The following is a 169,671-nucleotide window of genomic DNA, read 5'->3' on the forward strand; positions in this document are numbered from 1 at the left end:
CTGGGAAAACTAACGCCAATCGAATATGAAACAATCAACCGGACCGCGCTCACAGCGGCCTAAGACCCCGAGTCAACAAAAGCCGGGGCAGTCCCAGACTCTAATTTTTCGGAACGAACGAGTGCCGTGCGCGATGAGCCGCATAACCGGAGATGTCCCTGCTTAAGTTCTACGGGGCGGACTTCCCGTGGAGACTTTCCAAGCCTTGCCAAGCGAGGCCGACCTCGACCACCATGGAACGCGCAGGCGGATTGACCCTTTGCTTCCGGCCGGGCGCGAATGGGCCGACTGTCAGCTCGACCGGGTCTCAGCACATGGAACGAAGGAGTCCTAATGACTAAGATCAAGCGCCGCCTCCAAAGGGTCACCCGGCTAACCCCGGCCTCTGACCGGGCCAGGTATGGCGAAGAGTGGCAGGGCGACATTGAGGCGGCGGATACGGCGGGCGCAAATGCTGACCGCATCAGCCGCGGCGCGGTCCGGATGGCGATCCACCTCCGGGTGCGCCAGACGGGCCGGCTCCTGCTCGGACAGTTCGGGGTTGTCCCTGCGGTAGTCGCCTGGTTGCTGCTGGCGGTCGTGGCCGCCCTGGCCTTGATTTTCGGCGGCGTCACTCTGCTGGCCGGGCTCGGCGTCGCCGCCGCTGTCATCGCTGTCCTGACGCGGACGGGAGTGCAGACCCACTGGTCGCACTTCGTCCTGCTCGCCTCCCTGATAGTGGGGGCCGCCTCGGCAGCGTTCGTCTGGTGGACCCTGGGCTTGAGCATCGACGCCGCCGATTCGTTCACTCCCGAGCCTCCGGTCACACACTGGGCTGGCACCGCCCTCGTGCTGGTCGTCCTCAGCGCGCTCGGCGTCCTCGTCACAGCGATCATCGCCACCGTTACCGAGGCCGGCCGCCGCAGCGGCGGCCCGCAACCCCGGTAGATCCGGCAATGGGCAAAGCCGCGGCCACCACCCAGTCAACGACCGTGACCCCGACCAGCGCCACAGCAGACACAAAGCGCCTCCCCAACAGTGTCACCCTCGCCGCGGGACGACCGATCCGGTCACGCCAGTGCGCCGCAGGGATCAGCTCCACCGCTCCCAGTAGTCGTCTGCGGCATGAAGAAGTCTCCGTCTGCTCGTCCGTTCCCCGAACAGGGGGTAGCTGGCTGGACTACCCAAGGGGCCGGAAGCGTCATTGCCTGGAGCGAAGTTGACGGCTATCAGAACCGCTATCGCGGGTACTGATGCGAACGTGAGCAAGGCGAGGACCAGCCCGTAAGTGCGCCCGGGTGCCTGTCCATTCCGGGTCCGGATCCGAAAACCGGCCAGATAGGTTCCGAGCGTGGTTCCGTGGGAGTAGAGCGTCCAGTTGGCTGCCACGGTGGCCAGCGCGGACCCGGCTGCGAGCGGCAGCGCGTGTTCGGGAGCGAGAAAGAAAACCAGGCTGGCCGGGACCCATACGAGGAGCGAATCGACAAGAAGCGCGAACAGGACTGAGGGCCAGTTCACTGTCAGGGGGTCCGGGGTATCCACGCAGTGATTCTGGCACGCAACGGCCGGTAGTCCCTCGAACCCGCCGTGACCGGGCGGGGCGAGGCCATCTAGAGAAACCTCAGCGTCAGCGGCAACGGGGAGAGAGTGGGTCAGGCTGCGCATTCAGTGCAGCAGCGGTGGCCGTTTTTCTCACTGGCGATCTGGGAGCGGTGTCGGACGAGGAAGCAGGAGAAACAGGTGAACTCATCCTGCGCCTGGGGGATGACCTGGATGACGAGTTCTTCGCCGGAAAGGTCGGCGCCGGGGAGTTCGACGCCGTCGACGGTCTCTGTTTCGTCCAGTTCCATGACAACGCTGCGGGCGTCGGGGGAGTTGGCCTCTTTAAGGGCCTCCAGGGACGCGTTGCGGGATTCCGCGAGATCGGGTTTCACTTCGTCGTAGTCGGCTGCCACGGTAGCTTCTCATTTCCTCTGGATGATTGTTCGGAATGGACCCTACCGGACGCCCGCTGCAGCGGGAGGCTCCGCCACCGTGGGCGCGCCTCAGCGTCGCTTATGCCGCTCGTGCAGTTGGTCTGGACCTGTCGTCGCCGGATTGTCGCAGCGGCACAGTGGTCGGGGGGTGAAGGGGTACGGGCCAGGCCGTCTTCTGGCTGCTCTTTCAGATCCGTGATCCGCTGGCGGGTCTCTACCACGTTGGAGGATCGACCGTCTATGGGGACGGGCCGTAGAATTTTCCGGTGACCCTTCATATCCGCCTCGCAGCACCAACCGACAATGCGGCGATCGAGCAGATAGAGAACGCCGCCGACCAGCTGCTCATTGACCGGTTGACACCCCACAGATGGGAGCCGGCTCCGGCCGGTGGGTCGAGAGCGGCGGAGCCTGGTTACATCCTGGTCGCGGAAGAGACCGAGGGAAGCGCCGTTATCGGGTTCGTGCACGTCCTCGAACACGACCAGGCTGCCCACATGGAGCAGTTGTCGGTGCTGCCCGAGCACGGTCGGCGCGGACACGGCCGGGCTCTCGTCGAGGCCGCGAAGAACGAGGCACGTCGCCGCGGATACGAGTGCATAAGTTTGCGAACCTATGCCGAAGTCCCCTGGAACGGGCCCTTCTACGCGCGCGTCGGCTTCGTCGAAACAAAGCCGGTCTCCGACTTCCACAAGCACCTCGCGGAGGTGGAGGAGCGATTCGGACTCGACCGGTACGGTCGTCGCATTCAGATGACAGCCGCGCTCCTATAGCTCCGTTCGGAACCTCATATGTGCGGAGCTTCCCGTCCGACTCCCCGGCCGCTAGGCTTCGGGGAAACGAGGTGACCACCCGCGGGTTCTTGGCTTGCCCATGACGCCTGCCGGGCCCCCTCCGCTGCTCAAGAAAGGATCTCTTATGCCGGACTCCAGCGTCGAAGGGATCACACGCTCCTACATCCAGGCCGTTGGCTCCCACGATATGGACGCCCTTGAAAACTTGCTCGGTGAGGATCTCCTGGCCACCTTCGCCGGCACCACCCTCGACAAGGCCGGGTGGACTGCGGCGCTTAAGCGCCTTCTCCCGGTGCTGGTCCGCAACGAGATTCGGGAGGTCTTCACCGCGCAGGACCGTGCCTGCGTCGTGTACGACTTCGTCACCGATACGGCTGCTGGTGCCGTGAGGTGCATCGAGTTGCTCACCATCAACGCAGACAAGATCCGCGAGATCGAACTTGTCCTGGATCGGGTCGCCTTCGCCCCCGTGAATGAGTCCCTGAACGCGCGGACGCCGCCGGTCCAATAAAGATCACCAGTCATCTTCGGCGCAGGCAGTGCCTGGTTTCACTCCGTTCGACGTCCGCGAAGGACGTCAGTGTTCTTTGGTTCTCTTTCACCCGCATTGGGTGAAGACTGCCCCCGCTGGAAGCGCTAGCTTGGAGAACATGTGATGGACCGGACTCAATCGCTTGTGAGACCTCGCTAGAGGCTCCCGCCGTCCAGCGGACGGCCAGCGGAGGGAGTAGGGATGCCCAACTGTTACCAGTCGACCCGATCTAGAAGAAGGAAATTCGGGGCCACCCGAATCGTCACCCGCGCGCCAGGTTGCCGGGAATGAGCGAGCCTGCCGCGTCGGCGCCCAGTATCGATCCGGTCGCCGTGATTCGTTCTAGGGCGTACATCGCTGCGCTCGTGTTGGCAGCGGTCTTGGGCGTTCCCATCTCGATCATTGCGTACGGTTTTCTCGCTTTGGTCGCGGCGGTCCAGAGGTTCGTCTTCGACGAGCTGCCGAATCAAGTCCTCGGGGGTCCTGCTCCTGCGTGGTGGCCGGTTCCGTGGTTGGTGCTGTGCGGGCTCTTGACGGCGTTGACCATCCGATATCTGCCGGGAACGGGGGGCCACTCACCCGCTTTCGGATTCAAGACGGGCGGCGGTCCGCCCAGCGGTCGGGAGCTCGTGGGCATCGTTCTCGCGGCGCTGACCACGCTCAGCCTGGGTGCGGTGCTCGGGCCCGAGGGGCCGCTCATCGCGATCGGCTCAGGCCTCGGGGCGTTGGCGGTGCACCTGGTGAAGAAGGACGCTCCGCCGATGGCCCTGACGATCATGGCGTCGGCTGGCAGCTTCGCAGCGATCAGTACCCTGTTCGGGTCTCCCGTGCTCGGTGCATTCCTGATCATGGAGGCCGCAGGGATCGGGGGAATGACGCTGAGTCTGGTGGCCCTGCCCGGGCTGCTCGCTTCTGGCGTCGGGGCGCTGGTGTTCGTTGGCTTGGACGGCTGGACCGGGTTGGGCAGCTTCTCGCTGGCGCTGCCCGCGGTGCCGCCTGCGGTGCCGCCGACGTTGGCGTCGATGGGCTGGGCGGTGATCATGGGCGCGGTCGGCGCGCTGTTGGGATGGTTGATCCGCTGGGTCGCGCTGTCGCTTCGTCCGGTCGTGCATCTGAACCGGCTGTTCGTGACGTCTGCGCTCGGCTTGCTGATCGGTCTTACCGCGATGGCGTACCAGCTGATCTCTGGGCACAGTTTCACGCAGGTGTTGTTCTCGGGGCAGGACGCACTTCCGGATCTGGTGGAACACGGCGCGGACTACTCGCTTGCTGTGCTGGTCCTGCTGATCGCTTGTAAAACCTTGGTCTACGGACTCTCGCTGAGCGCATTTCGTGGTGGGCCGGTGTTCCCGTCGTTGTTCATCGGTGCGGCGCTCGGTATTGCCGCGAGTGGGTTGCCCGGAATGAATCTGGCGGCAGCGATCGGCATGGGCATGGGAGCCATGTGTGCAGCTATGCTGCGGCTGCCGTTGACGTCGACGCTGCTGGCCACTCTGCTGCTGGGGGCTGACGGTGTGGCCGTAACACCCCAGGTGGTGGTGGCTGTGGTGGTGGCCTTCGTGATCACCAATGTGCTCCCGGTCCCGGGCCCGAGGGCGTCCGCGGCGCCTGACGACGCCGGCAGTGTCCAACGTCGGGCTCCCTCGAGGGCCGACAATGACTGAGATCTCGGGCGCGGGCCGTTTGACCGTACGGGACCGGCGGATCGCCTGGTTGTTCATCATTGGCTCGAGTCTGTTCGCCCTGGGAGCGGTGCCGTTATACGCCGAGGCCGTGGGATTGCGCTTGTGTGCAGTCACATTCTTCGTCGGTTCGCTGTTCTTCACCTGTGCGGCGTTCCTGCAGTACCGCGAAGCCGTTGACGCGCTCCCGGCCGTGGGTGCCACGCGGCGCCATTCGTTTTGGGTGTGGGCGCCGCGGAATCTCGGCTGGCTCGCTGGCGCGGTTCAACTTGCCGGCACGCTGTGGTTCAACTGGAGTACGGCAAACGCAATGCGGGTCAATCTCAGTGCGGCGCTGACCGAGCAGCAGGTGTGGCGACCCGACGCTCTGGGGTCAGTCGCCTTCCTCGTTTCAAGCGGTGTGGCGTTGCGGGATGCCGGTCGCGGCGCCATTGCCGGCCGGCCGAGGACTCGAACGTGGAAGATCGGCGTGATCAACGTGGCCGGCTCCGTTGCGTTCGGCATCTCGGCTGTCGCGGCCTTTGTCATACCGTCGAGCGGCGATGTCTGGAACGCCGAGCTGTCGAATCTCGGCACATTCGTGGGAGGCCTGTGCTTCCTCACCGGCGCGATTCTGATGCTGAGTCCAGAATCCACCGATGCCTCGTCTCCTGCAGGCCGGGGAACTCATCCGTAACACCTTTTCAACAGTCTCTGAAGGAGAAGTCATGTCAATTAATTTCCAGCCAACGGATGCCGACGCGGCACTGTTCGGCAACCGATTTGTCACCCAGGAGGTTCCGAGCCGGGAGTTCCCGGACACCGGCCTTCCTGCTCAGGACGCTTTCCGGCTGGTGTCGGAGGACCTGGAGCTGGAGGGTGATCCGGCCCGGAACCTGGCGACCTTCGTGACGACGTGGATGGAGCCGGAGGCCCAGCAGATCATCGCCGCGAACCTGCACCGCAATTTCATCGACCACGCCGAATATCCCCGCACGGCCGAGATCGAGCAGCGCTGCATTCGGATGCTCGCCGACCTCTTCCACGCGCCCGGCGAGACGACCGGAGCCCGAACCCAGGGATCGTCCGAGGCGATTATGCTCGGCGGCCTGTCCCTGAAGTGGAACTGGCGCAAGCGTCGCGAGGCCGCCGGCGCGTCGACGTCGAGCCCGAACCTGGTGTTCGGCGGCGACGTGCATGTCGTGTGGGAGAAGTTCTGCCGCTACTTCGACGTCGAGCCACGAATCGTGCCACTGCAGCCGGGGAAGTACACGATCGGCCCGGACGACGTGCAGGCCCACATCGATGAGAACACCATCGGTGTCGCAGCCGTGCTGGGTACGACGTTCACCGGGCACAAGGACGACATCGTCGGCATCAACGACCTGCTGCTGCGGATCAAGCGTGAGCGAGGCCTTGATGTGCCGTTGCACGTGGACGGGGCCAGTGGGGGGTTCGTCTGGCCCTTCCTCTACCCGGACTCCGAGTGGGACTTCCGGCTCGAGCAGGTCCGGTCGATCAATGTCTCCGGGCACAAGTTCGGACTGGTCTATCCCGGCATCGGCTGGCTGATCTTCCGGGAGAAGGCCGACCTGGCCAAGGACCTCGTCTTCGAGGAGAACTACCTCGGCAAGACCGACTCGACCTTCACCCTGAACTTCTCCACCGGCTCGGCGATGGTTCTCGCCCAGTACTACAACTTCGTGCGCTATGGTCGCGCGGGTTACACCTACATCATGCAGAACATGCAGACCAACGCCCGCGTCCTCGCCGAGAAGTTGGAGGCCATGGGTCGGTTCGAGATCATCGGCCCCGACGAGGAGCAACTTCCCCTGGTCGCGTTCCGGCTCGCCGCCGACACCGGGTACGACGAGTTCGACATTGCCTGGCAGCTCTCGGCCGAGCGCGGCTGGATGGTGCCGGCGTACACCCTGCCGCCGAACGCCCAAGACGTGACGATCATGCGGGCCCTGGTCAAGGAAACGATGAGCCGCGAGCACGTCGACACGCTCGCCCGAGACATCGAAGAGGCGTGCTCCACGCTGGCGAAGAAGGGCGGCGCGCACGAATCCGAACGAAACAAGATCGTCACCGGATCCGGCCATTGACCCAGTGCGCCGTAGTCCATCTGGATCCGACAACAGGTGCCGGCCAGCATCCGGCACGGCGACGAGATGCCCTGACCTGCAACCCGTTCTGTTGATGCCCTGATGCAGCACGAAGGCTGCATATATACTCTGACGAATCGTTAATCACGTTGGGGGAATTCGTGGGCCGTGTTGTACGTGCTGTCATCTCTGCAGGTCTTGCCGCAATCGTGGTTTTGTCAGGCACGGTGGTGGCATCCCCTGCCATTGCGGTCTCGCCGTACCCCTGCGGAGCAGAATCTTCGGGGGCAGTGGGCACCCTCGAATCCCTGGCTTTGCCGGGAACCATCGTTGCCGGTGACGAGTTGCGGATGCAGGTCAGTATTGGATGCCAGGGGGATCAGCAGGCCGTGCTGGCCCACATGCATCTCACGTTTGAAAACGACCAAGGTATCACCACGAAAGTCAGCGTAGACAAGGCCGGCATCGAAGCCGGGGCAGCTAATGGTGCGTCCACAACTTACACGGTGACCATTCTCACGCCGGAAGGGTCCTTGCCGGAAGGGCTGCAGCGGCTCACCTACGTCACCCCGGTGATGGAAATGGTTCCGCGCTTCCCCACGGGAGCCCAGCCGCCGCTCTACTCACGGACCATATACCAGCCCTACTTGTCGCTGCACCGCACGGCAGGATGGGAAGTCCTGGTGGGCCATCCCACCCATGCTGCCCCGACGCCGCAGGTGCCCTGGGCGTTCAAGGCCGGAGTTCCAGCTGAGGTTCGTTTCCCGGCCTGGGGTAAGGGAGCGGTCCTGACCTACCGCTGGCTCCTGGAGGACGGGACCCCGGTGGCTGACCGCAGAGAATACATCCCGGCGGCAGGCAGCGTGTCGCGGATCGTTGTCACCGGGACATGGCCGGACGGCACGGTGCACGAGCGGTCCTCAATGCTGGCCCGCACCGTTGAAGACGCGGGCGGATTCAACGACGTGACTGTTGGGCAGGCAATGCCCTACAGCGATCACGCAGTCCGGGTTGTCCGTACCGCGCCGGAACAGAGTACGAGGTCCGGGTGGTACCGGCTGCGCTCGGACGGAAGCTTCACGTCCACGCGGGAAGCGGCACCGGATTCCTGGTATCCCGCACCGACGGACGTGGGGCAGAGATTCCAGTTCATCGAGGCCGGCGCCCGTGTAAGGGGAGCCTCTGCGGTTATCACGGTCGGTCCCGCGCCCCTGCCAGAGGACCGGCGCAGCGGCTATGTCCACGGCGACACGCTCGTGAACACGGCGGCAGAACTGCAGCCAAGACTCCAACCCGGCTACCGGCTGACCGCTAACAATCCATGGCCTGCGGGACAGGCAGTCACATACGCTTGGCTGCGCAACGGCAAGACTGTGCCCGGTGCGATCACAGCGGCATACACCCTGGCGGCCTCTGACGCCGGAGCTACTATTCAGGCAGTGGTTCGAACGGGCAGTCCCGGCTATGTCTCCAACGAAGCCAAGGCCTCCGTGGTGAAAATCCCGCTCGTTAACCTGAAGTCCGCTGAACCGCTTGTCTCCGGGAGCGCGCGCGTCGGAGTGACCCTGCGGGCGTCTACCCCCGGGTGGACCGCTGGGACCAAGTTCAGCTACCAGTGGCTTCGTAACGGCCAGACCATTCAGGGCGCCACACGCTCAAGCTATGCCGTGCCGGCCAAGGATCGTCATGCGGTTCTGCAGGTGCGGGTCACGGGCGCGCAGACCTTTTACACGACGGTCACGAGGAAAGGCGCCGAGCACCTCATCAACTACGGCATACTGACCGCCCCTGCGCCGGGTATAACGGGAACCCCGCAAGCGGGACGGACGCTAACAGCCCATGCCGGCTCGTGGACCCCCGGAACACAGCTTCGCTATCAGTGGTACCGGAACAACCAGCCGATCAGGGGCGCCACTATGGCCACCTACCGGATCGCGGCCGCTGACCGCGGTCAAGCCATAAAAGTCCAGGTGCGGGGAACCAAGGAGGGGTACACCGGCATTTGGACAACCTCTGCCCAGAAACGCGTTCAGCGCTGATCGAAGGGCACGATACCCGCGAGGTTCGGTTCCACGTGTAGCATCGCGAGGTCTTCGGCGGCGATGATGATCCCGGACCCGGGTGTTGTGACCGGCTAGGCGAGGGTCAGTACCCGCGGGCAGTTCTGGATTCCCGGGTCGATGCGCTGGGAAGCAACTTAGGATTCGACGTCGGCCGCGGCAATTGCCTTGTCCGTCAGGATGGGCATCATCCCGAGTAGCGCGAGGGTCAGCACTCCCATGATGCCGAACATGGCCTGCAGGCCCAGCCATTGGGCCAGCAGACCGCCCGCTGCTGCACCGAGCGGCATGGTGCCCCAAGCCAGCAGGCGGTAGGCGCTGTTGATTCTGCCCAGTAGGCGGTTGGGAGTAATGCGCTGGCGCAAGGATACGGTGATGACGTTCCACAGCACGATCAGTATGCCGCCCACAAAGAGGATCGGGCCAAGAACATAGGGGTTGTGGGTCATGGCGGGCGCACCTACGAACAGCGCGACTCCGAAGATCGTGAGCGTCAGGGACTTCGACCGACCCAGCCTGGCCTCCGCCCATTCGGAGATGAACGAGCCAAGGAAGGCGCCGAGAGCTGAGGCCGTCAAAAGTAGGCCGAACCCCACTTCGGACAGTTTCATTTCTGAAGCCGGACCCACGGCAAACAGCACCAAGACTGCGAAAGCCGCGCTGGATGCGAAGTTGAACACCCCGGTCATCACCGCGAGCGTGCGAAGGATCTTCTGGTTCCAGAGGAACCGCAAACCCTCACCAATGTCGAATCGCAGTGTCGTTTTCTGCTCCCGCTCTATGCGAAAAGCCCCCGGGATCAGGAGCAGGCCGCCGACGGCCGCAAGCCACAGTGCCGCCGGCACGGCAAGGCCCGCAACAACGCCGATGGCCACCAGCAGCCCACCCAGCGGGGGACCAACGAACTGGTTGGCGGTGAGCTCGACGGCGTAGAGTCGGCCGTTGGCGCGCGAAAGCTGATCCCTGTGCACCACCTGGGGCATGATCGACTGCGCGGAGGTATCGTAGAGCGTTTCAGCCACACCCACCATCAATGCGACAACGTACAGAGCCCAAATGGAGCCGAAATCCAGCAGCACGACGGCGACCAGCAAGGCGGGCAGCATCGCGCGGCTGAGGTTGGCCCACAGCATGAGCTTGCGCCGATCCAGCCGGTCGGCCAGCGCTCCGGCAGTTAGGGCGAAGAGAAGCCAGGGAAGCGTCGCTGCGACGGTCAGCCCGGCAATCAGCGTGGGCGACTGAGTGAGCTGAATGGCCAGCAGCGGCAGCGCGATCTTGAAGACGCCGTCCGCGAGGTTGGACAGCCCGGACGAAGTCCATAGCTTCCAGTAGGACGCACCCAGCGGCGCACGACGCCGTTCTTTCACCTGCGCAGCGTGACCAGTCATAGGTGAACCATTCCCTATTGATTGAGAAAATTCAAGGTGGTTGAATCTAGTACATCAGTTTGTAGGATGGGGTACATGACGGACGCAGAGCAGACGAGCGCGGAAGAGAAAAAACCCGCCGCGAGCGCCCGGGAAATCAAGGCGCTGGCCCATCCGCTGCGCTTGAGGATCCTGCGCCTGTGCGGGCTCCACGAACTGACCAACAAGCAACTCGCCGACCGGCTGGGTCAGGATCCGGGAACGATGCTCTATCACGTACGGCAATTGCTCTCCACCGGATTCCTTGAACCCGCCGATGTCCGCACGGGAGCGAGTGGCGCGCTGGAGAAGCCGTATCGTTCCACGGGGCGGTCCTGGAATCTGGACACCGCACTGGGTGAAGCTGGTCCGGACGGCCCGCTGGCACCGATCGAGGCGTTTCGGGAAGAGCTCACGGAAGCAGGGCCGGACGCGCTCACCAGCCTCTCACGCTTCGTTCTACACCTCTCAAAGGAAGACGCTGAGGACCTCATCACGCGCATCGACGCTGTGCTGAGCGAATACACCGAAAGTGATCGGCAGCGATCGGATCAGCCCGCCTACGGCGGCATCTTTGTCCTGCACCGGTCGTCAGACTAGATCGTCGGCCCCTTCAGGAAACGACTTGCCGAGGCACAACGTGAGGCCTGTCAGGCCGGCCGTGCCTCGTCGACAGCACACAGCAAGGTAGCAGGCACACGCTGCAGGGCGGGCCCCGGGCATGAGCTACGGGCCTTGCGAACTAGCAGGGGCAGCCTTAATCGTAGATGGTGGGGATGGCCGGCTCGCCGGGCTGCAGCCGGTCCACCACCCGAGGCAGCTCAGCCATGGAGGCCATGTGCCGTTCCCGCGCCCGTCCCACCGCGTCCGGCCCGGTCCAGCCGGGCAGGATTTCGCCACCCTTCATGAACTGCTGCAGGAGGGGGCGTCCGTTCCTGCCGGCGGCCGGCGCGTGGCCCACGCCGAGGACCTCGTGGGTGGCGGTGCCGCGGTCATCGAGGCGGCGCACGGCGAACTTGCGGCCGCCCATGTTGATCTTGTCCTTCGAGGTCTTCGCCACGGCGGTCAGCTCACCGGAGTCACCGGCCCGGCTCACCAGCTTGTAGACCATCCCGGCCGTGGGCGCCCCGGATCCGGTCACCAGCGATGTGCCGATGCCATAGGAATCTGCCGGTGCAGACCGGAGCGCGGCGACGGAGAATTCGTCCAGGTCCGAGGTCACCACGATCCTGGTGTGCATATTGCCGAGGCTGTCCAGGAGTTCGCGGACCCACCGCGCCTGGGCCACGAGGTCTCCGGAGTCGAGCCGGATAGCCCCGAGCCTGTCTCCGGCGAGGTCGACGGCGGTGCGGACGGCCGCTTCGACGTCGTACGTGTCCACGAGCAGCGTGGTGCCGGGCCCGAGCGAGGCCAGCTGCGCGGCGAAAGCTTCGCGCTCGGAGTCGTGGAGCAGGGTGAAGGAGTGGGCCGCGGTGCCGATGGTCCGGAGGCCGTAACGCCGTCCGGCGGCCAGGTTGGACGTGCCGGAAAAGCCGGCGATCACGGCCGCGCGGGCCGCTGCGGCGGCCGCTTCCTCGTGCGTGCGGCGGGATCCCATCTCAATGCAGGGCCTGCCGCCGGCGGCACTGATCATCCGGGACGCTGCCGACGCGATGGCGCTGTCATGATTCAGCACCGACAGAACGTAGGTCTCCAAGACGCAGGCCTCGGCGAACGTCGATTCGACGATCAGGACGGGGGAGTGCGGGAAATACGCTTCACCCTCCGGGTAACCCCAGATGTCACCCGAGAACCGGAAGGCGGCCAAATGGTCCAGCGTGTCCTGATGGACCACGCCGGCGCCGGCCAAAAAATCGAGGTCGTCCTGGTCGAAGCGGAAGTCCGCGATCCCCTCCAGGAGCCGGCCGGTGCCGGCCACAATGCCGTACCGGCGCCCGGCCGGCAGCCCCCGGGCAAAGGCCTGGAAGACGGACCTGCGGTGTGCCGCCCCGGAGTGCAGGGCCGCCTGGAACATGGTCAGCTCATAGTGGTCGGTAAACAGGGAGGTCCGGCGTCCGCCCGGGCCGGCCGAAGTGTCCATGCTCCACTCTAGGCCGGGGCCGCCCCCGGAGCAGCAGGTCGGGGTCATGGCCGGAGTTCGCCGGAAACGTGCGGAGTCGTCGGAAACTTCCGGCGAACTCGGGCGTTTCCGGCGAAATCGACGACGCCGGGCTCAGACGGCGCAGCCGTCGGGACCGCAGGCGCCGGATTCGGCGGTGTCCGCAGCGTCTCCGGCATCGGCGCCCACCATGACCAGCGGGTGGCTGTCCTGCCACGCCTGCTCGAGGGCCGCGCTGAAGGTCTCCGCGGGCTGGGCGCCGGAGAGCCCGAATTTCCGGTCAATCACGAAGAACGGGACGCCGCTGATGCCCAGGGCGCGGGCCTCGGCGAAGTCGTTGCGGACGGCGTCGGCGTAGGCGTCCGTGCTGAACAGTTCCGCCAGTTCGCCGGCGTCGAGCCCGAGGTCCAGGCCCAGGGCGGTCAGGTACTCCTGGCTGCCGATGTCTTTGCCGTGCTCGAAGTGATCGCTGAGCAGGCGTTCCTTCGCGGCGTCCTGCCTGCCGTGCGCGGCGGCGAGGTGGATCAGCCGGTGGGCGGTGAAGCTGTTGGCCACCACGACGGCGTCGAACCGGTAGTTCAGCCCCTCGCCCTTGGCCTGGGCCGCGACGTGCTCGAACATCTGCGAGACCTGCGCCGGCGCCATGCCCTTGCGCGTGCTCAGGTAGTCCAGTTCGGTGCCGTCATAGTGCTCCGGGAGCGTGGGGTCCAGCTGGTAGCTGCGCCACTGCACCTCCACGGAATCGCGGTGCGGGAAGGCCTCGAGGGCGGTTTCGAAACGGCGTTTGCCGATGTAGCACCAGGGGCAGGCGACGTCGGACCAGATCTCAATCTTCATGCCGGCAACAACCCCGCCAGCGCCGGGTCCATTCCCCGGCGGCCTGTCGGCTTCGTCACGGCTTGGTATTGGGCTCGGCTGGCTGGGCGGGCTCGCGCTCACGGCGCGACCGGGCGCTCCATCACGAAGTCGTGTTCCACGGTGTTGCCCAGCTGGAAGGACTTGGTGCCGACCTTGCGGAAGCCGGACTTCTCGTAGAACCGGATGGCACGGGCATTCTGGTTGTTCACGCCGAGCCAGAGCCCTCGGGCGCCAGCTGCCGCGGCCGCACCGATGCTGGCGTGCATCAGTTCGGCCGAGGCGCCGAGTCCGTGGTGCTCCGGGTGGACGTAGCACTTGCTGAGCTCGGTGCACGGGAGTTCGCTCAGGACTGCGGCTACATCCGGATCCCGGGTGGGGCGGGCCACCAGCAGGCTGTAGCCGCGGAGATCGCCGCCGGCGTCGATTACCAGCACCGTTACCGCGGGATCGGCCAGATAGGCCCGGAAATTGGCCTCGCTCAGGGTATTGGCCACGTGTGCCGCGATGTCCTCCGGCCGGGATTCCGGCGGGCACGCCAGCGGGAAGGTGACGGCCGCGAGCGCTGCCAGCCGCCCGGCGTCGTCCGCGGTTGCTGTCCGGATCTGGTGCGTCATAGTGGAATCTCCTGGCAAGCGCCTAATTTCTTCGCCAGCTAACACGTCAATCGGCGCCTCCGCCGGCGCTAGCTGTCCGGAAGAGACTCTAGCGGGTGGTGGTCGCCCTGCTGCAGCGCCCTCACAGGCTGCGCAGGAAAGCCAGACCACTTTCAGCCAACTCGTCCTGGCTCGGAGCCAGCGGCCGCCAGATCGACGCCGCGACGGCAATGGCGGCATTGTCGACCGTGAAACTTTCAATGTTGAGGGGCCCTGTGTAGCCCACTTCATTCAGGACCTGGAGGAAGCCTTTCCAATCGGTCTGGTCCCCGCCGGGGGCGCCGCGGTCGTTGCCGCAGACTTGCACGTGCACCAGATGTTCTCCGGCGGCCCGGACCGCCGCGGCCACCGATCGCTCCTCGATGTGTAGGTGGTAGCTGTCCAGCGCGAGGCCGACGCCGTTCCCGAGCAGCGGTCCAAGGGCCTCAAGCGCCTGGTCCACCGTGTTGATCAGCGATGTTTCATACCTGTTCAGGGGTTCGATACCCAGCACCACGCCCGCCTCCTGTGCCCGGGCCGCTACCGGCTGGAGGTTTCGGCGCAGCTCCGCGTAGGCGTCCCGTCGCTGCTCCCGCGACATTCGCCAGACCCGGCCAGTTCGGGCGTAGAAGGGCCCACAGACAGTAGGCGAGCCGATGCTGCCCGCCATGGTGACGCAGGCTTCCAGGTAGGCCTGGGTCTTTTCCACGGAAGCCGGATCCGCCGCCACCAGGTCCCGGCCCGGTGCCATGGCCCCCACCAGAAACGGTTTCAGCCCATTTCCCGCGAGGGATTCCAGCACCGTTGCGGACGTGAAGTCGCCCGCGTTTTCGAGCGGGAGTTCGACGGCGTCAAACCCCATGGCGGCGATTTTCGCCAACAGTCCGGGAAGGCTGGAGTCGGTCAAGGGGGATTCCCAGACCCAGGTGCTGATTCCGATCAGACGCATCACGCGGCCATCTTCCATATGTTTGTCCTGCCGATGGGTCCCGCGCCAGCGGTCCCGTGGGGGAACTCCGCGGGTCCGCGGGGCCGCGTCAGGGCATCTGCCGTTTCTGCCAGACCTCCGGGTAGCCGGGCAGGTCCTCGCCGCCGAACTTGGCGTAGTGCCCGCTGGGCATGCCCTGGTTCCGCTGCAGCCAGTCGTCCAATTCGTTCGCGAGGATAGGCTTCTGCGGCAGAACCCATTCGGTCGGGATCTGCTCGCCCTTGAAGATCTTTTCCAGTGCCAGCAGCGGGGTTCGCCATTGGAAGTTCGAGTAGACCGGGGCCATGGCGTCGATCCCGGTTTGCTTCCACTTGGTCAGGAAGCTCATCTCATCTTCGCCGGTCATCACGGGCAGCTTCTTGCCGGCATCTTCGAAGGCCTCGAGGGCAGCCACCGCACCGTCTCCGGCATCCATCCAAACGCCCTTGACGTCACCTGTGGCCAATTCATCGGAGATGATGTTCTTGATCTTGGTAGGGTCGGCGCCGGTGAAGTAGTCCTTGGCCTGGATTCCCTTTTCCTCGAAGATCTTCTTGGCCGCCGCCCAGCGGTGCTCCAAGACATCCACACCCGGGAGGATGCGAAGGGCAACGACCTTGTCCCCGGACTGAAGCCTCTCACTCAGGAAGGTGGCGGTGTCGATGCCCCAGGCGAACCCACCGATCGGGTGGATGAACGTGGTGGCACAGTCAGTCTCCACACCGCGGTCAAACACCACCACGGGCTTGCCTGTCTGGCAGGCACGTTCGACGGCTTGGGTGAGGGCGGCCGTGGAATTGGGTGAAATGACGAACGCATCGCATTTGCCCTCGGCGATGAAATAGTCAATGTCCGCAATTTGGGTGTTGTCATTGTCCTTGGCGTCCCGGGTCTCCATTTCAGAAATGACGCCGGTGCCCTGGAGTGCCTTGAGTTGCTGGTTCATGGTGATCCAGCCGGTTTGCCGCCAGGGGTTGGAGATGGAGGCGTTGGCGAAGCAGACCTTGTGCGCTCCCGGGGACTTGAACTTGGACGTGTCCGTCATCGGGCCCGCGATGTACTGCAGGTAGGGCTGCTCCGGGTTCCCTTCAAAGGTTGCCGACCGCTGCTGGTTCTGTGTGTCGTAGAGCGCCTGGTCAAACCAGTCTTTGCTTGCGGGACTGGATGCCGCGGCAGAGCCGGTGCCGGTCCCTGTCGTTTGGGTGACGGATGGCTCGGTGGTACATGCGGTCAGGGCCACCAGCGGCAATGCTGCGGCAAGGGCGATCGCGCGGACAGAGTTATTGCGCATCAGACTCTTTCTCCTCCTTGTTCGGTGCCCTCGGCGGGCGTGGGTGCTGCGGCCAACTGGTGCTGTTCGTCATGGGCAGCGGAACTGGCTCCCTTGCGCTTGCGCTGCCACGACCTGGATGCCGCGGCCACGGCGATGATGATGATTGCTCCTTGGACCGTGTCCCGCCACGTTGCCTGGAGACCCATGAAATTCAGGAGGGTGAACAGGGACTCGAGGGCGAACGCCCCGGCCGCGGCGGACAGGACCCAGCCGCGCCCGCCGCCCAGCACAACGCCGCCGAGGACGACGGCGGTGATCGCTGTGAACTCGTAACCGCGCCCCACCGACGGGTGCACGCCCGCGTAGCCCACGAGCAGGATGCCGGCCACGGTGGCCGACAGTGACGACATCATGAAGGCCCGCGTCCGCACCCACCAGACGCGCGAGCCGGCCAGTGCGGCCGCCTCAGGATTGTCCCCGACCGCGATAAGCATGCGGCCGTAGGGGCGGCGCATCAGGACGAACCCCGCGACCGCCACCGCTGTCAGGATAATGACCGGGTAGGGAATGACGTCCAGGACCGGAACGTCCTGGATGCCGCCGCGCCCGATCTGCCGGAAGCTGTCCGCAGGGTTCCCTTGGGCCGCGCCGCCGGTCCAGTAGAGGACCAGCCCGAGCAGCGCCAGCATCATGCCCAGCGTGACAATGAAACTAGGGACTTGTAGCAAGGTTGTGATCAGTCCGTTCACCAGTCCGACGAAGGCGCCCAGCACCAGCATCAGGACCAGCACGGGGATCACTTTGGAATCGTCCTGCCGTATCAGGTTGCCGGCAACGATGACCTGCATCGTCACGACCGATCCCATCGACAGGTCGAATTCCCCGCCGACAATGACGAAGTACTGGCCGATGGCGGCGATGGCAATGGGGGCAGTCCTGCCGACGAACCGGATGAAGGAGCTCGGCTCCCCGAAGGACGGGTTTAAGACGATGATGGCCGCCAGGAGGCCGATCAGCAGGACGAAGACGGCGCCGCCGGGGGTGCGCACGGCGCGCAGGAGCCGCTCGGAACGGCTGGCACGGTTCTGCTTGAGAATGGCGCTGCGCTCGGAGTTCAGTGCCGTACTCATGGCCCCTCCACGGGCACAGGCTGGGCCGCGGGTGTTTCCGCGGAACCTTTCGCGGGGAACCGTTCCGGTCTGCTGACGATCCGGCGCCGGGCATAGACGGCGACCGCGAGCACGATGACTACGCCCCTGACCACATCCTTCAGAAACGGGTTGACCTGCATGACGGACATGATGTTGTCCAGCATGGCAAAGATCAGCACGCCGCCGAGGGTGCCGGTGATAGTTCCTTTGCCACCGGAGAGCAACGTGCCGCCGAGCACAACTGCGGCGATGGAGAGCAGATCGTAGCCGCCCTGGGAACCTACAGTGGGACTGCCCACGCCCAGCCTGCTGGCCAGGAGCAGCCCTGCCATCCCTGCCAGGACGGAACAGATGACGTGCGCCGTAATGACAGGCACGTCAACGCGGATTCCGGAAGTACGGGCGACGGCAATGTCGCCGCCGACAGCGTACAGATGGTGCCCGACGCGTGTGCGGTGCAGGAGCAGCATGGCCAGCCCCGCACAGGCCAGCATAATGATCGTGGAGATCGGAACCGGACCGAGCCCCGTGGCCCCGACCATGCGGAACGCAAGCGGTGTCTCACCGAAGCTGCCCTTGAAATTGGTGGCGAGGTAGCCGCTGATGATCAGGCCCACGCCAAGCGTGGCGATGAAGCCGTGCACATTCAGGCGGGCGACGATCAGCCCGTTCGCGAGTCCAATGACTGCTGCCGTCCCCAGCGTCAGCAGGACTGCGGACAGGACGTTGTTTGGGTTGTTGGCCATCACGCCGGCGGCGATGAGGCTGGCCAGGCTGGTGACGTAGGGAACTGACAGATCCAGGCTGCCTGCGAGGATGACCAGCGTCTGGCCGATCGCGATGAAGCCCAGAACGCTGGTTCCGGTGAGGATGCTCGAGATATTTCCTGGGCTGAAAAAACTCCGCCCGATGGAGTTCACTAACAACGCACCCAGAATGAGCGTCACGAGCGCCACGAGGTAGACGATCTGGGTGGAGGACAGTCTCTGGAAGAAGCCCGCTCGCTGATTCATGCCTCTCCTTCGGGTGCCGTCCTGGCGCCGGTTCCCAGCTGCAGGATGGCTTCTTCTGACGTTCCGGCAGGCAGTTCACCGACGAGCCGGCCATCACGCAGGACAAGGATGCGGTCCGACAGGCCGATAACTTCAGGAAGCTCGCTGGACACCATCAAGATGGCCTTGCCCTCCGCCGCGAGCTGGCGCATCAGCCGGTACACCGCCACTTTGGCTCCCACGTCAATGCCGCGGGTGGGTTCATCCAGCAGGACGAGCCGGGGGCGGATAGCCAGCCACTTGGCGAGGACCACTTTTTGTTGGTTGCCGCCCGACAGGTACTGCACCTCCTGGTCCAGGTCCCGGGCGATAACCTCGAGGGAGGAGAATACGCCCGGAATTTCTGTCCTGACGGCTCCAGTGCGGCGCGGAAAGACCGACCTGATCACACTGAGTGCGTTGTCCAGGATGGACTGGTTCAGGCTCAGGCCCTCAGCCTTGCGGTCCTCTGTGATCAGGGCCATCCGTGCCCGCACGCCTTGGCGGGGTAACTTGGGCATCAGCTCCACGCCTGCCATTTTCATCGTTCCGCGGGTGAAGGGCGCTGCGCCAAAGATGCCGTGAAGCAATTCCGTGCGGCCGGACCCTTGAAGCCCTGCCAGGCCAACAATCTCGCCGGGCCGAATGCTGAGGCTGATTCCGTCCAGCTGCCCGTTTCCGGCGCCCTGCAACTCGAGGATCGGCTTCTCCTCAACGCCGTCAGCGTCCACGTCCTCCCGGGGTAATTTGTCCGGGAAGAACGCCGAGATGGGACGGCCCACCATCAGCCGGACCAGCCGGGCGTCGTCGAGCTCGGAGGCGGGTAGGGTGCTGACCACTTTGCCGTCTTTCAGGACGGTGATGACGTCGCAGAGGTCGAACACTTCGCGGAGACGGTGGGAGACGTAGAGGATGGCCGTGCCACGTTCACGGAGGCGTGCCACGATCTCGTAGAGAAGTTCGACCTCGGCGCCGGCCAGGGCCGCAGTCGGCTCGTCCATGGAGATGATCCGAGCGTCGTAGCTGACCGCCTTCGCGATCTCCACTACCTGCTGCTCAGCCACAGTCAGGCTCCGCACCTGCGTGGTGGGCCGGATGGCGGCGATCCCCAGAGAATCAAGCAACTCCGCCGTTTGCGAATTCATCAGGGTCTTGTTCACGAGTAGTCCGCGGCGCGGCTCCCGGCCAAGGTAGATGTTCTCGGCCACCGTCCGGTCGGGGAGGAGGTTGAACTCCTGGAACACGGATGACAGCCCCGCTTCGTGTGCCTTCGTGGGGTGGCTGAAGTTCACTTCCTGGCCGTCCAGGAGTACCGTTCCGGCGTCGGGCTGGTACACCCCGGCCAGCACCTTCATCAGGGTGGACTTTCCGGCGCCGTTTTCCCCCACGAGCCCGTGCACCTGGCCTCGGTGAAGGCTGAGATGGGCATCTTCCAGTACGGGTACGCCGAAAAAACTCTTGGTCAGTCCGCGGACCTCCAGGATTGGCGGTGGTGCCGGAGAGCCGGAGTGGAGCGCCTCGGAAGCATTCATGGCATCAGTTTCGTTGTGGTTCTCCATCGATGCGCCCTCCACGAGCTAACTGTTACAGCACCGGTTCTGATCCGTCAAGGAATAAACGAGCGTTCACTATTGCCGCTTTTCGCCCAGTTCCTTACTGCTTGAAGGCGGCGTCGAAAGAGGTGTTCGACGCCGGGAAGTCGTACTTTTTGAGCGCGGCGAGGGCCTCGGGGGCGCCGTGCAGCCGGTCCATGCCGGCGTCCTCCCACTCGACCGAGATGGGGCCGTCGTAGCCGATCGCGGTCAGGGCGCGGAAGGACGATTCCCACGGCACGTCCCCGCGGCCGGCCGAGACGAAGTCCCAGCCGCGGCGCGGGTCGCCCCAGGGCAGGTGCGAGCCCATCACGGTGTTCCGGCCGGTGGGCCGCAGCTTGGTGTCCTTGCAGTCCACGTGATAGATCCGGTCCTTGAAGTCCCAGATGAAGGAGACCGGGTCGATGCCCTGCCACATGAAGTGGGACGGGTCCCAGTTCAGCCCGAAAGCTTTGCGGTGCCCGATCGCTTCGAGGGTCCGGACGGTGGTCCAGTAGTCGTAGGCGATCTCGGAGGGGTGGACCTCGTGGGCGAAGCGGACCCCGCATTCGTCGAAGACGTCCAGGATGGGGTTCCAACGGTCGGCGAAGTCCTGGTAGCCGGCCTCGATCACCTTTTGCGGCACGGGCGGGAACATCGCGACGTACTGCCAGATGGAGGATCCGGTGAACCCGACCACGGTGTCCACGCCGAGGGCTTTGGCGAGCCGGGCGGTATGTTTCATTTCCTGCGCTGCGCGGGTGCGGACGCCCTCGGGGTCGCCGTCGCCCCAGACCTTGGCCCCGACGATGGCCTCATGCCGGAAGTCGATCGGGTCATCGCAGACGGCCTGGCCCTTGAGGTGGTTGGAGACGGCCCAGACTTTGAGGTTGTACTTCTCCAGCACGGCCAGCTTGGACTCGACGTAACCGGGCTCGTCCCAGCGCCAGGCGTCCAGGTGGTCGCCGGAGACGGCGATTTCCAGGCCGTCGTAGCCCCAGCCGGAGGCCAGGCGGGCGACTTCCTCGAAGGGCAGATCGGCCCACTGGCCGGTGAACAGGGTGTAAGAGTGGGGCATATCAGGCTCCTTCGGTAGTCGTCTGGGTGGTCGGTGCGGGCGGGGTGAGCTGGACGAGCGAGCTTTTGGCCGCGGCGCTTTCTTCCACGGCCGTGAGGATCCGCTGGACGGCCAAGCCGTCCTCGAACGACGGCGAGGGCTGGGTTCCATTGCCCACCGCCACGAGGAAGTCGCGGATCTCGTGCGTGAACGTGTGTTCCCAGCCGATCACGTGGCCTTGCGGCCACCAGGCTTCAAGATACGGGTGCTCGGGTTCGTTGACGAGGATCCGGCGGAAGCCCTGTTCGCGGACGGGCAGCGTGGCGTCCAAGAAGCCGAGCACGTTCAGGTTCTCCAGATCAAACAGCAGTGCGCCCTTGTCGCCGTAGATCTCCAGCTTGAGCGAGTTCTTCTGGCCGGTGGCCACCCGGGAGACCTCCACCGAGGCGATGGCCCCGGACGCGAGGGTCAGCGTGGCCCACGCGGCGTCGTCAACCGTCACCTGTTCCGGACCATTGGGGCCGGGCCGGCTGGGCGTGAAGGTGTGCAGCCGGCCGGCGACTTCAGTGACCTGCTCGCCCAGGAGGAACAGCACCTGGTCAATCGCATGGCTGGCGATGTCGCCCAGCGCCCCCGAGCCCGCGGTTTCCTTGTTTAGCCGCCAGGTCATGGGCGAGTCCGGGTCCACGAGCCAGTCCTGCAGGTAGGCCGCGCGGACGTGCCGGACGGTGCCGAGCCGGCCCTCCGCGATCAGCTCCCGGGCCAGAGCCAGGGCCGGGACCCGGCGGTAGTTGAAGCCGATCATGGACTGCACCCCGTTGTCCTGGGCGCTCCGGGCCGCCGCCGCCATGGCCTCGGCCTCGGCCAGAGTGTTGGCCAGCGGCTTTTCGACGAGGACGTGCTTGCCGGCGGCCAGCGCGGCGATGGCGATTTCCGCGTGCATGAACCCCGGCGCACAGATATCGACGATCTGGACGTCATCGCGGGCGATCACCTCGCGCCAGTCCGTGGCGGACTCGGCCCAGCCGTACTTCGCGGCCGCCTCGGCGACCCCCTCCGGGTCGCGTCCGACGAGGACGCGCCGTTCGAACGCCGGGACGTCGAAGTAGCTGGCAACATTGCGCCAGGCATTCGAGTGGGCCTTGCCCATGAACGCGTACCCGATCATGGCCACCCCCAGAGGGGGAGGGCCGGGGGTGGTTTCGTGGGGGTTCATAGCTGGTTCCTAGAGTGTGGAAGCGGTGGGGTCCCAGTCCTCGGGCAGGGCCGGTACCCGGGCGGCGGAGCTTGCGACGTCCACGAAGGCGCGGGTGTCGATCGACTCGGAGATGGAGGCCATGGTGTCGAGGATGTGAAACGCCAGCTCGCCCTGGGCCCGGTGCGGCCGGCCCGCGCGCATGGCACGGGCCATTTCGAGCACGCCGGCGCCGCGGCTGGCGGTGGAGCCGACGGACGGGACGACGGTCCAGTCCTCGGAGCCCAGCGCGCAGATCCGGATGTCGCCGTCGAAGTTGTTCGGGTCCGGCAGCGCGATCGTGGCGTCGGAGCCGGTGATCTCCACGAAGCCGGCGCGCTGGAACGGTGAGTCGAAGCTGAAGATGCTCTGGCCGGATTCGCCGCCTTCGAACTCCAGGATGGAGCTGACGTGCGTCGGGACGGTGACGGAGCATTCCTCGCCTGCCTTCGGCCCGGAACCGATCACACGAGTTTCGCGGGACTTGGAGCCGAAAGCTGCCACCCGGCGGACGCTGCCGAAGGTCTGGACGAGGGTGGTGAGATAGTACGGGCCGATGTCGAACAGCGGTCCGGCGCCGTCCTGGAACAGGAACGCGGGGTTCGGGTGCCAGGATTCCGGGCCGGGGGACTGCATCAGGGTCAGCGCGGTCAGCGGCGTGCCGATGTCACCGCGTTCGATCATCCGGCGGGCAGTCTGCAGCCCGGCGCCGAGGAAGGTGTCCGGGGCGCAGCCGAGCCGGACTCCGACGGCGTCGGCTGCCTTGAGCAGCCCGCGGCCGCTTTCGCGGTCCAGGGAGAAGGGCTTCTCGCTCCAGACGTGCTTGCCGGCGTGGACGGCCCGGGTGGCCACCTCGACGTGGGCTGCGGGGATGGTCAGGTTGATGACGATCTCGACGTCGGGATTGCCAAGTACGGCGTCGACGCCGCCGTGGTTTTCAATCCCGTATTCAGCGGCGCGGGTGGCGGCTGCCTCCTCGAAGAGGTCTCCGATGGCGACGACCCTGACGTCCGGGAAGCTCGTGAGGTTGTCCAGGTACTGCTTGCTGATGACGCCGGCGCCGATGATGCCGACGCCGACGGGGCCCGATCCGAGCGGGCCGAAGGCGGATCCTGCGGCGTGGCTCATGCGGAGACTCTCCCGGCGCTGAGGTAGTTGTAGCTGTCCCGGACGGCGTCGAACATGTCGCCCTGGAAGTCGTCGAGTTCGACCACGCCGGCCTCAAGCGAACCTGCCGCGTCCAGCACGTCCCAGATGGGCATCTTGCCGTCACCCACGGCGAGCTGGTTGGAGGGGTCCGAGGTGACCGGGCCGTCCTTGATGTGGATGAACTTCACCCGGTCACCCAGCCGGGCGAGGAGGTCGGCAGGATTCTGGCCGCCGACGGCCGCCCAATACGTGTCCAGTTCGAGGACGACCTCGGGGTCCAGGTGGTCGGCGAGGTGCTCCAGGGCGGTCTTGCCGTCAATCACGGACTGAACTTCCCACCAGTGGTTGTGGTAGCCGACGCGGACGCCGTAGCCGGCTCCCTTGGCCGCTGCGGCGTTGAGCTGCGCGGCGGTTTCCTTGATGTCCTCGATGGTGTTCCAGCGCTCGGTCGGCACGTGCGGATCGATGACGGTGCCGATGCCCAACTGCTGGGCGGCGGTGAATATGGCGTCCTGGTCGTCGCTGAGCAGGGGAGCGTGGCCGGACGGTGCGGTGAGGTTGTTTTCGGCCATGGCCTCCTTGAGTTCAGCGGCTTTGGCGACGAAACGGTAAGGCTCAACCATGGTGAAGCCGATGTCAGCCAGGCGCTGGATGGTTCCAGCGAGATCCTCTTCCAGGGCCTTGCGGACCGTGTACAGCTGGATCGAGTATGGCACTGTCTCTCCTCGTCGTTGGGGATGAGCCGCAGCCGCCGCGCCTGATGCCGTACGAGGAATTGTTCGCAGGTTCATGCAGGCCCGATGATCTGGCTCACAGCCAAAACTAGAGATACTTTTGCCGAGCGTCAAGCAAAAGTTGGAAACTACGTGTCGATCTTTCCCGGCGTGACATGCAGAAGATCTTCGTGCTATCACTTACTCATGAGTACGCCCGCCGGTACCGAGTCCGCAGCCTTAGAGGCCGGCGGCAGCCTGTCCCGAGCCGGCGATCTTTTCCAACTCCTGCGTGACGGCAAGGCCAGGACCCGCGCGGAACTGGCCCTGACCACCGGGCTGGCCCGCTCCACCGTCGCTTCCCGCATCGACGCGCTGATGGTCTCGGGGCTCGTTGGCCCCGCGGGGGAGGCGAGCTCCAGCGGCGGCAGGCCGCCGTCGCGCTATGCCTTCAACCCGGCCGCCCGCGTAGTCCTGGCGGTGGATGTCGGGGCCACGCACGTGATCATCGCCGTCACGGACCTCGGCGGGAAGGTGCTCGCCGAGCGCCGGCTGGCGCAGGATGTTGCAGACGGCCCGGTGGTTGTCCTGGACGGTGTGATCGATGAAGGGCTGCGGCTGCTCGGCGAGGCCGGCCGGGGCGCCGCGGATCTGGCCGGCGCCGGGATCGGGCTTCCGGGGCCGGTGGAACACGCCACCGGCATGCCGGTGAAGCCGCCGATCATGCCCGGCTGGGACGGGTTCGACGTCGTCCGTCACGTCCAGCGGTCCCTTCCGGTTCCGGTCCTGGTGGACAACGACGTGAACATCATGGCGCTGGGCGAGCGCACGGCGCACTGGCCCGAGGACGACAACTTCCTGTTCATCAAGGTGGCCACCGGCATCGGGGCGGGCATCATCAGCAGCGGCCAGCTCCAGCGCGGCGCCAACGGAACCGCCGGCGACCTCGGACACGTCCGGGTTCCGCGCGGCGATGACGTGCTGTGCCGTTGCGGCAACTACGGGTGCCTCGAAGCCCTGGCCTCCGGACCCGCCGTCGCCAAGGCGCTGACACAGCGGGGCCTGCCGGCGCACGATGGCGGCGATGTGCTGCGCCTCGTCGCGGCGGGGAACCTGCAGGCCATCCAAGCGTTGCGGCAGGCCGGCAGGGACCTCGGCGACGTCCTCTCCACAGTCGTGAACCTGCTGAACCCCTCGGTGATTGTGATCGGCGGAAGCCTCGGCCAGGCCGGGGAGCACCTCATGGCCGGAGTCCGCGAGGTGGTGTACCGGCGCTCGCTGCCCCTGGCCACGACGCACCTGCGGATCGGCCTGTCCCGGGCCGGGGACCAGGCCGCCATCCTCGGAGCCAGCCAGATGGTCACGCAGCACGTGCTCTCACCCGCCGTCATTGAGGCGACCCTGCAGGCCACGGGCTAGGGTGTCCCGGGAAGCGGTGCGCCCGGAAGCGTCACATACCGCAGGTGCGGCAGGGGCCCGTGATAGCAATGGGACTGATGAAAGCATATTTCTGCCCGCCCGCCGGGCAACGGTCCACCCCATGAGCGGCGGGACTCGGGCGCCGCGCGGCTGGCTCCTCATGCTCGCGATCGGGCTGATCGCGCTGAACATGCGCGGGCCGCTGGTGGCCGTGGCCCCGGTGATCGCGCAGCTGGAGGACGATCTCGGCTTCACCCCGGTGGAATTGGGATTCCTGACCGGGATCCCGGTGCTGTGCTTTGCCCTGGCCGCGCCGCTGGCCTCGCTGGCCGGGCGCAAGCTGGGTCCCGAGTTCGCCATCACCCTGACCCTGCTCGGCGTGCTCTTCGGCGTCGTGGTCCGCTCGGCAGGCGGGGGCGCCCTGGTCATGCTCGGCACCGTGATCCTCGGCGTCGCCATCACGATCGGCAACATCGTGGTCCCGCTGATCATCCGGCGGGACTTCACCCCCGCACGGCAGGGCGCGGCGATGGGCACGTACACCGCGGCGCTGAATATCGGCTCGTTCCTGACCTCGATGGTGTCGGCGCCGCTGGCTGAGCTGCTGGGCTGGCGGCCCGCGATCGCCGCGAGCGGCCTCTTCGCGGTGGCTGCCGGCGCGGTCTGGGTGATCGCGGTCGGCCGGCGGGCCTTCATTCCTGCCGCCGTCCCCGCCTCGGACCCGCGGCGGCCGGCCGGCAAGCTCACGTCCCGGTGGATCACGGCAGCCTTGACGCTCGGGTTCGCCGGGCAGGCGTTCTCCTACTACGGGGTGACCGCCTGGCTGCCGAGCCTGCTGGCGGACGAACTCGGCATGGCGCCCGCAGCCGCCGGGGCGGGGTCCTCGCTCTTCCAGATCCTGGCCATCGTGGGCGGACTGGGCGTGCCGCTGGCGGCCCGTTTCGCCAGCACGACGGCGGTGGGCCTCACCCTGGGACTGCTGTGGCTCACGGTACCCCTGGGTCTGCTGCTCGCACCCGAGCTGTGGTGGCTCTGGTGTTCCTTCGGAGGGGTGGCCCAGGGCGGCGGCATCACCCTGATCTTCCTCGCCATTATCCGGCTGGCACGGGACCAGGCCTCGGCGGCCCGGATGTCCGCCGTCGTCCAGGGCACGGGCTACTCCTTCGGGGCCGTGGCGCCGACCCTGCTGGGCTACGTCCACGGGGTCACCGGTGCCTGGACCGGACCGCTGCTGATGATCCTGTGCTCCGTGACCGCGTTCATCGTGGGCACCGCACTGTCCCTGCGCCGGGTGCCGAAGCCGCACTAGGCTCTGCTCAAGGCGCGGATTTCGTTCCCGCTGTGCCGGCGCCGAGACCACGCTGCCGAGACCACAGCTAAGGCCCATGCTCGCGAAGAACATGGGCCTTAGCTGTCAGCTCGACGCCGTTGTCGCCTCTGACGGGGTGTTCCGTCGCTGGGCTGCCACCCGGATTTCGGGCTGCCTGTTGCGAAGGGCGGGCTGCCCAGCGGACGGAATTCTGGGGTTACGCCGGGATGAGGGCGGCCTTCGCGCGGCCGGGGCCGGCGCCGTCGCGCGCTTCATGCAGGAAGCGGTCGTAGGCCGGCAGCGTCAGGAACGCTGGGAACTCGCTGCTGAGGGTGACTTCCTCGAAGATGTCGCGCGCGTCGGCGAAACGGTCCCCCTCGAAGCGCTCCAGCTTGGCGAATTCCTCGTCCAGCATGTCCTCCACCGACTCGCGGGTGATGACGTCGCCCTGGTCCGTGATGGCCCGAGAGAAGATCCACTGCCACAGCTGCGAGCGGGAGATCTCCGCGGTGGCGGCGTCCTCCATCAGGTTGTGGATGGCCACCGCGCCGTTGCCGCGCAGCCAGGACTCGATGTAGCGGATCCCCACTTCGATGTTGTTCCGGATGCCCTGTTCGGTGATGGTTCCGGTGGTCGCGGAGATGTCCAGGAGGGCGCGGTCGTCCGGGGTGACGTCCTCGCGGAGGCGTTCGAGCTGGTTCGGGCGGTCGCCGAGAACGCCGTCGAACACCTCGCGGCAGACCGGCACCAGGTCCGGGTGGGCCACCCACGAGCCGTCGAAGCCGTCGCCGGCCTCACGGGTCTTGTCCGCGCGGACCTTCTCGAAGGCGATCGCGTTGGCATCCTGGTCCTTGCGGTTGGGGACTGCCGCGGCCATGCCGCCGATCGCCATGGCGCCGCGCTTGTGGCAGGCGCGGACGAGCTGTTCGGTGTAGGCCCGCATGAACGGCTGGGTCATGGTGACCTGGCCGCGGTCCGGCAGCACGAAGCGGGGGCCGCGGGTGCGGAAGTTCTTGATCAGGGAGAAGATGTAGTCCCAGCGGCCGGCGTTCAGGCCCGCCGCGTGGTCCCGCAGTTCGTAGAGGATCTCCTCCATCTCGAACGCGGCGGTGATGGTCTCGATCAGCACCGTGGCGCGGATGGTGCCCTGCGGGATGCCCAGCAGGTCCTGGGCCAGGATGAAGATATCGTTCCACAGCCGGGCCTCGAGATGGGTCTCGATCTTGGGCAGGTAGAAGTACGGGCCCTTGCCCTGGGCGATCAGGCGGCGGGCGTTGTGGAAGAAGTACAGTCCGAAGTCCACGATCCCGCCGGCAACCGGCGTGCCGTCGATGAGCATGTGCTTTTCCGGCAGGTGCCAGCCGCGGGGGCGGACCACAATCGTGGGCAGGTCCTCGGCGGCGCGGAGCTTGTACTCCTTGCCCTCGGGCGAAGTGAAGTCGATCCGGCGTTCCAGCGCATCCGTGAGGTTTAGCTGACCCTGGATCACGTTGCGCCAGGACGGGGTGGAGGAGTCCTCCATGTCCGCGAGCCACACCTTGGCGCCGGAGTTCAGCGCGTTGATGGTCATCTTCTTATCCACCGGCCCGGTGATCTCCACGCGGCGGTCCTCCAGCCCCGGCGCCGGGGGAGCGACGCGCCAGTTCGGGTCGTTGCGGACGGCCTCGGTCTCGCGCAGGAACCGCGGGTCCTGGCCTTTGGAGATCTGGTGGCGGCGTTCCTGCCGCGCCTGCAGCAGCTCCTGCCGGCGCCCGGCCGTGGCCCGGTGCAGCTTGGCCACAAACGCCAAAGCGTCCGGGGTAAGAACCTCGCTCTGCCGGCAAATCGGCTGCGCGGTCAGCGTGATCCCGTTGATGGTGAAGTTGTCAGTGAAGCTGTTCATTTCAAATCTCTCCTAAACGAAGAAGGAAGTTCGACGGCGGGTGGTGACGTGCGCTGGTGAGGTGAATACGAGGCCGAAGGTGCCGGTGTTGCGGCAGCCTGCGTAAAAGGGGCCCTGTGTCCGGACCTGTCCTCGCTCAGCGAGGTCGGGCCCGGACACGGGGAATAGCAGGCAGAGCAATGCCGGACCGAAGGCCGGACGCGAGCCGCGCCGGCAGACGCAAGCGCCGCCGTCGGGAAGTTAGTGGAACTGGCCTTCTTCGGTGGATCCCACCAGGGCCAGAGTGGATGCGTTCGGGTTGAGCGCGGTAGCGATGTCGTCGAAGTAGCCGGTGCCGACTTCGCGCTGGTGCTTGGTGGCGGTGTAGCCGCGGGACTCGGAGGCGAATTCCTTCTCCTGCAGCTCGACGTAAGCGCTCATGCCTTCCCGGGCGTAGCCGTGGGCGAGGTCGAACATCGAGTAGTTCAGGGCGTGGAAGCCGGCCAGGGTAATGAACTGGAAGGTGAAGCCCATGGCGCCGAGTTCGCGCTGGAACTTCGCGATCGTGGCGTCGTCGAGGTGCTTGCGCCAGTTGAACGACGGCGAGCAGTTGTAGGAAAGCATCTGGTCCGGGAACTCGGCCTTGACGGACTCGGCGAACTTGCGGGCCAGCTCCAGGTCCGGGGTGCCGGTCTCCATCCAGATGAGGTCGGAGTACGGGGCGTAGGCCTTGGCGCGGGCGATGCAGGGTTCGATCCCGTTGCGGACCTTATAGAAGCCTTCAGCGGTGCGGACCGGCTGTCCGCCCTCGCGGAGGATGAATTCCTGGTCACGCTCGTCGACGTCGGAGGTGATCAGGGTGGCGGCCTCGGCGTCGGTGCGGGCGATGATGACCGACGGCGTGCCGGCGACGTCGGCGGCGAGGCGGGCGGCGTTCAGCGTCCGGACGTGCTGCTGGGTGGGGATCAGGACCTTGCCGCCGAGGTGGCCGCACTTCTTTTCCGAGGCGAGCTGGTCCTCCCAGTGCACGCCCGCGGCGCCGGCCTGGATCATCGACTTCATGAGCTCGTAGGCGTTCAGTGGTCCGCCGAAGCCGGCCTCGGCGTCGGCCACGATCGGGACCATCCAGTCCTCGACCGTCTGGATGCCCTCGGAGAACTCGATCTGGTCCGCGCGGAGCAGGGCGTTGTTGATGCGCCGGACCACGGTGGGGACCGAGTTCGCGGGGTAGAGCGACTGGTCCGGATAGGTGTGGCCGGAGTTGTTGGCGTCCGCGGCGACCTGCCAGCCGGAGAGGTAGATGGCGCGGAGCCCGGCCTTGACCTGCTGCACCGCCTGGTTGCCGGTCAGGGCGCCCAGGGCGTTGGTGTACTTGCCTTCCGCGTGCTCCTCGGTGAGCTGCTTCCACAGCTTCTCGGAGCCGCGGCGGGCCAGCGTGCGTTCTTCGGAGACGCGGCCGCGGAGGCGGACGACATCCGTTGCCTTGTAGTCACGGGTCACACCTTCCCAGCGGGGATTGGCGGCCCACTCGAGCTCCAGTGCGGCGGCCTGCTGCTCGGGCGTCTGCTGGGTGGGCTCAAATGCTGCAGTCATCTTTGTCTCCTTGATGGGTCCGGGCCGGCCAGTCTGCGTCACTGCAGATCCTGGCCGGTTGTTCCGGATGGTGATGGGCCCACGGCCGCCGGGGTCCCTCACCGAGCTTGCGAGGTGCGGGGGAGCGGCTGGGGCTTCCGTGAGATCTACTTTTCTTCACTTTCCAGGGGGTTTCTAGGTCAAAGCTCTGGAAAGAAATGCACTTCTTCGCATATTCTCAAGAAATGCACTCAACCAGCTGGAACCGCCAAGCTTCGTCCCCGCCGTCCCCCGCCGCGCCCGAAGTGGACGTCATCAGCATGGGCCGCCGCGTCCGCCACTTGCGCAAGGCCGCCGGGCTCACGCTCGATGACCTGAGCGCCGCCGTCGGGACCGCCCCCAGCCAGCTGAGCCTGATTGAAAACGGTAAGCGCGAGCCCAAGCTCGGCCTGCTCCAGCAGCTCGCCGCGGCCCTCGGGGTAAGCATCGATGAGCTCCTCGGCGCCGAGCCGCCCAACCGCCGCGCGGCGCTGGAAATCGAGCTGGAACGCTACCAGCGCAGCCCCATCTATGAGTCCCTCAACCTGCCGAAAATCCGCATCAGCTCGCGGCTTCCGATGGATGTGCTGGAGTCGATGGTGGGGCTGCAGCATGAGCTCGAGCGCAGGCTGAACGAGCAGGTGGCGACGCCGGAAGAGGCCCGCCGCGCCAACGGCGAGCTGCGGGCCATGATGCGGGAGCGGAACAACTACTTCCCGGAGTATGAGGCCGAGGCGCAGAAGGTCCTGGCCTCGGTGGGCCACACGAGCGGTCCGTTGTCCCACCACGTCATTGCGGACATCGCCGGGCACCTCGGTTTCAGCCTCCACCATGTGGGGGATTTGCCGCATTCCACCCGCTCCGTGACGGATCTTAAGAACCGCAGAATTTACCTCACGCAGAACGCCCGCAGCGATCACGACCCCCGTTCGGTGCTGCTGCAGGCGCTGGGCCACTACGTCCTGGGCCACCAGACGCCCAACAACTACGGCGACTTCCTGATGCAGCGCGTGGCCACGAACTACTTCGCCGCCGCGCTCCTGCTGCCCGAGCAGGCGACGGTGGAGTTCCTGCAGCGGGCCAAGCAGGCCAAGGAAATAGCGGTCGAGGACATCCGGGACGCTTTCGCGGTGTCCTACGAGACGGCCGCGCACCGGTTCACGAACCTGGCCACTCAGCACCTGGACATCCGGACGCACTTCCAGAAGACGCACAAGAGCGGCATCATCTACAAGGCCTACGAGAACGACGGCGTGACGTTCCCGCAGGACCACACCGGCGCCATCGAGGGCCAGTTCTCGTGCCGGAACTGGACGTCCCGGGTGGTGTTCGACGTCCCGGACAAGTTCAGCGCGTACAACCAGTACACCGACACCCCCGCCGGGACCTACTGGTGCACTGCCCGGACGGAACGCTCCGCGAACGGTGAGTTCTCGCTCTCAGTGGGTGTCCCGTATGCGCATGTGAAGTGGTTTCGCGGCCGCGACACAACGGAGCGGTCCAAGTCCACCTGCCCGGACGAAAGCTGCTGCCGCCGCCCGCCGGCGTCGCTGACCGCCGAATGGGCCGGCAACGCCTGGCCCTCGGCCCGGGCCCACTCCCACCTGCTGGCCGCAATGCCGCCGGGTGCATTCCCGGGCGTGGACGAGACCGAGGTGTACACCTTCCTGCAGGCGCACTCCGGCACCTGACCCTCCCTCAGCTTCTGCAGGTTTTCCCCGGACGCTCCCTCAGGTCCTGCGGTTTTGGGGGGCGCTCCCTCAGATCCGGCCCGAAGCTGCCGGGCGCTCCCTCAGATCAGGTGAGGGAGCGTCTCGGTTCCCGTTGCCAAAGGTGAGGGAGCGTTCCCAGGGCGGGGCGGCTGTCAGCAGCGCGGACTATATTGGCCTGTGTCAGCTCATCGATCCACCTCGCGGGAGCGTGCACCCATGGCCAAGGAACTTGCCACCCAGCTCATCGAACAACTCCAGGCTGCCGGCGTGCAGCGGATCTACGGGATCGTGGGGGACAGCCTCAACCCGATCGTCGACGCCGTCCGCAAGACCGGCGGCTCGCAGCAGGGCGGCATCGACTGGATCCATGTCCGGCATGAGGAGGCGGCCGCGTTCGCCGCGGCGGCGGAAGCGCAGCTGACCGGCCGGCTCGCGGTGTGTGCCGGTTCCTGCGGGCCCGGCAACCTGCACCTGATCAACGGGCTATACGACGCCAACCGCTCCGGGGCGCCCGTACTGGCGATTGCCTCGCACATCCCCAGCAAGCAGATCGGCAGCAGATTCTTCCAGGAGACACATCCGGACCGGCTCTTCAACGAATGCTCGGTCTACTCCGAGCTGATCAGCACCGCGGAGCAGGCGCCCCGGGTCATGCACAGCGCCATCCAGCACGCCGTCGGACTCCGGGGCGTCGCCGTCGTGACCCTGCCCGGTGATATCGCCGGCCTGGAGGCCACAGCTCCAACCCCGGCCCCCGCGGCATTCCGGCCAGCGACGCTCACGCCGGACCCCGCCAGCGTGCAGGAACTGGCCGACGCCATCAACGCCGCCGAGAAAGTGGCCATCTTTGCGGGGGCTGGCGTCGAGGGCGCGCACGACGAGGTGGTGGCGCTCGCGGGGCTGATCGCGGCGCCGATCGGCCACTCGCTCCGCGGCAAGGACTTCATGCAGTACAACAACGCCTATGACATCGGCATGACCGGGCTGCTTGGCTACGGTGCCGCGGCCGAGGGCATCGAGGACGCGGACCTGCTGATCCTGCTGGGCACCGATTTCCCGTACGACCAGTTCCTGCCCGGCACCCGTACGGCGCAAGTGGACCGGGCCGCGCACAGACTGGGGCGGCGGACCGACGTCGACGTCGCCGTCCACGGCGACGTGCTCCCCACACTCGCTGCCCTCATGCCGTTGCTCAAGGCCAAGAAGAGCCGGCGTTTCCTTGACTCCATGCTGAAGAAACACGACCGGCTGATGAACAAAGCCGTGGGCGCGTACACCCGGAACGTCGGGACAAAACAGCCGATCCACCCGGAATACGCGGCCTCGCTGCTGGACCAGGTGGCGGCGGAGGACGCGATCTTCACGGCGGACACCGGCATGTGCAACGTCTGGACCGCCCGGTACATCAACCCGCTGGGCACCCGCCGGCTGATCGGCTCCTACCTGCACGGCTCCATGGCCAACGCGCTGCCGCACGCGATCGGCGCCCAACTGGCGTACCCCGGCCGGCAGGTGGTGTCGGTCTCGGGCGACGGCGGCCTGTCCATGCTGCTGGGCGAGCTCATCACGGTCGCCGCCCACCGGCTGCCGGTCAATGTGGTGGTCTTTAACAACTCCACGCTGGGCATGGTGAAACTCGAAATGCTGGTGGACGGGCTTCCCGACTTCGGCGTCGACGTCCCGGACGCCAACTACGCGGACGTGGCCCGGGCCCTGGGCTTCCACGCCGTCCGGGTCACGGACCCGTCCCGCGTCGAGGCCGCCTACCGGGAAGCCTTTGCCCACCCCGGCCCGTCGCTCGTGGAGCTCATCACGGACCCCAAGGCCCTGTCTCTCCCGCCGAAGATCAAGGGGGCGCAGATCCTGGGCTTCGCCACGGCCATGTCCAAGGTGGTCCTCAACCGGGGCGCCGGCGAGGCAGTCAGCATGGCGCGGAGCAACCTGCGGAACATCCCGCGGCGCTGAGCACGGCTGCCGGGACGTAGCGAGTTCGCCGGAGGCTCTCCGGTTCGCCCGAAAATCCCGGCGAAACGGTGCCACTCCGGCGAATTGGACGTCAGGGGCACCGGCGTCGTGCCTCAGGAGAACCACCGGATCGGCGCCCCGGATGGGAACCGCGGAGCCGCCGCCCCGAGACCAAAACGACGGCAAACCGTGACCGTACAGGCATCGTTGTGCCACGCTCTGGCTGGTTGACTGGGAGCGGCGGATTCCGCCTATAGTCGGACGCACCTGTCGGAGGGCAGCCATGAAGTTGAAGGCGACCAGAATCGCTGCGGCGGGAGTCATTGTGGCCCTCACCGCATGTTCGCCCCCGGCCCCCGTGCTCCTGAAGGCCGACGGCGTGGAACGGGTTTCGGTCTACAGCGCCGCGTATGCCGCTGAGCTGAAAGCCTTCCGGGCATCCGCCCTTGAACTCGGCGCGGCGCTGCTGTCCGACGGCGGTAACGGTACCAACGGCAACGTCGTTTCCTCGCCGGGAAGCCTGCTGATTGCCTTGGCGATGCTCCGGGCCGGCGCCACCGGGGACACCGCCGCCGAAATGGACGGGGTGCTGGGACTCCCCGCGGACCGGCGGGACGAAGCCATGAACGCGGTGCTCGCTTCCCTCGAAAAGTTCGACGGCGACCCCGGGGCCGTGGACGAGGAGAACCCGCCGCGTAAACCGGTGATGCACGCGGCGAACGGCCTGTTTGTGGACAAAGCCGTGCCCACGGGCCAGGACTACCTGGCCACCCTTGCCAGGCACTATGGAACCGGCGTGTACCCAGTGAACTTCCCGGACGAGCGCTCCACGAAGCCTGCCATGGATGCCTGGGTGGAGGAGAACACCGGCGGACGGATCAAGGAGGCTCCGGCGAAATACGATCCGGACAACACCTTCAGCCTGCTCAATGCGCTGTACTTTGCGGCCGCCTGGAGTGCGCCGTTTGACCCGAACAACACCTCGGACCTGCCCTTCACCATGGCGGATGGCGAGGAAATCGCCACCCCCGCCATGAACAACGAACTGAAAATGAAATATGCGGAAGGCAAGGGCTGGCGCGGAGTTGATCTGCCGTATGCGGAGGGCTTCGTCATGCGGCTGGTTCTGCCCGACGCCGGTACCGGCCCGCCGGCCACCGCGTTCGACGTCGGGAAGTTGACCGAAATTGCGGCAGCCTTCGACGCGGCGCAGGCGGAATCCGTGCAGATCCAGCTGCCCCGGTGGGATCACAAATGCAGTTTTGACCTGCGCAAGGTGCTTGGATCCCTCGGACTGCACAAAACTCTAAGCACTGCGGAGGACTTTAACAGTATCCAGCCGAAGCTGACTCTCACGCAGGCTGCCCAGGCCGCCAACATCACGGTCGCAGAGAAGGGCACCGTGGCCGCGGCCGTGACCCAGGTCAACGGCGCAGTCACCAGTGCCCGACCCGTCCCGGAGCGCACCATCGATTTCAACCGGCCGTTCCACTACGAGATTGTGCATGTCGAATCCGGGCTGCCCCTGTTCATGGGAACCGTGGCCGATCCCCGCTCATGAGACGCTCCCTCTGATCTTGCACGCAAGAAACGGCTCCCTCTGCGAAACGTGAGGGAGCGTCCGGAGAGTTGCTGCGAAACGTGAGGGAGCGTCTTATCTGACGGGTTAGCGCGGGCCGCCCTGCCACAAGGCATCGAACGGGGCGCCCGAGGCCACCCGGTTCCGGATTCCCGCGGTCACAAAGGCCTTCGCCGTCCGGGCGGCCGCCAGCGGCGTCGCACCCTTGGCGAGCTCGGCCGTCACCGCCGCGGCCAGCGAGCACCCCGCGCCGGACACGGCCACTTCGCCCACCTTCGGGGCGGACAGGACTTCCAGGGTTTCGCCGTCGTAGTAGACGTCGACGGCGTCGGGCCCTTCCAGCCGCACGCCGCCCTTGGCGAGCACCGCGGCGCCGCTGAGCTCATGGATGCGGACCGCGGCGGCCTTGAGGGACTCGACGTCGGTGATTTCCAGCCCGGAGAGCGACTCGGCCTCGAAATGGTTCGGCGTGACAAAGGTGGCCAGCGGCAGGATGTGGGACTTGAGCGCCTGGTCGGTGTCCAGGGCGTGGCCCGGTTCCTGGCCCTTGCAGATCAGCACCGGATCCAGCACCACGTTGGCGAACTGCCCGCCGGCCAGCGCCGCGGCCACGGTCGAAATCGTCGCGGGGCTGCCCAGCATGCCGATCTTGACGGTCTCCAACACGGCCAGTGCGCCGGACGCGGCACCGTAGGCCGCCGTCGTCGCTTCCAGCTGATCCGCGATGACCTGCTGGTCCACCGGGACGAAGCGGTGGTTCCAGTTGTCCTTGGGGTCGAAGGACACGATGCAGGTCAGGTTCGCGATCCCGAAGACGCCAAGTTCCTGGAACGTCTTCAGGTCAGCCTGCGCGCCGGCGCCGCCGGTCGCTTCGGAGCCTGCGATGGTCAGCGCGACGGCGGGGGAGGAGGCGGCGTCGGGAGCGGTATCGGCAACTGCCAGGGCAGCGGAGTCGAATGCGGTAGAAGTCATGGTCCCATCCTGCCATCCCGCCAAAACCACCCGCATTGTGCTGATGAACAAGCATTCCGTGAACAGTATGAACAAAACCTTAGTGTTCCGGATCACGCGCACTAGGGTGGCGGACGGTGTTGCTTACCGGCGGCGCCGGATCCAGGAAGGTTCATTGATGAGCACCCAACTGTCCGAAGCGGCCCAGACCCGGAAAGCCGTCGGCAACATCCTCAAAGGCTCGGCCGGCAACCTTGTCGAATGGTACGACCTCTACGTCTACACCGTCTTCGCGGCCTACTTCCAGGCGCACTTCTTCAACTCCACGGACGAGCTCCAAGCCGGTCTCGAGGCGATGGCCGTCTTCTCGACGTCGTTCCTGATGCGCCCGATCGGTGCCTGGTTCTTCGGCCGGTACGCCGACCGCAAGGGCCGCAAGGCCGCGCTGACGCTGAGTGTGACCATGATGTCCGCGGGCTCCTTCGCCATCGCCGTGCTGCCCACCCAGGACGTGATCGGCCTGTGGGCCCTGATCCTGCTGGTCCTGATCCGCGTGATCCAGGGCTTCTCCGTGGGCGGTGAGTACGGCACCAGCGCCACGTACATGTCCGAGGCAGCCACCTCCAAGCGCCGCGGCTTCTTCTCCAGCTTCCAGTACGTCACGCTGATCGGCGGACAGATGCTGGCCCTGCTGGTCCTCGTGGTCCTGCAGAACGCCATGCCCAAGGCCGACCTGACCGAGTGGGGCTGGCGCATCCCGTTCGCGATTGGCGGCGTGGCCGCCCTGGTGGTGCTGTGGCTGCGGCGCTCCATGGAGGAGACCGTCTCCGCCGAACAGATCGAGGCCGCAAAATCCCCGGCCGTGGCGGGCCAGGCGCAGCCCGGAACCATGAAGCTGCTGTTCACCAGCTACTGGAAGCCGCTCATGATCTGCATCGGCATCACCCTTGGCGGCACGGTGGCGTTCTACACGTACACCAACTTCATCCTGAAGTTCATGAACGATACCTCCGGCATCGCCAAGACCGACACCTCCGTCATCAACTTCTGGGCACTGTTCATCTTCATGCTCCTCCAGCCGGTCTACGGCATCATCTCGGACAAGGTGGGCCGCAAGCCGCTGCTGCTGTGGTTCGGCATCACCGGCGTCCTGTTCACCTGGCCGCTCCTGTCCGCCCTCGCCGGTACCAAGGATCCGTTGACCGCGTTCCTGCTCATGATGGGCGGCCTGCTGATCGTGGGCGGCTACACCTCCATCAACGCCTTGGTGAAGGCCGAATTGTTCCCCGCGTCCATCCGCGCCCTCGGCGTCGGCCTGGGCTACGCGATCGCCAACTCGCTCTTCGGCGGCACCGTCCCGCTCATCGGTGCGGCACTGCAGAAGGCCGGCCAGGAAGAACTGTTCTTCACCTACGTCACCGTGGCGATCGGCATCTCCCTGCTGGTCTACATCTTCGCCCTGAAGAACAAGAAGTCCACGCACCTGGATCACGAACAGGGTCACGCCTGGGCGCCGGCTGCGGTACCGGTGGCGGGCAAGGACGACGGCGCAGGCCAGGGCAAGGAAACGGGCAGGGACGAGGACAGCGACCTCATCGACGCCTCCCGTCGCTAGCGCAGGCCGCCGCGCCGTCCGCTGGAGTAGGCGCCGCGTCGTCCCGCCGCTGGGGCCGGCGCCCGCCGTCTTCGAAATCGCCGGAAGCGCGGCGGCTCGCCGTATATTTCCGGCGACCACGAGCGTTTCCGGCGAACTCGCGGCTACGGGCCTGGCCCAGACCGCCGTGTGCCCAGACTCCCGGGACCAGACCCCTGCCCGCATGGCCGGGTGCGAGAATGGAGGCGGTTCCGGCGGCTCGCGTCACCAGGGCCGTCCAGTGCTAATACAGCCGGCAGCCAAGCGTGTTCCCTTGCGGGCACGGGCCGCCGAGCGAACCACTACGAATGGAATGCCCATGACTTCCGCCAAGACTTTCCCGGCGTCAGCGCCGCCGAGTTTCGCCTCGATTGGTTCCCCGTATTTCGGCATCATGCTCGCCGTCATGGCCGTGGTGTTGATCCTGTCCAACATCGGGGCGTCCAAGGGCGTGGCGATCGGCCCCGTCATCACGGACGGCGGCTTCTTCCTCTTCCCGCTGGCCTACATCCTGGGCGACGTCATCAGCGAGGTCTACGGCTTCAAGGTGGCGCGCAAGGCCATCGTCACCAGCTTTGCCCTGTCCATCTTCGCGTCCCTTTGCTACTGGATCATCATCGCTCTCCCGGGGTTCGGCGACGAGTACGGCGCCTCCAAGCAGGCAGCCCTGGAAGGCGCCCTGGGGCCGGTCCCGCAGATTGTGCTGGCATCGCTGTTGGCCTTCCTCGCCGGCCAGACCATCAACTCCTGGATCCTCGTGAAGATGAAGGCGCGGACCGGGGAAAGGTCCCTGTGGGCACGCATCATGGGCTCCTCCGTGGCAGGCGAATTCGTGGACACTCTGATCTTCTGCAGCATCGCCGCGTCCGTGATCGGAATTACCGACGTCGGGATGTTCGTGAACTACGTCCTCGTGGGCTTCCTCTACAAGACTCTCGTGGAGTTCGCCTTCGTGCCGCTGACCTCGCTCGCCATCGGCTGGGTCAAGAAGCGCGAACCGAGCTACGGGGCCTAGGACCCCCGTCCTCGGCCGCCGCCACCCGAGGAACCCGAGGGACAGGGCGGGTTCGGCCGCCGCCACCCGAGGGACAGGACGGGTTCGGCCGCCCCCACCCAAGTCGCCGGAAACCGGCGGGGTGGCCGTAAGTTTCCGGCGTCGCCGCGGGCTTCCGGCGAATTCGACGCTCATGGATGCGGGCGGCCGGCCAGCGCACGAAGCAGGCGGCTCTTGAATTCCTGCTCTCGGAAGAGGTCCTTCCACTCAACGCGGACGAAGCGCCAGCCCTCTTCAGTCAGGGCCTTCTCGCGGCGCCGTTCCTCGAAGAGCACCTCGGCCGTGGGACTGTAGTCGAAGTACTTGATTTTGCCGTCGAACTCGAGGGCTACCTTCTCCTCCTTCCACGCAAAGTCCAGGCGATGACGCCCCTCGCGGCTTGACACTGCAAGCTGTGGCTCTGGAGGCCTGATCCGCAGCCGCAGGATCAGCTCGCGGGTCAGGGTCTCGCCGGGAGATTCGGACCGCGGATCGGCCGAGGCCAGGACGCGGCGGAATGTCCGGATCCCCCGCCGGCCGTCCAGGTCATCAGCCATGGCCTGCAGGGCGGCCGGGTCCGCGCCCAGGCGAAGCGCGTGGTCAGTGAGGATCAACGCCTGCCTGTAGGGCAGCAGCATGGCGCAGTCGGCCGTGGTGCGCTCCAGGGAAGTCGTCCGGAGGCCGTTAACCACGGCGACGTCGTGTTCGGCGAAGGGACGCGTGTGGCAGCGGACGTCCCTGCCGTGGCGCTCGTTCGAGGGGCGCACTTTCTGGAGGACATGGATGGCGTCGTCCACGTCCCACAGGTAGAGGCGGCGGAGGCGCGCCGCGGAAGTGTGGCTGTAGAGGAAGGTGCCTGTCGACGTCGTGCGCGTTCCGTGGGCATGGGCGTAGATGATCTGCCTGCTCCGGACGGCGGGGGACTGGGCCCGCCAAAGGCTGGCGCGGATGTAGCAGCCGTGCCGAAGCCGGACGAGGGTGCCCGAATTCAGCAGCGAGCGGATGGCGCGCGAGCTGTAGCCGAGGTCCAGGAGTTGTTCGGTGCGCCATAGGCTGCCCGTCGGCGGCAGCTCCAAGGGGTTCTGCGTCATGCAACCAGCTTGAACTGCCCAGGGAGCGGGCGGCAGACCGCGCCGTTGCTATGTGGAAAACGCGAGGCCGCACCGCGGATCTTTTGCGACGGCTCTTCTTGGGACGGAGCGCCCATTTCGCCGGAACGCGGTGGAGTCGCCGGAAATTTACGGCGAGTTCGGTGGCTTCCCGCGAATTCGACGGCGGGAGGGCGGGAGGGCGGCGGGGGCGGGCGAAACGGAGGGCGGGGAGGGTCGGCGGGGCGGCAGGGAGTGCGGCGGGCTGTCTCAGCCGGGAACGCGGGCGGTGGTGCCGCGGACGACGAGGGCGGGCTCGATCAGCTTGCGCTGGGGTTCGAGGGTTGGGTCCTGGATCCGTGCCAGCAGGGTGTTTGCGACATCGGACCCGACAACGTCGCTGCGGTTGTCCACGGAGGTCAGGTCCAGGTACCGCGACTTGGCCAGCTGGGAGTTGTCGTAGCCGATCACCGAGAGCTCGGCCGGAACGGACAGGCCGCGGGTCTTGGCTGCGGCCAGGGCACCCAGGGCCATGGCGTCGTTGGCCGCGAACAGGGCGGTCGTGTCGGGGTGGTGGTCCAGCAGCCAGCAGGCGGCGGCGTAGCCATTCTCCTCTGAGGTCCCCTGGGATTCTCCGGCGATCCGGACCTCGACGCCGGCCTCCAGGATGCCGCTGCGGAAACCGTCCCGCCGGTGGGCAGCGGCGCCGCCGGAACCCGAAAGATGTCCGATCCGCGTGTGGCCGAACCCCAGCAGGTGCTCCGCCGCCATGCGGCCGCCGCCGTCGTCGTCGTTCGTAATGAGGTCGGCGCCGGCGGGAACGCCGTTTCGCCACCCGGCGACGACGGCGGGAACCCAGGTCCCGGCCATCATGGACTCGCTTGGCTCGGCGGCGATGACGAGGCCCTCCACGTGCATGGACAGCAGTCCGTCCGTGGCCTCGGTGATGCGGTTCTCGCCCGGGCGGGAATCCGCGAGGGTGACCTGGTAGCCGTGGGGAGACAGCGCCGATTCCATGCCGCGCAGGAGGTCCACGAACCAGAGATTCCGGAAGTCGTCAATGACCAGCCCGATGCTTTTCGTCTGGCTGCTGGCGAGCGTGGTCGCCGCCCGGCTGGGCCGGTAACCCAGCTCCGACATGGCCGCCCGGACAGCCTCCCGCCGCTTCTCGCTGACCTTCGACGGGTTTTGAAGCACGAGCGACACCAGCGACGGGGAGACGCCGGCGCTCTTGGCGACGTCGTAGATCGTCGGGCGGCGGGTTCGAGGGGTATTCAACGACATCTGCAGAGCCTTTCACGTCTCATCCGAGGATAGCCGGTCAACCATTGACAGGACATATGCACATAGCTACGCTTTTGTTCAGCGCCAGTTTTTGTAGCGCTCCAATTTTCTAGCGTCGGGCCGTCGGCCTGGCCGAATTTCAAAGGAGAAATCGATGGCTGACAGTTTGGGAGTTGCCGTAATCGGCGCCGGAATGGCAGGGAAGGCGCACGCAGCCGCTTACCGGACGGCCTCTGCGCTGTACAGCCCGGTTCTTCCTCCGATCCGGCTGGTCTCCATCGGCGATGTGAACGCCGAGTTCGGTTCCCTGGCCGCGAAGCGCTTTGGCTACGAACGCAATGACACGTCGTGGCAGGCGATCGCCGAGGCCGACGACATCGACGTCGTGAGCGTCGTGATCGCGAACTCCCTGCACCGCGAAGTCGTCGAAGGCCTGCTGGCCGCCGGGAAGCACGTGCTGTGCGAGAAGCCGCTGAGCGACTCAATCGAGGACGCCCGCGCCATGGCCGAGGCGGCCCGCAACGCCAGCTCGATCGCCCGCATCGGCTTCACCTTCCGCCGCACGCCGGGCATCGCCTACATCCGCGACCTCATCCGTACCGGCGTCCTGGGCAACGTGCTGCACTTCAGCGGCCGCTACTGGACCGACTACGGGTTCAGCCCGTCGGCGCCGATGAGCTGGCGCTACAAGGGCGGCCCGGGTTCCGGCGCGCTGGCCGACGTCGGCAGCCACCTGACGTACGTCGCCGAGTTCCTCTGCGGCGACATCAAGTCCATCAGCGGCGGGCGCCTCAGCACCGTGATCGACAAGCGCCCGCTGCCGCTCGGCGCCGTCATGGGCCACGACCACGCCGCGGTCAGCGACACCTTCGAGCCGGTCGACAATGACGACTACGCGGTGTTCTCCGCCGAATTCGAGAACGGCGCGGGCGGCTTCGAGGTCTCGCGGGTCGCGGCCGGGCACGCCAACAGCCTCATCTTCGAGGTCTTTTGCGAGAACGGTGCCGCCCGGTTCGACCAGCGCCGCCCCGCGGAGATCGAGCTGTTCCTCAACGACGGCCCGGCCAACGAGAACGGCTACCGCCAGGTCATCCTCGGCCCGGGACACCCCTACATCGCCGGCGGCCTGGCCATGGACGCGCCCAGCGTCGGATTCGGCCAGAACGACGCCTTCGCCTACCAGTCGCGGGCCTTCCTCGAGGAAGTCGCCGGCCTCGGCGAGGCGGACTCCCTGCCCCGCTGCGCCACGTTCGACGAGGGCGTGCGCAACATGGAACTGCTCGGCGCGGTCACCGAATCCGCCCTCAACAACGGAAAGAAAATCACGCTATGAAACTCGGCGTCTACAACGCAATCCTGCACGACCGGCCCCTTCCCGAGGCGCTCAAGGTCATCGCCGGCCTGGGCCTGACCGGCATTGAAATCAACACGGGTGGATTCCTGCCGGCCGTCCACGTCCCCAGCATGGACCAGATCCTGGAGAGCGACGCGGCCCGCGACGACTACCTCGCGATTTTCGAGGGGACCGGTGTCTCGATCGCGGGCCTGAACTGCAACGGCAATCCGCTGCACCCCAAGCGTGAAATCGGCGAGAAGCATGCCGAGGACATCCGCCGCTCCATCCGGCTGGCGCAGCGGCTGGGACAGGACCGCGTGGTCACCATGTCCGGCCTGCCCGGCGGCGAACCCGGGGCCACCACGGTCAACTGGGTCGTCAACGCCTGGAACTCGGCCGCCCTGGACGTGCTCGACTACCAGTGGGGCATCGCGGCCGACTTCTGGCAGGAAACCGACCGCCTCGCAGCCGATCACGGCGTGAAGGTTGCCCTCGAGCTGCACCCGCAGAACATCGTGTTCAATACCGCCGATGTCCACAAGCTCATCGAGCTCACCGGCGCCACGCATGTGGGCGTCGAGCTGGACGCCTCGCACCTGTTCTGGCAGCAGATGGATCCGGTGGCCGTGGTCCGCGAACTTGGCCCGCTGGTCTTCCAGGCGGCCGCGAAGGACGTCCGCGTGAACACGGGGAACGCCGCGCTCTACGGTGTCCTCGACAACAGCTTCCGCCGGCTCTCCCCGGAGGAAAACCGCACCAACCTCGGCGGCGACGAGTGGGCCAATGAGTGGCCCAAGGACTCCGCCTGGGACTTCGTGGCGCTGGGGCGCGGCCACGACACCGCCTACTGGACCGAGTTCCTGCGGGCGCTCTACGAGGTGGACCCCAACATGCTGGTCAACATCGAACACGAGGACGTCTCCCTGGGCCGGATCGAGGGCCTCCAGGTGGCGGCCAAGGTGCTGCGGGACGCCGACGCGGCGCTCACGGCGTCGCTGCACCCGACCGCCTGACGGCCTGACGGACTGGCGGCACGGCAATCCACGAGGTCGCCGGAACGCTGCGGGGTCGCCGGAAACTTCCGGCGATCTGGCACGGTTCCGGCGACCTCGACGGCGGGAATCCCCACGCCGGGCGCGCCGAGCCGCCGACGCCGGGCCGCCCCCTAGGAGTAGTAGTTCCGCAGGGTCTCGGCCTTGAACTCGAAGAAGTTGCCGCCCTCGATGGCGAGCCGGGCGTCGTCGACCATTTTCACGACGAAGCGCTCGTTGTGGATCGAGATCAGGGTGGCCGAGACCATCTCCTTGGCCTTGAACAGGTGATGGATGTAGGCGCGCGAATAGTTCAGGCAGGCGTAGCAGTCGCAGCCTTCCTGCAGCGGGCCGAAGTCGCGCTTGTACTTGGCGCCGGAGAGGTTGTACCGGCCGGTGGGGTGGTAGAACGCCGAGTTGCGGGCCACCCGGGTGGGGGAGACGCAGTCGAAGGTGTCCGCGCCGTTCTCAATGGCGGTGAAGATGTCGTCCGGTTCGGAGATGCCCAGCAGGTGCCGCGGCTTGTTCTCCGGCAGTTCCTCGTTGCACCAGCGCACGATCGTGCCGAGGTTCTCTTTCTCCAGCGCCCCGCCGATGCCGAAGCCGTCGAAGTTCATGGCGCCGAGGTCGCGGCAGGCCTTGCGGCGCAGGTCCTCGTACTGGGCACCCTGGATCACCCCGAACAGGGCCTGGTAGGGCTTGCCGGCGCGCTCGTTCGTGAGCCGGAAGTGCTCTGTGATGCACCGTTCGGCCCAGCGCCGGGTCCGTTCCAGGGACTCCTCCTGGTAACCGCGGGAGTTCTGCAGCGTGGTGAGCTCGTCGAACGCGAACATGATGTCGGCGCCGATCTGGTGCTGGACATTCATGGAGATCTCGGGACTGAAGCGGTGCCGGTCGCCGTTGAGGTGGCTCTTGAACCACACGCCTTCCTCGTCCACGTGGGCCAGGCGTTCCTTGCCGGGGGCGACGGCGTCGTCGGGTCCGGAATTGTCCACCGATTTCATGTCGATGACCTTCTTGAACCCCGAGCCCAGGCTCATCACCTGGAAACCGCCGGAATCGGTGAACGTGGGCCCCCGCCAGTTCATGAACGCACCGAGCCCCCCGGCCTCGTCCAGGATGTCCGCGCCCGGCTGCAGGTACAGGTGGTAGGCGTTGGCCAGCACGGCCTGCGCGCCGAGTTCCGCTACGGATTCCGGCAGCACGGATTTGACCGTGGCCTTGGTGCCGACGGCGATGAACGCCGGGGTCTGGATCTCCCCGTGCGGGGTGGCGATGGTGCCGGTTCGGCCCAGAAACTCACCGCCGTTGGCGGCAATCTGCCCGGCCGACGGCGGGCACGCCTCGCTCAGGCGTTTGCCCACGCGGAAGGAGAACTCGGACTGCCGGGCAGGCGCGGGCGGGACGGAAGCGAGGTCAGGATTGGCTGGCACGGTTCAAGTGTGCCAGCTAACGCAGCCCAAGACTCAGTGGACGGGATCCGATGTGGGGTAGTTCTCAGCGCGCCACTTGTCCCAGTAATTGCGGACCGCGTCCAGCTGGTGGGCCCCGAGGTCGTACGTGGAGACGATCGCGAGGGATCCGCCGTCGGGCCGGACATCCGTGATGGGGGGCTGGTCCGCCACGATCAGCAGGCCGTCCCCGTGCTCGGCGTAATGGTGGACCGTCAGGCCAACCTGATGGTTGCTGCGGAACCACACCTTGCCGGAGAGCTCCTCGCCGGTGGGCAGGGTGAGCGAATACGGGTCCCCGGGCGCCGGGACGTCGCTGAGGCCAAGTTTCTCAATCGCGGACCCGCCGGTGCCGGGCACGGAGAAGAAAAAGGTCCGGCGCTTGCCGTGCGGGTGCCGTTCCAGGGCGAAGCGCAACTGATGGAGGAAGGTCAGCCAGCCCTGGGTGATGTCCTCGTCCCAGGCCGCCCACTCGGAATTGTGGTCGATCGCCGCCCGGGTGACGCTGACTTCCGTGCCCGTGGGGACAGGTTTCAAGGTGAAGACGTCTCCGCCGTCGACCACCAGGGAGGTGTGGTCTGCGCCTTCGACCACATTGGGGCCGAAGTAGATTTCGCTGATTTCGGCCTCTTGGTCATCGGCCACCCAGCCGTGCCATTGGGCGATCTTGGCGGGTTCGCGCAGCATGGTCCAAACTTGCTGCGCGTCGGAATTAATCACAACGCTCAGATTGTTCGTCATGGGGTGAATCTACAACTCCCGACCCGCCACGGGTAGGGCCCAACGCTAACGCCCGGCGCTAACGCCCAACGACACAGACCACCCAGCCCTCAGGCGCGGACTGATTCGAGCTCGTTGCCGATCCGGCGTTCGAGCTCGGCGGCGCCAATCGTTTCGGAGCCGCCATGCGCGCGCAGGAACAGGAGCGCCTCGAGCCGCAGCAGGCGCCAGTCGCGTTCCGCGTCCGGGTTCGCGTTGTCGATCGAGCGGAAGATTTCCTTGTCGTACAGGTTGGGCTCGTTGAGCGAGCGCTGACGCACCTTGGCGTTGATCCTGGCCTTGAACGGGTCCGTTTCCATGGCCTCCGGCGCGCGGAGCATTTTCTCGTAGATCCCGGCGCGCTGGTCCTGCCCCAGCTGGCGGCACATGTAGCTGGAGAGCGCCAGGGATGACTCCACTGAGGCCCAGCGGTCGGGGTTGCCGTCGAACGGCAGGACGTTGAGCAGGTCCGCGACCGCCAGGGCGTTTTCGGCATCCTTGAGGGTGACGAAGAGCTCGTGCGCGAGGTCGCTGAGATCTTTGAGGCAGCTCCCGGACTTGGTGTTGATGCCCTTGGCGAGCCGTTCACTGAGCAGGAGCACTCCGACGGCGCCCGGATGGGCCTCGGCCGCGGCTTCCACCACAGACTCCGGCGTGCCGTCGGGGGCCGGGATGAGCGCCAGGTCCGCTTCGCTGGGTCCGCTCACCGCGGGCGGTGCAACAGGCTGGGGAGGGACGACGACGGCGGCCGTCGTGTTGTCGGACTCAGCTGCGTCGGACACCTCCTCTTCCGGTTCGGGGGACGGGCCGGACGCCGGAAGTTCGGGCGCGCCGGACGCACTGTCGTCGGCGTCGTCGGAACCAGCCGGGGCGCCGGACGCACCGTCGTCGTCGTCGGTGTCGGAAGCAGTTGGGGTGTCGGGCTCGGCGTCGTCGGTGACCCGGACCAGCGACCCCGCCGCGATCCGCAGCACACCGCCGCCGCTGAGGGTCGCCAAGACCATGGCGGGAGTACCAAAATCGTCGGTTTGGACATCCACGCGATGGATCTCGGCGGAGCGGTTTCCGTCGGGCAGGATCAGGTGGTCGCCGGCCCGCAGAGATCCAGCCTGCTGTTCACTGTAGTTCCGGGAGGCTGGGGGGTGGGTCATCGGGAGTCCTTAAAGTTCTCTTGCAGTCCGCCCAACAGTCTACAAAATCCGGTGCGTGAAATCGGGGACGCAGGGACTCCCCGAGCGTCCCCGGACCTCGCCGGACCCAAGGGAGCAAGCTAGTTGCCGACTCCGGCGAAGGCCAGCGCCTGCCGGATCAGGGCCCCCCGGCCGCCGCTGAATTCCAGCTGCACGTCCGAGCTCATGACCTCCTGCGGAGTCATCCAGGTCAGCTCGAGGGCGTCCTGCCGCGGGGAGCATTCGCCGGTGACGGGAATGATGTACGCCAGGGCAACGGCGTGCTGGCGGTCGTCCGTGAAGCCGGTGTGGGACGGGGACGGGAAGTACTCGGCCACCGTGAACGGCACCGGGCTGACCGGCAGCTGCGGGAAGGCAAGCGGGCCCAGGTCCTTCTCCATGTGGCGGAGCAACGCGGCGCGGATGGTCTCGCGGTAGAGAACGCGGCCGGACACCAGGGACCGGACCATGGTGCCGTCCTCGTCGGCCTGCAGCAGGGTGCCGACCTCGTTCACGAACCCGAGCGGGTCCAGCCGGACCGGAACGGCCTCGACATAGACCATCGGCAGCTTGCCCCGCGCTTCGAACAGGTCGTCGTCGGAGAGCCAGCCGGGATTCGGGTCAGGGGTGCGCACATTCATGGTTAAGTTCTACCGCATCCCTGACCCGAGCCCTGCGCCGTCCCTCAGAACGCCAGCACCGATTCCAGCGGCTCGCCGGCTGCGACCCGTGCCAGCAGCGCGGGTTCGGCGGCGTCGGAGGCCAGTGCCTGGCCCAGCACCTCGGCTGCCGCCTCCGGGGACAGGACGATCACGCCGTTGTCGTCTCCGAGCACCCAGTCGCCCGGATTAACCTGGATGCCGCCGCACTGCACCGGGACATTCACGGCGGAGCCGCCGCTCCGGACCCGTTTGGTGGTCAGGCACGAGGTCCCGCGGGCGAAGACCGGCAGACCGGTGGCGCGGAGCTCCAGGATGTCGGTGGCCACGCCGTCGACGACGACGCCGGCGGCGCCTTGCGCGGTGGCCGCTGCCGCGGTGACCGCCCCCACCGGAGCGTGCCGGTGGTCACCGGACATGTCCACCACCAGCACCGCGCCGGGGTAGAGCTCCAGCAGGGCACGGTTCATGGCGTAGGCGTCATTGTCCGCGATGCGCACGGTGACCGCGGGGCCCGCCACCTTGACGCCGTCGAGCAGCGCCCGGATGGCCGGATCCACGAATCCGTCCTCCAGGAAGTGCCCGATCGTGGGGTAGCTGACGGCGGCGAGTCCCTCGCCAAGCCCCGCGCTCACGGCGGTCCCGCCGCTCACTGTGTTCCCGGCGCCGTCGGGCCGGCAACCACGGCCACGCAGTCGATTTCCAGCGCGACGCCCCACAGGCTCACACAGACCGTGGTCCGCGCGGGCCGGGCCGTCCCGAAGAACTCGGAGTAGACCCGGTTGTAGTCTTCGAGCCGGTCGGGATCGGTGAGGTAGGCGTTGACCTTGACCACCTGCTCCAGGCCAGAGCCGGCCGCCTCAAGCACCGACCGGAGGTTGATGATGGTCTGGCGCACCTGGTCCTCGAACGTGTCAGGCTGGTGGTCCAGCCCGCTGATGGCGGGGATCTGGCCGGCGGTGAACACGAACCCGTTGGCGACGACTGCCTGGGAGAAGGGGCCGACGGCGGCCGCACCGCCCGGGATCTGCGCGATCCGGCGGACCGTCCCGTTGACGGGAAGAGCAGAGGGAGGAGCAGTGGGGAGCACGGCCTGCGGAACTGTCATTTGGCAGCCACCACTTCGGCGGACGGGTCGGTGCTTGCGCCGGTAGCCGCGTCAGTGACAGCGTCAGTGGGGGCGGAGTCGACGGCGTCGATGTTGCCGTGCCGGGTTTCGGTCAGGACGAACAAGGCACCGAGCGAGATGAGGGCGGCGGCCATGATGTACCACGCGATGGAGGAACTCTGGTGGGTCATGCCCAGCAGCCACGTGGTGATGAACGGTGTCATGGCGCTGCCGAGGAGCCCGGAGAGCATGTAGGCCACGGACAGTCCCGAGTAGCGGACCTTGGAACCGAAGAGCTCGGCGAGGAACGTGGCGATGGGGCCGTAGTTCGCGGCGAAGGCCGTCATCATGGCCAGGTAGGCAACAAAGAGCAGCGGCACGGACTTGGTGTCCATGAGCCAGAACATCGGGAACGCCAGGGCTGCCTCGGCGGCTACACCCACGTAGATGATCGGCTTGCGGCCGTGCTTGTCAGAGAGCCGGCCGAAGAAGGGGATCAGGACAAAACACAGGGCGCAGGAGGCCAGCACAACCCACAGCATCAGGGTTTCCGAGTGGCCCAGTTCCTTCTTGCCGTACGACACACCGGAGGCGACGAGCAGGGTGAAGGTGCTGCCGGTGGAAAGTGTAGCGACGCCGCCGAGGATGACCTGCTTCCAGTACTTGGCCATGAGGGCCGCGAAGGGCATCTTGGCCTTGGCGCCGGCATCCTTGACTGCCTGGAAGGACGGGGTTTCTTCGATGTGCAGCCGGATGTAGATGCCCACCGCAACGAGTAGCGCGGAAGCCATGAACGGAATGCGCCAGCCCCAGGCGAGGAGGGCTTCGGTGCTGACGCTCGAGGCGACAATGAGGAACGCGACGTTGGCGATCAGGGTTCCGGCGGGCACGCCCACCTGGACCAGCGAGCCGTAGAATCCGCGCTGGGACGCGGGAGCGTGTTCCACCGTCATCAGGACGGCGCCGCCCCATTCGCCGCCCAGGGCCAGGCCCTGGATGACGCGCAGGAAGAGCAGCAGCAGCGGCGCCATGATGCCGATGCTGTTGTAGTCCGGCAGCAGGCCGATGGCGAAGGTGGCGGCGCCCATGGTCAGCAGTGAAATCAGGAGCATGGACTTCCGGCCCATACGGTCCCCGAAGTGGCCGAAGATGATGGCGCCCACCATGCGTGCAATGTAGGCGGAGGCGAAGGTTCCGAAGGCGAGCATGGTGCCCACGACGGGGTCGAAGCTGGGGAAGAAAATCTTGTTGAACACCAGCGCGGACGCTGTGCCGAAGACAAAGAGGTCGTACCACTCGACGGTGGTGCCGATGACGCTGGCGAGGGCGATTTTGCGCATTTTTGCGAGGTCCAGCCGTGCCGAAGCAGCGACGGTGGTGGCATTTACCATATGAGCCATCAGTTCTCCAGATGGGGGTGCGGGGACGATTGTCCAGTGCAGGTGATCACCAACTATCCTGTGTCGGCCATCACAGTTCAATGGCAAAAAATCCACCAAAAATCCACCGAAATTGTGTGTTCACACAACGCTGAGACGCCACTGAGGCGCACTCAGGCCCACGCAACCACCAGCCTGGCCGCTTGGGAGGGCACGGTGAGGTCGATCCCGGTCAGGTCCTGGAAACGGTGAAGGCGGTTGAGGATGGTGTTCCGGTGGCAAAACAGGGCCTGCGCCGTGGTGGTGATATTGCCCGTGGACAGGAAATGGCGCACCGTTTCCTCCAGGCGTTCGCGCTCCCCGCCGCGGCATGGCGAGAGTGCCGAGTCCAGGTCCGCCCACAGATCCAGGCCGGCGTCCTGGAGTTGCTGCTTCGCGAGCCTGGCCCAGGCGCCGGCGGCAGTCAGGGGGCCCTTGTCCGAAGGGTGGAGGAGTAGGGCCAGCCGCTCGGCAGTCCGTGCCGCTGACGGGAGGGCGCGCAGGCCGGCAAAACCTTCCACATAGCCGCAGGGGATCCCGGCGATGCCGGCCGGGAGATAGGCGGATCCCTCCGGTTGCACTCCTCCGGCCCCGGGACGGCCGAGTGCCCAGAAAACATATGCGCTGCCACCAAATTCGTGCACAAAGAGCCGCTGCGAGGACGGCGGCCCCTGAGCCGCGATGGCGCGCAGTTTCGACGCCGCCTCCCCGCTGGCGGCAACGATGGAGAATCGTGCGTCAGGATCCGTAACCAGGGCTGCGGCCGCCTGGCTGATGGTGTCTGCGGAGAGTTCAGACTTGCTGAAAAGCCGGGCGATGAACTCGCGGCGGATATTTGATTCCTCCTGTGCCATGCGCACCCGCTCCGCCGAGTAACTCGAGTGCGTTTGAGTGGCGAATTCATCCACAACCCGCCAGACCCTGTCCACCCTGGAGGTCAAAAGCATGGCGTCTTCGGGATCGGAGATCTGCAGCAGGTCAGCCCAGAGGATGCTGAAATCCAACCGGACGGCCGAAATCAGGGCCTCGGGAGAGATCCCGGCCCTCGCCCTTTTGGCGCCCAGCTCCGAGGAGAACTGCGTCAGTGAATCGCGGTCGCCGTTGCGGCCCGACTGCTGCAACTCCTTGTCCCGCAGCCCGTCCACGAGGCGGCGGAACGTCTCGCGGGCAGTATCCCGGAGTTCCGGGAGGCCAACCCTGTTGCCGGCGTACTCGGGGATCTCCTGAACCCGGGCCATGAAGAGGTCCACGAGTTCGTCGAGCCGCCCGTGCAGCCGCTCCACCAGTTCCCCCCAGCGGGCGGCATTGTCCTGAAAGTTGTGCATTTACACATTCTAGGACCGGAATCCCGTGACGCATTGCTAGTTATTTTGGATGAACCTACTGGAAGAATGGAGTCAGTCCCAAGGGTGAGCCACATCACGGGGCAAGCGGCGAAAACTGCCGCCCGTCCGAGGTACCCGGTCCCTAGCAATTTGGAGTAATTCATGGCAAGCAACGACAGCACGGCGGTCGCGGGGGCGGAGCGCCCGGTCCTACGGATCGTGGATGAGAGTGTCACCCGCAAGGTGGCCCTGGCAGCCCTCGTCGGCACAGCCCTCGAATGGTACGACTTCTTCCTTTTCACCACTGCCGCGGCGCTGGTGTTCAACGCCCAGTACTTCGTGTCCGCGGACCCCTTCGTCTCGGCGATGAGCTCCTTCGCCACCCTGGCTGTCGGCTTCGTGGCCCGCCCGATCGGCGGCTTCATCTTCGGCTCCCTGGGGGACAAGGTGGGCCGGAAGAAGATCCTGATGGTCACCATCGTGGGCATCGGCGTCGTGACCGGACTGATCGGCCTGCTGCCGAACTATATGACGATCGGCATTGCGGCCCCTATTATCCTGGTGGCCCTGCGGATCATCCAGGGACTCGCGGTGGGCGGCGAGTGGAGCGGCGCGGTGATCATCGCCGTCGAAAACGCGCCCGTGGCCAAGCGTGCCCGCTACGCTGCACTGCCCCAGATCGGTTCGCCGATCGGCACCATCCTGTCCTCCGGCGGGTTCTTCGGCATGCTCTACCTCGTGGGCCAGACGAACTTTGACGCTTGGGGCTGGCGGATCCCGTTCATCGCCGCGATCCCGCTGCTGGCCATCTCGATGTGGATCCGCAGCAGGCTCAGTGAATCCCCCGAGTTCGAGGCTCTCATGGAGTCGGGCGAGACCGAGCACGCGCCCATCCGCGGCGTCCTTCGGAACAGCTGGCGCCAGATCCTGGTCGGCATGTGCTCCGCCTTGCTGGGCATCGGCGGTTTCTACCTGATCACCAGCTTTGTGGTGTTCTACGGCACCAAGATCCTCAAGATGCCCTACGAAACCCTGCTCTTGGGCTCCCTCCTCGCGGCAACGCTTGAGATCTTTGTCCTCATCTGGGCCGGCCGAATGGGTGAAAAGTTCGGCGCCAGCCGCGTCATTCTGTGGGGCGGCGTGGTCTCCGCGGTTGTGGCCGTTCCGGTCTTCCTGGCCATCGACACCGCAAACCCGGTGCTGGTCATCGGCGCCATGATCATCGGCGTGGCCACGCTCTCCGTTCCCTACGCTGTCTCCGGCACGGCCCTCACAGCACTGTTCGCCACCCGCGTCCGCTACACCGGCGTAGCCATCACCTCCAACAGCGCCGGCGTTATTTCCGGCTTTATCCCACTTATCGCCACAGCCCTCGTGGCTGCCAGCGGCAATTCATTCTGGCCCGGGGCCATCATCCTGCTGGTCGTGTCGGTCCTGACCGCACTCTCGGGAATTCTCCTGCCGGCCCTCAGCATCGAAGAAAAAGGTATGAAGCATTGAGCACCTCAACCACCGCCGGGCACTTGATTGTTGCCCAGCTCGAACGTGCCGGTATCCAACGCGTCTACGGAGTCCCCGGGGAGAGCTTCCTGGATGTGCTGGACGGCCTGCACGGATCCTCCATTGAAACCGTGGTGACCCGCCACGAAGGCGGCGCCGGGTTCATGGCCCTCGCCGAAGGCCGGCTCACGGAGCTTCCGGGCGTGGCCATGGTGACCCGTGGTCCCGGTGCCGCCAACGCCTTCATCGCCATCCACACCGCGCACCAGGACGCCACCCCGATGATCCTGTTCGTAGGCCTCATCCCGGTCGCGGACCGCGGCCGGGAGTCGTTCCAGGAATTCGACATCAACGCCTGGTTCGGCAGCACCGCCAAGAAAGTCGTGACGCTCGACGACGCCGCCTCCGCCGCCCGCGTGGTGGACGACGCCATCTTCACGGCCCTCAGCGGCCGGCCGGGTCCCGTCGTGATCGGCCTCCCCGAAGACGTGCTGGTCCACGCCATAGAATCCGGCACGGTGGAACCGCGCACCGTCGCCCGGCCCGAACCGTCAGCGGCGGACCTCGCCGGCCTCGAGACGCGGCTGGCCGCAGCCAAGAAGCCCTTGATCGTAGTGGGCGGCGAAGGCTGGGACCAGGAGTCCTCCGACGCGCTGGCCGGCTGGGCCTCCCGCCACGGCATCCCCGTGCTCGCGGACTTCCGCGCCTACGACGCCGTCCCGCACGGCAGCGACTCCTATGCCGGCTACCTCGGCTATGCCCGCAGCGACGCCAACGCCCGCCGCCTCGACGAGGCTGATCTGCTGGTCTTCGTCGGCTGTGTCCGCGCCGACGTGCTTTCCGACGGCTACAAGCGCGGACTCGATGCCGTCACCGTCGTCATCCACCCCGGCGCCGATCTGCTGGGCCACTTCGGCCGGTTGGACCAGCACATTCCCGCCCACGTCGCATCCTTCGCCAATGCACTCGCCGCCACGGAATCCGCCGTGGAACCCACGGCCGGCTGGCTGGCCGGGGCCCGCGCCGACTATGAGAAGTTCTCCACCGCGCAGCCGGACGGCGGCACCGGTGTGGACCTCGCCGTCGTGATGGAAATCCTCAAGCAGGAAATGGACGACGACGCCGTCATCACCTACGGCGCCGGGAACCACTCGCTGTGGCCGGCCCGCTACCTCAAGCACAACACGGCGAACTCGCTCGCCGCGCCCCGCAACGGTGCCATGGGCATGGGCATCCCGGCGGCGGTGGCTGCCTCTCTGGCCTATCCCGGGCGCCAGGTGATCTCCGTGGCCGGCGACGGCTGCTTCATGATGAACGGCCAGGAAATGGCCACGGCCATGGGCCACGGCGGGAAGTTCATCGCCCTGGTGGTGGACAACGGCATCTTCGCCACGATCCGTGAGCACCAGGAAGGCCACTACCCGGGCCGCCCCTCGGGCACCCACATGACCAACCCGGACTTCGCCGCGCTGGCCCGGTCCTACGGCGGCTACGGCGAACGCGTGGAGAAGGCCGAGGACTTCGGCGCCGCCTTCCGCCGCGCCGTCGGATCCGGGCTGCCGGCGGTCCTGCACCTCCCGCAGGACCCCACCACCCGCTCACCCAAAACCGCCAGCAACTGACCGGAGCCTGTCATGATCACCCTGCACAACATCATCAACGGTGAGATCGTCCAAGGCAGCGCCGCAGACGGTTCGGCCGCGGCCACCCTGCCGTTCTTCGACCCCGCCACCGGAGTCCAGCTCGGCACCGCCCCGGACAGCGACGCTGCCACGGTGGACCGCGCGTTCCAGGCCGCCCACACCGCCTTCCAGAGCTACAAGCGGACCACCCCGGCCGAACGCCAGGCCATGATGCTCAAACTCGCCGACCTCATCGAAGCCAACGTCGACAGGCTTCTGGACGCCGAGGTGGCCTGCACCGGCAAGCCGCGCCAGGTCACCCGCGAGATCGAGATCCTCCGCGGCGCCGACCAGCTGCGCTTCTTTGCCGGCGCCTGCCGCGTGGTGTCCGGGACCGCGCAGACCGAATACGTCCGCGGCTTTTCCTCCACCGTCCGGCGCGAACCCCTGGGCGTGGTCGCCCAGATCACCCCCTGGAACTACCCGTTCATGATGGCCATCTGGAAGATCGGACCGGCGCTGGCTGCCGGCAACACGCTCGTCCTGAAACCGGCGGACACCACCCCCTGGTCCACCCTGGTCCTGGGCGAGCTGGCGCAGGAGGCCTACCCGGCCGGCGTCGTGAACGTCATCTGCGGCGGCCGGGGAACCGGCGCCGCCATGGTGGATCACGAGATCCCGGAAATGGTGTCCATCACCGGCTCCACCCGGGCCGGGGCACAAGTGATGTCCGCGGCGTCGAAGACCCTCAAGGACGTCCACTTGGAACTCGGCGGCAAAGCACCCGCGATCGTCTTCGCCGACACCGACATTGACCTGGCCGCCCGGGAGATCGCGCTCGGCGCGTTCTTCAACGCCGGGCAGGACTGCACCGCCGTGACCCGCGTGCTCGTGGAGGAATCCATTCACCAGGAGTTCGGTGCCGCGCTCGCCACGGCTGCCGAGGCTCTGCAGGTCGGCGGCGACGCCGCGGACCTCGGGCCGCTGAACAGCGCCGCGCAGCTGGACCGGGTGGAGGGCTTCATGTCCCGGCTGCCCGCGAACGCCAGGGTCCTGGCCGGCGGCAAGCGGACGGGCGCCGGCTTCCACTTCGAACCGACCGTGATCGATGGGGTGTTCCAGGCCGACGAGGTGGTGTGCGAGGAAATCTTCGGACCCGTCGTCACCGTTCAGCCGTTCGCCACAGAGGAAGAGGCCATCGAGCTCGCCAACGGGACGAAGTACGCGCTGGCCTCCAGCGTCTGGTCCAACAACCACGGCGTGGTCACCCGGGTCTCCAACGAACTGGACTTCGGCGCCGTCTGGATCAACTGCCACCAGGTGATCCCGGCCGAGGCCCCGCACGGCGGTTTCAAGCACTCCGGCACCGGCAAGGACCTCTCCGTCTTTGGCCTGGAGGATTACACCCGCATCAAGTCAGTCACCACCTCCCACCGCTGAGAACCACGCTAGGTAACCCATGAAACTCGATCTGCTGCTGCGCAACGCGGACATCATCACCATGGATGAGCGCCGCCCGCATGCCACCTCGTTGGGGGTCTGGCAGGGCCGGGTTGTGGGCCTCGACGATGACCTGGACGGGCTGGAGGCCGCCGAGGTCCTGGACCTCGGCGGCGCCACCGTGACTCCCGGCTTCATCGACGCCCACTGCCACACCACCTGGTTTGGGCTCGGCCTCGGCGAACTGGACGTCTCCGCCGCGCGCGGACTGAACCAGCTCTACGCCTTGCTGGAGGCCGGCATGGCGGCAGGCAGCGCCGCCGGGCCCGGGACCGGGCCCGCGACCAGCGCGGCGCCGGATTGGCTGCTGGCCACCGGCTTCAGCCAGCAGCAGCACGGTGGCGAGTTCCCGGACATCACCGTCCTGGACCGGATCACGGGAAACCGGCCGCTGTTCATCCGGCACAACTCCGGCCACATGGCCGTGGTCAACACCGCCGCGCTGCGGCTGGCCGGCGCCGAAGCGGCGTCGTTTCCGGACCCCGACGGCGGTGTGATTGTCCGCGACGCCGCCGGCCGGCCCACCGGGCTGGTCCAGGAAACCGCGCAGCAGCTGATCCAGCAGCTGATCCTGCCGTACTCGTCCGAGGCGATCGAAGCCGCGCTGGACCGGGCCACCAGCCACTACGCCGCGGAGGGCATCACGAGCTTCACCGAGGCCGGGATCGGCGGCGGCTGGATCGGCCACAGCCCCGTGGAGCTGGCCGCCTACCAGCGGGCGGCGTCCGCGGGCAGGCTGCACGCGCGGGCGCAGCTGATGCCGGTCCTTGATGTGCTCCACCCGATCGGCGGCCCGAATTCCGGGGACGCGTCACCCGCAGGGCTGGACCTGGGCATCACCAGCGGATTCGGCGGCGACTTCCTGTCCCTGGGCCCGGCGAAGGTGTTCCTGGACGGGTCACTCCTCGGCGAAACGGCCGCGGTCAGCCAGGACTACTGCAGCCACGGAGGGACGGACAACACCGGCAACACCGGCTACTTCCAGGCGGAACCGGAGGCGCTCCGGGCAAAGATCGAGGCCGCCTACGCGGCCGGCTGGTCGATCGCGGCGCACGCGATCGGCGACCGCGCCGTTGACCTCGCGATCGAGATCATCACCGGCTGCGCCGCGAAATACGGCCCCCGGGCCGTGCCCAACAGGATCGAACACGCCTCGATGACGCGGCCGGACCAGCTTCCAGGGCTTGCCGCAGCGAACATCGCCGTCACCCCGCAGGCCAGCTTCTTCTTCGACGGCGGGGACGGCATGACGCTGTCGCTCGGGCCGGAACGGCTCGGCTGGGCCTACCGGGCCGCGTCGTTCCTTGCCGCGGGGGTGACGCTCGCCGGCAGCTCCGACCGCCCCGTGGCGGACGGCAACGTGCTCCGCGGAATGCAGGCCTTCGTGGACCGGAGCACCGCCTCCGGGGCCATTTTCGGGAACCCGGACGAGCGGCTGAGCCCGCTCCAGGCCCTGGCGGCGTACACCACCGGAGCCGCCGCAGCCACCGGCACGTCCGGCATCAAAGGCTCACTGACCACCGGGAAGCTGGCCGACTTCACCGTCCTGTCCGGGTCCCCGCTCACCGCGGGCAGCATCGCCGAACTCCAGGTGCTGGCCACCGCCGTCGGGGGGACCTTTACGTTCCGGACCCCCGGCATCACGTCCCCGGTTGCGGCCGATTCGGCCGCAACCGGTCCATTCTTCCACCCAGCTACCAACCGTTCATAGGGGAACCACCGTGACTACTCAGACCATTTTCAGCACCCGCGACGCCGCGTTCGTGCGGGACTTCCACATCATGAGCGAATTCGGTGCTACCGAGAACGGCGGCGTGGACCGGCAGGCGGCCAGCGTGCCGGACGGCCAGCAGCGGCAGTGGCTCACGGGCCTGCTGGAGGCAAAGGGCTTCACCGTCCGGTTCGACCGGGCCGGCAACCAGTGGGGCCTGTATGAGGCCGTGCCGGGTGCTCCCTTCGTGGTGGTGGGCTCCCACATGGATTCACAGCCGACGGCGGGACGCTACGACGGCGCGTACGGCGTGCTGGCCGCAGCGCACGCGGCGTTCCGGCTCGTGGAGCAGTGGGCCGCGGCCGGAGCCGCCGGGCAGCCCCGGTTCAACATCGCGGTGGTCAACTGGTTCAACGAGGAGGGCTCCCGCTTCAAGCCGTCCATGATGGGCTCCTCCGTCTACACCGGAAAGCTCGAGCTCGAGACCGCGCTGGCCACCACGGACGCGGCCGGTGTCTCGGTCCGCGAGGCCCTGGACGCGATCGGCTGCCGGGGCAGCTACGAGGGCCCGGAAGCCGCCTACTGCGCCGAGATCCACATTGAACAGGGCCGGAGCATGGAGCGCGAAGGCATCACCATCGGCCTGGTGAATTCCAACTGGGCGGCCAACAAATACGAGTTCGTGGTCCATGGCGAGCAGGCCCACACGGGCTCCACCGTGATTGCCGACCGGAAGGACGCGCTGCTGGGTGCCTCCATGATGGTGGTCGCCGCCCGGGAACTCGCCGACACCTTCCCCGGCGTGCTGCACACCTCCGTGGGGCAACTGAATGTCTACCCCAACTCGCCCGTCGTGGTGCCGTCCCGGGTGAGCCTGCTGCTGGACCTGCGCAGCGCCGATGAAGCTGTCCTTGCCGAGGCCGACGCCCTGCTGGACGAGCGGATCGCCGGGATCGAGAGGCTGGCGAACGTCACGGTTGAGCGCAACCACGCCCACACCTGGCCCGTGACCCCCTACCAGCCAGAGGGCGTTGAACTTGCGGCCAAGGTGGCGGCGGACCTGGGCCTGGCGAACAAGCCGGTCATGACCCTGGCCGGGCACGATTCGACCAACATGAAGGACCTGGTCCCGACGGTGATGCTGTTCGTGCCCAGCGTGGACGGGATCTCCCACAACGAGCACGAATACACCACGGACGAGGACATCGTGGCCGGGCTGACGATGCTCACCGAAGTAGTGAACCGGCTCTGCAACGGGGCGCTGGAGGACTGACCGCGGACCCGGCCGTATCTCCGGAGGAACAGCCTCAAGCGCACGGAAAGGACCGGCTCAGGCGCCTTCGCGCTTCTGCGAGATCCAGAGCATCCCGCCGTTGGGGTTGTCCGGCAGATCGGCGGCGTCGGGGTTGGCCACGTGCAGGGTCTGCCCGAAAGCTTCCTCCGTCAGGCTGACCCGGTGCCCCGCGGCCGCCAGGCGGTCGCGCAGGGCGGCGAGGTCGCCGGTGTATTCAAAGCCCAGACCGGAACGGGCGGCGCCGCTGGCCGGACGCACCATCAGCACGCCGCCGTTCTTCGCCGTGAAATCCGCCGTTTCGTCGTCGTCCGGGGTCGGGCGCAGCCGGGCGCCCATGTTCCGCAGGGTTTGCGCAGCGGCAGCAGCTTCCGGCGTGAACCAGACTTCGACGACGGCGAGAGCAGGGTCGGCGTCCGCGCACTGCGCGCCGTGGGCGGCCTTGTCCGCGAAGAAGCCGAACCCGTCCTCGCCCGTGATGCGGCAGGTGTCGCCGTGGCGGGCGCTGACCAGTTCGGCCGGGGTGGTCCCGTCCTCCACACCGGCCAGGTTGGTGCGGCGCGCGAACTCTGCCAGGTCTCCGACCTCGACGCCGAAGTCCGTCCTGCAGTCACCGGCATCCGCCCCAGCGGTGGCACCCGCCGCTACGCGGTGCAGCGCGAGCCGGCCCGAGCCGGCGTCGAACTCCTGCCAGTCGCCGTCGTCGACAGTCCGCACCATACCGAGGGCGGATAGGAGCTGCCCCCACTGGTCCATGCGGGAGGTGTAGTGGATCGGACGGACGCGCAGCATGGGATCTCCTTGCGAGGGACGGGATTGGCTCCACAAAACATGGTGCCACCAAAGTGCCCATCCGGTCAGCCCTGCGGGCACAATGGGCCCATGGCTGCTGAACTTGAGGAATTGCTGGTGAAGGATGCCGCCGAGTGGCGCGCCTGGCTAGAAAGGCACCACGCGCAGAGTCCCGGGGTGTGGCTCGTGCTGCACAAGAAGGGCGGTTCGGTGACCGAGCTGGACTACGAGGCCGCGCTGCAGGAGGCACTTTGCTTCGGCTGGATCGACGGGCAGGGCCGGCGGCGGGACGAGGAGAGCTCGTTCCAGCGGATGACCCGGCGGGGACCCAAGAGCGTGTGGTCTGCGCGGAACGTGGAGCGGATTGAACGCCTGGAATCGGCGGGGCGGATGTCCCCGGCCGGACAGGCCGCCGTCGCGTCCGCCAAAGCGGACGGCCGCTGGGAGGCCGCCTATTCGGGTGCAGCGACGGCGGAAGTCCCGGATGACCTCGCCGCGGCCATCGCGGCGGAGCCCCGGGCGCAGGCGATGTTCGAGGTCCTGACGTCCGTGAACCGATATGCCCTGATCTATCGCACCAACGCGGTCAAGCAGGCCTCCACCCGGGAGAAGAAGATCGCCGGGTTCGTGGAGATGCTCGCCCGCAACGAGACGCCGTACCCGCAGACCAAGCGGCCCGCAAAACCTTAACAGAGGAACACTAGCGGCCGTTCCCGCGGCCGACCGGTACGGATCCCAGCCGCCGCGAGTCCCGGAGACCACACCAGAGAACTCACAGGCTTCGTCCGGGCTGCAGGGAGTTGCCTCTGGCAGAATTGGCCGGATGCTCCTTGCCCAGCGTGCCCCGAGACCCCCTGCCCGCCCGCCGCTGCCGTCCCAACGGCGGCTCTTCTTCGTGGCAGCAGGCCTGTTGATCGCGGGGGAGACGATCTTCTGGACCGTGCTCGCCGCCGTGCAGTCGAACAGCGGCGTGGCCGACCTGGACGCGCCCGTGCACGATGGACTCGTGGCGTCCAGGAACCCGTTGGCCACCGCCATCCTGACGGCAGTGACCACGGTGACGTCGCCGCTGTGGATGACGGTGATCGGCTGCGTGTTGGCCCTGGCCTGGGCGGTCTGGAAACGGGAACTCTGGCGTCCCGCCCTGCTAATCGGCGCCATGGCGGCCACCTTCGCGGTGTCCACGCTGATCAAGCACGACGTCGGCCGGGGCCGGCCCGCCGCCAGCGACTTCCTGCTGGGACCGGACGACGCCCTGTCATTTCCCTCCGGCCACACCTTCGGCGCCGGCGTCTTCCTGTGCGTCCTCAGCTACCTGCTGGTGACGGCCCGCGGGACGCGGACGAGCAAACTGTCGACGTCGGTGCTCGGCTTCGCGGCCGCAGCCATTGGGACGCTGGTGGTCGCCTTCAGCCGCCTGTATCTGGGCTATCACTGGCTGACGGACGTGCTCGCCTCCATGGGCCTGGCGATCGCCGTTACCGGGATCGTCATCCTGGCCGACGGGCTCCGCGCCACCATGGTTCCGCGGAGTGCGCCGCTGACGCCGGCCGGGCTGACACCGCCAGAGCCGGCGGAGGTTAGCCCGGCCGAAGTTAGTCTGGCAGGGCCAGACCCGTCAGAGCCCGACGCCCATCGCCTGGGCGAGCACAACCGCCGAGGCTGAGGACCACGCCTGCGGGTGGCACGACGCCGGATAGGGCACCGCGACGCCCGAGTCCTCGGCCCGCACGCCTGCGAACACCTCCGGCAGCCGGTGCCCGAAGGAGGCTGCCGCCGCGAGCAGTCCGTCGGCGAGGGTCCGGCCCTCCGCGATGAAACCGTCGGCGAGGAGGCCGCGGATCGCGATGGCGGTGTCGTGGCTCCAGACCGAGCCGCAGTGGTAGCTGAAGGGCCAAAACCCTGCGGCCCGCCGCGAAATCGTGTGCACCCCGTAGCCGGAGAACAGCTCGGGGCTCACAAGCCGGTCCGCCACGATCCGGGCTTCGGCCGCGTCCAGGATGCCCGTGCCCAGCAGGTGTCCCATGTTCGAGCCCGGGATGTCCAGGGGAACCCCGTGCCCGTCCAGGGCCATGGCCGGGAACGGCCCGCCGTCGTCCTCAACCCAGAAGCGCTGCCGGAACCGGAGCCGGAGGGCAGCGGCGAAGTCACGCAGCGCCTGCCCGCCGGGTTCGCCGAAGGCGTCGAACAGCTCCGCCGTTTCGATTGCTGCCTGGTAGGCGTAGCCCTGCACCTCGGACAGGGCGATTGGCCCCTCGGCCTGGCGGCCGTCGCGGAACTGCATGGCGTCCCGGGAGTCTTTCCAGCCCTGGTTGCTCAGGCCGTGCCCCGTGGCGTCCCGGTAGCTGAGGAACCCGCCGTTGCCCGCGGCGAGGAGCCACTGCGCGGCGCGTGCCGCGTTCGGCAGCAGCGACCGGACGGCGTCGTCGTCCCGGCCGGCGCGCCAGAGTTCCCCGAGCAGGCACAGCCACAGCGGGGTGGAATCCACGGCCCCGAAGTACACCGGGGGCAGGCGCAGGCCCTGGCTCTCCAGCACGAGTTCCTTGGACCGCAGTTCGTGCAGGATCTTGCCGGGTTCCTCGGCGGCCGCCGCGTCCGTCCGGGTGCCCTGGAAGGCCGCCAGTGCGCGCAGCGTGCCCGCCGCCAGCCCGGTGTCCAGCGGCAGCAGCAGCCGCGCGGCCCACAGCGAATCCCGCCCGAACAGCGTGAAGTACCAGGGCGCCCCGGCGGCGATGAACGGAGCGTCCGGCAGCTGGCGGGTGGCCAGCCGGAGCCCGGCCACTTCATCGAGGGAGTTATCCAGCAGCAGGCCCAGGGCACCGGCCGGGCCGGTCCGCGGCGGCCGGGAGGCCGGCGGGCGGGCCGCCACCACGGCGTCGTCGTCATCGGTGAGGACGGCCTGCCATTCGGCCTCGAACGGCCGGCCCCGGCCCAGGGGCCCGCGCCAGGTGAGGTGGCCGTCCGGGGTGACGGCGCCGGCGGCCGCCACCGCCAGGGTCTTGCCGCCCTCCCTCCAGCGCAGCGCAGACTGGTCGGCAGAGATCGGCCCGGTCGCGTCGCGGAAGCGGCTGAGGCGGATCTGGGCCATGTCGGTGAAGTCGGCGGCGAGTTCAATGTCGATTTCGACGTCGAGGGAATCCAGTGAGGTGCGCAGTTGCAGGGTGTGCCGCACCACGCCCGGCGTCACGGTCCAGGTCTGGAGGAGCTCGACGGCGGGATCTTCCGTGGGTCCCGGAATGCCCCGGACCAGGCCCCGGACGCGCAGGACGCCGCCGGGCTCGGTCTCGACGGCGGCCGGTTCGGGTTCCAGACCGTTGACGCGCACGAGCGCCCGGGACAGCATCCGGGTGTCGCCGTGGAGCAGCCCGGTGAACCCGGCCGGATCAGCGGAGTCACCGGCTCCGGGCGGTTTGACCTCCCCGGCCAGGCGGCCGTCCGGATCGAGCCACAGCTGTGTGGGGGCGGCAACGGAGCAGTGCTGGCGGTGCAGGCCTGGCTGAACAGTCATCCGCCCACCCTATCTGCTTGTTCTTGGCCAGCTAGCCGGGCCGACGCGCGGCCCTTGAACGGGCACATTTCGCGGGTGGAGATCGATGTCGCCACTTGGTGCGAGGGCGCCCGCTCGACGTTGGGAATACAGAAGAGGCGGCGGCCGCCAACGCCAGCACCGCGTTGGCGCTCTCGACATCGGAAGTAAATCCCATGACGTCGTACGGGGACGTCATGGGCTTCTTGCTGATTCTGACCGCAGTCCTGTTCATTGCCGCGCTAGTGAGCATTGCGGGGACTGGGGGATTGAGCCATCGGCGGGCCGCACTGGGCCAGTGAGGCCCGGCCACCCCGTCCTAACGAGCCGCTCAAACCTGCCACAGCCAGCCAGAGGGCCTGGTCTAGTGGCGATGGTGTTGGCGGGTGGTTCCGTGGCCCTTGTCGGGTTGTGGGTACCCGGGGGAGGCGGCATGTCTTTGGTTGCTGTCGCCGGACCATTTATGGCGTGACGGCTTCGAAGGATTGAACACCGAACGCCGAGCATCCCGGTACCTAAGAGCGCGGTCCTCCCGCAACTTCCATGCCTGCCTGCCGGCCCCGCCGGCAGGGTCCGAGCGGTGGCCTCCGGGCCGCAGGTAGGGAGGGGATCCTTTTGGCTCGAGGGCTCGGTGTTTCAGGGGCGGCGGGCATTATTGCGGCGCCAGCGTCATTTACCGGCGGATGCGTTGGGTTTGCGGAAGGTGCCGGCGATGGAGAGTTTGCCCGAGTATTGGATGGGGCCGTAGCGGAGGAGGTGGACGGCGAGTCTGAGGATGAGGAACCCGATGATGAAGAGTTCGGCGATGACGATGGTTGCCTCTCAGGAGGAGAGGTGCCGAAGCCGTTGCGGAGCATCGCTGTCACGGGGCCGAGAGCGGGAAGTCGGTGAAGATCGGTGACTGACGGCGCGTCAGCTGAGCACTAGCCTCCGGCGCGCAGCCCGTGGAGGCGGGGCACGCCGGGGCGAAGGGCTTGCTGCTAGCCGTTGCCGTTGCTCTGGTCGGCGCGGGCCGCGGGGAGGTCGCCGAGCCGGTCCACCTGCTCGGCCAGGGCGTCGATCACGGCGCGCAGCTGGACCTGGGCCACCTTGGTGTAGGTGCGGACATACTCGATCTCCTGAATGGTGTCGGTGTAACCGGCCGCGGTGGCGGCCGGCACCGGAACGGCCTGCCGCGTGGCCACGGAGTCCTCGGCGCGGCGCAGGATCTCGCTGTACTGGGTGCGGGCGCTGGCTACGAGGTCCTTCGAGTACTGCTCGGCCTCGGCGACGAACTTCTCCGCGAGGATCTGCGCCTGCGTGATGACCTTGACCATCTCGTCCTTGGCTGCGGGGCTTGCCGCGCCGGGCTGGTGCTGGTCCGCCTCGAGTTGCTCCGCGACAGTGCGAAGGAACTCGTGGACGGCTTGCTGGTCGTACCCGCGTCCCACCACCTCGAACGAGGCGTTGCGGACGTCGGAAGGGCTGATGCGGCCTTCTGGGCTAGCTGTGCTCATGGAATACCTCTTCCTGGTCTGCGCCGGTGGCCGAGGAGTTGTCCTCGACGCCTGCGTAGTCTTCGTACCGTATGTCGGCGCGCGGCGTGCCCGCCGCGACGAGTTCGCTGATGGTGTGTCCCACCATCGCCGTTGATCCGGCCACGAGGGCCAGGCGGCGGTGTGCCTCGGGGTGTGCAGCGGCCACGGTGCCCACGTAGCCTTGGGCGCCGGGGAAGGTCGCGTCGTCGGAGACGACCGGGTGGTAGCTGAACCACGGCTCTCTCGAGGCGAGCTCCGCGAGCCGCTGCTGGTCGTAGAGGTTCCACGGAACCCGTGCCCCGTGGTAAAGGTCCACTCGCGGCCCGCTGCCGCGCTCGCCCCATTGCTGCCGGACGGCGTCGACGATCGCGGCCATCGGGGCGAGCCCGGTCCCGCCGGCAACCATGAGCAGGTCCCGCGAACTCTCGAGGGCGAGCTGGTCCCCTACAGGGGCGCCGATGCGCACCGTATCGCCCACTTTGGTCCGGCGGACGGCGGCGGTGCTGAAGAGGCCGCCGGGGATCAGCTGGACGTGCAGTTCGATTGTGCCGTCGGCGCGGGGGGCGTTGGCAGGACTCAGGTAGCGCCAGGTCCGGGGGAGTGCGGGAACCTCCACCGAGGCCGACTGGCCGGGCGAGTATGTGAAGCCGTCCGCGACGCGGACTTCCAGGACCGTGACATCCAGGCTGCGGCGCTCGACGGCGGTGACCTCGCCTTCCCACCACGGCGGAGTGGTATCCGAGGCCTCCTCGGCGGCCATGACCATGACCTTGGCGATCAGTCCGTACGCCTCGGCCCACGACTGCGCCACCTCGTCGGTCCATTCCGGACCGAGGTACTTCTGCAGTGTCGCCAGGAAGGAAGCCCCCACCATCGAGTACTGCTCCGGCGTTACGGAGAAGCGGCGGTGGTCGCGGCCGAGTTGGCCGATGAACCCGGCCACCTCGCCAATCTGATCCGCGTGGCTCACAATGTGCCCGAGGGCGGCGAAGAGCTTGTCCCGCTGGCCTGCCATCGAGACCGGGAACATTTCGCGTAGCTCCGGGTGGGACAGGAATAAGTGCGAGTAGAAGTACAGGGGGACTTCGTCCCCGAGCGCGGCCGCCATGGACCAAGTCCTTTTCAGCCCACCGGCATCCATCGAAAGGCCCTTCTGTCGGGGTCGTCCTCCGCCGGTTCCGGCGGAGCGGGCCCCCCAATGCCCCGGCAAACTTACCCCATGGCATATGTACTGGTCCAACCCGCTTCGGCGCTCACGCCGCAGCCTGCCTCGCTGCATCTTGAAAGGGCTGGTCAGGCCCCGCTCCAGGCTCCTGCCGCGGCTTTCGCAACGGATCGGCCTGTCCCGAAAACCCGCATTCAGCCCGGTGACACCCCGCAATTCATGGCATCTGACAGCCTCGGAGCAGGACGCCTGCTTCGAGGCGATCACCGCCGGAGTGTTCTTCCACAGGGCCTCGGGCCAGTCCGACGCACAATCGGCTCCGGCGCTCCTTCGTCGCATTTTTCCTGCGCAGAGGCCTCCGTCGGGCATAGCTCCGCAAGCTTCGCCAGCAGCAAAAAAACAACGGGGGAGAGGGAAAGCTGGCCCGTCACCGACCGCTCCCCGCCCGCCACATCCTCGCAAAAGGACACACAACCATGAACGACTCCGTCAAGTTCACCGCCGCCGACGACATTCTCGCGTTTATCCCACACATGCAGGGAGGGCTGCCGAAGGAAGAAAAAAGAACTTCCGATTGGTGCGTAACCTTTCGGGGGTCCCCAGCGATTACTGCGTTGTAAGCGCCGCGGAGCTTGGACCCCCACCACGAATCCGGCCGGCCTTCCACTGTAAGTGCTGGCCGGCGCCTGCCCCCCCAAGAGGCGCCGGCCAGCCTTCACGCGACCAAAGGATGTTCGCTTCTTGTGAAGAGTGTTAGCAAGACCCTCACGTGCTGACCATGCAGGCAAACCGGCTCGGTGCCACGCTCCGCATAGACGCCCCGTTCGGCACCGACCCGCTGGCCTACGCCCGGACGCCGGTCAGCTACCGGGCCCCCGACGAAGCGGTCACCGGCAGCGCCCTCGTGATCTACACCGACGAAAACAGCTCCGACAACCCGCGCCCCTGCTCCGGGCACGTCGCCGCGCTCCGCAACGAACTGGAGACCGCAGGGATGCCGTTGCGGGACGCGTGGATGGTCACCTCCGACGTCTGGATCAACTACCTCTGCACCAACCCGCTGTGCTGCTCCGAGGGGTTGCTGCACGCGATCACCACCAGCACCGGAAACGCCGCTCTGATCTACGCCGGAAGCAACATCACCGGATTCACCGAACCGGCACCGTTCGCCGGGGACAGCCGAACCCGCGAAAGCATCGCGGCCCTCCGCCCCGATGGATGGCCCGAAGCACTGGAGAGCAGCCGATTCCAGTGGGCACTGGTTCTGGAGAGCCCCGCCACCCTGACCGCCCGGACGGCACAGGAACTGGCCGGAGCATTCCAGCACCCCGCCACCCGGGACTATCTGATGACTGACGTCATCACCAGTGCACCGGATCAATTTACGTCCGTCATGCTCGGAGTGTTCCCCGCCCGCCCCGACTGGGCACGCGTGGACACCGCCCAGGAAGTCGCCTTCGAACTGATGAAGGCAACCCCCGAAGGGCAACGGGCCCCGATGCTGTGCCTGATCGGCTGGCTGGAATGGCTCAAAGGCAAGTCCAGCTTCGCCGCCCGGTACCTCAAGCTGGCACTGGACGACGTCACCGACTACCGCCTCGCCGTGCTGCTGGCCGAACTGGTGAACCGCGGAGTGGTCGCTGACTGCGCCCGGAACCCGGAAAAGTCCTACGCACGCACCAAAAACAGCTAACCGAACAGGCGGAGGCCGGGCCCCACGCGAAGGGTCCGGCCTACCAGTCGGGATTGCGCTCCGGGTGCGCGGCGGCCTCCCCCCGCTGGCGCTCCGCCGGCCAGCGAGAACCGCAGGCACAGCGAACAACCACCCTGATAACTATCGAAACCATGTCCAAAAGCGATTCCCGCATATGAGATCTTTTCTGCAAGCTTCTAACGAGGCTTGCCTAGAGGAACATCTCCGCCGGCCGCCGGTAACGCTCGCGCGGGCCAAGCCCCAACACCGGCGAACGCGCAGGAAGTCCCACTAGGGTGAAAGGACAATGCCGTCCCACACCCCCAGGCAAGGAACCCCAGCTGTGGCCGATGAGATCCGCATAACCGAGGAAGACACCGTCGCCCCGGGCGCCAGCCAGCTCGAAGACGTCCTCGAGCTGAGCCTGCTGACCGCAGGCCGGCACACCGGCTCGGTGGACTATCCCGTGAAAGACCACCGGCTCGACGAGCCGTAACCCCTGCAGCATCAAGGCTGCACCCCAGGTTTCCTTTTCCGAGGGAAACTGAAAGAGCCGGCACATTGTGCCGGCTCTTTCGCCTCAACGCCCCCCGTGACCGCCACAGCCAAAAGACCGCGGCCATCGCCCCGTTCAACCCCGCAATAAACAGATCGCCCGCCGCTGCCCGTCCGATGGCCAGATCAACGCCGACCACGACCAGCGCACCGAAGGCAACGCCGGACGGTGAACACAGCGATTCACCCAGAAGGTTTCGAGACATAGTTACTGGAATCGCCGGCCGCGGCCTTACCCCCACCGTTCCGCGAAAACTAGAGAACTACCGCCGCAGCGGTCGCCGGATCGACGAGACGCCTCGTATCCCTAGGGTTGTGAGACAACGTGGAGTGTAGCGTTTAGGGCACCTTCACCGGGCAGTTTTGCGGGCGGGTCATATGGGAATCAGAGGGCCCCTGCATTACGGCTTCCTCGAAGGAAGTCATGAAAGTGGCGAGCTGGCCGGTGAGGGACCGGCTTGCGGGCGGGGTCTGGAAGCCGGATGAGTACCCGATCGGGTTTTCATCAACGGCTAGTACTCTTACGATCGGAGCGAGTGACCGGAAATGAGAAGGCATCCCGGCGAGGATGTCTTGCCCCCGAATCGGACCGACGGCAGTGCGCGAGCGGCGCATGGGGCATCGAGTCATATATGCGGGTCTACCCTCAGCTTGCGAATCGGCGTTGCTCTTCGAACTGATACTGTCCGACCATGAAATTGCTGCGCGCCCCTCGTGGGTTGGCTAATCCAGTGGTCGGGCTTGTCGTCGTCCACTCGATCGTCTTCGCGGGTGGACTGGCTGCGCTCGTTCTCGGAATACGTTCTCTGGACAGCGCAGGCCTCGCAGTTTTCAGCTTGGTTCTGGGCCTGATCGTCTGCGGCTTGATCGGGAGCGTCGGGGTGCTGGTAGCCCGGCAGAACCAGCGTCGCCGTTACAGCCTGGTAGAGGAACGCAACCCCGGTGCCGCGATCGCCAGGATGATGTGGAACAGCGCCCTGTTGTCCCGGTTCGTGAGTTCGAAGGCCCTGCTGAAAGGCGCTAACCGCCTTGGCTACGGCGTGGACGTCGTAGCCAACGCCGAAGGGCTGAGTTTCTGGCGCGGAGGACGCAAGTTCATCGAGCTCGGAGCGATTCCCTGGTCCAGCCTCCGGTCCGTGGAGCCGTGCCTGGTCCGGGCGTCCGTCGGGTCGCGCCAGGTCGAATCGGTAGTCTTCGAGTTCGATTCCAACCCCACACTCGTATCACCCATCATTCTCTACCCCGGGAGAGGAACGGCTGGGGACGCTATCGACCGACTGATGCACGGACGCCCAGGCGTCAATTCATGGAACGTCCGTTGAAGGATCCGCTTACGGCCGCGCAGCCGTTGCCTGCTGGTTCGACGTATCGTCTCGATACAGTTGCCCCATGTTGAACGCCCCTGTCGAGTCCATGTCCCGGGCCTTGCATGAGTATGGCGAAGGCGAGACTGCCCAGTGGATCCTGACGTGCTCGGACGAAGAACTCGTGCGAGTGTGCTCCGTGGCGGAGTGGTTGCTCTACCACGGTCCAAATCTGCCGTCTGGCGGAAGCATGATGATCGCAAGAGCGTGCGCACTTGCCGCGGTGTACGCGCGCGAGGGAGCACCACGGGACTTGGCTCGCAGTCGCCGTAAACGCATCGCCGACCCGCCGCGGCGCCCATCGGCCGATCGCCGACCGAACAACGCCCTTCAGATACAGCATCCACGAGAGTACGGCGTCGGCGACGACTTACGGGCTTTCTGGGGTGCCACGCTCTGACCGACTGCAGAGAGGGTCGCCATAATCAGCACCGTCCGGTTCGGGTTCCTTTACCGGACCCTGCGGTCGCCCAGTGCCATGGGTGCAGGAGTCAACAAAACTGAGGTCATTCCCCTCTGCCTGGCGTCGCCCGTCTACTGAACTCGCTGCGGGAAGCGGACGCCTACTGCCTGGCCTGCTATCGAGGTGAGCCGTCAGCTAACCGGGGGCGTTTCACGTATGTCATCGAAAACGAGACCGCCGTTCGCGCTATGGAAGCTGACTGTGAAGCTCATCTTCCTGCCGTTGTCGGATGACACTCCAAGTGTGGAGCCCTTCGGGTTGGCCGCCAGGTTGTCATGGGCTGTTCCGGTGATGACTGCGCTGCCTTCAGTCGTGTCGCCGCTGACCTGTGCCGCGGTGTCCAGCGTCATCGTCCGTTGGAATGGGGCGGACTCGTTCGCCATGGCGATACCGGCCCTGATGCTGGACTGGTTGACGGCTTTTTCGGCAACGAAGAAGGGTTGCACCTTGGTTGTGGTGAACCATTGAGGTCCGCAGAGCGCAATGCCGTAGGCCTGAATCTGTAAGCCGGAAGCGAGTGTTGCGTAATCCCCGGGTGTGAGACTGCGGGCGCGGGCCTCATCGGCCGCCGAGGCATCGGCCCCTGCCATGCCCCACCGCCCGAGCCGGTCCACGAACGATGCCCCCAGAGCGTTTAGGCTCAGGCCCGAGCGGATTTGAAGGGCGGTTGCCCTGCCTGCGAGGTCTGGGGGTATCCCTGCGGCGCTCCAAGCAGCCGGTTCCTGCGCCAGGTCATTGGAAGTCGACGTCGCCGATATGGTGGGCGACGCGTTGGTCGATGAGCATCCTGCGACGGTTGCTGCTAACAAAGTCATTACGCAAAGCGCCCTGATCGTTCCCCTCGCAGCCAAAGGCGTGCCTCCGTTCATCCCTATCGGGAATCGCCTTGAATCCCGCCACGGCTGACACTATCGGATCACCGCAGGGATCCTCCTACCCGTAGCCTCCCAAAGAACCAATCGCCTGATGATCGCCGTGGAACAAGAGAGGCCTAAAGGCAGAGTGCCCTCAGTAGTTCGTTGATCTCGGTCATTCTTCCGCCCTTCACATCCACGAATGTAGCGCAACGGTCCCGCCTGCTGAATCACGCGAAGGCACGCTGAGGGATCCTCGAACGGGTCACTCCTGTGATCCAAAATTGATTCCGGGCAGCGGATTTTCAGCGGTATTGCGCCGTTCCGGTTCAGACGGATTCGTTCTGTCCTGACTCCGCAAGGGTGATGCCGGCGACAGACCAGTTCTCGCGGGGGAGCTCGTGCAAGTTCACCCGGATCGTGTCGGGACGGATTTCCATGACCTCAGCGTAAGTGGCCGTTAGCGCAGCCAGAAGCCGACGCTTCTTTTCAGTGGAGGAGGGGGATGCATTGAGAACCTGAATAAGCGGCATCCACAGATTCTGGCATCCTCCGCAGAGGAACGGCTGGATTCCGGACCGGGTTGATACGTCTCGAAGTGAGCAAACCGCCCGGCGACGGCCACCTTGGCCACTGGACCCGCGGCTAAACCGTCCCGTTCAGGGTTCCCTAAACGGAACGCCCGGGACGACGGTTCCAGAAACTAACTGCCTGCGTGCGACACACTTAGTCGGGTGGCAGACAGGTATAGGGCATGAGGCACCTTTCGCAAGCTCCTGACCGGGAGCACACCTTCAGACAGTTGTATGAAGTGGTCTACCCAGATCTCATTAGATTTGTTCAACGTCGCGCGCACCCAGACCACGCCGAAGACGTGGTTGCCGACGCGTTCTTGGTTGTGTGGCGCCGCCTCGATGAGCTGCCGGGCCGCCATGGGGACGCGAGAGCCTGGATCTTCGGCATCACGCGGAACATTTTGTTGAACACTCATCGAGGCGAACAGCGTCGCGTGGCACTCGGTGTTCGCCTCGCAGATGCCGCAGCTCTGACATATCTGGACGAAGACGCTGGCCCAATCGTGAATCGCGTGGACCTGGGCAGGGCGTGGCGCATACTCTCTGAGGTCCATCAGGAGGCATTGGGCCTCGTGGTCTTCGAAGACCTCAACGCACCGCAGGCAGCTGCCGTCCTCGGCATCTCCCCGGTCGCCTTCCGTCTGCGATTGAGCCGTGCCCGCCGGGCGCTTCGCCTCCTTCTGGAACACCTACCCCAGCCGTCCCGCACACCCGCTGCCTCTCTTGGAAGGACAACCACGCCATGACCCGCAATCAAGACATCGACACCCTGCTTCGGTCGCTGGACGCAGCGGACCACGGGGGCTCCGCCAATACCCAAAGGGCCCGCACCGATCTTCACCGCATCCTGTCCGCGGACCCATCATCGGTGCCATCACAGCGCCCGGCACTGACAACCGCCGCAGGCAAAGATCGTCAGCCTAGAGGAACCGGACGGAGCGCCCGCAGGTTCGCCGTTGTCGGAGGAATGGTGGCGGTAGTAACCGCCGGCACGATCATCCTGCCGTCGCTGTCAGGCGGGGATCCGGCATTTGCCAGCTGGACCTCCACCCCTACCGGCCTGACTGAAACGGAACGTGCCAGTGCGGTAGCCGAGTGCCGCGCATCCAAAAAGAACGTAGGGGGTGGAATGTACGCTGACGACGTCGACTCGGCTGAGGTGGCGATCGCTGAGCGGCGCGGCGTGTGGACCACTGTCGTGCTCACGGGCAAGGACGGGTTCTCGGCGCTGTGTATTACCGATGACTCTGTAAGCCTTTTTGGTAGGGGCACGACAGGCTCGGTAGGAAAGCCCGCCGGTTACGCCGTACCCGGACCACGTGAGTTGACCGCCACGGCTCTGGGTACCGGCACCATGAGCGCCGGCGACATATCCTTGGCCGCGGGTACTGCGGGCTCTGACATTGTCGGAGTCATCTATAAGAGCCGAACTCACGAGGACGTGACAGCAACCGTGTCCCAGGGACATTTCGCTCTTTGGCTGCCAGGAGACGAACTGCGGAACGCGTCGAGCGATGGCGTCGAGGTCGAAGTTACCTACCGAGACGGCACCACGGGAACGAGCCGCCTGACCCTCTAAGCAACCAGGCGTGTTCTCTGCAATGTCCCGTGGAAGGATCCTTCATTGGGACAAGAGGTAGCGCCGTTCCGGTCGGCCCGTCCCGTTCCCCAAGCTTCTGGATCAACTGCCAGATATAGCACTTCCAGGACGTCCACATGGGGAACGACGATCGAGAACGCCATTGCGCGGTCACTGATACGCACCATCAGAAGCAATGCGCCGTCCAGGGCAAGCGCTGATTCAATAGCGGGTAGCTTGTCCTCGAGCGATGGAATGACGGAGCTGATCCCGCCGCGCCGTAGCGCGAGCCCAAAGTTGGGCCGCATCGCGCGCAGATGCACTTCCCTGCTCCGCACGGATGGCTGGAAGCGGTGATGAATTCATCCGTAGATCGTGTCACGACAAGGACGGAGCTCTTCAATGTCATGGAGCACTTGGCGGACCGGACGCCTTACCACCCGTAAGCCGGTGGTTCAGCGGACGCCCTGGTGACCGCAGGGATTCTTCACCGGGCAGGGGTCCGGCTCAGTAGAGTGGAACGCATGAGTCTTGAATGGGAACAAGTAATTGTCGATTCGGCACGACCGGCTGAGCTTGGACTTTGGTGGGCCAAAGCTTTGGGTTGGGTCGTGACTTTGGAAGCTGACGATGAGTTCGAAATTCGTTCTGCACCGGACCGGTTGCCAGGGTTGGTCTTCGTGCCGGTGGCAGATTCGAAGGTAACAAAGAATCGTCTTCACCTCGATTTTCGGCCGGACGATCCAGCGGCCGAGGTCGAGCGGATGGTCGCTCTGGGTGCCCGCAGGGTCGATGTTGGTCAAGGCGAGCGGCCGTGGACTGTACTAGAGGATCCAGAAGGCAACGAGTTCTGCGTTCTGGGAGCCCGAAAGAAGGCCAGTACCGACAGTTGAAAGTTCGGACAAACCACGGGAGCGCCCGTCAACGGATCGGCTATCGGGACGTCACAGCAGGTCCAGCTAGTCGATGACTGTGCCGCGTAATGCCTGCCCCTGCGATCAGGCCCGAGGTCTTGGGCAAGGCAGCAGAGTGGCTCGGTTTAGGACGATTAGATACGGCGAACTTGGAGTCTTGCGTGGCTGCCCATCGAGGTAACCACGGCGGCTACGGCGGCGGCCAGGGCTGGAATGTAGAACCATCCGATGCTTGCGGAGCCGATGACTACGAAGACAACAAGAGCGACGGTGGTCGCGACCGATACCGGAGTCCGCGCGCGTCCTCGTATGAGTAGAGGTAGCGCGGTCAGGGCCACGGGGATGAGCAACGGCACGAAGATAGACGGCCCTACTGTTTCCAGCAGGGTCGGATGGCTAACCTGCTCTGGCCCACCCGACGTTAGTTTTACCTGGGTGTACATGGGAACCAGTAAGAGAATCAAGGACGCGATTATCGCGAGTGAGACAGCAAGGACTTGGCCAACATTCCAAGAACCCAGATGACGTTTCATATGACCCCCAGATGTAACTGTGTAGGTCAACGAAAGCACCGTTGGTGTGATTCCACTAGAGGCCATCACTTTGTGGTGCTGCTCGCGGAGGCGGAGCTAGTGTGCGGACAGGCCGGTTTTCCCGCGTGCGTCGCACAATTCGGTGTCGTTCAAGGGACCATCATCGACGCCATTTCGGAGCGGGATCTGGTGATCTGCGAGTCCCAATTGGAGTTGGTGAGTTGGCTGTTCGCGGACTTCGATGTGTCGGTGGGCCATATTGTGGCGCAACCGTTTCTGTTTAAGGCTGAAGTCGCCGGGGCGGTGCGCAGGCACATTCCGGACTATCTGCTGCCCGTCGACGTGGGGCCGCTGGTGGTGGAGTACTTCCCCGACCGCGCGGAGCAATCGCGCTCAGCGCCACCTCTCGTACCTGGTCAGGACCACGCCGCCGGGAAACGTCCGCGTCTCCACCAGGTTCAGGTTCACCCAGCTGTCGAGCGAGGTGAAGAACGGAGTGCCACCGCCCACCAGGACCGGATAGGTGGCGAGCACATATTCGTCGATCAGCCCGGCCCGCATGGCCGCCCCGGCGAGCGTTGCGCCGCCGACGCTCATCGGGCCGCCGTCCCCGGCCTTGAGCCGGGTGATCTCGGCGATCGCGTCACCGGTGACCAGGCGGGTGTTCCAGTCGACCTTGTCGATCGTCGAGGAGAACACCACCTTCGGAGTGTCCCGCCAGTTCCGCGCGAACTCGATCTCCGCCGGGGTGGCGTTGGGCTGCTGGTCGCCGGTCGGCCAGTAGGAGCTCATGGTCTCCCAGAGCTTGCGGCCGTACAGCGACAGGCTGCTAGCCCGCTCCTGGTCGAGCCACCACTGGAACAGTTCGTCGCTCGGCCCGCTCCAGCCGATGTCGTCGCCAGCCGCGGCGATGTAGCCGTCCAGGGTGAGATTCATGCCGTAGATCAGTTTCCGCACGGCGCCAGCCTTCCGTCTCGTAGTGGTCGAGGGCGTCATTGAACTCCGTTGTCCCGCACATGATCAGCAGCGTCCTGTCCCTCATGGAGCCACCGTAACTGCCAATGATCTGGATGCCATAGCCTTCGGTCAGCGTTTCAACTGAGCTGCCCGGTGAAGGATCCTTTAAAGAAACACGTCCCCGCTAAAGGCGCCTCCGTGCGGTCAACGCCGCAGGAATACTTCCATGACTTCTCATGACACTCACTTCGAGATCCCTTTCACTCCGGTACCGCGCAACTTTCCTGGGCACCAAATGCCGCTATCAGTACCTCACGGCATGCGACTCGAACTAAGCCGCTCACGCATCGTCAGCGGCAAGGAGCAGGCATTCGAGGAATGGATGAACATGCTCAATTCGCGACCGGATGAGCTGCAGCAAGGACTTTCGGCGGAGCGCGCGGTCTTTGAGGCGACATTCCGAAACGTCGAAGCCGACGGTTCAACGTGGATCTATCACCTAGCTTTAACGGGCGACGAAACGGGTGGGCTCGACGAGTCCATTCCCATCGATGCCGACCACGCAGCGTACAGCCGGAGCGTGAAAGAGCCGGGCTGGGAGGAACTCGAACCTCGCTTCATGCTCACTCCAAATCATCTCCTCGAAGCAATGAAACGCTGGGCCGCGACCGGGCGCGATTGAGATCAGGATCGCCCGCGTGCGACGCGGGCTCAAAATGGATGGGCTGCCCGCAAGCCGCTTGGCATGTTCACCTTCTGCAAACGTTAGAGTGCGGTGGATGTGTTTCGAGATTTAGGAGGGTGACAGTGCGGGCGGTTCTGTTAGGGGGAACGGGAGCCATGGGCGGCATGACAGCGTTGCGGCTCGCCAAAGCGGGGTGGAACGTGGACGTGACCGGCCGCAGTAGTTCGCGAATGCCTGTCGAGCTGTTACAGGCAGGGGTACGCTTCCACCAGATCGAGCGCAGCGACAGCAGCGGAATTGATGAGCTTGTGGGCGGCGGCGCGGATCTCCTGGTCGACCTTGTCGCATATACGGCCGCAGATGTCAGGGCCATCCTTCCGGTAATGGCCTTAGTGGCCAGCCCGGTGCTGGTGTCGAGTCGGGCGGTCTACACCGACGCTGCCGGCAGGCATGTTAACGGTGACGAGTCTCCCCAGTTTGAGGGGCCCATCCGCGAGGACGCTCCCACGCTTCCGCCCGCCGGGGACGATGTGAACCCTTTCAGCCGGGAAGGGTACGCGCCCTGTAAGGTCGCCGCCGAGCTTGCGGCACTCGACTCGGGCCTGCCGGTTACCGTGATCCGCCCTTCGAAGGTCCACGGCCCTTGGACCCGGCAGGCCCGCACACAGGGCATCGTTGAGTACATGCTCCGCGGGGAGCCGACCATAGAGCTGGCCGACCCGGACACTGTCGACCATCTCAGCGCAGCCGCCAATGTCGCGGCTCTGATCGAGACTCTCGCGGCGCACCCCGGGCCACGCATCCTGAACGCCGCCGATCCTGACACCCCTTCAGCTCTCCAAATAGTGCAGGCCATCGCTGCACAACTCGCATGGAGCGGGGCAATTGATCTGGTCCCGAACACGCCGGAGCGAGGGGAACACCCGTGGCGGACGCCAATGACTCTGGACACCACCGCGGCCCAGGAGCTGGGATACAAACCGGCCGGGAATGGCCTTGACCTACTCGCCGATGAAGTGGAATGGGTTCAGACCCAATCCAGCTAAGGAAGCCGTACCCGGACAGGGAAGTTGCAGTCGGTCGGCCCTGTGGGGCCACGGTGAGGTAGAAGCATGGGGCTCCCCAAACACCGTCCCGTAGACGACCCTCTTAGGACCATCCTGTGGCGTCTGCATGGGACGCTCGTTGCGGAACACTGTGGCGTGTCCGGCGGCCGATCTGGGACAGCTCGGCATGACTGGCAGAATGCCCTGATGCCCACGGACAAAAATGACTGCCTCTTTTGCCAAATAGTTAGTGGCGGCGTGCCCTCGAACATCGTCTTCGAGGACGAGCGCGTCTTCGCTTTTATGGACACGAGTCCTATAAATCCGGGCCACCTCTTGGTCATTCCCAAAGACCACGCCGCCTATCTTGAGGAACTGGACCAGGAAACGGGGGCGCATATGTTCCGCATAGGCCACAGACTCGCCAAAGCCGTGGACCACGTCGGCTAACTAGTGGACGATTCTCATCTCGTGCGAGGTCTGATTGAGTCGCCGTCCGCCGTCGGGAACGACCGTCACAATGTCCTCGATCCGTACGCCGAACCTGCCCGGCAGGTAGATTCCGGGTTCGATCGAGAAGCACATGCCGGGGTGGAGGATCTGGGTTTCGCCCTCGACCATGTACGGCGGCTCGTGAGTCGTCAGTCCGATTCCGTGCCCGACGCGGTGAATGAAGTAGTCGCCGTAGCCGGCTGCAGTGATCACCGCCCGGGACACGCGATCGATCTCCTGGCACTCGACGCCTGGCCGCACGGCCTCGAACCCGGCCTGCTGTGCGAGTCTGACGACGTCGTGAACCTCGCGCTCCTCGGCGGTGGGTTCGCCGACGTGCACGGTCCGCGTCGTGTCTGATCCGTAGCCGTGTTTGAGGCCGCCGAAGTCGAGCACCACCATGTCTCCGTCCTCGATGATCCGCGGGCCGATCTCGTGGTGAGGGTTGGCTCCATTCGGACCCGAACCGACGACGGTGAAGTCCACCTGCGAATGACCGAATTGGCGAAGTAGGACAGCGAGATCAGAGCCGACGTCGGTCTCGCTGCGCCCAGCGAACCGCACGGTGACGATCTTCTCGTAAGCCTGGCCTGCAGCCGCGCCGGCCGCCGCCAGCCGCTCGATCTCGTCGTCATCCTTGATCGCCCGAAGCATCGGCAGGGCGGTCGTCATCGAGACATAGGACGACTTGGGCAGTCGATCCTGCAGGCCGAGGAGGTGCATGGCCCAGGCCGAGTCGGAGACGGCATAACGTCCGGTGCCGGCCATCAGCGTCGCAGATTCCGTGTAGGGGTCGCTCCCGTCGGTCCAGTCGGTGATCCGCAGAATCGAGGCGCCGGCGGCCGCTTCCGCGTCGGGCCTCTCGAGCCTCGGAACGATCATGGCGGGCTCCGCGTCGACGGGGATCACGAGCATGGTGATGCGTTCAGTGATGGCCACGGGTGCATACCCGGTGAGGTATAGCAGGTCCGGTCCGGGAGTGACCAGGATGCCGTCGAGCCCGGCATCCTGGGCGGCGTGGGCTGCTCGCCGCAACCGCTCGGCGAAGTCATCGGCAGTGAACGGAGCGGGCTCGGAAAGGCTGCGATGATCACTCATGGTTCGCATTTTCATGCGCGGGGCACCCCTGGTCAACCCCTAAAGCAGCGGACTATTGGGACGGCTGCTCATCCACCGGGAAAGCGACTGCCTCGCCCACCACGCGAAGCCGCAGCTCCGTGCCGGGGCGGGCGATCGAGGCGTTCCAGTGCCGGATGGTGATGATTTCCCCGCCGCCGGGGTAGCGGTGGTCCGGGACGGCGCCGGCGGCAAGAACCGGCGGGACGGGGAGCTGGAGCCGCACCGTCGTCTCAGGGCCGAAGTAGTCGGTGTCTACCACTGTGCCTCGGATGGGGCCGTCCTCGGAAATGCGGATCTGCTCGGGCCGCAGCATCAGCTGGACCCGGCCCTGGGCCGGCGGTCGGCGCACGGGGATTCCGCCGAGCGAGCACGTGGCCAGGGACCCTTCCATCCAGGCATCCAGGATCACGGCATCGCCCAGGAATTCGGCGGTGGCACGGTCCGCCGGGCGGGTGTAGACGACGAAGGGGTTGCCGATCTGGGCCAGCCTGCCGCCGCGCATCACGGCCACCTGGTCGGCGAAGGACAGCGCCTCGGCCTGGTCATGCGTGACCAGGATTGTGGTCACGCCGGCGTCCTTCAGGACCTGGGCCACGGCGCGGCGAGTGGCCACCCGCAGGCCGGCGTCCAGGGCGGAAAACGGCTCGTCCAGCAGCATGAGCGCGGGCTTGCGGGCCAGCGCCCGGGCCAGGGCGACGCGCTGCTGCTGGCCGCCGGAGAGCTGGTGCGGGCGGCGCTTGGCCATTGCCGGGTCCAGAGAGACCATTTCTAGCAGCTCGCCGACCCGCGCCTTGACCCCGCGGTGCCCTCCGGGGAGCTGGGCGGCGTCCAGGCCAAAGGAGACGTTCTGCCCGACGGTCAGGTGCGGGAACAAGGCGCCGTCCTGGGCCACGTAGCCGACGTGGCGCTTGTGGGCGGGGACCCAGGCGTTCTCTCCCGCCACCTTGCTGCCGCCCAGCGAGATGCTGCCGGTGTCAGGGTGTTCGAAGCCGGCGATCAGGCGCAGGAGCGTGGTCTTTCCGGAGCCGGACGGTCCCACGATCGCCGTCGTTCCGCCCCTGGCGACGGAGAGGTTGACGCCCTTGAGGACGGCCTGGGACCCAAAGTTCTTGGTGACCGCGTCGATTTCCAGGTGGCTGTTGGTGCTGGTGGCCACGGAAGCCGCGATCCGAGGCTCGGGGAGACGCGAGGGGGCCTCACGCGACGGGTAAACATCGGTCACTGTCCGGCTACTTTCTTGGACTGCTGGAAGAGGAGGTAGGTCATGGGCGCCGAGATCAGGATCATCAGCAGCGCGTAGGGGGCGGCGCCAGCGTAATCGATCTCGCTGGCTTTGCTCCAGAACTCGGTGGCGAGTGTACGCGTCCCGTTGGGCGAGAGCAGCAGGGTGGCCGTGAGCTCGTTGACAATCCCCAGGAACACCAGGGCCGCGCCACCGGCCGCGGCGGGGGCCGTCAGGCGCAGCGTCACGCGCAGGAAGGCCAGCAGCGGCGGCTTGCCGAGCACCTGGGCGGCCTCGTCGAGTTCCTTCGGTGCCTGGGACAGCCCCGAGCGGATGTTCACGAGGGCCCGGGGGAGGAACAACAGCACATAGGCCGCGATGAGCAGCGCTGAGGTCTGGTACAGGCTGGGCGCCATCCGGATGCTCACGGTCACGAAGGCCAGGCCCACCACAATCCCGGGCATGGAGCTGGTGATGTAGTTGGACAGCTCCAGGGACTTACTGAACCAGCCGGGACGCCGCACGGCCAGATAGGCCATGGGGAACGCGACCACGGTGGTGACGACGGCCGCCGCAAGGCCATAGGCCAGGGTCTGCAGGAGGGCCGGCATGAATTCCTCGGCTGCCCAGATTTCCGGGCCGCCGGCGACGATCCAGCGCAGCACAAAGGTCAGCGGCAGGCCGAACGCCAGCCCGGTGAGGGCGAACAAGGACAGCTGGGCGGGGAACTGGTAGGCGTGCAGGGGCAGGCGCAGGGCGCGCGCCTGGGCACCCGAGCCGATCCTGGCGTACCGGGCGCTGCCGCGGCTGCGGACCTCCACGAGCAGCAGGATCAGGCACAGGAACACCAGGACGCTGGCCAGCATGTTCCCGGCGGTTCCGTTGAACGTGGACTGGTACTGCACCATGATCGCGGTGGTGAAGGTGTCGAAGCGGATCATCGCGAACGCCCCGTATTCGGCCAGCAGGTGCAGCGCGACCAGCAGCCCGCCGCCGGTCATGGCGATGCGCAGCTGCGGCAGCACCACGCGGAAGAACGCGCGCCAGGCGCCGAGCCCGAGGGAGGCTGCGGACTGTTCGATCGCCGGGTCCAGGCGGCTGAGCGTCGCTGCGGCCGGGATGTACACGAGCGGGAAGTAGGACAGGGTGGCGATCAGGACCCCGGACCAGAGCCCGCCGAGGGAGGGCACCGCGGAAACCCAGGCGTAGCTGTTGACGAAGGCGGGGATGGCAAGCGGAGCGGCGAGCAGCACGGCCCACCACTTCCGGCCCACGAGGTTGGTGCGTTCGACCAGCCACGCGCCGCCGACACCCAGGACCAGGCACAGCGGCACCGTCACCACGGTCAGCAGCACGGTGTTCAGCAGGAGTTCGCCCACGCGCGGTCGGATGATCAGGGCGGCGGCGGTGTCCCAGCCGGTGGAGGCCGTCATGAAGACCACGTAGGCCAGGGGCACCAGGGAAAACAGGGTGATCAGAACCGCAATGATGGATACGACAGAGACGCCGAAAGGCGGGCGGGGGCGTTTGCCCCTGCCCGCCGTCGTCGTGTCCGTCGTGTCCGTCGTCTTCTCGCCCGATGGACCGGGGACCGCCAGCTTGCTAGTCACTGCTGCTACAGCAGTCCTGCCTGGGTCATCAGTTCGGTGACCTTGGCGGAATTGAGCTTGGCGGGATCCACTGTGGGTGCCTGCAGCTCCTTGAGCGGAACCAGCTTGTCGTTGGACGGGACGCCCGAGGCGACGGCGTATTCGAAGGAGGTGCCCTTCTGCAGCACTTCCTGGCCCTTCTTGCCGGTGATGAACTTCAGGAAGGACTGGGCCGCTGCGGCGTTCTTCGAGGACTTCAGCACGCCGCCGCCGGAGATGGAGACGAATGCGCCGGGGTCCTGGTTTTTGAAGTAGAACGGCGTGACGTTGTTGGAGTTCTCGCCGGTCTTGGCCTGGTCGCCGTAGTAGTAGTAGTGGTAGATCAGGGCGGCGTCCACTTCGCCGGCATTGACGGCCTTCATGGCTGTGCTGTTGCCCTTGTAGGCCTTGGAGTTCTCTTTCATGCCCTTGAGCCATGCCTGCGTGGCGGCTTCGCCCTTGAGTTCCAGCAGTGCCGAGACGATCGCCTGGAAGTCGGCGCCCGACGGGGAAGCGGCCCACTTGCCCTTCCACTCGGGGTTGGCCAGATCCAGCATGGACTTGGGCAGCTTGTCGGCGCTGATCTTCTTCTTGTCATAGACCAGCACGGTGGAGCGGGCAGCGATGCCGGTCCACTTGTTGGTGGAGGGGCGGAATTCGGCGGGGACCTGGTCCACGGTGGCCTTGTCCACGTCCGCAAAGAGGCCGGCGTTTTCCACCTGGGCCATGGCGGGTGAGTTCTCGGTGAGGAAGACATCCGCCGGTGAGGCCTGGCCTTCCTGGACGATCTGGTTGGACATTTCGGTGTCGTCGCCCTGGCGCACGGTGACCTTGATGCCGGTTTCCGCCGTGAAGGCGTCTACCCACTCTTTGGTCAGGGACTCGTGCTGGGCGTTATAGACCGTGATCTCGCCGGCGCCCGCTGCACTGCTGCCAGCCGGGGCAGTCGAACCGGAACCGCAGGCGGCCAGGCCCAGGGCGGCGGTAGCGGCCAGGGCGATGCCCGCCAGTGCGTTGTTGCGGATCTTCATGGGGCTACTTTCTGCAAGGAATTCGTCGTCGGTGCCCTGACCCCCGTGAGCGGGGAAGTTAGGGCATGCTCACTACGAACGACTGTAGGTTAGCCAAACCTAAGCGACCAACCTGAAGCCCCATTAAGTGACGAGTATCACATGAATTACGAAACTGTTGCGTGACCTAATTGCTGCAGGTTAGAGAGCGGGCGCCGAAGCGACCAATGCGGCCGCCTCCAGCACCATCCAGGCCTGGAGCTGTGTGGACAGCTCGACGGCGGCGCCCTCCGGGTAGCTGCGGCGTGCCGGCAGTTCGGTGCGGTCCGAGAAGACCAGGTGGCTGCCAGGGCGCGCGAGGCGGTCCTGCGCCGGGAGGATCCGGCGGCCTTCCCAGAGGGCGTCGGCTGTATCGTTCACGAGTGCCGCCGCCGTGGCCCGGGTTTCGGCGGGCAGCCGTTCGTCGATGGCGGCAAGGGCCAGGTAGCGGACGAGGATCCCGGTGAAGAGTCCGCCGTCGCCCGTTCCCTCGCAGCGCAACACCGCAGCGGTGCGCCCCAGCAGTGGGGCCGGATGCGTGAGGTTGCCCGCCACGGCGTCCACCAGCGCGGCCGCACGTTCGAGGTTCGCCTCGCCCCCAAGTTCCAGCAGGGCCCCGAGGACTGGCCCCTGGTTATAGGTGTAGATGGTCTCTTCCATCACCACGTCACCCGTCCCGGAAATCCGCAGGCCGTCCCGGTAGAGGCCCTGTCCAGGCTCGTAGAGCTTGGCGTCCAGCCAGTCCAGCAGGGCCTGCGCCTTGGCCCGGTTGCCCGTCCGAGCGTAGTAGAGGGCCACGGGAGCGGTGGCGGGCGTGTTCTTGAAATCGCGCTTCGTGCTCCAGAAGGTGCCGCCGCCCAGCTCGTCCGTGGAGGCGGAGTCGAACTGCAGGGTCAGGCTCTGCAGGACCTTGGCGTTGCGCTCCCGGCCCGTGAGTTTGCGGGTGTCCTCGGCGAGTTTGTCCAGCCGGAGCGTGGCCAGGGCCAGCCAGGCCATGTCGTCGTAGTAGTTATTGACCACCGTGAGGAAGTTGCGCAGCCGGATGCCCGTGACGAGCCGGGAGGCGAGGTGGCCGGCGCTGGGCCGGTTCTCGCCGTCGAACTTGGCCCCTGGACGCCCGGGCGAGCCCAGTTCCCGGCGGCCGGCGTCCACGAGGCAGTCCAGGTAGTGTGCCTGCCACCAGTAGTGCCAGGGGCGGGACAGGTTCTTTAGCCGTCCGGACGGCCGGAGGATCGCGGCGATGTGGGTCCCCGGCAGGAAGAAGAGCCGCTGGCCAAAAAGCCGGGTCACCGAGCGGGCGGCCTCATCTGCGCGGAAGGACCAGTTGGGGGCGGAGGCGTCGGCTCGGGTCATGACCCAAGCCTAATCGCGGGAGACGGTCCGGACCGCGAACCTGACCGCGCCTTCCTCATGTGTGCGCCCAAAGGTGCGGATTGCCCGCATTCCAGTTAACATTCACTAACTAATGTTCCCCCCGGGCCGCTGCTTCAGGCGCCGCCCGCGTCGCGGCTTCGCGGCCGGGGTTCGGTTCCACATCAAGGAGGATGGATGGACATCAAGGGTACTGTCGCGCTGATCACGGGCGGGGCCTCGGGTCTCGGAGCTGCCACGGCCAGGCGCCTCTTCGACGCCGGTGCCTCGGTGGTGCTCGTGGACCTGCCGGGTTCCGCCGGGGACGCCTTTGCCGCGGAACTGACCGCCTCCGCCGCAGGCGAGGGTGCCGCCGCCGGTGCGCCGGCCGCCGCCGGTGCGAAGGCCGGAGTCGGCCGCACAGCCGTCTTTGTCCCCGCCGACGTCACGGACGAGGCGCAGGTGCAGGCCGCCGTCGATGCCGCCGCCGCGCTTGGCCCGCTGCGCATCGTGGTCAACTGCGCGGGGATCGCGACCCCCGGCAAGGTCCTGGGCCGCGAGGGCGTGCTCCCGCTGGAGGCCTTCAACCGCGTCATCCAGATCAACCTCGTGGGCACCTTCAACGTGATCCGCCTCGCCGCGGCCGCAATGGCAGCCACCGAGCCCGCCGCCACCGAACTCGGCGGTCCGGAACGTGGCGTCATCATCAACACCGCATCCGTTGCCGCGTTCGACGGCCAGATCGGCCAGCCCGCCTACGCGGCCTCCAAGGGCGCGGTCGCCGCCATGACGTTGCCGATCGCCCGCGAACTCGCGCGCTCGCTGATCCGGGTGGTCACCATTGCACCGGGCATCTTCGAGACTCCCATGATGGCCGGACTGCCACAGGAGGCGCAGGACTCCCTGGGCCAACAGGTGCCGCATCCCTCGCGGCTGGGCCGCCCCGCTGAATACGCGAACCTCGCCGCGCACATAGTGGAGAACGCCATGCTCAACGGCGAGACGATCCGCCTCGACGGCGCCATTCGGATGGGTCCGAAATGACCAGTTCCGAAATGACCGGGACAGGGTTGGCCGCCACGGCCGCACCGTCTGTGGCCGCGCCGTCTGTGGCGGGGCTGCCCACGGCGGACTTCTTCGACTACGAATCCCTGCTCAGCGCGGCGGAGCGGGCCAAACTGGCGCAGCTGCGGGAGTTCCTGGCTGCCGAGGTCGCCCCGTTTGCCACGGACTGGTGGAACAAGGCCGAGTTCCCGGCCCACATCCTGCCGAAGCTGGCCGCCTTGGAGTTGAGCGCCCCCGCCCAGCGCGGCTACAGCAACCTGTTCGCCGGAATCGTCATCGCCGAGATGACCCGGGTGGACACCTCGCTCGCCACCTTCTTCCTGGTCCACCACGACCTCTTTGTGGAGTCGCTCTACGGCTTCGGCTCCGAGGAGCAGAAGGCGCGCCTGCTCGAGGACGCGGCGAACCTGCGCACCACCGGCGCCTTTGCCCTCACCGAACCGGACCACGGCTCGGACGTTGCCGGCGGCATGGAAACCCGGGCCCGGCGGGTCCCGGGCGGCGCGGCCGACGGCGGCGACGCCTGGGTGCTCAACGGCGCCAAGCGCTGGATCGGCAACGGGACGTTTTGCGACTACATGCTCGTCTGGGCCCGGGACGAGGCCGACGGCGGCATTCGCGGCTTCATCGTCGACGCCACCTTGCCCGGGGTGCACCGGAGCCGGATCGAAAACAAGATTGCCCTGCGCACGGTGCAGAACGCGGACATCGTCTTCACCGACGTCACCGTGGCCGAAACGGACCGCTTCGCCGGCATCAGCAGCTTCGAGGACACCAACGAGCTCCTGCGCGGTTCCCGGATCATGGTGGCCTGGCAGGGCGTGGGGCAGCAGCTCGCGGCGTTCGACGTCGCCAGGCAGTACGCCGTCGAACGCCAGCAGTTCGGCCGCCCGCTGGCGAAGTTCCAGCTGGTCCAGCAGCAGCTGGTGACCATGCTCGGCAACGCCGTGGCCAGTATGGGCATGATGGTCCGGGTCGCGCAGCTGCAGGACCAGGGCGCGGCGGACATGCCGCAGGTGGCCCTCGCGAAGTCCTATGTCAGCGCCCGGATGCGCGAAACCGTGGCGATGGGCCGGTCCCTACTGGGCGGCAACGGGATCGTTACCGACTACCGGATGGCCAAGATCTTCTCCGACGCCGAGGCCATCTACACCTACGAGGGCTCGTTCGAGATCAACACCCTGATCACGGGACGCGCCGTCACGGGCGTGTCCGCGATCGTCTAGGACTCGTCTAGAAGATCCCGGGTTCCTTCTCGCCGGCCGCGATCCGGTAGTCCAGGCTGTTGTTCTTCACCGGCATGGGGCAGGTGCCGTACGGAGTGAAGGCGCTGGGGTAGTTGATGGCCCGGTTGAAGTCCAAGACCACCGTTCCATCAGGGCGGGGTTTTGCGGTGGAGACCTTCCGCCACTCGTCCGTGCTTTCTCCATTGGTCTCGTCGTGGAACGTGACCGTCAGGGCGCCGAGCTTCTCCTCCTCGGCTTGCAGGTGGAACTCGTGCTCCATGCCCGGAAGCCGGAAGACCAGCTCGCCGACCGAGCGGTGGACCCCGTCCACGAGCGGGTTTGCGGTGCCGATCGGCACGTCCACCGGCTCGGGATATGGCACGAACCGGGCCTCGATGACCAGGTCCGGGCGGAAGTCGAAGGTGGGCACGCCGTCGAACTCAGTGAACGCCGGGGACTGGGAGTCGCGCGTGCGGATGGCGTACTTGTCCGCCCGCATGGCGAGCTCCACCACCACCTGGCGGCCGTCGTCGCCGCCGTACTGGACCCACATCAGTGATTCCTCGTCCGAGAGCACGGCGCTGATGGTGCCGTCCACGGGTTCGCCGGTGTCCACGAGGGTCAGGCCGTCGGACGCGGCGGCGGTGAGGAACGCCGTCGTGCCGTCCGTGGACCAGAGCCCGGGGGCGAGCTCGACGGCGGCCGGCCGGTCCTCGAGCCACTGGAACGAGGTCAGCGTCAGCCAGCCGTGGTCGCTGGCGAGGGCCGCGTTCCGGCTGTTCCGGAAGCGCTGCCAGCGGGCAAGCTGCGGGTCGGCCGCGGGCTCAATGGTGTTCATGCGTTCCTCCAGGGTTTCCTTCGGGGCCTCGTCCGGGGCTGCGTCCGGTGGGGGAATTGATGAGGCTGGCCGCCACGAGTTGGGCTGCCGTGGCCTTCGCCGCGCTAGCGGCGTCCGGGTCGCCGTCGAGCACGCCGCTGGCCAGTCCGCCGTCGAGCAGCAGGGTCAGGCTGCGGGCCAGCTGGTCCGGGTCCCGGGCTCCGGCGCGCGCGGACAGGTCCCGGATCCAGGCACGGACCTGCTGCTTGTGGGCCACGGTCCGGTCGTGGACCCGAGTGCCGGCGACCGACTCGGCGGCTGCGTTGATGAAGGCGCAGCCGCGGTAGCCGTCGCGCCGGCAGGCGGTTGTCAGGGCATCGAACAGGCCCACGAGCTGCGCGGCCGGGTCTTCGCCGGCGGCGTCGGCGGCGGCGTGCAGCTGCCCGGTCCAGATGCCGTCCACCCTCTCCAGATAGGCCAGGATGAGGTCGTCCTTGGCCGGAAAGTACTTGTAGAACGTGGCTTTCGCGACGCCGGACTCGGCGATGATGGTGTCGATGCCGGCGGCCCGGAAGCCGTGCGCGTAGAAGAGCCGGAAGGCCGTGGCCAAGATTTTCTCTCTGGCTTGCCCGGCGGGGGTGCGGGCAGCCGGCGGGGCAGTGGCTGCTTGCGAGGTCATGGCTCAATCGTACACAGACAAGTCTGTCTACGTCCCGTCGCCAACCCTGCCGGCCTGTCCGCCAACCCCGACGGCCTGTCCGGGCTTACTGCCGTGCGGCCAGTCCCGGCACCTTTCGATTTGCGGGAGGGGCTTCCTCATTGCCGTAGACAGGTCTGTCTGATAGCGTCTTGCTCACACGTAGACGAACCTGTCTACCCCACTGCTTGAGAACGAGGACGCCATGAAAATTGCAGTACTGGGAACCGGCATGGCGGGACGCACTATTGCCGGCGCGCTGGCGGGACTGGGCCACGACGTCGTGATCGGCACCCGCGATCCGCAGGCCACGCTCGCCCGCACCGAACCGGACATGATGGGCGCCCCGCCGTTCGCCCAGTGGCATGCGGCGAACACCGGAATCGGCCTCGCCGCCTTTGCCGACGCCGCGGCCGACGCCGAGCTGATCGTCAACGCCACCAACGGTGGCGGCTCCCTGGCGGCACTGTCCGCAGCGGGCTCCGGGAACCTCGCCGGCAAGATCATCATGGACATCGCCAACCCGCTGGACTTCTCGCAGGGCATGCCGCCGTCGCTGAACCCGGTGAACACGGACAGCCTCGGCGAGCAGATCCAGCGGGCCTTCCCCGAGGCCCGGGTGGTGAAAACCCTGAACACCATGAATGCCTCGGTGATGGTGGATCCGGCCCGCGTGGCCGGCGGCGACCACTCGGTCTTCGTCTCCGGGGACGATGCCGATGCCAAGGCGGCCGTGACGGTACTCCTCAAGGATTTCGGCCACCGCGACGTGATTGACCTCGGGGACATCACGAGTGCCCGCGGCGCGGAAATGATCCTCCCAATCTGGCTGCGGGTCTGGGGCGCACTGGGCACCGGCGACTTCAACTTCAAGATCGCGCGCTAAGCCCTCCACTCAACTGACTCGCAGCTGAGGCCGTTTTGGGCGCCCAAAACGGACCCGGCTGCGAGCCAGCTGGGGGCACAGGGGCCGGGGCGGCAGCGCCTGACACTATCTGAGACGGAATTCCAGCCGGGAGGGCCTGCGGGTAACATCCCATGGGAAGAAGTAATCGGGCTCACAGTATCCAGCGCAGTGTACGAGCCAAGTCGAACCCTCGAAAGATAGTTTCCATGGCTGACACTGCAATGCATTCCGACACTGATCTTGCCGCCGAACTCCGGGCTGATGTCCGCCGGGTCTCCACGCTCCTCGGCGAATCCCTGGTCCGCCAGCACGGCCCGGAACTCCTGGACCTGGTGGAGCAGGTGCGCCTGCTGACCAAGGAATCCAAGGAAGCCGCCCGCGGCGGGGCCGACGCCACCGGGCCGTGGAGCTCGTACGACGTCGTCGCCCAGGTCCGCGAACTGCTCGGCTCCCTGCCCCTGGACCAGGCAACCGACCTGGTCCGCGCCTTCGCGTTCTACTTCCACTTGGCGAACGCCGCCGAGCAGGTCCACCGGGTCCGCGGGCTGCGCACCCGGCAGGAGAAAGATGGCTGGCTCGCCAAAGCCGTGGAGGAAATTGCTGACCAGGCCGGCAACTCCGTACTGCAGGAAGTCGTCAACGAGCTCGACGTCCGTCCCATCTTCACCGCGCACCCCACCGAGGCCTCCCGCCGCTCCGTGCTGGACAAAATCCGCCGGCTCTCGGACATCCTGTCCGAATCCACGGCGGAGGGCACGTCCGCGCGCCGCCGCCAGGACCGCCACCTGTCCGAAGTGATCGACCAGATGTGGCAGACGGACGAGCTCCGCCAGGTCCGGCCCACCCCCGTGGACGAGGCCCGGAACGCCATCTACTACCTCACCGGGATCCTCAGCGACGCCATGCCGGAAATGCTCTCGGACCTCTCCGAGCTGCTCGCCGAGCACGGCGTCACGCTGCCACCGCAGAAAGCCCCGATCCGCTTCGGCTCCTGGATCGGCGGGGACCGGGACGGCAACCCCAACGTCACCGCCGCCGTCACCCGCGAAATCCTCCAGATCCAGAACCAGCACGCCGTACGGATCAGCATCGGCCTGATTGACGGGCTCATCTCCATCCTGTCCAACTCGACCGCGCTGGCCGGGGCGGACCAGGAACTCCTGGACTCGATCGACGTCGACCTGGGCAACCTGCCGGGCCTGGACCGCCGCGTCCTCGAGCTGAACGCGCAGGAGCCGTACCGGCTCAAACTCACCTGCATCAAGGCCAAGCTGATCAACACCGGCCGGCGGGTCGCGGCCGGATCCGCGCACGAGCCCGGCCGCGACTACACCGCCACCGCGGAGCTCCTCGCCGAGCTCGGCCTGCTGGAACGGTCGCTGCGGAACCACCATGCCGCCCTGGCCGCCGACGGCGCCCTGTCCCGGGTCCGCCGCGCCATCGCCTCCTTCGGCCTGCACCTGGCCACCCTGGACATCCGCGAGCACGCCGACCACCACCACGACGCCGTCGGGCAGCTCATGGACCGCCTCGGCGGTCCCGGTGTCCGGTACGCGGAACTCAGCCGCGCCGAGCGGCTCGAGGTGCTGGGCTCCGAACTCGCGTCGCGGCGCCCGCTCTCCGGCCACCCGATCAAGCTCGACGGCGTCGCCGACGGCACCTACGACGTCTTCCGGGAGATCCGGCGTGCCCTGCGGACCTACGGCCCCGACGTAATCGAGACCTACATCATCTCCATGACCCGCGGCGCGGACGACGTCCTGGCCGCGGCGGTCCTGGCCCGCGAGGCCGGCCTGGTCAGCATCTTCGGCGAGGCGCCCTACGCCAAGATCGGGTTCGCGCCGCTGCTGGAAACCGTCGATGAACTCCGCGCCTCGGCCGAGATCGTGGACCAACTGCTCTCCGATTCGTCCTACCGCGAACTGGTCCGGCTCCGCGGCGACGTGCAGGAGATCATGCTCGGCTACTCGGACTCCAACAAGGAATCCGGCGTCATGACGAGCCAGTGGGAAATCTACAAGACCCAGCGCAAGCTCCGGGACGTGGCCGCGAAGCACGGCGTCCGGGTGCGCCTCTTCCACGGCCGCGGCGGCTCCGTGGGCCGCGGCGGCGGGCCGACCTACGATGCCATCATGGCCCAGCCCAACGGCGTGCTCGAGGGCGAGATCAAGTTCACCGAGCAGGGCGAGGTCATCGCGGACAAATACTCCCTGCCGGAGCTGGCCCGCGAAAACCTCGAGCTCTCCCTTGCCGCCGTGCTGCAGGGCTCGGCACTGCACCGCGCGCCGCGCACCTCGGAGGACCAGCGCGTGCGCTACGGCCACGTAATGGAAACCGTCTCCGACGCCGCGTTTGCACGCTACCGCACGCTGATTGAGGACCCCGACCTGCCCGCCTACTTCATGGCCTCCACCCCGGTGGAGCAGCTCGGATCCCTGAACATCGGATCCCGTCCGTCCAAGCGGCCCGACTCCGGCGCCGGGCTTGACGGGCTGCGGGCCATCCCGTGGGTGTTCGGCTGGACGCAGTCACGGCAGATCGTGCCGGGCTGGTTCGGCGTGGGCTCCGGCCTGAAGGCAGCGCGCGAGGCCGGAAACTCGGCCCAGCTCAAGGAGATGATCGAGGGCTGGCACTTTTTCCGGTCGGTGCTTTCCAACGTTGAGATGACGCTGGCCAAGACGGACATGGACATTGCCGGGTACTACGTCTCCACCCTGGTGCCGGAGGAACTGCACCACCTGTTCCGTGCCATCCGGGAAGAGTATGAGCTCACCGTCGAGGAAATCCAGAACCTCACGGGCGAGCACGTGATCCTCGATGCCCAGCCCACCCTGAAGCGCTCCCTCGAGATCCGGGACCAGTACCTCGACCCCATCAGCTACCTCCAGGTGGAACTGCTGCGCCGCGTCCGGGCCGAGGCAGCGGCGGGCATGTCCGGCGCCGAGATCGATGAGCGCCTCCAGCGGGCCATGCTGATTACGGTCAACGGGGTCGCCGCCGGGCTGCGCAACACCGGGTAGCCTGCACACTTCAGGGGCAGAGGGGGCGGATAGGGTTGTTCCATGCCGTCGTTCCAGACCAGACTGAAGATCACCGGGCTCAAGCCGGGCACCGCTCCTGAAGCGGTCATGGCCGCCGCCATCGAGGCACTCGGGACGCGGCACCATGTCGAATCGCACCAGCTGGAGCTCGCCGGCGGCGTACCGCAGCTGAACCTGCGCTTCCTGGTCGATGCCACCGCCTACAGCGCTGAAAACAGCCAGGCGCTGGAGTCGGCAGCCATGATGCGCGACGCCGTCGAACGCGTTGCGCTCACCGGAGCGCTGACCGTGCTGCGCCGCAGCCGCGGCCGCTGGGCACCCGTCTAAAAGTCCAGTTCTTCGTCCGGGTCGACCGCGGACTCCACGGGGGAGGGGCTGCCCCGGCGTCGCGTCACGATCACGCCCACGACGGCGCCGATCACCAGCCCGACGCCGACACCGATCAGGGAGCTCGCCCAGAACGGGAGTCCGGTGGCGGAGCCCGTGAAATAGCCCAGCGCCACGGACCAGCTTGCCCAGAGCAGACCGCCGATGGCCGCGCAGAGGCTGAACCCGCGCGTCGAGACGTTGGCGATGCCCGCCGCGGCCGTCGTCGCCAGCCGCCCACCGGGGATGAAGCGGAGGCCGATAATCGCTCCGTACGTGGAGGAACGGCCTGCCTTCGCGATCGCTGCGTGCACGGCCGCGTGGAACCGCAGTCCCCATTTCCAGCGGTCGAGCACGTGGCTCAGCCGCCGTTTGAAGAGCTGGAAGACGAGAATGTCACCCAGCCATGAGGACACCGCGGCCAGGAGCACAACGAGGAACGCGTTGACGTGGCCCTCCGCGGAGAGCGCGCCGCCGGTGATGACGAGCATTTCCGAGGGGAGAGGCGGGAAAATCGCATCGCCGATCACGAAGGGGAAGATCCAGAAATAGATCGCGGCGCCCCAGCTGTCCGCATTTCCGAAGTCCATGGGCACAAGGTACCGCACTTCCAGCCGCTAGCGTGCTTCGCTGAGTTCCAGTCTGCTGCGGTACTCCACTGGGCTTCCCGAGATGGGGTCGACGAAGCGGATTCCGCGGGCCAGAAGCTGCAGCGGCTTGGTGTAGTCGTCCGGGGCTTTGTCCAGCAGCTCCGGGTAGAACGCATCGTTGACAATCCCCAGACCCAGTGAGGCCATGTGCACGCGGAGCTGGTGGGTCTTGCCCGAGTGCGGCTCCAGCCGGTAGAGCGCGCGACGGTGGGGGCCGCCGTCGGGTCCGCCGTGTGCGTCAAACGTATGCAGCCGCTCGATCCGGGTTTCCGCGTTGGGTTCGCCGTCAATCACCTCGGCCAGCAGGTAGCTGCGGGACTTGGTCATCCGGTTCCGCACCACCACGGGAAAGTCCACCGCGGGGTGGCCCGGCGCCGGCTCCGCGGCGGATACGCACTCGTATTCCTTCTGGACCTGGCGCTTTTCGAAGAGCACCTGGTACTTGCCTCGGGTCTCGGGGTTCGTGGAGAGCAGCAGGATTCCGGCGGTCATGCGGTCAAGGCGATGCATGGGGATCAGGTCAGGGAGGCCGAGCTGGTTCCGGAGCCGGACCAGGGCCGATTCCTGGATGTACGTCCCGCCGGGGGTGGTGGGCAGGAAGTGCGGCTTGTCCACGACCAGCAGGTGATCGTCCTGGTGCAGGATGTTCAGCTCCACCGGGATCCGGGTCTCCGGCGGCAGGGAGCGGTAGTACCAGATGAACGTATGGTCCTGCATCGGCGTGCTGCGGTCCAGGACTATGCCCGCCTCACCGACGATTTCGCCGGCGTCGAACCGGTCCTCGATGCCTTGGGGATCGATGTGCCCCCAGCGGTGCATCATGTAGTCCAGCGCCGTCTCCCAGGGCCCCTCGTCCGGCAGGCGCAGGCGCGTCGCGTTGACGCCGTCGCGCACGGGGAGGGGGGATTGCATCACCGAACCATTCTATGTGTCCGGCCTCCCGCCCCGCCCCCGCCCGCGCCCCGCCCCTGCCCGCCCGCCGGCCCCGCCCCTGCGACCGAGTTCGCGCCAACCGTGCGAGTTCGCCGGAAACTTTCGGCGACCTCGTGCGCTTCCGGCGAACTCGAGCGGCCGCGGTGATCGAGGCGCCGACGAGAAAAAAGTTCTTGACAAATAAAATTGTCGGCAGGCAGACTTGAAGCATGTTGGACATCGAAGTGATTGAGGATCCGGCCGCGGCGGAGGCATCGCTGGACCCGATCCGGACGCGGATCCTGCGCGAGCTGGCCGAGCCGGGCTCCGCAACGCAGCTCGCCGCGAAGGTGGGCCTGCCACGGCAGAAGGTGAACTACCACCTCAAGGCCCTCGAGCGGCATGGGCTCGTCGAGCTCGTCGAGGAGCGGCGGCGCGGCAACGTCACCGAACGCATCCTGCAGGCGACAGCAGCGTCGTACCTGATTTCGCCGGCGGCCCTGGCTTCCGTGGCGCCCGACCCGCACCGGTTCTCGGACCGCTTCTCCGCCTTCTGGCTGCTGGCGCTCGCCGCCCGCATGGTCCAGGAAATGGGCCAGCTGATCGCCGGGGCGGCCGCGGCCAGGCAGAAACTCGCCACCTTTGCCATCGACGGCGAGATCACGTTCCGTTCCGCGGCGGACCGGGCGGCCTTCGCCGAGGAGCTGGGCGTCGCCGTGGCCCGGCTCGTGGACAAGTACCACGACGGCGGACCGGACGTGCGGGCAGATTCCCCGGCAGCTTCCCCGTCGGCGGGACGCAAGCACCGGCTGGTGGTCGCGCTCCACCCGGCGCTGAAGGCGCCCGCCCCCAAGGCAGCGCACGCAGACCTGCAAACTACACACCCACAAACTGCAGACCCACAAGCTAAGGAGCAGGACAAATGACTGACAAGCGGAAATTCGAAATCGTCTACGACACCGAACTGCCCGGCACCCCGGAACGGGTGTGGGAGGCCGTCACCAAGGACACCCCGGCCTGGATGTTCCCCACGGACCAATGGCCGGCGGTCCGGACCGTGGACGAGTACCCCGCCCATCTGGTTTCCCGGATGGACGGCCCGGACGGCTGGTTCAACCAGCTGGAGCACGTGCTGGAACCGCTCGACGACGGCCGGACCCGGTTGCACTATGTGCACAGCGGCATCTTCGCGGACAGCTGGGATGAGCAGTACGACGGCGCCAGCAAGCACACGGCGTTCTATCTGCACACCCTGGGCCAGTACCTGAAGTACTTCGACGACAAGCCCGTGGTCTTCGCGGACATCCAGGCACCCGCCGCATCGCAGTCCCCGGACGGCTTCGACCGGCTCAAGCGGGCCCTGGGCGTCGCCAGCTCGGCCCAGGGGGAGACGGTGGAGCTGGAGGTCGACGGCGTCGGGCCGCTCACGGCTGAAATCGACTTCTCCAACGAGAACTTCCTCGGCCTGCGGACCGCGGACACGATGTACCGCTTCTTCGGGCGCAACGCCTTCGGCGCTCCGGTGGGCATGACCGTGCACGACTTCAGCGGCGTCGGGGACGCCGGGGCGACGGCGAAGGCCTGGGCCGGGTTCCTGGCGAAGGTCTACGCCTAGGCCCGCGACGCGCATCCTGCCTGGCGATGCGCAAATGCCCTGGCGATACCCGGATTCCGGCATCCCCGGGACATTTGCGCAGCGCAGGAATGTTCGGGCGTCGACAGGGCATGTGCGCGGCGCAGGAAAGTTCCGGCATCCCCGGGACATTTGCGCAGCGCAGGGAATTGCGGATGTCGCTGGGCACGCGCGGCGCAGGGAAGGACAGGCGTCGCAGGACGGGCCTGCGGGCTCCTCGGCTCAGGCGATGGCAGCGGCCGGCGGTGCTGACAGGTTGCGCCGCAGCTGCGGGGCGGCCTCCAGCCGGTCCTGCGCCGAGCGCAATGCCAGCACGGCCGTCTCCAGTTGCTCTGGCGGCAGGGTGAACGGCAGCCGCAAGTATTGCTCGAACGCGCCGCCGACGCCGAACCGGGGCCCCGCGGCGAGCCGGATCCCGACGTCGGGTGCCACCACCGCGAGGGCGGTGCTGATCGGCGCCGGAAGACGGCACCAGAGGGACAGGCCGCCGTCGGGCCATTCCGGCTCCCAGCCCGGCAGGTGCGCCCGCACCAGTTCCAGCAGCGTGTTCCGGTTCTCGCGCAGCGCGGCGAGCCGGGCGGGGAGCGGCTCCGTCATGGCGTTGACCAGATGCGCCGCGGCGAGCTGCTCCACCACGGGTCCGCCCAGGTCCAGGGTGGTGCGGGCGGCGGCGAAGCGCTGGATGAGCGGCTCGCTGGCGCGGATCCAGCCGGTGCGCAGCCCTGCCCAGTGCGACTTGCTGAGGGAACCGAGCGAGACCACCGCCGGGCTGAACGCGGCCATGGGGGTCGAGGCGGCGCCGTCGAGGTTCAGCTCCCGCAGCGTCTCGTCCGCCACCAGCACGGTGCCCGACGCCGCGGCCGCCTTCACGAGGCGGCGCCGCTGGGAATCGGGCATCAGCCGGCCGGTGGGGTTGTGGAAGTCCGGGACCACGTAGGCCATCGCCGGCCGCTGCTGCAGCAGCGCCGATTCCATGGCCTCGAGGTCCCAGCCGGCCGGTCCGTTGGTAATAGTGCCGCTAGGGCCTGTGCCGTTGTGAGCTGCGCTGTTGGGGTTCGCGGCGGGCATGGCCACCGGGACCGGGCGGCAGCCCGCAGCCCGGATCGCGTCGAGGGCGTTCGGATAGCTCGGATGTTCCACCAGCACCTTGGTCCCCGAACGGCCGGCCAGAGTGCGGAGCACAATATTCAGTGCATGCTGGGCGCCCGAGGTGACCAGAATCTGTCCGGCCGTTGTCGGGACCCCGGCGGCGGTGTACCGGGCCGCTATGGCTTCGCGGAGCGGGCCCACGCCCAGGGCGTCGTAGCCGAAGCCCGGCAGTAGCGCCGGCAGCTCGGTCAGTGCCGCGGCAAAGGCCCGGTGCACCACTTCGCCGCTGGCGGGCAGTGAGGCGTAGGCCAGGTCCAGGATCCCGTCCGGCACGGCCAGGCCGGGGGCGCCACTCAGTCGCAGGGCGCCGTCATGACCGCCGGCATGCGCGGGCCCCTGGCTCGGGATGCAGCTCCGGCTGCGGCTGCCCTGGCCGCTGCTGAGGAAACCCTGCTCGCGCAGCAGGGCGTACGCCGCGGTCACCGTCGTGCGGCTGATGCCAAGGGTCGCCGCCAGGGAGCGCTCGCTCGGCAGGGCGACGTCGAGGGCGACGCGGCCGTCGAGGATGAGCAAACGGACGACGTCGGCCAGTTCGCGGTAGGCGGGGGCGGCGCCGACGTTCCACTCGCCCAGCAGGCGGGCCAGCGACCCCGGAGTCAAAGAGACGGACATAAAGCCAGTATTTCAAACTGGCTATGGATTGCAAGGCCAGTTTTCTTGGAGGATGGAGACCATGTTGACCCGCAGACTCCTCCAGCTCCTGATCGGCCTCGCCCTGTACGGCATCTCCCTCGCCATGGTCATCCGGGCCAGCCTCGGCACGGCGCCGTGGGACGTTCTTCACCAGGGGCTGACGGCCAGGACCGGGCTCAGCCTCGGTACGGTGGTGATTGTTGTCAGCTTCCTGGTGCTGCTCCTGTGGATCCCGCTCCGGCAGTGGCCCGGCGTCGGGACCCTGTGCAACGCGGTGCTGGTGGGGGTCTTCGCGGACATCGGACTGGCGCTGATTCCGCGGTTCTCGCATCTTGGCGGCCAGATCGGCCTGCTGGTCGGGGCCGTGCTGCTCAACGGCGTGGCCTCCGCCTGCTACATCGGCGCCCGCCTGGGACAGGGCGCGCGGGATGGCCTCATGACGGGGCTCGCCCGGCGGACGGGCTGGCCGGTCCGGGTCTGCCGCACCGGCATTGAAGTGGTGGTCCTCGGCGCCGGCTGGCTGCTGGGCGGCTCGGTCGGTGTGGGCACCGTGCTGTACGCGCTGGCGATTGGCCCGCTGGTGCAGTTGCTGCTGCCGCGGTTCACCGTTCCGGAAGCGCGGCCCGTCTCCGCGGCCGGGACTGAAGCGGAAGCTGCCGTGGCCGGGACGGCCGTCCCGGCCACGGCAACGTCCGGCGGCCGGACGGATTGACCCCCTTAGGTCCCTTCAGCTGACTTTTGTCCCGTCAGCTGACGCTCACTGTCCCGGGGTCGGCAGGGGCTGGCACGTGGGGCAGTAGTAGATGTCCCGTTCCTCCGTGTAGGTGCCGGTGCCGTTGTCCTTGCCAAGGATTCCGCGGCGGATCGGGGTGCCGCATTTGAGGCACGGCTGGTGCTCGCGCCGGTAGACCCAGTAGCCGGGACGCCCGGCGGTGCGGCCCACGGGCACACCCCGCGCGTTCAGCACGGTGGTCCGCCGGCCCGGCCCGAGGTTGGCGGAAAGCAGGACCTGGGCGTCGGTGATGATGGCGGGAAGATCCGGGACTGCGGAGACGGGCGCCGCCGGGTGGACTCCCGCGAGGAAGCAGGCCTCGCACCGGTAGATGTTTCCGATCCCCGCGAGCTTGCTCTGGTCCAGCAGGGCGACGCCGATGGGCATCTCCGGTGCCGCGAGCAGCCGGCGTTCGGCCTCGGCCGCGTCCCAGTCCGGGCCCAGCAGATCCGGGCCGAGGTGCCCCACGATGGAGTCTTCCTGGTCGGTGCGCACCACCTCAAGAATGCCCAGAGAGAACCCGACGGCGTCGGCAGTGGCCGTGCGCAGCACGCAGCGGGCGGTGAAGCCGGGCTTCCGCCAGCGGCCCCCGGAGGGGTACACCTGCCAACTGCCCTCCATCTTCAGGTGTGAGTGGATGGTGAGGCGGTCCTTCGGCGTCGGGCCCTGCACGCGCATCAGCAGGTGCTTGCCGCGCGGGACCACCTCGGCCACGGTCCAGCCGCCGAGCTTCAGGGTGGCTAAGCGCGGGACCCGGAAATCGGACGCGACCAGTTCCTTCCCGGCCAGTACGGCGTGCAGCTGGGCCGCGGCGCGAAACACGGAATCACCCTCAGGCACGGATCCTCAGTCCCTTCGGGGTGGAGTAGGCCCCGGCCTGGGCGAGGGCGGCCGCCACCGGGGTGTCCAGGATGCCGTGGCCGTTGACCTTTTCCATGATCAGCTTGTCCACCGCGCCGCGGGTCACCACGCCCACCAGGGCCGTGCCGGCCGCGGCCAGGACGTCGGTGTCGTCGCTGAAGGCGAGCAGGGTCTTGCCGCCGCGCTCGACGTACAGGGCCAGGGCGCCGTCGACCAGGACCACGAGGGCGCCGGCCTTCCGGCCCGGCCGGTGGCCCGTGCCGGCGTCGACGTTGAGCGCAGGCCACGGCAGCGCGGCGCCGTAGGGGTTGGCGGGGTCGGTCGCGGCGAGGGCCAGGGCCACCGGCTCGGCCTTGTGCAGCTGGGCGTCCTCTACGTAGGACCGGAGCCGGTCCACCGTGGCCGGGACGGCGAACTGCGCCGCGCCGAGGTGTTCGATGAAGTAGCCGCGGCGGCAGCGTCCGGCTTCCTCGAGCCGGGCCAGCACCTTGTACATGAGGCCGAAGCCGCCGAGGATGTTTTCTGCCATGACCGAGCCGCGGGTCACCACGCCGTAGCGGTCCAGGAGCAGGTCCGCGGTGGCCCGGGCGTGGATGGTGGGATCGAGTTCGGGGGAGGGCAGCGCGGACCAGCGACCCGCGGCGAGCGGGGGTGCGGGCGCCGTGCCGGTCACGGAACCATACCGGCCACCGGTCAGGCCCGGCGATCCCAGCAGGCCCGTGCCGTGCGACCGTCCGAGCCGGCTCAGCCTCGGTGCCCTGGCCCGCGGGGCACGCCCGACCTGCCGGTGCGCGGTGTGGCCGCCGGCGATCAGGGCCCTGACGGGGGCGAAGGTGTCGCCGGTAATTCTGCCCGCCCAGGCGAGATCCCAGAGTGCGGTCACCACATCCTGGTCGCTCAGCACGGAATCCATGCCGCCGGCAACCTCCGTCAGCTGCCGGAAGAAGTACCCGCCGCCGTTGTTCGTCAGGTGCTCGAGGAGCCGCCGCTGTGCGTCGCCGGGTTCGAAATCGATGGCGGGGTTCAGCGTCAGTTCGGCCGAATCCGCGAGGTGCAGGCTGACCCAGCCGTCGTTGCCGGGCAGTGACCCGGCGCCGGACCAGAGGACTTCGCCGGCGGCCATGAGTTCGTCCAGCATGGCCGGCTGGTAATTGGAGACGCGGCTGGCCAGGACAAGTGGTTCCCACGCGGAGGCCGGAATGGGCACCCCGGAAAGCTGGTCGATGGCCGTGATGATGCCGTCCAAGCCGCGGAGCGCGGACTGCCCGCGCCCGCCGGGGATCCGCACGTTCTGCCAGGCAGGAAGGAATCGGCCGTACGCGGTGGCGTCCACGGGCTCGACCTCGGCCCGGAGCGCCGCGAGGGAACGGCGGCGCAGCTTGCGGAGGACCTCGGCATCGCACCATTCGCTCACCCCGGCAAGGGGAGGAATTACAGCAAGGTCGGCCGGGGCCGCCGCGTCGCCGGAGTCCTCAGCGCCGGTGGCCGTGCTGCCCGACGTGACTGCCGGAGGCGTAGCGTGCGGGCGGAACTCGCCTTCCACCACGCGGCCGTCCGCGGCCAGCCGCTTCAGCGCCGTGCCGACGACGGCGACGCCGAGTCCCAGCCGCGCCGCGGCCTCGGCGGCGGTGAAGGGCCCGTGCGTCCGGGCGTAGCGCGAGACGAGGTCACCGAGCGGGTCGGCGACCGGTTCGATGAAGGCCAGCGGCACGCCCATGGGCAGCGGTACGCCAAGGGCATCCCGGAGCCGGGCGGCATCCTCGACCGCCGCAAAGCGTTCGATTCCGCCGATGTTGACCTTGATCGCCCGGTTGGCCCGCTGCAGGGCCGCGAGGTGGGCAGCGGCGTCGGCCTCCGTCGCAGGGGTTTCGACGGGTAGAACCGCCGGGGTTTCGACATGCTCCGCCGTTGGCCCGGCCCCCGTGGTCTCGCCCGCTGGGGCCGGGGCCGCCACCGGCTCCAGGCGGGCGGCGACCTCGTCCGGCGCGAGCGGACCTAGGAGGCGCAGGAGGTCCGCGACGCCCTCAATCCCGCGCACCTGGCGGTCCCGAGCCAGACGCTGCAGTTCGCGCTCGGTGGCCTCGATGACCTTCGCATCCAGCAGCTCGCGCAGTTCCACGCGGCCCATGAGCTCATTGAGCAGGGTGGAATCGAGGGCCAGGGCGGCGGCACGGCGCTCAGCCAGCGGGGAGTCGCCTTCGTAGAGGAACTGGGCCACGTAGCCGAAGAGCAAAGACTTCGCGAACGGGGAGGGCTGCTGGGTGGTGGTCTGGACGATCCTGAGCTCGCGGCGCTCCACCGAGGCGGCGATGTCTTTCAGCGCCGGAAGGTCGTAGACGTCCTGCAGGCACTCGCGGACTGTCTCGAGGACTATCGGGAAGGTCGGGTATTTCCGGGCTACATCCAGCAGCTGCGCCGAACGCTGCCGCTGCTGCCACAGGGGCTGCCGTTTGCCGGGATTCTGCCGAGGCAGGAGCAAGGCACGGGCGGCGCACTCGCGGAACCGGGAGGCGAACAGGGCGCTGCCACCGACCTCCGCCGTCACAATCTGCTCGATTTCTTCCGGGTCGAACAGGAACAACTCGGCCCCCGGCGGCTCGTCCTCCATCATGGGCACGCGCAGCACGATGCCGTCGTCGGCGGCCATGGCCGAGCCGTCCATTCCGTAGCGCTGCTGCAGGCGCTGGCCCACGGCCAGGGCCCACGGCGCGTGCACGGGCATGCCGAAGGGGCTGTGCAGCACCACGCGCCAGTCGCCGAGCTCGTCGTGGAAGCGTTCCACCACAAGGGTCGTGTCGCTGGGGACCACCTCGGTGGCGAGCCGCTGTTCGGCGAGGTATTGGATCAGGTTGTTCGCGGCGTAGTCGTCCAGTCCGCTGGCTTTGCACCGCTCGGTTGCCGGCCCGACGTCGGACGCTGCCAGTTCCCGCATGAACGCGCCGAGGGCGCGGCCCAGGTCCACGGGCCGGCCCAGCGAATCGCCCTTCCAGAACGGGAGTTTGCCGGGCTGGCCGAACGCCGGGGAGACCAGGACACGGTCGTGCGTGATGTCCTCGATCTTCCAGCTGGTGGCGCCGAGGGCGAAGATGTCGCCAACCCGGGATTCGTAGACCATTTCCTCGTCGAGCTCGCCCACCCGGCGCCCGCCCTTGGCGGCCGCGGTGGCCGGGCTGGACGCCCTGCCGTCCGCACTGGCACCGCCGGAGGTGCCGCCCCCGCCGCTGCCCTCGACTTCGCTGCCGATGATGTAGACGCCGAACAGCCCGCGGTCCGGGATGGTTCCTCCGGAAGTGACGGCGAGCCGCTGCGCGCCGGGCCTGCCCTCGATGGTCCCGGCGTTCCGGTCCCAGATGACCCGAGGCCGCAGTTCCGCGAATTCGTCCGACGGGTACCGCCCGGCCAAGAGGTCCAGGGTGGCCTCGAACGCGGAGCGGGGGAGTGAGGCGAACGGCGCGGATCGCCGGACGGTGGTGAACCACTCCTCCACGTCGATGGCGCCGAGGGCGGTGGCGGCGACCGTCTGCTGGGCCAGGATGTCCAGCGGGTTTGCCGGCACGCTGAGCCGCTCGATCTTGCCCTCGAGCATCCGCTCCACGGTGATGGCCGTGTGCACGAGGTCTGCCCGGTGCTTCGGGAACAGGACGCCCTGGGAGATTTCGCCGACCTGGTGCCCGGCGCGGCCCACCCGCTGCAGGCCGCTGGCCACCGAGGGCGGCGACTCGACCTGCACCACCAGGTCCACGGCACCCATGTCGATGCCAAGCTCGAGGGAGGACGTGGCCACGACGCAGCGCAGCCGCCCGGATTTGAGGTCATCCTCGATCAAGGCGCGCTGGTCCTTGGACACGGAGCCGTGGTGCGCGCGGGCCAGCACGGGATCGGCGCCGGCGGTGCTGCCGGCCTGGGCCATCATGTGGGCCGGGGTGGCGGTGGACGTCGGCTGTGCGGCCGCGCCGGACGGCATTGCACTGGACACTGTTTTATTGGGCACTGTTTCTGGCACTGCATTCGGTACCGCGGCCGGTACGGCTTCGAAGTCCGGCGCACCGCCGCCAAAGTCGGTCCAGCCGCCGCCGGCTGCCATGAGCTGGCGTTCGGCGTAGATCTCGTTGAGCCGGGCGGTCAGCCGCTCGGCGAGGCGGCGGGAGTTCGCGAACACGATGGTGGACTGGTTGGCCAGCACCAGGTCAACGATCTTTTCCTCCACATGGGGCCAGATGGAGGCCTGGGGCTGGAGTCCGGAGGCCGGACCGGAGTCGAAGGCCCCGGCGGCGCCCTGGAGATCGGACATGTCCTCCACAGGGACAGAGACGGTCAGGTCCCAGTTCTTCCGTGACGGAGGGGCCACAATTTCCACCGGCGCCGATCCGGCGAGGAACTGCGCCACCAGCTCCTTGGGCTCCACGGTGGCCGACAGCCCGATCCGCTGGGCGGGCTTGGGCAGCAGCGCGTCGAGCCGCTCCAGCGACACCGCCAGATGCGCCCCGCGCTTGGTGCCGGCGACGGCGTGGACCTCGTCGACGATGATTGTGTCGACCTCGCTGAGGGTTTCGCGCGCCTTGGACGTCAGCATCAGGAAAAGGGATTCCGGGGTGGTGATGAGGATATCGGGCGGGTGGCTGAGCAGCGAGCGGCGGTCGGACGCCGTCGTGTCCCCTGACCGGACGCCCACGGTAATGAGCGGGGCGGGCAGGTCCAGGCGTTTGGCGGTCTGCGTGATGCCGATCAGCGGCGCGCGGAGGTTGCGTTCGACGTCGACGCCGAGAGCCTTGAGCGGGGAAATGTACAGCACGCGGGTTTTCCGCTGGGCTGCCTTTTTCTGTGCGGCCGTCCGGCGCCCGCCCTTGGCTGCCGAGTCCAGGCCGGGCAGGGGCTCGGGCTCGGCGGGGGCGGAGACGAGCAGCCGGTCCAGCGCCCAGAGGAACGCGGCGAGCGTCTTGCCGGATCCGGTGGGGGCGACGACGAGGGCGTGCGCACCGGAGGAGATGGCATTCCAGGCGCCGTTCTGGGCCGGGGTGGGCGCGGAAAAAGCACCCAGGAACCAGTCCCTGGTCGGTCGGCTGAACCGGTTCATGGCGTCGGCCGCGAGTGTGCCTCCGGCGAGCTCCTGCCCCTTCATTCCTCCATCATGCCCTACCCCGCCGACACTATTAGCCGGGGCCGGCCACGGCGGCTTTGGAGAGCCGTGGCGGCCCAGTCGGTCCGTGGCAGGCGGGAGCAGAGACGGCGGGCCCAGTGTTACTTGGGCTGGAAAGCTCCGATGGTCAGCAGGTGGATCTCCGTGTTGGTGCAGGCGTCCCGAGGCTGCGCGACGAACAAGGAGGCGGTGTCCTCGGGCGGGTAAACCCGGAATCCTGCGGCCGGCGTCCGCTTGCAGTCCGGGTAGTTGGCGGCCTGGGTGTAGCGCAGTGTGGCGGCGCCGGCCTTGCCCGGGGCGAGCAGGACCGCGGTGACCGGAGTCGAGTCGTCGCGGGTGGCGGGGGCACCGATTGGCGCGCCGTTGGCCCCGGCGGTGAGGGAGACGCCCGCATAGCCCTTCAGCAGGCACGGTTCGGTGCCGGAGTTGGTCACGATCAGCTGCATGTAAACGCTGCCTGCCGCGCCGCCGCCCGTGGAGTCGGTGGTGGCAGTCAGGCTTCCGGCCTTGCACAGTGCGGGGCCTGCCGGGGCCACCTGCGAGGTTGCGGCTGCCGCGGAGGATGCCGTTGCGGCACCGGAAGTTGCGGGCTGGCTGGTTTCGCTGGCCGACGGTGTGGGTGGGGACGTGACCGACTGGGTCTGCGCCGAGCTGCCCCCGCAGCCGCTGAGCAGGAGGGCCGCCGCGGCAGCCGTTGTCACAACCAGTGCGTGCTTCATTCGCTGAGACCTCATGGCTCAACCATTGTGCCCGCCGTTGCCTTAGTCAACGATGCCACGGCGGCGGAGCCTGATTGATGCCCGGATTGTGATTTCCGGGGCATCGGCCGAGGTCAACTCCTGTTACGGACCCCTGGGGCCGCGGCGCAGGGGAGCCGTTGCCGCTAGTCGGTTTCGGGGCCGGAGCAGTAGTGGCAGTCATCCGGGCAGGAGGCATTGGCGGCCCAGGAGTTTATCCCGGTTGCGATGCCGGATCCGGGGTTCGGTTGCTGCATCACGGCGGCCTGGCGGTCAGTTGTCAGCATGGTGGGCTCCTTCGGGGTCTGCCACGCTCAGTTCGAAGCCGTCGGCGACATGGAACAGCTTCCGGTGTCCGACCTTGGACACCACCCACACGACGGCGCCGTCGGCGGTGCGGTTGTCCACCCGGCCCGCGTGCTCGAGGCGGCCGCCCCGGCGGAGGTGGACGGCGTCGCCGATCTCGACGTCGTCCCAGTCTGTGGCGCGGCTCGAGGACCGGTTATTTTGCAATGTCATGACGATTCCTGAACGGTTACGGGCAAACGAGGATGTGATCCAGCTAACCGTGAAATGGGCTGTTGCCTCAATGGTCAAGTGAATGAGGCGCTCCAGCTCTGTTGTGCAGGCGTCCATACGCTAGGGGCGCGGGTGTGAGTCCCTGCGCGCTGCCGGCCTCGCCCACCCGAGCGGTTCCGGCCTTCACGAACACCGTTGACTTTCCTACCGTGCGGGCCTGGCTTGTGGGGCAGGTTGCTGCGTCGCGGGCAGATCAGGGCGGATCCGGGCCATGTATTCGCCCCGATCTGCCCGATAGCAGCGAAGCGTGCCCGGCGCGGTTCAAGTCCGGCAATGACCAATGAGAGGCGGATTCTCCTAGCTCTATCGGATATTGGGCTACTTGAAGGACCCCGCACGTCGTGTCATCTTTGGCCTCGCTGCGGTTGATGTGCAGCGGCCTTGTCTGCCTCGCCTGCATGTGTCGTCCTTAGCGACGCGGAGATGATGGGCCGGCATCCCGGCGTCGAACAAATCTTGTCGACTCTTGCCATGCTGTGGGTCGTTTTGACTCAACTAATCGGGTCACGGTGAGTAACGCCGATTATGGGGCTGTAGCCTTGCGGAGTCATTCGTGCTTGATAGGGGGAATTATGGAGTTAAAGCGTTCAGCCGGCGTCTTCGTGGCAGGTATTTCTTTGTTCTTTGGTGGCCCATTGCTCACCTTCGTTGGGGCAACTTTCGCTAGGTTGACTGGCGCTTCAAACAACGACGGCGGATTAGTTGCTGTGTTAATTGGCCTGGCCGTTCTCGGGGTGATCACTGGCTTTGTTGGGTTCATCCTGCTCATCGTGGCGGCGTATCGGGCCTTGGTTAAGATCGACGCCCTTCCCGTCCGTGTACAGTCCGCACAGCGGCAGAGCTGGCCTGCGCCCTCACACTGACCGCCTTGCAACCATTTCAGGTGCCGCGAACCGCGAGGTGTTTCCCGGTCGTTAGGATCGAGCCGACCGTCCTGACCATGAGCGTTCTCCCGAGAGCGAGGATCCGTGAAAGCCGACCACTATGACAGTTTCGCCGAGAGCTACTCGGCGGAGAACGAGTCCAGCCTCCTCAACGCCTACTACGAGCGGCCGGCGATGATTGCCCTCGCCGGCGACGTCAACGGCCACCGGGTCCTGGACGCAGGGTGCGGCTCCGGGCCCCTGTCCGCGGCACTGAGCGCGAAAGGCGCGATCATGACCGGCGTCGATTCCAGTCCTGCGATGCTCGAATTGGCAAGACAGCGACTGGGCGCGACCGCGGACCTGTACGTGGCCGACCTCAGCAAGCCGCTCCCTTTCGCCGATGGCTCCTTCGACGACGTTGTCTCGTCCTTGGTCCTGCACTATTTGGAGGACTGGTCAGCACCACTTGCCGAACTGCGGCGCGTGCTGAAGCCGGGCGGTCGCCTGATCCTGTCGGTCAACCACCCCACGGTCAGCGTGGTCACCCAACCAACCGAGGACTACTTCGCCATCCGGCAGTACTCGGAGGATTACGAGTTCGATGGCGAGCCTGCGGTCCTGACCTTCTGGCACCGACCACTTCATGCGATGATCAGCGCCTTCACGTCGGCGGGATACCGCGTAGCCACCGTGAGCGAACCAAAGCCATCTCCAGACACACCGCACGAACTCCTTCCGCCGCGCATCCTCACCGGCGAGAGGACAGCGTTCCTGTCCTTCATCTTCTTCGTCCTCGAAGCCGGCTAAGGGTAGAGGAGGGACGTCAGAGCAAGAGCCGTGTAGTACGTTGGGACGCCAATTATCGCTGCGATCCACACTGTATGAGATTTTCCGCGTCGGGGGAGCGACTCAAGAGTGTTGCGGTGGGGGACCGGCTTCCGCGGCACTGGAACTTGCGCGCAACCAGCCGAGGCCTGCCCCCGTTGCCGGCCCGCGCAAGTGGCGTTGATGCGGCAAACCGGTAAGAAGGCATGCGAGAGTTATGCCAGCCCTTCGGGGTTGGACGGCGCCAAGGGGCGGATCGCCGCCGACAAAGGGAGTTAAGTGAATAACGAGTGGCATTTTCCGGTCATGATCGCGGCCTCTCTCGTTGAGTTTGTCCTTCTCCTTCTCCTAATACTCGGACGGGTTGCCTTTCGGCGCCGGATCCCGGCTGTCATCGCCGTGTCGCTGATCGTTGTCGTTGCCGGCATGTTGTTCGGAAAGTACGGGCTGCTATTCGGCCTGCCATGGTGGATCTACTATCCGGTTCCGGCGCTAATAACCGTCGTGTTGCCGCCCCTCGTCTTCAACATGACACGGAAGCGCACCATTCTCTACCTCATCCTTGCCGCTTTAGCGGCCCCGCTCATCCATGTGCTGTTTTCGTTATTCCTCGGGTGGGATGAGTACATGCCGTTCCTTCCCGTGCCCAGCCTGGCCGCCTTGCTGGGAGCATAAGTCTGTGGGCAGACGAGACACCGGCGGCCCACCGCTGCGAATCACGCGAAACGTCTGTTCGGTGGGCCATTCCGGGTAGGAGACCCGGGGCGGACCTGCCCGCAGGGCAAGTTACCCGGGAATAGTCACTGAATGCAGAATTCGTTCCCTTCCGGGTCGATCATCGCAATGTGCCAGGCGTCGTCGCCGTCGAACACCCTGGCGAGCGTGCCCCCGGCCTCCACGCAGCGCTCGGCGTGGGCAAGGGCCAGGCGGCGTCCGTCCGCCTTCGACCCGGAACCCTCGCTGACATTGATGTCCAGATGTACCCGGTTCTTCGCCGTCTTCCCCTCGGGAACCGGCTGGAAGAACAGGCGGGGGCCCTTGCCGGACGGGTCAATGACAGCGCCACGCCACAGCTCCTCCGGGATGCCTTCGTTCGTGGCAAATTCCGCCCAGCTCGAAAATCCCTTGGGCGGCTCCTGGAGGCTGTAGCTGAGGGCCACCGCCCAAAACCGAGTCATTGTCTCGATATCGTGGCAGTCAAAGGTCACCTGGAATGGGTAGGACACAGGACCGCCTTCCGTTCGGATGCAACAACTATGCCATCGGCCCGCGGCCGCATGCCGCCATCAGCGACGGAGGCGTGTGGATCGTCCAGCTCGTCGTGTCCGGTGGTCCTGCCGTCGGTTTTCGGCGGGTGGGGAGCGGCCCCCGTACGTTGCCGGGTTCTTATCCGGCCGCCCCGCAGCCCTGTAGCCAAAAAACGCCGAACGCCTCAGAGGGCAGATGTGGGCCGGCGGCCTTTATACCCTGCTTCTCCGGCCGGCCACGGCGCCATAGATCAGGAGCACAATGATGGCGCCGAGGATGGAGAGGAGCCAGGTCCGCAGATCGAAGAAATCAGCGAGGCCACCGCCGAAGATCAACGAACCTATCCAGCCGCCGAGGATGGCGCCCACGACGCCCACAACGAGAGTGATCACCCAGCCGCCACCCTGCCGGCCGGGCAGGACCGCCTTGGCGATGGCTCCCGCGATAAGCCCAAGAAGGAGGAATCCCAGAATCCCCATGACTGCACTTCCTTTCACTAGGCCGGTCGCGGAATGCGACCGCAACAGGATTTAATCAGCATGCCTAGCAGTATGCAAGACCCGGCGCCCGGGGGGGCGGTGTTCGTCCGTGATGCCCCGTCAGGTGCCACCTCCGGCGGACACCGAGGGACCTCACCTCCAAGTGGTGGAACGCTATCGTTTGACTTGCGCATTTGGCCAACATATGTTTATCCAGTTCGTCCGGTACCCCCAAGCCGGAGAACCACCTAAAGACGCCCCCGCACCCTGGCCGACCCCGGCCCGTGCGGGGGCGTTTTTCCCGCCATCATGGGGCCATGGCATCATCCATCCTCGCCGGGTCCACCTTGGAGTACCTGCGGCCAGATCCCGGGCACCCAGCGGAGGAGGCCGCTCGTGGGAAAACGGGAACTACCCAAAGGCCATGGCCACCCTGCCGCTGGCCGACGGCGCCACGGTTGACGACTACGCTGTGGCCGAACGCTGGAACCCCTCCTACGTCCTCGTGTCCTGGGCCGATGACGGCGACCAGGCGCACTGGGCTTGGATCCCTTGCAGGAACGTCCGTCGCGTTACCGACTCCGAATGGGACATCGAAGAGTACCGGCGCTGCCCGAAGAACCTACGCGGCATCCGGTGGGGCGACCGGCTGCCGGGGTTCCTGCCCACGTAGCCAAAGCCCCAATCAGAAACCGCTTGTGCCTGTAGAGGTTTCGGAGTTGCAATAAACTATGAACCCAATGGCGTCCCTGGACACGCCCGAGGTTTCCGGAGACGTTCTTCTGTTGATCGCAGGAATAGGCGTGGCTGCGATTATCCTGATGGCGGCCTTCCTTACCTTCCTGTATTACCGCGACCGTGCCGAGGACAAGCGATCCAAGAAGAAGGCAACGTCACGGCATCGGCGGGAGCAATAGGCTCCCGGGCTTCCCTATCGGCCTGACTCCCAGGGCGGTTTTAGGGCTGTTTAGATCCTGCAGACAAACTTGGTGGGTCCTACCGGGCGCTTCTCGATAGGTCACAGCCAGGGGTATCCATATGGGTCGAGGGTTGATTTGGCATCGATCTCCGCCGCGTCGTGTTCGCGCACCTTGTCCGGGAAGGAGAAGTCGCTCGGGGCCACGGAGATCCTGGCCACGGGACGTACGGATGCTGTTGAAGCCCAGTGTGGCTCCTCGATGAGGTGCCGTCCGATCCGTTCGGGTTCCTGCCGGGTGAAGCCTCAGCGGGGCAGGAGGTAGACGGTCCCGTTACGCCGCAGAGGCGCGTCGTTTGGTGCGGGAGACGGAGAAGATAGTGCATCTCGCTGACGCGCAAGCCAGTATTCCTCTATGCCAACCATTGGACCACCTAGAGCAATCTGGCCCTCAAGGAGGGTTCACGGCGTGGGGACTTCAAGGACTGTGGGAGCGCCCGGAGTATTCCAATCAAAGAGCGTCAGATGCCACAGGTGGGGCTGCTTGCGTGAGGGGTCGATCAAGCCGTGCGCCCCTAGACGCTCCAGAGCTTCTCGAACTCGCCATGATGAGGGTGAGCCTCCGGCGGCAACGGTTTCCTGCCAGTCAGCTGCGGCATCCGCGGGATCAATTCCAACTGATGTCAGGGCCGCATGGTCACGAAGATCAACGATCCTGTCGGCATTTACTTCGAACCGCAGCACCCGAAGGTCGGGAGTGCGATTGTCAGTGTGGGCGACCATCGCAGCGGCGACACCATCCAGCGAAGCGCTGAGGTACAGCGTTGGCACATCCGGAGGGGAATACCGGCCGGCGGACCGGGATCCACCAAGCGCGACGTCACGGTAGGCCGGATCAACTGCCCGAAAGAACGAACCTGTAAAAGTACGCATCAGCGGATCGTCGCCGCCGATAGCTGGTTGGTCTCGCTGCGCCATTACGCTCTCCCCGTCCCTGCGAGTTCACTCTGTCTAAAGACAGCACTCTTCCACATCCGATGACCGATCGATTATGGCAAATGACCGTCCTGCTGCGCGGGAGGCCGGCAGCGCCTACGGAGTTAACTGACGCGGCGGTAGCGGATGTGGGTGGCCAGCGGTGAGTGAAGCACCTCGGCCGGTTCGAAGCCGAAGGATTCAACCCCGTCGAAGATGCGCTCGCCCGCACCGAGCAGGACCGGTGCGATGTCGAGGGTGAGCTCGTCGATCACGCCGGCGATCAGTGCCTGTCGGACGGTCGAGGCCCCACCGGCGATGTCCACGCCGTTGTCCCCGGCGGCCTGGCACGCTGCGGAGTAGGCCGCGTCGAAGCCCTCGGTGACGAAGTGGAAGGTCGTCCCGCCGTCCATCTGGATCGGGTCATGCCCGTGATGGGTCAGCACGAATACCGGCGCGTGGTACGGCGGTTCGGCTCCCCACCACCCGGCCCATTCCTCATCCCAATCCCCGCGGATCGGGCCGAACATGTTCCGACCCATCACATACGCGCCCCGCGGGCGCATAAGCCACTCGTTCGCGACCTTGTCGGCATCGTTGGCTCGCGGGTCGCCGATGTGCCAGCCGTGCAGCTCCAGCCCCCGCTTGCCCAGAGGGTTCTCGCGGCTCTGGTCCGGCCCGGCGACGAAGCCATCCAGCGAGATCGACATGTGGCAGGTGGTGTCCGACACCGCGAACCTCCTGAGTGATTGCGACTTGCATGCGGTCGTGTGGGGATTCTGGGGATCGTAGCAGGTGATGGCATCCTCGCCAATGCCTCCTGCCGCTGGTCGCCGACGGTCTCTCACACCCTTCGTCCGGACCAAGATCAGGGAACGCGACATTAGATCCGAAGGACACCTACTGTCGGGCTACTGTAGATCATCCGGGACGCCGAATCGCCTTCCAATGAGTACGCGAATGGCCGCGAGTAGAGGCTGATCTTCCAGCGCAATGCCCTCGCCTCCGTAATGCACCCCCGTTTCGTCACCCACTGCTTCTATGTCAAAAAGGTTGAGGACCTCGGCCACGCGAACCTGATACTCGGTGGCGGTCATTTGGCGAGACACACGAACTGGAATTGTGCTGAGTTTGCGCGCGACCTTAGCAGCGGATTCATTCATGGGCGCACTCTTGCATGGCGTTCCGCCATTGCACAAGGGGGGCGCTTCGGACCTAGTCCGGGAGTATAAGGCGACGTTAGGCTCGCGGGAGCTGGGCCCATCCTCCCGCGGCACCCGCCGGCAAAACCCTGTCGGCGCAGGTTCCAATACCGGCGGATCGTCCTGACACCCACCAGGCTGCTGGCCGCTTCTTCGCCCGAGAGTGCGCAGTCAATCCACAACATAATGACCGGATTCCGGAGGGTCCGCAGATGCTTATGACCCCGTGCTGAAAAACCCCGGATTTTCGCGGAAGTGATCCGCTCCCTTGCGCTCGATTGCTCGGGGCATGCCTGCTGCCCGCCGTCCGGAGGCCGATGATCCAAGCCGCACGCTTTCGGTGATTAATGGAACGCGTATGCGACGATTCGCCGATAGTTATCGGGTGCCAGCAGCGTGTCCGCTGTAGCGCCGGGGCCATTTGGGGGAATAGCAATGTCGATAGAAACGGTGTCTAATTCCGGACTTTCACGCGACCAACGCAGCGCACGTTGGCTCCACGGGCTATTGAACTTGTTCGTTGCGGGACCCCTGGCGGCGGGCCTGGGGTGGATGCTGAGTAACGTGCAAGGCCACATTCAGCTGTTGTCAGGAGAGGTCAGATTCGGGCACCCGGACTACGGGGCATGGAGGGCGTCCTTGGACACTGCAGTGGTCATTTGTGGCGTCAACATCGCTGTTCTGGGGTTGTTCATAGTCTTTGAACAGCGCTGGTACCGGCGGAGAATGCGAGCCCTCAACGAGTAGCGATGGTCGTCGGAGTGACGCTCCCAGTTCGGTGGGCCTTGCGTCTCCGCCGAAAAGGCGACGGTGGCGCGGGCATGCCCCGGTCTTAGGTGCCTCCCTCAGGACTGGAGGGCCGCCCGCTGCTGGCCGTCAGGCTGGCACTCAGCAAGCCATCATTTATGAGAGCGAGCCCTTACCGCCGGGAGGTTCAGTCGTTACCCTGAGCCATGAGAGAACCCGACGGCGGCGCAAGCCCTGAAGTGAAACGCTGGCTTCGTCGCCTTACTTACTATGGCGGGGCTTTAGCTTTGGCCATGATCACGCTGAACTTCCTGCCAATCGACGCCGAGCCGTGGGTCTGGGTCAAGCTGGCAGTCCTTGCCGTCGGGACCATAATCTTCCTGTTCTGGGTGACCCGGTTTTCGTTGTGGCAACGGGACGAATATTGGCGCGAACGCGGCAAAGACCCCAAGCATCCCGAGCGATTGCCCAACCACCCGCTTGAATAGCCATCGTTTATGAGAACGGCCACCAGGTGCCAGCGCTACATCTCGCTAGGCTGGCGCCATGACCGGCAATGAACCCTCTCGACGTCGCCAGGGCCCTGGCGTGAGCACGGGGTCATAACTTCCGATTGGAGCTAGGATGTTTCCGAAAAAAGGGCAGGTCTGGACGAATCGAGAGCGCGGCAGAAGTCTAGGTCTCCTGTATGGCATAGCCGCTGTCGTTTGTTTGGCCCTCGGCATTTACCTCGGTGTGGCACAGTCGAACTGGCTAGTGCTCATCATCGCGGTGGTGACTACTGCCGCTGCCGGGCTCTACGTGTACGCCAATGAGCGGGACCACCGTGGCGAACCGTAGACCGAGAATGAGCAGCAGCCGGCGCTCCCTTCAAATCCAGGCGGCTGCGCTCATCATCACGCTTGTCGTCCTCATATCTGTTTTCACCGAGGCTGCCACTACGACTGCGAAGGTGATCAATGCTGGGGCGATCATTCTCTGTCTTGCTCTTCTGGGGTTTATCGGTTCAAGACTCCTCAAGCATCGAAAGAGTGGCACCGGAGGCATCAGGGACAGCTGATCCGGACCTCTGTAAGCGAGCCGTGGGTCTGGGCCGATTTCCGTCGCCTCGCTACTTCCAGTCCTTGCGCGTCCCGGTGTAGTACCCGCCGAACATCAAGATGAGGCCGCTGAGGGCGAGCACGTATGGCGAGATACCGATGCGCTCTGGTGGGATCTGGAGGGCCATGATGGTGCCGATGAGGGCGTTCAAAGCGCCCACGCACAGAAGGAACATGCCCAGCTGTCGGGGATTCAAGGGACCGCCCCTGTTATCGCCACAATGACTCTTCCTCCGGGAACTGGTCGAGGAGCTTCTGGATCCGTGGCCGGCGGCGCCGGACCCACAGCGGGAAGCCGACAGCCCAGCCGAGGAACACGACACTGCAAACCACTCCGAGCCAGGGGTTCTCGCCGGGCTCGAAAATGACGAAGACTCCCAGCACGGTCGCAAGGCCAAAAAACACGGACCCGATCCAGGCCATGCGCCGCTCCTCGATGAGCATGGTGATCAGCTCCGGTTCCCACAGTTCCGCGGAGGCGTGCTCCGGCAGCTGTCCGGTGGAGATGGCCTTCTTGAGGTTCGTTGCCGTGGGCGAGCCGGGAGGGAGGGCCCGATCCTTGGCTGCGGCGCGGACAGCCATCCACACGGTGAAGGTGCCGATTGCCACGCCGAAGGCGCCGTAAATGGCGACATCTTCTGAGCCGACCTCCTTGCCCCGAAGGAGGCGTATGCCCAGTTGCAGGCCAGCGTATATGCGGAAGCGATGACGAGCACGAGTATCCACAGAGGCGTGCGTCGCACCAGTCCTCGCCATCTGCTCCCGGAATCCGCGATCATGACGCCTGTGAAGCGAAGGACAACGCACCCACCGCGAACCCGACGACCCCTATGAGAACGAACATGCCGCCGAAGAATCGGATGAACAACGGCTTCGAGAACAGAGACTTGGAATAATCCACTCCCATGGGCTTGTAGTCCTTCGCCATCGCAGCGTAAGCGCGTGCAGATCCCCGGACGTCAAACGCCAGCATCAGTCCAAGTAGAGCCGCAGCCAGGCCGAGGGCACCGAACGTCCACGGCACCACGCTAGCTGGCTGTTCCTGCCCGGCGAACGCCAGGAGAGGGACGGATGCGAAGGCCACTGCGAAAACGATCAGGTAGACCACGACGCAGCCCTTGATTGGCTGCGGCAATTTCATCATCGAACGCCAGATCTTCATGGGTCCCCTATCCGATAGCCGACTATTGCCGTCACCCTAACCCGTTCCGGCCCAGGGATCTACGAAAAGCCCGGCCCGGCTTTGCCCGCTGCGCGGTGAACCCCTTGGGCCAGCCGTTAGTATCAGGGCATGGGCGTCAGGAAGTGGAAGCAACCGACGAAGGTGCAGGCCATTTTTATGAGCATCCTGGCCTTGATGTTGCTGGCCAACACGGCATGGTCAGTGCTGATGGAGGGCCGCTCTGCAACGGTCTTCGTCTGGTTCGTCATGGCCTTGGACCTGGCCTTCCTGGTACTGGGCCTCTGGCTGTACCGTCGGGCTGTGAAAGTCCCACCCTCGCGCGAGTAGGAGGGATGATGAACGGGGTCGACGGCCTCATGCCAAAAGCCTGATGACCGTTGGGCCACGGCCACGCGAAGAGCCCAGAGCGTCGCCGACCTGGGTCTGGACCGTGCGCTGAAGGCTTACTACACGATGTACCTACCAGCCGGCTTGATCACTTTGGTCGCGGCTGGGATGATCCCTTAGGTCCCGGGCGATGAGCCCTCGTTTTTCGCCTGCATTTATTAGGTACGATTTCGGCCGCGGCGATGCTACAAATCGAAGACATGTTCACATGTGGAAAAGCCTGTGGAGAACGTATGTTCGATAAGCCTCCGGGATTCGTTCTAAAATTGAGGCGTGATCAAGGCAGGCTCTCCCGAGGACATAGACCGGATGGTCGCGCGCCTGGACGCCGACAAGGTTCGCCCCATGGATGACAGCTCGCCGATTCGGGACTTCCCGATATACGGGCGCCCCCTCGTGTGCGTCAACGGGATCTACGGTAAGGCTGTGGCCTGGTCCCACAGCTACGGCCTGATTGACTGGCTGGATTCCTCCGGCAAGTACCACCTGGGCTGGGCGCAGTCAGCCAGCATTAAGCGCATGACGCCAGAGGAGTGGAAGGGCAGCAGCGGGCTCTAGGGTGTGCCGAAGGTGCGTGCGATCGCCTCATTTCGCATATTGGTCCGGAGCCTCCTGGCGGTGCTGGCTCTGCCCGCGCAGTTCACAGTACCCGCAGCAAACATGACTATCGCGCACTGCCGTCAGAGCCGCGAGCGTCTTCGTCGGCAGCCTTGGTGCCTTTGGTGGGCCCGTCCCCCGCCCATCTGTTCGCATGCAGGATCAGGACGGGAATAGCCGAAATGGCAAGAGCTTGGAGTGCGGTCGGAAGTCCGCCCAGAATATAGCCGACGACGAAGCCGAGGACTGGTATGACAAATGTCCCCACCCATAGCCTTATCCATCGGTTCCTCATAGAGCCGGCTCTGCCGTGCGGTCAAGGTAGCTTCCAGCCCGCTGGAAGTCCCGGACACCAAACATCGACCCGATCACCATGACAAGCACGCCAGCCGCCATGAGCCATGAGAGGAACCCGGCTCCGCGTATGACCTGGGGAATGAATACAAGCGGGAGCACTGACATCCAGATGAGCTGTGTGGCGAGGTTCTTTCGCAGTTGCACGGCCGCGGCCCGAGAAACGACAAGGTGATCGGGATCGACGGAGCTCTTCCCGAGAATCTGGCGCCGGATGCCCTTTCGCTCTTCGTCCTCCAGTGAGAGCAGCACGTCGACCCTGCCCGACTTCGCCGCAGGCACGACTTTCTTCGCGTTGTAAAAGAGTCCGCCGATGACACCACCCAGGAATGCAAGGATGAATCCTAATCCGAGAAGCGTCGGCCAGTCCGTCGTGGCGCCTCCGAGGGCGAAGATTCCGAGGGCGGTCCCCGCAGCGACTAAGGGGATCACGCCGACCGGCAAATATATCGTGTAATACCTTTTGAGGGCTCTGCCGAGGCCCAGGTCTGCAATGCCCTCGGCTCGTCGCGTGGCGGTGGTCCAACGGTCGTCGGGACCGTGTATGAGATCGTCGATTCCGCTCATCGTCTGCTTCCCCCCGGGCGCGAGTGGTGGTGCACACACGTCTGTCCGTTGTGAACAGACTGCCAGATGCGTCTGGCTTCACGTTCGAATCTGCCGCCGTCAGCCCATATGGCGCCACCGCCCTCTAGCTCGAAACGCACTTGGAGCCCACCATCCACGACGGAGATTGAGGAGGGGGGGTGTTTGCGGACAAACGTCTTCGACATCACTCCGCGCACCGACCCGTCTGCCAGGGATCGGCTGTCATAGCCGTTCTCCTTGTCCATCGCGTCATAGCACCGGTGCAATGCCGCTTGCGGAGCCACGTGCTCCAGGCGAATAAGCGTCTCGAACATCGACAGTGTTTTGACTACCGACAGCCGTCCGCTCGAAACATAGTTGATGGTTTTTATCCTCGTTACGATGCTCCGGAACGTCCTCACCGCACCAATGCCCACCAAGATGATGAACGGGATCGCAGCCCAACTTCCCCGGGAGAAGGACAAAGTCGCGGCAACTGCGATGGCAATAGCCAAAAGCATCTCAAGGGCGATCAACATTGCGAGCCCCGACCGTAGGCTTTGCGATCGAGGGAGAGCGCCCATCACCGATCGAACAATCTGGCCATGATTCCGCTATACCAACACACACTCACGCGGGCCCCCAATGCTACGTGCTCCTCAGCGAGCGAATTTACGCTCAGATCAGCGTTACCTGATCATCATTGAGCTCAAGAAATTAGGCAATAGCGCAGGCTGCTCACTCACATGGGTCTTTTCGGAGCTCGATCGGAAGATACCGAAAAAGGGGCTGGGCACAGTCAGCCAACATCAAGCGCGTGACGGCGGAGGAGTGGAAGGGCGGCAGCGGGCTCTAAGGGTGTGCTGTCGACGGCCGCACATGTCAGAGAGCCAGCTCGCATTGAGACGTCGAACGTACCCGCTAATCGACGCAGGCAGTACACTCACCGGTATCGGACGGGAGCAAGCATGGCGAAGCGCAAGATGCACGGTATATGGGTGCTGTACTTGCTGCTGCCCTTCGCCTTCGTCACCTTCCTTTTTTGGCTGGCCAGGGACGTTTGGCATTGGCTCTGACCGGCCTCGGGGACCTCACGCTCCTGCCGTAGCAACGAGCATGTTTGGTACCGGGTCCACCGTCTAGATCAGAATCCGTTCGATCTCCACGCTCTCGCCCAGCTCGGCGAGTCCGACGTACAACTCTTCGTGTGACCGCCCCGGCTCAAGACTGATGGCCACATAACCCGGCGCGAACCACTCGCACAGGTACTCCAACCGGCCGAGTAGGTCATGGAGCCGCAGGTGCGCCGCATTGACGTCCTCGGCTCGCTTGACGGCGACCCTCACAACGCCGTTGCCCGATCGCTCCACAACAGATTGGATCACGTAGCCGGTCGCAGCCTCGGCGCGCACAACGTCACCGAGAGCCATGTCATAGGCGAAGAACGGGATGCAAGAAAGCTCGAAGCGATCTTCGCCCACTCGCTCGGTCCAGAGTTGCTCGAAACTATCCCCGCCCCCGACGTCATCGACCACGGCGCGCAGCATGAAACTCGGCGTTGGTCGGCGCACCGGGTTCGGATGAGTTGCGATCTTGGTCATCACGGAGCGATCACTTGCTGTATCTCTTTGACCGAAGGGCAATAGCTTTGCCGGCTTTTCATTCTGAGTTCTTCAAGGCGCGGCAGCTGGGCAATCGGGTGCAGGTCGCCGTCGACAACCCTGGTCGTCCCGTATAGATGCAGCTGCTCCAGACGGGTCAGGCCGGCAAGCGGGGCCAGGGTTGGTACGTCCCCGCATTCGCTGAACTCGAAGATCCGCAGCGACGGGCACGAGGCCACGGGGGCGAGGTCCACGACCTTCCGGCACGAAGAGAGCTCCAAGATCTCCAACACGGGGGATGAGGACCGTTCCAAGGCCGTGATGTCCTCTAGATTTTTTGCGAGATGAATGCCGAGCTCCGCCAGCCAGGGCAGGTCCTCGATCCCGTCGAGGGACCGGACCCGTGGATAGGCGGTCATGACCACGCTGGCCAGGGACGGCAACGACGCCAACGGCCGGAAGTCCGCCTCCGAGTAGTGGCCGAGAACCAGCTGCTCCAAGTGTGGGGCAAACAGGATTGAGCCCTGGACCTGGTGCCAGTCCGCCGACAAACCCCGCAGCAGAGGCAACCGTTCGAGTTCGATCACGGAGCTGGGGTCGGATTGCACGCGCAACGACACGAGGTGATCGCCCAGCGAATATACGGGCGACAAATCCGTCAGTGTTCGTGCGAGCAGGTTGAGACGCCGGATAGGAAGCCCGCGCACGAACTGGAGGTCCCTCTCGTGGAAGCCTTTTGCGTAATTGAGGACGAGCCCATCGGCGCGACCGTCCAGCAGGCATTCCCGGGCGTCCTGGGACCAGTCGCCTGTCACCACTAGGTCGACGCCCTCGCGGGTATCTTCGAGCGTGAATGTCATCTCGAGTAGTCCCCCGGCATTAGTTGAAGACGGCGGTCGCCGAGGCAGTCCAGCGCTCATGAAGCGTGCTCATGGCACCGATCGTAGCCGTGCGCTTCGCTTTTGCTGTCAGCTTCGCGGCGTGCCCTGTACGCGTCTCTGCTCAGGGGTCAAGACGCGGTCAGCTTGTTCGGCGGCCGTCTCTTTCGACACTCTGCGTTCGCTGATATCACCCATTGCGACCTTCCCCGTCCGGTGCTGCTGGTCCTTCAACTTTATCGACTGAGCAAGGGGAGTGGCGGGTCGTCTCGATAACAAGTTGTTGTGGCCATCAGACGCCACTCCTAACGAGCCGCACTGAGTGGTGATCCGGGAAGCTCTACCAAGTTCTAGCAGGTTCTAGGAAAAACCGTAGACCCTGCTAGAACTCGGAATACCTGCGGTCTTCACCCCTAAGAAACCTTAGGCTGACAATCTGGGTTCTAGCCCAATGCGCTTCCTTGCGGCGACCGTTGGCCCCCGTCTGCTCAGATCGGGTCCATCGTCCGCCCCAGTGACTCGAGGCCCTTAGTTGTTGTGAACCTCTCGGAGATGATGAATGCAGCCGACTGAGAGGGGCGAGGCAATGTCTGATGTGAATCAGGAAGCCCGAGCGTCCAGGAAGGAAACCATTCTGCGTATACGGAGGGGAATCCTGGTGGCCCAACTTCGGATCACCTTGGACGAGGTCCGGGGACGTCAGACGCCGGAGGCGGTAGTACGTCTGGCGAAGCTGACACCGCCGCGGTTGCCGTCACCCTTCGTCACGTTGAGACCGCCTGACGGGAAGCTCCGGAGCGATCCGGCGTCACGGAGAGAAATGGCCCTGCATGTGCGCCGCAACATTCTCGCCGCGCAGTTGAGGGTGGCCTTGGACAAGGAACGGGGCCGGGTGACTCCCGAAGCCGTGACGAGGCTGGCCCAGATGGAGCTTCCATCTCTGAGATGAAGGATCTTGGCGCCGCCGCCGGGACAGTCGCCACGGCTCATGCGCGTGCATTGGCATCCCGTCGCGGCAGCAATTTCTCGAAACATGCACCAAAAATGCACCACGAAGGTTCTGAGAATGCAGAAAACCCCCGGTTTCCCGGGGGTTTTCTTTGGCGGTGACGGTGGGATTTGAACCCACGTTGGCTTTTACACCAAACAACATTTCGAGTGTTGCACCTTCGGCCGCTCGGACACGTCACCAACCTGACTAGGGTACCGGAGCAAGGCGCCCATCCACAAAACGAGCCTCAGCGGCGCCCTCATGACGGCGCGAACGCGCGCGGCACGCTTCCCCACGAACAAAGTGGGCACTAGATTCGTAAGCACAATGACTATTTCAGAACAGCACGCCGCATCTGTTCGGCACGCCACCGCCTATTGGACCGTCGGCCCGGAACAGGGCGAGCTCCGCAGCGAGGACCTGTCCGTACCCGGCCCCGGCGAGGCGCTCGTCCGGACCTTGTATTCGGGCATCAGCAAGGGCACCGAGCTGGTGGTCCATCACGCCAGCGTCCCGGCGTGCGTCGCCGACGCCATGGCCGCCCCTAACCAAGATGGGGACTTCCCGTACCCGGTGAAATTCGGCTACCTCACCGTCGGCGTGGTCGAGGACGGTCCGGAAGGCTGGGCCGGCAAGACCGTCTTCTGCCTCTACCCGCACCAGGACCGCTTCATCGTCCCGGTCGAATCACTCACTGTGATTCCCGACGGCGTCCCCGCCCGCCGCGCAGTTCTCACCGGCACCGTGGAAACCGCCATCAACGGCCTCTGGGAGGCGGGACCCCGACTAGGCGACAGGGTTGCCGTGATCGGGGCCGGACTCGTCGGCGGCATGGTGGCCAAGCTCCTGGCCGGCTTTCCGCTGGCGCGGCTGCAACTGATCGACGTCGACCCCGCCAAGCGCGCGTTCGCGGACGCACTCGGCGTCGACTTCAGCCACCCCGACGACGCCCTCCCGGACTGCGACATCGTGATCCACTGCTCGGCCTCGCAGGAAGGCCTGCAGCGGAGCCTGCAGCTGGTGGGCGACGACGGCGACATCATCGAAATGTCCTGGTACGCCGACCGGAAGATCTCCCTACCGCTGGGGGAGGACTTCCATGCCCGCCGCCTGTCCATCCGCGCCAGCCAGGTGGGGATGGTGGCCCGCGCCCGCCGGCACCGCCGCACCAACGCCGAGCGCCTCGCGCTCGCCGTGTCCCTGCTGCAGGACCCGGTCTTTGACGTCTTTCTGACCGGATCCTCGACGTTCGAGGAGCTCCCCGGCGTCGTCCAGCGGCTCGCCGACGGAACCCTGGACGCCCTGTGCCACGTCATTGAATACCCGTCCGCCAAAGTCTCATCCACCGAAGCAAAATCCACCGAAGTCCAGTCAACCGAAGCCACGAGGTAGCCCGTGTTCAGCCTGACCGTCCGCCGTAACTTCATGATCGCCCACAGCCTTCCGCGCGAAGCTTTCGGCCCCGCCCAGGGCCTGCACGGTGCAACATTTGTCACGGAGATGACCTTCCGTCGTCGTGAGCTCAATGACGACGCAATTGTGCTGGACATCGGCGCGGCGGGGGACGTGCTGGACGGGGTTCTCGAGGGGCTGAACTACAAAAACCTCGACGAGCACCCCGACTTCGCCGGCAAGCTGAGCACCACCGAGGCCCTGGCCCGGTACATCGCCGACGCCGTCGCCGGCCAGATTCGCGTGGGCACGGACGGGCGCGAACTCGCCGGGCTGGACGTCACCCTGCGTGAGACCCCTGACGCCTGGGCCAGTTACTCGCTGGACTTCGACGCCCGCTAGGCGCCCCAGATGCCACCGGCCAGCCTTTGCATCCGGCTTGTGGTGCCCGGCAACGTCCGGCACAACTCCGGAGGGAATGTCTACAACGCAGCGCTCGCACGGGAACTGGCGGCCCTCGGCGCCGAGGTGGAAACCTGCCCGCTCGACGGCGACTGGCCGGGCGGCAGCGCGGGGGACCGGCGGCGCCTGGCCGGGCTGCTGCAGCAGGCGCCCGCAAACCCGGGTTCCCCGACTGGTTCCGTGACGTTGGTCGACAGCCTCCTCGCCTGCGGTGCGCCCGACGAACTGGAGGCGGCCGCCGCCGCGGGGCAGCAGGTCTGGATCTTGCTGCACATGCCTTTGCCGGACCACGCGGAGCGCGAACGCAGGGCCCTGCAGGCCGCGGCCGGTGTCATCTGCACGAGCAGTTCGGCCGCGGCGGGCATCCGCGCCAGGCACGGGCTCGACGGCGTCAGGGTGGCCCTGCCCGGCACTGCACCCGCCCCGTTGGCGGCAGGCAGTCTGTCCGGCGGCTCCGGCGTGCCCCACATCATCGCCGTGGCGGCACTGCTGGAGAACAAGGACCAGTCGCTTCTGCTGGACGCGCTCGCCCGGCTCGCGGACCTGCCCTGGACGGCGTCCCTCATCGGCTCCGACACCGCCCACCCTGCCTATGCCGCCCAGCTCCGGGACTCCGTGGAACGGCTGGGCCTGACCGGGCGGGTCAGCATTCCGGGCGAACTTCGGGGCCCGGCACTGGAGGCCGAATGGGACGCGGCCGATCTCAGCCTGCTGATTTCCCGGGCCGAAACCTACGGCCTGGTGGTCACCGAATCGCTGGCCCGCGGCATTCCCGTGGTGGTGCGTGCGGGCACCGGAGCCGTCGAGGCGCTCGGCGCCGGCAACCTACCCGGCTCGCCGGGGCCGGACATGCCGGTGCCGGACATGCCGGTGCCGGACATGCCGCTGCCGGGTGCCGCCGTCGAGCTCGGGACGGACCCCGCGCCCCTGGCGGACCTGCTCCGTGGCTGGCTGGGCCACCCCGGCCTCAGGGAACGCTGGCGGGACGCGGCGGCGGACGCCCGGGGCCGGTTGCCCGGCTGGGACGCCACCGCCCGGACCGTTGTGGAGTTCCTCCCGACGGAATCGCCGGTCTCGCCGGAATCCCCGGAAACCGGCAAAATCGGGACATCGGCGGCGCGGGTTCGTTCCGCTCCCGGACAAGCTGTTGGAGAATGAGCCCATGAGCACCCACCCTGTCGCCACGCAATTGCCGTCGGTAGAAGAGCCCGTCAATCTGCCGGAGCCGCAGAGCCTGACCCCGGAGCGGCTCCGGGCGTGGGCCTGGCACCGGCAGGGCCTGGACGGCTCGCTGGCCGGCTGCACGGCGGAGCAAGTCTTCGCCCGGGCGGGCTGGGCCCGATCCGTGGGCGGCGCCAACCCGTACCTCACGCTCTTCGCCCGCGCCGGCATCCGCCGCGAACAGGTGGACACAGACGTCCTCGCCCACCGGGTCCTCGAACTTCCCGTCGCCCGCGGCTGCACCTACGTCGTGGGCCGGGCCGACTTCGCCTGGGCGCTAAAGCTGGGCAAGGACGGCGCCGAAGCCATCCGGGTGCTCGGCCGGCTGGGCGTGGACCGCGGCGAAATCACGCTCCTGGAGGAGCAGGTGCTGCACGTGCTCACCGAGGCGGAGGGGCCGATGGATCCGCGGCAGCTCAAGGACGAACTAGGCGATTCAGTTCGCAACCTGGGGGAGGAAGGCAAGAAGAAGGGCGCCACCACCACGCTGCCCACCGCCCTGGGGATCCTGCAGGCGCAGGGCCGGATCCGCCGCGTCCCGGCCAATGGCCGCCTGGACCAGCAGCGCTACGCATACGAGCCGTGGGGCCTGGCGCCCAGCGGCATCGACGACGACGCCGTGCGCACCGAGCTGATCCGCCGCTACCTGGGCTGGACCGGGGGAGCCACCTTCAAGCAATCGCAGTGGTTCACAGGGTTCACCGTGGCGCAAACCAAGGCGGCGCTGGCCGCCGTCGCCGCCGTCGAGGTGCCCACCGCGCTGACCGAGGCCGGGGGCGACGCGCTGTGGATGCTGCCCGAGGACGTGGGCCGCCTCGCCGCGTTCGAGGAGCCCGCGGGCGAACAGATCCAGCTGCTCGCCGGAACGGACTCCCTGTTCCTGCTGCGCCGCAACGCGGCGGATCTGCTCGCGGAGGAAGACCGGGACAAACCGGCCCTGGGGTCGCTCGCGTTGCAGGCGGATCTCCCGGACCACCCGATCCTGGACCGCGGCCGGATCATCGGGCTCTGGCAGTACGATCCGGCCAAAGAGCGGATCGTGCCCTGGCTGTTCCATGGCCCCACGCCCGCCGTCACGCAGCGAATCGCCGAGGTGGAAGCCTGGATCCGCGAGGACCTCGGTGATTTCCGGGCCTTCAGCCTGGACTCTCCGGCCTCCCGGCAGAAGCGGATCGATGGTCTCGCGGCCTCCGCAGCGTCATCAATCGCCGGTACGGCTGGCTAGCCGGAACGGATCAGGCGCGGTGCCCGGCGAAGAAGTCCCGCAGCAGTGCAGCGCACTCTTGCTCCCGGACGCCTGCAACGACTTCCACCCAGTGGTTGAGCCGGCGCTCGCGGAGGATGTCGAACACGGACCCCGCGGCGCCGGCCTTCTCATCCCAGGCACCGAAAACCACCCGCGGAATCCTGGCGAGGACGATCGCTCCCGCGCACATCGCACAAGGTTCCAGCGTCACCACCAGGGTGCAGTCCTCCAGCCGCCAGCCGTCGTCGCCCTTGCCTTCCTGGGCCCGGTGCGCCCGCAAGCGCGCGGCGGCCTCCCGGATGGCGACCATCTCGGCATGGGCTGTCGGGTCCCCCAGTGCCTCGCGTTCGTTTCGCCCGGTGCCCAGCACGGAACCGTCCGGTCCGATCACGACGGCGCCGATCGGCACGTCCGCGGTGGCCAGGGCATTCCGGGCCTCGGCCAGGGCAAGGCTCATCCATTGGGCATGGCGGGGCTCAGGGGCAGTCATGGGTCAATGATAGTTTCGATCCTAAGCATGCTGTTCAGCTCGGCTGTGCAGCCCATGTAGTTAATTCGTCAAGTAGTCGGGAGACGGCCGTGACCACCGCAACAGAGAACTGGCTGACGCGGCGCTGGGGCAAATGGGTGGTGCCCTACGCGGCCCTGTGGATCACCATGCTGATCGGCGGCGTGGTGGTGGTGGTTCTGGCGCTGGTGACTGCAGAGGTCTACGACAACGTTGTGGACGACGCCGGCCTCGCGAACCTGGACAAGCCGGCACTGGCGTTCATGGAGCAGTTGCGCAGCCCCGGCCTGGACGCATTTGTCACCGGGTTCACCAACATCGGCGGCGGCATCGGGATGCCCATCCTGGGCAGCATCTTGACGGCACTGCTGATCTACACCTCCCGCAGCTGGCGGCCTCTGATCCTGATCGGCGGCGCCGCCGCCGTGTCTGTGACTGCCACAACCCTGGGCAAGAAAATGATCGGCCGTGTCCGCCCGGACCATGCCGACGCCGTGCCGCCCTACGAGACTTCGCCGTCGTTCCCGAGCGGTCACACGCTGAACACCACGGTGGTGATTGCCCTCGTGGTGTACCTGGCCTGCCTGCAGATCAAACGGACCAGCGCCCGGATCGGCCTGATCGCCGCGGGTGTGATCTTTATCGTCGCAATGGGCCTCAGTCGGGTCTATCTGGGCCATCACTGGTTGACCGACGTGATTGTCGGGTGGGTCATTGGGCTGGCCTGGGTGGGGATTGTGATCCTGGCCCACCGGTTCTTCCATGCGCTGCGGCACCGGGAACACGCCGGCGACGCGCCGACCTTCGAGCATCCCGCCCATCTCCATGACGGCGCCGCCGGCGGCGCTGCCGACGGCACGGCTCAGACCGACGCGAACGACGCCGATACCCCCGGCCCCGCGGGACGGTCCGCAGCATCCGGATGATAGTTTTGACCCATGCGCACTCTCGTTGTGGACCACCCGCTGGTCGCCCATAAGCTCACCGTTCTGCGGGACAAGAACACCCCGTCCCCGGTCTTCCGCCAGCTCACCGAGGAGCTTGTCACGCTCCTGGCCTACGAAGCCACGCGTGACGTCCGCACCGAACCGGTGACCATCGAGACGCCTGTCAGCACCACCGTCGGCACCGCCTTCACCAAGCCGACCCCCCTCGTGGTCCCGATTCTCCGGGCCGGGCTCGGCATGCTCGAGGGCATGACCAAGCTGGTTCCCACCGCCGAGGTCGGCTTCCTGGGCATGGCCCGCGACGAAGAGACCCTGGACATCATCACGTACGCCGAGCGCCTCCCGGAGGACCTCACGGACCGGCAGATCTTCGTCCTCGATCCCATGCTGGCCACGGGCGGAACCCTGCGCGAGGCCATCAAGTTCCTCTTCAAGCGCGGCGCCTCCGATGTCACTTGCATCTGCCTCCTTGCCGCCCCGGAGGGCCTGGCCAAGCTGGAGGAAGAGCTGTCCGACGCCAACGTGACGATCGTCCTGGCCTCGATCGACGAGAAGCTCAACGAGAAGTCCTACATCGTGCCCGGCCTGGGCGACGCCGGAGACCGCCTGTACGGCATCGCCGGCTAGGGCCAGTTCCGCCGGGGGTCCCTTCCGCATTGCCGCAGTCCGCGCTAGCGTGTGCGCCATGGATTGGAAACTTGAACTCGTGTTTGTGCCGGTGTCCGATGTGGACCGGGCCAAGGATTTCTATGTCAACAAGGTGGGCTTCAACGCCGACTACGACGAGCGGCCCATGGACGGCATCCGGTTCGTGCAGCTGACCCCGCCGGGCTCCGGCTGTTCGATTGCCATCGGCGAGGGCCTCAACGACGCCCCGCCCGGTACGGCTCCAAGCCTGCAGCTTGTGGTCAGCGACATCCAGGCCGCGCACAAGCAGCTCAAGGACAACGGCGTGGACGTCAGCGACGTCGACGTCCAGGACTGGGGGCACTTCGTCCACTTCGCCGACCCCGACGGCAACAAATGGGCCGTGCAGTACATCCCCCACCGGCCTAACGGCTGATCCACCCCGACTGCAGGGTCCGGCTTCGCCCCGCGCAGGCGTGAGTCGACAGAGTCTTCCGGAGATCTATGCTTGCGGCACCGGTTCAACGGACTCCACGGCATAGGGTTTGGTGGCGGACCGCAGCAGTGGACGACGCAGGTGCACCTGGTACGGGCCGTTCCGGAACGAGGCACGGGGGTCCAGCTGGATAACCCGGAGGGGTTCGTCGCGGGCGGCTTCGATCCGCACCACCATCCCGTCCCGCTGCCCTCCCACGAGCAGCGGGGTCGCCGGCTCCACCGCGGTCTCCCTAAGCCGTTCCCGATACTCCGGGCCCGCCGCCAGGAAGAGGATTCCATGGGCGAGGCCAACGACGCTCAGCGGGATTACGTCGGGCGGGGGTGCCGGGGCGGGCAGGGCGTGCCCTGGGTCGCCCCGGGCGGAGGACTCTCCGGCTGCGTTCAACGGCCGGCCGCATTCCCGGCACGGGGTCCGAGTGCCGACGTCGGCCAACAGGGTCACGAGCAGTCCTCTGGGTGCGTAGCCCCATTTGTCGGCCACGACCTGGCACCAGGCCGTGTGGTACTCCCGCCCGTGCTTCATCACGTAGACCTGATCAGCGCCGAGGAGGGGCACCCCCTCCCGCCGGGCTGCCGGCTCGACCGGTTTGGGTCTGCCGAGGCCTCTGGCCTCTGCAGGGGCGGAGTCGCTGGCCTTAAGGTACCTGAGGATCAACGGATTGAGCTGCCCTTTTGGTCTAGGAATTGCGAGGCCTTCCTGTGCGGCCGGAATGCGTTCGCACCCCTCATTACTCCCTCCCCAGCTTGCGGGCTTTTCTCACAAACCGCCAGTCCGACGGCCCAGCTGGACCCTCGCGGCCATCACCCAGTCGACCATCGTGGCCCTGACCAGTGCCAAAGCGGAAACAAAGCGCAGCCCGCCCCGGACCATGGGGAAGGATGGAGGCATGAGCTTTCCCTCCCATTCCAGCACGACCACTCTGACCGCCCGCGCCGTCCTCTTCGACATGGACGGCACACTGGTGGATTCCACCAGCATCGTGGAGCAGGTATGGACCACGTTTGCCGGGCGCTACGGCCTGGATATCGGCGAAATCCTGCGCTCCTCCCATGGGGTCCAGGCCATGGACACGGTCCGCAGGTTTGCCCCGGCTGGTGCCGACGTCCAAGCCCTCGCGGCCGAGCTGGGACGGATGGAGCTGGCCGAGACCCGCGGCATTGTCCCGGTGCCAGGCGCGCTGGAGCTGCTGGCGAGCCTGCCGCCGGATGCCGTAGCGCTGGTGACGAGCGCTTGCCGGGATCTGGCCGAGGTCCGGATGGCAGCTGCGGGGATCCGCGTCCCGGCCGTCTCGGTCACGTCCGAGGACGTCAGCCAAGGCAAACCCCACCCTGAGGGATACCTCCTGGCGGCCTCCCTGCTGGGTGTGGCCCCGTCCGACGCCGTGATATTCGAGGACGCCCCGGCGGGCATCGCCGCGGGAATCGCGGCCGGCATCCGGACCGTGGCGGTAGGGCCCAACGCCGGCGAACTCCCGGACGGTGTCCTCCACATTCCCGACTACTCCGGGGTCTCCGTGACCACGCACGTCACCGGCGCCGGCCTGCGCACCCTGTCCTTCACGTTCTAGGCCCATCTGGGCCCCGGCCTTGCCGAGGCCTGGCCCCGCCCGCCCGCCTAGTCTCCCGCCCGCTTAACCTCCCGCCCGCCTAGCCTGCCAGCAGGTACACGCTGGTCCCGCCCACGGTCCGGGCGGTGAAATTGTCCTGCACCCACGCGGCAATCTGTGCGGCATCGTTGGATCCGCTTTCGCCCTGCATCATGCGGCCGGCGATGAAGTAGTGGATCTTGCCGTCGGCCACGTATTGCTGGAACTGTGCCAGGGTCGGCGCAGGATCCGTGCCGTTGAACCCGCCCACAGCCATCACGGGGAGCCGTGTTGCCAGCTGGTAGCCGGCGGCGTTGTTGGACCCGACGACGGCGGCAGCCCACGTGTAGGGGCCGGAGTCTGTCTGCAGCGCGGTCACGAGGGCCGCCGACGGCGTGCTCTCCCCCAGCAGGCCGCCCATTCCGCCCGCCCCGCCCGCACCCGGGCCGCGGCCAGCGCCGCCATTGCCTGTGCCTGGGCCACCGACTGTTGCACCGCCGAGGGACGGCGGCAGCCCGGCCCCGCCCCGGCCGGACACGGCCGGCCCGGCACTGACAATCGAGCCGCTGTGCGCCGTGGACGCGGTGGACAGCGAGTACGCCAGCGGTCCGGCGAGGGCGGCGACGACGGCGAGCGTCGCCGTCGTCCGCGCCATGATCCCGGACGCCTTCATCCCCGGTCCCCTGACTCCCGCGACCCCCTTGAGCCCGGACCCCTTGAATCCCAGCGCCGCGGCGGCCAGCACCAGGGCGGCGGCGGCGAGGGAGCCCAGCAGCGCCATCCAGCGCAGCCACGGCAGGTACGCAGCGGTGCGGACAAGGAGTTCGGCGGCCATGGCACCGGCCGCCACGATCGCCACGGCCAGGACGGCGGCCGCCACGGGCTGGTCCCGCCGCTGCCAGAGCAGGACTCCGCCGAGCCCGGCGAGACCGGCGATCCCGGGAGCCAGCGCCACCATGTAGTAGGGGTGGATGATCCCGGCCATGAAGCTGAACGTCAGGCCGGTGACGGCGACCCAGGAGCCCCAGATGATCACTGCGGCCCGTACGGCGTCGGTGCGCGGCGCGCGGCGGCCCAGCCAGAGCAGCCCTGCCCCGAGCAGCAGCACCGAAGGCACCAGCCAGGCGATCTGGCCGCCGAACTCGCTGTTGAAGAGCCGGAACAGCCCGGGTGTGCCCCAGCCGTTGCTGCCGCCCACACTCCCGGTTTCGTCGCCGTTCAGCCGGCCCAGGCCGTTGTAGCCGAGGGTCAGCTCCAGGATGGAGTTGTTCTGCGAGCCGCCGATGTATGGGCGGTTCGCCGCGGGAATGAGTTCGACGGCGGCCAGCCACCACCCGGCCGCGACGGCCATCGCCGCGCCTGCGGCGAGCAGGTGAAGGATCCGCCTGCCTGCCGTGGCCGGCGCCGCGACCAGGTAGGCCACGGCGAAACCGGGGACCACCAGCAGGACCTGCAGCTGTTTGGTGAGGAACCCGAAGCCCAGGACCACCCCGGCGAACAGCAGCCAGCGCAGGCGCGCATCCTGGATGGAACGCAACACGGCGTAGGCGGCCGCGGTCATCAACAGCACCAGCAGGGCGTCGGGGTTGTTGAACCGGAACATCAGCACGGCCACCGGTGTCAGCGCCATGACCGCGCCGGCCAGGAGCCCCGCGCGGTGGGCCAGGCGGGGATCGGCCGTGGCGGGGGCCGCGGCCCGGCGGACGGCCAGATAGAGGAGCCAGACCGTGCCGACCCCCATGAGCGCCTGCGGCACGAGGACGCTCCAGGAGCTCAGCCCAAAGATCCGCACCGACAGCCCCATCACCCACAGGGACGCCGGAGGCTTGTCCACGGTAATGGCGTTGGCGGCGTCGGAAGAGCCAAAGAACCAGGCCGCCCAATCCTGGGACCCCGCCTGGGCGGCCGCGGAGTAGAAAGCGTTCGCCCAGCCGGAGGCGCCGAGGTTCCACAGGTACAGCAAGGCCGTGGCCAGCACCAGGGCCGCGAGTTCCAGCCGCCGCCGCAGCGGCCGGGCGTCAGGGACGGCGCGCGTGCCGCCGGCAGCCGGGGGCTCCAGACGCCGACGAGGTTCCGGGACTTGCGGCTGCGGCGGGGCTGGCGGGCGGGCCGGCGCCGCCGGGGCTGTGTCGGGGCGGGGGCTCAGGGTGTCCGTCATGGCGGCCTATGCTCCCAACTTGTAGACGGTGGCGTTGCCCACGGTCTGGGCCTGGAAGTTGGCCGCGACCCAGGTGGCGACCTCGGAGTTGCCCCCGCGGCCCCCGCCCATGCCGCCCATTCCGCCGGAGATGAAGTAGCCGATCTCGCCGCGGTCCACCATCGCCTGGAACTGTGCGAGCGTCGGGTAGGGGTCGCCGCCGTTCCAGCCGCCGAGTGCGATCACGCTGGTGCCGGTGGCGAGTTCCAGGCTCGCGGCCTGGGTGGCCCCGGAGACAATCGCGGACCACTTGGCGCCGGAGGACTTCAGCAGCGCGGTCAGCTCCGCCGAGGAGGTTTCCCCGCCGGGGCCCCCATCGGCCGCGCCGCCGGTTCTGCCGTCAGCACCGCGACTGCCGGCCCGGCCTGCTGCCCCGAAACCGCCGCCCATCGCGGACGCGGTGGGACCGGACGTGGGGATCGAACCCGAATGCGGCTGGGCCACGGTCGCCAGCGTCCAGGCGGTGCTCCCCAGGCCGCCGGCGAGCAGCGCGAGGATCACGACGCCCGCCGTGGCGGCCTTGCGGAACCGCGCCGGCAACGCTGCCATGCTGTCCGCCCGCAGGAGCAATGCGGCGGCGGCGAGCACACCCAGGACCACTGTGATCACCCGGAGCCCGGGAAGCCAGGCCGGATCGCGGCCCAGGAGCACGGCGGACCAGGCCGAGGTGGCCAGAACTGTAACGGCTAGAACAACCCGCGCCGGCCAGTAGGCCCGGCCCCGCCACAGTTCCACGGAGCCGATGCCCGCCAGGGCCGCGATCGCGGGGGCCAGGGCCACGGCATAGTACGGATGCACGGTGCCGCTCATAAAGCTGAATATTCCGGCCGTGATGATGAGCCAGCCGCCCCACAGCAGGAGCGCCGCACGGGTTTTTGAGGCCCGGAACTCGCGCCGGGTGAACCACAGCCCGGCGGCCAGCAGGATCAGGGCCGCCGGCAGCAGCCAGGACACCTCGCCGCCGAAACTGGTCCCGAACATCCGTGTGATCCCGGCCGTGCCGCCGAAGCGTACGTTTCCGTTGCCGCCCGGGCCGCCGGCGTTCCCGCCCAAGTTGCCTCCGACGGATATGCCCCCACCGCCCGGCATGCCCCCGCCGGACCCGGTGATCCGGCCCAGGCCGTTGTAGCCGAACGTGAGTTCCAGGAAGCTGTTGGTCTCCGAGCCTGCCATGTACGGACGGACCGAGATGGGGGTCAGTTGGAACAGCACAAGGTAGCTTCCGGCCACTGCCGCAATCCCGGCGGCGGCGGCCAGCAGGTGCAGGAGCCGGCGGCCAAGCGTGGTCGGCGCCGCCCACAGGTAGGCCAGGGCCAACCCGGGAACGATCAGGAAGCCCTGCAGCATCTTGGTCAGGAAGGCCAGACCGATCACCGCGCCGGCCGCGGCGAGCCACTTCCAGCCGGCCTTCTCGATGGCGCGCGTGGTGAGGTAGGCGGCCAGCACCAGGCACAGGGTGAGCATCGCGTCCGGGTTGTTGAACCGAAACATTAGGGCGGCCACCGGCGTCAGCGCCAGGGCGCCGCCGGCGAGCAGGCCCGCAGCCGGTCCGGACACCCGCTTGACTGTCAGGTAGAGGAGCCCGACGGCGGCCATTCCCATGAGCGCCTGGGGAATGAGCACGCTCAGTGCCGAGAAGCCGAAGATCCGTCCCGCGAGGGCGGGAATCCAGAGGGCTGCCGGCGGTTTGTCCACCGTGATGGCATTGCCGGCGTCGAGGGAACCGAAGAGTAGCGCGGTCCAGTCCTTGGTCCCGGCCTGGATCGCCGCGGCGTAGAAGGAGTTGGCGTAGCCGGTGGCCTCCAGGTTCCACAGGTATAACGCGGCGGTGACCACCAGCAGCAGCGCCGCGGAGGGCCGCACCCAGCGGGGCTGCGGTCCGAACAGCAGCCGGTCCCGGCGGCCCTGGGTCACGGGAGGATGCGTTGCGGGCGGGTGGGGCGCCGTCGCGGCGTCCCCAGGTACCGGGCCGGCCGGCGGGCTGCCGGCGGGTGAAGCGGACTGGGCTTCGGCGGCGGGGCTGATGGTTGCCGTCATTTACTTGGCCTCTTCTGTGCGGGGAAGGGAGCGTCGGGGGCGCCGGGCGCCGGAACAGGGTCGCTGGGCCTGTGGCGGAAGACCACCAGCCGGAAGAGCAGGAATTTCACGGCCGTGGCGGCCAGGTTGGCGGCGGTGACCGTGAGCAGTTCAAGCCAGCGGTCCGGTGCCGTTCCCGACGCGGCGTGAACCAGGGCGAGGGCGCCCGAGGTCAGGGCCAGCCCGATACCGAAGACCAGCAGTCCCTCGAAGTGGTGGCGTGCCGCCTGGCTGCTGCCTTGGATGCCGAACGTGAAGCGTCGGTTGGCCGCCGTGTTGGCCACTGCGGTGGTAAGCAACGCGAGGAAATTTGCCAGCTGCGGGTCCATGATCCCGCGGCAGAGCAGGAAAATCGCCAGGTATGCCAGGGTGGAGGCCACCCCGATGCTGCCGAAGCGGACGAGTTGCCCGAAGAGGCTTCCGCCGGGGCTTTGTTCCTGGGCCCGTGAGGCGGCCGGCAGCGGTCCGCGGGCCAGGGCGGCGCGCAGGTCGGGAACCGGGATCCGGCCCGAGACCAGGTCCCGGCTCAACCGGGCCATGCCGCGCAAGTCCGCGAGGGCAGTCTGGACGATGTCCACGCTGGAATCCGGGTCGTCGGTCCAGTCCACCGGCACTTCGTGGACGCGCAGGCCGCACTTTTCTGCCAGCACCAGCAGCTCGGTGTCGAAGAACCAGGCGTCGTCCAGCGTATGGGGGAGCAGTTGCCGGGCCACGTCCGCCCGGATCGCCTTGAAACCGCACTGGGCGTCACTGAAGTGGGCGCCCATAAGGGACTGCAGCAGGAAGTTGTAGCCGCGCGAGATGAATTCCCGCTTGGGTCCGCGGACCACACGCGAGTTGCGGGTCAGCCGCGTCCCGATCGCCAGGTCGGAGTGCCCCGAAATGAGCGGGGCAAGGAGGGGTCCCAAGGCCGACAGATCAGTGGAAAGATCGACGTCCATGTACGCCAGGACCGGCGACGGCGAAGCCAGCCACACGCTGCGAAGCGCGTTTCCGCGGCCCTTGTCGGCCATATGGACCACCCTCACTTCGCGCAGTTCGCGGGCCACGCGTTCCGCCGCCTTGAGCGTTCCGTCGGTGCTGGCGTTGTCCGCCACGGTGATCCGGAAGGAGTGCGGGAAGGCGCCGAGAAGATAGGCATGGAGCCGGCGCAGGCACGCTTCGAGGTCCCGTTCCTCGTTGAAGACCGGGATGGTGACGTCCAGCAGGGGTGTGCTGGCATGCGTGTCGATTGCTGAGCGCCGGCCGCCGGGGCCGGCCATCGGCCCGGCGAACGGGCCCGGGTCGGCTGCGCCGGCCAGGGCAAACCCGGACGGTGCAAGTTCGGACGGGTCCGGGGGTGCTGCCGGGCCGGCCGGCGTCGCCGCGGAGCGGGGCAGGGTTCCTGTGGCCTGGTCTGTGAATGTCATGTCTCAACTTTCCCGGCGGCCCATATGAGGGCTTTAGGGTCAAGCTGTGCGGGGGCTGTGGAAGTCCGGCCAGTCCGGCTGGGCGACCCTGGATACGCACAGAAGGTGTGACTGTTGGCCCGGAATGGCGGTTAAATCGCAGCTGGAAATGGCGGTTTTGCCGTTCCGTTTTAGGGAACGATCTGCGGGAATCTGCGAGACTTGCTCAATGATTACCGAACACGCGCTGCTTCCCGTCATTTCCGGCCAGGAAGAAGATTTTGAGGCAGCGTTCGATCGCGCTCGGTTGGTTATTGCGTCGATGCCTGGCTTTGTCTCGTTGTCGCTCTCGCGTTCGATCGAAACTCCCAGCACGTACTTGCTCCTCGTGCAGTGGGAGAGTTTGGAGGACCACACCGTTGGTTTCAGGGGTTCCCCGCAGTACCAGCAGTGGCGGGAGCTACTGCACAGGTTCTACGAGCCGTTTCCCCTGGTCGAACACTACAAGCTCGTGAGCTCGGCTCCTCGGTAGAGAGCCCGTAGGCTGGCCGGCGGCCGTCGTCCCGGAAGGGGAACCATTTACGGAGCAGCCAGACGCCAAGTCAGGGGCAAGTCTTGCCGGCTCGCAAGAGCGATGTGCTCACCATCCGGCCGTGACCGGGCCACCCTTGAACGGACCAACGATTTGCGGGGTGATCCAACCGCCGTAGAAGTCACCATCTTGGAAGGTCACCTGCTCGCCGTTGACCTCGCAGGAGTCCATGTGCCTCGGGTAGAGGGCCACCCGGGTACTGAGCGACTCGAAACCCCAACCCCCGGCGGGTTTCGGGTAGGTCCACCCGCCGCGGGTAACGACGACTCCGCCTGCAACGACGTCAAAGTAGTGCGCTTCTCCCTTGAACTCGCAGAAGCTGGTGCCCTCAACCGGGACGAGTACACCGGCAGGGAATGAGTCCAATGGCAAGTAGTAGACAGGCGGATGACTCGTCTCCAGGACGCGCACTGCATCGGTGGTGTCGGCAATCACCTGCCCGCCAAGCCGCACAATAACCCGTTCCGATCGCGGCTCGACCCTTGGCGGCCGCGGATAGTCCCACACCGATTCTTGACCGGCCTTGGGTTTGATGGGCTGGGGGCGCCGGAAGAAGCCGGAAAAACCTTGAGCAGGAGTCATGTCCCCATGCTGCCATCTTCCGCTGGATGCCACCGTGAACGCCGGGCGAGGTCTCGGTCGGCACAGAACGGGTGTAAAGGTACGAAGCCGACCGCAGCATCTCATAACCCTAGGGATACGAGGCGTCTCGTCGACCCGGCGACCGCTGCGGCGACACCAAGCGATCACAGAACGCCGCCAAACAGCGATCAAATCCACAGGCCAACGGTTCGAAAACCGCCAAACGGAGCTGTGAAAAACCGCCATTCCCGATTAAAAACCGCCATTCCCGATTAACAGTCACGCGCAGAAGACCCCGGATCCATGGGGATCCGGGGCCTTCTGTGTGGGGCCGACTAGTGCCGGTTTAGTACCAGTTGTGTGCGATATGGAAGTTCAGGGCGCCGCAGGGGGAGCCGTAGCGTTCCTTGACGTAGTTCAGACCCCAGTTGATCTGGGTCCGGTAGTTGGTCCTGTAATCGGCGCCGGCGCTCGCCATCTTCGAGGCGGGCAGGGACTGGACCACGCCGTAGGCGCCGCTGCTGGCGTTGGTGGCAGTCGTCTTCCAGTCCGATTCCTTGGTCCAGAGCTTGTGCAAGCACTGCATCTGGCCGGGTGCCCAGCCATAGCTGCCCAGCTGGGCCGCGGCGTAGGCCTGGGCGCCGGCGGGGTCGTCAATTGCGACCGGCGCGGCTGCGGGAGCAGGGGCCTTTGCCGGCGCGTGGGCAGCAACGGCTGCGCGAGCAGGGGCCTTTGCCGGCGCGGGAGCGGCTGCGGGAGCCTTTGCCGGTGCGGGAGCGTGAGCCGGCGCGGCCGGTGCTTTGGCGGCCTTAACCTCCGAGGCCTGGGCTACCACGCTGTTGTTCGCCGGAGCAGTGGCCGCTGCGACCAGGACTCGGTCGAAGTTGAGCTTGGCCAGCGGGTCGGCGCTGGTGGCGGTCTGGCTCGCAAGGTTGGCCGTGTGGGCGCCCGGCTCTGCTGCCTGGCTGGCGGCGCCGCCCCCCACCAGCAAGGCGCAGGCGGTGGTGATGACGGCGGCGCGGCGGCCGGTGATGCCGAGGCCGGTGGCCAGCCTGGACAAGGCGGATGCCTGCGTGGCTGGTTCGGCGCGGTGGCGCGACTTGGTGGAGCGGGAATGCGAATCGCCGTCAGGGCGCGTTTGTACCTGGAAATCAGTCATGGTGGCCTCTCAACGCCGGCGGAGTTAGCTGTCGGGTTCGGATGAGGTCATCCGGCCGCACGGAAAATCACGTGTCGGCTTCACCCCGAGGGCGCATGAATGCAGAATGCCCGGGAACACTGGGTCCCCCGCCTCTGCCTGGTCCAGCGGAATCCGGGAAGCGGCAGAGTTTGGCGTCCGTCCGGATATGCGGCACCGATGGCGGCGCACTCCTACGACGCTACAGGACGCAGGCGCTGAAGTCACATTTTGGTAACAGGAGTCACAGCGTCGGGGTGTCGGCTTGTGCTGGGTTCCCCGGACGGCCGTGCCGGGGAATACTGAGGCCGGCTACGCCGACGGCGGCGCCGCGGGCAGCCGCACCGCGAACTCCGTGCGGCCCGGGCGGGACGTGACTTCGACGGTTCCTCCGTGGGCCTCCACGATCGACTGGACAATGGACAAGCCCAACCCGCTCGTGCCCTCGGAGGTCGGCGCGGCAGTTGCCGTGCCCTGACCGTGGTTGCCTCCGGTTAGTGCGCCAGGGGCGCCGGAAGCAGTGCCGGAGGCGCCGGAAGCAGTACCGGAAGCAGTACCGACAGCAGCGCCGGAAGACGAGGGTCCGGCGGCCCCGGACCGGGCCCACGCCGTCGCGACGGTTGAGTTAGCCGCGGGATTGGTGCGCGCTGCGTCGGCCCGTGCGAAACGGGCGAAGACCCGGCCGACGAATTCCGGAGCGATGCCGCTGCCATTGTCCGTCACGGTGACCACGGCGCTGCCGTCAGCCGAGCGCATGACGCCCGTGACCACCGTGGTCCCCGGGCCCGTGTGCTTGCGTGCATTGGACAGGAGGTTGGCGAGGACCTGGTGGAGCTGAGTCGCGTCACCGCGCACCACCACGGGCTCCTCCGAAAGTTCCAGCTGCCAGATGCGGTCCGGGGCCATGACTTTCTCATCGCTTACCGTCTCGATGGCCAACTGGGTGAGGTCGACGTCAGTGATCTTGAGCGGCTGCCCCTCGTCCAGGCGTGCCAGCAGAAGCAGGTCCTCCACGAGGGTGGTCATCCGTTCGGACTGGCTTTGCACGCGGGCGAGGGACCTCTCGCCATCGGGAGTGAAATGTTCGGTCATCCGCATCAGCTCCGTGTAGCCGCGGATGGCGGTGAGCGGAGTACGGAGTTCGTGCGAGGCATCGGCGACGAACTGCCGCACCTTCATTTCACTCTCCTGCCGCGCCTCGAGGGCGTTGGAGACGTTGTCCAGCATCTTGTTCAGCGCGTAGCCCACGCTGCCCACCTCTGTTCCTTGGTGGGCGGCCGACGCCGGGACGCGTACCCCGAGTGCCACCTCGCCGGCGTCCAGCGGGAGGCGGGAGACCTGGGTGGCGACCTCGGAGAGCTGTTCCAGCGGCTGCATGGTCCGCCGGATCAGGGCCGTGCCGGCGAGCCCGATCAGCACGAGTCCGCCCGTGGAGACCACCACCATGGTCCAGACGAGCGAGGCTAGGGTGCTTTCCTTTTCGGCCAGCGGAAGCCCGGTGACAATCACGTCGCCGTAAGGTGCACGCACGGCCGTGAGCCGGTACGCGCCGGCCGAGAGGGTCCGGTCCACGGGCATAGCGGTCGGAGTGAGCGCCAGGAGGACTGCGTTGTCGTCGGGGGAGAGTCTCTTGAGGGTGGCGTCCCCGGCCAGGAAGCCGGCGCTGCTGACCGAGCCATCCTCCAACCGGGCATTAAGCATCCCGATGCCCTGCCCACGGGCTTGGAGGGGATCGCGGCGGCCGCCGGAGTTGCCGGGCCGGCCGAAATCGACCGCGCGGCGGGAAGCATTGCTGAGCTGGTCATCGAGCTGCCGGGTCAGGAACACGTTCATGGCGGCATAGCTGAACAGTCCCACGGCGCCGCAGATGGCCACGAGCAGTGCCATGGCGACGAGGACCAGCCGGGTGCGCAAATGCCACGTGGAGGGGTTGCGCCAGTCGCGTCCGGGGACGCGGGTCAGGCCAGAAAGCGTGGGCACGGATCAGTCCGCCGGCTTCAGGACGTAGCCGGCTCCGCGCACCGTGTGGATCATGGGAGCGTGGTTGGCGTCGACCTTCTTGCGGAGGTAGGAAATGTACAGTTCCACGATGTTCGCCTGCCCGCCGAAGTCATAGTCCCAGACGCGGTCCAGGATCTGGGCCTTGCTGATGACCCGTTTGGGGTTTTCCATGAGGTAGCGCAGCAGCTCAAACTGTGTGGCGGTCAGATGCAGCTCCTCACCGGCCCTGGCGACTTCGCGGGTGTCGACATTGAGCACAAGGTCTCCCACCACCAGTTCGGCGGTGTCCATGGCGGCCACTCCGGAGCGCTGGACCAGCCGGTGCAGGCGCAGCAGGACCTCTTCCATGCTGAACGGCTTCGTGACATAGTCGTCGCCGCCGGCCGCCAGACCGGTGATGCGGTCCTGGACGGCATCCTTGGCCGTGAGGAACAGCGCCGGCACCTCCGGCGCGAACGCGCGGATCCTGTTCAGCAGCTCGACGCCGTCGAACCCGGGCAGCATCACGTCCAGCACCAGCACGTCGGGGCGGAAATCCTTGGCAAGCCGGACGGCTCCGGGCCCGTCTTCGGCCACGGCCACGGACCATCCCGCCATCCGCAGGCCCATGCTCATGAGCTCGGAGAGGCTGGGCTCGTCGTCCACCACCAGCGCGCGGATGGGCGAGCCGTCCGGATGCGTGAGCTGGGGAAGGTTGTTAGTCATGGAGTGCGAAGTGGCCATGGGACAACTTTCCGATCTGCCGGTTAGGCGGGGCTTTGGGGACCCTGTGCGGCACCTGTGAATCCCAGCCTAGCGAGCTGGATGCCCTTCCGGGGCCGGAAGGCTGCTGCGGCAACGTCCAACCCGGCTTTCCCGTCCTGCCCGAACGTCACAGGCCCGGCTGTCGGCCCGCACAGCCGAGGCACAGGATCGCTCAGCACTCTGGGGTGAACACCGATCCGCACCCTAAGGAGAAACACCATGAGCGGTCAGCAGCCCGGAGCAGGTTCCGGACCAGCCCCCGAATCAGCCCCCCGCGTGACAGCGGCAACAGCGGCGCCCGCCCCCGTGACTACGCCTTATGCGACCGGGCAAAATGGCGCCGGACACCACGACGCCGGGCAGCCGGCAGCCGGCGCTGCCTCCGGTTGGGGCGCGCCCCCGGCATCGGCCCCGGCCTGGGGCATGCCCCAGCAGGAGGCTCCGGCGCCTGCGGCCGCATCAGGCTGGGGCGCGCCGGGAACCGCCGCCAAGACGGGCTCGGCGGCAAAGCCCTGGACCCTCACGCGGGGGCTCGCCGTCGCCGGGGCCGCAGCTGTCCTCGCAGTCGGCGCCGGGGTGGGGGTCTATGCCCTTACCTCAAGTTCGGCGGTCGCCACCGGTGCTGCCGGCACGGCCGCCGGTGGGGCGGGCGGCGCGGCCGGCGGCCAGGGCATCGCCCCCGGCATGCCAGGTTCTGCGCAGGGCGGATTCGCCGGAGGCGGCATGTCGGGGCAGGGCGGTCCCGGCGACTTCGCTGCCGGTGGGCTGGGCGGCGGGCTGTCCGCGGCAGTGCATGCCGAATACGTGACGCTGCAAGGAAGCGAATACACCACCGTGGCCGAGCAGTTGGGCACAGCAAGCGAGGTCAGTTCGTCCTCCGTCACGGTCAAGAGCAGTGATGGGTTCACGCGCAGCTATGCGTTGGGCGCCGATGTGGTGGTGAGTAATCTGCAACAGCGGCGCCAGCAGGCCGGCGGTACGGGCACCCAGCTGAGCGTGGCGGACGTCTTCGCGGGCGGGACGGTGCGGATCGTGGCGGTCAAGGACGGTTCCGGCTACACGGCGTCGTCGGTCATGGTTGTGGCGGCGACCGCCACCGGCCAGTCCAACTGACCCCACGGCAGCCGCCGTTGCCGCCGGGCCAGTGGGCAACGGCGGCTGCCCACTCCGTGGACCGTATGGGCAGGAAGCTGCGGAAAGGTACGGTTTTGCCTATTTGCGATGCTACGAATGATTGTCGTCGCACCGCACGAGGAGCCGAACAATATTCGGGAAATGCCACATCCTGACTGTTCGGTCGGAAAAACACTTGTTATTTTATTGCAGTCGCAGAATTGTGACTTGCACTACAATTCCCGGATTTGTCTCACTATGTGGAACCTGCGGTCCATTGTTACTTGCACGTTTACATTGTTACGTTGCACACTTCAATTGTGAACAAGAACTCAACAGCACCTGCAGCCGCAGCTTCCTGGATCAGCACACCCGCTGGTACCGAGATGCGCTGTTGTCGAATGCACGCCTAACTCATACACCCCTAAGAGTTTCTAGGCATTCGCCCCCCAGCCCAGAGTCGGGCGCCCCTCCCCAATTTCATTGCGGGGAAAGAAGCATTCGAGCCGCGATGACGGCCATTCACATTGAGGTAAGCATTCCATGTCAGTTGCATCCGGATACGTCCACATCTCCGTCCGTAACGCCGGCAAGGCCGGCCAGGCCTCCGGGATCCGCCAGGGCTTTGGCGGCCGCACCGCGTTCGCACCCGCCGGATCCGCCGGCAGCTTCCCCGCCCCCGGATATGCAGCACAGGGCTACAACCCTGACTCCTACGGCCAGCTCCGTGCCGTTCCGCCCGCCCCCGCCACGGCGCCCACCCCCGTGATTGCCCCCGGTGCAGGCGGCCCGATCCGTCCGGCCCCCAGCGACAACGTGGCCCGCGGCTTCGTGCTCTACATGGGGATCGACGAGGAAACCGCGGCCGCGGCCGGCACGTCCATCGCCAAGCTGGCCCAGGAAATCCGGGCCTACGCACAGTCGCTGGTTGCCGGCGCCGAAAGCTATGCCGCCGTCGCCGTCGCGCCGGCCAGCGCCCCGGGTTCCGCCCTCGACGTCGTCCGCTCGACCTTCGGTGACCCTACCGCGGGGGCCCGCCAGCGCACCGAGGCCGCGCGCCTCCAGCAGCCGCAGGATCCGCGGCCCTCCGGAGTGCTGATCGACCTCGCCCGCCGTGAGGTGCACCTCGACGGCGAATCCCTGAACCTGACATTCAAGGAGTTCGAGCTCCTGAACTACCTCGTCGAGAACGGCACCCGCACCGTGGGCCGCGACGAGCTCCTCGAAGGCCTGTGGCGGAACGCCGAAGAGGTCCCGAACGAGCGGACCATCGACGTCCACATCCGCCGCCTGCGCTCTAAGCTCGGCCGCCTCGCCAACACCGTGCGCACCGTGCGCGGCCAGGGCTACCGCTTCTACGAGCACCCCGAAGTAGTGGTGTGGGCCGCTCCGGAATACTCGATCTAGCTTCTAGCCCACGCAAAGCGTCCGTCCCTCTCATTGGGGCGGGCGCTTCTGCGTTTCCTGAAGCTTCAGCGACTTTCCGCCGTGCCTTAGACACCTCCTTCGTTCCTCAGTCGGCGATGCGGCACTACGCGGAAAACCGCTTCGCTTCCGGCCGACGGTTACGTTCCCCACCGTGTGGCGGGTGCTTTGGGTGGGCGGCTGACGAGCATGTGCCTCCGCGGCTGGATGTTGGGTATGTGCCTCCGCCGTTGGTGAGTCGCTTTTGGACTCTGTTGCGTTTTCTGGCTCCGGCGTAGGGTGTGACCGTTGAGCCGACTATTGGGAGGAAGACATGTCTGTTGCACGGATTACTACCCTGAGCGCGAACTCCAAGACCTCGTTTGATGCTGCCATCAAAGAGGGCGTCGACCGGGCTAACAAGACCCTTCGCAACGTCACGGGGGCGTGGGTGAAGGAACAAAAGGTTGAAATCAGCGACGGCGCCGTGGTTGCCTGGCACGTCGTGCTGGAAGTGACCTTTGTCCTGGAAGGCTGAGCGGCCGCTGGTGGGGTGGGCGCCTGGGGACAGCCACCGCACTAGGATTGGGGCATGAGCGCGCATCACATCAAACGGCTGGTGATCATGCGGCACGCCAAGTCCGACTGGCCCGGCGGGGTAGCCGACCACGAGAGGCCGCTCGAAGAGCGCGGCCACAACGATGCCCCCGTCGCCGGAAAATGGCTGCTGAAGCACGGCGTGGTCCCTGATTTCATCCTGTGTTCTAGCGCGCTGCGGACCCGCCAGACCTGTACCTGGGTGTGCCACGCTCTCGGGGACAAAGCGCCGACGCCCAAACTCGAGGACGGCTTGTACGCCGCGTCCGCCCTGCGCATGCTGGCGGTGATCAACCACGTCCCGGACACCGTGAGCACGCTCATGGTGATTTCGCACATGCCCGGTGTGCAGGACCTCGCCATGCATCTGGCGTCCCGCGATTCCGACCACGATGCCTACATGGATGCCGCCACGCGCTTTCCGACCAGCGCTCTGACCGTCCTGGAAACGGAAAAATCCTGGTCCGAACTGGACGGGCAGGACGCCAAACTGACCCACTTCAAGGTCCCCCGCGCCAAATAGCCGCAGGTCCGCCCCGGTTAGGGCTGCGGAATCCATAGCAACGCGCGCCGATCTGAGGTTTACTGATGCTGTTTACTCATGTGGTTTTTGGGGCAGGTTAGGCAACCTAAGAGAAAAGGTGGACCAACGTGGATTCAGGGCAGCTCATAGGACTTATCGTCGGCATCGTCGTGGTGCTCGCGATCGTGGCGGCGGCGGTCATGATCAGCCGCAAGCGCAAGGTGGCCGCGGACCGGGACCGCGCCGCCGAGATGCGTGAACAGGCCAAGGCCGACGAATTCGCTGCGCGGGAACGTGATGCCAAGGCGGCGCGTGCCGAGGCCGACGCGCAGGAGGCCGACCTCGAGGCCGAGCGCCTGCGTCAGGAAGCCCGCAGCCGCCAGGAAGAGGCCGAAAGCGTCCGCTCCGGCGCGCAGGAGCAACTGCGCAAAGCCGACGAAGTGGACCCTGACGTCGTGACGTCTGAACGTGAGGGCGAAACCAGGCAAATGCCGACCCGCGCGGATTTGCGCTCCGAGAGGGCCGCGGGGGAGCCAGCGACCGGCCAGCCCGTCTCCGGCGAGCAAGTGTCCGGCGACCAGCGCAGCCGGGATGACGTGACCCGGGCCGACACCGCCCAGGGCCCGGATGCCACCCCCCACGAAGACAAGCCCCGCGAAGACAAGCCGCGAAACCTCTGAGCCGCCGGGGCCGGTGCGCCGGACTCAGCGGCGGGCGGAGGTCCGGGCGGGTGACTTGGCAGGCGCCTTGGCAGCGGGCGACTTCACCGGTGTTTTAACCGGTGACTTTGCGGGTGACTTGGCCGCGGCCCGGGCCACCGCCCGCGGAGCCGCCGGGCGCGCCGTGGTTTCCCTCGGCGTCGGACGCGGTGCGGACGGCCGCGGGCCTGCGGACCTGGCCGCCGCGCCTCGCGCGACGGGGGCCGGGCGGCGTCGAGGAGCCCCGCCCGGGGAACGCCGGCCGCGGCTCTTGCCGGGCAGGACAGTGCCGGCGAACAGCAACAGCAACGTGACGGCTCCGGCTACCGCGGCCAGATAGAAGTACAAATCCGGATGCTCGGAATCGACGTGCGTGGACAGGGCGTCGGGATCGGGGTTGAAAGCCAGTCCCCACTGGCGCAGAAATGCGATCCCGAACGCGATGAAGAGAATGCTGCCGACCCCGCTCGCTGCCAGGGTCTTGTGCCGGCGCCGGACCACCACCTCCGCCACACAGGCCACATAGGCCGTGGCGGCAGCCCCGATGAACCACACCAGCACCCACTCGTGCAAGGTGATGCCGGTGAGGACCAGAAGTGCCAGGGCAGTGAGGAACGCTCCGATGGCGATCTTCCCGTTGGTACCCATGTGACGCATGTGAACAATCATGCCTGAGCGGGCGGCTGCTTCATGACGTAGCCGCGCATGGAGGCCATAATTGCGGCCACACTTTGCTCCCTGGTCCGCTCCGGGTTGTACGTCTGGCGGTCCAGGCCCACCACGAAACAGGCCCCAAAAATTGCCGTTTCGAGGCTGCCCCGGGATACGGCGGGATCCACGGGATAGACGGCGGCGACCCCGTCGATGGCAGAGCCAATCACCGCGAGCAGGCGTCCGCGGAGCTCTGCGAAGGTGTCCTGCCATTCACTGGGGGTGCGCCAGTTTTCGCTGACCCAAAGCCGGGCGAAGGACGGGTACTCGGCCATGAAGTCCATGGCCTGGCCGATCATCTCCTCCATGGCGGCGAGGGGATCGGCGGAGTCGTCCCGGACGCTCAGGAGCCGTGCCATGAGGATGTCCACCCCGTGGCGCAGCAACTGGGCGATCAGGTCCGACTTGCTGCCAAAGTTGTAATACACCGTGCCCTTGGACACCCCGGCCGCCGTGGCGATCTCGTCCACCGTCACGCCCGCCGCGCCGCGCTCACCGATCAGTTCCATGGACGCCTCGAACAGTTTCTGCTTCGTGGCGTTCGTGCGGGCGGGCCGGAGCTTCTTCTCCGCGTCCCCGGAACCTGCCGGGCTGCCGCCGCTTTGGCTGGTGGTCATACGGCGATCTCCGGTTTCAGTGTCTTGAGGGTCCAATACTTGTTCTTCCGGACGGCAACGGTTGACATTGCCAGTCCCAGCAAAGTGTAGCCAACCAGTCCCAGCATGGTGGGCAGGATGATGGCGAGGTCCGCGCCGTAGATCAGGTGTCGCATGCCGCTGACCACATAGCCCATCGGCAGGATCTGGTGCACCACGTGCAGCGGCTCGGGCGTGGTCTGCCACGGGAAGGTACCGCCGGAGGACACCAGTTGCAGCACCAGAAGGATGAGGACTACGAGCTTGCCGGGCGAGCCCAGCAGCGCCACCACACCCTGGATGATTGCGCTGAACGCCATCGCGGCCGCCAGCATGAGGAACCACATAAGCACCGGGTGGGCGGGGTCCAGTCCGAGCCCCACGTCCACCACCAGGGTCAGCAGGCTCGCCTGCACTGCGGACACCGCCAGGAACGGAAGCCAGCCGCCGACGGCGATCTTCCAGGCCGGTGCATTGGAGGCCAGCGCGCGCAGGGTGACCGGGCGCATGGCCTGCACCAGCATGAAGATGCCGATCCACAGGGCCAGCGTCAGGAAGAACGGCGCCAGCCCGGCGCCATAGGACCCGGCCTTGGCCTGCGAGACATTGCTGACGGCGACCGGATCCGCCATGACCTTGGAGAGGCTGTCCTTCTGGGCGTCGTCGGGGTTGGGGACCTTCCCCGCGCCCCGGGCGAGTTCCGCGGCGAGCGTTCCCGCTCCGTCGGAGGCCGTCGCCGCGCCGCTCTCCAGCTGCGCCGCGCCGTCGTCGAGTTTCTGGGCCCCCTGCAGGAGCCTGCCGGCGCCGTCGACGGCGTTCTGCTGGCCGGCGGCGAGGGCCGCAGCACCGCCGGCGAGCTGGTCCGCCCCGGCGGAGGCCTTGGCGACGGCGTCGCTGAGGGCGGGCGCGGCGCCGGCCAGCTGGGAGGCGCCGTCGCTGACGGCGGCGGAACCGTCGGCCAGCTTCTGGACTTGCGCGGCGGCGGCCTGCAGTTTGGCGGCGGAGGAAGCGGAAGCTGAACCGGTGGCCGCGGGCGGCGCGGGGGTGGCGTCGACGTCGGCCACAACCTTGTCGGCCTGCTCCTGGCTGAGGACACCCGCGGCGACCAGGCGGCTGGTGGACGCCACCACCCGGCTCCGCTGGCCCTGCGCAGCGGCTTGCTGCGCGGCCTGTTCCGCGGCCGCGAGTTGTCCGGGAATGGCCTGCACCTGGGCGTTGAGCGCGGCGTTGCCCGCAGCCACCTGGGCGGCGCCGTCAGCCAGCTGCTGTGCATTGGCGGGCAGGGCTGCCGTCTTGTCCTTGAGCTGGGTGAGGCCGCCGCTGAGCTGCCCGGCTCCGGCGCTGAGCGACGTGGCGCCGTCCCCGAGCTTGACCTCGCCGTTGTAAAGCTCGGTGGCGCCGGATTTGAGCTCGCCGGTGCCCTGGTGCAGGGTCACGGTGCCGTCGTGGAGCCGGGAGACGCCGTCGGCGAGCTGGCCTGCGCCATCGGAGGCCTTGAGCATCTGCGTATGGATGGTGCCGAATCCGGTGAGGAGCTGGTTGGCGGTCTCCTCGCCCACCTCCTTGGCGACCGTTGTGTGCACCGCGGTGGTCAGTTTGTCCACGATGGTGCTCAGGAGATAGTTGTTGGCATCGTTGGTGGTGACATTGAGCATGGCCTGGTTGGCGGCGTCAAAGCTGCCGGGGGAGACCAGGTTCGCGGAAAAGTCCTTTGGAATTTTCAGGGCGAATGCGTAGGTGCCGTTGCTGACGCCCTGGTCCGCCTCCTCGGTGCTGGCGACCGTCTTCCAGTTGAAGACGTGGCCGTCCACCAGGCTCTCGGCCACCTTCCGGCCGGCCTCCAGCCGCGTGCCGTCGGCGGACGCAGCACCGGAGTCCTGGACCACCAGGGCCGCATCGACCTGGTTCAGCTTGCCGTAAGGATCCCAGTTGGCGTAGAGGTACACGGCGCCGTAGAGCAGCGGAACGAGGGCCAGGGCCAGGATGGTCAGCTTGGGAAGCAGCCCGCCGGTCATTCGTTTGAGCTCGGAGCGGGCCAGCCGCAGCACAGTCACTTTGCGTCCTCGGTTTCGAGGAGGAGGGTTCCAGAGGGGAGGGATTCGGGCAAGAAGGTTTCGGGTTCGGCTTGCGGGACGGCATTGCCGATCACGGCGGCGGGCCCGGCCCAGCCGTCCGGAAGACGGGTGACGGTAGCGACGACGGCGAGCGGCCGCCCGGCGTCGTGCGCCAGTTCCTGCAGCCGCGGCAGCCAGTCGGCAGCATCGCCGCTGTGCCGGTCGGGGGAGTCCACCACGAGGAGATCGGTGTTCGGATTGGCGAGGGCGAGCGCCGTGAGCAGCTCGGTCCGCCGGCCCGCCGGCAGCTGCTCGGTCCAAAGCCCGGCGATATCTTCGAAATTGTTGAGCCTTAGCCAGGCCGTGCTGCGCGCGGCGCCGCGGTGGCGGCGCGGAATCAGGGCCAGATCCTCGGCGACGAGGTCGTGGACGCTCAGGTGCTGTTCGGGCTCGTTGACGCCGGGGGAGTCGACCACGCAGCTCGCCTGCCGGAGCACCTTGATCCGGGCATGTCCGTCCCAGTTCACCGTCCCCGCGGAGGGCTTCATGCGTCCGCTCAAGGCCAGGGCAAGGGCAGTCCGCTGGTCCTGGCGGACACCTTCGACCAGCAGGAGGTCCCCGCGTGCGGCCTCCAGCGAGGTGGGCGGCAGCAGGTCATCCCGCCGGCCGGTCACGGAGAGCTGTTGTACGCAGAGCAAGGCGGGCCTTTCGCAGAAACGATGTCCACTCAAGGCTAACTAAACTGACCAGTCAGTTCAAATAGAATGCGGGCGTTGTGATGAACGCGACGTGCCGGCAGGGGAGGCCTGGGCTCCCGTGCCGTGCGTCTTCGGCTGGTTCAGAGGCCGTACTCCTCCAGCAGGCGGAGCCAGACCTCGCTGATTGTCGGATAGGAGGGCACCGCGTGCCACAGGCGGTCCAGCGGCACTTCCCCCACCACCGCAATCGTGGCGGCGTGCAGGAGTTCAGCCACATCCGGGCCGGCGAACGTGGCGCCCAACAGCACCTTGCGGTCCTCGTCGATAACCAGCTGCGCCCACCCCTCGTAGTGTTCGGCGTGCAGCGAGGAGCCGGCCACTTGGATGGGAAGCTCCACGGTGGAGGCCCGGAAGCCGTCATTCTCCGCCTGCGCAATGGTCCGGCCGACATTCGCCAGCTCCGGGTCCGTGAACACCACATTCGGCACGGCATGCTCATATGCCGTCTGGGCAAAGCGGCTCCACGGTGCCGGCTCGCCGGTGAGTTCGCCCTTGGCCCGGGCGGCAATGGCGTCTCCGGTGGCCCGGGCACCGTACTTGCCCTGGTGGGTCAGCAGGGCCCGTCCGGCGGCGTCGCCGATTGCGTAGAGCCACGGGTTGCCGGACACCTCGTTGTCAGTGGCCTGGTGGACTAGGCCGGTGGAATCGGTGGTGAGCCGCAGGGTCCCGCCCTCGGGTGCCGCGAGCCCGACGCTGTCCAGTCCGAGCCCCTCGAGAGCGGGGTGCCGGCCAGTGGCGACGAGCAGCTTGTCCGCCGTCACCGTTTCGCCGTGGGCCGGTCCGTCAGCCGGGCCGGTCTGGGGGCCGCCGTCGAGCACGACGGTGAGGGAGCCGTCGTCGTTCTCGTGCACACTGCGCGTCCCGGTATGCAGGCGGAGGTCGACACCGTCAGCGCGCAGGCCGGCCGCGACAAGGTCGGCGGCCTGTTCCGGGAAAATGCCCAAGAGGCCGCCGCGGGCCACGAGAGTCACGGACGCGCCAAGGCGGGCATAAGCCTGGGCGAGTTCGACGCCGGCAACTCCGCCGCCGAGCACCGCAAGCCGCGCAGGGACCGCACGGGCGGAGGTCGCCTCCCTGGTGGTCCAGTACTCGACGTCATGAAGCCCCTCGACCGGCGGCTGGTTGGGGGCGGACCCCGTGGCGACCACCACGGCGTGCCGGGCCGTCAGCACGTAGCTGTTGCCGTCCAGTCCTGCCACCTCGACCTGCCGCGGAGCGGTGATCCAGCCGTGCCCGCGGATCAGTTCGATCCCGGTGTCCTCCACCCACTTGACCTGGCTGTCGTCCTGCCAGTTCGAGGTGAAGTAGTCCCGGCGCTTCAGGACGGCTGCCGGATCCAGGGTGCGGGTGACGGCTTCCTGGGCTCCGGGCACGGTCTGCGCCCCGTGCAGTGCCGTGCCTGGACGTAGGAGCGCCTTCGACGGCATGCAGGCCCAGTACGAGCACTCGCCGCCTACTAGCTCCGCCTCGATGAGCACCGCAGTCAGGCCGCCGCGGACCACCCGGTCAGCCACGTTCTCGCCCACGGCGCCCGCGCCGATCACAATGACATCGAATTCCCGCAGAAGCTGTGCCGTCATGGCACCAGCCTACGCCGGGGCCCTGGCGGGATCCGGGGGCGCTCCCGGCGCCGGCGGTGTTGCGTTCCGCCGTAATGTGCCGGTCGGAACTCTTTGCAGGAGGGGGGACGGTCGCTACTGTTGGGACCATACTTTGGGGGAGGAGGCGGCCATGGCCGCACGCAACATGACAACGGGCCCGGCCATACCGCTGGCGAGGTTCAGTGCTCAGGCCCGGCTCCGGGCACTTCAGTCGGACATCCTGGAGCTGATCCTGGAGCGCGACCTTGTTCCCGGGGACCCGTTGCCGACGGAGAGCGAGCTCACTGCAGCCCTCGGCGTTGGCCGCAACACCCTGCGGGAGTCCCTGAAGGCGCTCCAGGCGCTGGGCGTCATTGAGATCCGCCACGGCTTCGGTATGTTCGTGGCGCCGAGCAATTTCGAAGCCCTGACCGACGGGCTCACCTTCCGGGCCCGGCTGTCGCTGCGCCATCAAGGTGAGGAAGCGCTGCAGCTCGTGGAGGTCAGGCAAGCACTCGAATCCGGCCTCGTCGGCGCTGCCATGGACCGGATCACCGCGGAGCAGCTGGCCGCCGTGGAGGAATCCGTGCAGCGGATGGAAGCGTTGGCTGCTGCCGGGGAGTCGTTCGTTGAGGCCGACGCGGAGTTCCACCGCAGGCTTTTCGAGCCGCTGAACAACGATCTATTGATCAGTCTGATGGACGTCTTCTGGAAGGTCTATCGCCGGATCCACCTCGAACTCGGCGGTCCGTACGCCGTCGACCTCCCGGCGACGGCTGCGCAGCACCGGGAAATCTATGAAGCTGTCGCCACCGCGGACAAAGCCCTGGCAGCTGAACGGCTCGGCACCCATTTCGACGCGATCCGCGACATCATCGCCCAGACCACGGACTGATCCCTGCCCCTTGGGCTGTTGCTGGCCCCTGGCTGTTGGCCCCTGCGGCTGCCCGCGCGCTTAAAACAGAAGGCGCTTAAAACAGAAGATCCGCCCCGGCGAACCGGAGCGGATCTTCTTCTTCTGTGCGCCCAAAGGGATTCGAACCCCTGACCTTCTGTTCCGTAGACAGACGCTCTATCCAGCTGAGCTATGGGCGCATTCTCGGCTCTTGGAGAACTTCTCGCTCCCCGAACCTCGAATTACTTTACGCGAGGCCGCGCCCAGTTACAAATCGAAGAGGGTGTAATCTGGCTGACTAGACCGGTCTACGTGACCTTAGTCACAAATAGGGCGCATGGCGGTGCGCCAGTTCCTTGAATTTCCGCGGTTTCTGATTTGTGCCGCGCAGGTCATCCCACGTCCGGGCCCGAAATGGGCCCTGCGCCGAGCCCTAGCATTTAGATCACACCACTGAACCCGAAGAAGGGAACCGTAATGGGAGATCTGGCGCGACTGCCGTTGCTTGAAAAAGCACCCACCACACATGCCGGTCTGCTGGCATGGGTAGAAGAGGTGGCTGAACTGACTCAGCCGGACCGGATCTACTGGGTTGACGGGTCGGAAGCGGAAAACACGCGGCTCACTGACGAGCTCGTTGCCGCAGGCACCCTGACCCGGCTGAACGAGGACCTCTTCCCCAAGTCCTTCGCGGCGTTCTCCGACCCGGCCGACGTGGCTCGCGTTGAAGAGCAGACCTTCATCTGCTCCAAGAATGAGCGCGATGCAGGTTTCACCAACAACTGGATGGCCCCGGCGCAGATGAAGGAAAAGCTGCGCGGCCTGTTCGCCGGCTCCATGCGTGGCCGCACCATGTACGTGATCCCCTTCGTGATGGGCCACCTGGACGCCGAGGACCCCAAGTTCGGCGTCGAAATCACCGACAGTGCCTACGTTGTGGCCTCCATGCGCATCATGGCCACTATCGGCACCAAGGTCCTGGACAAGATCACCGCCACCAACGCGTTCTTCGTCCCCGCACTGCACTCCCTGGGTGCCCCACTGGCCCCCGGCCAGACTGATGTCCCGTGGCCCTGCAACCCGGACAAGTGGATTGTCCACTTCCCGGAGGAGCGCTCCATCTGGTCCTTCGGCTCCGGCTACGGCGGCAACGCCCTGCTCGGCAAGAAGTGCTACGCCCTGCGCATCGCCTCGGTGATGGCACGCGACGAAGGCTGGCTTGCCGAGCACATGCTCATCCTCAAGCTGACCTCGCCGGAGAAGAAGAACTACTACGTTTCCGCCGCCTTCCCGTCGGCCTGCGGCAAGACGAACCTCGCCCTGCTCGATCCGACGATCGAGGGCTGGAAGGTCGAAACGCTCGGTGACGACATCACCTGGATGCGGTTCGGCAAGGAAGGCGAACTCCGCGCCGTCAACCCTGAGGCCGGCCTGTTCGGCGTGGCTCCGGGCACAGGCTGGGGCACCAACCCCAACGCGATGCGCGCCATCGCCAAGGGCCACAGCATCTTCACCAACGTCGCCCTCACGGACGACGGCGGCGTGTGGTGGGAGGGCATGACCGAGGAAGTGCCCGCGCACCTGACCGACTGGCAGGGTAACTCCTGGACCTCCGATTCGGACAAGCCCGCTGCCCACCCGAACTCCCGCTTCTGCACGCCGATCGACCAGATCGACATGCTGGCCGAGGAGTACTACAACCCGGACGGCGTGGAGCTTTCCGCGATCCTGTTCGGCGGCCGCCGCAAGACCACCATCCCGCTGGTCACCGAGGCACGCAGCTGGTCCAACGGCATCTTCATGGGCTCCACGCTGTCCTCCGAGACCACTGCCGCGGCTGCCGGTGCTGTCGGCGTTGTCCGCCGGGATCCGATGGCGATGCTGCCCTTCATCGGTTACGACGCAGGCGATTACCTGAACCACTGGGTCAACCTGTCCGCCAAGGCCAACCCGGAGCGCCTGCCCAAGATCTTCCTGGTCAACTGGTTCCGCCGCAATTCCGAGGGCGGCTTCGCGTGGCCCGGATTCGGGGACAACGCCCGTGTCCTGAAGTGGGCCATCGAACGCCTCGAGGGCAAGGCCGACGCCGTGGAGACCCCCATCGGTTTCGTCCCCACCGCTGACGCGATCGACCTCACCGGCCTGGACATGACCCCGGCCCAGGTTGAAGAAGCTGTCCGGGTTGATCCGGCCGAGTGGGCCACCGAGCTGGCCTCCATCGAGGATTGGTTCGCCAACTTCGGCAGCTCGCTGCCCGATGCGCTGCAGGCCGAGTTGGACGGCCTGAAGACCCGCATGGCCGTTCAGCAGTAGAAACAGTTCAGCAGTAGCAGTCGGCACTCAGCGGCAACGACGGCGGTCCCGCACCTTTCAAAGGTGCGGGGCCGCCGTTTCCCGTTCCGGCGGGCCCCGCCGGGACTTAGGTCCCTAGGCCGCATCCGAGCGGGCCCCTAGGCTTGTCCGCATTCCATCAGCCGGGCCGGCCGCCGACTGGAGAGGACGCTGGGAGGCACTCCGGGCGGATGTTGCCGTGCCCCCGACCTGCTCGCGGCCAGCGAGACTTCAGGAGTTCAACATGTTTGTCAACGACGACATCCATGCATTGTCCAGGGCGGTCAGCGGTCCGGTCGTGTTGCCGGACAGCCCCGAATTCGCGGAGGAGACTTTCGCCTTCAACGTCGCAACGGTGCACCGGCCCGACGTCGTTCTTGGTGCCGTAGATGCCCAGGACGTCGCGGCCGCGGTGAAATGGGCGGCGGAACACCGGCTGCCCGTGTCCGTCCAGTCCACCGGGCACGGTGCCGAGTCAGCGATCGATGGCGGCCTGCTCATCAACACGCGGCGCCTGCAGGATCTGCACATCGACCCGGTTGAACGCACCGCACGCGTGGGCGCCGGAGTGAAGTGGCGCACCGTCCTGGAGGCGAGCGTGCCGCACGGATTAGTTGGATTGCACGGCTCGAGTACTGACGTGGGCGTCGTCGGGTACACGGTAGGCGGTGGGCTGCCCGTGCTCGGCCGCGCCCACGGCTTCGCGGCGGACCACGTCCGCAGCATGGATATCGTCACCGCCGACGGCGCGCTGCGGCGGATCGACGCCGACGCCGAGGCCGAGCTGTTTTCACTGATGTGCGGGGGCAAGGGCAACTTCGGGATCGTGACCGCACTCGAGTTCAGCCTCTTTCCGGTCAGCGAGTTCTACGGGGGCGGCATCATCTATCCCGGGGCGGATGCGGCCACGATCCTGGCTGCCTTCCGTCACTGGCTGCCCACACTGCCCGATCATGCGTCGCCGTCGGTCTCCCTGCTGCGTCTTCCGGACATGGACTTCGTACCCGAGCCGATGCGGAACCAGTTCGTCGTGCACCTGCGCTTTGCCTTCCTGGGGAACCGCGAGGACGGCGACGCGCTGCTTGCCCCGATGCGCGCGGTCTCGACACCACTGATGGACACGGCCGGGCCCATGAGCTACCTCGACGTCGACCAGATCCACATGGACCCGGCGGACCCGCTGCCCTTCACGGACGGCGGCACGCTCCTGAAGGACTTCGGCGACGAGACTGTTGCGGACCTGCTCGAGCTCGCCGGGGACGGTTCGGATTGTCCGCTGCTGCTGGTGGAGATCCGGCCGCTCGGTGGGGCACTGTCCCGGGCAGCGGCGCCGTCCCGGCCGGGCGCGCTCCCGGATGCGGTGTCGGGGCGGGACGCGGCCTTCCTGCTGTTCCTCGTCGGCTTGAAGGTGCCGCCCATCGCGGAGGCGGTAGCGGCCTCCATCCGGGAGATGCTTGCCGCGATGGCGCCCCACTCAACCGGATACACGCTGGTCAATTTCCATGGCGAGCCGGGCGACGAGGCCGACCGGGCCAGGGCGTGGTCTCCCGCGGTTTACGAGCGGATGCGGTCCGCGAAGTCCACTTACGACCCGGGCAATCTCCTGCGCTTCGGCCACGCGATCACCGGGGTGCCTGCCGCGGGATGATGTTCAGCGAGGTTCCGTCCGGGAACCGCGCCACTTACACGACAGCGGGCCCGCATCCTTTCGCAGGATGCGGGCCCGCTGTCCTTGCCGGCGGTGGGGACTTAGCTGGCGAGCCAGATGTCCGGGCCGAAGACCTCGTAGTGGATCTTCGTGGCCGGGATGCCGGCGTTGATGGCCTCGTTGCGGATGTTCTTCATGAACGGCAGCGGACCGCACAGGTACAGGGAGGCGTTCGCGGGCAGGTCCACTTCGCGCAGGGACATGAAACCCGCGTTCGAGCCGGCCTGCGGTTCTTCGAGCCAGAGTTGCAGGTCGGCGCCGTCGAGGCGTTCGACGTCGTCCGTCATCTGGGAGCGCAGCGCCCAGTTGTCCAGGGTGCTTTCGGCGTGCAGGACCAGGACCTGGCGGTCCGAGCCGGACTCGGCCAGGGAGCGCAGGATGGATGCCGTGGGGGTGCAGCCGATGCCGGCGGAGGCCAGGACCACCGGGCCGTCGCCCTCCTTGAGCGTGATCTCGCCGTAGGGGTTGGAGATTTCGATGACGTCGCCAACGCTCACGTTGTTGTGCAGGACGGGGGAGACCTCGCCGCCGTCGTCGAGCTTGGTGGTGAAGCTGCGGCTCGTCCCGGCGTCGCCGGAGAGGGAGTACTGGCGGACCTGGCGGAGCCCGTCCGGCAGCGTGACCTTGACGCTGACGTACTGGCCCGGGAGGGCTGCGGTGATGGGGGTGTCGTCGGCCGGTTCCAGGGTGAAGGTCATGGACCCGGTGCCGGCGGGGGTCTTGGCGGCAACCTTCCAGGGGGTCCACATCTCGCCGTTGGCCTGGGCGGCGTAGAGGCCCTTCTCGAGCTTGATCAGGGCGTCCGCCATGAGCCAGTAGACCTCGGTCCAGGCTTCGGCGATTTCCGGGGTGATGACAAGGGCCAGGTCATCGGCGATGGCGGCGAAGAGGTGTTCATAGACCACCTGGTACTGCGGCTCGGTGATGCCGAGGGAGGCGTGGCGGTGGGCGATGCGGGACAGTACGGTCTCCGGCAGGGTGCCCGGGTTGGTGACCAGGTGGCTCGCGAAAGCGGCGATGCTTCCGGCCAGGGCCTGCTGCTGGTTGCCCGAGCGCTGGTTGGAGCGGCTGAAGAGCCCGTCCAGCAATTCGGGGTGGGCGGCGAAGAGGCGCGCATAGAACTTGGGGGTGATCTCCCCGATCCGGGAACCGACCAACGGCAGGGTGGCCTCGATGACGGGGAAGGATTTGTCCGAGAGCATGTTGACTCCTGAGATAGAGGCCCGGGGGTCTTCAACCGGACCGCGATGCAAATACTGTCATGTAAAATACGAGTATTTACAACACATTTCTACACGTTGTAGAAATGTGAGGCAAATCGGCCTGGTGGGTTCGGTTGGATTCGGCGGAGTTCGGGGCCGGGAGCCCGGGGCGCAGCCCGATCGCCGCAAAGACGGGTGTCATCTGCCGATACGTCGGCAGCGAGGCGATGATGATCCCGTCGAGTTCGCGGTAGAAGGCCTCGCGGGCCCGGGCAAGCGCGGACCGGAGTTGGCATTCGGTGATGAGCGGGCAGGTCCCGCCCGCGGCGACGCAGTCGGCCGGGTCCTGGCGGGTGTCGAGCTGCCGCAGCAGCTGGCCAACCGTCGCGGTCCGGCCGGCGCTGCTGAGCCGGGACCCGCCGTTGCGACCGCGTTCGACGTCGATCACGCCCAGTTCGCGCAGTTTCGCCATCGCCTTGCTGACATGGTTGTAGGGCGTCTGGACGGCGTCGGCGATGCTCTGGGTGGTCAGGAGTGCGCCGTCGGGAGCGGCCGCGAGCACCATCACGGCTCGCAGGCTCACATCAGCGAAGGCATTGATCTTCATATCCCAGCCTAATATCCCCAGCTTGCGGCCGGTCTAGTCCACCCAGACGGCAGGTTCGTTGGTATCTGCGGCGAGCTGGCCGAACTCGAGCTCGTGCGTCCCGGAGTTCGGGGCGTACGGCAGGACCGCCGCGAACAGGGAACCGTCCTGGTGCTCCGCGGCGACGTGAATGGCATCCGAATCTTCCTCGAGCAGCGTGATGTCGCAAACCACGGCGGCGGCCCGGAATTCCTCCCGGTGCTGCCGGAGCAGCTCGTGGAGGTCCCGGATCATGGCGTCCGCGTCGAAGTCGGCGTCCGATCCGTCGCTCGCGTCCGCCGGGGTCACGGCAACCAGCCGGACCTCGCCGTCGTTCTGCACCACCAGGGCGAAGGGCAGGAAGCCGCCGTTGCGCTCCAGCTGCTCCTGCGCGGCGCCGACGCCGGTGCCGAGCAGGTTCTCCAGGTCCGTGGCGCTGGCGTCCGGCACGGACTCGCGCCAGGAACCGGTGTTCGGGGATTCTTCGGGGTGGGCGGCCACGGCTAGCCCCGGACCAGCGCCAGGACGCGGTCGCGGACGCGTTCCATGGTGGCGGTGTCCGCGGCTTCGACGTTGAGGCGCAGGAACGGCTCGGTGTTGGACGGGCGCAGGTTGAACCAGTAGCTGCCGTCCGCGGCGATAAAGGTGCTGCCGTCGAGGTAGTCGACCTCGACGTCGTCGTCGTGGAAATCCTTGCGGACCCGTTCGACGGCGGCGGTCTTGTCCTCGATTTCCGAGTTGATCTCACCCGATGACTGGTACGGCTCGTATTCGCGGCCGAGCTCGGAGAGCGGGCCGTCCTGTTCGCCCAGGGCGGCAAGGACGTGCATGGCCGCCAGCATGCCGGTGTCCGCATTCCAGAAGTCGCGGAAGTAGAAGTGGGCCGAGTGCTCCCCGCCGAAGATGGCTCCTTCCGCGGCCATGACGGCCTTGATGAAGGAGTGCCCCACGCGGGTGCGGACGGGCCGGCCGCCGAGCCGTTCCACGAGTTCCGGAACCGCGCGGGAGGTCAGCAGGTTGTGGATGACGGTGGGCGTGTCTTCGCCGAGGCCCTGGGCGCGGGCGATTTCGCGGCGGGCCACCATGCCGGTGATGGCCGACGGCGAGACGGGCTCGCCCTTTTCGTCGATCACGAAGCAGCGGTCGGCATCGCCGTCGAAGGCCAGACCGATGTCCGCGCCATGCTCGAGGACGGCGGCCTGCAGGTCGCGCAGGTTTTCCGGCTCCAGCGGGTTGGCCGGGTGGTTCGGGAATGATCCGTCGAGCTCGAAGTACAGCGGCACGATCTCCAAGGGGAGCATGGGCAGCAGGGCATCGCCAAGCACCGCCGGGGTGGTGAGGCCGGCCATGCCGTTGCCGGCATCCACTACAACCTTCAGCGGCCGTGAACCGCGCAGGTCCACCAGGCCGCGCAGGTACTCCGAGTAGCCCTTGAGGACGTCCTGCACGCCAATCAGGCCAATGCTGCCGGCCGCGGGGATGGTGCCGGCGTTGAGGTATTCCTCGGCGCGGGCCTGGATTTCCATGAGTCCGGTTTCGGAGGAGATCGGCACGGCGCCGGCCTTGGCCATCTTGATGCCGTTGTATTCGGCCGGGTTGTGGCTCGCGGTGAACGTGGCGCCGGCAGCGTTGAGGGCGCCGCACGCGTAGTAGAGCTCGTCGGTGGAGATCAGGTCCAGCAGCTGGACGTTGGCCCCGCGCGTGGCCGCACCGTTGGCGAAGGCCTTGGCGAACTCGGGGGAGGAGGGGCGCATGTCCCCGCCCACCAGCACGGTCTGCCCCGCGAGCTCCAGGACGTCGACGAAGGCAGCCCCGACGGCTTTGACGATCTCCGCGGTGATGGATTGCCCCACGATTCCGCGCACGTCATAGGCCTTGAACGAGGTCGAGAGGTCAAAAGTCTTTGTCTTGTCCGTAGTCACGCGTCTTATCTTACGTTGCGGCCCTGACGCCCCGAGCTGTGTCCACACGCTGGGATTGTGCACATAGCGGGTCCCTGGCTTCATGGCTGTCGGAGGGGGCTGGGATACTGAAGCAATGGCCAGTAACCAGAACGCCCTTTCCAGCACCGCCCTAGCCGACACCACACTTTCCGGCGCAGCCCTTTCTGACAGTGATCTGCCCGGAACCGCGTCCCCGACCCGGGAACAGGCCCAGACTGTGCTGCGGGAGCTCGTGGGCCACCCTGCGGCGGAGTTTCATGACGGCCAGTTCGAGGCCATTGAGGCCCTGGTCGACGGCGGCAGGCGGGCCCTGGTGGTCCAGCGCACCGGCTGGGGGAAATCGGCCGTGTATTTCGTCGCCTCGCTGCTGCTGCGCCGCCGCGGCGCCGGTCCCACCCTGATCGTGTCCCCGCTCCTGGCGCTCATGCGCGACCAGGTCGCCGCCGCGGCGCGGGCCGGGGTCCGGGCGGTCGCCATCAACTCGGCGAACCAGCTGGAGTGGGACACCGTCCGCGAGCAGCTCGCCGCCGATGAAGTGGACGTCCTGCTGGTTTCGCCGGAACGCCTCACCAACCCCTCCTTCCGGGAAAACCAGCTGCCCGAGCTCGTGCGCCGGACCGGGCTGCTGGTGATTGATGAGGCCCACTGCATCTCGGACTGGGGCCACGACTTCCGCCCCGACTACCGGCGCATCGCGGACCTCATCACGCAACTCCCGGACACCGTGCCCGTGCTTGCCACCACCGCCACAGCCAATTCCCGGGTGGTGCATGACATCGAGGAGCAGCTCGGCAAGGACGTGCTCACCATCCGGGGCGCCCTGGGCCGGGATTCGCTCCGGCTGGGCGTCCTGACCCTGCCCGATTCCCGCGAACGGCTGGGCTGGCTGCTGACCCACCTGCAGGACCTGCAGGGCAGCGGCATCATCTACACGCTCACGGTGTCCGCGGCCGAGGACACTGCCCGCCTCCTGGCCGAAGCGGGGCACGAGGTGCTCGCGTACACCGGCCGCACGGACCCCGCGGACCGCGAACGCGCTGAGCAGCTCCTCAAGGACAACCAGGTCAAGGCGCTCGTCGCCACATCCGCGCTCGGCATGGGCTTCGACAAGCCGGACCTCGGCTTCGTGGTGCACCTTGGCGCGCCGTCGTCGCCCGTGGCGTATTACCAGCAGGTGGGTCGCGCCGGGCGTGGCGCGGCGAACGCCGACGTCCTGCTGCTGCCCGGTTCGGAGGACCGCGACATCTGGCAGTACTTTGCCACCGCATCCATGCCGTCCGAGGAAAAGGCTGCCGCCGTCCTGACGGCCCTCGCCGAGGCCGGAACGGCAGTGTCCACAGTGGCGCTCGAGGCCCGGGTGGACCTGCGCCGCACCCCGCTGGAGCTGCTGTTGAAGGTCCTGGCCGTGGACGGCGCCGTCGAACGCGTCGGCGGCGGCTGGCGCTCCACGGGACAGCCGTGGAACTACGACGCCAAGCGGTACAGCCGGATCGCCGAGGCCCGGGTAGATGAGCAAGACTCGATGGTCATCTACCAGGACACCGCCGGCTGCCGGATGGAATACATCACCTCGGTACTGGACGACGAAACAGCCCGCGCCTGCGGCCGCTGCGACAACTGCGCGGGCCGCTGGTTCCGGGCCGACATCGCCGAGGACGCCACGGAGACCGCTGGGCAGACCCTTCGCCGGGCCGGCGTCGTCCTTGAACCGCGGCTGCAGTGGCCCAGCGGTATGGACCGGCTGGGTGTGCCGGTCAAGGGCAAGATCAAGCCGGATGAAGCCCTGGCGGACGGCCGGGTGCTGGCGCGCCTGACGGACCTTGGCTGGGGCGGGGCCCTGCGCGAGGCCTTCGCCGCCGGTGCACCCGACCGGCCCGTGGACCCCGGCATGCTGCAGGCCTGTGTCCAGGTGCTCCGGGAATGGGGCTCGGCAGATGCCCGGACCCCGGGCTGGAGCGGGGCCGGCCGGCCCGCCGCGATCATCAGCCTGCCCTCCCGCGGGAAGCCGCTGTTGGTGGACTCCCTGGCCCGCGGAATCTCCGAGATCGGCCGCATCCCGTATCTCGGCCAGCTGCAGCTCAACCACGGCGGACCCACCGGCGGCCGCGGCGGGAACAGCGCCTACCGGCTCGCCGGAGTCTGGGACCGCCTGGTGGTGGGGCCGGAGCTGGAGGAAGCCCTGGCTGGAATCCGGGGCCAGAGCGTCATGCTGGTGGATGACCTCGTGGACAGCCGCTGGACCCTGACCATCTCCGGGCGGGCCCTCAGGCTCGCCGGCGCCGGCGCCGTTCTGCCGCTGGTGCTGGGCCAGGCCGGCTGACCTCCGCGCCGGCGTGGCGGGGGAGGGCCAGGCTGTCCAGCGTGCTCAGGAGCATCAGGACCGCGATGGCCACGAACGCTGCCCGGTACGGCGCCGCGGGATCGCCGGAGACCCCCGTGGATCCTGCGTGGCTGCTTGCCTCGAAGACCCGCAGCAGGAGTGCCCCGACAGCGATCCCTGCCGCGGTGGAGAGCTGCACGAGTGTGGCGGAGACGGCGTTGGCGGACGGCAGTTGGGCCGGGGCGACGTCGGCATACTGGACGGATGCGTAGGCCGAGAACCCGATCGAGCGGAACGCTCCGCTGGCCACCAGCACGGCGATAATCAGCGGTTCCGGCGTGCCGGCGTCGATCAGCGCGCACAGCGCAAAAGTGGCGGCCGAGGCCAACGACGCGAACACCAGAACGGGTTTGAACCCGAAGCGCCGAATCAGGGGCGTCGTAGCGGGCTTGATCCCGATGTTCCCCACGAACACCGCGGACACCATCGCCCCGGCGCGCAGCGGATCCCAGCCGAAACCGATCTGGAACATCAGCGGCAGCAGGAACGGCACGGCGCTGATGGTCAGACGGTACACAAAGCCTCCCGTCGCCGTCGCACGGAACGTCCGTGCGCCGAAGACGGACAGATTGAACAGCGGCGTGCTGGCCCGTCGCATCCAGGCCGCGGCGGCGGTCAGAAACAGCAGGCCAACTACGATCCCGGCGGCCGCCAGCAGTCCGGAGTCAGGGCCGCCGGTCAGTTCCAGACCGACCAGCAGGGAGCCCACCCCGAGCGTGGTCAGGGCCAGGCCGAGCCAGTCGAGGCGCCGCGTGCTGTCGCCGCTGACGGTGGGGACCAGGCGCAGCGCGGCCACGAACGCTGCCACGCCCAGTGGGAGGTTGACCAGGAAGATCCAGTGCCAGGACAGGTAGGTGGTCAGCGCTCCGCCCACGAGCGGGGCGAGGACCGGGGCCAGCAGCCCGGGCCACACCAGGAAGGCGGTGGCCCGCAGCAGCTCCTTCTTCGGCGTTCCGCGGAGCACCACCAGCGTGCCCACAGGGACCATCATGGCGCCGCCGGCACCCTGCAGGACGCGGCTCAGGGTCAGCATGGTGAGATCCTGGCTGAGCGCGCAGAGCAGCGACGCCGCCGTGAAGATTGCGATGGCGAGACAGAACACCCGGCGGGCACCGAGCCGCTCCGCGAGCCAGCTGCTGAGCGGGATGCCCATCGCCACCGTCATCAGGTAGGCCGTCATGGTGATGTTGACGTCGGCGGCCGGCACGCCGAAATCGGCGGCGATACTGGGTATGGCCGTGGTCAGGACGGTCCCGTCGAGGAATTCCATGAAGAACGTCGCGGCCACGAGGAGGGCCAGCCGCGGGCTCCAGCTGCCCTCGGCAGGGACGGCGCGCGACGAGGCTTTCATGCGCGTGTCTCCGAGTCCCGGTTCACCCGTTGCGGAAGGGCGGTTCCGACTCCAACACGGCCATGGCAGCGTTGTGCCCGCCGATGGCACTGACGGCGCCGCCGCGGCGGGCACCGGAGCCGCAGAGCAGGATCTGCGGATCGTCTGTCGCCACGCCCCAGCGGCGCGCCGGGGTGTCCAGCGGTTCGCCGTCCTCCACGAACGGCCAGTCGAGGCCGCCGTGGAAGATGTTGCCCCGGGGCATGCCGACGGCACGTTCAATGTCCAAAGTGGTCTTGGTTTCGATGCAGGCCCGCCCGTCCTGATCCGTCAGGAGCAAGTCCTCAATGGGCTCGGCCAGGACGGAGTTCAGGGAGGCCAGGACGGCCGCCTGCAGCTCGGCGCGGCGGTCCTCGTTGTTCTCGGCCGTGACCAGCCGGTCCGGGACATGCAGACCAAAGACGGTCAGCGTCTGGGCGCCGGCGGCCTGCAGTTCCGGGGACAGGATGCTGGGGTCGGTCAGCGAATGGCAGTAGATTTCGCACGGCAGCGGCGAGGGCACGGACCCGGCAGCGGCGGTGTTGTAGGCGTCGTCGAGCTGGGACCACGTCTCGTTGATGTGGAACGTCCCGCCGAACGCGGCCTCCGGGCTGACGGATCCGTCCAGCAGCCGGGGGAGCCGCTTCAGCAGAAGGTTGACCTTGACCTGCGCGCCCTCGCGGCGATGGTTCGGGTTGCCGGCGGCGCCTGCTGGAGTGGCGGCAGCGCCGGTGGCAGGCCCGTCGCGCAGCCGGCTGCGCAGTCGGTCGAGGACGGCCGGCGCTACATTGGACAGCACCCACCGGGCGGAAGACGAATGGTCTTGGCCGCCGTGGCGGTAGTCCACGACGCCGCCGGGCCGGACGGCCGTGACGTCCGCGGAGGTCAGGATGGTCGCGCCGGCGTCGCGGGCGGCCCGCTCCAGCTCGCCGGATACCGCGCCCATGCCGCCGACCGGCACGTCCCAGTCGCCCGTCCCGCCGCCGATCAGGTGGTACAGGAAACAGATGTTTTGCTGCAGGTCCTCGTCGTCGGCCCGGGCGAAGGTCCCGATTAGCGCATCCGTCAGGACCACGCCGCGGACCAGGTCGCTGCCCAGTTCCCTGCTGATGGTGTGTCCGATGGGGTGGTCGATCATGGCCTCCCACGCCTCGGCGGCGCCGGCCCGGGCGGCGAGGGATCGCGCTTCGGACCGTCGCAGCAGCGGTGTGGTCATGGTGGGCCAGAGGGCTTCCGTGAGCTGTCGGCAGGCGGCGTAGAACGCGGTGAAGGCATGGAACTCGCCGTCGGGCGCGCCGACGGCGGCGAAGGACGCCGCTGTGGCGGCCTCGTCGCCGTTGTCCACCAGCAGGGCCCGGCCGCCGTCCGAGGGGTCCGGGGTGTAGGAGGAATAGCGCCGCCGCGCCAGCGTGATGCGCAGGCCGAGGTCGTCGATGATCTGCTGGGGCAGGAGGCTGACGAGGTACGAGTAGCGCGAAAGGCGGGCGTCGACGCCGTCGAACGCGTGCGCGGACACCGCGGCCCCGCCGGGGTGCTCCAGCTTTTCCAGGACCAGGACCTCGCGCCCGGCCTGGGCCAGGTACGCGGCCGCGGCCAGGCCGTTGTGGCCGCCGCCGACGATGATGGCGTCAAATTCCTTGTTGCTCGACATGGGCCTATCCTGCCATCCGGATCCGCCTGCGGGCGTGAGGCGTCCGGCCACCGGACGGGCGCCGGGTTTGCTGCCGGTCCCGTCGCAGCGTTGTTCCGGCGCCGCGGATGCAGATCAGGGCGGATGAACGACGCCGATCCGCCCTGATCTGCCGGGAGCAGGCCCGGCGCGGGCGAGGCCCGGACCCGCGGCCAGTGTGCCCCGGGAACGCAAAAGGCCCCGGTTCAAGGACCGGGGCCAAACGCGGAGACGGGGGGATTTGAACCCCCGGTGGAGTTGTGCCCCACACTTCATTAGCAGTGAAGCCCATTCGGCCGCTCTGGCACGTCTCCAATTGCTATTAACTAGCCAACCAAGGATACGCAGAAGGTGCCACGCAGTGCAAAACGGCCCGCCCGGGACATCGCGGGGTCACTTCAGGCCCATGACGGCCGCCGGATGGGCGCGGAGTGACCCCGTGTTGCTTGTCGCTGTCGGGACTGCGGGATCAGGCCTCCTGGCCGGCCAGGGCCCGCCACAGGAAGTGCTGGCTGCGGCTCTGCAGGGCCGCGGCCTGCCGGTTGTCCGAGGCCCCCGCGTGGCCGCCCTCGAGGGCTTCGTGGAACCAGACATTGGGGATGCCCATGGCCTGCATGCGGGCCGCCATCTTCCGGGCCTGGACCGGTCCCACCCGGTCATCCGAGGTCGCCGTCCAGATGAATGCCTCCGGGTAGTCCACGCCGTCCTTGAGCAGGTGGTACGGGGAGAACGTCTTCAGGAACTCCCACTGCTCGGGGACGTCGGGGTCGCCGTATTCGCCAATCCAGGAATAGCCCGCGGAAAGTTTGGTGTACCGGCGCATGTCCAGGAGCGGGACCCCGCAGGACACGGCGCCGAACAGCTCCGGGTACTGCGTGAGCATGTTGCCCACCAGCAGGCCGCCGTTGGAGCCGCCCACGCAGCCGAGCCGCTCCCGGGAAGTGACGCCGCGGGAGATCAGGTCCTTCGCCACGGCGGCGAAGTCCTCGTACGCCCGGTGGCGGTTGCCCTGCAGCGCGGCGCGGTGCCAGGCCGGCCCGTACTCGCCCCCGCCGCGGATGTTCGCCACCACGTAGACACCGCCGCGGCGGTGTGGGGCCTCACCCTCGGCCCCGCTGGAGTCCGCGGTGCGCCGCTCCAGCCAGGCCCGGCCGATCGCGCCGCTGTAGGCCGGAGTCCGTGAAATCTCGAAGCCCCCGTAGCCGGACAGCTGGGTAGGGTTCTGGCCGTCCAGCACCAGGTCCGTGGCGGCCACCTGGAAGTACGGAATCTTGGTGCCGTCGCTGGAGACCGCGAAGTGCTGCTGGACTTCGTAGTCGGCCTCGTTGAAGAACGACGGCGAGGTCCGGATCACCTCGTGCGTGCTGGACACGGAGTCACTGTCGCGCGTGAGTGTACCGCGGGTCAGGGTCGTGGGCGTCGTGAAGCCGGTGGCCACGAGCCAGAAGTCGTTTCCTGCGCCCGGCGCCTCGCCCTCGGACACCGAGGCGGCGCCGCCGGTGCCGTCGTCGTCCGAGCCTTCGGCGTCGTCTTCGTCATCCACCGCGAAGGCATTGACGTCGTGCAGGGGCGGGCAGGCGTCCAGCACGGTGGCCTCCCACGCGGCGTCGGTACCCGGGCGCCGCGGATCCAGGACGTGGATTTCCGAGGACACGTCCCGGAGCAGGTTCAGCAGCAGGAAGTCCCGCGTCCAGCTCCAGGACTGCAGGGAGGTGTGCGGATCGGGCGTGAAGAGCACGGCGAGGTCCCGGGAGCCGGCGAGGAAGTCCTCGAACCCGGCCGCGAGCAGGGAACCCGCCGGGTGGGTGGTGCCGTTGACGGTCCAGTCACGCTGCGGGCGGAACAGCAGCCATTCGCGGTGCGAGCTCAGGTTCACGTCGGCCGGCACGTCGATCTGCACCCACTGACCATCGCGCAGCACCGAGGTGTTCTTCTCGAAGAAACTGATCCAGTCCACGGCAAACGTGCGTTCGAAGCCCGGAGTGGAGTCGTGGGCCACGATCGCCATCATGTGGTCCTCGGGAATGTCGAACAGCTGCTCGGCCTGCGCCAGGGAGGCGCCCCGGCGCAGCTTCACGCCGGTCCGGGCATAGGACGAGGTGGTCCGCGGCAGGTCCTGGGCGGTGGTGGCGACGAGCAGGGTGTCCTCGTCCAGCCAGGAGGCGTTGCCCTTGCCGGTCGGGAGGTCGAAGCCGCCGTCGGCCGGGTCCACGAAGCCGCGGGCCTCGACGTCGAACTCCCGGTGGCGGTTCGCGTCCCCGCCGTCGGGCGAGAAGGCCAGCAGGGCCCGCCGGTGGGGTTCACCCGGGGCCGGGCGGAGGAAGTTGGCGCCGTGGAAGACCCAGTCCTGGCCTTCGGCGGCGGCGAGGGCGTCGACATCCAGCAGGACATCCCACTCGGGAGTCCCGGCCCGGTAGCTGTCCCAGCTGGTTCGCCGCCACAGGCCCTTGGGGTTGTCCCGGTCCTTCCAAAAGTTGTAGTACCACTCGCCGTGCTTGCCTACCATGGGGATCCGGTCGGTGGAGTCGAGGACCTCCAGGATCCTGCCTTCCAGGGCGGTGTACTCGGCATCTTCGAGGAGCTCCTCGGTGCGGGCGTTCTGTTCACGGACCCACGCCAACTGCTCCTGGCCGTAGATGTCCTCCAGCCAGATGTTCTCGTCGACGGGTCCGGGGGAAGTCCCTGCAGCCGGGAGGGCGCCGGTGGCTTGGCCGGACGCGGACGGGTGGTCAGCTTCTGTGGTGGTCATTTTTCCATCCAAGAACATCGGTGCGGCAGTGGCAAGTCACGCGGAGGTCAAGCCGGCGGCCGGGTTGCCGATACGCTGGATGCCGTGGGCATATCGCGAAGCATCCGGACGGCAGTGATAGGCGCCGGTCCCCGGGGCACGAGCGTATTGGAACGGCTCCTCGCCAACTGGGCCGCCGCCGGCTCCGCGGGAACCCTGCACATCGACGTGATCGACCCTTACCCGGCGGGCCCGGGGCACGTCTGGCAGCCGGGACAGTCGCGGCTGTACCTGATGAACACACAGTCCTTTTATCCCACCGTTGTCCCCGAGGACCGGGAGCTCGCTCCGCCCCTGGCCGGGCACACGTTCGACCAGTGGCGCGAACTCCAGCAAGGGCGCCCGCACCCAACACTGACTGACGAGGAACGCGCCGAGGTGTCCGGGCTCGGTGAGACGGACTTCCCCAGCCGGGCCCTGTACGGCCGTTACCTGCGGTCCACCCTCGAGGAACTGCTCACTGTGCTGCCGGCCGGCGTCAGCGTGGACTTCCACCCGGCGACGGCGACGTCCGTCCGCCACGCCGCCGCGGAGCCGGCCGATCCGGCGGCCGCGGAGGTGGAATTTGCCGAACAGAAGCAACAATCGGCGCGGTTCGACGTCGCGCTCGACGACGGCACGGTACTGACCGTCGACTCCGTGGTGCTGGCCGTGGGCCATCTCGACGCGCGGTTGAACGCCGAACAGCGGGAGCTGCTCTCCGCGGCGGAAGAACTCGGACTCCTATACTTGCCGCCGGCGGCGCCCGCCGACGTCGACTGGTCCGTGGTGCCGGCCGGAAAACCTGTCCTGGTGCGCGGCATGGGCCTGAACTTCTTTGACGTGATGGGACAGCTGACGGAAGGGCGCGGCGGCCGGTTCGTTGCCGAGGAGAGCCACGGTGAACTGACGTATCTGCCCTCCGGCCGCGAACCGCTCATCATCGCCGCCTCACGCCGCGGCACCCCCTACCGGGCGAAGGCGACGCTCACCGGCTACTACCCGGGCGCGGTCCAGTTGCGGTACTGCACCGAGCACGCGATCGCGAAGTTCGCCGACTCCGGAATCCGGCCCTCATTCGACTTCGACATCTGGCCGCTCCTGCACCGGGATGCGATCTGGGCCTACTACTCGACGCTCGCGCGCTCGCAGCCCGATGCCATCCTGACCGGTCCATCCGAGTTCCTGCGCGCCCTGGACGAGTCCCTGCGGCCGCACGCGCATTCGACCGCGAAGTGGCAGAACGCCACGGAATCGGTGATCTCCGTCCATGTCCGGGCAGCCCACCGTCTGGACCTGCTGGGCCTCGCGGCGCCCCTGGCCGGGCGCTCGTTTGACTCGCGGGCTGAACTGGACGCCGCCGTCGTCGACTACCTGCTCGACGACGCCCGGCGCTCGGCACTTGGCGAGGACGACCCCGTGAAGATGGCGATCGGCGCGCTGCACCACGGCCGGGCGGTAGTGAAGACCGCTGTGGCCGACAGCGGCATCACGGACGAATCCTGGGTCGCGGGTCTCCGGGGCTGGTTCGAATCCTTCGTGGAAGGCCTGGCGAGCGGGCCGCCGGCGTTGCGCGCTGCGCAGCTCGCGGCGCTGGCGCGGGCGGGAGTTGTACGCTTCGTGGGCCCGGACCCCAAGTTCGGCGTGGATCGCCGGGCCCGGACGTTCACTGCGGCGTCGCCCTGGGTGGGCGGCGGAACCGATGAAACCGCGGGTGAACAGTCAAAGGGTGCCGGAATGTATGGCGCCGGCCTGGACCGTGTTGGCGTGGGCTCGGTTGGCTCGGTTGGCTCGGTTGGCTCGGTTGGCTCTGTTGGCGTTGGCGGTGACGGCGGCGCCGGTTTGCGGAGCGCGGGAACGGTGAGGGCGCAGACGGAGAACGCCGTGGCGGGCGCGGTGTCCGCGACGGCGATGATCGAGGCGCTGGCACCGGCCAACCGGGTGGCCGTCAATTCCTCGCCTCTGCTGGAACAGCTGCTCGCCGAGGGGCTGGTGCGGCCGCGCCTCATGATGACCGTGGAGGGAACCCCCGTGGAGACCTCCGGGCTCGACGTCGTCCCGCATCCGTATCGGCCGCTGGGTGCCAACGGGTCCGTGACGCCGGGGCTCTACGTGCTGGGGCTCCAGCTCTCCGCCACGCAATGGGGCACGGCCATCGCGGCCGAGGCCCGGCCGAAGTCCGGCCCCGTTTACCGCAGCGGCCAACGCACCCTGCGCGACGCCGACGAGATCGCCCGCGACATCCTGGCCCACTAGCCCTCCCGCTCCCGCTCCCGCACTAGCCCACTAGCCCGCCCTCTCCCGCTCTCAGGAATGGGCGTGTGCCGTGGCTCGCCCGCCTCCGAAAAATGGACATGCCCTCCCTTGGGACTGAACTGGTCCCCGAAAGTTGGACTGGCCAAATAAGATCCTAGGCCGCGAGGGCCTGGGCCCGGTATTGCACCGGGCTCAGGCCCTTGAGCTTTGTCGAGATTCTTTCGGTGTTGTACCAGCGGATGTATTCGTGCAGTGCCGCTGCCAGTGCGTCGGTGCTGAGGAACCGGACATGGTGGAAGAGCTCTTCCTTGAGGTGACCGAAGAAGTTCTCCATCACCGCGTTGTCGTAGCAGTTGCCCCTGCGGGACATCGATTGAACCGCGCCGGCGCCCTCCAGAAGAACGCGCCAGGAGACGTGCCGGTACTGGAAGCCCTGATCCGAATGCACCAGCGGCTGC

General features: G+C 67.0%; 152 protein-coding genes, 3 tRNA genes and 1 riboswitch. Of the genes, 67 read left to right on the forward strand and 88 right to left on the reverse strand.

Annotation, left to right across the window (positions count from 1 at the left end; genetic code table 11):
• The first annotated feature begins 333 nt into the window (after positions 1-333).
• Entirely contained in the window at positions 334-927 is a 594-nt protein-coding gene (locus BLS42_RS14370) for a hypothetical protein (RefSeq protein WP_090582297.1), read from the forward strand.
• A 144-nt stretch (positions 928-1,071) separates the two neighbouring features.
• On the opposite strand, the gene BLS42_RS14375 is transcribed toward BLS42_RS14370, so the two are convergent.
• Positions 1,072-1,521, reverse strand: a complete 450-nt coding sequence (locus BLS42_RS14375) for an RDD family protein (RefSeq protein ID WP_143019200.1) — start codon at positions 1,519-1,521, stop codon at positions 1,072-1,074.
• Positions 1,522-1,631: 110 nt separating this feature from the next.
• Positions 1,632-1,934, reverse strand: a complete 303-nt coding sequence (locus tag BLS42_RS14380) for a DUF4193 domain-containing protein (protein ID WP_090582301.1) — start codon at positions 1,932-1,934, stop codon at positions 1,632-1,634.
• A gap of 287 nt (positions 1,935-2,221) precedes the next feature.
• Here BLS42_RS14380 and BLS42_RS14385 point away from each other — a divergent pair, with 287 nt between their 5' ends.
• The 6 genes from BLS42_RS14385 to BLS42_RS14410 all read left to right on the forward strand — a co-directional run bounded on the left by BLS42_RS14385 (position 2,222) and on the right by BLS42_RS14410 (position 9,089).
• Positions 2,222-2,728 (forward strand): GNAT family N-acetyltransferase, encoded by a 507-nt coding sequence (locus BLS42_RS14385; protein WP_090582303.1) that lies wholly within the window; start codon positions 2,222-2,224, stop codon positions 2,726-2,728.
• A gap of 145 nt (positions 2,729-2,873) precedes the next feature.
• The gene (locus tag BLS42_RS14390) at positions 2,874-3,260 is read left to right on the forward strand and encodes a nuclear transport factor 2 family protein (RefSeq protein WP_090582304.1); all 387 of its coding nucleotides are present in this window, start codon (positions 2,874-2,876) and stop codon (positions 3,258-3,260) included.
• Between the two features lie 308 nt (positions 3,261-3,568).
• Positions 3,569-4,945 (forward strand): chloride channel protein, encoded by a 1,377-nt coding sequence (locus tag BLS42_RS14395; RefSeq protein WP_090582306.1) that lies wholly within the window; start codon positions 3,569-3,571, stop codon positions 4,943-4,945.
• Entirely contained in the window at positions 4,938-5,639 is a 702-nt protein-coding gene (locus BLS42_RS14400) for a hypothetical protein (RefSeq protein WP_090582308.1), read from the forward strand. The genes BLS42_RS14395 and BLS42_RS14400 overlap by 8 nt, the downstream gene beginning before the upstream one ends.
• 31 nt (positions 5,640-5,670) lie before the next feature.
• Positions 5,671-7,050, forward strand: a complete 1,380-nt coding sequence (locus BLS42_RS14405) for a glutamate decarboxylase (RefSeq protein ID WP_090582310.1) — start codon at positions 5,671-5,673, stop codon at positions 7,048-7,050.
• Between the two features lie 230 nt (positions 7,051-7,280).
• Positions 7,281-9,089, forward strand: coding sequence for a hypothetical protein (locus tag BLS42_RS14410; protein ID WP_143019202.1), 1,809 nt, complete (start codon positions 7,281-7,283; stop codon positions 9,087-9,089).
• A gap of 158 nt (positions 9,090-9,247) precedes the next feature.
• Here BLS42_RS14410 and BLS42_RS14415 read toward each other — a convergent pair whose 3' ends face one another.
• Positions 9,248-10,498: an MFS transporter gene (locus BLS42_RS14415; RefSeq protein WP_090582314.1), complete on the reverse strand. Its 1,251-nt coding sequence runs from the start codon at positions 10,496-10,498 to the stop codon at positions 9,248-9,250.
• A gap of 75 nt (positions 10,499-10,573) precedes the next feature.
• On the opposite strand from BLS42_RS14415, the gene BLS42_RS14420 reads away from it, so the two are divergent.
• Positions 10,574-11,116 (forward strand): ArsR/SmtB family transcription factor, encoded by a 543-nt coding sequence (locus tag BLS42_RS14420; protein ID WP_090582316.1) that lies wholly within the window; start codon positions 10,574-10,576, stop codon positions 11,114-11,116.
• Positions 11,117-11,273: 157 nt separating this feature from the next.
• Here the strand turns inward: BLS42_RS14420 and BLS42_RS14425 are convergent, their stop codons facing one another.
• From BLS42_RS14425 to BLS42_RS14480, 12 genes are all read right to left on the reverse strand, one after another.
• Positions 11,274-12,596, reverse strand: a complete 1,323-nt coding sequence (locus BLS42_RS14425; RefSeq protein ID WP_090582318.1) for a nicotinate phosphoribosyltransferase — start codon at positions 12,594-12,596, stop codon at positions 11,274-11,276.
• 132 nt (positions 12,597-12,728) lie between these two features.
• Positions 12,729-13,451: a DsbA family oxidoreductase gene (locus BLS42_RS14430; protein ID WP_090582320.1), complete on the reverse strand. Its 723-nt coding sequence runs from the start codon at positions 13,449-13,451 to the stop codon at positions 12,729-12,731.
• 98 nt (positions 13,452-13,549) lie between these two features.
• Entirely contained in the window at positions 13,550-14,086 is a 537-nt protein-coding gene (locus BLS42_RS14435) for a GNAT family N-acetyltransferase (protein ID WP_090582322.1), read from the reverse strand.
• Positions 14,087-14,207: 121 nt separating this feature from the next.
• Complete coding sequence (locus tag BLS42_RS14440) at positions 14,208-15,053, reverse strand: sugar phosphate isomerase/epimerase family protein (RefSeq protein ID WP_090582561.1); 846 nt, start codon at positions 15,051-15,053, stop codon at positions 14,208-14,210.
• An 88-nt stretch (positions 15,054-15,141) separates the two neighbouring features.
• The gene (locus BLS42_RS14445; RefSeq protein WP_090582324.1) at positions 15,142-16,362 is read right to left on the reverse strand and encodes a substrate-binding domain-containing protein; all 1,221 of its coding nucleotides are present in this window, start codon (positions 16,360-16,362) and stop codon (positions 15,142-15,144) included.
• Positions 16,362-17,474: an ABC transporter permease gene (locus BLS42_RS14450; protein ID WP_090582327.1), complete on the reverse strand. Its 1,113-nt coding sequence runs from the start codon at positions 17,472-17,474 to the stop codon at positions 16,362-16,364. Before BLS42_RS14450 ends, BLS42_RS14445 begins: the two co-directional genes overlap by 1 nt.
• The gene (locus BLS42_RS14455) at positions 17,471-18,508 is read right to left on the reverse strand and encodes an ABC transporter permease (protein ID WP_090582329.1); all 1,038 of its coding nucleotides are present in this window, start codon (positions 18,506-18,508) and stop codon (positions 17,471-17,473) included. The genes BLS42_RS14450 and BLS42_RS14455 overlap by 4 nt, the downstream gene beginning before the upstream one ends.
• A complete protein-coding gene (locus BLS42_RS14460) occupies positions 18,505-20,058 on the reverse strand; it encodes a sugar ABC transporter ATP-binding protein (RefSeq protein WP_090582563.1) in 1,554 nt (517 codons plus the stop codon). Before BLS42_RS14460 ends, BLS42_RS14455 begins: the two co-directional genes overlap by 4 nt.
• Positions 20,059-20,179: 121 nt before the next feature.
• Complete coding sequence (locus tag BLS42_RS14465) at positions 20,180-21,175, reverse strand: sugar phosphate isomerase/epimerase family protein (protein ID WP_090582331.1); 996 nt, start codon at positions 21,173-21,175, stop codon at positions 20,180-20,182.
• A 1-nt stretch (position 21,176) separates the two neighbouring features.
• Complete coding sequence (locus BLS42_RS14470; protein ID WP_090582333.1) at positions 21,177-22,370, reverse strand: Gfo/Idh/MocA family protein; 1,194 nt, start codon at positions 22,368-22,370, stop codon at positions 21,177-21,179.
• A gap of 9 nt (positions 22,371-22,379) precedes the next feature.
• Complete coding sequence (locus BLS42_RS14475) at positions 22,380-23,516, reverse strand: Gfo/Idh/MocA family protein (protein WP_090582335.1); 1,137 nt, start codon at positions 23,514-23,516, stop codon at positions 22,380-22,382.
• Positions 23,513-24,253, reverse strand: coding sequence for a sugar phosphate isomerase/epimerase family protein (locus BLS42_RS14480; RefSeq protein WP_090582337.1), 741 nt, complete (start codon positions 24,251-24,253; stop codon positions 23,513-23,515). Before BLS42_RS14480 ends, BLS42_RS14475 begins: the two co-directional genes overlap by 4 nt.
• A gap of 204 nt (positions 24,254-24,457) precedes the next feature.
• Between BLS42_RS14480 and BLS42_RS14485 the strand changes: the two genes are divergently transcribed.
• Entirely contained in the window at positions 24,458-25,669 is a 1,212-nt protein-coding gene (locus tag BLS42_RS14485) for an ROK family transcriptional regulator (RefSeq protein WP_090582340.1), read from the forward strand.
• A gap of 121 nt (positions 25,670-25,790) precedes the next feature.
• Positions 25,791-26,978, forward strand: a complete 1,188-nt coding sequence (locus BLS42_RS14490; protein WP_090582342.1) for an MFS transporter — start codon at positions 25,791-25,793, stop codon at positions 26,976-26,978.
• Positions 26,979-27,195: 217 nt separating this feature from the next.
• On the opposite strand, the gene aceB is transcribed toward BLS42_RS14490, so the two are convergent.
• Together aceB and aceA are read right to left on the reverse strand one after the other, a co-directional pair.
• Positions 27,196-28,860, reverse strand: coding sequence for a malate synthase A (gene aceB / locus BLS42_RS14495; protein ID WP_090582344.1), 1,665 nt, complete (start codon positions 28,858-28,860; stop codon positions 27,196-27,198).
• 240 nt (positions 28,861-29,100) lie between these two features.
• Positions 29,101-30,432 carry an isocitrate lyase gene (gene aceA / locus BLS42_RS14500; RefSeq protein WP_090582347.1) on the reverse strand — a complete coding sequence of 444 codons (1,332 nt, stop codon included), beginning with the start codon at positions 30,430-30,432 and terminating at the stop codon, positions 29,101-29,103.
• Between the two features lie 197 nt (positions 30,433-30,629).
• On the opposite strand from aceA, the gene BLS42_RS14505 reads away from it, so the two are divergent.
• The 3 genes from BLS42_RS14505 (at position 30,630) to BLS42_RS14515 (ending at position 35,688) form a co-directional block, all read left to right on the forward strand.
• A complete protein-coding gene (locus BLS42_RS14505) occupies positions 30,630-32,141 on the forward strand; it encodes a helix-turn-helix transcriptional regulator (RefSeq protein ID WP_090582349.1) in 1,512 nt (503 codons plus the stop codon).
• Between the two features lie 237 nt (positions 32,142-32,378).
• Positions 32,379-34,127, forward strand: a complete 1,749-nt coding sequence (locus BLS42_RS14510) for a pyruvate dehydrogenase (protein WP_090582352.1) — start codon at positions 32,379-32,381, stop codon at positions 34,125-34,127.
• Positions 34,128-34,410: 283 nt separating this feature from the next.
• Positions 34,411-35,688 (forward strand): serpin family protein, encoded by a 1,278-nt coding sequence (locus tag BLS42_RS14515; protein WP_090582354.1) that lies wholly within the window; start codon positions 34,411-34,413, stop codon positions 35,686-35,688.
• Between the two features lie 105 nt (positions 35,689-35,793).
• On the opposite strand, the gene BLS42_RS14520 is transcribed toward BLS42_RS14515, so the two are convergent.
• Positions 35,794-36,678 carry a hydroxymethylpyrimidine/phosphomethylpyrimidine kinase gene (locus BLS42_RS14520; protein ID WP_090582356.1) on the reverse strand — a complete coding sequence of 295 codons (885 nt, stop codon included), beginning with the start codon at positions 36,676-36,678 and terminating at the stop codon, positions 35,794-35,796.
• Positions 36,679-36,835: 157 nt separating this feature from the next.
• Between BLS42_RS14520 and BLS42_RS14525 the strand changes: the two genes are divergently transcribed.
• Positions 36,836-38,272, forward strand: a complete 1,437-nt coding sequence (locus BLS42_RS14525) for an MFS transporter (protein WP_090582565.1) — start codon at positions 36,836-36,838, stop codon at positions 38,270-38,272.
• A 337-nt stretch (positions 38,273-38,609) separates the two neighbouring features.
• Positions 38,610-39,305 (forward strand): queuosine precursor transporter, encoded by a 696-nt coding sequence (locus BLS42_RS14530; protein WP_090582358.1) that lies wholly within the window; start codon positions 38,610-38,612, stop codon positions 39,303-39,305.
• A gap of 170 nt (positions 39,306-39,475) precedes the next feature.
• Here BLS42_RS14530 and BLS42_RS14535 read toward each other — a convergent pair whose 3' ends face one another.
• A complete protein-coding gene (locus BLS42_RS14535) occupies positions 39,476-40,414 on the reverse strand; it encodes a type IV toxin-antitoxin system AbiEi family antitoxin domain-containing protein (protein ID WP_090582360.1) in 939 nt (312 codons plus the stop codon).
• 267 nt (positions 40,415-40,681) lie between these two features.
• Positions 40,682-41,695 (reverse strand): LacI family DNA-binding transcriptional regulator, encoded by a 1,014-nt coding sequence (locus BLS42_RS14540; RefSeq protein WP_090582362.1) that lies wholly within the window; start codon positions 41,693-41,695, stop codon positions 40,682-40,684.
• A gap of 154 nt (positions 41,696-41,849) precedes the next feature.
• Between BLS42_RS14540 and BLS42_RS14545 the strand changes: the two genes are divergently transcribed.
• Complete coding sequence (locus BLS42_RS14545) at positions 41,850-43,028, forward strand: Gfo/Idh/MocA family protein (RefSeq protein ID WP_090582364.1); 1,179 nt, start codon at positions 41,850-41,852, stop codon at positions 43,026-43,028.
• Positions 43,025-44,044 (forward strand): sugar phosphate isomerase/epimerase family protein, encoded by a 1,020-nt coding sequence (locus BLS42_RS14550; protein ID WP_090582366.1) that lies wholly within the window; start codon positions 43,025-43,027, stop codon positions 44,042-44,044. Before BLS42_RS14545 ends, BLS42_RS14550 begins: the two co-directional genes overlap by 4 nt.
• Positions 44,045-44,196: 152 nt before the next feature.
• Here BLS42_RS14550 and tgt read toward each other — a convergent pair whose 3' ends face one another.
• The 8 genes from tgt to BLS42_RS14590 form a co-directional block, all read right to left on the reverse strand.
• Positions 44,197-45,495 (reverse strand): tRNA guanosine(34) transglycosylase Tgt, encoded by a 1,299-nt coding sequence (gene tgt / locus BLS42_RS14555; RefSeq protein ID WP_090582368.1) that lies wholly within the window; start codon positions 45,493-45,495, stop codon positions 44,197-44,199.
• Positions 45,496-45,528: 33 nt separating this feature from the next.
• A complete protein-coding gene (locus BLS42_RS14560) occupies positions 45,529-46,254 on the reverse strand; it encodes an SRPBCC family protein (protein WP_090582370.1) in 726 nt (241 codons plus the stop codon).
• Between the two features lie 89 nt (positions 46,255-46,343).
• Positions 46,344-47,423, reverse strand: a complete 1,080-nt coding sequence (locus tag BLS42_RS14565; protein ID WP_090582372.1) for a DUF6707 family protein — start codon at positions 47,421-47,423, stop codon at positions 46,344-46,346.
• 119 nt (positions 47,424-47,542) lie between these two features.
• Positions 47,543-48,082, reverse strand: a complete 540-nt coding sequence (locus BLS42_RS14570; RefSeq protein WP_090582374.1) for an NUDIX hydrolase family protein — start codon at positions 48,080-48,082, stop codon at positions 47,543-47,545.
• Between the two features lie 44 nt (positions 48,083-48,126).
• The gene (locus BLS42_RS14575) at positions 48,127-48,735 is read right to left on the reverse strand and encodes an RraA family protein (protein ID WP_090582567.1); all 609 of its coding nucleotides are present in this window, start codon (positions 48,733-48,735) and stop codon (positions 48,127-48,129) included.
• A 14-nt stretch (positions 48,736-48,749) separates the two neighbouring features.
• Entirely contained in the window at positions 48,750-49,208 is a 459-nt protein-coding gene (locus tag BLS42_RS14580; RefSeq protein WP_090582376.1) for a RidA family protein, read from the reverse strand.
• Positions 49,205-50,608 (reverse strand): MFS transporter, encoded by a 1,404-nt coding sequence (locus BLS42_RS14585; RefSeq protein WP_090582378.1) that lies wholly within the window; start codon positions 50,606-50,608, stop codon positions 49,205-49,207. Before BLS42_RS14585 ends, BLS42_RS14580 begins: the two co-directional genes overlap by 4 nt.
• 152 nt (positions 50,609-50,760) lie before the next feature.
• Positions 50,761-51,951 carry an RsbRD N-terminal domain-containing protein gene (locus BLS42_RS14590; RefSeq protein WP_090582380.1) on the reverse strand — a complete coding sequence of 397 codons (1,191 nt, stop codon included), beginning with the start codon at positions 51,949-51,951 and terminating at the stop codon, positions 50,761-50,763.
• 162 nt (positions 51,952-52,113) lie between these two features.
• On the opposite strand from BLS42_RS14590, the gene BLS42_RS14595 reads away from it, so the two are divergent.
• The 5 genes from BLS42_RS14595 to BLS42_RS14615 are packed head-to-tail and all read left to right on the forward strand — an operon-like array spanning position 52,114 to position 59,557.
• Entirely contained in the window at positions 52,114-53,451 is a 1,338-nt protein-coding gene (locus BLS42_RS14595; RefSeq protein WP_090582381.1) for an MFS transporter, read from the forward strand.
• Positions 53,448-55,073, forward strand: coding sequence for a thiamine pyrophosphate-dependent enzyme (locus tag BLS42_RS14600; RefSeq protein WP_090582383.1), 1,626 nt, complete (start codon positions 53,448-53,450; stop codon positions 55,071-55,073). The genes BLS42_RS14595 and BLS42_RS14600 overlap by 4 nt, the downstream gene beginning before the upstream one ends.
• A gap of 12 nt (positions 55,074-55,085) precedes the next feature.
• Positions 55,086-56,513: a gamma-aminobutyraldehyde dehydrogenase gene (locus BLS42_RS14605; protein ID WP_090582385.1), complete on the forward strand. Its 1,428-nt coding sequence runs from the start codon at positions 55,086-55,088 to the stop codon at positions 56,511-56,513.
• Between the two features lie 19 nt (positions 56,514-56,532).
• Positions 56,533-58,284 (forward strand): amidohydrolase, encoded by a 1,752-nt coding sequence (locus tag BLS42_RS14610; protein ID WP_090582386.1) that lies wholly within the window; start codon positions 56,533-56,535, stop codon positions 58,282-58,284.
• A 10-nt stretch (positions 58,285-58,294) separates the two neighbouring features.
• Positions 58,295-59,557, forward strand: a complete 1,263-nt coding sequence (locus BLS42_RS14615; protein WP_143019203.1) for a M20 family metallo-hydrolase — start codon at positions 58,295-58,297, stop codon at positions 59,555-59,557.
• A gap of 57 nt (positions 59,558-59,614) precedes the next feature.
• Here BLS42_RS14615 and BLS42_RS14620 read toward each other — a convergent pair whose 3' ends face one another.
• Positions 59,615-60,367, reverse strand: coding sequence for a hypothetical protein (locus BLS42_RS14620; protein ID WP_090582388.1), 753 nt, complete (start codon positions 60,365-60,367; stop codon positions 59,615-59,617).
• Between the two features lie 90 nt (positions 60,368-60,457).
• Between BLS42_RS14620 and BLS42_RS14625 the strand changes: the two genes are divergently transcribed.
• Together BLS42_RS14625 and BLS42_RS14630 are read left to right on the forward strand one after the other, a co-directional pair.
• Positions 60,458-61,057: a YdeI/OmpD-associated family protein gene (locus BLS42_RS14625; RefSeq protein WP_090582389.1), complete on the forward strand. Its 600-nt coding sequence runs from the start codon at positions 60,458-60,460 to the stop codon at positions 61,055-61,057.
• 133 nt (positions 61,058-61,190) lie between these two features.
• Positions 61,191-62,033, forward strand: coding sequence for a phosphatase PAP2 family protein (locus tag BLS42_RS14630; RefSeq protein ID WP_090582391.1), 843 nt, complete (start codon positions 61,191-61,193; stop codon positions 62,031-62,033).
• Here the strand turns inward: BLS42_RS14630 and BLS42_RS14635 are convergent.
• From BLS42_RS14635 to BLS42_RS14650, 3 genes are all read right to left on the reverse strand, one after another.
• Positions 61,986-63,875, reverse strand: a complete 1,890-nt coding sequence (locus BLS42_RS14635) for a glycogen debranching N-terminal domain-containing protein (RefSeq protein ID WP_090582394.1) — start codon at positions 63,873-63,875, stop codon at positions 61,986-61,988. The two genes, BLS42_RS14630 and BLS42_RS14635, sit on opposite strands and share 48 nt — an antisense overlap.
• Before the next feature lie 998 nt (positions 63,876-64,873).
• Positions 64,874-65,389, reverse strand: a complete 516-nt coding sequence (locus BLS42_RS14645; protein ID WP_090582396.1) for a DivIVA domain-containing protein — start codon at positions 65,387-65,389, stop codon at positions 64,874-64,876.
• Entirely contained in the window at positions 65,376-66,518 is a 1,143-nt protein-coding gene (locus tag BLS42_RS14650) for a globin domain-containing protein (protein WP_218122117.1), read from the reverse strand. Before BLS42_RS14650 ends, BLS42_RS14645 begins: the two co-directional genes overlap by 14 nt.
• 835 nt (positions 66,519-67,353) lie before the next feature.
• On the opposite strand from BLS42_RS14650, the gene BLS42_RS14655 reads away from it, so the two are divergent.
• From BLS42_RS14655 to BLS42_RS14660, 3 genes are all read left to right on the forward strand, one after another.
• The gene (locus BLS42_RS14655) at positions 67,354-68,268 is read left to right on the forward strand and encodes a DUF4192 family protein (protein ID WP_090582571.1); all 915 of its coding nucleotides are present in this window, start codon (positions 67,354-67,356) and stop codon (positions 68,266-68,268) included.
• 343 nt (positions 68,269-68,611) lie between these two features.
• Positions 68,612-68,764: a hypothetical protein gene (locus tag BLS42_RS20290; RefSeq protein ID WP_176803443.1), complete on the forward strand. Its 153-nt coding sequence runs from the start codon at positions 68,612-68,614 to the stop codon at positions 68,762-68,764.
• Between the two features lie 751 nt (positions 68,765-69,515).
• Positions 69,516-70,145, forward strand: a complete 630-nt coding sequence (locus tag BLS42_RS14660) for a hypothetical protein (protein WP_143019204.1) — start codon at positions 69,516-69,518, stop codon at positions 70,143-70,145.
• Between the two features lie 636 nt (positions 70,146-70,781).
• Here the strand turns inward: BLS42_RS14660 and BLS42_RS14665 are convergent.
• A complete protein-coding gene (locus BLS42_RS14665; RefSeq protein ID WP_143019205.1) occupies positions 70,782-71,465 on the reverse strand; it encodes a hypothetical protein in 684 nt (227 codons plus the stop codon).
• 368 nt (positions 71,466-71,833) lie between these two features.
• Entirely contained in the window at positions 71,834-72,037 is a 204-nt protein-coding gene (locus BLS42_RS14670; RefSeq protein ID WP_090582403.1) for a tautomerase family protein, read from the reverse strand.
• A gap of 221 nt (positions 72,038-72,258) precedes the next feature.
• Here BLS42_RS14670 and BLS42_RS14675 point away from each other — a divergent pair, with 221 nt between their 5' ends.
• On the forward strand, positions 72,259-72,825 hold the full coding sequence (locus BLS42_RS14675) for an RNA polymerase sigma factor (protein WP_090582406.1): 567 nt from the start codon (positions 72,259-72,261) through the stop codon (positions 72,823-72,825).
• On the forward strand, positions 72,822-73,658 hold the full coding sequence (locus BLS42_RS20020; protein WP_143019206.1) for a hypothetical protein: 837 nt from the start codon (positions 72,822-72,824) through the stop codon (positions 73,656-73,658). Before BLS42_RS14675 ends, BLS42_RS20020 begins: the two co-directional genes overlap by 4 nt.
• On the opposite strand, the gene BLS42_RS20025 is transcribed toward BLS42_RS20020, so the two are convergent.
• Positions 73,655-73,981, reverse strand: a complete 327-nt coding sequence (locus tag BLS42_RS20025) for a hypothetical protein (protein WP_143019207.1) — start codon at positions 73,979-73,981, stop codon at positions 73,655-73,657. The two genes, BLS42_RS20020 and BLS42_RS20025, sit on opposite strands and share 4 nt — an antisense overlap.
• Positions 73,982-74,182: 201 nt before the next feature.
• Between BLS42_RS20025 and BLS42_RS14685 the strand changes: the two genes are divergently transcribed.
• Positions 74,183-74,551, forward strand: a complete 369-nt coding sequence (locus BLS42_RS14685; RefSeq protein ID WP_090582409.1) for a VOC family protein — start codon at positions 74,183-74,185, stop codon at positions 74,549-74,551.
• A gap of 947 nt (positions 74,552-75,498) precedes the next feature.
• Here the strand turns inward: BLS42_RS14685 and BLS42_RS14690 are convergent.
• Positions 75,499-76,062, reverse strand: coding sequence for a dihydrofolate reductase family protein (locus tag BLS42_RS14690; protein ID WP_090582411.1), 564 nt, complete (start codon positions 76,060-76,062; stop codon positions 75,499-75,501).
• A 226-nt stretch (positions 76,063-76,288) separates the two neighbouring features.
• Between BLS42_RS14690 and BLS42_RS14695 the strand changes: the two genes are divergently transcribed.
• The 3 genes from BLS42_RS14695 (at position 76,289) to BLS42_RS14705 (ending at position 78,243) form a co-directional block, all read left to right on the forward strand.
• Positions 76,289-76,744, forward strand: a complete 456-nt coding sequence (locus BLS42_RS14695; protein WP_090582413.1) for a DUF6176 family protein — start codon at positions 76,289-76,291, stop codon at positions 76,742-76,744.
• A 125-nt stretch (positions 76,745-76,869) separates the two neighbouring features.
• Entirely contained in the window at positions 76,870-77,793 is a 924-nt protein-coding gene (locus BLS42_RS14700; protein ID WP_371129586.1) for an NAD-dependent epimerase/dehydratase family protein, read from the forward strand.
• A 207-nt stretch (positions 77,794-78,000) separates the two neighbouring features.
• Positions 78,001-78,243 carry an HIT family protein gene (locus tag BLS42_RS14705; protein ID WP_090582415.1) on the forward strand — a complete coding sequence of 81 codons (243 nt, stop codon included), beginning with the start codon at positions 78,001-78,003 and terminating at the stop codon, positions 78,241-78,243.
• Here BLS42_RS14705 and BLS42_RS14710 read toward each other — a convergent pair whose 3' ends face one another.
• The 5 genes from BLS42_RS14710 to BLS42_RS14730 all read right to left on the reverse strand — a co-directional run bounded on the left by BLS42_RS14710 (position 78,244) and on the right by BLS42_RS14730 (position 84,656).
• Positions 78,244-79,383 carry a M24 family metallopeptidase gene (locus BLS42_RS14710; protein ID WP_090582417.1) on the reverse strand — a complete coding sequence of 380 codons (1,140 nt, stop codon included), beginning with the start codon at positions 79,381-79,383 and terminating at the stop codon, positions 78,244-78,246.
• A 52-nt stretch (positions 79,384-79,435) separates the two neighbouring features.
• Positions 79,436-80,626, reverse strand: coding sequence for an ABC transporter ATP-binding protein (locus BLS42_RS14715; protein WP_256336483.1), 1,191 nt, complete (start codon positions 80,624-80,626; stop codon positions 79,436-79,438).
• A complete protein-coding gene (locus tag BLS42_RS14720; protein WP_176803444.1) occupies positions 80,623-82,236 on the reverse strand; it encodes an ABC transporter permease in 1,614 nt (537 codons plus the stop codon). Before BLS42_RS14720 ends, BLS42_RS14715 begins: the two co-directional genes overlap by 4 nt.
• A 5-nt stretch (positions 82,237-82,241) precedes the next feature.
• On the reverse strand, positions 82,242-83,285 hold the full coding sequence (locus BLS42_RS14725; protein WP_090582422.1) for an iron ABC transporter substrate-binding protein: 1,044 nt from the start codon (positions 83,283-83,285) through the stop codon (positions 82,242-82,244).
• Positions 83,286-83,465: 180 nt separating this feature from the next.
• A complete protein-coding gene (locus tag BLS42_RS14730; RefSeq protein ID WP_090582424.1) occupies positions 83,466-84,656 on the reverse strand; it encodes a glycoside hydrolase family 76 protein in 1,191 nt (396 codons plus the stop codon).
• A gap of 195 nt (positions 84,657-84,851) precedes the next feature.
• On the opposite strand from BLS42_RS14730, the gene BLS42_RS14735 reads away from it, so the two are divergent.
• Together BLS42_RS14735 and BLS42_RS14740 are read left to right on the forward strand one after the other, a co-directional pair.
• The gene (locus BLS42_RS14735) at positions 84,852-85,697 is read left to right on the forward strand and encodes an SDR family NAD(P)-dependent oxidoreductase (protein WP_090582426.1); all 846 of its coding nucleotides are present in this window, start codon (positions 84,852-84,854) and stop codon (positions 85,695-85,697) included.
• An 11-nt stretch (positions 85,698-85,708) separates the two neighbouring features.
• The gene (locus tag BLS42_RS14740; protein WP_090582576.1) at positions 85,709-86,944 is read left to right on the forward strand and encodes an acyl-CoA dehydrogenase family protein; all 1,236 of its coding nucleotides are present in this window, start codon (positions 85,709-85,711) and stop codon (positions 86,942-86,944) included.
• 7 nt (positions 86,945-86,951) lie between these two features.
• Here the strand turns inward: BLS42_RS14740 and BLS42_RS14745 are convergent, their stop codons facing one another.
• Entirely contained in the window at positions 86,952-87,782 is an 831-nt protein-coding gene (locus BLS42_RS14745; protein ID WP_090582428.1) for a DUF1684 domain-containing protein, read from the reverse strand.
• Positions 87,769-88,440 carry a TetR/AcrR family transcriptional regulator gene (locus tag BLS42_RS14750; RefSeq protein WP_256336485.1) on the reverse strand — a complete coding sequence of 224 codons (672 nt, stop codon included), beginning with the start codon at positions 88,438-88,440 and terminating at the stop codon, positions 87,769-87,771. Before BLS42_RS14750 ends, BLS42_RS14745 begins: the two co-directional genes overlap by 14 nt.
• Positions 88,441-88,663: 223 nt before the next feature.
• Between BLS42_RS14750 and BLS42_RS14755 the strand changes: the two genes are divergently transcribed.
• The 3 genes from BLS42_RS14755 (at position 88,664) to BLS42_RS14765 (ending at position 92,733) form a co-directional block, all read left to right on the forward strand.
• Positions 88,664-89,344: an NADPH-dependent F420 reductase gene (locus BLS42_RS14755; protein ID WP_090582430.1), complete on the forward strand. Its 681-nt coding sequence runs from the start codon at positions 88,664-88,666 to the stop codon at positions 89,342-89,344.
• A gap of 227 nt (positions 89,345-89,571) precedes the next feature.
• Complete coding sequence (gene ppc / locus BLS42_RS14760) at positions 89,572-92,385, forward strand: phosphoenolpyruvate carboxylase (RefSeq protein WP_090582432.1); 2,814 nt, start codon at positions 89,572-89,574, stop codon at positions 92,383-92,385.
• 42 nt (positions 92,386-92,427) lie between these two features.
• Entirely contained in the window at positions 92,428-92,733 is a 306-nt protein-coding gene (locus tag BLS42_RS14765) for a hypothetical protein (RefSeq protein WP_018774310.1), read from the forward strand.
• Here the strand turns inward: BLS42_RS14765 and BLS42_RS14770 are convergent.
• Together BLS42_RS14770 and BLS42_RS14775 are read right to left on the reverse strand one after the other, a co-directional pair.
• Positions 92,730-93,362: a DedA family protein gene (locus BLS42_RS14770; RefSeq protein WP_090582434.1), complete on the reverse strand. Its 633-nt coding sequence runs from the start codon at positions 93,360-93,362 to the stop codon at positions 92,730-92,732. The genes BLS42_RS14765 and BLS42_RS14770 overlap by 4 nt on opposite strands.
• A gap of 27 nt (positions 93,363-93,389) precedes the next feature.
• Positions 93,390-94,334, reverse strand: a complete 945-nt coding sequence (locus tag BLS42_RS14775) for an RluA family pseudouridine synthase (protein WP_090582436.1) — start codon at positions 94,332-94,334, stop codon at positions 93,390-93,392.
• Positions 94,335-94,564: 230 nt separating this feature from the next.
• On the opposite strand from BLS42_RS14775, the gene BLS42_RS14780 reads away from it, so the two are divergent.
• Both BLS42_RS14780 and BLS42_RS14785 read left to right on the forward strand, forming a co-directional pair.
• The gene (locus BLS42_RS14780; RefSeq protein ID WP_090582438.1) at positions 94,565-95,260 is read left to right on the forward strand and encodes a winged helix-turn-helix domain-containing protein; all 696 of its coding nucleotides are present in this window, start codon (positions 94,565-94,567) and stop codon (positions 95,258-95,260) included.
• Positions 95,257-95,949 (forward strand): ATPase, encoded by a 693-nt coding sequence (locus tag BLS42_RS14785; protein WP_090582440.1) that lies wholly within the window; start codon positions 95,257-95,259, stop codon positions 95,947-95,949. The genes BLS42_RS14780 and BLS42_RS14785 overlap by 4 nt, the downstream gene beginning before the upstream one ends.
• 240 nt (positions 95,950-96,189) lie before the next feature.
• Here BLS42_RS14785 and BLS42_RS14790 read toward each other — a convergent pair whose 3' ends face one another.
• Positions 96,190-97,728, reverse strand: a complete 1,539-nt coding sequence (locus BLS42_RS14790; protein WP_090582442.1) for a MocR-like transcription factor YczR — start codon at positions 97,726-97,728, stop codon at positions 96,190-96,192.
• Between the two features lie 61 nt (positions 97,729-97,789).
• Between BLS42_RS14790 and BLS42_RS14795 the strand changes: the two genes are divergently transcribed.
• On the forward strand, positions 97,790-98,461 hold the full coding sequence (locus tag BLS42_RS14795) for a membrane protein YczE (RefSeq protein ID WP_090582578.1): 672 nt from the start codon (positions 97,790-97,792) through the stop codon (positions 98,459-98,461).
• 45 nt (positions 98,462-98,506) lie between these two features.
• Here BLS42_RS14795 and BLS42_RS14800 read toward each other — a convergent pair whose 3' ends face one another.
• The 5 genes from BLS42_RS14800 to BLS42_RS14815 all read right to left on the reverse strand — a co-directional run bounded on the left by BLS42_RS14800 (position 98,507) and on the right by BLS42_RS14815 (position 105,775).
• On the reverse strand, positions 98,507-99,361 hold the full coding sequence (locus tag BLS42_RS14800) for an Fpg/Nei family DNA glycosylase (protein ID WP_090582444.1): 855 nt from the start codon (positions 99,359-99,361) through the stop codon (positions 98,507-98,509).
• Positions 99,354-104,501, reverse strand: a complete 5,148-nt coding sequence (locus BLS42_RS14805) for an Lhr family helicase (protein WP_090582446.1) — start codon at positions 104,499-104,501, stop codon at positions 99,354-99,356. Before BLS42_RS14805 ends, BLS42_RS14800 begins: the two co-directional genes overlap by 8 nt.
• Positions 104,502-104,620: 119 nt before the next feature.
• Positions 104,621-105,238 (reverse strand): DUF4232 domain-containing protein, encoded by a 618-nt coding sequence (locus BLS42_RS20295; RefSeq protein WP_256336487.1) that lies wholly within the window; start codon positions 105,236-105,238, stop codon positions 104,621-104,623.
• Positions 105,239-105,402: 164 nt separating this feature from the next.
• A complete protein-coding gene (locus BLS42_RS20300) occupies positions 105,403-105,543 on the reverse strand; it encodes a hypothetical protein (RefSeq protein ID WP_176803448.1) in 141 nt (46 codons plus the stop codon).
• The gene (locus tag BLS42_RS14815; RefSeq protein ID WP_090582448.1) at positions 105,530-105,775 is read right to left on the reverse strand and encodes a hypothetical protein; all 246 of its coding nucleotides are present in this window, start codon (positions 105,773-105,775) and stop codon (positions 105,530-105,532) included. The genes BLS42_RS20300 and BLS42_RS14815 overlap by 14 nt, the downstream gene beginning before the upstream one ends.
• A 632-nt stretch (positions 105,776-106,407) precedes the next feature.
• Here BLS42_RS14815 and BLS42_RS14820 point away from each other — a divergent pair.
• The 3 genes from BLS42_RS14820 (at position 106,408) to BLS42_RS14830 (ending at position 108,201) form a co-directional block, all read left to right on the forward strand.
• The gene (locus BLS42_RS14820) at positions 106,408-106,698 is read left to right on the forward strand and encodes a hypothetical protein (protein WP_090582450.1); all 291 of its coding nucleotides are present in this window, start codon (positions 106,408-106,410) and stop codon (positions 106,696-106,698) included.
• A 105-nt stretch (positions 106,699-106,803) separates the two neighbouring features.
• On the forward strand, positions 106,804-107,508 hold the full coding sequence (locus BLS42_RS14825; protein ID WP_090582452.1) for a class I SAM-dependent methyltransferase: 705 nt from the start codon (positions 106,804-106,806) through the stop codon (positions 107,506-107,508).
• A 297-nt stretch (positions 107,509-107,805) separates the two neighbouring features.
• Positions 107,806-108,201, forward strand: a complete 396-nt coding sequence (locus tag BLS42_RS14830; RefSeq protein ID WP_143019208.1) for a hypothetical protein — start codon at positions 107,806-107,808, stop codon at positions 108,199-108,201.
• Positions 108,202-108,326: 125 nt separating this feature from the next.
• Here BLS42_RS14830 and BLS42_RS14835 read toward each other — a convergent pair whose 3' ends face one another.
• On the reverse strand, positions 108,327-108,752 hold the full coding sequence (locus tag BLS42_RS14835; protein ID WP_090582456.1) for a VOC family protein: 426 nt from the start codon (positions 108,750-108,752) through the stop codon (positions 108,327-108,329).
• 234 nt (positions 108,753-108,986) lie between these two features.
• Positions 108,987-109,253, reverse strand: a complete 267-nt coding sequence (locus tag BLS42_RS14840) for a GlsB/YeaQ/YmgE family stress response membrane protein (protein WP_090582458.1) — start codon at positions 109,251-109,253, stop codon at positions 108,987-108,989.
• Between the two features lie 424 nt (positions 109,254-109,677).
• Between BLS42_RS14840 and BLS42_RS14845 the strand changes: the two genes are divergently transcribed.
• The gene (locus tag BLS42_RS14845) at positions 109,678-109,926 is read left to right on the forward strand and encodes a hypothetical protein (RefSeq protein WP_090582460.1); all 249 of its coding nucleotides are present in this window, start codon (positions 109,678-109,680) and stop codon (positions 109,924-109,926) included.
• Between the two features lie 705 nt (positions 109,927-110,631).
• On the opposite strand, the gene BLS42_RS14850 is transcribed toward BLS42_RS14845, so the two are convergent.
• The 3 genes from BLS42_RS14850 to BLS42_RS14860 form a co-directional block, all read right to left on the reverse strand.
• A complete protein-coding gene (locus tag BLS42_RS14850; RefSeq protein WP_256336489.1) occupies positions 110,632-111,147 on the reverse strand; it encodes an RES family NAD+ phosphorylase in 516 nt (171 codons plus the stop codon).
• 122 nt (positions 111,148-111,269) lie between these two features.
• On the reverse strand, positions 111,270-111,854 hold the full coding sequence (locus BLS42_RS14855) for a dihydrofolate reductase family protein (protein WP_218122118.1): 585 nt from the start codon (positions 111,852-111,854) through the stop codon (positions 111,270-111,272).
• A gap of 201 nt (positions 111,855-112,055) precedes the next feature.
• Complete coding sequence (locus BLS42_RS14860) at positions 112,056-112,307, reverse strand: hypothetical protein (RefSeq protein ID WP_090582464.1); 252 nt, start codon at positions 112,305-112,307, stop codon at positions 112,056-112,058.
• Positions 112,308-113,299: 992 nt separating this feature from the next.
• Here BLS42_RS14860 and BLS42_RS14870 point away from each other — a divergent pair.
• Positions 113,300-113,581 (forward strand): hypothetical protein, encoded by a 282-nt coding sequence (locus tag BLS42_RS14870; RefSeq protein WP_090582468.1) that lies wholly within the window; start codon positions 113,300-113,302, stop codon positions 113,579-113,581.
• Between the two features lie 623 nt (positions 113,582-114,204).
• Here BLS42_RS14870 and BLS42_RS20030 read toward each other — a convergent pair.
• The 3 genes from BLS42_RS20030 to BLS42_RS14890 are packed head-to-tail and all read right to left on the reverse strand — an operon-like array spanning position 114,205 to position 115,355.
• On the reverse strand, positions 114,205-114,390 hold the full coding sequence (locus BLS42_RS20030) for a hypothetical protein (RefSeq protein WP_143019209.1): 186 nt from the start codon (positions 114,388-114,390) through the stop codon (positions 114,205-114,207).
• 13 nt (positions 114,391-114,403) lie between these two features.
• Positions 114,404-114,919: a hypothetical protein gene (locus BLS42_RS14885; protein ID WP_143019210.1), complete on the reverse strand. Its 516-nt coding sequence runs from the start codon at positions 114,917-114,919 to the stop codon at positions 114,404-114,406.
• 49 nt (positions 114,920-114,968) lie between these two features.
• Positions 114,969-115,355 (reverse strand): hypothetical protein, encoded by a 387-nt coding sequence (locus tag BLS42_RS14890; RefSeq protein WP_090582475.1) that lies wholly within the window; start codon positions 115,353-115,355, stop codon positions 114,969-114,971.
• 177 nt (positions 115,356-115,532) lie between these two features.
• Between BLS42_RS14890 and BLS42_RS20305 the strand changes: the two genes are divergently transcribed.
• Together BLS42_RS20305 and BLS42_RS14900 are read left to right on the forward strand one after the other, a co-directional pair.
• A complete protein-coding gene (locus tag BLS42_RS20305; protein ID WP_176803450.1) occupies positions 115,533-115,703 on the forward strand; it encodes a hypothetical protein in 171 nt (56 codons plus the stop codon).
• Between the two features lie 333 nt (positions 115,704-116,036).
• Complete coding sequence (locus BLS42_RS14900; RefSeq protein ID WP_090582479.1) at positions 116,037-116,321, forward strand: hypothetical protein; 285 nt, start codon at positions 116,037-116,039, stop codon at positions 116,319-116,321.
• 330 nt (positions 116,322-116,651) lie between these two features.
• Here the strand turns inward: BLS42_RS14900 and BLS42_RS14905 are convergent, their stop codons facing one another.
• The 5 genes from BLS42_RS14905 to BLS42_RS14930 all read right to left on the reverse strand — a co-directional run bounded on the left by BLS42_RS14905 (position 116,652) and on the right by BLS42_RS14930 (position 120,951).
• Complete coding sequence (locus BLS42_RS14905) at positions 116,652-117,281, reverse strand: hypothetical protein (protein ID WP_090582481.1); 630 nt, start codon at positions 117,279-117,281, stop codon at positions 116,652-116,654.
• The gene (locus BLS42_RS14910) at positions 117,278-117,820 is read right to left on the reverse strand and encodes a hypothetical protein (protein WP_143019211.1); all 543 of its coding nucleotides are present in this window, start codon (positions 117,818-117,820) and stop codon (positions 117,278-117,280) included. Before BLS42_RS14910 ends, BLS42_RS14905 begins: the two co-directional genes overlap by 4 nt.
• 600 nt (positions 117,821-118,420) lie before the next feature.
• Positions 118,421-118,882, reverse strand: a complete 462-nt coding sequence (locus BLS42_RS14915) for a DUF4265 domain-containing protein (protein ID WP_090582485.1) — start codon at positions 118,880-118,882, stop codon at positions 118,421-118,423.
• Entirely contained in the window at positions 118,882-119,742 is an 861-nt protein-coding gene (locus BLS42_RS14920; RefSeq protein ID WP_090582487.1) for a hypothetical protein, read from the reverse strand. Before BLS42_RS14920 ends, BLS42_RS14915 begins: the two co-directional genes overlap by 1 nt.
• A 1,119-nt stretch (positions 119,743-120,861) precedes the next feature.
• Positions 120,862-120,951, reverse strand: a tRNA-Ser gene (locus BLS42_RS14930).
• Between the two features lie 127 nt (positions 120,952-121,078).
• Here BLS42_RS14930 and BLS42_RS14935 point away from each other — a divergent pair.
• Genes BLS42_RS14935 through BLS42_RS14950 form a run of 4 tightly spaced genes read left to right on the forward strand, consistent with a single transcriptional unit; the run spans position 121,079 to position 125,051 of the window.
• Positions 121,079-122,143 carry a zinc-dependent alcohol dehydrogenase gene (locus BLS42_RS14935; RefSeq protein ID WP_090582491.1) on the forward strand — a complete coding sequence of 355 codons (1,065 nt, stop codon included), beginning with the start codon at positions 121,079-121,081 and terminating at the stop codon, positions 122,141-122,143.
• 3 nt (positions 122,144-122,146) lie between these two features.
• Positions 122,147-122,545, forward strand: coding sequence for a 6-pyruvoyl trahydropterin synthase family protein (locus tag BLS42_RS14940; protein ID WP_090582493.1), 399 nt, complete (start codon positions 122,147-122,149; stop codon positions 122,543-122,545).
• A gap of 9 nt (positions 122,546-122,554) precedes the next feature.
• On the forward strand, positions 122,555-123,763 hold the full coding sequence (locus BLS42_RS14945; protein ID WP_090582496.1) for a glycosyltransferase: 1,209 nt from the start codon (positions 122,555-122,557) through the stop codon (positions 123,761-123,763).
• A 4-nt stretch (positions 123,764-123,767) separates the two neighbouring features.
• Positions 123,768-125,051 carry a DNA glycosylase AlkZ-like family protein gene (locus BLS42_RS14950; protein ID WP_090582498.1) on the forward strand — a complete coding sequence of 428 codons (1,284 nt, stop codon included), beginning with the start codon at positions 123,768-123,770 and terminating at the stop codon, positions 125,049-125,051.
• A gap of 10 nt (positions 125,052-125,061) precedes the next feature.
• Here BLS42_RS14950 and BLS42_RS14955 read toward each other — a convergent pair whose 3' ends face one another.
• Entirely contained in the window at positions 125,062-125,562 is a 501-nt protein-coding gene (locus BLS42_RS14955) for a nucleoside deaminase (RefSeq protein ID WP_090582500.1), read from the reverse strand.
• An 89-nt stretch (positions 125,563-125,651) separates the two neighbouring features.
• On the opposite strand from BLS42_RS14955, the gene BLS42_RS14960 reads away from it, so the two are divergent.
• From BLS42_RS14960 to BLS42_RS14970, 3 genes are read left to right on the forward strand one after another with little or no spacing between them, the layout of a single operon-like run.
• Positions 125,652-126,506: a phosphatase PAP2 family protein gene (locus BLS42_RS14960; RefSeq protein ID WP_090582502.1), complete on the forward strand. Its 855-nt coding sequence runs from the start codon at positions 125,652-125,654 to the stop codon at positions 126,504-126,506.
• Between the two features lie 12 nt (positions 126,507-126,518).
• Positions 126,519-127,154 carry a uracil phosphoribosyltransferase gene (gene upp, locus BLS42_RS14965; protein ID WP_090582504.1) on the forward strand — a complete coding sequence of 212 codons (636 nt, stop codon included), beginning with the start codon at positions 126,519-126,521 and terminating at the stop codon, positions 127,152-127,154.
• A 58-nt stretch (positions 127,155-127,212) separates the two neighbouring features.
• Positions 127,213-127,590 carry a glyoxalase superfamily protein gene (locus BLS42_RS14970; RefSeq protein ID WP_090582506.1) on the forward strand — a complete coding sequence of 126 codons (378 nt, stop codon included), beginning with the start codon at positions 127,213-127,215 and terminating at the stop codon, positions 127,588-127,590.
• A 66-nt stretch (positions 127,591-127,656) separates the two neighbouring features.
• On the opposite strand, the gene BLS42_RS14975 is transcribed toward BLS42_RS14970, so the two are convergent.
• Positions 127,657-128,175, reverse strand: a complete 519-nt coding sequence (locus BLS42_RS14975) for a hypothetical protein (protein ID WP_143019212.1) — start codon at positions 128,173-128,175, stop codon at positions 127,657-127,659.
• 364 nt (positions 128,176-128,539) lie between these two features.
• Between BLS42_RS14975 and BLS42_RS14980 the strand changes: the two genes are divergently transcribed.
• Positions 128,540-129,220 carry an HAD-IA family hydrolase gene (locus BLS42_RS14980; RefSeq protein ID WP_090582510.1) on the forward strand — a complete coding sequence of 227 codons (681 nt, stop codon included), beginning with the start codon at positions 128,540-128,542 and terminating at the stop codon, positions 129,218-129,220.
• Positions 129,221-129,299: 79 nt separating this feature from the next.
• On the opposite strand, the gene BLS42_RS14985 is transcribed toward BLS42_RS14980, so the two are convergent.
• The 3 genes from BLS42_RS14985 to BLS42_RS14995 are packed head-to-tail and all read right to left on the reverse strand — an operon-like array spanning position 129,300 to position 134,920.
• Positions 129,300-131,396, reverse strand: a complete 2,097-nt coding sequence (locus BLS42_RS14985) for an ArnT family glycosyltransferase (RefSeq protein ID WP_090582512.1) — start codon at positions 131,394-131,396, stop codon at positions 129,300-129,302.
• Between the two features lie 6 nt (positions 131,397-131,402).
• On the reverse strand, positions 131,403-133,472 hold the full coding sequence (locus BLS42_RS14990) for a glycosyltransferase family 39 protein (RefSeq protein WP_090582514.1): 2,070 nt from the start codon (positions 133,470-133,472) through the stop codon (positions 131,403-131,405).
• Positions 133,469-134,920: a bifunctional glycosyltransferase family 2/GtrA family protein gene (locus BLS42_RS14995; RefSeq protein ID WP_256336492.1), complete on the reverse strand. Its 1,452-nt coding sequence runs from the start codon at positions 134,918-134,920 to the stop codon at positions 133,469-133,471. The genes BLS42_RS14990 and BLS42_RS14995 overlap by 4 nt, the downstream gene beginning before the upstream one ends.
• Positions 134,921-135,128: 208 nt before the next feature.
• Between BLS42_RS14995 and BLS42_RS15000 the strand changes: the two genes are divergently transcribed.
• On the forward strand, positions 135,129-135,431 hold the full coding sequence (locus BLS42_RS15000; protein ID WP_090582586.1) for an antibiotic biosynthesis monooxygenase family protein: 303 nt from the start codon (positions 135,129-135,131) through the stop codon (positions 135,429-135,431).
• A gap of 108 nt (positions 135,432-135,539) precedes the next feature.
• Here the strand turns inward: BLS42_RS15000 and BLS42_RS15005 are convergent, their stop codons facing one another.
• From BLS42_RS15005 to BLS42_RS15020, 4 genes are all read right to left on the reverse strand, one after another.
• Positions 135,540-136,073 carry a DUF427 domain-containing protein gene (locus tag BLS42_RS15005; RefSeq protein WP_090582516.1) on the reverse strand — a complete coding sequence of 178 codons (534 nt, stop codon included), beginning with the start codon at positions 136,071-136,073 and terminating at the stop codon, positions 135,540-135,542.
• Between the two features lie 346 nt (positions 136,074-136,419).
• The gene (locus BLS42_RS20035; RefSeq protein ID WP_143019213.1) at positions 136,420-137,232 is read right to left on the reverse strand and encodes an aggregation-promoting factor C-terminal-like domain-containing protein; all 813 of its coding nucleotides are present in this window, start codon (positions 137,230-137,232) and stop codon (positions 136,420-136,422) included.
• A gap of 1 nt (position 137,233) precedes the next feature.
• Positions 137,234-137,391, reverse strand: a riboswitch (cyclic di-AMP (ydaO/yuaA leader).
• Between the two features lie 171 nt (positions 137,392-137,562).
• Positions 137,563-139,230: a sensor histidine kinase gene (locus tag BLS42_RS15015; protein WP_256336493.1), complete on the reverse strand. Its 1,668-nt coding sequence runs from the start codon at positions 139,228-139,230 to the stop codon at positions 137,563-137,565.
• Positions 139,231-139,233: 3 nt separating this feature from the next.
• Positions 139,234-139,974, reverse strand: a complete 741-nt coding sequence (locus BLS42_RS15020) for a response regulator transcription factor (RefSeq protein WP_090582518.1) — start codon at positions 139,972-139,974, stop codon at positions 139,234-139,236.
• A gap of 240 nt (positions 139,975-140,214) precedes the next feature.
• Here BLS42_RS15020 and BLS42_RS20310 point away from each other — a divergent pair, with 240 nt between their 5' ends.
• The 5 genes from BLS42_RS20310 (at position 140,215) to BLS42_RS15045 (ending at position 144,312) form a co-directional block, all read left to right on the forward strand.
• Entirely contained in the window at positions 140,215-141,108 is an 894-nt protein-coding gene (locus tag BLS42_RS20310; RefSeq protein WP_256336494.1) for a hypothetical protein, read from the forward strand.
• A 543-nt stretch (positions 141,109-141,651) separates the two neighbouring features.
• Complete coding sequence (locus BLS42_RS15030) at positions 141,652-142,515, forward strand: winged helix-turn-helix domain-containing protein (protein ID WP_090582522.1); 864 nt, start codon at positions 141,652-141,654, stop codon at positions 142,513-142,515.
• Between the two features lie 331 nt (positions 142,516-142,846).
• A complete protein-coding gene (locus BLS42_RS15035) occupies positions 142,847-143,050 on the forward strand; it encodes a dodecin family protein (protein ID WP_090582524.1) in 204 nt (67 codons plus the stop codon).
• Between the two features lie 54 nt (positions 143,051-143,104).
• On the forward strand, positions 143,105-143,632 hold the full coding sequence (locus tag BLS42_RS15040) for a SixA phosphatase family protein (RefSeq protein WP_090582526.1): 528 nt from the start codon (positions 143,105-143,107) through the stop codon (positions 143,630-143,632).
• 128 nt (positions 143,633-143,760) lie between these two features.
• On the forward strand, positions 143,761-144,312 hold the full coding sequence (locus BLS42_RS15045; protein ID WP_090582528.1) for a hypothetical protein: 552 nt from the start codon (positions 143,761-143,763) through the stop codon (positions 144,310-144,312).
• Between the two features lie 24 nt (positions 144,313-144,336).
• On the opposite strand, the gene BLS42_RS15050 is transcribed toward BLS42_RS15045, so the two are convergent.
• The 5 genes from BLS42_RS15050 to BLS42_RS15070 form a co-directional block, all read right to left on the reverse strand.
• The gene (locus tag BLS42_RS15050) at positions 144,337-144,978 is read right to left on the reverse strand and encodes a hypothetical protein (RefSeq protein WP_090582530.1); all 642 of its coding nucleotides are present in this window, start codon (positions 144,976-144,978) and stop codon (positions 144,337-144,339) included.
• A gap of 17 nt (positions 144,979-144,995) precedes the next feature.
• Positions 144,996-145,658, reverse strand: a complete 663-nt coding sequence (locus BLS42_RS15055; RefSeq protein ID WP_090582532.1) for a TetR/AcrR family transcriptional regulator — start codon at positions 145,656-145,658, stop codon at positions 144,996-144,998.
• Positions 145,655-147,730, reverse strand: a complete 2,076-nt coding sequence (locus BLS42_RS15060; protein WP_090582534.1) for a YhgE/Pip family protein — start codon at positions 147,728-147,730, stop codon at positions 145,655-145,657. Before BLS42_RS15060 ends, BLS42_RS15055 begins: the two co-directional genes overlap by 4 nt.
• Positions 147,727-148,428, reverse strand: coding sequence for an ABC transporter ATP-binding protein (locus tag BLS42_RS15065; RefSeq protein ID WP_143019215.1), 702 nt, complete (start codon positions 148,426-148,428; stop codon positions 147,727-147,729). The genes BLS42_RS15060 and BLS42_RS15065 overlap by 4 nt, the downstream gene beginning before the upstream one ends.
• Positions 148,429-148,568: 140 nt before the next feature.
• Positions 148,569-150,068: a dihydrolipoyl dehydrogenase family protein gene (locus BLS42_RS15070; protein ID WP_090582536.1), complete on the reverse strand. Its 1,500-nt coding sequence runs from the start codon at positions 150,066-150,068 to the stop codon at positions 148,569-148,571.
• Between the two features lie 166 nt (positions 150,069-150,234).
• Here BLS42_RS15070 and BLS42_RS15075 point away from each other — a divergent pair, with 166 nt between their 5' ends.
• Positions 150,235-150,963, forward strand: coding sequence for a FadR/GntR family transcriptional regulator (locus tag BLS42_RS15075; RefSeq protein WP_090582589.1), 729 nt, complete (start codon positions 150,235-150,237; stop codon positions 150,961-150,963).
• 126 nt (positions 150,964-151,089) lie between these two features.
• Here BLS42_RS15075 and BLS42_RS15080 read toward each other — a convergent pair.
• Positions 151,090-151,163 (reverse strand) — tRNA-Arg (locus tag BLS42_RS15080).
• A gap of 277 nt (positions 151,164-151,440) precedes the next feature.
• On the opposite strand from BLS42_RS15080, the gene BLS42_RS15085 reads away from it, so the two are divergent.
• Positions 151,441-153,276 (forward strand): phosphoenolpyruvate carboxykinase (GTP), encoded by a 1,836-nt coding sequence (locus tag BLS42_RS15085; RefSeq protein ID WP_090582538.1) that lies wholly within the window; start codon positions 151,441-151,443, stop codon positions 153,274-153,276.
• A gap of 262 nt (positions 153,277-153,538) precedes the next feature.
• Positions 153,539-154,942 (forward strand): FAD-binding oxidoreductase, encoded by a 1,404-nt coding sequence (locus BLS42_RS15090; RefSeq protein ID WP_090582540.1) that lies wholly within the window; start codon positions 153,539-153,541, stop codon positions 154,940-154,942.
• A gap of 101 nt (positions 154,943-155,043) precedes the next feature.
• Here BLS42_RS15090 and BLS42_RS15095 read toward each other — a convergent pair whose 3' ends face one another.
• From BLS42_RS15095 to BLS42_RS15110, 4 genes are all read right to left on the reverse strand, one after another.
• Complete coding sequence (locus tag BLS42_RS15095; protein ID WP_090582542.1) at positions 155,044-156,204, reverse strand: globin domain-containing protein; 1,161 nt, start codon at positions 156,202-156,204, stop codon at positions 155,044-155,046.
• 76 nt (positions 156,205-156,280) lie between these two features.
• Positions 156,281-156,811 carry an RrF2 family transcriptional regulator gene (locus BLS42_RS15100; RefSeq protein ID WP_090582544.1) on the reverse strand — a complete coding sequence of 177 codons (531 nt, stop codon included), beginning with the start codon at positions 156,809-156,811 and terminating at the stop codon, positions 156,281-156,283.
• A gap of 33 nt (positions 156,812-156,844) precedes the next feature.
• Entirely contained in the window at positions 156,845-157,330 is a 486-nt protein-coding gene (locus BLS42_RS15105) for a hypothetical protein (RefSeq protein ID WP_090582546.1), read from the reverse strand.
• Between the two features lie 2 nt (positions 157,331-157,332).
• The gene (locus BLS42_RS15110; RefSeq protein WP_090582548.1) at positions 157,333-158,751 is read right to left on the reverse strand and encodes a phosphomannomutase/phosphoglucomutase; all 1,419 of its coding nucleotides are present in this window, start codon (positions 158,749-158,751) and stop codon (positions 157,333-157,335) included.
• Between the two features lie 115 nt (positions 158,752-158,866).
• On the opposite strand from BLS42_RS15110, the gene BLS42_RS15115 reads away from it, so the two are divergent.
• Entirely contained in the window at positions 158,867-161,092 is a 2,226-nt protein-coding gene (locus tag BLS42_RS15115) for a RecQ family ATP-dependent DNA helicase (RefSeq protein WP_090582550.1), read from the forward strand.
• On the opposite strand, the gene BLS42_RS15120 is transcribed toward BLS42_RS15115, so the two are convergent.
• The 4 genes from BLS42_RS15120 to BLS42_RS15135 form a co-directional block, all read right to left on the reverse strand.
• A complete protein-coding gene (locus BLS42_RS15120; RefSeq protein WP_090582553.1) occupies positions 161,037-162,503 on the reverse strand; it encodes an MFS transporter in 1,467 nt (488 codons plus the stop codon). The two genes, BLS42_RS15115 and BLS42_RS15120, sit on opposite strands and share 56 nt — an antisense overlap.
• Before the next feature lie 22 nt (positions 162,504-162,525).
• The gene (locus BLS42_RS15125; RefSeq protein ID WP_090582555.1) at positions 162,526-164,172 is read right to left on the reverse strand and encodes a phytoene desaturase family protein; all 1,647 of its coding nucleotides are present in this window, start codon (positions 164,170-164,172) and stop codon (positions 162,526-162,528) included.
• 244 nt (positions 164,173-164,416) lie between these two features.
• Positions 164,417-164,504, reverse strand: a tRNA-Ser gene (locus tag BLS42_RS15130).
• Positions 164,505-164,659: 155 nt separating this feature from the next.
• Positions 164,660-166,939 carry a prolyl oligopeptidase family serine peptidase gene (locus BLS42_RS15135; protein ID WP_090582557.1) on the reverse strand — a complete coding sequence of 760 codons (2,280 nt, stop codon included), beginning with the start codon at positions 166,937-166,939 and terminating at the stop codon, positions 164,660-164,662.
• An 84-nt stretch (positions 166,940-167,023) separates the two neighbouring features.
• Here BLS42_RS15135 and BLS42_RS15140 point away from each other — a divergent pair, with 84 nt between their 5' ends.
• Positions 167,024-169,213, forward strand: a complete 2,190-nt coding sequence (locus BLS42_RS15140) for an FAD/NAD(P)-binding protein (RefSeq protein WP_090582559.1) — start codon at positions 167,024-167,026, stop codon at positions 169,211-169,213.
• Positions 169,214-169,367: 154 nt separating this feature from the next.
• On the opposite strand, the gene BLS42_RS15145 is transcribed toward BLS42_RS15140, so the two are convergent.
• Positions 169,368-169,671, reverse strand: a 304-nt coding sequence (locus tag BLS42_RS15145) for an IS3 family transposase (protein WP_143019216.1), incomplete at its 5' end; no start/stop codon positions are given.

This window comes from Arthrobacter sp. ov407 (assembly GCF_900102895.1).
Taxonomy (GTDB): domain Bacteria; phylum Actinomycetota; class Actinomycetes; order Actinomycetales; family Micrococcaceae; genus Arthrobacter.

Bases quoted from the DNA above. Each gene is read 5' to 3' on its own strand.
- BLS42_RS14635 (WP_090582394.1), bottom strand. From the start codon at position 63,875: ATGACTGTTCAGCCAGGCCTGCACCGCCAGCACTGCTCCGTTGCCGCC.
- BLS42_RS14955 (WP_090582500.1), bottom strand. From the start codon at position 125,562: ATGACTGCCCCTGAGCCCCGCCATGCCCAATGGATGAGCCTTGCCCTG.
- BLS42_RS14445 (WP_090582324.1), bottom strand. From the start codon at position 16,362: ATGCGCAATAACTCTGTCCGCGCGATCGCCCTTGCCGCAGCATTGCCG.
- BLS42_RS14510 (WP_090582352.1), top strand. From the start codon at position 32,379: ATGGCCAAGGAACTTGCCACCCAGCTCATCGAACAACTCCAGGCTGCC.
- BLS42_RS14950 (WP_090582498.1), top strand. From the start codon at position 123,768: ATGAGCACCCACCCTGTCGCCACGCAATTGCCGTCGGTAGAAGAGCCC.
- BLS42_RS14520 (WP_090582356.1), bottom strand. From the start codon at position 36,678: ATGACTTCTACCGCATTCGACTCCGCTGCCCTGGCAGTTGCCGATACC.
- BLS42_RS14745 (WP_090582428.1), bottom strand. From the start codon at position 87,782: ATGAACACCATTGAGCCCGCGGCCGACCCGCAGCTTGCCCGCTGGCAG.
- BLS42_RS14595 (WP_090582381.1), top strand. From the start codon at position 52,114: ATGGCAAGCAACGACAGCACGGCGGTCGCGGGGGCGGAGCGCCCGGTC.
- BLS42_RS14995 (WP_256336492.1), bottom strand. From the start codon at position 134,920: ATGACATTCACAGACCAGGCCACAGGAACCCTGCCCCGCTCCGCGGCG.
- BLS42_RS20020 (WP_143019206.1), top strand. From the start codon at position 72,822: ATGACCCGCAATCAAGACATCGACACCCTGCTTCGGTCGCTGGACGCA.
- BLS42_RS15070 (WP_090582536.1), bottom strand. From the start codon at position 150,068: ATGACGGCACAGCTTCTGCGGGAATTCGATGTCATTGTGATCGGCGCG.
- BLS42_RS14565 (WP_090582372.1), bottom strand. From the start codon at position 47,423: ATGACCCACCCCCCAGCCTCCCGGAACTACAGTGAACAGCAGGCTGGA.
- BLS42_RS15100 (WP_090582544.1), bottom strand. From the start codon at position 156,811: ATGAAGATCAATGCCTTCGCTGATGTGAGCCTGCGAGCCGTGATGGTG.
- BLS42_RS15000 (WP_090582586.1), top strand. From the start codon at position 135,129: ATGATTACCGAACACGCGCTGCTTCCCGTCATTTCCGGCCAGGAAGAA.
- BLS42_RS14985 (WP_090582512.1), bottom strand. From the start codon at position 131,396: ATGACGGACACCCTGAGCCCCCGCCCCGACACAGCCCCGGCGGCGCCG.
- BLS42_RS14450 (WP_090582327.1), bottom strand. From the start codon at position 17,474: ATGAGTACGGCACTGAACTCCGAGCGCAGCGCCATTCTCAAGCAGAAC.
- BLS42_RS14670 (WP_090582403.1), bottom strand. From the start codon at position 72,037: ATGCCGCTTATTCAGGTTCTCAATGCATCCCCCTCCTCCACTGAAAAG.
- BLS42_RS14975 (WP_143019212.1), bottom strand. From the start codon at position 128,175: ATGAAGCACGGGCGGGAGTACCACACGGCCTGGTGCCAGGTCGTGGCC.
- BLS42_RS15050 (WP_090582530.1), bottom strand. From the start codon at position 144,978: ATGGGTACCAACGGGAAGATCGCCATCGGAGCGTTCCTCACTGCCCTG.
- BLS42_RS14775 (WP_090582436.1), bottom strand. From the start codon at position 94,334: ATGCAATCCCCCCTCCCCGTGCGCGACGGCGTCAACGCGACGCGCCTG.
- BLS42_RS14405 (WP_090582310.1), top strand. From the start codon at position 5,671: ATGTCAATTAATTTCCAGCCAACGGATGCCGACGCGGCACTGTTCGGC.
- BLS42_RS14660 (WP_143019204.1), top strand. From the start codon at position 69,516: ATGAAATTGCTGCGCGCCCCTCGTGGGTTGGCTAATCCAGTGGTCGGG.
- BLS42_RS14870 (WP_090582468.1), top strand. From the start codon at position 113,300: ATGAGAGAACCCGACGGCGGCGCAAGCCCTGAAGTGAAACGCTGGCTT.
- BLS42_RS14590 (WP_090582380.1), bottom strand. From the start codon at position 51,951: ATGCACAACTTTCAGGACAATGCCGCCCGCTGGGGGGAACTGGTGGAG.
- BLS42_RS14740 (WP_090582576.1), top strand. From the start codon at position 85,709: ATGACCGGGACAGGGTTGGCCGCCACGGCCGCACCGTCTGTGGCCGCG.
- BLS42_RS14585 (WP_090582378.1), bottom strand. From the start codon at position 50,608: ATGGCTCATATGGTAAATGCCACCACCGTCGCTGCTTCGGCACGGCTG.
- BLS42_RS14855 (WP_218122118.1), bottom strand. From the start codon at position 111,854: ATGTCGATCTCGCTGGATGGCTTCGTCGCCGGGCCGGACCAGAGCCGC.
- BLS42_RS14815 (WP_090582448.1), bottom strand. From the start codon at position 105,775: ATGACATTGCAAAATAACCGGTCCTCGAGCCGCGCCACAGACTGGGAC.
- BLS42_RS14905 (WP_090582481.1), bottom strand. From the start codon at position 117,281: ATGAGCGGAATCGACGATCTCATACACGGTCCCGACGACCGTTGGACC.
- BLS42_RS20310 (WP_256336494.1), top strand. From the start codon at position 140,215: ATGAGCGGTCAGCAGCCCGGAGCAGGTTCCGGACCAGCCCCCGAATCA.
- BLS42_RS20305 (WP_176803450.1), top strand. From the start codon at position 115,533: ATGAGCATCCTGGCCTTGATGTTGCTGGCCAACACGGCATGGTCAGTG.
- BLS42_RS14610 (WP_090582386.1), top strand. From the start codon at position 56,533: ATGAAACTCGATCTGCTGCTGCGCAACGCGGACATCATCACCATGGAT.
- BLS42_RS14400 (WP_090582308.1), top strand. From the start codon at position 4,938: ATGACTGAGATCTCGGGCGCGGGCCGTTTGACCGTACGGGACCGGCGG.
- BLS42_RS15090 (WP_090582540.1), top strand. From the start codon at position 153,539: ATGTTTGTCAACGACGACATCCATGCATTGTCCAGGGCGGTCAGCGGT.
- BLS42_RS14435 (WP_090582322.1), bottom strand. From the start codon at position 14,086: ATGACGCACCAGATCCGGACAGCAACCGCGGACGACGCCGGGCGGCTG.
- BLS42_RS14645 (WP_090582396.1), bottom strand. From the start codon at position 65,389: ATGAGCACAGCTAGCCCAGAAGGCCGCATCAGCCCTTCCGACGTCCGC.
- BLS42_RS14630 (WP_090582391.1), top strand. From the start codon at position 61,191: ATGCTCCTTGCCCAGCGTGCCCCGAGACCCCCTGCCCGCCCGCCGCTG.
- BLS42_RS14560 (WP_090582370.1), bottom strand. From the start codon at position 46,254: ATGACGAACAATCTGAGCGTTGTGATTAATTCCGACGCGCAGCAAGTT.
- BLS42_RS14935 (WP_090582491.1), top strand. From the start codon at position 121,079: ATGACTATTTCAGAACAGCACGCCGCATCTGTTCGGCACGCCACCGCC.
- BLS42_RS14490 (WP_090582342.1), top strand. From the start codon at position 25,791: ATGAGCGGCGGGACTCGGGCGCCGCGCGGCTGGCTCCTCATGCTCGCG.
- BLS42_RS14395 (WP_090582306.1), top strand. From the start codon at position 3,569: ATGAGCGAGCCTGCCGCGTCGGCGCCCAGTATCGATCCGGTCGCCGTG.
- BLS42_RS15005 (WP_090582516.1), bottom strand. From the start codon at position 136,073: ATGACTCCTGCTCAAGGTTTTTCCGGCTTCTTCCGGCGCCCCCAGCCC.
- BLS42_RS14515 (WP_090582354.1), top strand. From the start codon at position 34,411: ATGAAGTTGAAGGCGACCAGAATCGCTGCGGCGGGAGTCATTGTGGCC.
- BLS42_RS14625 (WP_090582389.1), top strand. From the start codon at position 60,458: ATGGCTGCTGAACTTGAGGAATTGCTGGTGAAGGATGCCGCCGAGTGG.
- BLS42_RS15135 (WP_090582557.1), bottom strand. From the start codon at position 166,939: ATGACCACCACAGAAGCTGACCACCCGTCCGCGTCCGGCCAAGCCACC.
- BLS42_RS14415 (WP_090582314.1), bottom strand. From the start codon at position 10,498: ATGACTGGTCACGCTGCGCAGGTGAAAGAACGGCGTCGTGCGCCGCTG.
- aceA (WP_090582347.1), bottom strand. From the start codon at position 30,432: ATGACTGCAGCATTTGAGCCCACCCAGCAGACGCCCGAGCAGCAGGCC.
- BLS42_RS15055 (WP_090582532.1), bottom strand. From the start codon at position 145,658: ATGACCACCAGCCAAAGCGGCGGCAGCCCGGCAGGTTCCGGGGACGCG.
- BLS42_RS14755 (WP_090582430.1), top strand. From the start codon at position 88,664: ATGAAAATTGCAGTACTGGGAACCGGCATGGCGGGACGCACTATTGCC.
- BLS42_RS14525 (WP_090582565.1), top strand. From the start codon at position 36,836: ATGAGCACCCAACTGTCCGAAGCGGCCCAGACCCGGAAAGCCGTCGGC.
- BLS42_RS15020 (WP_090582518.1), bottom strand. From the start codon at position 139,974: ATGGCCACTTCGCACTCCATGACTAACAACCTTCCCCAGCTCACGCAT.
- BLS42_RS14430 (WP_090582320.1), bottom strand. From the start codon at position 13,451: ATGAAGATTGAGATCTGGTCCGACGTCGCCTGCCCCTGGTGCTACATC.
- BLS42_RS14545 (WP_090582364.1), top strand. From the start codon at position 41,850: ATGGCTGACAGTTTGGGAGTTGCCGTAATCGGCGCCGGAATGGCAGGG.
- BLS42_RS14945 (WP_090582496.1), top strand. From the start codon at position 122,555: ATGCCACCGGCCAGCCTTTGCATCCGGCTTGTGGTGCCCGGCAACGTC.
- BLS42_RS15040 (WP_090582526.1), top strand. From the start codon at position 143,105: ATGAGCGCGCATCACATCAAACGGCTGGTGATCATGCGGCACGCCAAG.
- BLS42_RS14605 (WP_090582385.1), top strand. From the start codon at position 55,086: ATGATCACCCTGCACAACATCATCAACGGTGAGATCGTCCAAGGCAGC.
- BLS42_RS14650 (WP_218122117.1), bottom strand. From the start codon at position 66,518: ATGGCGGCCGCGCTCGGGGACGAAGTCCCCCTGTACTTCTACTCGCAC.
- BLS42_RS14785 (WP_090582440.1), top strand. From the start codon at position 95,257: ATGACTGACAAGCGGAAATTCGAAATCGTCTACGACACCGAACTGCCC.
- BLS42_RS14850 (WP_256336489.1), bottom strand. From the start codon at position 111,147: ATGGCGCAGCGAGACCAACCAGCTATCGGCGGCGACGATCCGCTGATG.
- BLS42_RS14765 (WP_018774310.1), top strand. From the start codon at position 92,428: ATGCCGTCGTTCCAGACCAGACTGAAGATCACCGGGCTCAAGCCGGGC.
- BLS42_RS14990 (WP_090582514.1), bottom strand. From the start codon at position 133,472: ATGACGGCAACCATCAGCCCCGCCGCCGAAGCCCAGTCCGCTTCACCC.
- BLS42_RS14805 (WP_090582446.1), bottom strand. From the start codon at position 104,501: ATGAAGGGGCAGGAGCTCGCCGGAGGCACACTCGCGGCCGACGCCATG.
- BLS42_RS15030 (WP_090582522.1), top strand. From the start codon at position 141,652: ATGTCAGTTGCATCCGGATACGTCCACATCTCCGTCCGTAACGCCGGC.
- BLS42_RS14860 (WP_090582464.1), bottom strand. From the start codon at position 112,307: ATGAATGAATCCGCTGCTAAGGTCGCGCGCAAACTCAGCACAATTCCA.
- BLS42_RS14455 (WP_090582329.1), bottom strand. From the start codon at position 18,508: ATGAATCAGCGAGCGGGCTTCTTCCAGAGACTGTCCTCCACCCAGATC.
- BLS42_RS14840 (WP_090582458.1), bottom strand. From the start codon at position 109,253: ATGGGGATTCTGGGATTCCTCCTTCTTGGGCTTATCGCGGGAGCCATC.
- BLS42_RS15125 (WP_090582555.1), bottom strand. From the start codon at position 164,172: ATGTCGAGCAACAAGGAATTTGACGCCATCATCGTCGGCGGCGGCCAC.
- BLS42_RS15095 (WP_090582542.1), bottom strand. From the start codon at position 156,204: ATGCTCTCGGACAAATCCTTCCCCGTCATCGAGGCCACCCTGCCGTTG.
- BLS42_RS14890 (WP_090582475.1), bottom strand. From the start codon at position 115,355: ATGAAGATCTGGCGTTCGATGATGAAATTGCCGCAGCCAATCAAGGGC.
- BLS42_RS14750 (WP_256336485.1), bottom strand. From the start codon at position 88,440: ATGACCTCGCAAGCAGCCACTGCCCCGCCGGCTGCCCGCACCCCCGCC.
- BLS42_RS14705 (WP_090582415.1), top strand. From the start codon at position 78,001: ATGCCCACGGACAAAAATGACTGCCTCTTTTGCCAAATAGTTAGTGGC.
- BLS42_RS14530 (WP_090582358.1), top strand. From the start codon at position 38,610: ATGACTTCCGCCAAGACTTTCCCGGCGTCAGCGCCGCCGAGTTTCGCC.
- BLS42_RS14790 (WP_090582442.1), bottom strand. From the start codon at position 97,728: ATGTCCGTCTCTTTGACTCCGGGGTCGCTGGCCCGCCTGCTGGGCGAG.
- BLS42_RS14475 (WP_090582335.1), bottom strand. From the start codon at position 23,516: ATGAGCCACGCCGCAGGATCCGCCTTCGGCCCGCTCGGATCGGGCCCC.
- BLS42_RS14710 (WP_090582417.1), bottom strand. From the start codon at position 79,383: ATGAGTGATCATCGCAGCCTTTCCGAGCCCGCTCCGTTCACTGCCGAT.
- BLS42_RS14550 (WP_090582366.1), top strand. From the start codon at position 43,025: ATGAAACTCGGCGTCTACAACGCAATCCTGCACGACCGGCCCCTTCCC.
- BLS42_RS14390 (WP_090582304.1), top strand. From the start codon at position 2,874: ATGCCGGACTCCAGCGTCGAAGGGATCACACGCTCCTACATCCAGGCC.
- BLS42_RS14505 (WP_090582349.1), top strand. From the start codon at position 30,630: ATGCACTTCTTCGCATATTCTCAAGAAATGCACTCAACCAGCTGGAAC.
- BLS42_RS14485 (WP_090582340.1), top strand. From the start codon at position 24,458: ATGAGTACGCCCGCCGGTACCGAGTCCGCAGCCTTAGAGGCCGGCGGC.
- BLS42_RS14440 (WP_090582561.1), bottom strand. From the start codon at position 15,053: ATGCGTCTGATCGGAATCAGCACCTGGGTCTGGGAATCCCCCTTGACC.
- BLS42_RS14695 (WP_090582413.1), top strand. From the start codon at position 76,289: ATGACTTCTCATGACACTCACTTCGAGATCCCTTTCACTCCGGTACCG.
- BLS42_RS14540 (WP_090582362.1), bottom strand. From the start codon at position 41,695: ATGTCGTTGAATACCCCTCGAACCCGCCGCCCGACGATCTACGACGTC.
- BLS42_RS15115 (WP_090582550.1), top strand. From the start codon at position 158,867: ATGGCCAGTAACCAGAACGCCCTTTCCAGCACCGCCCTAGCCGACACC.
- BLS42_RS14685 (WP_090582409.1), top strand. From the start codon at position 74,183: ATGAGTCTTGAATGGGAACAAGTAATTGTCGATTCGGCACGACCGGCT.
- BLS42_RS14970 (WP_090582506.1), top strand. From the start codon at position 127,213: ATGGATTGGAAACTTGAACTCGTGTTTGTGCCGGTGTCCGATGTGGAC.
- BLS42_RS20295 (WP_256336487.1), bottom strand. From the start codon at position 105,238: ATGAAGCACGCACTGGTTGTGACAACGGCTGCCGCGGCGGCCCTCCTG.
- BLS42_RS14465 (WP_090582331.1), bottom strand. From the start codon at position 21,175: ATGCCCCACTCTTACACCCTGTTCACCGGCCAGTGGGCCGATCTGCCC.
- BLS42_RS14910 (WP_143019211.1), bottom strand. From the start codon at position 117,820: ATGTTGATCGCCCTTGAGATGCTTTTGGCTATTGCCATCGCAGTTGCC.
- BLS42_RS14425 (WP_090582318.1), bottom strand. From the start codon at position 12,596: ATGGACACTTCGGCCGGCCCGGGCGGACGCCGGACCTCCCTGTTTACC.
- BLS42_RS15075 (WP_090582589.1), top strand. From the start codon at position 150,235: ATGACAACGGGCCCGGCCATACCGCTGGCGAGGTTCAGTGCTCAGGCC.
- BLS42_RS14580 (WP_090582376.1), bottom strand. From the start codon at position 49,208: ATGACAGTTCCGCAGGCCGTGCTCCCCACTGCTCCTCCCTCTGCTCTT.
- BLS42_RS14920 (WP_090582487.1), bottom strand. From the start codon at position 119,742: ATGACATTCACGCTCGAAGATACCCGCGAGGGCGTCGACCTAGTGGTG.
- BLS42_RS14665 (WP_143019205.1), bottom strand. From the start codon at position 71,465: ATGACTTTGTTAGCAGCAACCGTCGCAGGATGCTCATCGACCAACGCG.
- aceB (WP_090582344.1), bottom strand. From the start codon at position 28,860: ATGAACAGCTTCACTGACAACTTCACCATCAACGGGATCACGCTGACC.
- BLS42_RS14780 (WP_090582438.1), top strand. From the start codon at position 94,565: ATGTTGGACATCGAAGTGATTGAGGATCCGGCCGCGGCGGAGGCATCG.
- BLS42_RS14795 (WP_090582578.1), top strand. From the start codon at position 97,790: ATGTTGACCCGCAGACTCCTCCAGCTCCTGATCGGCCTCGCCCTGTAC.
- BLS42_RS14675 (WP_090582406.1), top strand. From the start codon at position 72,259: ATGAGGCACCTTTCGCAAGCTCCTGACCGGGAGCACACCTTCAGACAG.
- BLS42_RS14370 (WP_090582297.1), top strand. From the start codon at position 334: ATGACTAAGATCAAGCGCCGCCTCCAAAGGGTCACCCGGCTAACCCCG.
- BLS42_RS14820 (WP_090582450.1), top strand. From the start codon at position 106,408: ATGGAGTTAAAGCGTTCAGCCGGCGTCTTCGTGGCAGGTATTTCTTTG.
- BLS42_RS15035 (WP_090582524.1), top strand. From the start codon at position 142,847: ATGTCTGTTGCACGGATTACTACCCTGAGCGCGAACTCCAAGACCTCG.
- BLS42_RS14460 (WP_090582563.1), bottom strand. From the start codon at position 20,058: ATGAATGCTTCCGAGGCGCTCCACTCCGGCTCTCCGGCACCACCGCCA.
- BLS42_RS14570 (WP_090582374.1), bottom strand. From the start codon at position 48,082: ATGAATGTGCGCACCCCTGACCCGAATCCCGGCTGGCTCTCCGACGAC.
- BLS42_RS14845 (WP_090582460.1), top strand. From the start codon at position 109,678: ATGGCCACCCTGCCGCTGGCCGACGGCGCCACGGTTGACGACTACGCT.
- ppc (WP_090582432.1), top strand. From the start codon at position 89,572: ATGGCTGACACTGCAATGCATTCCGACACTGATCTTGCCGCCGAACTC.
- BLS42_RS15120 (WP_090582553.1), bottom strand. From the start codon at position 162,503: ATGAAAGCCTCGTCGCGCGCCGTCCCTGCCGAGGGCAGCTGGAGCCCG.
- BLS42_RS14725 (WP_090582422.1), bottom strand. From the start codon at position 83,285: ATGAAGATCCGCAACAACGCACTGGCGGGCATCGCCCTGGCCGCTACC.
- BLS42_RS14420 (WP_090582316.1), top strand. From the start codon at position 10,574: ATGACGGACGCAGAGCAGACGAGCGCGGAAGAGAAAAAACCCGCCGCG.
- BLS42_RS20035 (WP_143019213.1), bottom strand. From the start codon at position 137,232: ATGACTGATTTCCAGGTACAAACGCGCCCTGACGGCGATTCGCATTCC.
- BLS42_RS14980 (WP_090582510.1), top strand. From the start codon at position 128,540: ATGAGCTTTCCCTCCCATTCCAGCACGACCACTCTGACCGCCCGCGCC.
- BLS42_RS14470 (WP_090582333.1), bottom strand. From the start codon at position 22,370: ATGAACCCCCACGAAACCACCCCCGGCCCTCCCCCTCTGGGGGTGGCC.
- BLS42_RS14915 (WP_090582485.1), bottom strand. From the start codon at position 118,882: ATGACCAAGATCGCAACTCATCCGAACCCGGTGCGCCGACCAACGCCG.
- BLS42_RS14770 (WP_090582434.1), bottom strand. From the start codon at position 93,362: ATGGACTTCGGAAATGCGGACAGCTGGGGCGCCGCGATCTATTTCTGG.
- BLS42_RS14620 (WP_090582388.1), bottom strand. From the start codon at position 60,367: ATGCTGCGCGTCCGTCCGATCCACTACACCTCCCGCATGGACCAGTGG.
- BLS42_RS14735 (WP_090582426.1), top strand. From the start codon at position 84,852: ATGGACATCAAGGGTACTGTCGCGCTGATCACGGGCGGGGCCTCGGGT.
- BLS42_RS14535 (WP_090582360.1), bottom strand. From the start codon at position 40,414: ATGACGCAGAACCCCTTGGAGCTGCCGCCGACGGGCAGCCTATGGCGC.
- BLS42_RS20300 (WP_176803448.1), bottom strand. From the start codon at position 105,543: ATGCTGACAACTGACCGCCAGGCCGCCGTGATGCAGCAACCGAACCCC.
- upp (WP_090582504.1), top strand. From the start codon at position 126,519: ATGCGCACTCTCGTTGTGGACCACCCGCTGGTCGCCCATAAGCTCACC.
- BLS42_RS15085 (WP_090582538.1), top strand. From the start codon at position 151,441: ATGGGAGATCTGGCGCGACTGCCGTTGCTTGAAAAAGCACCCACCACA.
- BLS42_RS14730 (WP_090582424.1), bottom strand. From the start codon at position 84,656: ATGACCCGAGCCGACGCCTCCGCCCCCAACTGGTCCTTCCGCGCAGAT.
- BLS42_RS14655 (WP_090582571.1), top strand. From the start codon at position 67,354: ATGCAGGCAAACCGGCTCGGTGCCACGCTCCGCATAGACGCCCCGTTC.